We start from the raw sequence: 186,734 nt of genomic DNA, 5'->3' as shown, positions 1-186,734 counted from the left end.
CTGCGCGGCCGCGACGGCGGCGCTCAGGTCGGCGGCCCGTTTGTCCTCGCGCAGCCGCACGAAGCTGGCCTGGCGGATCAGGCCTTCCTTGCCGCGTCCACGCGAATGCACGTCGACGACCAGTTCCGGCGCGACCCAGCGCACCGAACGTCGCGGAAACGGCACGTGCCCGGGCAGTTCCACCGCTGCCTGTTCGCTGTGCAGCGCCTGCAGGCGCTTGCTCAGGCTGCGCAGCGCCGCATCGCTGAAACCGCTGCCGACACGGCCGACATACGCCAGACCGTCGGCGCCGGGCCGGGCCAACAGCAGGGAGCCGAACCCCTGGCGGCCGCGCTTCGGCGGCGTATGCCCGACGACGATGAATTCCTCGTCGGCGACGTGCTTGAGCTTGATCCAGGCCTGGCTGCGGCCACCGTGGTAAGGCGCATCGGCGCGCTTGCAGATGATGCCTTCCAGGCCGGCCTTAACGCTCGCCGCCAGCACCTGCCCGGCATCGCCTTCGACATGTTCGCTGAAGGCCAGCGCGTCCGAGGTCGAGGCCGCCAACACCTCGCGCAGCAAGCCTCGGCGCTGCTCCTGCGCCGCGCCGCGCAGGTCGATGCCGTCCAGATACAGCAGGTCGAAGATCACATAGCGCAGCGAATCCAACTGCCCGGATTCGAGCAAGCGCTGCAACTCGCCGAAATCGCTGCGGCCGCTGCGGTCGGAGGCGATCAACTCGCCGTCGAGGATCGCGCTGCGCACCGACAGGCCAGCGATGGCCTCGGCCAGGTGCGCGAAGCGCTCGCTCCAATCGACCTTGTTGCGCGATTGCAGGCGTACGCCACGCTGGACGTAGGCGAGCATGCGATAGCCGTCCCACTTGACTTCGAACTGCCACTCGCTGCCGCTCGGCGGGCGCTCGCGCAAGGTAGCCAGCTGCAATTCGACGTCTTTCGGCATCGGCGCCGCGACGGCACCGGCGATCTTCGCCGCGACGTTGCGCCAGACTCCGGAACTACGCACCCCGGACCCGCGTGACCCAGCCCCGCGTGCCTTGGCGCTCGCCGCTCGCGACTTTCCGGCGACCTGTTTCGGCAGCGGCGCCGCGGGTTGGGCGATCGCGGCGGGCTCGTCGAGCATGCGGTCGGCGTCGCTGTCGCGCGCATGCTCGTCGCTGCGCTTGATCAGCAGCCACTGCTGCTGTTTGCCGACGGGCCGGGTCCGCACCAGGGTGAAACGGCCGTGCAGGCGCTCGCCGTCGAGTTCGAAATCGAGCTTGCCGGCGGCGATCTGGTCGAGTGCGTCGTCGTCGGTGCGCCAGGTGCCATGATCGAAGATGTCGACATGGCCGGCACCGTACTGGCCTTCGGGAATGTCTCCCTCGAAATCCGCATAGGACAGCGGGTGGTCTTCGACCTCGACCGCGAGACGGCGCTCGCCGGCACGCAACGACGGCCCCTTCGGCACCGCCCAGCTCTTCAGCACGCCATCGGCTTCCAGGCGGAAGTCGTAGTGGCGGGCCCGCGCATGGTGCAACTGGACGACGAAGATCGGCGCCTTGCGCCGCCCTCGACCTGCGCGGCCGCGGTCGGCATCCGGCTCCGGCGTGGCGTCGAAGCGGCGTTTGCGCACGTAATCGCGCAGAGTCACGGCGCAATCCTCACAGCCGCGCCGTCACGCCGACTTGCGCGTGCGCTTCTTGGCCGCCTTCGCGGTCTTCTTGGCCGGGGCTTTCTTGGCCGCGCGCTTGCCCGCACCCTGCCCGCCCTTCTTCTCCAGGCTGCGCTTGAGCAGTTCGGCGAAGTCGATGACGTTGGTCGCGGCGTTTTCCGGCAGCTTGGTTTCGTCGCTGGGCTTGCCGCGCACGACCTTCTTCGACTTAACCCGCTGCTCGATGACCTTGTGCAGGCGTTGGCGGAAGTCGTCCTTGTAGCTGTCCGGCTTCCATTCGCCGCTCATCGACTTGATCAACTGCTCGGCCATCTCGACCTCGCGCGCGGATATCTTCCACTTCGCCATGCCGCCCTCGGGCAGCTTGTAATCGCTGGGGTCGACCAATTCCTGGGCGTAGCGCAGGATCATCAGCATCAGGGCGTCGTCCTGCGGCACCACCGCCGCCAGGTATTCGCGGGTGCGGATCACCACCCGGCCCACGCCGACCATGCCGGTGCGCTTGAGCACCTCGCGCAGCAGGACGTAGCCTTTCTCGGCTTTCTTGCCGGGTTCGAGCACATAGGGCTTCTCGTAGAACTCGGCGCCGATCGAAGCGGCGTCGACGAAGGTATCGATATCGACGGTTTCCTTGTGGTCCGGCGCGGCCGCGGCGATATCGGCCTCCTCGATCACCACGTAACTGCCCTTGTCGTACTCGAAGGCCTTGACGATTTCCTTCCACGGCACTTCTTCGCCGGTCTCTTCATTGACCCGCTCGTAACGGATCGGCGCTTTGTTGCGGCTGTCCAGCATGCGGAAATGCAGGTCGACGCGGCGCTCGCCGGTCATCAGTTTGACCGGGATGTTGAGCAATCCGAACGACAGGGTTCCGGTCCAGATCGGGCGCGCCATGGCTACCTCGCAAGGCCGGCCTGGATCGCCGGCGGGAACATCGGGTCTCGACTGTGCCGCCGCGGGCGTTGAACCGAGGTGAATGGCGACCCCCTGCGCAGACCGTCTGTCCCGATTTCGCGCTCGCACCTCGGCGAGCGTCGCTCCGCGGTGGCGCCGCTACGGGTCGCAACGTTCCTGAGTTGCCGCGACCGGCTGCATTCGCGTGAGCGAACCGTGACCGGCCGCGACAACCCAGGGCCGCGCTCCCCTGCAATCACAACATCTGGCTGCGGGCCTGTTCCGCCCGAGCTGCGCCGATCGCGGTCTCGACCTGCTTGATTTCCTCGGGCGGCGGCAGAACCGCCGGCAAACCGAGCGACTCGATCCACAACTCGCGGGTCCAGCCGGTCGTGTGATAGAGGTGATGATCTTCGTCGGACTCGACCGCTTCATGAGCCTGCTTGAGCACCTCGAGGCCATCGCCCTTCGCGTGCTCGACCAGGTGCCCGATCAGCTCCCAATTCATGTGGTCCTTGGTCTCGGCCAGCACCACGCATTCGGCCGCGACCAACTGTGCGGCCTCGCGATCGCCGGCTTTTTGCGCCATCCGGATGGCTTTCTCCAGCGATTGGCCGATGTGGCCGACGACCTCGCGCCCCGGGCTACGTTGCTTCGGGTCCAGGCCCAGCTCTTTGAAGACGTTGAGCAACACCTTCTCGTGGGTGCGGGTCTCGTCCAGATAGCCCTGCCACTCTTTGTGCAGGTCTTCGTTGACGGCGCATTCGACCGCCGCCTCGTAGATCTTGATGCCGCCCTGTTCGGTTTCCAGAGCTTGCAGCAGCAACTCACGAACCTGCGGGGCGTGCGGCTGGGTCTTCTTCATCCTGGTTCTCCTGTTGAGGCGAAAGGGTTTGTCCATCGGCTCCGATGGGCCGGCGCTTGCGGGCGCCGCGTGCGAGCTGTTCGTAACGCTCGCGGAATTTCTCCAGCGTTTCTTCGTCGAGCTCCTCCAGGTCGAGCAAGGCGTTTTCGGCGGCCTCGGTCGCGCGAATCAACTCGTCGAGCTTTATCTGCACCGCGGCGGAGTCGCGGTTCTGCGAGTTCTGGATCAGGAACACCATCAGGAAGGTGATGATGGTCGTCCCGGTATTGATGACCAACTGCCAGGTGTCGCTGAAACCGAACAAGGGGCCGCTGACTACCCAGACCAGCACCACGCCGACCGCGAGACCGAAACACAGCGGATGCCCGGTAAAACGGGAAGCCGCCTTCGCGCCGTGTTCGAATGCATGGCGCAGAGTCATGGGCGCGAACTCCGTTGTTCGAGCCGGCCCCAGGCCGCCTCTACCACCGTGCGGGCTTCGTCCCAATCCAGGCGCGAGGCGCCGCGGGTGCGGCGATAGCACACGCCGATGCCGTCCTGCATTTCCTCCAGCGTCCGGCCGCGACTGCGCATGTAGGCGTCCAGGCCCAGTTTCACCGCCGGCTCGTAGTCGCTGTAGCGCAAGCCCGGTCGATCGACCAGGCCGCGATAGTGGTTGCGCCAGTAGGCCAGTTCCGAATCGAGGTCGAGCACCGCCAGCGGCAGCGCCGAATCCGCGGCTTCCGTGGTCGACGAGTCGATCGTCGAAATATCCGTCTCGTGAGAACGGTTCGCATAGACGGTCATGGTCGACTCCTAGAGCGAGAACCCGGACGCATGGCGAGCGATCAGATGCGCGGGCGGGATCGAACGGGGTGGCGATCACCCGGTGCCACGATGACTCCGCGACACGCTCGCCGTTCGACGGATCGATCTCAAAACCTACAGTGCCACCGTAGACCGCGAAGGCGACGTTACGGTCGCAACGATTTGTTCGCCATGCGTTCATCAACGTCATGGCGATTACACGCGCAGGCTTAACGCTTCAGCGAAAAATGGCGACCGAGTTCGCAGGCGTGGCTATCGATATGGGGAAATGGATCGATTGGTCCGCTGAACGGGCTGGGGATCGCCGACCATCCAGTAGATGCCGCTCTTTCATCTCGGGGTAGGAGCGGCGCGAGCCGCGACCTCTTATGGGGCGACGCGGGCCCATCCTTGCCGCGGTCGCGGCTTGCGCCGCTCCTACCCTCGGGCCGCCGGCGGCTGTTGCTGTGCTTGGCTGTTGCTTTGCGCGGTTTATAACTCGCGAGACCGATGGACACCCGGAGGGCGGCGCGCAAGGATGCGCGCCGTGAGCCACCGGGACATGGATGTCCCGTGTGGCGCATGCCTGCGTCGGCTTCGCACGCGCGGGCTCTTGATTCAAAGAAAAGCATTTTTCTTTGGTTACCTTTCTTTTGTTGCTTATGACAAAAGAAAGTAACTCGCCCGCTTGCGGGCGAAAGCTCCTTGCGTTTGATCCTAAGCATTAGAAGCTAGTAGCTTCCAGCAAGACCAAGATCAAACGATAGAAGCTTCCGCCACTAAAGCGGCGGGTAACTTTCTTTTGTCATAAGCAACAAAAATCCGTCTGGATTCCCTTCGGTCAAAGGTCACCAAAGAAGTTGCTTCTTTTTGAATCATAAGCCCGCACGAGCGGCGCACACGCGGGGATCTACATACGGGACATCCCTGTCCCGATGAAAAACGGCGCGCATCCCTGCGCGCCGCCCTCCGGGTCTTCGTCTGCCTTCGCGAGTGCGAGGCTGCGCATAGCCAGAACGGAGCCGGCGAAACAAGGAGTAGGAGCGGCGCAAGCCGCGACCGTGGCAATGACCGACTCGCGTAGCAGCACGATAGACGTCAGCGACGTGCTAGCGATCAACGCAGCGCCAGATTGCGCATGACCTCGTCGATGCTGGCCTCGGCCGCTGCGGCGGCGCTGCCCGGTCGGCGCAGCAGCAAGCGATGGACCTCGCGCTGGATGTCGGCAGGCAACTCGACCAGTTCCTCGACCTGACCGGCCAACAGACTCGCCACCGCCACGCCGTCGCGGAAGGCGATGCGCGCACCGGGGATGCGCGGCACTTTTACCCCGGCGAGCACGCTGCCGGTGAGGTTCAGCGGGTCGGCCGCGGACACGCAGACCACCGCGCTGTCGCGATCGCGCTGACGGATCTGGCGCAGGCTGTTGACCGCATCGGGCAAAGCGAATTGCTCGCCGGACATACCGCTGACGAAACGGCCGCCGCGGATTTCGCCGCGCGCTTCCAGGCGCCGGTAGACCCGCAGCAGGTCGCGCCAGGGCGGGAGCCAGGCGGCTTCGCGCTGGATCAGGCGCCAGAACACCACCCCGTAGCGTTCGAGCAACCGCCAGGCGATGTGCTCGTTGGCTTCGGCGTTGCGCGCCGCGTCGGCAGGCGCGCCCTCGCCTTCGGCCGGCCCGGTCAGCGACCAGCGACCGGCGTCCTGCAGGTCGGTCAGCAGGGCGCGGCGACGGCGGGCACCGTGGGTCGATACACGCTTGGACGGCGGTACCAGCAAGGCGCGCAGGCCGGCGTAGCTGTCGCAGGTAATGCGGCCGCGGGTAACCAGTTCGCCGAGCGCTTCTTCCAGTTCGGTGCGCAGCAGATGCGCATCGCGTTCGAGTTCGTCGAAGAACGACGCGCCGCGCGCTTCGAGCGCGGCGAGGACGCGTTGCGCGCGCGAGGACACCGGCGCCGGATCGGCCTTGCGGCCGGCGGCGAGGCGCCAATCGGCCAACGCGCGCCGCGGCAGCAGCACGATCGGCGTCTGCCGCACGCTCGGCACGCCTTGCGGCACGGGCGCGGCCGCTGCGCCATTGGCGATGCCTGCATTCGCATCCGGACGCAGGCGCGCCCAGGTCACCCGGCCGGCACTGCACAGTTCGTCGAGCCAGCTCGAATCGTAATCGGCGATACGCGCCGGCAGCAGCTCGCTCTCCCACACCGACGCCGGCGCTTCATAGCCTTCGAGCTGTTCCAGCACCGCGCGCAGGGCCTGCGGCCCGTGCATCCGCGTCGCAGCGGCCAAATGCTGCCAGTCGAACAGGAAGCGGGCGAAATCGCGCGGCTCGACCGGCTCGATCTCGCGCCGCAGGCGGCCGACGGTGTAGCGGTGAATGCGCGCGAGCAGATGCCGTTCGCACCATTCCTCGTCGCCGCCGAGCAGGCTGTCGCGGCCGAAGCGGCCGCGCATGACGTAGCCTTCCTGCTCCAGGCGCAACAGCGCCAGTTCGATCTCGCCGGCATCGCGGCGGCTGTCGCGAGCCAGGGCCGCGACCGTGGTCGGGCCGAGCGCGGTCAGGCGCGAGCGCAGCAGCTCGACCAGAGCCTCCTCGCCGCTCCACGCCGTCGCCAGGTATTCCTCGGGCACCGCCACCGCCGGCTCGGCCAGGGCGTCGGCGAACAGTGCGCGCGCCTGCGGCAGGCTCTCGGTCGCGACCCACCACGCCGGCGCGGGATCGCTCGCCGACAGGCGCAAGGCGGTGGCGCGGCCGCTGTCGGCCAGCGCGGTCAGCCACCGCGGCCAATCGTTCGCCGCCGCTTCGGCGATGGTGACGAAGCCGAGCCCCATCAGCGCCTCGTGCATTTCGTCGGCGTCGCGGACTTCCGGCCAGGCCTCGCCGCGGACCGCCTCGATCGCCTCGGGATCGAGCCGGCCGAGGTCCCCGGCGCTGTCGGCCTCGGCATAACGCCGCGCCATCACCGCCTGGGTGCGGCGCTCCTCCAGCGGCGCGTCGTCGAGGAAAGCGTACGGGCGCGCGTTGATGGCTTCGGCGGCGATCGGCGACGGCGCGGTGACATCGCGCCCGATCACCTGCACCTCGCCCAGCTCCAGCCGGCGCAGCATGCGCAGCCAACCGGCGCTGTCCATCGCTTCGTACAGGCAGTCGTGCAAGGTCTGCGCGACCAGCGGATGGTCCGGGACCTCGCGTTCGCCGACCAGATTCTCGGCGCAGGCGACCTGGTCCGGGAACACCGTCGCCAGCAAATCTTCACTCTTCATCCGCTGCAACTGCGGGGCGACCTTGCGGCCGCCGACGAAACGCGGCAGGGCCAGCGCGGTGGTCGCGCTCCAGCGCCAGCGCACCGCGAACAGCGGCGCATCCAGCAAGGCCTGGGTCAGCACGTCCAGGGCCGAAGCCGAGTGCAGATAGCGGGCGACGTCTTCGAGCGGGAAGCTGTGGCTGGTCGACAGCGACAGCACGATCGCGTCCTCGGTGGCCGCGGCCTGCAATTCGAAATTGAACTTGCGGCAGAAACGCTTGCGCAGGGCCAGGCCCCAGGCGCGGTTGATGCGGCTGCCGTAGGGCGAGTGGATCACCAGTTGGGTGCCGCCGGATTCGTCGAAGAAGCGCTCGAACACCAGTCGGTCCTGACTCGGCACCACGCCCAGCGCCTGGCGCGTGCGGCCGAGGTAGTCGACGACTTGGATCGCGGTCTCGGCATCGAAACCAAAGGCCTCGCTGAGCGAACGCGCGGCTTCGCCAGCTTGCGGCGATGCCGCCAGCAAGTTCTCCACCGCCTCGCGCAGCCGCGACACGCTCGCCGACAGCTCGTCGCTGCGGCCCGGCGCTTCGCCGAGCCAGAACGGAATATTCGGCGGCTGGCCCTGCGCCTCCTCCACCCGCACCCGCCCCGGCTCGACCCGCAGGATGCGATAGCTGACGTTGCCGAGCTGGAACACGTCGCCGGCGAGGCTTTCGATGGCGAAGTCCTCGTTGACGTTGCCGATGGTGACGGCCTCGGGTTCGAGCAGCACCGTGTAGTCGCCGGTATCGGGAATGGTGCCGCCCGACATCACCGCGGTCATGCGGCTGCCGCGTCGCGCGCGCAGGCGGCCGTGCACGGCGTCGCGATGGATATAGGCCGAACGCGGCCCGCGCCGGGTGGTGAAGCCGTCGGCCAGCATGCGCACGACCGCATCGAAATCCTTGCGCTGCAGCCCGGCATAGGGCCAGGCGCGGCGCAGGCAGGCGTACAGCGCGTCCTCGCCCCATTCCTGCGAGCCGACCTCGGCGACGATTTGCTGGGCCAATACGTCCAGCGGCGCCGACGGAATCTGCAAGGCGTCCAACTCGCCGCGGCGCACGCTGTCGAGCAAGGCCGCGCATTCGACCAGGTCATCGCGCGACTGCGGGAACAAACGCCCTTTCGGCACCCCGCCGACGTGGTGGCCGGCGCGGCCGACGCGTTGCAGGAAGGCGGCGATCGCACGCGGCGAACCGAGTTGGCAGACCAGGTCGATGTCGCCGATGTCGATGCCCAGTTCCAGCGAGGCGGTCGCTACCAGCACCCGCAGTTCGCCGCGCTTGAGCCGCTGCTCGGCGTCCAGGCGCAGCTCGCGCGCCAGACTGCCGTGGTGCGCGGCGACCGCGTCCTTACCGAGGCGGTCGGCGAGATGGCGCGCGGCGCGTTCGGCCATGCGCCGGGTATTGACGAACACCAGGGTAGTGCGGTGTTCGCCGACCAGAGCCGCCAGGCGTTCGTAGACTTCGTCCCACTGCTCGTGCGACATCACCGCCGACAGCGGCGAGCCCGGCAATTCCAGGGCCAGGTCGCGCTGTTTGGCGTAGCCGATGTCGACGATCGCGCAATCCGGGCGGCCGGCCGCGTCGACCGCATCGGCGCCGACCAGGAACCGCGCCACTTCGTCGATCGGCTTCTGCGTTGCCGACAAACCGATCCGCACCGGCGGCTGTGCGCACAACTCGCGCAAGCGCTCGAGGGTCAGGCTGAGATGGCTGCCGCGCTTGTCGTCGGCGACGGCGTGGATCTCGTCGACGATCACCGTACGCACGGTCGAGAGCATGGCCCGGCCCGATTCCGAGCCCATCAACACGTACAGCGACTCCGGCGTCGTCACCAGGATGTGCGGCGGCTTGCGCCGCATCGACTGACGTTCGCTCGCCGGGGTGTCGCCGGTGCGCACCGCGGTGCGGATGCCCGGGTCGTCCAGGCCCATGCCGCGCAGCGCCTCACCGATCCCGGCCAGCGGCGCTTCGAGATTGAGGTGGATGTCGTTGGACAAGGCCTTCAGGGGCGAGACATAGACCACCACGGTCTCGTCGCGCAGGCCTTGTTCGAGCCCTTCGCGCACCAGCGCGTCGATCGCCGCCAGGAACGCGGTCAAGGTTTTGCCGGAACCGGTCGGCGCCGCCACCAGGGTGTTGCGCCCGGCGCGGATCGCCGGCCAGGCGAGTTCCTGGGCCTGGGTCGGCGCCGAAAACGCCGAGCGGAACCAGGCGGCGATGGCGGGATGGAAGTCGTCGAGGACCATGCGTTCGCCGCGTCGCCGCGGCCTCGGGTTGTCCAGCCTAGATGGGGTCGATTCTGGCATCCCAAAACCGCGACGAGGCCGGAATCGGAGGGTTGGCGCCTGTCCGGTGAACGATTCAGCACGGTCGCGGGCGCTCACCAGGTAGCGGACCCTCGTCACGCCGGCCGAAGCTTGACCTTCCCATCATGGGAAGCCCCAACCTGCCCGGCATCCGAACAGGACTTCCGAGAGGACTCCCGCATGAATGCCGCTGCACACCCGACCCCGCAACATCCGACCGCCGAGACTGCGCCAAGACCGGCCGGCCATTCCCTGCGTTTCGGCATCGCCGGCATGACCTGCGGCTCCTGCGTGGCGCGGGTCGAGAAGGCCCTGCTCGCGGTACCCGGGGTCGACCGCGCCAGCGTCAACCTGGCGACCGAAACCGCCGAGCTAGGCTCGGCCACGGCCGTCTCACCCGCTGAGATCGAACGCGCGGTCGTCGCGGCCGGGTACTCGATCGCCACCCGCGAGATGGTGCTGGAACTGCGCGGCATGAATTGCGGTTCCTGCGTCGGGCGGATCGAGAAAGCGTTGAGCGCGGTGACAGGTGTGGTTGCGGCCTCGGTCAATCTGGCGACCGAACGCGCGACGGTGAAGGTCTTCGACGGTGTCGAACCGGCCGCGTTGATCGAAGCCGTCAAGCGCGCCGGCTACGCCGCCGCCCTGCCCGTCGCGGCATCGTCCGATGACGACCATGGCGACGGCGGGACACCGCAGGCCGCCAGCCGCGCCGAAACCGCCACCGCGCCGGCGGCGCCGATGTCGCGCGAGACCCGTCACCTGCTGATCGCCGCGGCGCTGTCGCTGCCCTTGGTCGCACCGATGCTCGGCCTGTTGTTCGGCCAGCATTGGATGCTGCCGGGCTGGCTGCAGTTCGCGCTCGCCACGCCGGTGCAGTTCTGGCTCGGTGCGCGCTTCTATCGCGCCGGCTGGCATGCCCTGCGTGCGCGCAGCGGCAACATGGACCTGCTGGTCGCGCTAGGCACCAGCGCCGGTTATGGCCTGAGCCTGTATCACCTGCTGCGCGGCGATACGAGCGCGCTGTACTTCGAAACCTCGGCGGTCATCGTCACCTTGATCCTGCTCGGCAAATGGCTGGAGGCGCGCGCCAAGCGCCAGACCACCGCGGCGATCCGCGCGCTGCAGGCACTGCGTCCGCTCAGTGCGCGGGTGTTGCGCTCCGGCGTCGAGACCGAATTACCGATCGCGCAATTGCGGGTCGGCGACCGGGTCGTGGTGCGGCCGGGCGAGCGCATCGCCGCCGACGGCCGCATCGTCGAGGGCCGCAGCCATGTCGACGAATCGCTGATCACCGGCGAGTCGCTGCCGGTGGCGCGCAACGAAGGCGAACGCGTCACCGGTGGCGCGGTCAACGGCGAAGGCCGCATCGTGGTCGAAACGCTCGCGGTCGGCGCCGAGAGCGCCCTGGCGCGGATCATCCGCCTGGTCGAGGACGCACAGGCGAAGAAAGCGCCGATCCAGCGCTTGGTCGATCAGGTCAGCGCGGTGTTCGTGCCGGTGGTGATCGTGCTGGCGCTGGCCACCCTGCTCGGTTGGGGCCTGTCCACCGGCGATTGGAACCAGGCCATCCTCAACGCGGTCGCGGTGCTGGTGATCGCCTGCCCTTGCGCGCTCGGCCTGGCCACGCCGACCGCGATCATGGCCGGCACCGGCGCCGCCGCTCGCGCCGGCCTGTTGATCAAGGATGCCGAGGCGTTGGAACGTGCGCACCGCATCGACACCGTCGCCTTCGACAAGACCGGCACCCTCACCGTCGGCGAGCCCGTGCTGGCCGAACTGATCGCCATCGACGGCGACCGCGACGCGGTGCTGGCGCAAGCCGCGGCGCTGCAATCGGGCAGCGAACATCCGCTGGCCAAAGCGGTGAGCGAGGCCGCCGCCGGACTGACCCTGCCCTCGGCCTCGGCGGTCGTCGCCGTGCCCGGCCGCGGGCTGCGCGGCCGGGTCGACGGCCATTCATTGCTGCTCGGCAGCACCCGCATGCTCGAAGAGCTGGGCGCCGAGCTGTCGCCGTGGCGCGCACAAGCCGAACGCCTGAGCGCGAGCGGACACAGCGTGTCGTGGCTGGCGGCCGAGGCCGAAGCCGAAGCCGAAGCCGAAGCATCCGGCGGCGCCGCCGAAGTGCGCTTGCTCGCCTTGCTCGGCTTTCGCGATGCACCGCGCCCGGATGCCAAGGCCGCGATCGCGCGTCTGCATGCGCTGGGCCTGCGCACTGTAATGATCTCCGGCGACCATGCCGGCGCCGCGCGCAGCATCGCCGATGCGCTTGGCATCGACGAAGTGCGCGCCGACGTGCTGCCGGAGCAGAAAGCCGCGGTGGTCGCCGAACTGGCGCGGCGCGGCACGGTGGCGATGGTCGGCGACGGCGTCAACGATGCGCCGGCGCTGGCCGCGGCCGACGTCGGCATCGCCATGGGCAGCGGCACCGACGTGGCGATGCAGGCCGCCGGCATCACCCTGATGCGTCCGCAACCGGGCCTGGTCGCCGATGCGATCGATATTTCGCGCCGCACCACCCGCAAGATCCGTCAGAATCTGTTCTGGGCATTCGGCTACAACGTGGTCGGTATCGCCCTGGCGGCGATCGGCTGGCTCGATCCGATCATCGCCGCCGCGGCGATGGCCTTCTCCAGCGTCAGCGTGCTCGGCAACACCCTGCTACTGCGCCGCTGGCGCCCGGCCGACGGCCGATGAGGACCGCATCCATGCCCCGTACCGCATTACCGCCCGAACTCGCCCAGGCCAAGGCCGACGGCCTGCACAACATCGGCGAAGCCGCCACCCTCAGCGGGGTCAGCGCGAAGATGATCCGCCACTACGAAAGCATCGACCTGATCCCGCCGGCCGGGCGCAGCATCGCCGGCTACCGCTTGTACAGCGACAACGACGTGCACCGCCTGCGCTTCATCAAGCGTTCGCGTTCGCTGGGGTTCGCGATCAAGCAGATCGAGACCTTGCTGGGGCTATGGGACAACCGCTCGCGCGAAAGCGTCGAGGTCAAGCGCCTGGCCCTGGCCCACGCCGAAGAGCTCGCCGGCAAGATCCGCGAGATGCAGACCATGCAGCGCACCCTGGAGGAACTGGCGCACCGTTGCCACGGCGACCATCGGCCGGATTGCCCGATCCTGGAGGATCTGGCGGCGCCGAAGACCTGAGCGCCGTAGGAGTTTCAAGGGCTTCAAGGGTAGGAGCGGCGCGAGCCGCGACCGTGATCTGCGGCCGCGGTTGATGCTCCATGCACGCTGCGCCAATCAGGGGTGCTGTCGGTTGCAGGCACAGGCGCCGCAGCTCGCACTGGCGCAGTCGCGGCTCACGCCGCTCCTGCAAAACTCCGGGTAGCGACGCCGTTACCCTGTAGGAGCGGGCTGAGCCGCGACCGTGATCTCTGGGCCGCGGTTGACCCGCGGTGCAGATAGAGCGCGACACACGCGTCGGCTATAGGGACATACGTCGCCGCGCATTGCCGCAGTCGCGGCTTGCGCCGCTCCTACCCTGGTCTACCCAGGCTTGGCCCGGTCTGCGCTTATCAAGCGTGATTACGCGTCGCCGCCGCCAGCGCCTGGCGGGTTTCCTCGCCGTCGCGCCTGCCCATGGCTTCGGCGGTCTCGGCGAGCCAGCGCTTGGCCTCGTCTTCGCCGTCGCTGTCGACCCGGCGCAGATACTCCGGGGCGATCCGCGCCAGTTCGTCGCGCAGGCGTTGCGCACGCTCGTCGTATTGGCGGATCAAGGCGTTCTCGTCGGACGCCTCGATCGCACCGATTTCGCGCATCGCCTGCAACCGTTCCAGCCATTCGCGACGGCGCTGCTCCGGGTCCATCGCCGCGCGGCTCAATTGAAGCCGATGTCGTAGGCCGTGTTCAGCACGAACTTGGCCGCTTCGGGCAGATCCGAATCCTGCGCGGCGTCGTTGGCCAAACCGAGGAATTGGTCCGCGGCGCCGGCGACGAAATCGCCGATCACGCCACCTATCTCCCTGCCGATCATTGTGCCCAAGGGGCCGCCGAGCGAACCGATGCCTGCGCCGAGTGCCTGACCGATGCCGCTCGCTAGATCGCCGAAAAGGGACATGACAATTCCTTTGTTGGGGGATGGCGTGGTCCAGTGTCGCCAGCAGCCCATCCGGGTCAATCTGGGATTGACCCTAGGCGTGCGCACCCGCGATGCTGAATCGGCGACCGTTCGACAACATGAACGAGGCGCTGGCCTCTGCGCATGCGAGGAATCTCATTGCACGACGCACGCGTACCGCCCAACGTCGCCAGCTGATGCGCAGCCCACTTAGTTGAGCTTGGCCACCCACGACAGCGGCAAACGCTTCATCAACCAGCCAAGCAAGGCCCACGGCCACCACGGCACGTAAGCCTTGGCCGCTTCCTTGTCGATAGCGCGCACCAGCAAACGACAGCCAGTGGCCTCGTCGATGATGTACGGGGTCTGCTTGGCCGGCGCCTGGTCGTTCATTTCGGTGCGGATATAGCCCGGGAAAATCGTACTGACCTTGATCGAAGGCTTGCGCAGCATGTCGGTGCGGATGCCTTCGGCGAGCGAGGCGACGCCGGCCTTGCTGGCTGCATAAGCAGTGAGGCCGCCGCGCATGCCGCGCATCGCGCTCATCGACGAAATCAGCACCAAATGGCCGAGCCCGGCTTCGCGGAAGATCTCCATCGCCGCCTCGCACTGCGCGAGCGCGGCGAGGAAATTGGTCTCGACGATGCTTCGATTAAGGGCGAACTGGCCCTTGCCGACAGGCGCGCCCTGGCCGATGCCGGCATTGACGATGATGCGGTCGATGGCGCCGAGTTCGGCGCGCAGAGAACGGAACACCGCGAACACCTGCTCGTGATCGTTCACATCGAGACTGCGGATGGCGACGCGGATACCGGGATGCGCGGCCTCCAGTTCGGTCTTGAGCGCTTCCAGGCGATCGAGGCGTCGCGCACACAGGGCCAGGTCGCTGCCGGCACGGGCGAACTCGCGCGCCATGCCGCGGCCGAGCCCGGAACTCGCGCCGGTGATGAGGATGTGTTTGCGCATGCGGCCGGCTCCGGAAGCGGTCAGTTCAGCGATAGGTGACAAGGTCTTCGCGCGCCTGCAGATGCGCGTGACCGTTGAAGGTGGACAGGCGCAGGCCGCTGCGGGCGACATGCAACTGAGTTACGCTGGCGTTGACCAGACTCCAGCTCAGGCGCAGCGCCTGCGCGTCGGGCGCATCGAGCAGGCCCTGCACGACCGCGGCGATCGGGCCACCCGAGGTGAACACCCACACGTTGCTCGAATCCGCCGCGGCTTCCGCCGCCGCTTGCAGAGCTTCGCGGCAACGTTGTCGGAACGCCGGCCAGGTTTCGTTGTAGTCGTGGTCGTAGTCGCCGCTGGACCAGCGCGTCATGGCCGCAGCGAACAGCGACTGGAAGGCGCGGCGCGGATCGACGGCGGCGCTCAGGTCGGCGACCAGACGTTCGTGGTCGACGTATTCGGGGCGATGGCGGGCGACGATTTCGCGGTGGTCGAATTCGTTCCAGCGCGGCTCGAACGCAACCTCTTGCGCCCTCACCCCAACTCCCCTCCCGCAAGCAGGAGAGGGGCTTGGTTGCGCTGGGTCTGAAAGGCGCGCCAAGCCCTCTTGGGGGGCGCAGGCGGAACGCATCGCCGTCAGGCATTCCTCCGCGGTCTGCCGGTGCCGGCGCATGCCGCCGACGATGATGCGGTCGCCGTCGCGCCATAGCGGCGCGAGCGCGGCGCCGAGCAGGCACGATTGTTGGCGCCCCAGGGCGCTGAGTTCGTCGTAGTCGGCCGCACCGAACGCGGCCTGGCCGTGGCGGATCAGATGAATCGTCGCCGCCATCTCAGGCGCCCTGCCCGCGGCGGTCGCGCGCGATCGCGCGGCGGCAACGCCAATGCAGATAATTCACCGACAGCCAGAAGCGCTTGAAAGCCGGGTTGCGGGTCTGGCCGTGGTGATAGCGGTAGTAGATCTGTTGCGCGATCGCCGACAGGCGGAACAAGCCATAGACTTCGTAGAAGGCCCAACTGCGCGGGCGCAGACCGGTGCGTTCGCTGTAGTACTCCATCACCTCGCGACGGCTGAATATGCCGGGCAGATGAGTCGGTTGGCGGCGGGTGCTCTGGGCGATGAAGTCGTCTCCGGCCTCGACCCAGTAAGCCAGGGTATTGCCGAGGTCCATCAGCGGGTCGCCGAGCGTGGCCAGTTCCCAGTCGAGCACGCCGATCACCCGGGTCGGGTCCTGCGCATCGAGCACCACGTTGTCGAAACGGAAATCGTTGTGGGTGAGACAAATTCGCTCGTCCTGCGGCAGGTTGGCGCGTAGCCAGTCGACGATGGCGCGGCCGCTCGGTACGTTCCAGGTGCGTGCATCGCCGTAACGCCGGCTCCAGCCGTCGATCTGGCGCTGGATGTAGCCGGCGCCGGCGGCGAGCTGTTCCAGGCCCGCCGCACGGTGGTCGACCCGATGCAACGCGATCAAGGTATCGAGCACGTTGACGCACAGGCTGCGGACCTGATCGCGCGATAACTCGACGCCGCGCGGCAGATTCTTGCGCGGGATCAGGCCGTCGAGGCGCTGCATCACGTAGAACTCCGCACCGATCACCGCCTCGTCCTCGCAATGGGCGTACATCGCCGGCACGAACGGGAACACCGGCTTCAACGCCTGCTGGATGCGGAACTCGCGGCCCATGTCGTGCGCGGACTTGGCCTTCTTGCCGGCCGGCGGGCGACGCAGGATCAGATCGTCGTTGTCGTAGTGCAGGCGGTACGTCCAGTTCGATGCGCCGCCTGCGTATTGGCTGACCACCGGCGTGCCGCGCAGATGCGGCAGGCGCGGCTTGAGCCAGGCATCGACGGCGGCGGCATCGAGCTCCTCGCCGGCCCGCACTGCGCGGCTGCCGTCGGACGAGACCACGCCGGCGGGCTGCCCGCTCATGCCTTGCCGCCCACCGCGATCGGTTTCTTCTTCGCCCGGCCGCCCTGCCCGGCACGGCGCATCGCCGCTTCGTAGAAACGGTAGGGCAGCAGGCGCTTGAGCATCCAGAAGCGCTTTGCCGAGGCATGGGTGAGGATGCGGAACTCGCCACGGGCGACGCCGTCGCGGATCATCGCGGCGATCTCGTCGGCACCGATGCTGGCCTCGTCGACCAGCTTGCGCATCCAGCGCGCATAGCGCGGGTCGGTGCTGCGCAGGCTTTCGCTGAGATTGGTGCGGAAGAACGCCGGACAGGCGACGGCGATACGGATGCCGTCGGCTTCGAGTTCGGCCTTGAGCGTCTCCGACAGCGCCACCACCGCGGCCTTGGTGGCGTTGTAGGCGGCCGCGTACGGCGGATGGATCAACCCGGCCATCGAGGCGATGTTGAGTATCGTGCCGCCGCCCTGCCGGCGCAGGATCGGCGCGAACGCCTTGCAGCCGCGCACCACGCCTAGCAGGTTGATGTCGATCATCCATTGCCAGTCGGCGATCGGCATCGCCTCGACCGGCCCCATATCGGCCACGCCGGCGTTGTTGACCACCAGGTCGACGCCGCCCCATTGCGCCAGCATCCATTCGGCGGCGCCATGCAAATCCCCTTCGCGGGTCACGTCGCAATGCAGGTAGTGCGCGGTCGCGCCGAGCGCCTGCAAGGCCGCCAGGGTTTCCGCGCCGCGAGCGGCGTTGACGTCGCCGATGCATACCTGCGCACCGTCGCGCGCATAGCCTTCGGCGAGCGCGCGACCGAGGCCGGAGGCGCCGCCGGTGATGAAGACTCGTTGCGTGGTCATGCGGCTTCCTTGGAGTTGCGGCCGAGGCCGTACTTGGCCAGCTCCATGCGCGCGACCATCGCCCGGTGCACCTCATCGGGGCCGTCGGCGATGCGCAGGGCGCGCGCGATCATGAACAAACCGGTCAGCGGCACGTCATGAGAAACGCCGGCGCCGCCATGGATCTGGATCGCCTGGTCGACGATGTCCTGCAGCAGGTTCGGCGCGACCACCTTGATCGCCGAGATTTCGGTCATCGCCGCCTTCACTCCGAAACGTTCGATCTTCCAGGCCGCATACAAGGTCAACAGACGCGCCTGGTCGATGGCGATGCGGGCCTGGGCGACGCGTTCGAGGTTGCCGCCCAGGCGCAGGATCGGCTGGCCGAAGGCCTGGCGCGCACTGCCGCGGCGGATCATCAGCTCCAGAGCACGTTCGGCCGCGCCGATCGCACGCATGCAGTGGTGGATGCGTCCGGGGCCGAGCCGGCCCTGGGCGATCGCGAAGCCCTGCCCCAGGCCGAGGATCAGCTGGTCCTTCGGCACCCGCACGTTCTCGAACACGACTTCGCCGTGGCCGTACGGCGGGTCGTATTCGCCGAAGGTCGGCAGCATGCGTTCGATGCGCACGCCGGGTGCGTCCAGCGGCACCAGCACCATGCTGTGGCGCGCGTGAGGTTCGGCCTCGGGGTTGGACAGGCCCATGAAGATCGCCAGGCGCGCAGCCGGATGGCCGATGCCGGTCGACCACCATTTGCGCCCGTCGAGCACCAGCTCATCGCCGTCGACGCGGATCGTCGCCTGCATATTGGTCGCGTCCGAAGAGGCGACGTCGGGCTCGGTCATGCAGAACACCGAACGGATCTCGCCGGCCAGCAACGGCGTCAACCAACGCGCTTTCTGCGCCGGCGTGCCGAAGTGATACAGCACCTCCATGTTGCCGGTGTCGGGCGCATTGCAGTTGAAGACTTCGGCGGCGAACTCGTAATGGCCCATCGCCTCGGCGAGCGGCGCGTACTCGAGCACCGACAGGCCGCCGCCGAGTTCGGCATCGGGCAGGAACAAGTTCCACAACCCGGCCTCGCGCGCCAGCGCCTTCAACTCGGCGATGCGCGGATGCACCCGCCATTGGCGCCAGTCGGCACCGGCGTTGAATTCGGCGTTCTCGCGCCGGTATTGCGCGTCGAACGGTTCGATGTGGTCGGCGATGAAGCCGCGCAGGCGTTGCAAGTGCTCGACGGTGCGGGCGCTCGGAGCGAAGTCCATCACGGATTCCTGGCACGGGCGACGGCCCGGTCCAGGCCATCCTAGGCGGCCGACCGGGCTGAATGAAGTGATATTTGCTAACTTCGCATGATGAGCCATATTCATAACAGGACCGACCAGCTCGACCTCAACCTGCTTAAAGTATTCGAGGCGGTCTACCGCGAGCAGAACCTCAGCCGCGCCGCCCAGGCCTTGTTCCTGACCCCGTCGGCGGTCAGCCATGCCGTCGCCCGCCTGCGCCTGCAATTCGGCGACCCGCTGTTCGTCCGCGACGGCCGCCGTATGAGCCCGACCCCGGCCTGCCAGCGCCTGGCCCCGAGCCTGCTCGACGCCCTCGGCCGCCTGCGCGAGCTGTTGCAGCAGTGGGACCGTTTCGACCCGGCGCGGACTCGGCAGTCGTTCCGCATCGGCATGCCCGACGCGACCGAAAGCGCCCTGCTGCCTGCGCTCGCGCAGGCCCTGGATACGCAAGCCCCGGGCGCGACCCTGGCCAGCGTGGCGGTAACGCGGCGCGAACTCGGCCGCGAACTGGCCGGCGGCCAGGTCGACCTGGCGATCGACGTCGCCCTGCCGATCAGCGAACCCGTGCGGCACCGGCCTTTATTCCAGGACGGCTTCTGCGTGGTGATGCGTCGCGGCCATGCCCTGGCGAAACGCCTGAGCCTCAAGCAATACCTGCAGGCGCGCCATGTCGCGGTGTCGACCCGCGCCAGCGGCCAGGTAATCGAGGACATCGCCCTGCTCAACCTCGGCCTGCAGCGGCAGATCGCCCTGCGTTGCCAGAACTACCACTCCGCCTGCCAGGTCGTGGCCGAGTCCGACCATCTGCTGACCATGCCGGCCGGCCTGGCCGGACGCATCGCAGCCAGCGCGCAGTTGCAACGCGCCGCGGTGCCGTTCGCGCTGCCTGCGGCGCAGTTGCATCTGTATTGGCATGCGAACAGCGAGTTCGATCCGGCCAATCAATGGTTGCGGGAGGTGGTGGTCGGGGTGTGCGAGCGAGGGTTGTTCGGGTGAGTTCGCATTTGCGTTCAGGGTAGGAGCGGCGCGAGCCGCGACATCGTTGTTGCAGTCTCGCTTCGAAGCGATCAAGCAAGATCAAGATCAAACGCTAAAAGCTTCCGCCACTAAAGCGGCGGGTTACTTTCTTTTGTCTAAAGCAACAAAAGTCCGTCTGGATTCCCTTCGGTCAAAGGTAACCAAAGAAAAATGCTTCTTTTTGAATCACAGGCCCGCGCGTTCGATGCCAACACAGGGCTTTTTCATACGGGACATCCCTGTCCCGATGAAAAACGGCGCGCATCCCTGCGCGCCGCCCTCCGGGTCTTCTATTGCCTTCGCGAGTGCGAAGCGACGCACAGCAACAGCAAGCCTGCTTTCGGGTAGGAGCGGCGCAAGCCGCGACCTCTTTCATGCGGCGACGCAGGCCATGATTGCCGCGGTCGCGGCTTGCGCCGCTCCTACCCCTTGGCATCATCGACGCGCGATCACCCTCCTAAAACTCCCACCCCACCACCAAACTCACCCGCCCATCCGCCAACTTCCCATCGTCAAGCGCCTCCGACAACTCAGCCCCATAACTCGAGGTATCGGTGTACTGCAACTCCGCCCGCACCGGCCCGAACTCCCGCGTCAGCGCCAACAGGTAATCGTTGTAACTGTCGCCAGCGGCGTCTTCCAAGTCGTAGTGGCCGACCTGCGCCTTCAACCCGAAGCCGCTCTCGCCGAGCGGCCATTCGCCGCCCGCGTTCCAGTAGTAGCCCTTGCCGCCGAGGCCGAAGATGTCCGGCGAGTAGGCCAGGCCGACATGGTAGTGCACGGCGAAGTTGAGCGTGCCTTCGAGTTCGGTGTAATCGTAGTCGTAGCCCGAACGCGCGCCCGGATAGGCCGCCCGTGTCAGGGCCACGTCCAGTTCCAGGCCGGGCCGCAGTTCGCCGGCCCAGCCGAGGTAGCCGTCGAGTTCGTAGTCGATGCCGTCGTCCTCTTCGCCGGCGGCGGTGAAATCGATGCTCGATCCCCACAGCCCGACATAGAAACCGCTCTCGTGTTCAAGCTCGATCTCGGCCTGCAACGCCGGGTCTTCCTGGGTCTGGGACACGCCGCGCCAGATGTAGTCGCTGAGCGCGCTCACGCCGCCGTGCACGGCCCAGGCCGGCGGTTCGGCGGCCGTGGCAGCGTCGGTGGAGTCTTGCGCGGCGGCGGCCAGCGGCGACAGGCCTGCCAGCCCCAAGGCCAACAGGATCGCACTCGGTGCACGGCGAAGGCGATGAGTGCGGTCGGACATGCAGGTCTCTCCAGGCGGACTGTCGGCGACGATAGCGCAGTCGGCCCGCTCTCACCCCCCTGTTCCCTCGCCCTCCCCCACCCCGACCAGAATGCATAGCGTCTCGGCGTTCGCGAGCACGCGGGCCAATGGCTCGCAGGCCGCGCTCGCTCGCCCCGTAACCGGGAGAGGCGCTCAACGCACTCTAGGCAGGCCCACGATCGGCTCGTTCGCGTGAAGGCCGGCGCAAAGAGCTGTCTTACATTGACACCGCCCGACCGCCCTCCGAACATCCCCGCCATCGCACCTGTTTTGGAGAACGCCGTGATCCTGCGCCTTGCCCCGCTCGCCTGCGCCCTGATGCTCGTCGCCTGCGGCGGCAAACAGCCCGACCAGGCCGCGCCCGCCGCGTCGGCCGGCGCCGAGGAAAAGGTGCTCAATGTCTACAACTGGTCGGACTACGTCGCCGACGACACCATCAAGAACTTCGAGACGGCCACCGGCATCAAGGTCAACTACGACGTCTACGACGCCAACGAAACCCTGGAAAGCAAGCTCACCGCGGGCGCGTCGGGCTACGACGTAGTGTTTCCCTCGGCGCGGCCGTTCGCCCAGCGCCAGGTCAAGAGCGGACTGTATGCGGCGCTGGACAAGAGCAAGCTGAGTCACTGGAAGCACCTCGACCCGCAGTTGCTGCAGAATCTTGCCGCCATCGACCCGGGCAACGCGCACCTGGTGCCGTACATGTGGGGCACCACCGGGCTGGGCGTCAACGTCGACAAGGTCCAGGCCGCGCTCGGTGTCGGCGCGGCGCTCGATACCTGGTCGCTGCTGTTCGACCCGGCCAACGCCGCCAAGCTCGCCAAATGCGGCATCACCGTGCTCGACGACGACCAGGAAGCCTTCGGCGCGGCGCTGATCTGGCGCGGACGCGATCCGAATGCTGGCACCGCCGACGAGATCGAGGTGGTCAAGAAAGTTTACGAAGCGATCCGGCCGTACGTGCGTACTTTCAACAACGCCGAGTACAAGGACGCCTTCGCCAACGGCGACGCCTGCCTGGTGATGGGCTATTCGGGCGATATCGCCCAGGCCAGCACCGACGCCTTCGATGCCGCGGCCAAGGCCGGCAAGCCCGCACCGAACCTGCGCTTCGTGCTGCCCAAGGAAGGCGCGATCCGCTGGGTCGATGTGATCGCAGTGCCGAAGGACAGCAAGCACGCGGCCAACGCCCACGCCTTCATCGATTACCTGCTCGACCCGAAAGTCGCCGCCGCGATCAGTAACCACGTGGCTTACGCCAGTGCCAACAAGGACGCACTGCCCCTGGTCGACCCGGCCATCGCCCAAGACCCCGGCGTGTATCCGCCGGCCGAGGTCCGCGCCAAGCTCATCGACCCCAAATCGCTGCCCGAAGACGTGCAGCGCCAGCGCGTACGCGCCTGGACCCGCATCAAGAGCGGGCACTGAGGGCGTGAGCGTCCCCGCCCGCAACGCCGCGCTCGAACCCTGGCGCGACCCGTCCGCACAGCCGTTCGTGCGCATCGAAGGCGTAACCAAGACCTACGGCAAGGTCTACGCCTGCGACGACATCTCGCTGGACGTATACCGCGGCGAGTTCTTCGCCCTGCTCGGCGGTTCCGGCTCGGGCAAGAGCAGTCTGCTGCGCGTGTTGGCCGGTTTCGAGACGCCCGACCGCGGCCGCGTGCTGATCGACGGCGTCGACGTCACCGAGCTGCCTCCGTACCAGCGGCCGGTCAACATGATGTTCCAGAGTTACGCCCTGTTCCCGCACATGAGCGTGGCCCAGAACATCGCCTTCGGCCTCAAGCAAAGCTTGCCCGGAGAGGCCCGCCTCGGCGCCGGCGAGATCCGCGACCGCGTGCAGGCGATGCTGGAGCTCGTGCGCATGCCGCAGCTCGGCAACCGCAAGCCCGACCAGCTTTCCGGCGGCCAGCGCCAGCGCGTCGCCCTGGCCCGCGCGCTCGCCAAGCAGCCCAAGCTGCTGTTGCTCGACGAGCCGCTCGGCGCGCTCGACAAGAAGCTGCGCGAACACACCCAATTCGAACTGGTCAGCATCCAGGAGCGGGTCGGCACTACGTTCATCATGGTCACCCACGACCAGGAAGAGGCGATGACGATGTCGTCGCGGATCGCGGTCATGGACACCGGCCGCATCGTCCAGGTGTCGACGCCGGCGGTGCTGTACGAATACCCCGCGACCCGCTTCGTCGCCGAGTTCATCGGCGGCATCAACCTGCTCGACGGGCGCGTACTCGGCCACGACGACGGCGGCCTGTTGCGCGTGCACTGCGACGGGGTCGGCGGCGAACTGCTCGCGCGCCATCCCGATCCGCTGCCGGAAGGTACCGCGGTCGGCATCGCCGTGCGTCCGGAGAAGATCGACGTCCACGAAACCCGCCCCGAAGGCCTGGACAATGCCGTGGTCGGCAAGGTCCGCGACATCGCCTACCTCGGCGACGTTTCGATCTATCACGTCCAGACCGAGGACGGCGCGACCTTGCGGGTGCAGGAAACCCACGTCGCGCGCAGCTCCGAGCCGCATTACGACTGGGACGACACCCTGTGGCTGTCGTGGGACGCGAGCAGTGCGGTGGTGCTGTCGTCGTGAGCGCCGGATTCGTACATCGCCGGCCCATGGGTACCGGAGCGGTCTGCGCCTCGACGCTGGGGGTTGGCTTGTGAGTGGGATGGGGCAAAAGCGCGACTTGGGGGGCTGGGGTTTCTGGGCCGAGGTCGTTAACAACCTCTTCGGTTGGTTCCGCTCGGTCGGCGACGAGTTCCGCAGCCGCCGCGGCCGCCTGCTGGTGACCGCGGTGCCGATGCTGTGGATGGCGCTGTTCTTCCTGGTGCCGTTCCTGATCGTGCTCAAGATCAGCTTCGCCCAGGGCCTGTTCGGCCAAGTACCGCCGTACACGCCGCTGATCGAGACCGGCGCCGACGGCGCCGCCTCGCTGCGCCTGCACGCGTCCAACTACGCAGCGCTGTTGTCGGACCCGCTGTACATCGCCGCCTATCTGAAGTCGCTGCTGTTCGCCTCGGTCTCGACCCTGTTCTGCCTGCTGTTGGGCTATCCCATCGCCTACGGCATCGCCCGCGCGCCGCGGGTGTTGCGCCTATTGCTGTTGGTGCTGGTGATCCTGCCGTTCTGGACCAGCTCGCTGCTGCGCACCTATGCCCTGATCGGCCTGCTGCGCGCCAACGGCCTGATCAGCCAGGCCCTGGCCTGGACCGGCCTGATCGAACCCGGCGAGGCGGTGCTGCACACCGACCTGGCGGTCTATATCGGCATCACCTACAACTACCTGCCCTTCATGATCCTGCCGCTCGCCGCGACCCTGGTCCGGCTCGACTTCACCCTGCTCGAAGCCGCCGCCGACCTCGGCGCGAAACCGTGGCAGGCGTTCGCGCGCGTGACCTTGCCCTTGTCGATCCCCGGCATCATCGCCGGCACCTTGCTGGTGTTCATCCCGGCGGTCGGCGAGTTCGTGATCCCCGACGTGCTCGGCGGCCCCGACGCGCTGACCATCGGCCGCGTGCTGTGGACCGAGTTCTTCACCAACCGCGACTGGCCGTTGTCGGCGGCGATCGCCATCGCCATGCTGTTGCTGATCGTGCTGCCCACCTTGTTGTTCGAATACGTCGAGAACCGCCGCGTGGCGCGCGAGGCCCGTTCGTGAAGCGGCGGCCGTTCACCCTCTACACGATGATGGCGCTGGGCTACGCGTTCTTGTACCTGCCGATCGTCTCGGTGATCGTGTTCTCCTTCAGCGGCTCCGAACGCGCCACCACCTGGGGCGGGTTCTCGCTGCAGTGGTACGGCGCGCTGATGCGCAACGAGCAGATCCTGGAAGCGGTGCAGCGCAGCCTGACCATCGCCGCGATCTCGGCCACCGCCGCGGTCGCGCTCGGCACCGCGAGCGGCCTGGCGCTGTCGCGTTTCGGCCGCTTCCCCGGCCGAGGCATCCTCAGCCTGATGAACTCGGCGCCGATGGTGATGCCCGACGTCATGCTCGGCCTGTCCTCGCTGCTGCTGTTCGTCGGCGTGCAGCAGCTGTTCGGCTGGCCCGAGCGCGGCATGACCACGATCACTCTCGCCCACATCACCCTGACCGCGTGCTACGTCACCGTGGTGGTGCGCTCGCGCATGACCTCGATGGACGCGAGCCTGGAAGAAGCGGCGATGGACCTGGGCGCGAAACCGTGGCGGGTGTTCTTCGTCATCACCCTGCCCCTGATCGCGCCGGCCCTGCTGGCCGGCTGGCTGCTCGCCTTCACCCTGTCGCTGGACGACCTGGTGATCGCCAGCTTCACCTCCGGCCCGGGCTCGACCACCCTGCCGATGCTGGTCTATTCCAAGGTCAAGATCGGCGTGACCCCGGAGATCAACGCCCTGACCACGATCATCGTGTTGCTGGTGGCGATCGGGGTCAGCGTGGCCGGCGTGTTGATGCACCGGCGCGAACGCAAGCTGGCGCGGTTGCGCGACTGAGGCACTGCGCGCGGCGCCCCAGTGTCAGGTCGAGTGTCTTTGCCGTTGCCGTTGCCGTTGCCGTTGCCGTTGCCGTGAAAGCTTGGCGCGACTCCGAACGCGCGATGCGATCGTAGACCCGGAGGGCGCCGCACAGGACGTGCGGCGTTTTCCGATAAGACAAGGATGTCTTATCGGAAAATCCCGGCGCGAGCTGCGTACTCGCAGGGGAGCTTCGTCAAGGAAAGCCCTTTTCTTTGGTTACCTTTGACCGAAGGGAATCCAGGCGGACTTTTGAGCTTAGCAAAAGAAAGTAACCCGGCCGCGTTAGCGGACGGAAGCTTCTGCTCTTGCTTGTCGAAACACCGCGAGATCGGTCGCGACTTGCGTCGCTCCTACCCTGAGCTCCAGTCGCAAGCGACGCGAGATCAGGGCGTCGTGGCCGCCGCCTCAAAGAGTAGGAGCGGCGCAAGCCGCGACCGCGCTGCGACGGTCTTGCGGCGCATGAAAAACGGCGCGCATCCCTGCGCGCCGCCCTCCGGATCTTCTTTAGCCTTCGCAAGTGCTCAGCGGCGTACAGCAATGCCGAGAGCCAGCGCTCATCAATGCGCGCCGCAGCGAGAAACTTCGCTGCCAGTGAGGCACAAAAAACAGCGGCGCGGCGATAAAACCAAGCGCAACTCAGTTCGTCGCCGTCTTGCTCTGCGCTTCCTGCGCCAAGGCCGAGAGCCGGTCGAGGTTCTGCATCGAGGTCAGGTGGGTGTAGATCAAGCCGAGCGCGCCGGAACGCAGCAGATCCGGGATGAGCTTGTCGTCGAGCTTGAGCAGACGCTCTTCCGATACGACGTAGACGCCGCCGAGTTCACGCTGCGGCTCGCCCTCGGCGCCGAAACGGATCACCCGCTGCTCCAGCAAGTCGAGTTCCTTGAGCTTGGCGGTGAACGCGGCGGTGCGCCTGAACTCGTCGTGGTAGCTCGACATGAAGCCCATCGCCCGCGCCAGGCTCTCGGTGTCCTCGCCGTTTTCCTGGAACAACGGCTCGCCCTCTTCTTCCGACAGGCCGTCGTAGCCCATGTCGATGCACACCGTCATCGTGTTGTTGGCGCGGTCTTCGGTGAGGATGAAGGGGTACTGGCGCAGGAACGCCGGCACGTAGCCGCGCTTCCAGCGCGCGTCTTCGCCGACGTAGAGGTTCTCTTCGTTGCGCAGGCCGACCATGATCGCCGGCAGGTAGTCGCCGCTCTCGAGCTTGGCAAACACGATCGCGTACTCGCAGGCGGCCTGCAGGAACTCGACCGTGGTCAACGGCACGGAGTTGAGCCCGGCGGCGAAGCGGGCGTTGTGCGAGGACGAACGCAGGCGCAGGCGGCGATGGGTGTGCCGGTTCAGCGGCACGACTTTGTCGTAGATCAGCATGGAAGTCCCGAATCTGTGGTGTGCCCGCCGACCCGGCGGGTGCGGCGACGATGCCGCATCGCCAGGACAGTTACAACGGGGCCGGGCACGTGCGCCAATGCCGCCGCGACACCGGGCGGCCCCCGCCCGGTCCTCGGTAAAGACAACTTTCGGGTGCACCGGTGCCTGTCAAAGCTGTCATCACGTCCGATCCCATATCGTGATCGCCGGCACATACAAGCCATACGTGCCGGGTGCAGAGAGGGGAAGTGCTTTGTTCAAGGTGTCATTGCGCGAACACGCTCTGTTGAGCGTTCTAGTTGGGTTGCAACGCGGGGTGCAACCGGAAACCAGCCACATGAAACATGCATTGATCGAGGATGGGCTGGCTCTGAGCCACGACGGCCGCCTGATCCTGTCGAATGCCGGCATGACCTTGTTGCAGGCGCTGCAGCACATGGTCTGGGCCGAGGTCGAATCCCTGCAGCAGGTCCTGGCCAACAAGGTGTCCGCACCGAGCGACGATGTGCTGCGCATGTCGCGTCGTCCGGTCCCGCCGCCCATCGAGTGAATGGCGGGCCGCCGCTCCGCCGGCGCGGCTCGGCCAGCACGACTCAGCCAGCGCGCCCCCAAGCCTGCACGCTGGCGATGCCGGCCGCGGTCATCGCGAACGAGCCCAACATATGCAGCGCGGCCACGCCGAAGGCCCAGCCGAATTGCTGGCGCCCCAGCAAGTGCACGACTTCGGCCGAGAAGGTCGAGAAGGTGGTCAGCCCGCCGAGCAGGCCGGTGATGACGAACAAGCGCCACTCCGGCGCGATCGCGGGGTGTTGCGAAAACCAGGCCACGGCCAGGCCGATGCCGTAGCCGCCGATCAGGTTCGCCGCCAGGGTGCCCAGCGGCAGGCTGGCATGGCTCGGATTGAGCCACAGGCCCAGGCCCCAGCGCGCCCAGGCGCCGATCGCGGCGCCGAGGCCGATTGCAAAGAACGAAGCCAACACCGTGTGCGATCTCCCTGTTGTCCGTGCCCGTCACCGCTGCCGGCCTGATCCGCCGCGTCCGAGTATGCCCTCGCCGGTCAGCCGCCCTCGCCTTCGCCCTGCCCGTCGCCCTCGCCGCGCGCCTGCGAACGCAGCGCGCGCAGACGCGCGAGTTTCTCGCCGAGCTTGATCTCCAGGCCGCGCGCGACCGGCTCGTAATACACCCGCTCGCCCATCGCCTCGGGAAAGCCGGTCTGGTCGAGGGCGATGCCGCCGGCCGCGTCGTGGTCGTACTGATAGCCCTTGGCGTAGCCCAGGCGTTCCATCAGCTTGGTCGGCGCATTGCGCAGGTGCATCGGCACGTCCTGGGTGCCGTACTGGCCGACGTCGCTCTTGGCCGCGTTGAAGGCCGCATAGGCCGCGTTCGATTTGGCCGTGCTCGCCAGGTAGATCACCACCTGGGCCAGGGCCAGATCGCCTTCCGGGCTGCCGAGCCGGTCGTAGGTGTCCCAGGCATCGACCGCCATCTGCTGGGCGCGCGGATCGGCCAGGCCGATGTCCTCGACCGCCATGCGCACGATCCGGCGCGCCAGGTAATGCGGGTCGCAGCCGCCGTCGAGCATGCGCGCGAACCAGTACAGCGCCGCATCCGGGTTGGAGCTGCGCACGGACTTGTGCAACGCCGAGATCTGGTCGTAGAACTGGTCGCCGCCCTTGTCGAAGCGGCGCGTGCGGTCGGCCAGCACCTGGGCCAGGGTGGCCTCGGTGATCAGGCCGTCTTCGTCCTGCGACAGCTCGGCGGCGATCTCCAGCAGGGTCAGGGCGCGGCGCACGTCGCCGTCGGCGGCGGTGGCGATCTGCAGCAGCAGTTCGTCGCCGACCTGGATCGACTGCCCGCCCAGGCCGCGTTCCTCGTCCTCGAGCGCACGGCGCAGGGTCTGGCGGATGTCCTCCGGCGAGACCGATTCCATCACGTGCACGCGGCAGCGCGACAGCAAGGCCGAGTTGAGCTCGAACGAGGGGTTTTCGGTGGTGGCGCCGACGAACAGGATGGTGCCGCGCTCGATGTGCGGCAGGAACGCGTCCTGCTGGTTCTTGTTGAAGCGGTGCACCTCGTCGACGAACAGCACGGTGCGGCGGCCGTCGGCGAAACGGTGGGCGGCCTCGGCCAGCACCTGGCGCACTTCCGGCAGGCCCGACAGCACCGCCGAGATCGCCTTGAACTCGGCATCGGCATAGCGCGCCAGCAGCAGCGCCAAGGTGGTCTTGCCGCAGCCCGGCGGCCCCCACAGGATCATCGAATGCACGCGTCCGGACTCGACCGCGCGGCGCAGCGCCGAACCCGGCGCGAGCAGACGGCGCTGGCCGACCATTTCGTCGAGCGCGCGCGGACGCATGCGTTCGGCGAGCGGGCGCAGGCCGTCGCGATCCACGCTCAACAGGTCGCGATCGTTAGCGGAGGAAGAGGCGTTGCGGCGGGCCACGGGGCGAACGGGTTCCGGTGTCGGGCGGTCCGACACGATAGCAAGATCGCGCCGGCGGCGAGCCGCGCCTGGGCGCAAGCCCTTGATCCAGCGGGATAACGCAAACCGCGTGCGGGCCGGAAATCGAGCGTAGCGGCAAGCACGCCGGCGAGTGAGTAGGATCCGCGACCGGGTCTGCGCACGCAGGCCCGCTCACAGCCCCGCCCCGGCGACGTTCTTGTTCACGTACCCGGTACGCCGGAACTCCATCCACCTATACAGCGAGCATCGCGATGGCGGATTTCAACGCGTTTTTCCCGCAACTGCTGAAGTTCGAGGGCGGCTACGTCGACGACCCGGCCGACCCGGGCGGCGCGACCAACAAGGGCATCACCCTGGCGACCTTCCAGGCGCATGCGCAGGCCTTGCTCGGCATCGCGCCCACTCTCGACAACCTCAAGGCGCTGAGCAACGGCCAGGCGGCGATCCTCTACAAGACCCTGTACTGGGACCCGCTCCAATGCGACGCGATCGGCCTGCAGTGCCTGGCCGAGGACCTGTTCGATTTCCAGGTCAACGCCGGCTTCCATGCGGTGCTGCTGGTGCAGACCCTGCTCGGCCCACCAGTGGTGGCCGACGGCCGTTTCGGCCCGGACACGGCCGCGGCACTGCAGGCCGCCGATCAGGCCGCGCTGTACCCGCACTATCGCCAGGGCCGCATCGACTATTACCGCAATCTGGCCGCCGCGCATCCGGTACTGCAGCGCTTCCTGGCCGGCTGGCTGGCGCGCGCGGAGTGGTTCCCGGAGCAGGCGCCGGCCGCGGGCTGAGGCCGTACGAAACATCGCGTTAAGGACCGACAGCGCGATTCCTGTCGATGCATGGCCGCAGCACAATGATCGGCCCATCGGCATCGGAAATCCGGCGCTGCCAGGCAGCGCCGCGACACGTCAATGACCCAAACCCCGCTTCGCATCCGCCCGGCACGCGCAGACGACCGCGCCGCCGTGCTGGCCCTGCTCGAGGAAACCTTCGTCGACACCTGGCGCCCGCAACTCAGCGCCGAGGCGATCGCCGCTTATCGCAACGGCGGCGGCACCGAACGCTTCGTCGATGCGCACCTGGGCCGCTTCGTGATCGCCGAGCTCGATGGTCGCGTGGCCGGCTTCGCCCACCGCGATGGCGGTTTCGTCGGGGCTGTGCACGTGACCGCCTCGGCGCGACGGCACGGCGTGGCCACACAGCTGATGGCGACGCTGGAAACGGCGATGCGCGAAGACGGCGTCGCGACCGCAAGCCTGGAAACCGACACCTTCAATACCGGCAGTCAGGCCTTGTACCTGGCCTTGGGCTATCGCGAAACGGCGCGTTATCCCGACGAGGAATGGAACAGCGGCCTGACCACGATCCGTTACGAAAAGCCGCTGTAACTGCGCTACTGCCGAGCGCGACACGACTCGGCGAAGCTCGCGCCCTGCTCACCCGCTCCGGCCGCCGCGGCGAACAAAAACGCGAGTCCGCCGGGCTCGCGTTGGCGGCCGCCGACCGCGGCCACCGGGACGATCCGCAGCGGGATCGCATCAACCCGCCCGGGCGCTTACCACTGTGCCCACGACGAGGCCGGGACGTGCTGCTCGGCGTGCGCGATGACCGCCGCCACCGAGGTCAGGTGCCCCACCGCCACCAGCCGGCGCGCGGTATGCCACTCGGTGCCGACGATCTCGGTCGAGAAATCGTCGTCGCCGAGCATCGCCATCAGCCCGAGTTCGTAAGGCGCGCCCTGGCGGCGACTGGCGTAGACGAGCGTCGGCTCGTGCGAATAGAACGCCATGCAGGTGCCCTGGTTCGGCTGCTCGACCATGTCGGGGCGATCGCACAGCGCGATGGCGTGCGCGCTCTGGAAGAAGTTCTCGTTCCACGGCCATTGCCTGATGTCGTGGCTGAGGGCCGACGACGCCTGGAAGCGCTGGAACTGCGAACCGTTGAGGCTGTAATAGGCGTAACGCAGGAAATTGGCGTCGACGAAGGCGACCGGCAGTTCCGACAATGCCTTGACCGGATTCTGCGCACCGGAGAAGTCCTTGCGGATCGACATGTCCAGCATCATGGCTTCGCGCGGCATGGCGAAGCCGTCGCCGAGGGTGACGCCGAAGGCCATGTCGTAGGGCGCGACCTGCGCCGGACGGCCCCGGCAGCTGCCGGAGAGGCCCGGCTCGTCGTACAGCAACGGATCGATGCCGAGCAGGATGCCGTGGCTGGCCGGGGTGCCGAGCTGGGCGCCGCTCCAGTTCGGGATCGAACCGGTCAGCAGCGAGGCATGGCCGTTGCAGTCGCCGCCCTGGGTGGGGTTGTACTCGTTGCCCTCCCTGCTGCGCGTGGTCATCTGGAAGTCGGCGCCGACGTTGTCGTGCGGCACGGCCAGGCGGCCGGCGATCCACAGGCCGGTGATCATCGGCGAGCGCTCCTGGAACGGCGCAACTTTTTCGTTGAGCCGGATGCGGATGATGCCGTTGTCCTTCTCCAAGGTCTGGTCCTGGGCGGCCGCCATCGTCGGCAGCAACAAGGCGATCAATAACGATAGACGCTTCATGCGGTCGTACTCCAGTCGGGTCGCTGGCGGGGAAACGCGCGCATGCGGCCAGCTTCGCTCCTGCGCCGGCCTCGCCTCGGTCCGGGCGAAGCGCGGCGAGCATGCCACCGCGATCGCGCCGGGGCATGCAGCGCCTTGGTTCGTGCTGTGACGCCGCGCAGCATGCAACGCGGCACGGCTGCGGACCGAGCCGACGAATAACGCGACGCATCGCGACGATGCGCTGCGACGCGACTCACAAACACGAGCCCGCGACGCAAACGCAGTTGATCGATGTCACTCTTCGCGACATCGGCGCCCGCAAAGCTGCGCACAAACGAAAAACGCGAGCCCGTCGGGGCTCGCGTTTCGATCCTTGCGCGTCGCGGCCGTGCCGCGGAATGTCGCTCAGCCTTCGCCGATCACGTCCACGCCCTTGGCCGGCGCGTACTTGAACGTGGTCGCCGGGAAGCTCGGGTTACGCTTCCAGCCGCTGAAGCTGATCTCGGTCTTCTGGCCCAGCGCGTCGACGATTTCCATCTTCGCCAGGCCGCTGGCGTTGAAGCCGAGCTTGGCGCTGCGGAAGCTGGCGTCGTTCTCGGTCTTGGGTTGCAGCGACAGCCAGTTGAGGCCGCCGTTGCTGCCGTTGTCCTTGACCACGAACATCGCATCCAGACGGGTCGGGTCGATCAGCGCGGCGAGCGGGCTGTTCTGTTCCTCGGCGCCCTGCGGACGCACCGTGACCTGCTTGAGGTCGGGTTCAAAGACCCAGACCTTCTTGCCGTCGGCGACGATCAACTGCGGGTACGGCTTGACGTATTCCCAACGGAACAGGCGCGGCGCCGACAGCGCCACCTGGCCCTGCGAGGTTTCCTTGAGCTTGCCGTTGGCGTCGTAGACCTGCTGGGCGAACTGGCCGTCGAGGCCCTTGAGGCCGCGGGTGAAGGCGCCCAGGTCGTCGCGCGCGCCGGCGAAGGCGCTGGCCGAGAACAGTACGGCGGCGATCGCGCCGGCCGCGGCGAATTTGACGGTACGAATCATGGGAATACTCCAGAACGCTTGCGCAGAGTCTGACAACAAAAAACTGAACGGGCACGCGCCAGGGCTGGCCGGGCGCTTCATCGGTTCAGCTAAGGCGGCGCCTCCGTGAGGCCTTCGATAAAGCCGATCAGGCCCGCCTGCAGCACCGGCTCGACCGCCAACGCCAGCAGCAGCGCGGCCAGCCACCACAGCATCGCCGGCCGGCGGGCGACGAACGTCCGCATACGGGCCAGCAAGGATCCGCCATTCATCCGCAAGCCCGCATGAGGTCGAAGCGCCCTACTTCGGCGGCGGCGGCGCCAGCACGCTGCGGTCGCCGTTGTGCTCGGGCGGGGTGACGATGCCGGCCGCTTCCATCGCCTCGATCAGGCGCGCGGCGCGGTTGTAGCCGATCTTGAGCCGGCGTTGCACGCCCGAGATCGAGGCGCGGCGGGTCTCGGTGACGATGCGCACGGCCTCGTCGTAGAGCGGATCGGATTCGTCGCCGCCGGCGTTGGCGGTTTCCGGCAGGCCGGTCGCACCGACCACGGTGCCATCGCCCATCGTCTGCACTTCGTCGAGCACGCCCTCGATGTAATCCGGGCGGCCGCCGACCTGCTTGAGGTGTTCGACCACGCGGTGCACTTCCTCGTCGGAGACGAAGGCGCCGTGCACGCGCTCGGGCATCGCGGTGCCGGGCGGCAGATACAGCATGTCGCCGTGACCGAGCAGGGTCTCGGCGCCGGACTGATCCAGGATCGTGCGCGAGTCGATCTTGCTCGACACCTGGAAGGCGATGCGGGTCGGGATGTTGGCCTTGATCAGGCCGGTGATGACGTCGACCGACGGGCGCTGGGTGGCGAGGATCAGGTGGATGCCGGCGGCGCGCGCTTTCTGCGCCAGGCGGGCGATGAGCTCTTCGACCTTCTTGCCGACGATCATCATCATGTCGGCGAATTCGTCGATGAAGATGACGATGAAGGGCAAGGTTTCCAACTGGCGCGGCGCTTCGTCGAGCTCCGGGTTGGGCTTGAACAGCGGGTCCATCATCGGCTGGCCCGCTTCCTCGGCGTCGCGGACCTTCTTGTTGAAGCCGGCCAGGTTGCGCACGCCGACCATCGACATCAGCTTGTAGCGGCGCTCCATCTCGGCCACGCACCAGCGCAGGCCGTTGGCGGCTTCCTTCATGTCGGTGACGACCGGCGCGAGCAGATGCGGGATGCCCTCGTAGACCGAGAGTTCGAGCATCTTCGGGTCGATCATCAGCATCCGCAGTTCTTTCGCGGAGGCCTTGTAGAGCAGGCTCAGCACCATCGCGTTGACCGCGACCGACTTACCCGAACCGGTGGTGCCGGCGACCAACAGATGCGGCATGCGCGCCAGGTCGGCCACGGTCGGGCGGCCGGCGATGTCCTTGCCCAGGGCCAAGGTCAGCGGGCTGCCGGACTTGTCGTATTCCTTCGAACGCAGCAGCTCGGACAGGTAGATCATCTCGCGGCTGGTGTTCGGCGTTTCCAGGCCGATCACCGACTTGCCGGGGATCACGTCGACCACGCGCACCGACTTGACCGACAGGCCGCGGGCGATGTCCTTGTCGAGCGAGCTGATCTGGCTGACCTTGACGCCGGGGGCCGGCTGCACCTCGAAACGGGTGATGACCGGGCCCGGGTACGCGCCCATGACCTGAGCGTCGATACGGAAGTCCTTAAGCTTGAACTCGATCTGCCGCGACAGGGTTTCCAGGGTCTCTTCGCTGTAGCCCTTGGGCTGCGGCTTGGGATCGTCTAGCAGGGCCAGCGGCGGCAAGCCGCTGCCGTCGCCGGTGTTGAACAGCGGGATCTGGGTTTCGCGCTTGGCGCGTTCGCTCTTCTCCACCACCGGTGCCGGCGGCGGTTCGATCCGCACCTTCTCGCGCTTGGAGCGCAGCTCGGTGTCGACCTTGCGCACTTCCTCGCGCTCTTCGCGCATGACCTGGGCCTGGCGCCATTCGGTCGCCTGCTGGCTGCCGCGGCGGAACAGCTTGCTCAGGCTCGGGCCCAAGGCCATCGTCCACTGGCCGAGCTTGTCCATGACCGCGAACCAGGAGATGCCGGTGGCCAGGGTCACCGAAATCAGCAGCAGCGCGAGCAGGAACAGATTGCCGCCGACCGGGCCGAAACCGGAGTACAGCGAACGCCCGACCAACTGGCCGAGGATGCCGCCGCTGCCGGCGGAGAAATCTTCGGCCGGGCCGAAACGCAGTTGCAGCAGGCCGGTCGCCGAGACCAGGAAACCAACGATGCCGATCAGGCGCAGCGCCGGGCCGAGGTCGGCTTCGCCGTCGCCGTCGGTATCCATGCCGAACAGCGCGATCCAGGCGATCGCGCCGAGCATGATCGGCAGCAGGAAGGCGACATAACCGCACAGGTAGAGCAGCACGTCGGCGGTCCAGGCACCGACGCGGCCGCCGACGTTGTGCAGCGGCGCGGTGATCGAGCCCGAATGCGACCAACCCGGATCGGCCGGCGAAAACGTCACCAGGCTCGCCAGCAGATACAGCAGCAGCGGCGCGATCACGATCAGCGAGATGTCGCGCATGAGGCGCTGTCGCTTCGGCGACGGCGGGGTTTTCACCGCTTCGGTTGGCTTGGCCTTCTTGCGACTGGCTGTGGGAGCTTGCGCCACCGTGATGTGCTGCCTTAGGTTGATACTGTTAGTTGTTGAATATACAGCCGAATCGCGCGAAGTGGAAAGAAACAGGCTGGCGGCCCGCCCAAGCGCCGCCCCGCCCATCCCCGCGACATCGCCGCGGCATCTCCGTGGGACGGCGCGAATCCGGCGCCCCTTACGAGAAACGGGGCGGCCGGCGCGACGGTAGCACCGAGATCGGCCACCGCCCCACCTTACCGCCCCGCTCCTCCAGCGCAAACCGTCCGGACCCGGCGAGCGCGATCGCGTCGCCCCGCCTGGCCGGCCGGTCCCGGCCGTGGTTTCGCTTACAGCTTCATGCCCTGCAGGGCCGGATGGATCAGCTTGCCGGCCTCGACGTTGATGCCGCGCACCAGCGCCGGGTTGTTGCGCCACTCGTCGCCGGCGGCCAGCTTGTTGACCCACGGCAGGATCGCCGCGCAGATCGCCTGCGAGGAGGTCTGCGGCACGGCGCCCGGCATGTTGGTCACGCAGAAGTGGGTCACGCCCTCTTCGACGTAGGTCGGCTCCTTCCAGGTGGTCGGACGCGAGGTCTCGAAGCAGCCGCCCTGATCGATCGAGATGTCGACCACCACGCTGCCGTCTTCCATGCCCTTGAGCATTTCGCGGGTCAGCACGTGCGGCGCGCGCGCGCCGGTCACCAGCACCGCGCCGATCACCAGGTCGGCCGAGGCCACTTCGCGGGCGACCACGTCGACATAGGGGAACAACGCGGTGACGTTGTTGCCCAGGCGCATCATCTGGTCCATGCGGTCCTGGCGCATTTCGAACACGGTGACGTTGGAGCCGCCGGCCGCGGCCAGCGCCGCCGACGCGCCGCCGGCCTGGCCGGCGCCGAACACCACCACCTTGCCGCGCTCGGTCGACGGCAGGCCGCCGAGCAGCTTGCCCTTGCCGCTCATGGGCTGGTGCAGCAGGTGGGTACCGACCTGGACGCCGATCTTGCCGGCGATGATCGACATCGGCGCCAGCAGCGGCAGGTCGCCGTTGGGCAGCTCGACGGTCTCGAAGGCGATGCCGGTCAGGCCGATGTCGAGCAGTTGCTTGGTCAGCACCGGCTCGGCGGCCAGGTGCAGGTAGCAGAACAGCAGGTGATCCTTGCGCAGATGCTGCAGGTCGCCGGCGATCGGCTCCTTGACCTTGACGATCAGTTCGCCCTTTTCGTACAGCGCCGCCGCGTCCGGGGCGATCTTCACGCCCAGGCGGGTGTAGTCGGCGTCCTTGAACCCGCTCTTGATGCCCGCGTCCTGTTCCAGCCAGACCTCGTGGCCGCGCTTGACCAGATCGCCCGCCGCGGCGGGAACGAGCGCGACGCGCCCTTCGAGGGTCTTGGTTTCCTTCGGTACGCCGATACGCATTGCTGTCTCCAGTGCGGCCCAGAAAAAACGCCGCATGCGCGGCGCCCCAAGCCTGATTGTCTAAGTTGTCGTGTGGTGTCGGAACGGTTGCGGTGGTACGTGGGGCTGACGCAAGTGTTCGTGGCTATTCCGGTGTGCGATTAGATAGGGCGCCATGGTGGCCAGCAAGATGAGACTGGTGGCACGCAACGTTGCGTCCGTACGACACGCCTTGTTTTGCCGGGACGCCGCCTCCAAGCTATGCCCTGCTCCTGAAACTTCAACACGCCGGCGTATGGCTGGAATGTCGAGTTTCATTCTGCGCAGAGCGCGCTCCCAACTGCCGCGATTATATACATGACCCCTTCCAAGCACTCCCGTGTCGTCATTCTCGGTTCCGGCCCCGCCGGCTGGACTGCCGCCGTCTACGCCGCTCGCGCGAACCTGAAGCCGCTGGTGATCACGGGCCTGCAAATGGGCGGTCAGCTCATGACCACGACCGAAGTCGACAACTGGCCCGGCGACGCGCACGGCCTGATGGGCCCGGATCTGATGACGCGCATGCAGGCGCACGCTGAACGCTTCGATACCGAAGTCGTGTTCGATCACATCCACACCGCCGATCTGTCCAAGCGTCCGTTCCGGCTCAAGGGCGACAACGGCGACTACACCGCCGATGCCCTGATCATCGCCACCGGCGCGACCGCCAAGTACCTCGGCCTGCCGTCGGAAGACGCCTTCAAGGGCCGCGGCGTGTCGGCCTGCGCGACCTGCGACGGTTTCTTCTACAAGGACCAGGACGTGGCGGTGATCGGCGGCGGCAACACCGCGGTCGAGGAAGCGCTGTATCTGTCCAACATCGCGCGCAAGGTCTACCTGGTGCATCGCCGCGACACCCTGCGCGCCGAGAAGATCATGCAGGACAAGCTGCAGGCCAAGATCCAGGCCGGCAAGATCGAACCGGTGTGGCACCACACCGTCGACGAAGTGCTCGGCAACGACGTCGGCGTGACCGGCCTGCGGGTGAAGTCGGTGCAGGACGGTTCGACCCGCGATCTGACCATCCATGGCCTCTTCATCGCCATCGGCCACACCCCGAACACGACCCTGTTCGAAGGCCAGCTCGAGATGAAGAACGGCTACCTGACGATCCAGACCGGCCTCGACGGCAACGCCACCCAGACCTCGGTGCCGGGCGTGTTCGCCGCCGGCGACGTCGCCGACCAGGTTTATCGCCAGGCCATCACCTCGGCCGGTTTCGGCTGTATGGCCGCCCTCGACGCCGAGAAGTTCCTCGACAAGGACGCCTGATGCCGCGGCCTCGCGGATCGATGCGAATCGGCCGCGAACCCGGCGCCCGCCTGCGGGCGTCGCCCCTCGACGCCCGTGCAAGGCCTCCGCGCCCGCAGCTCCGTTCGCAGCGCGGGCCCCTCGATAGCGACTCGCACCGCCCGTGACCGCAAGCACCGATGCTCTGTCGATCCGGCTGCTCGCCTCGCTGTCCGAGGTCGCGCCCGCGCAATGGAATGCGCTGCACGACGGCCGCAATCCCTTCGTCGCCCATGCCTTCCTGTCCGGTCTCGAACAACAGGGCTGCCTGCGCGAGGAATGGGGCTGGGCCCCGCACCACCTGAGCGTGTGGGACGGCGACGAACTGATCGCGGCCATGCCGGCCTACCTCAAGCAGAACTCGCACGGCGAGTTCGTGTTCGATCACGCCTGGGCCCACGCTTATGCCCAGCACGGCCGCGACTACTTCCCGAAATGGCTGGCCGCCGTGCCGTACTCGCCGGTGACCGGGCCGCGCCTGCTCGCGCGCGACGATGCGCAGCGGCCGTTGCTGCTGTCGGCGATGGCGCAGTTGTGCGAGCGCCAGGGCCTGTCGTCGGCGCACTTGAATTTCCACGAGGCCGGCGAAGAGGCCGCGTTCGAGCACGAGGCCTGCGGCGGCGACTGGCTGCAGCGCATCGATGTGCAGTACCACTGGCGCAACGACGCCGATGCGCAGGGCCGGCGCTGGCGGGATTTCGACCAGTTCCTGGCCGCGTTCGACCATAAGCACCGCAAGAACATTCGCCAGGAGCGCGCCAAGGTCGCCCGCGCCGGGGTGAGCTTCCGCATCGTCGAAGGCAGCGACGCCAGCGACACCGACCTGGCGACGATGCACCGATTCTACCTGACCACCTTCGCCGAATACGGCAACCACCCGGCGCTGACCCTGGACTTCCTGCGCCATCTGGCGCGGAGCATGCCGCAGTCGCTGGTGATCTTCCTGGCCGAGCGCGAGGGCGAGGCGATCGCCGGGGCGCTGTGCCTGCGCGGCGGCGACACCTTGTACGGCCGCTACTGGGGCGCGGAGGTCAGCCTGCCCGGGCTGCATTTCGAGACCTGTTACTACCAGGGCATCGATTACTGCCTGCGCGAGGGCCTGACCCGCTTCGAGCCCGGCGCCCAGGGCGAGCACAAGCTCGCGCGCGGCTTCCTGCCGAGCTTCGTGCGCAGCCGCCACTGGATCGCCGACCCCGGCTTCCGCGGCGCCCTGCGGCCCTGGTGCCGCGACGAGGCGGCCTCGGTGCGGCAGTACGCGCGCACCCTGGCCCTGCACACACCGTTCAAAGCGGTCGAAGCGCAGACTCAGGGGATCGCCACGGAGCCGGGCCCATGAGCCAGCCGCCGATCCTGCTCTCGCCCGACCCCGACGCGCCCTTTCCGCCGCCCGAACGCGCCCTGCGCCAGCCCGACGGCCTGCTCGCGATGGGCGGCGACCTGAGCCCGGGCCGGCTGCTCAATGCCTACCGCCACGGCGTGTTTCCATGGCCGTCGGAAGGCTATCCGCTGCTGTGGTGGTGCCCGGACCCGCGCACCGTGTTCCGCACCGACCGCGTGCGTTTGCCGTCGAAATTCCGCCGCGGCCTGCGCCAGTGCGACTGGACGGTGCGCGCCGACACCGCCTTCGCCGAGGTCATCGCCGCCTGCGCGCGGGCGCCCCGCCCGCACCAGGACGGCACCTGGATCACCGAGGACATGCTCGCCGCCTACCAGCGCCTGCACGAGCTCGGCCACGCCCATTCGGTCGAGGTCTACGACGGCAAGCGCCTGGCCGGCGGCATCTACGGGGTCGCGATCGGGCGCATGTTCTTCGGAGAAAGCATGTTCAGTGCCCGCTCGGGCGGCTCCAAGGTCGCACTGGCGGCACTGGCGAGACGTTTGCACGAATGGGGCTGGCCGCTGCTCGACGGCCAGGTCGAGAACCCGCACCTGCTCAGCCTGGGCGCCGAGTCGATGCCGCGCGCGGCCTTCCTGGCCGAGGTCGCCGCTCTGACCGCGCTGCCGGAGCCGGCCGGGCCCTGGACCGAGCGCTTCGGCGATTGGCCGGCTTCGCGACTGGCGGACCGCGAGGCCGGTTCCAGTCCCAGCGGCCGGCGCGATTAACGGATTTTTGCTACCCAGCCGCCGGCGTGGCAGAATGTGCGGCTTCGCGGGCGCGCGACGCCCGCTTCTCGCGACTCCCTAGGAAACACATGGCAAAAGATGACGTGATCGAATTCGAGGGCACGGTGGCGGAAACTCTTCCGAACACCATGTTCCGCGTGCGTCTCGAAAACGGGCACGAGATCATTGCCCATATCTCGGGTCGCATGCGCAAGAACTACATTCGTATCCTGACCGGCGACAAGGTCAAGGTCGAAATGACGCCCTACGATCTCACCAAGGGTCGCATCACCTACCGCATGAAGTAATTGCGGTAAGTTATTGAAAAAAGGCGGCGTTAGCCGCCTTTTTCATGCCTCGGATTTGCCGGCCAGGCTCACAGGCGCCCCAGGCCGCTCATGCGGCCGTGGCGGCCTGCACTGCGCTCCGCCCATGGCGAGCGCTTGGCCTGTCAGCGGGCCGCCGTCCCCGCCGGGCGGAACTCAGAACGGCGGCGCCGGGCAGCCGTAGCGCGCCAGGCACTCGGTGACCTTGTACTCGCAATAGCCCGGGTCGCTGCCGACCTCGATGCACTTGTTGTAGGTGCGCCAGCAGGCGTCGCAGGGATCGGCCGCGGTCGCGGTCAGCGATGCGGCGCTGGCGAACGCGAAGGCGGCCATCGCGGCCAGCGAAAAACCACGCAGTTTCATGGGTGAACTCCTTTCCTTGGGTGGGATGAAACGACGGTCTTGGCGCCGGCTCGCAGCCTCGCGGGCATGGCGATCGCTGCCGCTGCGGCCGGCGTGTGGCAAAGACGAACAGCGGACCGACTATTCCAGCGGACAGCCGGCCTGGATCAGGCAACGGCTGAATTCGGATTCGCACTCGGCGGCGGGATCGAGCTGGCAGGCCTGGTAAGCGTTGCGGCAGACCTGACACGGCCCCGGCCAGACGCCGGCGACGGCCGAAGAGCAGAAGACCACAGCGGCGACGGCCGCGAGCGCGAACTTGCGAAACTTCATACGGACACTCCTTCCTTGAGTCGACGAAAGACCTCGTCGGCGCTCGCCGTCCATGGGCGTTTGCTGCGAATCCCGGGCAACTGCGGTGACGGACGACGCGACGACGTGCGTGTACTGCAACCTGCCGATGCGGCATGCCGACGCTAGCATCGGCTGCGCGCGCCGATCGAGCTGCACTGCGACAATTGCGCGTCGCCGCCTCACAGAACGCGACGCGCTCGGCTGCGTCCCCTGCGATGCGGCCGGGCACGGCGCAAGCCCGCGCAGCCCACGCAGATCTCGTCATCGCCGTTGCCGCGCACGGGCGCAGAAAGAAACCACAACCCTCTGTAGATGCACAAAGCGGCGAAACGGTTTATGCCAAACGTCATGCCGTGACGAAGGTCACAACGACTTCTTCCAGATTCGCATGCGGCGCGACGCGACTAACGTTGCCTCAGCTCAATCCGAGCTCGCTCAATAGGACGCCCCCATGTTGCCGCTATCAAGGACCGCTCTGGCCACCCTGCTCTGTCTTTCCGCGAGTGTCGCGTTCGCGGATCCGATCGACGCCTGCGTCGATCTCAGCGCCGAGGCCCAGTTGTCGCGTGTCGGAGAGAAGGCCGTCCTGGTCAAGGATGCCGACAATTACTACCGATTGAACGTACGCAAGGGTTGCTACGACCTCAGCTTCACCCCGAAGCTCGTGGTCAGCGCCGAGAAGACCAAGGGCCGCATCTGCCCGAGCGGCACCCGGGTCAAGACTCAGCGCGATTTCTGCGACATCGAATCGGTCGAAAAGATCGACGAGACCGCGTTCAAGGGTTATCGCCGCGCGCGTTGATCGACGCCCCGCATCGGGCGGAAACGAGAAGGCGGCCCGCAGGCCGCCTTTTTCGTTACCTCGTCGCTGAGACGATCAGACCGTGACCGGCAACAAGCGCTCCGGCTCGGCGTGCGCATCGACGATCAGCTCGTCGTCGCGCACGTCGATGGTGACCCGGCCGCCGCCGACCAATTTGCCGAACAACAGTTCGTCGGCGAGCGGACGCTTGATCTTGTCCTGGATCACACGCGCCATCGGACGCGCGCCCATCTGCGGGTCGAAACCGTGCTGGGCCAGCCAGTCGCGTGCGGTCGGCGTCGCGGTCAAGGTCACGTTCTTCTCGTGCAGTTGCGCCTCCAGCTCGATCAGGAACTTGTCGACCACGCGCAGGATGTGATCGAAGCCCAGCGCCTGGAACTGCACCACCGCGTCGAGGCGGTTGCGGAATTCCGGGCTGAAGCCCTTGCGGATCACTTCCATCGCATCGGTCGAGTGGTCCTGCTTGGTAAAGCCGATCGAGCGCCGCGAGGCCTGGGCCGCGCCGGCGTTGGTCGTCATCACCAGCACCACGTTCTTGAAGTTGGCCTCGCGACCGTTGGTGTCGGTCAGGGTGCCGCGGTCCATGACCTGCAACAGGATGTTGAAGATGTCCGGATGCGCTTTTTCGACCTCATCGAGCAGCAACACGCAGTGCGGGGTCTTGACGATCTTCTCGGTCAGCAGGCCGCCCTGGTCGAAACCGACGTAGCCCGGAGGCGCGCCGATCAGGCGGCTGACCGAATGCGGCTCCATGTACTCGGACATGTCGAAGCGGACCAGCTCGATGCCGAGCTGCAACGCGAGCTGCTTGGTGACCTCGGTCTTGCCGACGCCGGTCGGGCCGGCGAACAGGAAGTTGCCGATCGGCTTGTCCGGGTTGCCCAGCCCCGAGCGCGCCAGCTTGATCGCCGAGGCCAGGGTCTCGATCGCCGCGTCCTGGCCGAAGATGACCATCTTGAGGTTGCGCTCGAGGTTGCGCAGCACGTCCTTGTCGCTGGCCGAGACCTGCTTGGTCGGGATGCGCGCCATCTTGGCCACGATCATCTCGATCTCTTCGATGTCGATCAGCTGCTTGCGCACGCTCTCCGGCAGCAGCCTCTGGCGCGCACCGGCCTCGTCGATCACGTCGATGGCCTTGTCCGGCAACAGACGGTCGCCGATGTGCTTGACCGACAGGTCGACCGCGGCCTGCAAGGCTTCGTCGGCGTAGGTCACGCCGTGGTGCGATTCGTACTTGGGCTTGAGGCCCTGCAGGATCTCGTAGGTCTCGCCGACGGTCGGCTCGACGATGTCGATCTTCTGGAAGCGCCGCGCCAACGCGCGGTCCTTCTCGAAGATGCCGCGGTATTCCTGGAACGTGGTCGAACCGATGCAGCGCAGCTCGCCCGAGGACAGGGCCGGTTTGATCAGGTTGCTGGCGTCCATGGTGCCGCCGCTGGCCGAACCCGCGCCGATGATGGTGTGGATCTCATCGACGAACAGGATCGCCTCGGGCTGCTTCTTGAGCTGGGCCAGCACCGCCTTGAGGCGCTTCTCGAAGTCGCCGCGGTACTTGGTGCCGGCGACCAGGGCGCCGAGGTCGAGGGCGAAGATGGTGGCGTTGCGCAGCACTTCCGGCACGTCGCCGTCGACGATGCGCTTGGCCAGGCCTTCGGCGATCGCGGTCTTGCCGACGCCGGCCTCGCCGACGTAGAGCGGATTGTTCTTGCGCCGGCGGCACAGTACCTGGATGGTGCGTTCGACCTCGTCGCCGCGGCCGACCAGCGGGTCGATCTTGCCCTCGCGGGCCAGTTGGTTGAGGTTGCTGGCGAACTCGGCCAGGGCGTCGGACTTGCCTTCGCTCTCCGGGCCTTCGGCCGGCTTGGATTCGCTTTCCTCGTGATGGCCGTGGCTATCTTCGGCGTTGTGCTTGACGATGCCGTGCGACAGGTAATTGACCACGTCGAGGCGGGCCACGTCCTGCTGATTGAGGAAGTAGACCGCGTGCGAATCCTTCTCGCCGAAGATGGCGACCAGCACGTTGGCGCCGGTGACCTCCTTTTTGCCGGAAGACTGCACGTGATAGACAGCGCGCTGTAGCACACGCTGGAAACCCAAAGTGGGCTGGGTATCGCGGTCGACGTCGTCGGGCAGCACCTGGACCGAGGTCGCGATGGCCTGTTCGAGGTCGCTGCGCAGACGCGCGAAGTCGGCGTTGGTCGCCTTGAGGACGGCCTCGGCGGACGGGTTGTCGAGTAGTGCGAGCAGCAGGTGTTCGACCGTCATGTACTCGTGGCGCGCCTCGCGGGCGCGCTTGTAGCACTGGCCGATGCTGTATTCGAGATCCTTGCTGAACATGGGGCGGAGCCTCCAGAACGTATGCACGCTACGTGGGGGCGCTCGCCGGCTTTTCCATGCCCCGCCCCAGCGGGTGCGACAACTACCTTTTAGGCCTTTTCCATCGTGCACAGCAAGGGGTGTTGGTGAAGTCTTGAAAATTCGTTCACCTGCGCAACCTTGGACTCGGCGACCTCGCGTGTGAAGACGCCGCATACGCCGCGGCCGCGGGTATGGACGTGGAGCATGATCTGGGTGGCTTTTTCGACGTTCATCGGGAAAAACCGCATCAGGACCTCGACCACGAAGTCCATCGGGGTGTAGTCGTCGTTTAGCAGGAGTACGGAATACAGCGGCGGCCGCGCGACTTCGGGCTTGCCGGTTTCCACCAATACGCCATGACTGTGTTCTTGTTCGGTCTGTTTTGCCATTGCGCGATTATAAACCCCTGCCCTGTCCCGCCGTGGATGCGGCCGCCGTGCGACATGGACGCATGCCCGGCCGCATTGCAAAATGCCGCAGCGCCGCCATCTTGGTCGGAGCCGCCGGTCAAGGTTGCGCCGGCGCCGCGAAATTCAAGGACCCTCATGCGTCTGCCCCGTTACCTGCCTGCCCTGCTGTTCTCGCTGCTGCCCGTCCTGGCGACGGCCGCGCCGACGACGAAGGCGGACGCCGCCTCGCTCAAGAGCGCCCCGGCCAAGGCCGAGCCGGCCCCGGCCAAGACCGCCGACCCGCGCATCGGCAAGCAACTCGATGCCCTGGGCTACAAGTACGAGGTCGACAAGGACGGCGACTACACCCTGACCTTCGGCCTCGACGAGGACCGCAGCCAGATGGCCTACGTCATCTCGCACACCGAGCGCTACGGCAAGCTGCAGGTCCGCGAGGTCTGGTCGCCGGGCTATCGCACCTCGGACAAGGACTTCCCGGCCGAGGTCGCCAACCGCCTGCTCGAGGACAGCCAGCTCAGCAAGATGGGCGGTTGGGTCAAACAGGACTCGGTGGCCGTGTTCGTGGTCAAACTGGACGCCGACGCGAGCCAGGAAGACCTCGACGATGCGATCGACTATGTGGTCCGCGCGGCCGACGAGATGGAATCGCAACTCACCCCCGGCCAGGACGAATTCTGACGTGAGCTACCGCGAAGGCCGATTCTGGCAACCCGATGTGACCGTCGCCACCATCGTGGTCGACGGCGGCCGCCTGCTGATGGTCGAGGAATCGGTCGGCGGGCGCCTGGTGATCAACCAGCCGGCCGGGCATCTGGAGCCGGACGAGAGCCTGATCGACGCGGCCCTGCGCGAGACCCGCGAGGAGACCGGCTGGGACGTGCGCCTGACCGCCTTCGTCGGCGCCTACCAGTGGAAGGCGCCGCTGCAGGAGGACGGCGCCGGCGGCCGCCACTACCTGCGCTTCGCCTTCGCCGCCGAACCGGTCCGCCACGACCCGAGCCGGCGCCTCGACGAAGGCATCGTCCAGGCCCTGTGGATGAGCCCGGCCGAGCTGCAGGCGCGCTCGCCCGAGCACCGCAGCCCGCTGGTCTGGCGGGTGGTCGCCGACTATCTCGGTGGGCGCCGCCATTCGCTGGATCTGCTGCAGCAAATGGTCTCGCCCGACCCGGTCTGATCCTCATGGCCGTATCGGTACGCACCATCGTGGGCATGTCGGGCGGGGTCGATTCCTCGGTCGCCGCGCTGCGCCTGCGCGACGCCGGCGAGTCGATCGCCGGCCTCTTCATGCAGAACTGGGCCGACGACGGCAGCGGCGACTGCCGCGCCGAGGACGACCGCCGCGACGCGGTCGCGGTGTCCGGTCGGCTCGGCCTGCCGATCCATTTCCGCGATTTCTCCGGCGAGTACTGGGCCGGGGTGTTCGAGCACTTCCTCGCCGAATACGCCGCCGGCCGCACCCCGAACCCGGACGTGCTGTGCAACCGCGAGATCAAGTTCAAGCATTTCCTCGACGCCGCCCGCGAACTCGGCGCGGAGTTCATCGCGACCGGCCATTACGCCCGCGTCGATAAGGCCGGGGCCGAGTTCCGCCTGCTGCGGGCGCTCGACCGCAGCAAGGACCAGAGCTACTTCCTCCACCAGCTCGGCCAGGCGCAGCTGTCGGCGACGCGTTTCCCGCTCGGCGACCTGCTCAAGCGCGACGTGCGCGAGATGGCGCGCGCGGCCCAGTTGCCGACCGCCGCCAAGAAGGATTCGACCGGCATCTGCTTCATCGGCGAACGCGATTTCCGCGAGTTCCTGGCGCGCTACCTGCCGGCGCGCGAAGGCGAGATCCGCACCCCGGCCGGCCAGGTCGTCGGCCGCCATCCGGGCGTGTTCTATTTCACCCTCGGCCAGCGCGAGGGCCTCAATATCGGCGGCGTGCGCGGCTTCGAGCCGGCGCCGTGGTATGTGGTCGGCAAGGACGTCGCGAGCAACGTGCTGTACGTCGACCAGGGCAGCGACAGCCCCTGGCTGCATTCGCAGACCCTGTGGTCGGAAGCCGCCCATTGGATCGCCGGCCAGCCGCCGGCCGCCCGCTTCGTCTGCAGCGCCCAGACCCGTTACCGCCAACCCGACCAGGACTGCGAAGTCTCGGTGCGCGAGGACGGCAGCGTGGAAGTCCGTTTCGCCCAATCCCAGCGCGCGGTCACGCCCGGCCAGTCGCTGGTGCTGTACGACGGCGAGGTCTGCCTGGGTGGCGCGGTGATCGCCGCCACCGACGCGCCCGATTGCGCCGCCCCCCTGCCCCCCAAGGAACCCACTACGTAATGGCCGACCTCTCCGAACGCGTACTCGCACTCGCCGGCCTGGCCCAGGCCTTGGGCCAGGTGCGGCGCATCGCCGACACCGGCCAGGCCAACGCCTCCGTGCTCGACACCGCCCTGGACTCGGTGTTCCGCATCGACGCCTCGACCCCGGCGGCCGTCTACGGCGGCTTGGCGAACCTGCGACCGGGCCTGGTGCTGCTGCAGGACTATTTCGTCAACCGCGCCAACGACGAGCACCTGCCGCGCCTGGCCCTGGCCGTGCTGCAACTGGAGCGCCGCTTCGTCCGCGACGCCGCCATGACCGAGAAGGTCCTGCGCGGCATCCACGGCCAGGCCACCGCCGCCGGCCGCCTCGGCAGCAGCCACCCCGATGTGATCGCCGCCCTCGGCAGCCTGTACGCCGAGACCTTGAGCCACCTGCGCCCGCGGGTGCTGGTCCAAGGCAACCCGCATTACCTGGGCCAACCCGGCGTGGTCGCCGAAGTCCGCGCCGCCTTGCTGGCCGCGGTGCGCTCGGCGGTGCTATGGCGCCAGCTCGGCGGCAGCTATTGGGATTTCCTGCTGCGCCGCCGCGCCATGGTCGATGCGATCGAGGCGCGTTTGGGCTGAGGGCGGGTCTCCTGCGGCGGAACCTTCCCGGCAGGAGCCGCGTAAGCCGCGACCTCGTTCCGGTTGCCGTGTCGTGCGTGTGGTGATGCCGCTTCGCCTATCGCGGCTTGCGCCGCTCCTACCCTTTGGTGGCGCGGTGCCGTTGTGGCGGAACTTCCCATGTAGGAGCGGCGCGAGCCGCGACCTCGTTCCGGTTGCCGTGTCGTGCGTGTGGTGATGCCGCTTCGCCTATCGCGGCTTGCGCCGCTCCTACCCTTTGGTGGCGCGGTGCCGTTGTGGCGGAACTTCCCATGTAGGAGCGGCGCGAGCCGCGACCTCGTTCCGGTTGCCGCGTTCTGCGGGTAGCTGACGTCGCTTCGCCTGTCGCGGCTTGCGCCGCTCCTACCCTTTGGTCACGCGGCTTCGTTGGGGCGGAACCTCCCGGGTAGGAGCGGCGCGAGCCGCGACCGCGTTCCGTTTGCCGCGTTCTGCGGGTGAGTGGCGTCGCTTCGTCTGTCGCGGCTTGCGCCGCTCCTGCATAGGCGGATACGCGGCATGCGGGTCGGATAGCGCTAACCGCACCCAATAAAAAACCCCGGCCGAGGCCGGGGTTTTTCGTCGTGCGTTACCGCTTGGCGATCAGGCCGCGACCACCGTGTCGGCGACCGTCTTGTAGTCTTCGATCTGATCGAAGTTCATGTAGCGGTAGATCTTGTCGCCGTCGGCCTTAAGCACGCCGACGTCCGCCATGTACTCCTCGCGGGTCGGGATGCGGCCCAGGCGCGAACAGATCGCCGCGAGCTCCGCCGAACCCAGGTAGACGTTAGTGTTGCGGCCAAGACGGTTCGGGAAGTTGCGGGTGCTGGTCGAGAACACGGTCGCGCCTTCGCGGGCCTGCGCCTGGTTGCCCATGCACAGCGAGCAGCCCGGCATTTCCATGCGCGCGCCGGCGGTGCCGAAGGTGCCGTAATGGCCTTCCTTGGTCAGCTCGGACGCGTCCATCTTGGTCGGCGGCGCGACCCACAGGCGGGTCGGGATGTCGCGCTTGCCTTCGAGCAGCTTCGCGGCAGCCCGGAAATGACCAATATTCGTCATGCACGAACCGATGAAGACTTCGTCGATGACCGCGCCGGCGACGTCCGACAGGGTCTTGACGTCGTCGGGATCGTTCGGGCACGCCACGATCGGCTCGACGATCTGGTTCAGATCGATCTCGATCACCGCGGCGTAGTCGGCATCGGCATCGCCTTCCAGCAACTGCGGACTGGCCAGCCAGCCTTCCATCGCCTTGATGCGGCGGGCGAGCGAACGCGGATCGGCGTAGCCCTCGGCGATCATCCACTTCAACAGCGTGATGTTGCTGGTGAGGTATTCGATGATCGGTTCCTTGTCGAGCTTGACCGTGCAGCCGGCGGCCGAACGTTCGGCCGACGCGTCGGACAGCTCGAACGCCTGCTCGACCTTCAGCTGCGGCAGGCCTTCGATCTCGAGGATGCGGCCGGAGAAGATGTTCTTCTTGCCCTGCTTGGCGACGGTCAGCAAGCCGGACTTGATCGCGGCCAGCGGAATCGCGTTGACCAGGTCGCGCAGGGTCACGCCGGGCTGCATTTCGCCTTTGAAGCGCACCAGTACCGATTCGGGCATGTCCAGCGGCATGACGCCGGTGGCCGCGGCGAACGCGACCAGGCCGGAGCCGGCCGGGAACGAGATGCCGACCGGGAAGCGGGTGTGCGAGTCGCCGCCGGTGCCGACGGTGTCGGGCATCAGCATGCGGTTGAGCCAGCTGTGGATCACGCCGTCGCCCGGGCGCAGCGAGATGCCGCCGCGGTTGGAGATGAACTCCGGCAGGGTGTGGTGGGTCTTGACGTCGACCGGCTTCGGATAGGCCGCGGTGTGGCAGAACGACTGCATCACCAGGTCGGCCGAGAAGCCGAGGCAGGCCAGGTCCTTGAGCTCGTCGCGGGTCATCGGGCCGGTGGTGTCCTGCGAACCCACCGAGGTCATCTTCGGCTCGCAATAGGTGCCCGGACGCACGCCCTCGCCTTCCGGCAGGCCGCAGGCGCGGCCGACCATCTTCTGCGCCAGCGAATAGCCCTTGCCGGTGTCGGCCGGGTTCTGCGGCAGGCGGAACAGGGTCGACGCGGGCAGGCCCAGCGCTTCGCGCGCCTTGGCGGTGAGGCCGCGGCCGACGATCAGCGGGATGCGGCCGCCGGCGCGCACTTCGTCGAGCAGCACGTCGGACTTGAGCGCGAATTCGGCGATGACCTGGCCGTCCTTGATGGCCTTGCCGTCATAGGGACGCAGTTCGACCACGTCGCCCATGTTCATCTGCGACACGTCGAGTTCGATCGGCAGCGCGCCGGCGTCTTCCATGGTGTTGTAGAAGATCGGCGCGATCTTCGAACCCAGGCACACGCCGCCGAAGCGCTTGTTCGGGATGAAGGGGATGTCTTCACCGGTGAACCACAGCACCGAGTTGGTCGCCGACTTGCGGCTCGAACCGGTACCGACGACGTCGCCGACGTAGGCGACCAGATGGCCTTTGTCCTTCAGCGATTCGATGAAGGCGATCGGGCCGCGCTTGCCGTCTTCTTCCGGCACGATGCCGTCGCGGGCGTTCTTGAGCATCGCCAGGGCGTGCATCGGGATGTCCGGGCGCGTGGTCGCGTCGGGCGCCGGCGACAGGTCGTCGGTGTTGGTCTCGCCGGTCACCTTGAACACGGTGATGGTCAGGCTTTCCGGCACTTCCGGACGGCTGGTGAACCATTCCGCGTCGGCCCAGCTCTGCAGCACCGACTTGGCGTTGGCGTTGCCGGCCTCGGCCTTGTCCTGGACGTCGTGGAAGGCGTCGAACATCAGCAGGGTCTTCTTCAACGCTTCGGCGGCGATGGTGCCGACCTGGGCGTCGTCGAGCAGCTCGACCAGCGGGTGGATGTTGTAGCCGCCGAGCATGGTGCCGAGCAGTTCGGTCGCGCGTTCGCGGCTGATCAGCACGTTCTTCTCGGTGCCGAAGGCGACCGCGGCGAGATACGAGGCCTTGACCTTGGCAGCGTCGTCGACGCCGGCCGGCACGCGCTGGGTGATCAGATCGAGCAGGAACTCCTCCTCGCCCGCCGGCGGCGCTTTCAGCAACTCGATGACCTCGGCGGTCTGCTGGGCGGTCAGGGGCAGCGGCGGAATGCCCAGCGCGGCGCGCTCGGCAACGTGTTGGCGATAGCTGGAGAGCATGGAGATTCCCGTCGGAGTGAAGCGGTAAAGACGTGGCACTGGCTGCGTGGGTCCGCCGCCGCGACCGGCGCGATCGGATTCAACGTGGCGAGATGCTGGTGGCGAGTTGCTGGGAGGCAAGGCCGCGGGCGCCCGCGAAGGGCACGGCCTCGACCGCGTATTTTGCCTTCAAAGGGCTTTCGCGGCAACGCGGCGGGTGTGCCGGCCCCCCGCCGCGCAAGGCTTTGCGCGATCCATCCATACGCTTGGGGTGGAACGCTGTAGCGCGCTTGCGACCATGGTCTGCACGCTTCCTGAACCCGATAAAGCGATAATCGGCGCCATCGCCAGCCACCGCGCCCATCCTCCAGGCGCGCCAGCCTCCGTGCCGCCCCGGCGGCACGCCAGCCGTACCAAAGGAGCTCCACCGACATGCCCGACTCCTATTCGACCCGCCGCAAACTTTCCGTCAACGGCCGCGACTACACCTACTTCAGCCTGCCGGCCCTGGGCGAGCGCTACGACATCAGCCGCCTGCCCTACTCGATGAAGATCCTGCTGGAGAACCTGCTGCGCCACGAAGACGGCGGCGCCACGGTCGGCAAGGACCACATCGAGGCCGTCGCGCAGTGGGACGCCACCCGCGAGCCCGACACCGAGATCGCCTTCATGCCGGCGCGCGTGGTCCTGCAGGACTTCACCGGCGTGCCCTGCGTGGTCGACCTGGCGGCGATGCGCGACGCGGTCGGCCGGCTCGGCGGCAACGCCCGCCAGATCAACCCGCTGATCCCCTCCGAACTGGTCATCGACCACTCGGTCCAGGTCGACGTGTTCGGCAGCCCCGAGGCGCTGGACCTGAACGGCAAGATCGAGTTCCAGCGCAACATGGAGCGCTACAGCTTCCTGCGCTGGGGCCAGAAGTCGTTCGAGAACTTCAAGGTGGTGCCGCCGAACACCGGCATCGTCCACCAGGTCAACCTGGAGAACCTGGCCCGCGTGGTCATGGGCCGCGAGGTCCAGGGCCTGGACGGCGCCAGCGAGCTGCAGGCCTTCCCCGACACCGTGTTCGGCACCGACAGCCACACCACGATGATCAACGGCATCGGCGTGCTCGGCTGGGGCGTCGGCGGCATCGAAGCCGAGGCGGCGATGCTCGGCCAGCCCTCCTCGATGCTGATTCCGCAGGTGGTCGGCTTCAAGCTGACCGGCCAGTTGCCCGAAGGCGCGACCGCGACCGACCTGGTCCTGACCGTGACCCAGATGCTGCGCAAGCACGGCGTGGTAGGCAAGTTCGTCGAATTCTTCGGCGACGGCCTGCAGCACCTGCCGCTGGCCGACCGCGCGACCATCGCCAACATGGCGCCCGAGTACGGCGCGACCTGCGGCATCTTCCCGATCGACGCCGAAGCGGTGACCTATCTGCGCCTGTCCGGACGCTCGGAAGAGCAGATCGCCCTGGTCGAAGCCTATGCCAAGGCCCAGGGCCTGTGGCACGAACCCGGCCAGCCGCATGCGACCTACTCGGCCACGCTCGAACTCGATCTCGGCGAAGTGCGCCCGTCGATGGCCGGCCCGAAGCGGCCGCAGGACCGCGTCCTGCTCGAAAACGTGCACACCAATTTCAGCGAGAACCTCGGGCCGCTCATCGCCAACCGCAAACCCAAGGTCGGCTGCGCCGTCGACGAGCTCAAGAGCGAAGGCGGCGCCCAGCCGCAGGCCGATCACCTCGCCGCCAAGCCGGTGTCGAAGATCCGCATCCACGACCAGGACGCCGACCTGTGCGACGGCTCGGTGGTGATCGCCGCGATCACCTCCTGCACCAACACCTCCAACCCGGCGGTCATGCTCGGCGCCGGCCTGCTCGCGCGCAACGCCGCGCGCCTGGGCCTGAAGTCCAAGCCCTGGGTCAAGACCTCGCTCGGCCCGGGCTCGCTGGTGGTCACCGATTACCTGCGCAAGGCCGGCGTGCTCGCCGACCTGGAAAAACTCGGCTTCTACGTGGTCGGCTACGGCTGCACGACCTGCATCGGCAACTCCGGCCCGCTGCCGGACGAAGTCTCCAAGGGCATCGCCGAGAACGAACTGGTGGTGGCCTCGGTGCTCTCGGGCAACCGCAACTTCGAAGGCCGCGTGCATCCGGAAGTGAAGGCCAACTACCTGGCCTCGCCGCCGCTGGTCGTGGCTTATGCGATCGCCGGCACGGTCAACATCGACCTGACCAAGGAACCGATCGGCAAGGGCGCCGACGGCCAGGACGTGTACCTGCGCGACATCTGGCCGAGCAACAAGGAAATCGGCGACATGATCGCCGCCACCGTCGGCCCGGAACTGTTCGCGCAGAACTACGCCGACGTGTTCAAGGGCGACACCCGCTGGAACCAGATCGCCTCGCCCGACGGCGAGTCCTTCCAGTGGGAAGAAAGCTCGACCTACATCAAGAACCCGCCTTACTTCGACGGCATGACCATGCAGGTCGGCAGCATCGACGACGTCCGCGGCGCGCGCGTGATGGGCCTGTTCGGCGACTCGATCACCACCGACCACATCTCGCCCGCCGGCAACATCAAGAAAGACTCGCCCGCCGGCCGTTTCCTGATCTCGCGCGGCGTGCAGCCGGCCGACTTCAACAGCTATGGCTCGCGCCGCGGCAACGACGACGTGATGGTACGCGGCACCTTCGCCAACATCCGCATCAAGAACCTGATGTTCGGCGGCGAAGAAGGCGGCAACACCCTGTACTTCGGCAAGGACGGCGGCGCAGGCCAGCCGTCACAGGGCGAGAAGCTGGCGATCTACGACGCGGCGATGAAGTACAAGGCCGACGGCGTGCCGTTGGTGGTGTTCGCCGGCAAGGAATACGGCACCGGTTCCTCGCGCGACTGGGCCGCCAAGGGCACCAACCTGCTCGGGGTGAAGGCGGTCGTGGCCGAGAGCTTCGAGCGCATCCACCGCTCCAACCTGGTCGGCATGGGCGTGCTGCCGCTGCAGTTCAAGGACGGCGAAAACGCGCAGAGCCACGGCCTGGACGGTTCGGAAGTGATCGACGTGATCGGTCTCGACGACGGCGCGGCCAAGACCGCCACCCTCGTCGCCAAGAAAGCCGACGGCAGCCACAAGACGATCGAGGTCAAGGTGCTGCTGCTGACGCCGAAGGAAGTCGAATACTTTCGCCACGGCGGCATCCTGCATTACGTCCTGCGCCAACTCGCTGCGCGCAAGGCGGCTTGATCGGCGCCGGCAAGAACGAAGAACCTGCGGCCTCACGGCCACCGCCACACCTGCGAGAGCGGCTTCGGCCGCTCTCGTCGTATCCGGGGTCCTGCTTGCGCTTTCCGGGGCATCGCCCCGGCGCCGCGGAACGCTCTCGGACTACAGCTTCGCGCTCCAGCGCGCCGAGGTCATGCGCCAGTCGCCGTCTTCCTCGCGCCAGCCGGTCTCCACTTCGTACAGCCGAGCCGCCTCGGGCAGGGGCCGGCCGGAACCGCCGGTCAATGCCGCGGTGAAACGTACGGTCGCGTGGTCGGGCTGCATGGCGATATCGAGCGGGCCGACCGTCACGCCCAGTTGCCGGTAGCGCAGGAAACTGCCGACCGCGAGCCGGCGCGCGCCTTCGCGGTCCAGTCCCTCGGGGCCGACGAAATCGGCCGCCAGCCACTCCTGCAGGGCCGGCGCGTCGCGTTGCTCGACCGCGGCCTGGAATTGCGTCACCGAATCGCGCAGGCGCTGCTCGGGCGGGTCGCGGCCGCAGGCCGTCGACAACAGCGCCAGGACCGCCGCCAAGACGAACCGGCGCCATGGCGGCCCAAGGCCCGATTCTTGTCGCACGGCGATCCCATTGTCGCGACTGTTCGCACTATTCACCGGAAGCCTCCCTTTACCGCCGTCCCCTTGCCGCGGTCCCTGCGCCGCCGGCGGCGGCGACCGCTTCGCACGACCGTTCGCGCGCCCCCTCGGAGCGCCATCCTGACAGGTCCGCTACGCCTCGGACAATGTCCGCACCGCCCTTCGCGGCATCGCCTTGCCAGTCAGTAGAGCCTATGCTCCAATCGAGAAAATACCGTACGGCAGCGCACACAGCGGGCCGGCGGCCAGAATCGACGAGCGATTAGAGAGGGGATCGCGATGAGTTTCGAACGACCGTGGCTTGCTCAGTATCCTGAAGGCGTGCCGGCACAGATCGACGTGGACGAGTTTCCGTCCATCGTGTCGGTGCTGGAAAACGCCATCGAAAATTATCGCGACCGTCCCGCCTTCTCCAATTTCGGCAAGGTACTGACCTACGGCGACATCGACCGGCTCAGCGCGCAGTTCGCCGCGTATCTGCTCGGCGAGCTCAAGCTCAAGAAGGGCGATCGCGTCGCGATCATGATGCCTAACTGCCTGCAGTATCCGATCGCGACCTTCGGCGTGTTGCGCGCCGGCCTGACCGTGGTCAACACCAATCCGATGTACACCGCGCGCGAGCTCAAGCATCAGCTCGACGACTCCGGCGCGGCGGTGATCTTCGTGCTCGACAACTTCGGCAAGACCGTGCAGGACGTGGTCGGCCAAACCCAGGTCAAGCAGGTCATCAGCACCGGCCTGGGCGACATGATCGGCGGGCTCAAGGGCCCGGTGATGAACTTCGTGCTGAAGTACGTCAAGAAGATGGTGCCGGACTACGACATCCCCGGCGCGGTGCGTTTCCGCGACACCCTTACCCTCGGGCAGATGCACAAGCTGCCGCAGATCGAGATCTCGCCGGACGACATCGCCTTCCTGCAGTACACCGGCGGCACCACCGGCGTGGCCAAGGGCGCGATGCTGACCCATCGCAACCTGGTCGCCAACATGCAGCAGGCCGCGGCCTGGGTCGGCGCCAACGCCAAGCCCGGCCACGAGATCATCATCACCGCGCTGCCGCTATACCACATCTTCGCGTTGACGGCGAACGGACTGGTCTTCATGAAGTTCGGCGGCCTCAACCACATGATCACCAATCCGCGCGACATGCCGGCCTTCGTCAAGGAACTGAAGAAAACGCCGTTCACCGCGATCACCGGCGTCAACACCTTGTTCAACGGCCTGCTCAACACGCCGGGTTTCGACGAAGTCGATTTCTCGCATCTGCACCTGACCCTCGGCGGCGGCATGGCCGTGCAGCGCGCGGTCGCCGATCGCTGGAAGCAAGTTACCGGCATCACCCTGGTCGAAGCCTACGGCCTCACCGAGACCTCGCCGGCGGCCTGCATCAATCCGATGGACCTGGCCGAGTACAACGGCTCGATCGGCCTGCCGATCTCCTCGACGGACGCCTGCATCAAGGACGAGAACAACCATAAGCTCGGCATGGGCGAAGTCGGCGAGCTGTGCATCAAGGGCCCGCAGGTCATGAAGGGCTATTGGCAACGTCCGGAGGAAACCGCCAACGTCATCGACGACGAGGGCTGGCTGCACACCGGCGACATGGCGCGCATGGACGAGCAGGGTTTCTTCTACATCGTCGACCGCAAGAAGGACATGATCCTGGTGTCGGGCTTCAACGTGTATCCGAACGAGATCGAGGACGTGATCGCGATGATGCCGGGCGTGCTCGAAGTGGCCGCGGTCGGCGTGCCCGACGACAAGTCCGGCGAAGCGGTCAAGGTGGTGATCGTCAAGAAGGACCAGGCGCTGACCGCCGAAGACGTCAAGGCGCATGCCCGGATCAACCTGACCGGCTACAAGCATCCCAAGTTCGTCGAGTTCCGCACCGAGCTGCCCAAGACCAACGTCGGCAAGATCCTGCGCCGGGAACTGCGCGACGCGCCCAAGTAAGCTCCGCGGCACGAGCCGGCCCCCCCTGGCGCCGACCCCGAAAGGCCCCTCCCCGAGGGGCCTTTTTCGTGTCCGTCCGGAGCCGGCCCGAGCCCGCAATCGGGCCGGGGTTCAGCCCCGGTTTTGTGCCGGAAATGAATGCGCCAGGACGAAGACCGAACCTTGTCTGAACGATGCCTGGGCGAGGTGTAGCATCGAAACGCGGGTATCCCGGCCCGCCACCCGTCCTCTAGGAGTTCCGCCATGTCCATGTCCGCCCGTCTGCCAATCGCGAACGTCCCCGCCCTCTTCCGCCATGTCGCCGACCCGGCCAGCGGTACCGACTGGGGCTATATGCACGCCCAGCCCGCCAATCACGTCCATGGACAGGACGCGCCCTACTCGCCTTGCTTCTCCGAGCACTTGCTCCACGACATGAAGCGCGCGCAGGAACGCATTCGCCGCGAACTGGCTTCCGATTGCGATCCGCGCGCCGGCATCCGCCATTTCGTGCTCGCCTCCGACGCCGACGTGTTCAACCTGGGCGGCGACCTGGCGCTGTTCTCGCGCATGATCCGCAGCGGCAATCGCGAGCGTCTGCTCGAGTACGCATGCCTGTGCATCGAAGTCGCCTTCAATCTTTATCAGCTGCACGAAGACCGGGTCCACAGCATCGCGGTGATCCAGGGCGATGCGCTCGGCGGCGGCTTCGAGGCCGCGCTGTGCTGCCACACCATCATCGCCGAGGCCGGCACCGGCATGGGCTTCCCGGAGGTGCTGTTCGACCTGTTCCCGGGCATGGGCGCCTACACCTTCCTGACCCGCCGGGTCACCCCGGTCCAGGCCGAACGCATGATGCTCAACGCCCGCGTCTATCCGGTCGAAGAACTGCTGCGCATGGGCGTGGTCGACCAGGTCGTGCCGCGCGGCTACGGCTTGCAGGCGGCGTCCGAGCTGATCAAGCGCAACCAGCGCATGGGCAATGCCCTGCGGGCGATGAACACGGTCCGCCAGGCCTGCCGTCCGGTCAGTCTGGACGAGTTGCTGTCGGTGACCACCGAATGGGTCGATGCGGCGATGCGCCTCAACGATCGCGGGCTCAAGACCATGGAACGCCTGGTGCGTGCGCAGCAGCGCCGGGCCGGCGCGACCGCGCCGGCGCTGGCGCTGGCCTGATGTCTTGCAGGGGGGGGCCTGCCACGCGCCTCGCGTGGCAGGATGCTGTCAAGAAACGTCGGGGACGTCCTTGCCGCGGTTGCCGCGACTGAGGCGCGCCACTTCCTGACGGCTGACGTCGGCTACCGCCGACAATTGCGTAGCGAGGTCCACGACCAGTTTCGGACATTCGCGAACGAGTACGTCGTCGCTTGCGCGCATGACCTGCGAGCAGCGCTCCGCAATCGAGTGCGCGCCGAGATTTTCCGACACGCCCTTATAGGCGTGTGCGATCTCGCGCAACTCGTCCCAACGCGCCACCGCCGCCGCGGCCTCCAGGTCGGTCTGGCAGGACTGCGCGTCTTTCAAACACTGCTCGACGAAATCGCGCAGGAACTGATCGCCCAAACCCATTTCGGCCAGTTCGGCCAACACCGCCGGGTTGGTCAACGGACGGCTGACGTCGCTGATCGCGCGCACCGCCGGCATGCGCTGCGAATCGACCACGTCGGCGATGGTTTCGAGCAGGCGCCCGACCACGATCGGCTTGGTCAAGAACGCCATCGCTCCGGCTTCGCTGGCCGCTTCGGAGGCCTGCAGGGTCGCATCGGCGCTGAGGATGATGGTCGGCGTGCGGCGGCCGTTGCCGGCCTGCATGAAACGCAGCTGCCGGATCACGTCCAGGCCGCTGAGGCCGGGCATGTGCATGTCGAGCACGGCCAGATCGAACTGGCCGAGTTCGAGCTGGTCCAGGGCCTGTTCGCCGTCGTTGGCGGCCTGCACGCGGTGACCGGCGCGCTCCAGGATGCGGGTCAGCACGGTGCGGTTGGCCGACTGGTCGTCGGCGATCAGCACCCGCAGGCTGCGCACCCGGGTCTTGTGGCGCAGGAACGGGTCCTCGAACGAGATGACCTTGCCGCTGCCTTCCTGCTGCGCATCGGGCTGGGTCAGGGCGGCCTCTTCCAGGCGCAGCGGCAGCTCGACCCAGAAATGACTGCCGCCGCCGGGGTTGGCTTCCAGGCCGATCTCGCCGCCGAGCAGTTGGGTCAGGGTCTTGGCGATCGTGGTGCCCAGGCCGGTGCCGCCGAAACGGCGGGTCGGGCCGTTGTCGACCTGCTCGAAGGCCTGGAAGATGCGATCGACGTCCTCGCTCGGCACGCCGATGCCGGTGTCGCGTACCGAGAAGCGCAAGCGCACCTGGCGCTCGACCCCGGGCGTGCCGGGACCGGTGGCGCCGCCGACCAGCCGAGTGACCAGCGACACCCCGCCCTTCTCGGTGAACTTGATCGCGTTGTGCAGCAGGTTCAACAGCACCTGGGTCAGCAGCGCGCTGTCGCCGTTGAGGCGCACCGGGACGTCCTGCTCGACATCGACCTTGAGCGTCAGCCCCTTCGCCGCGGCCAGCGGTTGCAGCATCTTCTGCAGCCGCTTCATCACTTCCTGCAGGTTGAAATCGATGTCGCGGCGCTGCAGCTTGCCGGCCTCGATCGCCGAAATGTCGAGCACGTCGTTGACCAACAACAGCAGCGACTGCGCCGAGGCGTGAATGACGTCGGCGTACTCGCGCTGGTCCGGCGCCAGGCGCGTGCCGTGCATCAGCTCGGCCATGCCGATGATGCCGTTGAGCGGCGTGCGCAGCTCGTGGCTCATATTGGCCAGGAACCGGCTCTTGGCCTCGTTGGCGCGGCGGGCGTCCTCGGTTGCCTTCTGCAGGTTGCGCAGCAACGAGGACAGGTAGGCCGGGATCGCCACCAGGCCCAGCCACAGGCCGGCCGACAGATAGGGCTGGCCGCGCCAATAGTCGTTCTTGAGGATCACCGCCAGGAACGAGGCGCCGGCCAGGGACGCGGCGGTGTACAGGTAGGTGGTGCCGTAGCGCAGGCCGTTGCCGATGGTCACCCACAGCACGATCACGTACAGCGGCGCCAGCGCGGGCGCGTCCAGCGACATCAGCATCGCCAGGGTCGAATAGTCGGCGATCATGCCGATCCAGCGGCGCAGGTGCGAGGCTCCGGGCTGGCGCACGATCGCCGCCATCAGGCCCAGGCCGACCAGGGACTCGGCCGACATCACCCACAGCATGGTCTGGGTGGCCACGCTGGCCCGGTCGAAGGCCTGCAGGCCCAGCAGATAAGCGACGATCAGGCAGGCGATGACCAGCCGCACCAGAGCCTGCCCGTGCTCGCTGTCCGGGCGGTTCGAAAGGCGCTCCTTGACCACGCTCAGGATGGAAGCCATCGGCTACTCCAAGCCGGGACGGGGGAAGCTGGCCGAATAACGATCGCAGATTTCGTCGAGCCGGGCCCGGCTGCGGATCAGGGCGTCCACGCAACGTGGATCGAATAAACGACCGCGCTGAGCGTACATATACCCCAATGCCTCCTCCACGTCCCAGGCTTTTTTATAGGGACGTGGCGAAATCAGGGCGTCGAACACGTCTGCGACCGCCACGATCCGGGCTTCCAGGGGAATATCGTCCCCGACCAGCCCGTCCGGGTAGCCGCTGCCATCGTAGCGCTCGTGGTGGCGCAAGGCGATCAGGGCCCCGGCCTGGATGAACCGGTTCTGGCTGCCGCTGAGCAGTTCGTAGCCGATCTTGGGGTGGCGGCGCATGACCGCCGTCTCCTCCTCGGTCAGCGGGCCGGGCTTCATCAGAACCGCGTCGGGGATGGCGATCTTGCCGATATCGTGCAGCGGCGCCGCCATCTCGATGACCCGGATCTCGTCCTCGAACATGCCCAGTTGCTCGGCGATCAGGCCGGCGATGTGCGACATCCGCTCCAGGTAGGCGCTGGTACCGGCATCGCGGTACTCGATGGCCCGGGCCAGCCGCGACAAGGTCTCGCGCTCGCGCTCCTCGACCTCGTGCATGCTCGACAGCAGCCGCTGTTCCAGCGACAAAGCCCGCTGTTTGACGTTCTCGGACTGCTGGCGCAGCTGCAGCAGGTTGCGGCAACGCGCGCGCAGCTCGCGCGGGCGTACCGGCTTGACCAGGAAATCGATCACCCCGGCTTCGAGCGCGGCCTGGCGCACCGGTTCGTCGCCGACCACCGTTACCAGGATGATCGGGATGTCCCGGTGCATCGGCAGGCGGCGGAAACGCCGCGCGAACTCCAGCCCGTCGATGCCCGGCATGCGGTAGTCGAGCAGCAACAGGTCGGGCTGGTGCGTTTCGCACCACGCCAGCGCCGCCTCGGGCTCACCGAAATCGTGCACCGACAACTCGGACGCGATGTCCTCGATGATGTGGCGCAGCATGGTGCGCGCGGACGTTTGGTCATCGACGATAACGACGTTCACACCGGCTTCCGTAATGGGGTCACCCCCTGTGGTGACCGATCTGGGAGCATACCCCGCCAGGATGCCTGTGACAGCCGCCGAAGGTCCCTAGACGATCCGGGTTCGCCCGCTATCGCCCGGACTCAGTATGCGAATGAGCGCTGTACGTCACGGTTCAACGCGCGCCGACTGAAGAAACGGCCAACCCGCGTTGGCCGTCCATTGTGCTTGCCTGCGTTTGATCCGGCCGCCGCGACCTCACACCGCGCTAACACGGCCAGCGCGCAGCCGCCCCGGGACGGCCTCAGAGGCCGGTTTCGGGGCGCATATAGGGGAACAGCAGCACATCTCGGATCGACGAGGAGCCGGTCAGCATCATCACCAGGCGGTCGATACCGATGCCCAGACCGCCGGTCGGCGGCAGGCCGACTTCGAGCGCACGGATGTAGTCGGCGTCGTAATGCATGGCCTCGTCGTCGCCGCCCTCCTTCTGGTCGACCTGGGCCTGGAAACGCGCGGCCTGGTCTTCCGGGTCGTTGAGCTCGGAGAAACCGTTGGCCAGTTCCTTGCCGCCGATGAACAACTCGAAGCGATCGGTGAGTTCCGGATCGAGGTCGTTGGCGCGCGCGAGCGGGCTCACCTCGACCGGGTGATCGGTGATGAAGGTCGGCTGGATCAAAGTGTGCTCGACGGTCTTCTCGAAGATCTCCAGCAGCAGCTTGCCCCAGCCGTAGCCCGGCTTGACCGCGACCTTGAGGCGCGCGCCGTGGGCGCGCATGGCGTCGAGGTCGCGCAGTTCTTCGCGCTTGATCTCGGGGTTGTGTTCGAGCACCGCATCGATCATCGACCAGCGACGGAACTTCGGCCCGAGGTCGATCGGGTTGCCGTCCCATTCGACCTGGGTGGTGTTGAGGACGTCGGTCGCGGCGTGACGGATCACCGCCTCGGTCAGGTCCATGATCTCGGTGTAGGTGGCATAGGCCTCGTACAACTCGAGCATGGTGAACTCGGGGTTGTGCCGGGTCGACACGCCCTCGTTGCGGAAGTTGCGGTTGATCTCGTAGACGCGCTCGAGGCCGCCGACGACCAGGCGCTTGAGGTACAGCTCCGGGGCGACGCGCAGATACAACTGCAGGTCGAGCGCGTTGTGATGGGTGGTGAACGGCTTGGCCGCGGCGCCGCCGGGGATGTAATGCATCATCGGCGTTTCCACTTCGAGGAAGCGCCGCGTATCCAGCCAGGCGCGCATCGAGCGGATGATCTTGGAGCGCTTGACGAACACGTCGCGCGCGTCGGGCGACACGATCAGGTCGACATAACGCTGGCGGTAGCGCTGCTCGACGTCGGCCAGGCCGTGGAACTTGTCCGGCAAGGGACGCAGCGCCTTGGTCAGCAGGCGCAGGGTCTCGGCCTTGACCGACAGCTCGCCGGTCTTGGTGCGGGTGATCGGGCCTTCCGCGGCGACGATGTCGCCGACGTCCCAGCCCTTGAACTTGTCGTAGGTCTCGCCGAGCGCGTTGGCCTGCAAGAACAGCTGGATGCGCCCGGACTCGTCCTGGATCTGGACGAAGCTGGCCTTGCCCATCACCCGCTTGAGCAGGATGCGGCCGGCGATCGCGACCCGGCGCGCCTCGCTGTCCAGCGCTTCCTGGGTCCAATGCTCGGCATCGATGTACTGCGCCTGCAGATCGCCGACGAAATCGCCGCGGCGGAAGTCGTTCGGGAAGGCGATGCCCTCGCCGCGCATGGCCGTGAGTTTGGCGCGACGCTCCGCGATCAGATGGTTCTCGTCGATGGGCGGCAGGCTGGTGTCGTCGGTCATGGTCTGGGTTTCAGGTAGGGCTTGGGAAAGCTTGAGGGATGCAGATTACTGAAGTCGCGGCGCGGGTGCTTGGGTGGCGGTCGGCGGCAGGCGTGGAGACGGCGCTGATGGATGCGGATGGATGCGGATGGATGCGGACGGATGCGAACGGATGCGAACGGTCTTGGGGGGGCGATCTTGGCGGGCGAGAAAGGATGCGGTCGGTGCGTGTGCGGGCAACGCATTCCCGCTTCACCCGCCGTAGCGCACCCCTTCTGCCCGTCATCCCCGCGAAGGCGGGGATCCAGGGCTTCACCGATGCGCACTTTCAAGTCGTTGGATCCCCGCCTTCACGGGGATGACGACCGGAGACGCGACGGCTGTAAGACCCGACTCCCGATTCCCGACTCCCGGCTTTCAGACCGCGTCGATACGTTTCGAGCCCACTTCCAGGCCCGACTTCAGGCTGGCCTCGACGAATTCGTCGAGATCGCCGTCGAGCACCTTCTGGGTGTCGCTGCGTTCGATGCCGGTGCGCAGGTCCTTGATACGGCTCTGGTCGAGCACGTAGTTGCGGATCTGGCTGCCCCAGCCGATGTCGGACTTGGTCGCCTCGACCGCGTCGCGCACGGCGTTGCGCTTCTGGATTTCCAGCTCGTACAACTTCGCCGCGAGCATCTTCATGGCGCGGTCGCGGTTGGCGTGCTGGCTGCGCTCGGTCTGGCAGGCTACGACTATCCCGCTCGGGACGTGGGTGATGCGCACCGCCGATTCGGTCTTGTTGACGTGCTGGCCGCCGGCGCCCGAGGAGCGGTAGACGTCGGTCTTGAGGTCGGCCGGGTTGATCTCGATGTCGATCTTGTCGTCGACTTCCGGCGACACGAACACCGAGGTGAAGCTGGTGTGGCGGCGGTTGTCGGAGTCGAACGGCGACTTGCGCACCAGGCGGTGCACGCCGGTCTCGGTCTTCAGCCAGCCGTAGGCGAAATCGCCTTCGACGCGGAAGGTCGCCGACTTGATGCCGGCCACGTCGCCGCCGCTGACTTCCATCAGCTCGGCCTTCCAGCCGCGCGATTCGGCCCAGCGCAGGTACATGCGCAACAGGATTTCGGCCCAGTCCTGGGCCTCGGTGCCGCCGGCGCCGGCCTGGATGTCGACGAAGGCCGAAGCCGCGTCCATCGGGCCGGAGAACATGCGCCGGAACTCGAGTTCCTCGACCTGCTTGGCGTAGCGCTCGACGTCCTCGACCACGGCCAGCGCGGTCGACTCGTCGTCTTCCATTTCGGCCAGTTCGAGCAGTTCGTCGGCGCCCACCAGCCCGTCGGTGAGACGGCGGATGCCGTCGACCACCTTTTCCAGGCTGGCGCGCTCACGGCCCAGGCCCTGGGCCTGTTCGGCGTTGTTCCAGATATCGGGGCTTTCGAGCTCCCGGTTTACTTCTTCGAGACGTTCGACTTTGCTGTCGTAGTCAAAGATACCCCCTGAGCGAATCCAGCCGGCCCCGGAGGTCGGCGATGCGCTGGCGGACGGGATTGAGCTCGATCATGTCCGATGGTCTTGAATGCGGATGAGAACCGCCGATTCTAGCAGCCCGAGGGCCTGGGACGCCTGCCCGGGACGCCTGCCCGGGGCCGGCCGCCCCACAACCCAGGGTAAGAGCGGCACGAGCCGCGGCCACGCCACCCGGGCTCCGGCGAACCGGACCCGGATGAGGCGGGCGCATGGCTGCAACGCGCCGCCCTGCCCCGCGGCCTCACCGGCCCGGCTTACTTCACCCCGCCTCACTTCACCTCGAACTCGCCCACCATCACCACCTCGGCGCGGTCCTTCAGGCGCAGGGTGACCTTCTGCTCGTGCGGCTGGGTGCCACCGAAGCCGGTGCTGAGCCACAGGTGCAGGGTCGTCGCCCCGGTCACCAGCTGTTGGCGGTCGCCGTAGAAGTTGGCCTCGACCTTGTACTTGCCCGGTTTGGCGTCGCGCAGGATGAACTCCTCGGGGCCGTAGCCGCCGGTGAAGTCGTCGGAGATGCGCCCGCCCTGATAAGTCAGCTGGTGGCCGTAGTAGCACTTCTCCCCGTTCGGGTCGGTCACCCACAAGTCCATGTCGCTGTTGTCGCTGTCCCAGCTCAACACCACGCGCAGGTCCAGCGGCAGATTGCGCAGCAGGCGCTGGTCGATGCCGGAGGTATCCAGCCCTTGCGGATGCGCCGCCACGATGGCGTTGAGTTCGGCGATGGCGATCTCCTCCACGCCGGGGAAGCGGCCGTCCCAATCGCGCAGGGCGATCTCGTACAAGGCCTCGACCGCCTGCGGGTACTGGGCGTTGGCGGCATAGGCCAGGCCCAGGTCGCGGAAACTCTGCGGCTCTTCCTCGGCCAGCCCGCGCACGCGCTCGAACACCGGCACCGCCAACGCGGGTTGTTCGGCCTGCATCAGGCGATAGCCGAGCACGCGCAGGATGTGGCGGTTTTCCAGGTCCATCTCGGCCAGGTTCGACAGCACCCGCAGGGCCAGGTCGCGCTGGCCTTTCTCGATCAGCACATCGGCGACGTCCAGATAGAAGGCGGTGCTGGTCGCGTGCGAATCGCGTTCGTCGAGGTAGATCGCATACACGCGGTCGGCGCCGGCCTGGCGCAGGCGACGTGCATACGGCGAATCGGGCTGCCAGGGCTGCAGGACGATGCTTGCGCCAGCGCCGGCTTCTGCGTCCTGCTCGGCTTTGTCCGAAGCGGCGTCGATGCGCGAGCCGGTCACCGTGATCCTTTGCAATCCCGCCTCTGCCTCCATCGGCATCGGCGCCGCGGCTGCCACCGGGGCTTCGGCCGCCGGAGCCGGCGCATAAGCCAGCGAGCGCTGCACGTTGCCGTGCGCTCCCGCCTGTGCAGGTCGCAGCTTGGCCTCATCCGCCACCTGCGGCGGCGCGCCCTTCGGCCAGTTGCGCTGCCACCATTCGATGCGTTCGGCGTACAGCGCCGCGACCCGGTCCAGGCTCTGCCGGCGGCTACGCTCGCGCTCGTGGGCGCCTTCGGTCTTGAGCCGGCGGAACTCGTCGAGGCGGTCCGGCGGGGTGATGTCGTAACGCACGTAGTCGGCCAGATCGTCGAGCACGATCAGCGAGGTCTCGGCGGTGACGATGCCGAAGCGCTGGCCGAGGCGTGCGATCGCGGCGCGGTTGAGTTCGGGGTCGGCCTGCATCGCAGCGATCGAGTACTGCGCCCACAGCGAAGCCGGAAAGACGCTGGCCGGCGCATCGGCGTCGATCGGCACGACGAGCTCGCGCACCCGGTCGCCATCGCGCACCTTCAGACTCAGCTTGGCCGGGCGATCGCGCAGCTTGCCGGCGAGGCGCAACAGGCCGCCGTCGGCGAACGGCGAATCGGCGACCACCTCGCTGGTGCCGAGGCCGTCGACGGCGAGCAATTGCGGCCCCTCGTTGAGCAGGACATCGGCGGCGCGATCGAGTTCGCCGGCGCGCTGCCACGCCACCAGACGCCCGCCGTGCGCCTGCGCCAGGGCACGCAGGCCGTCATGGTCGGAGGCCGCACCGGCCGAATTCAGCGCGTACAGGCGCTGCCCGGCGAGCAAGGCCGGGAAGCGGCGCTGGCCGTAGTTGAACAAGCCGTCGCTGACCAACAGGTATTCCTCGATGCCGGCCTGCGGCTGCCAACCACCCGGGTCGGTGGCGCCGTCGTAGACCGTGCTTTCGAGCTCGCGCTTGAGCGCCGACCAGTCGCCGCCCTTGACCGCGAAGGCCTGCGCCGGCTCAGCGCGATCGCGTAGCCGAACCAGGCTGACCTGGACCTCGCCGGCGGCGCGGAAATAGCGATCCAGCAGTGCCAGTTCGCTGGCCCGCTCGCGCTTGCGGCCCGAGGCCGAGCTGTCCCACAGCAAGCCGATGGATGTCGGCAGCGCGCGCGGCTGGCGCGCACCGGCCAGCGGCACTTCGGCGAGGAAGAAACGTTCGCCGTCCAAGTCCTGGGTGTAGGCGCGCGGCGCCGTGGCGGCCTGCATCCGCAGGCTCAGGGCGTCGCCGAGCGGCCGGCTGCGCAGCGCCAGCCGGTAGCGGCCGGCACTCGAGGCGATCTCGGTCTGCTGGCTCAGGCCGATCAGGCGCGGCTTCTGCGCCGAGACCAGGTCGAGGCTGAAACTGCGCGCCTGCGCGGCGAACGCCAGCGGCAGTTCGTAACGCCAGTCGCCGCCCTCGCGAGCGAGCGACTCGACCAGCTCCAGCCGCACCCGCCGCGTGCCCTGGGCCGGGATCGGATAGACCCGCAGTTTGAATTGGTTGCCTGCGGTCTTCTCCAACAGCGCCGGGTCGACGCCGCGGCGTTCGATCGCCTCGAACACCTGCCGGCCCTTGTCCTTCGGCACCGGCACCGCGGCGCGCAACTTGCCGTCGATGTCGAGCGCGAACCCGGCGACCTGCTGACCGTCGCGCAAGGGGAACTGCAACTGCCCTTCGAGCACGCGCCGATTCGGGTTGCGGAACACCAACTCGACCGAGGTCCGCGCCAGCCCGCCGACGATCTCGCCGTCGACGCGGGCCGATTCGAGCACGATGGGCGTTTCGGCGCCGCGCACTTCAAGCAAGGGCGGCGCGGTGACATCCCCGCGAATCTGCGCGCTGGCGACGGTGGCGAGGGCGAGCAACAGGCAAAACGCGGAACGAACGACTGCGAAGGACGGTTTCACCGGTCACCTCTTCCTTAAGAACGGGGTCTGCAACCTCTAACGCGGCGACTGCGCGAAAGGGGTTGAAGGGCGTCGCTTCCATGCACGCGACGCGGCGGTGGCGCGAGCGTCACAGCCTGCGGGGCGTTGGGGTGGGATGCAAGTTGGGCTTGTTGCGGGAGCCGAAGAGCCCCCCCTGCCCCCCTTTGCAAAGGGGGAACAGCGAGCATCGCGGGGCTGCGGCAGGTGCTGATGCTGGCACTCCAGCGCCAGTGCTCGATGCTCGAACACGTCAATCACCGCCCCCCTTTGGCAAAGGGGGCCAGCGCCCGGCGACAGCCGATGAAACCCGATCACTGCAGCGCGGGGGATTTTCGCTCGGCAGCGAAAGCCAAAAACACCCCCTGACCACTCAAGGCCGATACAAGGACCGCAAGTTCAAGGCGCGCTGCAGACTGTCCAGGCCGGCCTTCGACTTCAACCCGATCTCCACGCTTTCGCCCGGCAACAGAGTCAGGGCGTTGTCGGCCAACTCGACGTCGTGGTCGCCGAAATCGATCCAGACCGCGCGTGCGAGCTTGCTCGCCTTCAATTGCAAACGGTATCCGTCGCCGTCGCGGCGCAGTTCGCCGTGCAGCTCGGGGTCCTGCCAGGCCAAGCGCCTGGATTCGCCGAAATACACCGCACGCCGCGACACCGTCTTGCCGTCGACGATCAAGTCGAACACCGCCGCGGTGCGCAAGGGGTCGGCATCGCCGAGCAGTTCGGCGTCGCTCCAGGCGCCGGCCGCGGTCGAGGCCAACGCCGCCAGAGTCGCCGGCTTGCGTTCGTCGCGATGGACGCGGCCGTCGAAGTCCATGACCCGCAAACGCCATTCTCCCTGCAACGGCGTGGTGCGATCCGACAGCAGGCTCAGCTCGGTGCGTCCGCCGGACGGGCGGCGCAAAGGCGCGATGGCCACGTCGGCGAAGAAGCGCTTGGCGTGGAAATGCAGCGGCTTCCAGCGCCCGTAGTAATCCAGGCTCGACCAGGACGCGCCCGGCCAGACGTCGTTCAACTGCCAATACAGCGAACCCATGGTGCGCGGACGCGAGGCGCGGTGGTGCAAGGCGGCCAGTTCGATGCCTTCGGCCTGCACCTGCTGGCTCAGATAGACGAAATCGGCGAAGTCGCGCGGTTCGCCGTATTCGCGGCGGATGTACAGCAGCAAGCGCGAGTTGCCGTCGCCGGCCAGGAACTTCTGGTGCGCGCGGATCACCGGCGCATTGATGCCCTGCTCTTCCGGCCGGGCAAAACTGGCGATGGTGCGCAGCGACGGCCAACCCTGCAGGCCGTACTCGGACATGAAACGCGGGGTCTCGTCGAGGTAGGCCGTGGCCGGCAAGGCCGGGCCGCCCCAGACGTCCCAGTAATGCTTGTCGCCGTTGTTGGAGTCGTTAGCCTTGTCGGCCAGGTCGTTGCTCGGCGAACTCGACCAATACGGCACGCCCGCTCCTTCTTCGGCGACGACCTGACGCAGGTCCTTGCCGAACAAAGCCACATAGCCTTCCCACACCGTCTGCGCGAACTTCGGATCGGCCGCGGCCAGCTTGGTCCGATGGCCCCAGTCCTTCCAGGCGGTTTCTTCTTCGTTATTGCCGCACCACAGCACGATGCTGGGATGGTTGCGCAGCCGGCGCACATTGTCGCGCGCCTCGGCGACGACATTGGCGCGGAACGACGGGTCATAGCCGGGCGGCATGCCGCCGCCGAACATGAAGTCCTGCCAGACCATCAGCCCGAGTTCGTCGGCCAGTTCGAAGAAATCGTCGGACTCGTAGTAACCGCCGCCCCAGTTGCGCAGCATGTTCATGTTGGCGTCGCGCGCGGATTGCAGGTCGCGGCGCAGGCGCTCGCGGGTGACCCGCGCCGGAAAAGCATCGAACGGAATCGCGTTGGCGCCCTTGGCGAACACCGGGATGCCGTTGACGACGAAGGCGAAGCCCTGGCCGCCGGCATCGCGTTCGCGGCGCAGCTCGATGCTGCGCAGGCCGGTGCGGCGTTGGCCGACCGCCTGCACGCCGTCGGCGTCTTGCACGCGGGCCTTGAAGGTGTACAAGGCCTGTTCGCCGTAACCGACGGGATACCACAGCCGCGGGTGGGCGATCGTCAGCGGCACCGACACGCTATTGCGTCCGCTGCGCAACTCAGCCTCATGGCGCAGGGTCGCGCCCTTGCCCTCGGGGCCGGCGTAGTCGATCTCGACCGTGACCGCGCCGGCGCGGTCGCTGTCGATCTCCAGCTCGACCGTGGCCTCGGCGGCGTCCTGGGCGATGCGGCGCGGCTGCACGTGCAAGTCGGCCAGGCGCAGGCGGTCCCAGCTTTCCAGGCGCACCGCGCGCCAGATGCCGGCGCTGACGTAGCGCGGGCCCCAGTCCCAGCCATAGTGATAGCCGGGCTTGCGCACGAAGTTGGCGGTCATCGCGTCGCGCGGCTCATCGCCGTAGGGCGAAGGGTAATTGCCGGCGATCTTGTTAGGCATCGCCTGCACCTGCGGCAGCATTCGCCGGATCGGCGAATCGAACACCACCCGCAGCTCATTGCCGCGTTCGCGCAGATGACCCTGTGCCGGCACGCGCCAGGTACGGAAACTGTTGTCGGCCTTTAGCAGTTCGACGCCGTTGAGCTGCACGGTCGCGAAGGTGTCCAGGCCCTCGAACACCAGATCGGCGTGCGCGCGCTTCAGCGTGGCGCGATCGACGTCGAAGCTGGTGCGGTATTCCCATTGCGCCAAGCCAATCCATTGCAGGCTGCGCTCGCGCGCGCCGACGTAGGGGTCGGCGATCAGACCGGCTACGAACAGATCGGTATGCACATGCCCCGGCACCTGCGCCTTGCGCCAATCGGTGGCGGCGGCATGCGTGGCGGCTTCGGGGTCGCCCGGCACAAGCCGGAACTGCCAATCGCCATGCAAGGGCTGCGAGCTCGCCTCGGCCGCCTGGGCCCAGTCCGCGCTCAGGGCGGCGGCCAGCATCAGGCCGATCGCGGCGGCCGTGCGCAGTGCCGAAACGAAGGTGTTCTTGGACCGAAGTGTCGCCATGCTTGCCCCAAGGGAGTCGCTTGCCGTGGTTGCGCGGCCGCACCTGCGGCGGCCGGCCATGAATTCGAAACCGGATCGTGCCCGAGGCCCGGGAGAAAAACGGGAGCGCCCATCCAGGCGCCCCCTGCCCGAGAATCGGGAAAAAACCCTGCGTCCCGCCTGGAAAGCGCGGAATCGCCGGGCCACCACCGCTTACTGGAGAGCGTTTGCCGCGGCCGGTCGCGAACGACCGGCCGCTCTTACGTACATTACGTGTCTCAGAACCTGCATCAATCGAACTTGTAAACGAACTCGGCCGAGATTTCGCGGCCGACGCGCGAGAACACCCGTTCGTTGGCGTAGATGAAGAACATCTTGTAGGGGTCCTTGTACTCGGCCTCGTCGAACAGGTTGTCGATGTACAAGTTGACCCGGGCCTGTTCGGTCAACTGGTAGCCGGCGGTCAGGTTGAAGTAGATCGGCGCCTTCAGCTTGCCGACCATCCGGCATTCCGTCGAGGTTTGCCCCGGCATGATCGGCGCGCAGCGGTTGTAGTTGTCGCCGTTGGTGTGGCCGATGCGGTTGGCGAACAAGGTGGCGTTCCACGGGCCGCGCGACCAACTGGCACTGGCGCGGGCGAATGTACGCACGTCGTTGTCTCGGTTCTCCTGCATCGGCGCGCCCGGGTCGCGCTGCTCGTTGTTCTTCAACTGGTTGGTGTAGTTGAGCGCGAAGCTGAAGTCGCCCCAGGCCGTCGCCGGCAGCTTGTAGCGGGCCGACACGTCGACGCCCGCGACTTCGCGGTAGGCGATGTTGATCGGGCCGCTGCGCACCGAGGTCACCTGGCCCAAGGGATAGTTGGGGTCGGCGACACCGAACGAATTGGTGCCCGGGCTGCTGCGGGTGACGCGCGAGAGGATGTTCGAACAGGTCGACGAGCCCGGCGTGACTTGCATCCGGTCCGACGACCTGCGCGGCACGCCGTTGATGCACTGGCTTTCCAGGTCGAGGATGTCGGCGATGTCGAAATCGCGAACCTGGTTGTCGATGGTCATGCGCCAATAGTCGGCGCTGAACGACAGGTTGTCGGTCGCATCCCAGACCAGGCCGGCGCTCCAGGACTTGCCGGTCTCGCTGTCCAACTTGAGGTTGCCGGTGCGGCTGGTGGCGTGACGGTAGTACACCGACGCCGAGCCGCAGTTCGGACCCTGGTTGCGCTTGATGCACGAAGCGACGTCGGCGCTTTCCTGGGTGCCGGTGCCGCTGGTGGCGAACAGGTAGTGCATGTCCGGCGCGCGGAAGGTGGTGTTGTAGGCGCCGCGCAGCAGCAGGCTTTCGATCGGGCGCCATTCCAGGCCGGCGTTCCAGGTGAAGTTGCCTTCCTTGCGGCTGTCGTCGTCGTAGCGGTCGAAACGCCCGGCGGTGGTCAGGTCCAGCGATTCCAGCAACGGCAGCTTGAACTCGACGCCGATCGCATAACGTTTGCGGTCGCCGCCGCCCTGGTTGGTTCCGCCGGGCTGGTCGTACTGCTTGTTGGGGCCGAAGGTCAGCGGATCGGGGCTCAGGCGATAGCCTTGCGAGCCCGCTTCCAACACCGCGGCGAAACCGACCGGGCCGGCCGGCAGATCGAACAGGTCGCCGTTGACCGCGAACTGGGCCTGGTTCATCCACGACTTGGCGCTGGAGTGTCCGTGGGTGGTCAGCCTTTGGAAGGTCGCCATGTCCATCGGGTTCCAGAACCGGCTTTGGTTCAACTGATAGGCCGGCAAGCCGCCGTTGGTGCCCAGTTGCGGTCCGAGGAAATACTCGTCGACCGCGCTCTGCACCACCGAGGGGAAGCTGAAGTCGACCTTGTACTCGGTGCGGCCGATGGTGGCGTCCCAGTTGAGCTTTTCGCCGAAGCTGCCGCGCAAACCGCCGGCGAGGTCCCAGGAGCGTTCGTTGGTATAGAACAGGAACGGGTCGCGCCCGCCGGCTTCGGGCACGGTGAAGGCGCGACGCGCCTGGTAGCTGCGGCCGGTGCCCTGGTCGTAGAAGGCGCCGCCGCGGTTCAACTCGAAGCGCAGCGCCTCGTCCTGGCGCGATTCGCCTTCGCTGTCCCACAACGACGCGCTGACCCAGGCCTGCATGCCGTTATCGAAGTCGTAGCTGAAGTTGCCGAAGGCCGAGACGTTGTTGGACCCGTTGCGCAGGCTCCACAAGGCGTTGCCCTTGCTCTGGGTACAGCTGTAGCCGGGGAACTCGGGCGCGTTGCCCTCGTTGCCGATGAAGTTATGCAGCGGCAGGTCCTGGAAGCGGTCGCAGGCGCCGGTCGGCGGTGTGACGCGCCGCTTGCTGGCGCTGTCGATCAGTTCCACGCCCCAGACCCACGGCCAGGGGTCGTTGACCAAGGGCTTGACCGTGTTGGCCGGCTCGAGGTCGGAATCGACGAACTCGCGGTCGCCGGCGAACAAGGTCTCGCGGCCGCTCCACTGCACGCCGTAGGTCGCGCTCCACTTGTCGCCGGTGCGGCCGCCGGTCCACGACAGGTCGAAGGAATCGCCGCCGCCGCGGGTGGTGGTGCCGCCCTTGATGCGCACTTCGTCGCCATTGAAGTTCTTCTTCATGATGACGTTGATCACGCCCGCCATCGCGTCGGAGCCGTAGATCGCCGAGCCGCCGCTGGCCAGCACTTCGATGCGCTCGACCGCGGCCATGGGGATGTTGTTGAAATTGGCGAAGTTGCCGCGGCCCTCGTAGGGCAGCGGGTAATCGGCGACGCGGCGCCCGTCGATCAGCAGCAGGGTGCGGCCCGGCCCGAGATTGCGCATGTTGAGCGGGCTGGCGTTCGGCGTGGGGCCCTTGTTGACGTCGGCCTGCACCGAGCCGGTGACTTCGGTCAGAGTGCTCAGCGCCTCGTACACGGTCGAGAAGCCTTCGCGCTTGATCTGGTCGGCGCTGATCACCGTGACCGGCGCAGGGCCTTCGACTTCGGCGCGCTTGATGCGCGAACCGGTGACGGTGATCTTGTCGATCGACTTGACCTCGCCGGCCGCGCTCGCGGCCTCCTGCGCGCTCGCTTCCTGCGCCGCCGCGGCCAGCGGCAGATACAAGGCGGCGAGCATCGCCGCGGTCAAGACGTTCCTGTGCGCGCGGTGACGTTCCGTCGGCGTGCGGCCCGGATGCTGGCGCTCGTTGCGGTGCTGATTGTGGTTCACCTGCTACCCCTCCCAATCGCGGCCGAACCCTCGGCCAAGGTTACGTTCGTGCTCTGTGTTGAGCTGCTGTGGCGTTTTTGGTTTGGATCGATCTAAAAAAACGGCAAAAAAAATCCAACCGCACTTCGTCGAACTACCGAGGCAAACGGCGCGGCGCGCATCAATGCACCGCGCCCTTCGCATCGAGATCCTGCAGCGCCTGCCCCGGCGCCGCCCAACGCAGGCGCAGGCTCTGCCCGCCTCCACGCTGGTACCAGGCCAAGCGCAGACGATGCCAGCCTCGGCGCAGCGGCAGCGAACCTTCCAGGGTCTGGTCGTAACTGTCGTTGCGGATCACCCGCTCGCCATCGACATACAAGGCCGAGCGGTCGTCGCCCTGCAGGGCGAAGCGATAGACGCCGTCGGCCGGCACTTCGATCAGGCCTTCGTACTGCAGGCCGTAGCGGCTTTGCCGCGCATACGGCGCCAGGTCCAACGAGGTCGCTACGCCCTGCTCGACCGGCGCGGCCGCGGCTTCGAGCTCGTCGAGAGTGGAGAACTGGCCTTCGTACAAGCGATAGCTCAGGCCCGCGCTCTTGCGCGTGGGCGGCGCCACCGCCGCACGATAGCTGCGGTACTGCACCTGCGCGCTATGCACGCCGCTGCGCCGGCCATTGCCGAGCACGGTGACGGTGCGCACGCTGCGCACCTGGTCGAGCGGCACGCGCAGTTCGATCGGGCCTTCGTAAGCCGGCGAGGCATCGCTCGGCTCGCTGCCGTCGACGGTGTAGCGGATCGTCGCGCCCGGCACCGATGCGGTCAGCTCGAACACCTGCACGAACTCATCGGGCGCGCCCTGGCCCTGCACCTGCATCACGTCCTTCAGCCCCGCCGGCGCCGGGATGCGGTAGCCGACCTGTTCGCGGTCCAGACGCGAAAACTGCCCGCGCAAGCGCTGTTGGAAATCGGCGAAATCGCGGTCGCCCTGCGGCGTCCAGGCGACTTCGGCCAGGGCGAGCATGCGCGGGAACACCATGTACTCGACCATCGCCTCGGTCTTGAGGTATTCGGTCCAGACGTTGCCCTGCACGCCGAGCACATGCCGGGCCTGCGCGGCATCGAGTTCCTTCGGCACCGGGTCGTAGCCGTAGACCTTGTCCAGGCTCAGCTCGCCGCCGAGGTTCCACTGTTCGTGGCGCGCCGGGCCCTGGCCGTAGTCGAAATAGCAGCACTGGGTCGGGGTCATGATGACGTCGTGCCCCTGGCGCGCCGCGGCGATGCCGCCGGCTTCGCCGCGCCAGGACATCACCGTCGCGTCCGGCGCCAGGCCGCCCTCGAGGATCTCGTCCCAGCCGATGATGCGCTTGCCGCGCGAGTGCAGGAACTTCTCCATGCGCTGGATGAAATAGCTCTGCAGCTCGTGTTCGTCCTTCAGCCCTTCGCGGCGGATCACCGCCTGCGCCACCTCGCTGCTCTGCCAGCGCGTCTTCGGCGCTTCGTCGCCGCCGATATGCAGGTAGGGCGCCGGGAACAGCGCCACCACTTCGTCGAGCACGTTCTCGAGGAACTTGAAGGTCTCTTCTTTCGGGCAATAGATGTCGTCGTACACGCCCCAGTTGCTGCCGACCTCGAACGGCCCCGGCGTGCAGGCCAGTTCCGGGTACGCGGCCAGCGCGGCCAGCGAGTGGCCGGGCATTTCGATTTCCGGGATCACCATGATGTGGCGGGCCTTGGCGTAGGCCACGACCTCGCGCACTTCGTCCTGGGTGTAGAAACCGCCGTAGGGCTTGCCGTCGCCGACATAGGGATCGATGTTGCGGCCGAGCACGGTTTCCTTGCGCTGCGCACCGATCTTGGTCAGCTTCGGATAGCGCTTGATCTCGATGCGCCAACCCTGGTCTTCGGTCAGGTGCCAGTGGAAGGTATTGAGCTTGTACTGCGCCATCAGGTCGACATAGCGCTTGATGAAGGCGACCGGGTACATGTGCCGGCCGACGTCGAGATGCATGCCGCGGTAAACGAAGCGCGGCTGGTCCTCGATGCTCAGCGCGGGCAAGCGCAATGCTTGCGCGCTGCGCGCTGCCGGCAACAACTGGCGCAGCGATTGATAGCCGTAGAACAGACCGGCGGGCGGGCCGGACAGACGGATGCCGCGCGCGGTGATTTCCAGGGTGTAGCGCTCTTTCGAGCGCGCATCGGCGTGGGCGGCGACCGGTTCGGCGACCAGTTGCACGTAGCGGCTCGGCTCGGCCTCGCCCTTGTGCGCACGCGGCGCGCCGCTGCGCAACGGCAAGGTCAAGGCCTGGGTCGCGATCAGTTCGTCGCGCAGCAACTGGGCGATGGCGCGCGCTTCGGCGTTGTTGGCATAGAGCGTGGTCGTATCGTCGAGAACGAACTCGCCCTCGCCTCGCAGCAGCTTCGCCGGCAACGGCACCAGTTCGGGCGCGGCCAGCGCCGTGCCGGCATTGACGGCGACCTTGCTCGCGCCGGCCAGCGGAACCTCGTCCGCGTGCGCCAGCGGCGCCAAGCCGATCGCCGCGCCGACCAGGCTCAGCATCGCCACGCGCAATTTCGAACGTCCCATCTTCGCCAATGCGTCTTTCATCGAATCGGTTTCCTCGAACTGCTTCGAATCAACTGCCGCTTTGAGCTCGCTGACCCCGGCCGAAGCTGGGACCCTGAAACTGCACTGCCTTGCCGCCCTGAGTTTCGTCATCCCCGCGAAAGCGGGGATCCAGAGACTTCAGAGCTATAACGCAGTAAAGCCCTGGCCCCCCGCCTTCGCGGGGACGACGGTCTGCAAACAACCGCACTCACACCTGACTTCACCGCCATCACGTCACCGCCATGACCGCATTGCCATGACTTCGGCACCGTAAATTCGGCGCATCGACCCCATCACTTCGGCGACGCGCAGGCCGACTTCGGCAACGCCTGCGCCTGCGTACCCCAACCGCTTACCGGCGGCGTCTTGTCGAGCGCGAAACGCAAGGTGCCGCCGTTGCGCAGCTTCGCCCAATCCAGCCAGACCTGATCTTGCGACTTGCCGTCGAAGCTGGCCGACTGCACGTACTGCAGGCCGCGGCCGTCCGCGCCGGGCGCTTCGATCGTCAGGGTCTTGCCCTGCCCCAGGTCGAGCTCGACCTTCTCGAAGCGCGGCGTGTGCAGCAGCAGTTCGCCGGTGCCCGGCACCGCCGGGTACAGGCCGATCGCGCTGAACAGATACCAGGCCGACATCGTGCCGAGGTCGTCGTTGCCGGTCACGCCGTTCGGCGCGTTGGTGAACAAGGCCTGCGCCGAGCGCAGCACCGCCGTGGTCTTCCACGGTTGGCCGATCAGCGTGTACATCCACGGGCTGTGCAGATCGGGCTCGTTGTTCGGGTTATAGCGGTATTGGTTGTAATAGCTGTAGGGCCCGACCACCCACTGCTTGCGCGCCGCATTGAGCGGATCGGCGACGAGTTGGTCGTAGGCGAAGAACGCATCCAGACGCTTGCCGGTCTGTTCGCTGCCGCCCATCGCCGCGACCAGGCCGGGCATGTCCTGCTGCACCAGCCACTGGTACTGCCAGGCCGTGCCTTCGTGGAAGCCGTGGTGCGAACGCGGGCTGTAGCCGCCGTCGGCCTCGACGTAGAACTGGCCATCGTCCAGGCGCGGACGCGGAAAACCGCGGAAACCCAGTTCCGGATCGGCCGCCTCGGCGTCCCAGACCTTACGCCAGTTGCGGCCGCGTTCGCGCAAGGTGGCCGCGTCGGCGCTCTGGCCCAGCGCGTCGGCCATCTGCGACAAGGAGCAATCGGCCAGCGCGTATTCCAGGGTCGAGGAGCCGCCGTGGTGCGGATCGACGTCCATGCTCTTGGCCGGGAACGCGCGGTCGTACTGGACGAAGCCGCGTTCGAGATAGCTCGGATTACCGGCGCGGCCGTTGCTGCGCACCAGCGCCGGCGGCGTGCCGTAGGCGTTCTCGCGCAAGGCCTTGTAAGCCTGTTGCTCGCGGCCTTCGAGCGCGCCGAAACGCCACAGGTCGACCATGAACGGCGTCGCCGGGTCGCCGGTCATGACGTTGCTGTCGTAATTGGCATAACCCCAGCGCGGCAGCCAACCGTTCTGCTCGTGGATCTTGAGCATGGAGTTGGCGATATCGCGCGCCCGCTGCGGACGCAGCATGGCCAGCAACTGATTCTGCGAGCGATAGGTGTCCCACAGCGAGAAGTACTCGTAGTAGGTCCAGCCTTCGGCTTTGTGGATCTCGGTGTCGTAGCCGCGGTAGCGGCCGTCGCTGTCGCTGCCGGTCAACGGCTGCAGCAGCGAGTGGTAGAGAGCGGTATAGAACACGACGCGGTCGTCGGCGCTGCCGCCGCTGACCCGCACCGAATCCAGTTCCTTGCGCCAGCCGTCCTGAGCCTGCTTGCGCATCGCATCGAAGCTCAGCAGCTTGCCGTTCTTCATGCCTTCGTCGCGCAGGTTGCGGCGCGCACCCTCGGCATCGACGTGCGAGATCGCGCTGATCGCGCTGACCGCACGCCCGTCCTTCGTATCGAAGGTGAACCAGGCGCCGTGCGGGCGCGTGTCGCCCTGCATGCTGGCGCGGCCGCCGGCGTGGCCGCCGGTTTCGTCCCAGGTGCCGAAGCTGGCGAAGGGACGGTCGAACTCCATGCGGTACCAGGTCGTGTACTGCTGGCCGCCGCAGAAACTCTTGGTGACGATCTTGCCTTCGACGACGCGGTCGCCGATCACCTGCACGCTGCTGCCGACGACGAGATGACGTTCGTTGGCCTGGCCGGTGTTGACCAGGATCGTGCCCTGCCTGGCGGCGGCCGGAAAGGTGTAACGCTCGGCCGCGGCGCGCGTCAGCGCGGTCGCTTCGGCGTCGATGGGGCCGGCGGCTTCGCCGGTCAGGCGCACCTTGTAATAGCCGGCCTGGCCGACTTCGCCGTCGTGGGTATAGCTGGACGCATAGGCCTTCTGGTCGAAGGACTTGAATTGCTTGGTATCGAAACGCTTGCCCGGGCCGATCTCGCCGGTGGTCGGCAGCACCGACAACTGGCCGCCCTGCTCCCAACAGCCCGCGCCGGAGATGAAAGAGTGGCCGAAGCCGCGGATCTTCGGGTCGTCGTAACGCCAGCCGCTGTAGTGATCGCCGATCGGGCTGATCTGGATCAGGCCGAACGGCGCGCTCGCGCCCGGAAAAGTGTTGCCGTCGTCTTTGCTGCCGATGAAGGTGTTGACCTCGCTCACCGGATCGCTGCTCGGTGTGGCGGCGTTGGCATTCGGCGCGCCGGCCAGCGCCAGGGTCAGTGCCGCGGCGATCGGCCAGGCCTTGCCGTCGAAAACCGAAACCAAACCGCGCCTGCGCCGTACCGGATTGCGAGTCATCGTTGCCTTGCCCTGCCTGTGGTGTGGGAGATTCCGTTGCGACGGCGCGGCTGCGCCGCCACAACGGGTTTGCCTGGCTTAGTTGAAGTCCAGCACGTACTCGACGGCGATCTCGCGGCCGACCGGACTGAAGATGCGGTCGGCGATGAAGGCGAAGTCCTTCTTGTACGGGTCCTTGTCTTCGTTGACTTCGTCGAAGATGTTGCTGACGTAGAAGTTGACCTTGGCCTTCTCGGTGATCTGGTAACCCGCGCTCAGGTTCCAGGTGATCGCCGGTCCGACGCGGCCGTAGTACTTCTTGGTGGCCTGGCCGAAGGTCGGGCTGGCCGAGTCGTTGTCGACGCAGTTGTCGGAGTTGGGCACGTAGCCGTCGGAGAACGGCAGGCAGCCGTTGAAGCGCACGCTCGGCACGCTGCCGACGCGGTCGGCGTAGACGGTCGCGTTCCACTTCTCGCGCTGCCAGTTGACGCTGCCGCGGAACTTGCTGCGCGGCTCGTCGTTGCGCTTGTCCTGCATCTCTTCGCTGGCGTCGGTGCGGGTTTCGAGCTTGAGCAGATTGGTGTAGTTCAGGCCCAGGCTGAAATCGCCCCAACGCTCGGTGGTGAAGCGGTACTTCAACGACGCGTCCACGCCTTCGACGTTGCGCGCGGCGCGGTTGACCGGGCCGGTGCGGATATCGGTGACCTGGCCCAGCAGCGGACCGGCGCCGTCCGGATCGGCGGCGCGGGTGACGCGGCCGATCTGCAACTTGCAGCGGTCGGCGCTCGGAGCGCTGACGCGCGGCTCGCCGGTCGGGGTCTTGCCGGTCAGGCAGTAGGCCTCGTCGAGCAGCACGTCGTTGGCGCCGACGTCGTCGATCTCGTCTTCCAGTTCGATGCGCCAGTAGTCGGTCGACACCGACAGGCCGTCGGCGATGTCCCAGACGAAACCGGCGGTCCAGGAATTACCGGTTTCGTAATTCAGGTTCGGCGTGCCCTGACGCGCGATGTTCGCGTCCTCGACCTTGAAGCCGGCGTCCCAGGTGCAGTTGCCCTGCTGGCCCGCGCGCAGGCAATTCAGGTAATCGGTCTGGTCGGCGACCGAGGTGCTCGGCGTGGCGTAGACGAAGTGCATGTCCGGCGCACGGAAGCTGGTCGCATAGGTACCGCGCACCAACAGGTTGCTGAAGGGGCGCCATTCCAGACCGGCGTTGTAGGTCGAGGCGGCGTCGCCGGAGACGGCGTCGTACTTGTCGTAACGGCCGGCCAGCGATGCGGTCAGCGATTCCAGCAGCGGAATCTTGAACTCGACGCCGGCGGCGTAGTGATTGCGCGTGCCCGAACCGAGATCGAGATTGGCGGTCTGGTCGTACTTGCGGTTGTCACCGATGGTGTTCGGGTCCGGCGCCAGGCTATAGCCCTGCTTAGCCGCTTCGAGCTGGGCGGCGAAGCCGATCGGGCCGGCCCAACCTTCGAACAGATCGCCGCTGACGATGAAGTTGGCCGAGGTCAGCCAGGACTCGGCGCGGTTCTTGCCGCGCGTGGTGATCGAGGCGTAGTCCTGCGGCGAGATCGGGTTCCACAACCGGTTCTGGTCGATGCGATCGCGATTGGCGCCGAGGAAGTAACGGTCGGCCTCGGCCAGCAACACGGTCGGGAATTTTTCGTCGACGGTGTATTCGGCGCGACCGATGCTGAAGTCCCAATCGAAACGATCGCCGAACTGGCCGCGCAGGCCAGCCGACAGATCCCACGACAGCTCGTCGGAGCGGGTGTAACCGCCCTTGGCGCCGCCGATTTCCTGCGGAGTGAAGCGCTTGACCAGGTCGAGATCGGCATTGAGGCCGACGTCGTGGTAGGTGCCGCCCGAGCTCCAGGCCGGCATGAAGGTCATGTTGGTGCCGCGCGAGCTCCACACGCCGGCGGTGACCCAACCCTGCATGCCGTTGGCGAAGTCGTAGTTGCCGTACACGTAGCCGGAGCGATCGTCGCTGCCGTTGCGCAGGGTCCAGTGCTGGTAGGCCGTGTTCTGGCCGCACTGCCAGCCGGTGTTGCTGATGGTGTTGCTGTTGCGGTTATAGGTACGGCGGTTCTGCAGGAAGAACTCGGAACCGTACTGATCGCAGGCGCCAGCCGGCGGCATCATGCGCTGGCCGGTGCCGGCGTTGAACATGCGGATGCCGACCGACGGCAGCACGCCGACCTTGCGGTCCTGCGGGTTGAGCGAGGTCGCCGGCGCATCGAATTCCGAATCCATGAACTGGCGCTCGCTTGCAGGCAGCGCTTCGCGGTGGAACCACTGCAATGCGTAGGTCACGTTCCAGTTGTCGCCGCTGCGGCCGCCGGCCCAGGACAGGTCCATCGAGTCGCGGCCGCCGCGGGTCGAGGTGCCGCCGCGGATCTTGACCTGGTCGCCCTGGAATTCCTTCTTGAGGATCACGTTGATCACGCCCGCGACCGCGTCGGAGCCGTAGATCGCCGAGGCGCCGCTGGCGAGCACTTCGATGCGCTCGACGATCGCGGTCGGGATGTTGTTGAAATTGGCGAAGTTGCTCTTGCCCTGGTACGGCAGCGGGTAGTCGACGACGCGACGGCCGTTGATCAGCAGCAGGCTGCGGCCCGGCCCCATGTTGCGCAGGTTGAGCGGGCTGGCGTTGACCGTGTGCTGGCCCCAGGCGATGTCGGACTCGACCGTGCCCATGGCTTCGGTCAGCGTAGTCAGCGCGTCGTAGACGGTGTTGAAACCTTCTTTCTCGATCTGCGCGGCGGTGATGGTGAAGACCGGCGCCGGCCCTTCGATCTCGGCGCGCTTGATGCGCGAGCCGGTCACGGTGACCTTGTCGATCTCGGTTGGCTTGTTCGCCCGGCTGCTGTCTTCGGCGCCGGCACTGGCCTGATCGGCCGGCGCCTCGTTCGACTGCGCCTGCGCCATGGCGGGCGCGAACAGGATCGACAACAAAGCACCGGTCAGTGCGCTGCGTCGCAGGGTGGAATGGCTCATCTTCGCGGTGCTCCCCAAGGAAAAGTGGACTGCAATGGCGACCGCTCCATGGTCTGTAAAGGCTTTTCTCTCGATCTAAGTAAACTGCCCGGATGGCCCCGAAAGACCGCCCCGGCATACCCAACCCCCAAATTGGATCGATCTAAATTAACCACAACCAGGGACCGCGTTGCATGACGCGGCGCAGCAATGAGGGTGTGCTAAGGGGACCGCGTACGCAGTCGTCGCGACGAGTCGGTCGCCGATACGCCGGTAAGTGATTGTTTTGCCGAGTCTGGCGACAGCCGTGAAGGCCGCGTGGCCTCGGCCTGCCCGAATCGATTTTTGCGCGACGGCCTGGCGAAGGCATCGTCGCCTGCGCGCGATGCGCGAACCGGCTCGGCCTCTTCGGCTGAGGTCCCTGCCTTGGTCGGCGGTGTCTCGCTCCTGGGTAGGAGCGGCGCGAGCCGCGACCCGACCTCCGGCCTGCGACGGGCCCCACCGTTCGCGGTCGCGGCTTACGCCGCTCCCACGAGGGGGAATCGCCGAGCGTGAGGAAGAACCTGCTTTGGGGTAGGAGCGGCGTCCTACTGGATTTCCTTCGGTCACAAGCCGCGACCGCGCCGCGATGGTCTCGCGGCGGGACCATCGAGCAAGATCAAACGCCAAGAGCTTCCGCCACTAAAGCGGCGGGTTACTTTCTTTTGTCATAAACAACAAAAGAAAGGTAACCAAAGAAAAATGCTTTGTTTTGAATCACAGGCCCGCACGAGCGGTGCTTCCGCAGGGATTTTTCATACGGGACATCCCTGTCCCGATGAAAAACGGCGCGCATCCCTGCGCGCCGCCCTCCCGGTCTTCGATGGCCTTCGCAAGTGCGAAACGACGCACAGCAACAGCAACAGCAACAGCAACAGCAATTTAGCGACTGCTGCTGTTGCTGTTGCTGTTGCTATGGAGAGCTTGGCGCAGTACCGAACTTGCGAGAACACCTGGAGACCCGGAGGGCGCCGCACCGGACGTGCGCCGTTTTTCGATAGGACAAGGATGTCCTATCGAAAAATCCCGGCGACAGCATCGCACTCGTGGCCTGTGCCCTTGCAAGGAGAGCCCTTTTCTTTGGTTACCTTTGACCGAAGGGAATCCAGACGGACTTTTGGGCTTAGCAAAAGAAAGTAACCCGGCCGCGTTAGCGGACGGAAGCTTTAGATCTTGATGTTGCTTCAACGCCTCGCGACCGCAAGCGTGGATAGTGTTTCGCGGCCTACAGGGGACCCGGCCGCTAACGTCGCGAAATTGAAGCGGCGCGGTCGCGGCTCGCGCCGCTCCTACCCCGCCAGTTCATGGCTTCGATCAATGACGACGGCCGCGCGTCTCCATCCCTTGGTCGCTGCTTGCGCCGCCCTACCCAAGAAGCGCGATTCGTCCCCCAAGAGCGCGCACCCCTAGGCGCGCAAAGCCTGCACCAACTCCCGCACCCGCTGCTCATCGCTCTGCTCCCAATCCGCCGACAACCCGGCCAGCGCCTCGTTGCGATAGCGCATCGCTGAGCGCTTCGGCATCTTGGCCGAGGCGTGCAGTTCGTCGACTCCCGCACGCTGGGCGAGCGCGACGATGTTCTGCGCGGTAACGCCGGCACCGGCCATCAAGCGGATGCGTCCGGCCGCCTGCGCCACCAGCGTCGCGATGCGGTCGGCGCCGTCCCAGGCCTTCGCGGCGGCGCCGGAGGTCAGGATGCGTTCGCAGCCCAAAGCGACCGCCGCTTCCAGCGCACTGCCCTGGTCGCGCGCCGCGTCGAAGGCGCGATGAAAGGTCACGCCGAGCGATCCGGCCGCTGCGATCAGCTCGCGGCACAACGCGCTGTCGACGTCGCCGTCGGCGTCGAGCGCACCGATCACCACGCCGTCGCAACCGAGCCGCACGCAGGTCTCGATATCGGCGCGCATCACCGCAAGCTCGGGTTCGTCGTAGAAAAAGTCGCCGCCGCGCGGTCGGATCAACACGTACAAGGGAATGCGCAGACGGTCGCGGGCGACCGCGAGCGTGCCGTAGGACGGCGTGGTGCCGCCCTCGGCGAGGTTCTCGCACAGCTCGACGCGGTCGGCGCCGCCGGCCTGCGCGGCGAGTGCCGAGCCCAGCGAGTTCGCCGAGATTTCCAGGCTGCGCCGGCTCATCGCGCCGCTCACGTCTGTTCGGTCGTATAGACCGAGCGCGAGTCGAGCAAGGCATCGCGTTTGCCGGCATCGCAAACCGCGTAGACGAAACCGCGATGCAGCGCGTGCGCGCCGACTTCGCCGTGCTTGTTGATCGCCAGGAAACAGACCTGCAAGGTCTTGCTCGCCTGCGGGCGCTTGCGCACCAATCGGTCGATCGCTTCGCGGCAGGCCTCGTCGGGGCTGCGGCCCTGGCGCATAAGTTCGACCACCAGGAAGCTCGCGGCGTTGCGCAGCATTTCCTCGCCGACACCGGACGCGGTCGCCGCGCCGACTTCGTTGTCGACGTACAGGCCGGCGCCGAGGATGGGGCTGTCGCCGACCCGGCCGTGCAGTTTCCAGGCCATGCCGCTGGTGGTGCAGGCGCCGGCGAGCTTGCCGCTGGCGTCGATGGCGAGGATGCCGAGGGTGTCGTGGTTGCTGCTGTCGCCGGGCTTGGCGGTGTCGAGGCGCTCGGCGTTGATCTTCGGCTCGTACTTCGAGGTCTTGCGCCATTCCTGCCACGCCGCGCGGGCCTTGTCGGTCAGCAGGGCTTGCTTCGGAAAGCCCTGCTCGATCGCGAACTGTTGCGCACCGGCGCCGACCAGCAGCACATGCGGCGTGCGCTCCATGACCCGGCGCGCAACGCTGACCGGATGGGCGATGTCTTCGAGCGCGGCGACCGCGCCGCAACGGCCGTCGCCGTCCATGATGCTGGCGTCCAGGGTCAGCACGCCGTCGCGATCGGGGTTGCCGCAGCGGCCGACGGTGTTGTTGCACAGATCCGCTTCGGCCCAGCGGGCGCCGGCCTCGACCGCATCGAGCGCCGAGCCGCCGGCAGCGAGCACCGGCCAGGCGGCCTGGTTGGCGCCGACGCCGAAGTCCCAGGTCGACACCAGCTTCGCGCCGGCACTGCCTCGGCCCGGGGCCTGCCCGGTGGCGGCGAATGCCGGCAAGGCAGCGGAAGTGGCGGCGAGCAACGAGCTGTGCAGGAAACGACGGCGGGAGGTCATGAGATGGATTCGTAACGGCGCGAAGCGCGGACCGCCGACACGCTAGTCGCCGCCGTCGGTGCGCGCAAGCGTGGACAGGACGCGTGCAGCGCGCCTGCGCCGCCGACCGGTACGGCCCGGGGCCGCGTCATGGCCGCTTACCTCGCGCTTTCGACGAATTTCAACGCGTTTGCGCATCCTTGATGCAGGCCGCAGCGGCACGGCGCGACAGGGGGCCGAAACGGCCAGGGCCCGGGCGTTTGCCCGGTTTGGCCGCCGTCGGCCATCGCCTACGTTCCCTAGCAGGTGGCCGCGGCTGCGGCCCGTCTCCCCCGCTTCGGCGCCCGCGCCGGAGGCCAAGCGACAAGGAAGATGTCTCATGCAACGGACTTCCGCAACGAAGCCGACGGGACCGTCTATGTCGATGATCGGCGAGTCCGAGCCGATGCAGGCCATCCGGCGCCTGCTGCGACGTTACGCCGGTTGCAATGCGCCGATCCTGATCGAAGGCGAGACCGGCACCGGCAAGGAACTGGCCGCGCGCGAGGTCCACTACGCCAGCACGCGCAGCCTGGGGCCGTTCGTTCCGGTCAATTGCGGCGCCCTACCCGATTCGTTGCTCGAATCGGAACTGTTCGGCCATCGCCGCGGCGCCTTTACCGATGCGCGTACCAGCGAGCCCGGGCTGGTCGAATATGCGAACGGCGGCACCTTGTTCCTCGACGAGATCGACTCCCTGTCCGCGCGTGCTCAGACCATCCTGCTGCGCTTCCTGCAGAACGGCGAGTATCGCGCGATCGGCGAACGTCCGCTGCGAGTGGCCGACGTGCGTATCGTCGCGGCGACCAATATCTCCCTGCTCGCGGCGGTCGAGGCCGGGCACTTCCGCCGCGACCTGCTGTATCGCCTGAACGCCTTGTACGTGGCCCTTCCGCCGTTGCGCGAACGCGGCGACGACATCGCCCTGCTCGCCCGGCATCTGCTGCGGGAAGTCGTGCGCGATCAGGACATGCCGCCACGCGAATGGAGTCCCGCGGCGTTGCAGGCGCTGGCCCGGCAACGCTGGCCCGGTAACGTGCGCGAGCTGGAGAACGCGATCCTGCGCGCCTGCCTGCGCTCGGACCGGGCCGAGATCGGCGTGGAGGAGCTGAGCCTGACCGATGCGACGGCGCATGCCGAAGCGCAGGCGCCGGCCGAACCGGCGCCGCTCGATCCGATCCCGCACGAACAAGGTTTCGCCTCGGCCAAGCGCCGAGCGATCGAAGTGTTCGAGCGCACCTACCTGATCGGCTTGATGCAACAGGCCAAGGGCAACATCAGCCACGCCGCCGAGATCTCGCGCACCGAGCGCCGGCACCTGGGCAAGCTGCTCAAGCGCCACGGCATCCACGGCGACCGCTTGCGCGCCGGCTGAACCCCGAAGGTGTCCGCACGCACCCGGCGATATGGGTGCGCGCGCACCCGGACGTCTGCGCCGGCCTCGCCCGCGTACCACGCCGGCCTGCCGCCTGCGAGCCGGCTTCGCTCGGTTTTTCATGGCCTTGCCGCAATTTGCTCGCCGCTCGCCGCAGCCGCGGAAAAGTTGGCACGGCGATTGCTTGCTATCCCACGTCGGAGCAAGGAAACGCAGCAATGACGACGCCGCAGCGAGCGCAGGAACGCGACGCAGAAATCGAAGCCGCCGTGCTCGGCTATATCGGCGCGCATCCGCTCGCCGCCGACACGCTCGACGGCATCGTCCAATGGTGGTTGCCGCAGCAACGCTACGTCACCGCCCACGCGCGCATCGAAGCGACCCTCGAACGGCTGGTCGACGACGGCGCGTTGCGCCTGCGTCGCCTGCCCGACGGCACCACGCTGTACTCGCTCGGCCGCGCGCCGACGCCCCCCGCACCCTGATTCCACGAACCCAGCAAGGAGAATGGTCATGCCAGCTGCGCTCACCTACCCGGGCGTCTACGTCGAGGAGATTCCTAGCGGAGTCCGCACCATCACCGGGGTCGCGACCTCGATCACCGCCTTCGTGGGACGCGCCCGGCGCGGGCCGGTCGACCGTGCGATCGTGATCAACAGCTTCGGCGACTTCGAACGTCGTTACGGAGGACTGTGGCTGCAGAGCCAACTCGGCTACGCGGTGCGCGACTTCTTCCTCAACGGCGGCAGCCAGGCGATCATCGTGCGCCTGTACGCTTCCAACACCGCCAGCTTCGCCAGTCCCGCCGCCGAAGCGGCCGCGATCGCGGTCGCCGCGGCCGCGACCGGCGACAGTGCCGCCGCGGCGGCCACGGCGGCGGAGACCAAGGCCAACACCTACCCCAACGACCCGGAGAAAAGCGCCGCCAAAGCGGTCGCCCTGGTCGCAAAGGGGGCGTCGGAAGAACCCGATGCGACCGCGCAAACGGTGCAGAAGGCGGCCAAGGCCAGCATCGCGCCCGCGCGCGCGCCGCTGACGATCAAGGAACTGTCGCTGGAAGCCGCCTACGAGGGTGCCTGGGGCGGCAAGTTGCGCGGCGAGATCGTCGCCTCGCCCAACGCCGAGGTCGCACTGGCTTTCGGCGTGGCCCCATCCGAGTTGTTCAACCTGACCATACGCGACGCCAGCCCGGGCGGCGCGGTGGAAACCTATCTCAACGTCACCGTGGTCGAAAGCCCGCGCCGCATCGACCGGGTACTCGAATCCGAATCGGCCCTGGCGCGGGTCAAGGGCGCCTTGCCGGGGTCGGTCAGCGCCGGCACCGATGCGATCACTGCCGCCGAAGCCGAGGTCGGCGATGCCAAGACCGAGCTCGACGACCTGATCAAGGGCGGCGCGTCGCAAGCCGATATCGACGCCGCACGCACGCTCTGGGAGAACAAGCGCGCGGCGCTGGCGGTGAAATACGAAGAAGCCGACCAGGCCGCCTCCGACGGCGGCCACCTGGGCGCGCTGCACTTCCTGCCCGACCAGGGCATGCAGTTGAAGAAGGGCCTGTACGCGCTCGAACAGTCCGACCTGTTCAACCTGTTGTGCATTCCGCCGTACAAGAGCGTCGACGGCATCCAGTTCGACGCCGAACCGATCGTGCTCTCGGCCGCGACCGCCTATTGCGAGCGGCGCCGCGCTTTCCACGTCATCGATCCGCCGAGCGGCTGGACCAGCAAGGAGGCGGCGATCGCCGGCCTCGACAGCGTCGCCGATCCCAAGAGCCGCAATGCCGCGATCTTCTTCCCGCGCCTGCGCCAGCCCAACCTGCTGCGCGACAACGGCATCGAGAGCTTCGCTCCCTGCGGCGCGGTCGCCGGCATCTTCGCCCGCACCGACGCCAGCCGCGGCGTGTGGAAGGCACCGGCCGGTCTCGACGCGACCCTGGTCGGCGTGCCGCAGCTGTCGGTGCCGCTGACCGACGCCGAAAACGGCGAGCTCAACCCCCTCGGCATCAATTGCCTGCGGGCGATGCCGGCCAGCGGCCGCGTGGTCTGGGGCGCGCGTACCCTGCGCGGCGCCGACCAACTCGCCGACGAATACAAATACACGCCGGTGCGCCGCACCGCCTTGTTCATCGAGGAGAGCCTGTTCCGCGGCCTGAAGTGGGTGGTGTTCGAACCCAACGACGAACCGCTGTGGGCGCAGATCCGCCTCAACGTCGGCGCCTTCATGCACAACCTGTTCCGGCAGGGCGCGTTCCAGGGCAGCTCGCCGCGCGACGCCTACTTCGTCCGCTGCGACAAGGACACCACCACCCAGAACGACATCAACCTGGGCGTGGTCAACGTCGTGGTCGGCTTCGCGCCGTTGAAACCGGCCGAATTCGTGGTCCTGCGCATCCAGCAGATCGCCGGCCAGATCGACGTCTGAGTCTCTCATCCACGCCTCAGGAGCACTTCCATGGCCCAGTTCACCGTCAATGCGCAGCGCTTCGACCCGTACAAGAACTTCAAGTTCAGGGTCAAGTGGGACAACAAATACGTCGCCGGCATCAGCAAGGTCAGCGCGCTCAAACGCAGTACCGAGGTGGTCAAGCACCGCGACGGCGGCGACCCCAGCAGCAGCCGCAAATCGCCGGGGCGCACCGAGTTCGAAGCGGTCACCCTCGAACGCGGCGTCACCCACGACAAGGAATTCGAGCAATGGGCGAACAAGGTCTGGAACTACGGTGCCGGCCTGGGTTCGGAGGTTTCGCTCAAGGACTTCCGCAAGGACCTGATCATCGAGGTCTACAACGAAGCCGGCCAGCTCGCCATCGCCTACAAGGTGTATCGCTGTTGGGTCTCCGAGTTCCAGTCGCTGCCCGATCTCGACGCCAACGCCAACGCGGTCGCGATCCAGCGGCTGAAGCTGGAAAACGAAGGCTGGGAGCGCGACGTCGATGTGGTCGAGCCGGCCGAACCGAGCTTCACGGAGCCTGCATGAGTGCCGCCGGCACGCCAGCACCGCGCGCTGCGGCGACCTCCGCCTCGAGCATGATCGAAGCCTTGCTGCGCGCATGGGAAACCGCGTACTCGGCATCGCCGGCAGAACGCGCGCTCGGTCTGCTGGCGGCGGTATGGCCCGAATACGATCGTTCGCATTGGCGCGGACTCTGCCTCGGCGATCGCGACGCCTGCCTGCTCCTGCTCCAGAAAGGCTTGTTCGGCGGACGCCTGCACGCCGTCGCCGCATGCCCTGCCTGCGGCGACCGCCTCGAAACCGACTTCGACGCCGGCGAGGTTTGTCCCTTGCCCGCGCAGATGCCGGCGCCGCGCGAGCCCTCGCTGCTCAAGCACCGGGACTACCGGGTCTATTTCCGCCCGCCCTGCAGCGACGACATCGACGCGCTGGACGACACCGCCGGCCAAGGCGAAAGCGTGGCCCTGCTGTTGCAACGCTGCGTCGTCAGCGCGCATTGCGGCCGGGAGGCGGTGGCCGCGGCGCAGTTGCCGGCGCCGCTGCGGCGACGCCTCATCGCCGCGATGGCCGATCACGACCCGCTCGCGGATCTGCAGCTGGCCGTCGAATGCCCCTCCTGCCGGCACGCCTGGTCGGCGTCTCTGGACGTCGCCGGCTACCTGTGGGAGGAACTGGACGACTGGGCGCAGGATCTGCTCGCCGAAGTCCATGTACTGGCGCGCAACTACGCCTGGAGCGAGCGCGACATTCTCGCCATGGCGCCGGCCCGGCGTCGCTTCTATCTCGACATGGTGCAAGCATGAGCGCCCGCAACGACCCGGCCGGCGACGGGCGCGGTCCGGCGCGTCCTCACGCGGATGCCGACGGCTTCCTCGATCGCGTGGTGGCGCGGAGCCGCCAGCAGGCACCTCTGCTGACCCGTCGTCGGCCCTCATTGTTCGAGCCACGGCAGCCCTCGGGCCCGGCTCCGGACATCGTCGAAACGATCGTCGCCGCGCCGGCACCGGCGCCCATGGCGTCGCTCGCCAGGCCGAGTGCGATCGACGAACACGCGCAGGTGGAGAACGCTCCTGCGCTGCCGAGATCCGAAACGGCGCTCCCCGTCGCGGCCCCCACGCTGACCATCGCCGCCTCGGCGCCGGCGCCGCTGTCGGTGCCGGCGACACTTTCCGCCCCGATGGGATCGCCTTACCGCCCCCACAACCCGGCCGTACACGACGAGTCCGGTTCCGCTGCGCAGCGCCATCCGCAGGCGCGTGCGAACCGGAGCAGACCGATCGGCCCGACGGACGTCGCCGACGCCCCCGAATCCAGGCCGCGCAGCGAACGCAGCGATCACGTCGAACGGGTCGCCCGCGTCGAACACATCGAACGGGTCGAGCGTCTGACCCGCATCGAACACACGCGGTCGCAAGCGCAAGCGGGCGCTGCAAGAGCGGCCACCGCCCTGCATATCCACGAACCAGGCGCGGAGCCGCAACGCCTGAGCGTCCCGGCAGCCCTGCCCAGCCCCATGTCGCGCAGACGCGATGCGGCGCCGGCCGCGCCGGTGGCGAACCCGGGCCGCGCGGCTGCGATGTCGCTTGCGCCGATCGCATCGTCTCCGGCGCCGATACACGTCACCATCGGGCGACTCGAGATCGGAGCCGTCGCGCCGAGCGCAGCGGCTGGCGCATCCGCGCCGGGCCCGACGCGGGAACCGAAACTCGGCCTCGACGATTACCTGCGCCGGCGTCATGGAGGTCGGCCATGAGCAACGCGCTGGCCATCGCCGCCGTCACCGCAGGATTGAAGGACCTGATCGGCAACGGTCTGCTCGGGCTCGATCTGTCGGCGATAGGCAGCGTCAGCGTCAGCGCCTTGCCGCCCGATCGCATCACCACCGGCCAGACCGAGCCCAATCAGCTCAATCTGTTTCTCTATCAGGTCACCCCGAACAGCGGTTGGCGCAACCAGGAACTGCCCGCCCGCGACGGCGCCGGCATCCGCACGGGCACGCCGCCGCTGGCTCTGGATCTGCATTACCTGCTCACCGCTTACGGCGCCCAGGACTTGGCGGCCGAAGCCCTGCTCGGCCTGGGCATGCAATTCCTGCACGAAACGCCGACCCTGAGCCGCGCGCAGTTGCGCATCGTGCTCGGGCCGCCGGCGCCGCCGTTCGGCGACTTCTCCGCGTTGAGCCTCGCCGACCAGGTCGAGTGGATCAAGATCACCCCGAAATACCTCAACACCGAGGATCTGACCAAACTGTGGACGGCGATGCAGGCCCGGTATCGACCGTCGATGGCTTACCAGGTATCGGTGGTGCTGATCGAGTCCGACGCAAGTGCGCGCAGCGCGCTGCCGGTGCTCAAGCGCGGTGCCGACGACCGCGGCCCGAAGGCTCTCGCCGCGGGCGCCCCTCGCCTCGACGAAGTCCGGCCGGCGGCATCGGAATTGCTGCCTGCGGCACGCCTGGGCGATGTCCTGCGCTTGCGTGGCGAGCGACTGGCCGCCACCGGCGCACAGGTGATGTTCGAAGCCGCACGCGGCGGTCTGCAACAAGCCTTGTCGGCCAGTGCAGGCGAAGACGAACATTCCCTGCTCGTGGCGCTGCCGGCGGCCGGCGATGCCGGCGCGCTGGCGGATTGGTGCATCGGGCAATACGCCGTGCGCGTGCGCGGCGAAACCTCGCCGGGACAACCGGCGCTGCTCAGCAATACCGTGGTGTTGGCGCTCGCGCCGCTGATCGAAGTGGCGCCGTTGGCCGCACCCACCGGCGATCTCACTCTGACGATCCGATGCCGGCCGCGCTTGTTGCCGGCCCAGCACGACGGTGTACGCCTCGTATTCGGCGACACCCAGGTGCGGGCCGACAGTATCGACACGCCCGCCGATCCGGCCGAAGCGAGCGTCCTGGAGTTCACCGTGCCCGACGTAGTCGCCGGCAACTACCCGGTGCGCTTGCGGGTCGACGGCCTGAACAGCCTGCCCAGCATCGCCGGAGCCGACGGCTTCGAGTTCGATCCGCAACAAACCGTGGTGGTGACATGACCCGCCACGGCGACCAGGAGACCGACATGCACGCTCGCGTGGCCGACGAAATGGAGCGCTGGGCCGAAGCGAACCAGGCCTACCTTACCGCGTCGCTGCATTGGCTGCGGCTGCGGGTGCAACGTTTGGCGACGGCGACCACGCAAGCGCCGCCGGCCAGCGAACGCAGCGCGACGCGCTGGTTCGCGCGCGGCGCCGCGGTCGCGCCGATCGAAGTCTCGGCGGCCTCGATACCGTCGACGGCGGACGAGCAAGCCGCGGCCGCGGCGCGTGCGGACGCGGCGAACTGCGAACCGGCTCCAGCCCTGCTCTTGCTGGCCGAACGGCTCGGCCTGGGCCCGTTCGAAACCGATACCCTGCTGCTGTGCGTGGCGATGGAGCTGGACCCTGCCCTGCCGGACATGATCGCAGCCGTGCAAGGAACGCCCTACCCCAGTTTCGCGCTGGCGCTGCGCCTGTTCGAGCAACCGGTATGGGACGCGCTCGCACCGCAGCGCCCCTTGCGTCATTTGCGCCTGATCGAGATCAGCCAGCCCGGCGCGACGCCGCTGACCGCAGCCGCATTGCGCGCCGACGAACGCGTGGTCAATTACGCCAAGAGTCTGAACCTGCTCGATGCACGCCTGGAAGCCGTGCTGCGCGATCAGCCGACGCTGCCGCCGATCGCGCCCTCGCAGCAACGGCAGGCCGAACAGGTCGTGACCATCCTGCGCGCCCATGGCGCGGAGCGCGACGAGACCGACGGCGATCCCGGCCCATTGCCGCTGGTGCAACTGGTCGGCGGCGACGCCGGCAGCCGCTACGCGATCGCAGCCCATGCTTGCGCCGCGTTCGGTTGCCGTCTGTATACCTTGCCGGTGCGGTCGCTGCCGACCGCGCGCAGCGAACTGGAAACCCTGGCCCGGCTCTGGCACCGCGAAAGCCTGTTGCTGCCGGTGGCGCTGTATCTGGATGCCGACGAACTCGATGCCGACAGCGGCGAAACCGCGGACGCCCTGCGGACCTTGCTCGGGCATCCGCTCGGACTCGCTTTCGTCGGCCTGCCGGTTTCGCCGCTGCGCGTGGACGGCGTGCAATGGACGGCCGAAGTGCAGCCGCCGAGCGCAGCGGAACAGCATGCGGCTTGGTGCGAGGTACTGCCCACGGCCGTGCCGGACCGCGAACGCCAGGCCGAGGCGCTGTCCGGGCATTTCCGTCTCAACCTGCAGCAAATCCGCGAAGTCGCAGCGAGCGCGCAGGCGCACGGCGGCGATGCATGGGAAGCCTGCCGCGATCTGTCTGTCTCGCGCTTGGATTCGTTGGCCCAGCGTCTGGAGCCCAAGGCGCGTTGGGAAGACCTGGTGCTCGGCGAGGAAGCCGTCTGCCTGCTGCGCCAGATCGCCGGCCAGGTCCACGAGCGGCACCGCGTCTACCAGCAATGGGGCTACGCCCAGCGCATGAATCGCGGCCTGGGGCTCAGCGCCCTGTTCGCCGGCGAGAGCGGCACCGGCAAGACCATGGCGGCGGAAGTCATCGCCAACGAGCTGCGCCTGTATCTGTACCGCATCGATCTGTCCTCGGTGGTCAGCAAGTACATCGGCGAAACCGAGAAGAACCTGCGCCGCGTGTTCGACGCCGCCGAGCAAGGCGGCGCGATCCTGTTCTTCGACGAGGCCGATGCATTGTTCGGCAAGCGCAGCGAAGTCAAGGACAGCCACGACCGTTACGCCAACATCGAGATCAACTATCTGTTGCAACGCATGGAGGCATTTTCCGGGCTGGCGATCCTGGCCACCAACATGAAGTCCGCGCTCGACGGCGCGTTCCTGCGCCGTCTGCGCTTCGTTGTCAATTTCCAGTTCCCCGGGCCGAACGAACGCGCGCGCATCTGGCACGGAGCGCTCGCGCCCGGGGTGCCCAGGGAGACGCTCGACTACGACCGTCTCGCCCGCTTCGGCCTGTCCGGCGGCAACATCCACAGCATCGCCTTGAACGCGGCGTTTTCGGCCGCCCAGGCCGGCGTCGCCGTATCGATGCCGCTATTGCTGGCCTCGCTGCGGGTGGAACTGCGCAAGCTCGGCAAGCCGATCAACGAAAGCGAGTTCGCCCCGAACGCAGGCCGGAGGCTCGGATGAGCGTCAGTGTGCACATCGAACGAGTCGTCGTGCATGGCGCGAGCATCGGCGATGCGCAGCGCGGCGAGTTCGTACGGACCTTGACCGACGAGTTGGCGCGCATGATCGGCGATCGCCGCCTGGCGGACGCACGCAGCGGTGCCTCGCTGGCGCGGCTGACGGCGCCGGCGATCCGTACCGATGCCGGAACCGCGCGGCTGGCGCGCGCCGTCGCCGGCTCCGTCGCCACGGCCCTGGGCCGGGAGATCCGACGATGAGCAAGAACGCTGCGCTCAAGGCCGTTTCGGCGCTGGCGCCGGCCCCGACGAGTGCCGGCGTCCTTGCCCGCCGCTGCGAATGCGGCAACCACACCATCGCCGGTACGACCTGCGGCGAATGCGCGCGACACGCGCCCGCCATGCCCGCAGCCTCGACGACGGCGGCGAACGCTGGCCCGGGTTCGGGTTCGGGTTCGGGTTCGGGTTCGGCGACGAGCATGGCCGCCGCGCCGAGCCTGGCCACCGTCCCTCCGGGGCCCTCGCTGCTACGCCAGCCGTCTGCCCTGCGCGCACCGCCGACGGCGCGTCGGCCTGCGCCGGTTTCGCTCGCCGCCACGATGCTGCCGCAGCGCATCGAAGCTGCGACCGGGCACGAGCGCGAAGCCGACCACATCGCCGAGGCCGCCGTCCAACGGCTTTCCATGCCGACCGATCCGACCGCGGGCGAGGACACCGCACAGGCGCCCGCATCGGCCGCGCGCATCGCCGAACTCGGCCCCGGCCGGCCGTTGTCGGAATCGCTGCGCAGCGCGTTCGAGAACGCATTCTCGTGGGACTTCTCCGGCGTGCGCGTGCACAGCGGCGACGGCGCGCAGGCCGCGGCCGGCCGTCTCGGCGCGCGCGCTTTCACTTACGCGCGCAATCTGGTGTTCGGGTCCAAGGTCGCCGATCCCGAGGCGGCCGAGCATCGCCATCTGCTCGCGCACGAGCTGACCCACGTCGTCCAGCAGGACCTCGGCGCCGGCGCATCGCCGGCACGATCGGGTTTGTCGCAACACATCGCGGCCGCACCGATGCAGGCCCAGGCCGCGCCCCTGGTGACCGCCGTCGCCGTCTCCTCGGCCGAGCTAGGCGTCGGCGGCAACGACATCACCGCCACCGCGACGGTCGCCGGCCGCAGCGCTCTCACCTGGACGATCAATCCCGGCGGTGCGGCGCCCGCCGGCGTATCCGTCGTGGGAGGCGGTCGCCGGGTCAGGATCCGCGCCGTACAGCCGCCGCCGGGCACGGTGGTCGGCGGCGCGGCGCTGACGATTCGCGCCGAGGTCGCCGGCACTCCGGCCGACAACGCAAATTCCATCGCAGTGCGGTTGGTCCAGGTGACCAGTGCGACCTATGCCGCGGCACCGGCATTGGCCGCGGTTCCGGCATTGGTTGCGGGCGCCGCGCCTGCCGGCACCGCCGAGCCCAACCGCGACGGCATCAACGGCAACACCGCCACCGTCAACGCGATCACCGCGCCGGCTGGACGCCCGGTGCGGGTGACCTTGCGCCGCGCGCTCGGCGCCCGCGTCGCCGGCAACGTCATCACCCCGGGCGCGCAGACCGGCGATGTCCGCGTGCGCATCGCCGACACCGCCACCGGCGCGCGGCTCGACGAGACCCAAGCGGTCGCCGCACCCGTGGTCGGCGCCTCCGGCCTGATGGCGGAACTCACCGTCAACGCCGTGCCGACCCGGGTGACCGCGTTGACCTTCGCCGGCGGCGCCGGCCCCTATGGCGTGCAGAACCGCATCACTTTCCGATCCTCAGACGCCGCACATGCGCCCTTGACCCGCATCGTCGGCGAGCTGATCACTCTCAATCGCAACGATTTCAATCTCGCTCCGGTCAATCCGCCGATCGGCTTCAACAACGCCTTCAATCTGCTCTTGGCCGTGCCGGCCAACGCTTGGGTCGATCAACTGGTCACGCCGGTCGCCCTGCCCAACGTCGCCGACGGGCTGCCAGCCATCGACGTCAATCGTTTCGTCGGACCCGGCGTGCGGCAGTTGCCGCGCTTCTGGAACTTCCGCCAGCGCTTCCAGTACTCGTCGTGGCGCGGCGCCGGCGCCGTGGTCAGCCGCACCTTCGCCGACGGCGTGCACGAACGCTCTCTGCGCGGCTCGCCCGCGGCCGGATTCCAGTTCCGCACCGACCACCGCTTCGGCGGCGTTGCCGCGCCGCCGCGCAACGATCCGTATGCCGGCAATCCACTCATCGTGTTCAGCGCGGTGACGGCAACGCCAACGGCAGCCGGTGCCACCGCATTGGCCGCGGACGGCAGGGCAACGGCGCGGTTGACCGTCGCCTCGACCGTCGCCGCACGCAGTGCCCGATGGAGCGTATTGGCGGGCGATAGCGCGGTGACCGCGGGCAATCCCGCCGCGTTGCCGGCGGCAGCGACGCTGACCGCCGGCCTGCGCGTCGGCAACTTCGGCCTGCGCGCGGCCGATACGATCTTCCCCAACCGCCGTGCCGACGGCCGCGTCAGGGTCGAGGCCGTGCGCCTGCGCAACATGCGCGCGGCCCCTAGCCCGGTGCCCGTCGGCGTCTTGACCAGCGTCGTCACCCTCAATGCCAACCCGGGCGGACGCGTGGTCAACTTCATCGTCGATCCTGCCGCCGCGGCGGCAGGCGTCGTCGTGGCCGTCAACGCAGGGCCGCCCGGCGTGGCGGTCGCTGCCACCGTCACACGGCCGGCAGGTTTCACCGGCGTGGTCACCGTGACCGCGGCCGACTCGGTGCTCGCCGCGCGCACGGCCACCACCAGGATCCGCTTCAGATGAACATGCGATCCGAACAGCACGAAGCGCTGCAATCGTTCGAGACCGAAGGGCTGCGCGTGCGCGCCGGCCTGCGCGTCGCCAGCACCCTCCTGCTCGCAGGAGCGCCGATAACGCTGAACTACTTCGTCGAAATCGAAGGCCCGGGCCGCCTGCATTTGGCCGTCGGCGGCGACCGCGCCAAGCAACGTCCCGCAGGCTTCGCGTTCCGCGCCACCCTGGCCGACGCCGGCACCACCCTGGCCGACCCTTGCGCCGGGGTACCCGATGTCGGCGGTCCGATCGGCCTGGTCGTCGTCGCGGCGGACATGCCATGGCGCCAGAGCTTGCTGCTGAATCAGTTCGTCGCCCTCGAAAACAGCCGCCGCGCCATCGCCGACGGCGAACACGATCTGTTGACGCTGACCTGCCGGCGCGCGCTGAAGCTGGCGACGAGCGAGGACGGCGCGCTCGACCTGGCGGATGCCACGCCGCTGGAACTGACGTTGTCGTTTTTCCTCGAACGCGACGACGCCGCGGTCGCGGCCACCGCGGCGTCGCTCGCGCAGGACGTCTTCGAAGGTCCGATCGAACGCCGCGAATCGGCACTCAGCGAATTGTTCGCGATGCGCGATGCAGCGCGGGTGCAGATCCGCGCCCTCACCCAGCATCCGCAGGCATCGGTGGCCGAACGCGCCAGGCAAGTGCTGGACGCCTTGGAGTCGGTGTCGTGAAGCCGCCCGCAGCGACCGCGCCGCGACCGTCGCCTCCAGCGCTTGCGGCGCTCGACCGCGCTGGCTCGCGCATAGGCCCACCATGCTGCTCATTGAGGGGCGACTAATGGAACGCCACAGCATCGAACGCAACCTGCTCAAACCCGCGAGCCCGGCGGCGGCCAGCCCGTTCGCCGTGCGTCCGAACGACACCGAGCAAAAGGCGCCCTCTGATGCCGCGCGAATCGTGGCGCGCATGCCGAGTTCCCAGCTCCGGCCCGATCCCGCCGACCTGTTGCAACCGGTCTCTTCGCAGTCCGGCCGGATGCGTTTACCTGCCCATATGTCGCTGATCGCGCCCTTGACCAAACCGCGCTCGCCGTTCAAGCCTCCGCCGTCGGCCAGGCTAAGAAAAATGCTGAAGCTGCCGTTGCCATCACAGCAGCAGAGCTTGCCGAAATGGGTGGAAGGGCCCGAGCCTCCACCGCGGCTGGAGGTTCCCCGTGCGAACCTCAGCCGCTTGCCAGGCCGCGAACTGCCTGTTCCCGAGTTGGGTCCGAAGGCGAAATGGCTGTGGTCGTTCGTCACGGCTCTCTTCGACCAGGACCCGGGCCTGGACCCCGACCCTCTCCACATGTTCGGGCCGTCGAGCAGCACGTATCTGTTTCAACAGGCTCAAGACGCGCTCAAGGAAGAGGGCGAGGGCCACGACCTTCAATTCGAGGGAAAATTCGATTTCCCGCCGCGGCGAGGAACCCGCTGATGGAGCGCCATGGCCTTCATCCTCGCCTACGACGAAAGAACTCCGTTACTCCGGTGCGGGCCTCCGCGGCTCCGAATCTGGCAGCCCCCCACGAATCCTGCCAGCGCCTACCCCATGCGCGGCCGTCGACGGGCGTGGACTTCGCGCGAATCAGCGCATATGCGCCGCAAGCCGCGCCTCAAGGCGGACGCGCCGATCCCGACGACACCGCCACGATTCCACAGGTGCCGTCTTTCGTCCTGCAGCCCCCGTCCCTGCTCTCGCCGCGCCCGCGATTTCCACGCCTCTCGCTGGTGCCGCCGCTGCGCTTGTCGCCGCCGCTGCCGACCACGACCCCGCCCCCTCCCGCGCCGGCTCCGTCGTTGATGCCGCTGCGATGGCCGTTACGCGCCCCTCTGGGCCTGGTTCCTCCACTGAGCGGCCTGGACCCGAACTTCTGGCAACCGCCATCCACCGATATGAACTCTCGTATCGATTGGCTCGGCATCCGCCGCGCCTACAGCGCCCGTGGCAGCTACTTCGGCTCGCGCGATGCGGATTCCTTCGTCGCCGAGGCGCAACGATCGTCAGAGCTGATGCGCACGATCGGCATGCCGGAGCGATTGCGCTTAGGCCCGCTCAACCTCGACCTGCTCAACCTGGGACTGCGCCTGCAGGCCGACCAGCTCAATGCGCGCGAGAACCCCAACTTCATGGACCGCATGCAATCGGAATGGAAAGTCCATCACCCCAACGACATCAGGACGCCGATTTTCCCGTTCTTCAGCAGAGATTTCTGATCGGGCCGACAGGGAAACCAGACGATGAGCGGATACCCACGATCTCCCAAGCTGTTGCGCGGCGGCCTGGTCCTGCTGGACCCGGTCAGCGGCAACGTGCTGCGCATCATCGGCCTGCAATACAACCCCGACAGCATGACCCGCAGCCTGCAGATCAAGGGCATCGGCGGCGAATCCGGCGATCGTTCGGAAGCGCTGCGTTTGAAAGGGCCGCCGGCGGAGACGATCAAGCTCGAGGCCGAAATCGACGCCAGCGATGCCCTCGAAGCCGGCCAAGTGTCGTCCACGCTGAGCGGCCTGCATCCGCAGATCGCCGCGATCGAAGCGCTGGTCCATCCGGCCAGCGGCGACCTGTTCGCGGCCAATGCGATCGCCGCGACCGGCTCGCTGGAAATAGCGCCGGCGTTGGCGCCGCTGTCGGTGTTCGTGTTCGGCCCCAACCGGATCGCGCCGGTGCGCATCACCGAGCTGAGCATCACCGAGGAGGCCTTCGATGTGTCGCTGAATCCGATCAGGGCCAAGCTCAGTCTCGGCCTGCGCGTGCTCAGCATCGACGACATCGGATTCGACAGCAAAGGCGGCGGCTTGTTCATGAGCTACCTGCTGAGCAAGGAGCGCTTCGCGGCCCAGGCAATCGGCGCTGATTTCCGCGCTCTCGGCATTCCAGGCGTGTTCTGACCGAAAGCGCGAGACCGATCAGGACGACGCGGATCTCGATCCGCTGCAACGACGGAGGATACGGCGATGGCGAACTACGATTTTCCACCCGGCAGCCGCTACCACGCGGTGCCGGTGGCCATGCGGGTCGGCGAGGACGGCACGGTCGTGCCGTATCTGCTACGGCGGTTCCTGCCGCCGCTGGACGGTTTCGTCACCTTGCACGAGCACACGGTGGTCGAAGGCGAACGTCCCGACCTCGTCGCTGCGCGCGAACTCGGCGACTCCGAAGCGTTCTGGCGCTTGTGCGATGCGAACGGCGCGATGCACCCCGACGAGCTCACCGACACGATCGGCGAACGCGTACGCATCACCTTGCCCGACGGCGTGCCGCCGCCGGCGCGGGAATAAGCCATGGTCCAGGGCATCCACCTGACGCTGATGATCGGGCCGGCGGTGCCGGTGCCGGCGCCGCGCATGGTCGTGGATGCGCTGCAGAGCGTCGAGGTCACCAGCGGCAAGGACAAGAGCGGGTTCCAGCTCAGCTTCGGCGTCAGCAAGGACTCGCCGTTGCTGACCACGCTGCTGCCGGCCGGCTACTTCGACCCGATCGCCACGCGCGTGGTGGTCATGGTGACGCTGGGAGGATTTCCGCACGTGCTGATGGACGGCCTGGTGACGCGGCAGGAACTCGCGCCTAGCAGCGACCCGGGGCAGTCGGTGCTGACCATCACCGGCGACGACCTGAGCACCGCGATGGACTTGATCGAACTGGCCCTGCCCTATCCCAACATGTCTTCGACCGTGCAGGCCTACCAGATTCTGGCCCGATACGCCGGGCTCGGCATCGTGCCGATCGTGATCCCGCCGTTCATTCCCGAACAGCCGATCATGACCAAGAAGATCGAAGCGCAGAACGGCACCGACCTTGAGCACCTCAAGAAGATCGCCGACGACAGCGGCTTCGTCTTCTACGTCGAACCGGGGCCCCTGCCCGGGCAAAGCATCGCCTACCTCGGGCCGAACATCCGCATCCCGGTACCGCAGCCGGCATTGAGCATCAACATGGATGCGCACACCAACGTCGAGTCGATGAGTTTCCAGCTCGACGGCCTGGCCAAGGAGACCTTGCTGGTCAACGTTCACGATCCGATCACCGGCCGTCTGCCGCTGGTGATTCCGATCCCTTCGGTGAACATCTTCCAGCCTCCGCTCGGCGCACGGCCGACGCCGCCGCTGAAGACGGTGATGTCGCACGACACCGGCGGCGACTCGACCGAGTTCACCCTCAAGAAGATGCTCGGCCGCATGCTCAAGGGCGCGGCCAATGCGATCACCGTCAGCGGCTCGCTCGACGTGTTGCGCTATGGCCATGTGTTGCGCTCGAAGCTGATGGTCGGCGTGCGCGGCGCCGGCCTGGCCTACGACGGTCTCTACTACGTCGATAGCGTGACCCACAAGATCAAGCGCGGCGAGTTCAAGCAGAGCTTCGAGCTCAGTCGCGACGGACTGATTTCCCTGACTCCGAGGGTGCCGACATGAGCGACGGATCCAGCGGCGTACGACTGTATCCCGGCATCTACCGGGGCACGGTCGCCATGAACACCGATCCCGAATTCCGCGGTCGGTTGTTGCTGACCGCGGTCGACGTGGCCGGCTTCGTGCCGACCACCTGGGCCGAGCCCTGCACGCCCCTGTCCGGGCCGCCCGGTCCGGGCATGGGCGTGTACGCGGTGCCGCCGGTCGGCGCCGGCGTGTGGCTGATGTTCGAACACGGCGACGTCAACAAGCCGGTGTGGCTGGGCTGTCGTTTCGACACCAGCGCCGATCCGCCGGCCATGGCCAAGCTCGGCAACCCGGCCGATCCCAACATCGTCATCCAATCCTTGCTGCAGAACATGCTCATGGTCAGCGACATGCCGCCCACGCCGATTACCGGCGGCATCGTACTCAAAAGCACCACCGGGGCGATGTTGGTGGTCAACGACAGCGGCATCTACATCGACAACGGCAAGGGCGCCTCGATCTATCTGGTCGGGCCGACCATCACCTTCAACAAAGTCGCCATGGCGATCACCTGAGGACGCGGCCATGCCCGGATATCTGTTGCACGCCAACGCCGTCATGACCTGCCAGCACGCGGTCGGCCAGGCCAAGATCGCGCCGGTGCAGACGCGCGTACTGGTGATGGGGCAACCGGTGGCGACGATCCCGCCGGGCGCGCCGACCATCGTCGTCGCCGGTTGTCCCTTCACCCTGCCCAACGGCAAGCCGCAGCCCTGCGTCACCGTGCGCTGGACGATGCCGAGCGCGCGGGTCACCGTCATGGGCTTGCCGGCGATGCTGACGCCGGCGCCCGGGCCGGCGCCGGGCATTTGCCAGAGCGCCGAACAGATCCCGCAGGGCGCGCCGATCGTCGGCGCCATGCAGGCCCGCGTGTTCGCGACCTAGCCGCCGCAGCACGAGCCGGAGAACCGCCATGCATCTGGACTTCCCTTTCCATGTCGACGGCCGCGGCCGCAGCGCCGCCACCGACCATGCCGGCCACGTGCGCGACATGATCGAGCAACTGGTGTTCACCCAGGCCGGCGAACGCGTCAATCGGCCCGACTTCGGCAGCGGGCTGTTGCAACTGGTGTTCGCCGGCAACAGCCCCGAGTTGGCCGCGACCGTGCAATTCACCTTGCAGGCGGCGCTGCAACGCTGGTTGCAGGACGTGATCGAAGTGCGCGCGTTGCAGGTCAGCGCGCAGGACGCCGCATTGACCGTCGAGCTGAGTTACGTGCTGCTGCGCACCCGCGAAGAGCAAAGCGCGCGCTTCACCCGCGCGATCTGACCGAGGCAGGGATTCCGTCATGACTCTTTCATGCTGCAACGATCCGCGCCGCCAGGACGTCCGTGCCTTCCGCGGGCGGGTCGGCCTGGACTTCGTCGAAGTCTCCGCCGACCAACTCGAACTGCACGTTTACTTTCTCGGCAAGCTGCCGCCCGAGTTCGGCGAGGACGGCCCCGGGCTGCTGCGCCATCTGCGCATCGAAGGCGGCACCCGCATCGGCGACATCGGCATCGTCGACGTCGACCCGCACCCCAGCGACGAACCCGATGTCGACGATTGGTTGACGGTACGTCTCGATCGACGCGGCGACCATTCGCGTTACCGCTTGCGCCTGCTCGACATCGACGGGCTGGACCCGATGTACGCCAGCGCCGAGTTCTCGTTCAAGGCCGGCTGCCCATCCGACCTGGATTGCGCGGCGGTACCGGCCTGCGTGGAGGAGCCGCCGAGCGAACCCGCGTTGTCGTACCTGGCCAAGGACTACGCCAGTTTCCGTCGCCTGATCCAGGACCGGCTCGCACTGGTTTCGCCCGACTGGGACCCGGAGCACGTACCCGATCTCGGCGTCACCTTGATCGAGTTGCTGGCCTATGCCGGCGATTATCTGAGCTACTACCAGGATGCGGTCGCGACCGAGGCCTATCTCGACACCGCGCGCCAACGCATCTCGGTGCGCCGGCACGCGCGGCTGGTCGACTATCGCCTGCACGAAGGCTGCAATGCCCGCGCTTGGGTCGCCGTCGAGACCTCGCAGGATCTCGATGTGGCGGTCGCCGACATCATCTTCCTCAGCGGCATCGCCGCCGATGCGCCGGTGCCGCCCCTGCTCGGCGACGAGGCCATGCGCACGCTCGCGTCCGATCCTTACCACCGCTACGACAGTTTCCTGCCGCTGACCGGCGGCGACGCCGGCTTGATCGCCCTGCGCAGCGCACACAACCGCATCGCGTTCTACGACTGGGGGCGCGACGACTGCTGCCTGCCGCGCGGTGCGACGACGGCGGTGTTGCGCGATGCGTGGGCGCAATCGCAAGGCGAGGCACGCGCGCTGGAACTGAAGGCCGGCGACGTGCTGTTGTTGAAGGAGGTGCTGGGACCGCGCAGCGGACTCGAGGCGGATGCCGATCCGTCCCATGTCCGGCCGGTGCGGCTGACCCGGGTCGAGGCAATCGAGGACACGCTTTATCCCACCGGCCCCGACGACCCGCGGCCGATACCTCTGCTACGGGTGGAATGGCATAGCGACGACGCGCTGCCGTTCGCGCTGTGCCTGAGCGCACTGGGCCCGGCGCCGAACTGCGCGCGCTTGCACGATGTGTCGATGGCGCTCGGCAACGTAGTCCTGGCCGACCACGGCCGCCGCGCCGGCCCGCTCGATCTCGGCACGGTGCCCGACGCACACGGCGAGGCCGAATGCGAATGCGAAGGCCAACCGTCGGAACTCGTGCAACGGCCCGGCCGCTTCCATTGGCACCTGCCGGATGCGCCGCTGACCCATCGTACCCAGGTGCCGGCCGCCAATCGCGCCGCGTCCGCCAGCCTCGATCAGGATCCGCGCGAAGCCTTGCCTGCATTGCGCCTGGACGATGACGAGGGCGCTGTGTGGACGCCGGTGTTCGATCTGCTCGGCAGCGGCGACGAGGACCGCCATGTGGTCGTCGAGATGGACAACCAGGGCCTGGCTCATCTGCGCTTCGGCGACGACGACCTCGGCAAGCGCCCCGAACCGGGCCGCCGCTTCGCCGCCCGTTACCGGCTCGGTAACGGCAGCGCCGGCAACGTCGGCGCCCACGGCATCAACCGCGTGCATCTGCGCGGCGAATGGAGCGGCTTGCAGCTGCGCGTCGACAATCCGCTGTCGGCGCGCGGCGGCACCGACCCCGAGCCGCTGGCGCAGGCGCGCTTGCTGGCGCCCGGCGCGTTCCGCAAGCAACGCCTGCGCGCGATCACCGCCGACGATTACGCGCACCTGGCCGAACGCGATCTGCGAGTGCAGCGCGCCGCCGGCGAACTGGTATGGACCGGCAGTTGGTACGAGGCCGACGTGGCTCTGGACCCGTACGGTCGCGTGCCGGCCGACGCCGAGTTGATCGGCGATGTCCAGACGGCCCTGCACCGCGTGCGCCGCATGGGCCACGACCTGCATGTGGAGACGGCGGTGTACGTGCCGATCGAACTGGGCCTGGAAGTCTGCGCCCTGCCCGGCTACGAGCGCGGCGCGATCAAGGCCGCACTGCTCGAACACTTCGGCTCCGGTCGTCGCCGCGACGGCCAACCGGGTTATTTCCACCCCGATCGCTTGAGCTTCGGCCACAGCCTGCGGGCCAGCGCACTGGTCGCCGAAGCGATGGCGGTGACCGGCGTGGAATGCGCCCGGGTGATCCGTCTGCAGCGCCTGTTCGCGGCCGCCAACCGCGAACTCGAAGACGGCATCCTGCGCCTGGGCGCACACGAGATCGCGCGCCTCGACAACGACCCCAACTATCCCGAGCACGGCAAGCTCTCGATCTTCGTCGGAGGTGGGCGATGAGCGCTCACGACTGCGGATGCGGCGGCGCCCGCTGTGGCTGCTGCCAAGGCGTCGCGGCGTCGACGCCGGTGGCGCTGGACAACCGTCGCGGACTGCCCGCGCTGGCCTACCGGGTCGGCACCCACGGCCGGTTCCTCGCCAGCATGAAGGCGCGATTGCCGAGCATGGAGGTCGAAGTTCCCGGCGACGGCCACCAGCCCGCGCGCAGCTTGCGGCCCCTGCAGCCGCTGACCACGCGCGACCCCGCCGACCCGGCGATCGCCTTGTTGGACGGCTGGGCCACGGTCTCGGACGTACTGAGCTTCTATCAGGAACGCATCGCCAACGAAGGCTATCTGCGCACCGCAGGCGAACGCCGCTCCCTGGTCGAACTGGCGCGCCTGGTCGGTTACGCGCCGCGCGCCGGCGTCTCTTCCAGCGTGTTCCTGTCCTACATCGTCGACGACAACCAGGCCGAGCCGGTCGAACTGCCGGTCGGCATGCGCGCGCAGAGCATCCCCGGTCCCGGCGAACTGCCGCAATCGTTCGAGACCGACGAAGCGCTGCAGGCACGGCGCGAATGGAACGACCTGCAGATCCGCCGCGAGCGGCCGCAGCGGATCGAGCTGGCCAACGTGCTCGCCCTCGACAGCATCCACGCGGTCGGCGTCGACACCGGCGTCCTGCCCGGCGACCTGTTGCTGTTCCAGTTCGGCGCCTCGGCCAACGCGGTGCACGTCGCACGTCGCTTGATCGCGGTAGAACCCGATTTCGCCGGGCAACGCACGCGTCTGCGCCTGCAGCCGCTGCCGCCGCTGCAGGACCAGGCGCACCCGTTGTTGCAGGTTCTGCAGAACAAACTGGCCTTCATCCAGGACGACCGTGCGATCGAGAATTGCGCGCAACTGTTGAATGCACTGCGGCTGGGCGCGCCGCGTCCGCCGATGGACGAATGGGCCGGCCTGCTGAACGGCGGGGTCGAGAACGGCAACGCCATGCAGGCCATCGACGCTTTCGGCGAGGCACTGTCCGAGCTCGAGCTGCCGGGCGCGAGCACGCCGAACGGCGGACCGGACGATGCGGTCGAGTATCTGCTGCAGCCGCGCCGGCTGCAGGCCGCCAACACCCTGCGCCTGCCGCGCAAGCTCGACGAGACCTTCAGCTACGACGCCGATGTGCAGCCGCAATTGATCACCGACTTCGCGCCGACCCTCAAGGACAGTTATTACGCGGCCTGGCGCGGCTCCAGCCCCGGACAGGCGACGCCCTCGTTGACGGCCGTGCACGTGCTCGGCGCGGGCGAGACCCTGTTCGGAGCCGGCTCGTCCAAGCCGATGCCCGGCACCACCAACAACACCATCCCGTCGGTCGAATCGTGGACGGACTGGGTCTACGAGGACGACGAAAGCGACAGCAACGCCTTCCTCGGCAAGGCCGATCCGCTGCTCGCGATCGGCGATCGGGTCCTGGTCGTGCGGCCGCCGCTGCCGACCGAGCGCTTGGCGCGCTACCAGGTGATGCACGTCGCCAGCACGCATACCGGGCCGCGCAGCGCCTACGGGCTGTCACAGGAAAGCACCCGGATCGAATTCGGCGCCGAAGGCAAGCCCAGCGCCTGGCGCGATGTCGCCGACGGCGAGACTCGCCTCGAGATCTTCGAACTGCGCCAGACCTGGCTGCACCCGCAACGGCGCCGCCTGGAGATGGCCGCCGAACCGATTCTCGACGACGTCTCCGGCAGCCAACTGGAACTGGGCCCGTTGCACGAGCAACTCAAGTCCGGTCGCTGGGTGGTGGTGGAAGGCGAACGCAGCGACATTCCCGGGGTGCGCGGCGTGCGCGTCAGCGAGCTGATGATGATCGCCGGCCTCAAGCACGGCAGCGACTTCTGGCGTCCGGGCGACCGTCCGCACACCACCCTGCGCCTGGCCACGCCGTTGGCCTACGTGTACTACCGCGACGGGCTGCGCATCCGTGCCAACGTGGTCGCGGCCAGTCACGGCGAGAGCCGCAAGGAAGTACTCGGCAGCAGCGACGCGCGGCGGCCGCTGCAACGCTTCGCCTTGCGCCAACCGCCGCTGACCTGGCGCCCGGCGCCGACCGCGGTAGGCGCGGCAAGCACGCTCAAGGTGCTGGTCAACGAGGTGGAATGGCAGGAAACCGACAGCCTCGCCGGGCTCGGCCCCGACGCGCGCGCCTACGTCACCGTGACCGGCGACGACGGCGTGACCTCGGTGGTGTTCGGCGACGGCGTCAACGGCCTGCGCCCACCGAGCGGCTTCGAGAACCTGCGCGCCGAATACCGCAACGGCATCGGCAAGGGCGGCAACGTGCGTGCCGGGCAGATCTCGCTGTTGATCAGCCGTCCGCTTGGAATCAAGGAGGTGATCAATCCGCTGCGCGCCTCCGGCGGCGCCGACCGCGAAAGCATCGGGCTGATCCGCGAGAACGCGCCGCGTTCGTTGATGGCGCTGGACCGGCTGGTGTCGCTGTCGGACTACGCCGACTTCACCCGTATGTTCGCCGGCATCGCCAAGGCCGTGGCGGCGCGGCTCAGCGACGGCGTGCGCGAAGTGGTGCACATCACCGTCGCCGGGGTCGACGACATGCCGCTGGATCCGAATTCCGACCTCTATCGCAACCTCATGCAGGCCCTGCGCGAACTCGGCGACCCCGCCCTGTCGGTGCAGGTGGCCATGCGCGAACGCATCGCCCTGGTGCTGCAAGCGCGGCTGCGGCTATTGCCGGGCCATCGCTGGGAGCCGGTCGCCACCGCGGTACGCGACCGCCTGCTGGAACGCTTCGGCTTCGACCAGCGCGCCCTCGCCCAGCCGGCCCTGCTGTGCGAGATCGTCGCGGCGATGCAGTCGGTGCGCGGCATCGACTGGGTCGACGTCGACAGCTTCGGCGGCATCCCCGAGACCGTCATCGACGGGCAGAGCGACCAGCGCCGGCTGATACGCCAGAACGAGATCACCGACATCGTCCAGGCCATCGTCCACGGCGACAGCGACAGCGGCTTCAACGGCAACGATGCACAGTCGATACCGATCCAGCCGCCCGCCCGCGTCGAGGCCGGCCCCGCCGAGCCCAACGGCGACACCATCCGGCCGGCGCGGCTGGCCTGCTTCGTGCCGAACGTGCCCGACACCCTGATCCTCAATCCGGTCCAGTGAGCGACGACATGGACATCCCTTCGCTGCACATCGAACCACGCATCGACCGCCTGTACCGGCTGCTGCCGACGATTCACCGCATCCGCGACATCGAGCAGGGTTATCCGCTGCAGGCCTTGCTGCGGGTGATCGCCGAGCAGATGAACCTGGTCGAGGACGATATCGCGCAGTTGTACGACAACTGGTTCATCGAGACCGCCGACGACTGGGTCGTGCCCTATCTCGCCGATCTGATCGGCTATCGTCCGGTGGACGCGGCCGGGGCGCCGGCGCAGCGCCGCGACGACGCCGGGCGCGCGCTCGAGCGCGCGCTGGTGCCGCGACGCGAGGTGGCCCAGTCGATCCAGCACCGTCGCCGCAAAGGCACGGTCGCTCTGCTCGAAGACCTCGCCCGCGACATCGCCGGCTGGCCGGCGCGCGCGGTCGAGTTCTTCCAGCGCCTGGACCGGGCCCAGAACCTCGATCACCTGCACCTGCACCGGCTCGGCACCGCCTCGTTGCGCGACATGGCGGCGCTGGATCTGTGCGGCGGGCCGTTCGACCCGCTCGCGCACAGCGTCGACGTGCGCCGTATCGCTTCGCCGCGTCGCCCGGGGCGCTACAACATCCCCAGCGTCGGCGTGTTCGCCTGGCGCATGCGCAGCTATCCGGTCACGCGCACGCCGGCCTACTGCGTCGAGGATGCCGGCCCGCATTGCTTCACCTTCAGCGTGCTCGGGCAGGACGCGCCGCTGTACCGCAAGCCGCGCCCCGAGCCGGACCGCCACCATCTCGCCGGCGAGGAAAACCTGCCGATGCCGCTGCGTCGGCGCGTCCTGGAACGGCACCTGGACGACGAATACGGCATCGGCAAGAGCCTGGCGGTGTGGGCCGAACGCTGGGCCGGCCACGACGCCAGCGAACCGCTTCCGGTCGGCGCGGTCGTGGTCGCCGACCTCAGCGGCTGGCGCTATCGCGTGCCGCGCGGCAAGGTCGCGATCGATCCGGTGCTCGGCCGGCTGATGTTCCCGCCGAACCAGATTCCGAAGAAAGGCGTGCGGGTCAGCTATCACTACGGTTTCGCCGCCGACCTCGGCGGCGGCGAATACCGACGGACGATGCGCCGACCGGCGCAGGACTTCCGCTTGTATCGGGTCGGCGAGTCCGGCGCGCACGACGCTTCGGCCGACGCCCCCGCGCCGGTGCCGCGCATAGCCGACGCCCTGCGCCTGTGGCAGGAACAGTCGCCGCAGCACGCCGTGATCGAACTGATCCACAGCGGGGTCTGGGTCGAGCCGCTGCACATCCGGCTGCAACCGGGGCAGTCGCTGAGCTTGCGCGCAGCCAACGGCGTGCGCCCGGTGATTCGCTTGATCGACTGGCAGACCGACCTGGCCGATGCGCTGACCGTGGAGATGGATGTCGGCAGCCGCTTCGCCCTCGACGGCATCCTGCTGACCGGACGGCCGTTACACGTGTCGGCGCCGCGCGAACCCGAGACCTATGCCGAACAAGCCGCACGACAGCCCGATTGCGCCGCCGAGCTGTCGATCCGCCACTGCACCCTGGTGCCCGGTTGGGGCATCGGTTGCGGCTGCGAACCCGACCGCCCGGCCGAACCCAGCCTGGAGCTGTACAACCTGCGCGCAAAGGTACGGATCGAACGCAGCATCGTCGGCTCGATCCAGATCCAGCAGGACGAGGTCGGCAGCGATCCGATCCCGCTGACGATCGAAGACAGCATCGTCGACGCCGCCGGCCCGCGCCAGGAAGCGATCGGCGCGGCGACCTCGGCGGTCGCGCACGCGCGTCTGAAACTGCTTCGTTGCACCGTGTTCGGAACGATCGAGGCGCATGCCCTGGAACTGGCCGAGAACTGCCTGTTCAACGACTGCCTCAACGTCGCCCGCCGCCAGATCGGCTGTGTGCGTTTCAGCCATGTGCCCTGCCACTGCCGCACGCCGCGACGCTATCGCTGCCAACCCGACGGCGTCATCGCGGCGGTGCGCGATCGCAAGCTCCCGGCGCCACTGGAGCAACGCGAGATCGCCGCCGAGCGCCTGCGGGTGCGGCCGCGCTATCGCTCGCGGCGCTACGGCCGGCCCGGTTATGCGCGGCTGCTCGATCATTGCGCGCTGGAGATCCTGCGCGGCGCCGACGACGAATCGCAGATGGGCGTCTACCACCATCTCTACGAGCCGCAACGCGAGGCCAACCTGCGCGCGCGGCTCGACCAGTACACCCCGGCCGGCATGACCGTCGGACTTCTCTTCGCCGATTGACCTGGAAGGAAAGCAGCTATGAAAGGCGACTTCTCACGGGCGAGCTTCGATCCCCGCCATCATTTCAGCCAGGTCCTGCTGCAACAGGGCCGGGTCACGCTGGATGCCGACCCGAACGAACAGGGCGCGATCCTGCTGCATCTGCTGCGCACGCTCGCTCGCGACGTGTTCGGTCCCTATGCGGCGCCGGCCGGAACCCCCGGATTCGGGCTGACCCTGGAGCAGCGCGACGGCAAACGCTCGCTGCGGATCGGCGCCGGACGCTATTACGTCGACGGCGTGCTGTGCGAATGCGACGGCAGCGACTACCTGTCGCAGCCGCATTTCATTCCCGCGCCGGCCAACGACCAACCCGGTTCGGGCGATCCGCTGCGATCGTGGCTGGAATCGTCCTCCAACCAGGACGACAGCCGTTTCTGGGTCTATCTGGACGTGTGGGAGCGTCATCTCACCGCGGTGGAAATGCCGCAACTGCGCGAAGTCGCACTCGGCGGGCCCGACACCTGCAGCCGGCGCCAGGTGATCTGGCAGGTGCGCGCACTGGAATTGGAGACGATCCGGGATCGACTCGAAGAGCGCATCGAAGTTCTCAAGGAACGCGCCGAGCAGACCCAGGACGAAGCCGAGCGCGAGCGCTTGAAACAGGAAATCGAACGCCTGCAGCAAGGCTTGGACCAACTCGACGAAGACTATCGCTCGGCCTGCCCCGCGCCGCTGCTGTTGTTCGACCGGCAACCGCCGAAACTGGCGGCGCAACTGCAAGAGCTGCCGCGCCTCGACGACCCCTGCGTCACCGATCCCGACTCTGCGTATCGCGGCGCCGAAAACCATCTGTACCGGGTCGAGATCCATCGCGGCAACGACAACGGCAACGTCGGCGCGACCTTCAAATGGTCGCGCGACAACGGCAGCGTGCTGACGCGCTGGATCGGCGGCGGCGGCGACAAGCTCGAAGTCGCCAACGCGCGCGACTTCCGCGAACGGCAATGGGTCGAGATCACCGACGAACAGGACGACCTGCTCGGTCGTCCCGGCCAGCTGAGCCAGATCAGCGGCGTCGAAGGCAACACGCTGACGCTGACCCAGGCCCAGGGCCGCAGCCCCAACGCGACGACCAAGGTGCGGCGCTGGGACCATGTCGGTGCAGGCGACATCGTGCTGGTCGACGGCGCGGTGCCGGTGGACAAACCCGACGACGGCAAACCCGGCAAGCCCGGCGAGTGGTACTGGATCGCGCTCGAGGACGGCATCCAGGTCCGTTTCGCAGCCGACGGCGAGTATCGCAGCGGCGACTACTGGCTGATTCCGGCCCGCGTCGCCACCGGCAACATCGAATGGCCGCGCAACGGCGGGGTCGCCGAGCTGCGGCCGCCGCTCGGCGTCGAACACCGCTACGCTCCGCTGGGCTTCGTCGGCCTCAACGTCGACGGCATGGAGGGGGTCGACACCTGCACCTGCGTCGTCTACCCCGACCGCAGTTGCGGCATGCAGGAACGCTTCGACGACGCGGTATCCGGCGACAGCGCCATCGGCACGGTCAAGGCGGTCAAACGCGCGCCGCAGAACACCGCGGTGACAGTCAAGAAAACCGCGGCGACCAAACCCAAGCGAAAGGAGAAATAGCGTGGCCGAAAGGCGCGACGATCACTACCGCTCGGTCCCGATCCTAACCGTCGCCATCGCTACCTGCCTGCATAGTGCGGGCCGAACCACGTCGTGACTCGGCCCGCAGATCCAACGACGCTCAGATCTGGCGCGTATGCGGCAGGGTCGGCGCGTGCTCGCCGCCCTGCTGAATCTGTGGGCGGTTCAGCATCCCATGCTGGTTGATGTGCTGGATCAACTGCTGGCCCAAGACACCGCTCGGCAAGGCGCCCATGACCTTGGCGTACTTCGCCGAGGGATCGCCGAGTTTGCCTTCGACCAGGAAATGGCCCTGGCCGCCGTCTTTCTCCGCGATGATGTGATCGACCTTCGACAAACCGCCCTTGTGGGCGACGTCGGCCAGCTTGGCGACCTCGCTATTCTGCAGCGACTCGCGCACCGTGCCGATGCCATGCAACTTGAGCAGATGCTTGCTCCCATCCACGGCTGCGAACATGGGGCGCGCCATGTCCAGGTCCGGGTCGTCGCCGGGTTCGTGACCACGCAGGCCGCTGTGCTGCTGAGGCTTGAACTCGAACTTCGGCCCCTGCAACTCCACCCCCTGCCTGGGCGGCACCAGCGAGACGACACCGGTGCTTTGCAAGCCCTGCAAGGGCTCGCCTTCGACCACCAGGTTGGTCACCGATGGGCCGCCTTTGCCCTTGTGAAAGGTCTCGGGGTTGAAGCCGTAGGCTTTGAGCGTGCCCAGGCTCGGCCAGGCCGGGTTCGCGGTGACGCAATCGACACCGATCGCCTGCGAGACCAGCAAGGCCTGGCCGCCGCCCTTGGAGTGACCGGTCACTCCGACCAGGCTCGGACCGAGTGCCGCGCTGACTTCCTTGCCCAGCAGCATCGACTGCTCGTGCTGCTCGCTCTTCATGCCCAGCGCCTGGCGGAAATTAGCCGACCAATCTCCGAGCCGCGCGGTACCGCGATAGTCCAACACGAATCCTTCGGACTCGGAGTCGGTGCCGGGCTTGCGATACAAGGTCGCATGCATACCGCTGGGGCTGCTATGGAATTTGCCCGGATCCAGATTGAGTTTCTTCAGCATTTCATCGTCGACACGCTGCCAATCGCCGGTCTTACCTGTGCTCTTGGGCTGATAGCCGTCTTCCATGATCGCCGCGGCACTCAACGGATCGAGCTTGGGCCGCTGCGGCTGCACGGGTTCGGGTGGGACCGGCGTGGACTGCGGTTGACGTTGGACGCGGCTAAATAAGCCCGACAGAAATCCGGATGAAGAGCCGGTCGGATCGGACGTCGGCATGGAAAGTCTCCTGAAAGTTGGCGCAATTCTCTTGGATGCGCACGCCGCAGGCGACGACATGTGCGCATGCCCGACTCTGTCGAACGCCTGAAGCATGTACGCAAAAAAGCGCAGAGCGCAAGTTCGATCTCGGCGGCGTCGCAAAAGATTTGTGCCAGCTGAAACATTTTTTTAGGACAGACAAACTCGATCAGCGCCCACCATCGCACCCTTCGCTTCGACGCGCGCTTCGGCGAGCGCAGCACCGATCAGGATCACACCCGGCCGACCGAAGACGATGCGCTCGGCATCGCCGGTCAATCGCTGCAACGTCGTCAACAAGCACGTTTCGCAGTCCTGACTCGCGCCCTGCACGATCGCCGCCGGCGTATGCCCCGGCAGATGCAGCAGCAGCCCCGCCGCCACCGATGCGATGCGGCTCATGCCCATGTAGATCGCCAAGGTGGTGCCGGTGGCGGCGAGCGCGGCCCAGTCCGGTTCGCCGTGGTCGTGGGTATGCGCGGTGACGAAGGTGATGCCGTGGCAGTGATCGCGGTGGGTCAGCGACACGCCCAGGCTCGCCGCCGCGGCGAAACCGGCGCTGATGCCGTTGACGATGCGCACCGCAATGCCGGCGCGGCGCAGGAAGTCGATCTCTTCGCCGGCGCGGCCGAACAACAACGCATCGCCGCCCTTGACCCGCACCACCCGCTGCCCTTGCAGTGCATAACGGCGCATCAACCGGCAGATGAAAGCTTGCGGCGTCGAGCGGCAGCCGCCGCGCTTGCCGACGCGGATCACCCGCGCCAACGGCGCCAATTCGACGATACGCGGGTCGACCAGTTCGTCGAGCAGCACGACCTCGGCGGCGGCGAGCGCTTTCGCCGCCTTGATCGTCAGCAGTTCCAGGTCGCCGGGGCCGGCCGACAGCAACACCACTTCGCTGGGCGCGCGCCGGAACGAGTCGGAAACGATGCGATCCATGATGACTCCGTATTGATGCCCGAGGGGTCGTGATCACGCCTGTGCCGCGAGGCGGCACAGTTGGTTCAATTGCGGTCCGCAGGAACCGCAGACGGTGCCGCAGCCCAGGCGCTGTTTGAGTTCGGCGACGCCGGCGCCGCGGGCGATCTCGGCGCGAATGCTCGACTCGCGGATCTGCAGGCAGTTGCACACCACCGCATCGCGTGCGCCGCCACCGCCGGATTGTGCGAACACCGCCAGGCGCGATCCGCTCCATGGCCGCCCGGACAGGGCCGAATCGAGCAGGTTCTCCCCGGCGTCGTGGCGCTGCGCATCGGTCAACAGCAGGCCGTCGATGCGGTTGTCGTTGCAATCGGCGCGCCACGACACCCGCTTCAACAGGCCGCGGCGCGCGTCGCGGTATTCCAGGGTGTCGCGGCCCGCGTGCAACTGCAGCGCCTCGCTCAAGGCCTCCAGCCATTCCGGCGGCGGCGCGTGCTCGCAAGCCGCGCGCAGTACCAGCCATGCCGGGTCGTCGGCCACGCCGCCGCGCATACTGGACATCCCCTCGGCCATCGCATCCGCAGCGAGGCCGAGCGCTGCGAAACCGCAATCCCTGAGCAGCGGTTGCACCGCCGCCTGCAGGCTCAAGGCATCGCCGCGCCGTGCCGCGAGCAGATGCCAGGCGAATTCGGCTTTCTCGACCCTTACTGCCGCATGCTTGAGCTCGGGCTGCAGCGAACGCGCATCCACCGCCGGCTGGCTGACTTCGTTGATGCCGCCGCTGGAGAGGAACTGCCCGCTCCAATGCATGGCCGCGAACACCGTGCCGGACGCGACTTCGTCCGATAGCTCCAGCGGCAGCACCAGTTCGCCGCGCTTGCTGATCACTTTGACCAGATCGCCCTGGGCCAGCCCGCGCCGCGCCGCGTCTTGCGGCTGCATGCGCAGGCCCGGTTCGGGGCTGTGCGCGAACGCACCCGGCACTCTTCCGCTGCGCGACATGCCATGCCATTGATCGCGCAGGCGCCCGGTGAGCAAGCGCAGCGGAAAGCGCGCCGAGGTCGCCTCGGCCACCGGCCGATACGGCGTGGGGTGAAAGCGTGCGCGGCCATTGGCGGTGGCGAACACGCCGTCACCGTAGCGCCGCGCCAGGCCCTGCGCTGCGCCGGCCGGAAACGGCCATTGCTGCGGCCCCTGGCGGTCCAGGCGTGGATAGTCGAGCCCACCGATGTCGTGGTCGCGACCGACGGTGAGGCGACGATGCTCGTCGAAGATCTGCGCCGGCCCATCGAAGGCGAACAGCGGCGCGACGCCGGGCGGCCCGAGGCGCGCTTCCAGGCGACGCGCCACTTCGTTGGCGATCCACCAGTCCGGCCTGGTCTGGCCGGGCGCCGGCACCGCCGCACGCACCCGCGAGATACGCCGTTCCGAGTTGGTTACCGAGCCGTCTTTTTCGCCCCAGCTCGCCGCCGGCAACAACACGTCGGCATAGGGCACGGTGTCGGTGTTGCGGAAGGCTTCCTGCACGATCACGTACTCGGCCTGTTGCAGCGCTTCGCGCACCTGGCCGATGTCGGGCATGGAATGCACGGGATTGGTGCAGGCGATCCACACCGCCTTGACCCGGCCAGTGCGCAAGGCCTCGAACAAGGCTACCGCCGACAAGCCGGGTTTGGCCGACAGGCTGTGCCCGGGCAGCCCCCACAGGCTTTCGAGTTCGGCGCGGTCGGCGTCGTTGCCGATCTCACGATGCGCGGCGAGCATGGTCGCCATGCCGCCGACTTCGCGCCCGCCCATCGCATTGGGCTGGCCGGTCAGCGAGAACGGCCCCGCGCCGGGCTTGCCGATCTGGCCGGTGGCCAGGTGCAGATGGATCAGGGCCAGGTTCTTGTCGGTGCCGTGCGCCGACTGATTGAGGCCCATGCAGTACAACGACAACGCCGCGACGTCGCGGCCGAACCAGTCCGCGGCCTGGATCAGGTCGGCGACCGCAATCCCGCACAACTCCGCGGCCATGCGCGGGGTGTAGTCGCGCAGCATCTGTTTGAGTTCGGCATAGCCCTCGGTGTGCGCGGCGATGAACGCCGCATCGACCCGCCCTTCCCAGATGAGGTGATGCAGCATGCCGTTGAACAGCGCCACGTCGGTGCCGGGCTGGATCTGCAGATGCAGGTCGGCCATCGCCGCGGTGTCGGTGCGGCGCGGGTCGATCACGATCCAGCGCACCTCGGCATCGCGCTCGCGCGCCGCTTCCAGGCGCCGGAACAGCACCGGATGCGCATAGGCCATGTTGCTGCCGGCGAACAGCACGGTCTTGGCCAGTTCCAGGTCTTCGTAGCACGTCGGCGGGCCGTCCGCGCCGAGCGCCAGCTTGTAGCCGCTGACCGCGCTCGACATGCACAGGCGCGAGTTGGTGTCGATGTTGTTGGTGCCGAGCAAGCCCTTGGCGAGCTTGTTGAAGACGTAGTAATCCTCGGTCAACAACTGCCCGGAGATATAGAACGCGACCGCATCCGGGCCGTGCTGCTGGACGATGCCGGCCAGGCGGTCGGCCACCGTATCCAGCGCCAGCGCCCAATCCACAGGGCGGCGCGGCTCCTGCCGCAAGTGACGCAGCTCCGGCGCCAACAAGCGTCCGCTCAGGCTGCTCGCGGTCTGCGGCAGGCTGCGGCCCTTGGTGCACAAACGGCCCCGATTGGCCGGATGCTCGGGGTCGCCTTCGATGCCGACGATGCGGCTGCCGTCCGGGCCGTGTTCGGCATCGATCAACACCCCGCAGCCGACCCCGCAATAACAACAGACCGAGCGAGTGCGCGTACGCTGCAACTCAGGCGCGGTCGCCGGCAGCGTGTCGATCTCACCACGCAGCGCCAGTTCTTCCATCAGCCGCCGCTCCCGGCCGCGGCCGTATCGAGCGACAGCCACACCTCGTCGCCGTCGATGCGCACCGGGAACTTGCGCGCGCAACCGACGTCGGGCGCGCAGGCTTCGCCGCTGGCCAGAGCGATGTTCCAACCGTGCAGCGGACAGGTGACGCTGTCGCCCGCGACGATGCCTTGCGACAGCGGCCCGCCCTTGTGCGGGCAGCGGTCGACCATCGCGAACACGCGGTCGCCGGCGGTGCGGAACAGCGCGATGTTGTCGGCGCCGGCGACTTCCAACACCCGCGCGCCCAACACCGGAATGTCGTCGAGCCGGCAGACCCGCAACCAGTAGGCAGTCGGTTGCATGGTTCAGGCCTCCGCCTCGACGAGCGTTGCGGGAATGCGCAGCGGCTGGAACTCGCGCGGACGCGCCCCGGCGATGCGCGCGGCCCAGGGGTCGGGCAAGCCTTCCAGCGCGTACAGCAAACGCTCGAACAAGGCCTTGCGGTTGCCGGCGTCATCGACCACGCGCTGGACGATGTAGTCCATGCCGACGCGGGCGATGTAGTGCACGGTGCGGTCGAGGTAATAAGCCTCCTCGCGGTACAGCTGCAGGAAGGCGCCGGTGTACTCGCGCACCTCGTCGCTGGTCTTGACCTTGACCAGGAAGCGCGCGACCTCGGTCTTGATGCCGCCGTTGCCGCCGATGTGGATTTCCCAGCCCGAATCCACGGCGATGATGCCGACGTCCTTGATCCCGGATTCGGCGCAGTTGCGCGGGCATCCCGACACCGCCAGCTTGACCTTGTGCGGGCTCCACATGTTGGCCAGCATGGTTTCCAGGTCGATCCCCATCTGCGTGCTGTTCTGGGTGCCGAAGCGGCAGAACTCGCTGCCGACGCAGGTCTTCACCGTGCGGATCGACTTGCCGTAGGCGTGGCCGGAGTTCATGCCCAGGTCTTTCCACACATCGATCAGGTCTTCTTTCTTGATGCCGAGCAAGTCGATGCGTTGGCCGCCGGTGACCTTGAGCATCGGCACCGCGTACTTGTCGGCCACGTCGGCGATCCGGCGCAATTCGCCGGCATTGGTCACCCCGCCCTTCATCTGCGGGATCACCGAGAAGGTGCCGTCCTTCTGGATGTTGGCGTGGGCGCGTTCGTTGATGAAACGCGACTGCGGGTCGTCGACCGCTTCGCGCGGCCAGGTCGAAAGCAGGTAATAGTTGACCGCCGGCCGGCACGTGGCGCAGCCGTTCGGCGTGCGCCATTCCAGGAAGGCGTAGGCCGCCGCGTGGGTGTACAAGCGATGCTCGCGGATCGCCTTGCGCACGTCGCCGTGGCTGTGGTCGGTGCAGGCGCACACCGCCTTGGTCTTCGGGGTTTCCTGGAAGTTCGAGCCCAGACAGTTCATCAGGATCTGCTCGACCAGGCCGGTACAGGAGCCGCAGGAACTCGCCGCCTTGGTCTGTTTCTTGACCTCGTCGACGGTGAACAAACCCCGCTCGTTGATGGCCTTGACGATGGTGCCCTTGCACACGCCGTTGCAGCCGCAGACCTCATCGCGGTCGGTCATCGCGCTGGCGCGGTTCTGCCCGGCGGTGCCGGAATCGCCGAGCGCTTTCTCGCCGAACATCAACTGGTCGCGGCGGTCGTCGATGCGGCTGCCGTCCTTCAGCAATTTGAAATACCAACCGCCGTCGTTGGTATCGCCGTAAAGACAGGCGCCGATCAAACGATCGTCCTTGATCACCAGCTTCTTGTAGACCCCGCCGGCCGGGTCGGACAGGACGATTTCCTCGCTGCCGTCGCCGCCCATGAAGTTGCCGGCCGAGAACAGGTCGATGCCGGTGACCTTAAGCTTGGTCGAGGACACCGAGCCGCTGTAGATGCCGATGCCGTAGTTGGCCAGGTGATTGGCGCAGACCTTGGCCTGCTCGAACAAGGGCGCGACCAGACCGTAGGCGATGCCGCGGTGGCTGACGCACTCGCCCACGGCATACACTCGCGGGTCGAAGGTCTGCAACGAGTCGTTGACGACGATGCCGCGGGCGCAATGGATGCCGGCGGCCTGGGCCAACTGGATGTTCGGGCGGATGCCGACCGCCATCACCACCAGGTCGGCCGGCTCTTCGCTGCCGTCGGAGAAGCGCACCGCGGTCACTTCGCCCTGCGCGTTGCCGATGAGTTCGTGGGTCGAGGTGTTGAGGCGGAACTTCAGCCCGCGCTCGGTCAGCGACTTCTCCAGCAACTGCCCGGCGACCGGATCGAGCTGGCGCTCCAGCAGCCAACCCGCCAGGTGCACGACCGTCACTTCCATGCCGCGCTGCTTGAGGCCGTTGGCGGCTTCCAGCCCGAGCAGGCCGCCGCCGATCACCACCGCATGCCGTTTCACCTTGGCGGTGTCGATCATCGCCTGGGTGTCGTGGATGTCGCGGTAGCCGATCACCCCTTTGAGGTCCTTGCCCGGCACCGGCAGCACGATCGGCAGCGAGCCGGTCGCGAGCAACAGACGGTCGTACTCGGCCTCGGTGCCATCGGCGGCAATCACCCGCCGCCGCACCCGGTCGATGCGGGTGACTTCCTTGCCCAGATGCAGACGGATGCCGTGCTCGGCGTACCACGCCAGCGAATTGAGCACGATGTCGTCGAAGGCCTGCTCGCCGGCCAACACCGGCGACAGCAGGATGCGGTTGTAGTTCGGATGCGGCTCGGCGCCGAACACGGTGATGTCGTACATGTCCGGGACCAGCTTCAACAGCTCTTCGAGCGTGCGCGCGCCCGCCATGCCGTTGCCGACCACCACCAATCTGGGTTTCTTCATGAGTTCGCTCCGGGGCCGGTTCAGACGCGTGCGGCGCTGAGCGCCGCCCAACGGTGGCGCCACTGATGCCGCAGGCTCGCCAACAAGCCCCAGGCCAAGGCCGCGCAACCGGCGAACAGCCACAGGCCGAGCGCATAGCTGCCGGTGTGCTGCTTCAACACGCCCATGCCGGCGGCGAGCAAGAAACCGCCGATACCGCCGGCCATGCCGATCAAGCCGGTCATCAGGCCGATGTCGGCGCCGAAGCGTTGCGGCACGAGTTGGAACACCGCGCCGTTGCCGGCGCCCAGGCACAACAGCGTGAGTACGAACAAGGCGACCGTCGCGACCGGGCCGCCGAGCCCGAGCGCGGCGATGGCGACCAAGGTCGCGACCGCGAGATACACCGCCAGCAAGGTGCGGGTGCCGCCGATGCGGTCGGCGATCGCGCCGCCGAGCGGCCGCATGACCGAGCCGGCGAGCACGCAGGCTGCGGTCGCCCAACCGGCGATCTTCGGCTCGAAGCCGAACTGGTCGTGGAAATAGCCCGGCAAGGCGCTGGCGAAGCCGGCGAAGCCGCCGAAGGTGATGGCGTAGAACAGCATGAACCACCACGAGTCGCGGTTGCCGACCAGCACCCGGCCGTAATCGGCCCAATGCTTGCTCGGCGTATCGACCGGCGCGTCCTTGGCGCAGACCGCGAACACCACCAGCACCAGCAGCAGCGGAATGCAGGCCAGGCCGAACACGTTCTGATAGCCGAACGCGGCCGCCAGCGCCGGTGCGAACAAGGCCGCGAGCACCGTGCCCGAGTTGCCGGCGCCGGCGATGCCCATTGCCGTGCCCTGATGCTCGGGCGGGTACCAGCGCGAGGCCAGCGGCAAGGCGACCGCGAACGAGGCCCCGGCGACGCCGAGCATCAAGCCGAGCAACAAGGCCTGGGCGAAACTGTCGACGCCGAGCCACCACGCCACCAACAGGGCCGCGATCACCAACGCCTGCGCGATCAGGCCGGCGCGCTTGGCGCCGACGCGGTCGGCGAACATCCCCAGGACCAAGCGCAACACCGCACCGCACAGAATCGGCGCGGCCACCATCAGGGCCCGCTGTTGCGTATCCAGATGCAGCGCCTGGGCGATCTGCACCTGCATCGGCCCGAGCAGGTACCAGACCATGAAACTCAAATCGAAATACAGAAAAGCCGACAACAGCGTGGGCGTATGCCCGGCCCGCCAGAAGGATCGATCCATCCGCGCAATCTCCGAACGGGGCCGCGGCGAACGCCCGATCCAGGCGTCCCGCAGCGGCCGTGAGGGGGAGAAACGAAAACGGCGCCTTCCCGGTTCGCACCGGAAAGACGCCGTTGTCTTCGACAGGCCGGACCGCCGTTGGCCCGTCTGCCGGAATCAGGTTGTCGCGGATGCGCCGTTGCACCCGCCTACTAGGCTACGCAATAGCCGTGCCAACTACGCGCGTCGCAGCGAACGAGCTGTGTTGGTCACGAATTCAATCACTTGGATGAGCGACACGGATACGCGTTCGGTGCCTGCGGCGCGCCGCGCTCCAAAATCGGGCGGGCTTGCACCATGTTTGTGCAACGCAGCATCAGATGCCTGCGTTCGGGTCGTTGGAGCGAGGGTCGGCGTATCGAGCGGGTGGCGATTTTGGTTATGCCTGGGCAGGTTTCTCGGAGTGGATGGCGGTCCCAAGCCGCTGCTCGTGTTGTGGACGGAAGCTCTACTTCTGCTTGAGGCGCACGCCGGAGGCCGCGAGAACGCGGTCGCGACTTGCGTCGCTCCTACCCTGGGCTCCAGCCGCAAACGGCGAGGATGGTGATCGCGGCTTCTAAGGGTAGGAGCGGCGTCCTACTGGATTTCCTTCGGTCACAAGCCGCGACCGCGCTGTAACGGGTTTGCGGCGTTTGGCTCAAGCAAGATCAAGATCAGGATCAAACGCCAAAAGCTTCCGCCACTAAAGCGGCGGGTTACTTTCTTTTGTCATAAGCAACAAAAGAAAGATAACCAAAGAAAAATGCTTTTCTTTTGAATCACAGGCCCGCACGAGCGATGCCCGCGCAGGGATTTTTCATACGGGACATCCCTGTCCCGATGAAAAACGGCGCGCATCCCTGCGCGCCGCCCTCCGGGTCTTCGATTGCCTTCGCGAGTACTCAGCGACGCACAGCAACCGCGCAGGCAGAGGCAGAGGCAGAGGCACAGGCAACGCCGGCGGCAACGGTAGCGGCAGCAGCAGCAGCGGAATCTGGGGTAAAGGCACCCTCTTCCCTACTAGCGCTTCGACTACGCAACAAACGCCTCAGGCCGCTGCGACTTCCTCGCACACCGAACGGGCCGCGCGCTCCAGCGCTTTCAGGCAATTGTCGTGCAGCATGGAGACATGTTGGTCGCTCATGGTTTCGCTGTGCACGATCAAGGTCACCTGAGTGCCCACGCCCAGCCCCGAGAAAACGGTGCTGTGTATGACCTTCGTGCTGGGCGCTTCCGCTTGCGGCCTTGCCTGCTCGATGCTCGGCGCTGCCGGAACGACTGTATTACGACCGACGATTTGGATACTCATGCGAACCTTCCACTGACGGATCATCTGTAGCTCGATTGACTGGTCGCGATTCCGTTCGCAGGCCCTGGAAAAAACCGTGTCGCCGATAGGCCAAAGCCTGCGCAAGCGATACCTCCAATGGCTGGCACACTTCCTTGTGCCCTAGCTCGACGTCGCAGGCATCGCGGCCATGCAAGGTCTCAAACCGAGCTTACAAAATAAAACGTGACGCAATACGCAATTCGCTTATGAAAATATCGACTCTAGTAAAGTTGGCACACTCGAACAGCGCGCCCTTGTGAGTTTCGGCACACATAGATGTGTCGAGAAAACCATCTCCTCGTCATTGCTAATGCGAATGCAGATTCACTGCGACATCGCGGCCGATGACTGCGCACGGGTCATACGTGATCGCTCGACAGATGCACGCTACTGCACCTGTGTCGCAATGTGGAATCAGCCGCAAGCAGCCGTCGCATAAACGGCCAAGCAGCGCCGAATACGATCGGCGCTGGTTCCGCATGATTCGCCGAAGTCTCGATCGCGACGGCCAAGACACCATCGAACAGATCGTAGACCTACTCGCAGACGACGAGAATTCTTCCCTCGCCTCACCCGGTCCGCGTATAGCGCATCACCCAGTTGGTCTCCCAGGTCGCACCGCCGTCGGGCGAGAACGCCTGCTCCCACTGCATGCGGCTGTCGCCGAGGTGGGTGAACACACCGCGCACCCGTACCGGCTTGCCGTCGTGGAGGTCCTCGGAAAAGAAGGTGCCGACACGGCCTTCGAATCGTCCGATGCCCGGCGTGTCGATCTTCACCGGGTTGCGGCCGTCGAGCCACCAGTCGGCCCAGGTCTGGGTCTTGGCATCGAACGCGCGCAAGCCCATGCCACGGTACACGCCGCCGGCGCGATAGGACACGCTGTCGTTGATATTGGCGATGCCTCCCAGCAGGGACTGACAGCGGGTGCTGCCGTCGAATTCCTCCCAGTCGTTATTGCCCGCCAATCGTTGCTTGAGGCGACGATGTTTGACGTCCCAGCTGCCGAGAAAGAAATCGAAGTCGCGTTCGGCGCCGGCGCGGCTTGCATTCGCCTTCGTAACCTCTTCGGCGCCGGCGGTGGTACCGAGCAGCATCAAGGCAGGAACCGTCGCGAGCGACAATTGCAACAGGCGGCGGCGATCGATCGAATCGGTCATGAACGTTGTCTTCGTGAGGAAACCTGGCAAGGGATGGCGCTGGCTCAGTCGGCCGCGGCGGTCTTGGTATCGACGCGGACGAAATCGGTGACCCAGTTGAGCTCCCAGGTCTTGCCGCCATCGATCGAGAACGCCTGCTCCCAACGCGGCGCATCCGGGCTGGGCTGCGACCAGGTCACCCGCACCAGCACCGATTTGCCTTGCATCGTGTCCTTGGCGAAGAAACGCCCGAGGCCGTGCTCGAAGCGGCCCTTGTTCGGCGGACTCAGGTCGTCGCCGGGGTTGCGGCCGTCGAGCCACCACACCGCCCACTGGCCGGTCTGGGCGTCGTAGGCGCGCAGGCTTACGCCGCGATAGGTGCCGCCCGGCATGTTGAAGACGTTGTCGCCGGTGTTGCCCCACCCGTCCATCAACGGGCGCTGGCTGAAGCTGCCGTCGAACTCGATCCATTCGCTGCTGCCGACGAAGCGCTGCTTGAGCCGGCGGTGCTTGGTCTTCCAGTGGCCGTTCAAGAAATCGAAGTCGCGCAGGCCGGACAGATCGGCCGGCTTCGTCGTCTTGGGCGTGTCCTGCATCGCCATCGCCATCGGTGCGATGACCATTGCCGCCGCCAATAGTGCGGCGCCGAGCGCGTAACCGATCCGCTTCATTCGACTGCCCTCCTGTGCCTGCCGAAAAAATAGCGGCGCCGCGCAGGGCGAAACAGGGCCATTAAGGCCGAAGCTGCGAGGCCATTCGGGGGCTCGGCCACCCATCCAGTCGCAGTCGGACAAACCCGACGCGCGGCGAAGATGCGACCTCTGCGCCTGCGTAAGGAAAGGCGGTAGAGGTCACCGTTTCAAACCGTGCGATGCTGGATCGTGCAAGGTTCAACCGATGCCATCCGGGCGGGAGCAAGGCATGCAGGCAGATCCGGCAGTGACCTTGGTCGGCGAATCGTTTTCGCCGTGGACGCAGAAGGCGCGCTGGGCGCTGGAGCACTGCGGCCTGCCTTTCGGCTATCGCGAATACACCCCCACCCTCAGCGAGCCCTGGCTGCGCTGGCGAATGCGGCAATGGACCGGCGCGGTTTCGGTGCCGGTGCTGCTGACTGATGTGCAGGTCGTGCGCGGCTCTTGGGACATCGCCCGCCATGCTGATACCCACGCTGGCGACGGCCGTCTGGGCGATTTCGCCGCGATCGAAGCCTGGAACCAGCTCAGCGAAGCCGCGCTTGCGGAGATCCGCACCCGCGTCGTGCGCGGCGTGCTCGCCAGCTCCCTTGCCCTCGACGAAGCCCTGGCCGGCCTGCTGCCGGCGCCCTTGCGCCCACCGCTGCGCTTCGTCGCCCGCGATGCCGCGCGCCGGCTCGATCGCAAGTATCGGCACCTGCTCGTCACCGGCTCCCTGCGGCGCGCACTCGAACGACTGCGCGAAGGATTGCATCGCTCCGGCTCCGGCTATCTGTTCGAGCGCTTCGGCTATGCCGACATCACCATGGCGGTCGTGCTCGAAGGCATCGCCCCGAGCGCGCGGACCGAACCCCCGCTCGGCCCGGCCCACCGCCGCTGCTGGAGCGACCCGCAGCTAGCGGACGAATTCGCCGACCTGCTGGATTGGCGCGCCTCGTTGGCGCGCTCGCCGACAACTTCGTATTCGCAGTTGTCGGCAATCGCCGACTGACTACCCACGCGCGCAAATTCGCTCCGTCGCCGCCGGCTATTTCTTACAGCGCGTCGCCGCATCGGCCTGGGTCGCATTCGCCGTCCACAGGCGGACGATGCGGTCCAGCGCCAGGCCGCTGCGGGATTTGCTGCAGAAGACGATGCCGTCGCGCTGCCGCCGCGTCGACCGCCCAACTGGCTGAACGCCCCCGTTCACCCCTGCGCGCCCAGGAATGCCAAAATGGCCCACCCACGACTTTCCAGCGGCTGCCCCGGCCTCGCGCCCGTCGCCGCCTGCACCACGAAAGACCCCGAACCCGACTCGCGCTCCGCCTTTGCCTGCTCCAGGCGCGGCGCCATGGAACACCGATGATCAACAACGACGTACTGCGCAGCATCCGCTACATGCTCGACCTCAGCGACCTCAAAGTCGTCGAGATCGCCAAGCTGGCCGACCCGAACCTGGCCCTGGAAAAGGCCGACATCCTGGCGTTCCTGAAGAAGGAGGACGAGGAAGGCTATGCCGAATGCAGCAACCTGGTGCTCGCGCATTTCCTCGACGGGCTGGTGTTCCACTACCGCGGCCGCGACGAAAGCCAGCCGCAGCGCCCGGTGGAAAAACGCGTCACCAACAACGTGGTGTTGAAGAAGCTGCGGGTCGCCTTCGAATTGAAGGACGTCGACATGCACCAGGCCTTCCAGGATGCCGGCTTCCCGATTTCCAAGCCCGAGCTGACCGCGTTGTTCCGCCAGGCCGACCACAAGAATTTCCGCCTCTGCGGCGATCAGCTGCTGCGCAACTTCCTCAAGGGCCTGACCCTGCGCGTGCGCGGCGGCGGCTGAGGCCGCACCGCTTCGACCCACGGCCGCGTGGGTCGGCGCTATTCCCAGACCGTTCCATCGAACAGCAGGCTGCGGCGGCTGTCCACGGCCGGCACCGCGACCTGCAATCGCTGCGCCGCCTCGCGATAAGTGTCGAGGCGGTGGATGTTGCCTAGCCGGGTCGCGTCTTCGCCCGGCTGCGCCGGTGCCAACCAACCCCAGCGGCGGAATTGCTGCAGAAACCAGCGCCCGTCCGACAGCCAGGGGAAGTTGACCCGGCCGTCGTCGTGGAAACGCAGGCCGCTGTCGCTGGCGTCGATGGCGCCGCCCGGCAACAGACAGGCTTCGATCAACGCGGCAGGCAAACCGATCACCTCCGGCTGCGCCAGCCATGCCACCGCTTGCCGTCGGTGCTCGGCCTCGTCGAGCCAACGGCAGGCGTCGAGCAAAGTTGCGGTCAAGGCGAACGCGAGCTCCGGCTGCAAGGCGGCGAACTCGCGCCGGCAGGCCAATACCTTCTCCGGGTGCCCCGACCACAGTTGGCCGCTGCGGATCGCCAGCCGGCCGACGCCAAGCGCCTCGGCCTGGGTCGCCCAGGGTTCGCCGGCGCAGTACCCATCGAGCTCGCCATCGGCAAGCGCCGCCGGCATCTGCGGCGGCGGCAGGGTCTGGCTGCGGACGTCGCGCAGCGGGTCCACGCCCTGCGCGGCGAGCCAGTAGTACAGCCACATCGCGTGGGTGCCGGTGGGGAAGGTCTGAGCGAACACCGGCCGCCTCGGCAGCTCGGCCAACAGTTCGCGCAACGGCCGGCCCGCGGCGAGGCCCTGCGCCAATGGCTGCGACAAAGTGATGGCCTGGCCGTTCTGGTTGAGGGTCAACAGGATCGCCAGATCGGCCTGCGGCCCGGCGATGCCGGCATCGATGCCGTAGACCAGGCCGGCGAGCGCATGCGCGGCGTCGAGTTCGCCGGACAGCAGTTTGTCGCGGATGGCCGCCCACGAGGCCTGCCGCCGCAACACCAGGCGCAGGCCGTGGCGCCGGTCCAGCCCCAGCCGCACCGCCGCGATCAGCGGCGCGCAATCGATCAGGGGCATGTAGCCCAGGGTCAGCGTCGGCACGTCGTCGTCGATAGTCATGCGGCCCTCATCCGATCAGGTCGGCCATGGCGATGATCTGGCGCGCCACGTCGACCAGCTTGGCGCCCTGCCGCATCGCCTGCTGGCGCAGCGCGGCGTAGGCCTCGCTTTCGCTCATGCCGCGCTTCTCCATCAACAGGCCCTTGGCGCGGTCGATCAGCTTGCGGTCGAGCAACTGCTGCTGGACGTCATCGAGCCGACGGCGGATATGCAGTTGCTGCTCGAAGCGCGCCAGCGCCACCTCGATGATCGAAGCCAGCCGTTCCGGGGCCAGTCCGTCGACCACGTAAGCGGTGACGCCGGCGCCGACCGCGGCGCGGATCAGCTGGTGGTCGCCGTCGGCGGAAAACATCACCACCGGCCGCGGCGCGTGCTGGTGCAGCATCGCCAGCTGTTCCAGCGAATCGCGCGAGGGCGAGTCGACATCGACGATCACCACGTCCGGCTGCTGCGTCTCCACCGCCCGCAGCAAGGCGCCGGTGGCGGCCACTTCGTCCAACACCTCGTGCCCGGCCGCCAGCAGCGCGGCGCGCAGCTGGCCGATCGGCTTGTCGGTGTCGGTGACCAAGAGGACGCGTAGCATTGCAGCCCTGGCTGGCGAAGTTCGACCCCATGTTGCCATGCAACATGAGCGGCCGCGAGCCGCCCCCGCCGTCTCCAGGAACCCGCATGGCGCTGTTTCCCCTGTTCGCCAACCTGTCCGGCCGCGAGGTCCTGGTGATCGGCGGCGGCGAGGTCGCCACCCGCAAGATCGAGGCCCTGCTGCAGGCCGGGGCGCGGGTCGAGGTGCATGCCCATGCGCTCCACGAAACCCTCCAGCAGTGGCTGGACGAGGGCCGGCTGAGCCGGCGCGAGGGGGCGTTCGACCCGGACTGGATCGACCAGGCCTGGCTGCTGATTGCGGCCACCGACGACCACGCCTTCAATCGACGCCTCGCCGACGAGGCCGGACGCCGCAAGCGCCTGGCCAATATCGTCGACGACGCCGCCCTGTCGAGCTTCCAGATCCCGGCCCTGGTCGACCGCGCGCCTTTGCAGGTCGCCATTTCCTCCGGCGGCGCCGCGCCGATGCTGGCCCGGCGCCTGCGCGAGCGGCTGGAGTCGCAGCTCGATCCCTCGCTCGGCGAACTCGCCGGCCTGTTCGAACGCCACCGCGACGCGATTCGCCAGGCGCTGCCGCAGTTGCCGCAACGGCGACGATGGTTCGACCAGGTGCTCGACGGCCCGGTGCCCGGTTTGCTCGAACGCGGCGAAAGCGAGCAGGCCGAACAGTCGTTCCGGTCGGCTCTGCAGCACAGCGACGCGGTCTCGCGCACCGGTTCGGTGCTGCTGGTCGGCACCGGCAGCGGCGACGCCGGACAACTGACCTTGCGCGCGTTGCGTGCGCTCAATCAGGCCGATGTGCTGTTGTACGGCCCCGCGGTCGCCGCAGCGGTGTTGGTGCTGGCGCGGCGCGACGCCCCGCGCCGGCCGCTGCCGGCCGATGCGGAGCAGCAATGGCAGTTATTACTCCGCCACGTCGAAGCCGGCGACTGCGTGGTGTGCCTGCAACCCGGCGATGCCTATCGCACAGCGCCCGGCGATGCGCTGGCGCGGCGGCTCGCCGAACACGGCATCGCACATGAAGTAATCGCGGGGCTGTCGTCGTAAGCACGGACATCGACAGAGCGTACACGAACGAATGACGCGGGCTGAGCGGTCGCATCGGACGGCTGCATCCAGTCTCGGAAACCGCATCTTGCCGATCGCAGATGCCGATGCGTGCATCGACCGTGCTGCTCTTCAACACCTTACTTGGCATGCAGGTATCGAGCGCGGCTCCGACGAACAGTGCGCAACGGATCCCCACGACGCTGTGCCGAAACGTCAAATGTGCACCAAGGCATATTCACAACGAATTCATGCTTTTGCCCCGCCCCCTTCGCTTCCAGGTTCGATGCACGCTACAAACGCAATTTCCCGGTTCGTCGCGCTTACCGAACCTGGACGATCCGTCATGTCGGCCGGCACTGACGCAGCCGTCGTTCTTCAGTCTCTTACTAATGTGCTGCGAATTACATTGGCCATGCAGCAGTAGCTCATTACAGAACCCGCCGGGCACTGTCGTTGTTAGACTCCGGGATGGCTGCTATCCATAACATTCATCGCCGAACGAGCAAATCACGTCACTAAGGACTAAGGACGGTTGGGATGCTTCCTTTCGACACACTCCAATGCGCGTCTTCGCTGATCGGGCCGATCGCCCCCGATCGACCTTGCGGAGAGAATCTCGATCACGAGCAAGACTATCTCGACCTGCTGCGCATCGCGGCCGGCCGAGAAGCCCCTGCCTGGGACGCACTCGTGTTCGCCGCCGAGGCGCCCGATTGGCTTGCGGTGGAACGCGAGGCCTGCGGCCTGTTGGCACGCACGAAGGATCTGCGCATCGCCGCCTTGTTGACCCATGCCTGGTTGCAACGCTATGGCTTGCCGGGGTTCGCCAAGGGCTTGGAGCTGATCGAAGAATGGCTGGATCGCTATTGGCTGGAAGTGCATCCGCGGCTCGACGTGCTCGGCCGTTACGACCCGTTGCCGCGTCTGTACGCGATCGCCGCGATCGCCGACGCGATGAGCATCGGCAAGTCGATCCGCAACGCGACCCTGCTGCGCGACCGCCACGGCGTGCTGACCTTGCGCGAGACCGTGCGCGCGCTGGTCGAGGCACGCGTCGCAAGCCTGCCGAGCGGTTGCAGCGTCGAGCGCAACAGCCTGGCCGTCGATCTGCGCGATGCGCGTTCCAGCGGACAAACCGAGGTCTTCGCGGTCGTGCACATACTTGCAGTGCTCGCGCGGATCAAGGCCCGGGTCGGGCAAGCGCTCGACCCGAGCCTGGTACCGGATTTCAGCGCCATCGAGGCACCGCTGCGCGTCGTCCACGTGGTGCTGGATGCCAGTGCGCCGCTCGACGGGCAAACGACTCCCGATCTCCACCCCGATGCCTGCGGCGACCGCGTCATACGCCAGGCCGCCGCGGCGATGCTGGAATTCCGCTCGCGCGACGACGTCGCCCTGGCCCTTGAACAAGCCAGCGCCTACCTGGAACGTTACGAACCCAGCCATCCGGCGCCGCTGCTGATCCGGCGCGCCCTGCGGCTGATGGACATGAATTTCTGCGACATCGTGCGCGACCTGGTGCCGGCATCGCTGGCGCACGTGCAAAGCCTGGCCGGCACCTCGGTGTACGTGCCGGCCGAGTGAACTGCGCCGACCACGCATCCGGATACCGGCGCCTGCCGGGCTAGGCGAGCCGCGAAGCGGCTTCGTTCGAACGACTATCAGGCCGCGAACTGCAGGCCATGAATTACCTACGCGCGTTCGCCGTGCTGCACTGCCTGCTCGGTGATGCGGACGTGAGCGTCGGTGACGTGCACGCCGAAGGTCTGCATGTCCGCGAGGCACTCATCGACTTCGACACCGGCCATGGGCTCGCCCTGCCGCATCTCCACGCTCATGAAATGCGACCACGGGGCAAACTGCGCAGGCAGATTGGCGCCGGACAGATCGCTGGTGAAGCCGAAGACGCGCCCGGGCCCTCGAAACAGATGTACTTGCATGGCGATACCTACGATCTTGAAAGAGGGGTGTCCGGGCGAAGCGGTCTGACCGACCTTTAGACCGACTCCCGGTAAACCACGTTGAGCTGGATCGCGTCCCCGCCCCGGTAGTCGTCCGGCTCGAGTTTGAATGCCGCCAACACGTACTTCGGCGGAGGCGTTCCATCCCAACCGTTGAAATGGATGGCGTTCAAGGGCTCCGCCCTGCCTTCCATCCGCAGCACCAGCTTCAGGTGCTTCTCGCTGAGCACTCGATGGCTGACAACCTCGAAGTTCCCGGAAAAAACCGGCTCGGGGAAGCCTTGGCCCCAGGGGCCGCCGTCGCGCAGGGACTCGGCGTGAACGCGGTCGAGTTCGCCGACTTCGAGTTCGCCGTCGCTGAGCACGTCGGCCTGCAGCAGCTCCGGGGTCAGGATGCGGCGCGCGCAGGCGTCGAAGGCCTCGCGGAACGCGTCGAACGCGTCCAGACGCAGCGACAGGCCGGCGGCCATCGCATGTCCGCCGAATCGCTCGATCAGGTCCGGGTGTTGCGCGGCGACGTCGGCCAGGGCGTCGCGGATATGAAAGCCGGGGATCGAGCGCGCCGAACCGCGCAATTGCGTGCTGCCCGGTTCGGCTGGCGCGAACGCGATCACCGGCCGGTGCAGGCGCTCCTTCATCTTCGAGGCGACCAGCCCGACCACGCCGGGATGCCAGTCGCCGTCGAACAGGCACAAGGCCATCGGCATCGCCGCGGCGTCGATGGCAACGCGGGCGAAGGCGAGTTCGGCCTCGTCGGTCATCTGCTGCTGCACCGCGCGGCGTTCGGCGTTGATCTCGTTGAGGGTGGAGGCGATGTCGCGCGCCTGCGCGGCGTTCTCGGTCAGCAGGCATTCGATGCCGAGCGCCATGTCTTCGAGGCGGCCGGCGGCGTTCAGACGGGGCGCCAGGGCGTAACCGATGTCGGACGCGGTGAGCCGCCGGTAATCGCGCTGCGAAACTTCGATCAGCGCGCGCAGGCCGGCGCAGCCCTGCCCCGCACGCAGACGGCGCAGGCCGGCGGCGACCAGGGCGCGGTTATTGGCGTCGAGCGGCACCAGGTCGGCGACCGTGCCGACCGCGACCAGGTCGAGCAACACGCTCAGGTCCGGGCCGTTGCCGTCGCCGAAGGCGCCGGCGTCGCGCAGGCGCCGGCGCAAGGCCAGCAACACGTAGAACATCACCCCGACGCCGGCGAGCATCTTGCTCGGGAAGGCATCGCCGGGTTGGTTCGGGTCGACGATCGCATCGGCGGCCGGCAGATGTTCGCCCGGCAGATGGTGGTCGGTGACCAGCACCTGCCAGCCGCGCCCGCGCGCCGCGGCGATGCCGGCATGGCAGGCGATGCCGTGGTCGACGGTGACGAGCAATTCGGGTTGCAGCGCGGCGAGTTCGTCGACCAGGGCCGGCGACAGGCCGTAGCCGTGCACGATGCGGTTCGGCACCGCGTGCGACACACGCCGGGCGCCGAGCATGCGCAGGCCGCGCACGCCGACCGCGCAGGCGGTGGCGCCATCGCAGTCGAAATCGCCGACTACGACGATGTGGCGATCGGCGGCGATCGCCTCGGCGAGCAAGGCGGTCGCCGCATCCAGGCCGAGCATGCCGTCGGGCGGAAGCAACTGGGTCAGCCGCGGCTGCGCCTGTTCGACGCTGGTCGCGCCGCGCGCGGCGTAGACCCGGCGCAGCAAGGGCGGAATCGCGTCCGGCCATGACCCGGCTTCGACCGGTTCGCGGCGGCGCAAGCGTGCGACCGGTTTCATCGTGTCGTTCAATCCTGCAGGGAACGCAGCGGCTTGCGCCAGAAGCGCCAGCGCTGCGAGCGCGCGAACTCGAAACGTTCGCCGTCGGCGAAGGCCAGGCTGACGCGGTCGAGTGCGCCGGCATCCAGCGCGAGCCCTATCGGCTCGAACCAGTCGCGTTGCAAGGGGGTAACGTCGCGGGCGCCGCGCAGATCGAACAGCCGCGCACCCTCGCCCGCGCTCCACGCCGACGGCAGTTCGCCGGTGACGATGCCGGCCTGGGCGCCGAACGCGGTCAGGGCCTCGTCGTCGCTGCGCACTTCGCCGTATTCGCTGCGGACGTGGTCGGGCAATACGCCGCCGCCCCAGAACCACAGCGAATTGATCGGCGCCAGCCCGGCGGCGATGCGCTGGGCGTTGTGCGGATGGTTGTGCAACAGCACCTGCGCCTCGCTGAGCAAGGCGCGCCAGCGGCGGCCTTCGGGGCCGTCGCCTTCGACGCCGGGCAGGTGCTGGAACATGTCTTCGCCGAGCGCCCGCTCGGGCGAGGCGAAACGCGGCAGACGCGCTTCGCGCGACAGCGCCAGATACCAACGCGTCGGCGTAGGCGCATCGATCGGAAAGCCGGCATCGCCGAACAAAGGTTTCAAGGCCGGCAGCAGCGCAGCGCTGTCGCGCTCGCTCAGCGACAAAGCCTCGCCATAAGCCAACAGGCGTGCGCCGTTGATGTCGGGACGCACATAGGCCGGATCGGCGCGCAACCAGGCGCCGAGCATGGCATCGCCTGCGTCGCGCTGGCGGGTCACCGCCGCGACCGGCCAGCCACGCGGCAGGATATCGAACACCCGCGCGGCCTGGTCGCCGGCCTCGACGCTGCGATCGGCGCGCCCGAGCCGGCGCCCGAAGGCCTCGCTCAGGCGCTGGCCGCCGAAACGCGCCCGTTCGGGCAACAGCAGGGTGGCGCTGTTCATGCGCGGCGGTTCATGCACGGCGAGCGCGGATGCCGGTCACGGTCAGCCTTCGTAGCTGACGCCGACGATCTCGTACTCGTGGGTGCCGCCCGGCGCTTCGATGACGACGCTGTCGCCTTCGTTCTTGCCGATCAGGGCGCGCGCGACCGGCGAGGAAATCGCGATCAGGCCGAGTTTGATGTCGGCTTCGAGGTCGCCGACGATCTGGTACTTGCGCTCTTCGTCGGTGTCGACGTTGGCCAGCTCGACGGTGGCGCCGAACACGACCTTGGAGCCGGCGTTGAGCTGGCTGATGTCGATGACCTGGGCATGCGACAGCTCGGCTTCGAGCTGCTTGATGCGGCCTTCGATGAAACCCTGCTGTTCGCGCGCGGCGTGGTATTCGGCGTTCTCCTTGAGATCGCCGTGGGCGCGCGCTTCCGAAATCGCGTTGATGACCGCCGGCCGCTTGACCGACTTCAGTTCTTCCAGCTCGGCGCGCAGACGCTGCGCACCCTTCACCGTCATTGGTGCTCTCATTCCAGCTTCCTCATACCGGGCTGTCCCGGCCGATCGAGTTGATTGTTGACCCATTGTGCCGGGAACGCGCGCGCTTGACACCCTTGTGACGGGGCACCGGTTTCCGCGACGGCGGCAGGCCATGGAGAGGGCGTCCCCTGCCCCGCTCGGAGCGGGAAAGGGACTGGCGGGCCCGGTCAGCGCCGGGCCCGCCGTTCGGATCGACCGCGGTCGATCAGGCCGTGGCGGCGCCGATCTGCGCGTGCAGTTCCTGCAGCGACCAGACCGGGCCGGTGCCGCGATAGTCCAGCGAGTTCACCAGCGCGCGCGCGCCCGACACCGTGGTCGAGTAAGTCACGCGCTGCTGCAGGGCCTCGCGGCGGATCGAGAACGAGTCCGAGATCGCCTGGCGGCCTTCGGTGGTGTTGATGATATAGACGATCTCGCCGTTCTTGATCAGGTCGACGATGTGCGGACGCCCCTCGGTGACCTTGTTGACCAGTTCGCAGGTCACGCCGTTCTCGCTGAGGAAGCTCTGGGTGCCGCTGGTGGCGACCAGCGTATAGCCGCGGCGCACCAGTTCCTGCGCCACCGGCAGCACGCGCAGCTTGTCCGGGTCGCGCACCGAGATGAAGGCCTTGCCGACCGGCGGCGCCTTGATGCCGCCTGCTTCCTGCGCGCGCGCCATCGCCGCGCCGAAGTTCTTGCCGACGCCCATCACCTCGCCGGTCGAACGCATCTCCGGCCCGAGGATCGGGTCGACGCCCTGGAACTTGGCGAACGGGAAGATCGCTTCCTTGACCGAGTAATAGTCGGGGACGATTTCTTCGAGCGCGCCCTGCGAAGCCAGGGTCTGGCCGACCATGCAGCGCGCGGCGATCTTCGCCAGCGCCATGCCGGTGGCCTTGGACACGAACGGCACCGTGCGCGAAGCACGCGGGTTGACCTCGATCAGGAAGATCGTGTCGTTGCCTTCGGCGTCGGTCTGGATCGCGAACTGGGTGTTCATCAGGCCGACCACCTTGAGCGCCTTGGCCAGGGCCACGACTTGCTGGCGCAGGCGTTCCTGGGTGGCGGCCGACAGCGAATACGGCGGCAGCGAGCACGAGGAGTCGCCCGAGTGCACGCCGGCTTCCTCGATGTGCTCCATCACTCCGCCGATCAGCACGTGGCCTTCGCGGTCGGCGATGATGTCGACGTCCACTTCGACGGCGTTGTCGAGGAAGCGGTCGAGCAGCACCGGCGAATCGTTGGAGACCTTGACCGCATCGCGGATGTAACGGGTCAGGTCGGCGTCGGAGTAGACGATTTCCATGGCGCGGCCGCCGAGCACGTAGCTCGGGCGCACCACCATCGGGTAACCGATCTGGCTGGCCAGCAGCAGCGCCTCGTCGGGGTTGCGCGCGGTGCGGTTGATCGGCTGGGCCAGGCCCAGCTCCTGCACCAGTTGCTGGAAGCGCTCGCGGTCCTCGGCCAGGTCGATGCTGTCCGGGGTGGTGCCGATGATCGGCACGCCGTTGGCTTCGAGCGCGCGCGCGAGCTTGAGCGGGGTCTGGCCGCCGTACTGCACGATCACGCCCTTGGGCTTTTCGAGGTCGGCGATCTCGAGCACGTCTTCCAGGGTCAGCGGCTCGAAGTACAGGCGGTCGGAGGTGTCGTAGTCGGTCGAGACCGTCTCCGGGTTGCAGTTGACCATGATGGTTTCATAGCCGTCCTCGCGCAGGGCGAGCGCGGCATGCACGCAGCAGTAGTCGAACTCGATGCCCTGGCCGATGCGGTTCGGGCCGCCGCCGAGCACGATGATCTTGTCGCGGTTGCTGGGCGCGGCTTCGCACTCGTCCTCGTAGGTCGAGTACATGTAGGCGGTGCTGGTGGCGAACTCGGCGGCGCAGGAGTCGACGCGCTTGTACACCGGGCGCACGCCGATGGCGCGGCGCAGGGTGCGCACCGCGGTTTCGTCGGTGCCGGTCAGCTGGGCGATGCGCGCATCCGAGAAGCCCATGCGCTTGATCGCGCGCATGCGGGTCTTGTCGAGCGCGCCCAGGCCGCCTTCGGCGATCTCGCGTTCACTGGCGATCAGCTCTTCGATCTGGTCCAGGAACCACGGGTCGACGAACGACAGCGCGTGCACGTCTTCGACGCTCATGCCGGCGCGGAAGGCGTCGCCGATGTGGAACATGCGCTCCGGGCCCGGCTCCTTCAGTTCGCGGCGCAGCTTGGTCAAGTCGGTTTCGCTGCTCAGGTCCAGGCCGGTCGGGTCGAGGCCGACCTTGCCGGTTTCCAGGCCGCGCAGCGCCTTGTGCAGCGACTCCTGGAAGGTGCGGCCCATCGCCATGACTTCGCCGACCGACTTCATCTGCGTGGTCAGGCGGGCGTCGGCCTGCGGGAATTTCTCGAAGGCGAAGCGCGGGATCTTGGTGACGACGTAGTCGATGCTCGGCTCGAACGAAGCCGGGGTGGCGCCGCCGGTGATCTCGTTGCGCAACTCGTCCAGGGTGTAGCCGATGGCGAGCTTGGCGGCGATCTTGGCGATCGGGAAACCGGTGGCCTTGGACGCCAGCGCCGAGGAACGCGACACGCGCGGGTTCATCTCGATGACGACGACGCGGCCGTCGTGGGCGTTAATGCCGAACTGCACGTTGGAGCCGCCGGTGTCGACGCCGATCTTGCGCAGCACCGCGATCGAGGCATCGCGCAGGCGCTGGTATTCCTTGTCGGTCAGGGTCTGCGCCGGCGCGACCGTGATCGAGTCGCCGGTGTGCACGCCCATCGCGTCGAAGTTCTCGATCGAGCAGACGATGATGCAGTTGTCCGCGGTGTCGCGAACCACTTCCATCTCGAATTCCTTCCAGCCCAGCACCGACTCTTCGACCAGGATTTCATGCACCGGCGAGAGTTCCAGGCCGCGCTTGGCGATCTCCTCGAACTCTTCCTTGTTGTAGGCGATGCCGCCGCCGGTGCCGCCGAGGGTGAAGCTCGGGCGGATGATGGTCGGGTAGCCGACGCGGGTCTGGATGTCGACCGCCTGCTCGAAAGTGCGCGCGACTTCGGCCTTCGGGCATTCCAGGCCGATCTCGCTCATCGCGATGCGGAACAGCTCGCGGTCTTCGGCCATGCGGATGGCGTCGCGCTTGGCGCCGATCAGCTCGACGTTGTACTTCTCCAGCACGCCGTTGTCGGCGAGGTCCAGCGCGCAGTTCAGCGCGGTCTGGCCGCCCATGGTCGGCAGCAGCGCGTCGGGCTTTTCCTTGGCGATGATCTTCTCGACCGTCTGCCAGTTGATCGGCTCGATGTACACGGCGTCGGCCATGTTCGGGTCGGTCATGATCGTGGCCGGGTTCGAATTGACCAACACGACGCGGTAGCCCTCGTCGCGCAGCGCCTTGCACGCCTGCGCGCCGGAGTAGTCGAATTCGCAGGCCTGTCCGATCACGATCGGGCCGGCGCCGATGATCAGGACGGTTTTGATGTCGGTACGCTTGGGCATGTCGTCCTCAGTAAAGTCGGTCCTGCCACGCGTCGGGCGCGCGCCAGGTGATCTGCTCGGGCGATCGTGCATCGATCGCCCCATGGTCGACCGCGGCGCGAACTTCGCGCTGCATCGCGGTCCAGGTCGGAGCGGCGGCGCCGAGGCGCGCGCCGATCCGGTTGTTGTGGGCATCCATCGCCCGGCTCGGGTTGCCTTGGCCGCCCCGCTCCATCACCGCGGTCACCCAATCGACGCAACGCGGCGACAAGGTGTAGGCGACGATCGCGCTGGCCAGGCTGTGGCGGTACGCATCGGCCGGGCCGTTGCGCCCGCCCGGCAGCGCCGCGGCGAACCACTGCGCATACACCGCGATCATCACGAAGGCGGGATACGCGGCGAGCGCGGCCAGCACCGCCAACGCACGCAGACGCCAGCGGCGTCGGCGCGGCGGCTGGGCCGGCGCTGCGCTCATCAGGCCTTGGCCTGCTCGAGCATCGAAACGAACCGGTCGAACAAGGGCGACACGTCGTGCGGGCCCGGGCTGGCTTCCGGGTGGCCCTGGAAGCTGAAGGCCGGCGCGTCGGTCAGGGCGATGCCCTGGTTGCTGCCGTCGAACAGCGAGCGGTGGGTCACGCGCACGTTGGACGGCAGCGAAGCTTCGTCGACCGCGAAGCCGTGGTTCTGCGAGGTGATCATCACCCGGCCGGAATCGAGGTCCTGGACCGGATGGTTGGCGCCGTGGTGGCCGAACTTCATCTTCAGGGTCTTCGCGCCCGAAGCCAGGCCGAGCAGCTGATGGCCCAGGCAGATGCCGAAGGTCGGGATCTTCTTGGCGACGAATTCCTTGATCGCGGCGATCGCGTAATCGCAGGGTTCCGGGTCGCCGGGGCCGTTGGAGAGGAATACGCCGTCCGGATTCAGCGCCAGCGCCTCGGCGGCCGGAGTCTGCGCCGGCACCACGGTGACGCGGCAGCCGCGCTCGGCGAGCATGCGCAGGATGTTGAGCTTCACGCCGAAGTCGTAGGCGACGACGTGGAAGCGCGGCTCGACGTTGACGAAGGCGTTGCGGTCCAGGTCGAGCTGGCCGTCGGTCCACTCGTAGCGTTCGCGCGTGCAGACTTCCTTGGCCAGGTCCATGCCCTTCAGGCCGGGGAACTTGCGCGCGGCTTCGAGCGCCTTGGCGACATCGATCTCGCCGGCCATCAGCGCGCCGTTCTGGGCGCCGGTGTCGCGCAGCAAGCGGGTCAGCTTGCGCGTGTCGATATCGGAAATGGCGACCACGCCGCGCTCGCTGAGCCACTGCGGCAGCGCGACCTGGCTGCGCCAGTTGCTGGGACGACGCGGCACGTCGCGCACGATCAGGCCCGAGGCCCAGACCTGGCGCGCTTCGTCGTCCTGGTCGGTGCAGCCGGTGTTGCCGACGTGCGGATAGGTCAGCGTGACCAACTGGCGGGCGTACGAGGGATCGGTGAGGATTTCCTGGTAGCCGGTGATCGCGGTATTGAATACGACTTCGCCGACACTGAGGCCGGGCGCGCCTACGGAAACGCCCTCGAATACGGTACCGTCTTCGAGGGCGAGGATTGCGGGTTGAGTCACGGGGGTCGCCTTGGCTGCCGAAGGATCTGATCCCGTGCGCGACATCGGCAAAACCGACTTGCAGCAAAGCGCGGACGCGGTGCGGGACCGGTCCGGCGTTCGGGATTCAGGCGAGCCGGAATTCTAGCGGCGATGGGCTCCGGAAGCCAGCTAAAATTTGCCCGGATCGCAGCGGCCGGGCCCGTTCAGGCAGCGCCGGCGCGAGACATTCGCCGCGGATTTATCGCGGTTGGGGCGCTTCGAACCCTCTGCAACTGCCTGAACGAAGCCTGGGCCCCCTGCTCCGCCGGCCCCGGCAGGCCGGTCCGAGACGGGCGCGACGGCCCGTTGAGGCGGTCGCACCGCCCAGGCCCGGGCTGCCGACGGCGGCTTTCGGGTCGATCACAGATTCGGAAACATCAGCTCGGCCAGCCCATAGCGCCCCGGCGCCTGGTGGGCGACGCGCAGCGCGGCTTCGAGCGCGCCGCGGGCGAAGATGTCGCGATTCGTGGCGCGGTGGATCAGCTCCAGGCGCTCGCCGGCGGCGGCGAACTGGACGGTGTGCTCGCCGACGATGTCGCCGGCGCGCAGGCTGGCGTAGTGCGGCTCTTCGCCGCGGCCGATCGCCGCGGCCGCGCCGAGGTGCAAGGCGGTACCGGAAGGCGCATCGAGCTTGCGGGTGTGATGGGCCTCGACCACGTCGCAGTCCCAACCCGGCAGGGCCGCGGCGGCGCGACGCACCAGTTCGGTCAACACCGCCACGCCGAGGCTGTAGTTCGCCGCCCAGACCACGGCGATGCCGTTGGCGGCGTCGTTGATCGCGGCGTTCTGCGCCGAACTGAGCCCGGTGGTGCCCGAGACCAACGCCTTGCCGCGCGCGGCGCACAAGGCCAGCACCGGGTCGAAGCCCTGCGGCAGGCTGAAATCGATGGCGACGTCGAACTCCGGCGCGCCCGACAGCTCGCCGACGGCGAAATGCGGCACCCCATCGATGACCCGCTGCGGCGGCTGCGAACGCGAGTACGCCGCGACCACGCTCAAGTCCGCGCGCTCGGCGGTCAGACGCAACAAGGCCTGGCCCATTCGCCCGGAGGCGCCGTGGATCAGGAGACGGACGGGGGATTTGGTGTGTTCGCTCATGCGCGCAGGCTAGCGGCTGCGCGCCCCCGGCGACAAGCTAAACCGTTCGATCAAACCGCCTGGCGGAGCTCGTCGCGGCATTCCCGCCGCGACGACTCCTTTGCCTGTCCGGCCGCATTCGGGCCGGCGACCAGGGTTATTGGTAAACCACCTGGGCCTTCAGGTTCGGCAACACCTTCTTCGTGAACGCATCGTAGGCCTGGTTGTATTCGCTGCTGCACACCGGCCCCACCGTTGCGTCCTCGATCACGCGGCTGGCCTCCAGCACATTGCCCTTGAGGGTATAAGTCGCGACATAACGCGAACCGCCCGACTCCAGGCTGAGATTCGGAGGGACCGCAATGACCTTCATCGTGGCCGGAAACTCGATGCGGTAGATCTCCTCCGAACGCCCACCGGTGCAGGTGCTCTCGGCCTCATCGCGGGCTTCCTCGGTGCCGCTGCCGACCAGCGACGCGACGGGCATCGGATTGAAGAAGACCGGGCCGAGGGGGAACGCGCCCGGCACCGGCAATGCCTGTTTGACGTCGAAGGTCGCGCTGTAACGATGCGCGTTGCGCAGCGGCTTGGGGTCGTCCTGGGTGAACCCCCCCTCGGCGCTGAGGCCGCCGCGCTCGAACACCTTCTTGACCAGCTCCTTGGCGTCCTCGGCGCTGAGGTCCTTCAAGCCGGCCCGGGTCACGATCGCGGGCACGCCGGCCAGTTCGACCTCCACCTTGCCCTTCATCGAACCGTCTTCGAGCACGCTGATCTGGGTGCTGACGCGCTGGCGATTGCCCAGGGCCTTGAAGCCGGGCGTCCTGGCCGCCAGCTCGGGCCGATCGATGCGCAACACCGGCTTGCCGGCGATCGAGATCGGCAATTCGCCGAACGGGATGCCCTTGGCCGTGGCGTCGATGTACAGGTCCAGGCCCGGCAGATAGTTCAGGACGTGGTTGACGCTGGACGCGACCGGCACGCTCGGCAGCTTGTAGACATTGCCGGCGTTGATCAGCGCCTGGGTCGCTTCGATCCCCTTGGCCGCCAACAGCGCCTGCAATAAGGTCGCATGGTCCTTGCAGTCGCCGATGCGGTTGTCGATCACGAATTCCTGATCGCGCGGCACCACCGCGCCCAGGCCGATGCAGTTACCGGCATAGCTGATGTTGGTCGACACCCACTCGTACAAGGCCTGAGCGACGTCGCGCTGCGAGCTCTTGCCGGCGGCGATCTCGTCGGCGAGCTTGCGCACACGCGGCGTCGGCACCGCCTTGGGCAGCGCGCGTTCGCCGTAGGCCTTGGCGATGTCGCCGTAAGTGCGGAACGTCGAATAAGCGTAGCCGGTGGACTGCTCGATATCGTAGATCGTGCGGTTCTTGTCCTTGCTTTCGACCGGGTCGAGATTCTGGAAAGACCATTCGACGATCTGGCGATCGCCGACGGTCTCGTCGCGCACCTGCTTGAGCGCGCCGAAGCTGCGCTTCTGGGTCCACATGCCGGCGGGCGCGTCGATCTTGATGCGCATATCGCCCTGGTAGTGATCGCTGTTGAAGCCGGTGATGTCGGAGAAATGGCCTTCGAACATCGGCTTCTTGCCGGTCAGCTTGTAGCTCAGCACGACCGTATCGCCGACCGCCAGGTCCGGATACACCAGGCTGGTGGTGGCGATATCCGAGAACGCCGGGCCGCCGCCCTCGCGGCCGTCGTTGGTCTCGACCTGAAAGTTCGACTTCGGCACATCGATCCGGCGGCCATCGGCCTTGCGCGTATAGGCCTCGAGGATGTCCAGCGTCTGGATGCTGGCGCTGTAGCTGACCGACTCGTGCTTGACGTATTCGAGCGCGGCCTCCTGCAGCACTTTGATCGCCGACTCGCGTTGTTCGATATAGGCGCCGTCCGGCTGGACCGTATAGGTCAGGTGCAGGCGCTCGTTGCGCAGCGGCTCTTCCTTGGCCGATTTGGCGCTGGCGGCCTTCGCGGCCCCGGCCGGCGCCTTGGCCTGTCCGGCGGACGGCGCGGTCTGGGCCGTCGCGACGCTGGCGCCCAGCACGAAACAGATCGCGGCCGACAGCCGCAGCGTAATCATTCGCATCCTTTCTACCCCTGATTCCCTATGAGTGGCGGTTGCCCGCGGCATCCCGCCGCGCCGATCAGCACGGCAACGTTCTACCACATCGACCGGCGTTTTGTTGCGCGGCGTGGCGCGACCGATTGCGGAGGATCGCGTGGTCGAAGCGGCCTGGTCTTTTCTGCCTGGAATATGGCGCGTTGGCTGCGCGTGGGCAGAGGGAAGCGACGACGCGAGGGAAGCCCCGCGGTCGCGGCTTGCGCCGCTCCTACCCGGAAAGCGGCGAGTGCAAAGAGTAGGAGCGGCGCAAGCCGCGACCGCGAACCACGAGACCCGGCGCATCGCCAAGCGGGCGCCGAAACGACAGCGGCCGCGGCGCGTTTCGCGCGAGCGACCGCCCGCGACGAACAGCGAACGACGCCCATGAAAAAGGGGCCGAAGCCCCTCTTTCATGTGGATTCGAAACTAAGCCCGTTCAGGACGTCATGCGGTCCCAGAATCCTTTGACCCCGTCCAGAAAGGTGGAGGACCGTGGCGAGTGCTTTCGCGCCCCCTCACCCACGAACGTAGCCTCGAACTTCTCCAGCAGCTCGCGCTGCTCGGGGGTCAGGTTGACCGGCGTCTCGACCACGGCGCGACAGTACAGATCGCCCGGCTTGCGGCTGCGCACCGACTTGACGCCCTTGTCGCGCAGACGGAACAGCTTGCCGCTCTGGGTTTCGCCCGGAATGCGCAGTTCCACTTCGCCGCCGAGCGTCGGCACCCGGATGGTGTCGCCGAGCGCGGCCTGCGAGATCCGGATCGGCACCTCGCAATGCAGGTCGTCGCCGTCGCGCTGGAAGATCTCGTGCTCGCGCACGCGCACTTCCACGTACAGATCGCCCGGCGGCGAACCGGTCGGGCCGGCCTCGCCTTCGCCGGTCAGGCGGATGCGATCGCCGTTGTCGACGCCGGCCGGGATCTTCACCGACAAAGTCTTGGTGCGTTCGACCCGGCCCTGGCCGTGGCAGTCGGCGCAGGGATTGGCGATGCTCTGGCCGCGGCCGTTGCAATGCGGGCAGGTCTGCTGCATCGAGAAAATGCCGCGCTGGAAACGCACCTGGCCGCGGCCGCCGCAGGTCGTGCAGCTCTCGACCTTGCCGTCGGCCGAACCGCTGCCTTCGCAGGTGTCGCAGGCGTCCAGGGTCGGTATTTCGATCTGCTTCTCGATGCCGCCGACCGCCTCTTCCAGCGACAGCTCCATCACGTAGCCGATGTCGGCGCCGCGACGCGGCGCGCGCGCACCGCCGCCTCCTCCGCCGCCACCGAAGATGTTGCCGAAGATGTCGCCGAAGATATCGCCCATGTCGGCGTAGCCGGGGCCGCCGCCACCGCCGCCCATGCCGTGCTCGAACGCGGCGTGGCCGTGCTGGTCGTAGGCGCGGCGCTTGTTGGCGTCGGCCAGGACCTCGTAGGCCTCCTTGCATTCCTTGAACGCAGCCTCGGCGGCCGCGTCGCCCGGGTTACGGTCCGGATGGTGTTTCATCGCGCAGCGGCGATAGGCCTTCTTGAGGTCGTCGTCGCCGGCGTTGCGCGCAACGCCCAGCACTTCGTAATAGTCGCGTTTGCTCATAAGGCCGGGATTCGTGATTCGAGAGTCGGGATTCGTTACAGCGAGGACTTACCAGGTCGGAAAGGACATCGGGAACCGGCAGAGCCTGGCTCTTCCGATTCCCGATTCCTGATTCCCGATTCCCGGCTTACTTCTTGTCGTCGTCCTTCACTTCGGTGAATTCCGCGTCGACCACGTCCTCGGACTTGGCCGAGCCGGTTTCAGCGGCGCCGCCGGCGTCCGGCTGCGCGGCCTGGGCCGCGGCGAACAGCGACTGCGCGGCTTCTTCCAGCGCCTTCGACTTGGCCTCGATCTGGCCCTTGTCGTCGCCCTTCATCGCCGTTTCGAGGTCGGCGATGGCCGCCTCGGCGCGGCCGATCTGGTCGCCCGGCAACTTCTCGCCGTGCTCCTTGATCGTGCTGCGGGCCATGTGGATCAGGCCGTCGGCGTGGTTGCGCGCCTGCACCAGCTCGTGGAACTTCTGGTCTTCCTCGCGGTTGGCTTCGGCGTCGGCGACCATCTTGGCGATCTCTTCCTCGGACAGACCCGAGCCGGCCTTGATCTCGACCTTCTGCTCTTTGTTGGTCTTCTTGTCCTTGGCGCTGACGTGCAGGATGCCGTTGGCGTCGATGTCGAACGACACCTCAACCTGCGGCATGCCGCGCGGCGAGGGTTCGATGCCGGACAGGTCGAAGCGGGCCAGCGACTTGTTGAAGCGGGCCTGTTCGCGCTCGCCCTGCAGCACGTGCACGGTCACCGCGGACTGGTTGTCCTCGGCGGTCGAGAAGGTCTGCGAGGCCTTGGTCGGCACCGTGGTGTTCTTCTCGATGATCTTGGTGAACACGCCGCCCAGGGTCTCGATGCCCAGCGACAGCGGGGTCACGTCGAGCAGCAGCACGTCCTTGACGTCGCCGGCGAGCACGCCGCCCTGGATCGCGGCGCCGACGGCCACGGCTTCGTCCGGGTTGACGTCCTTGCGCGGTTCCTTGCCGAAGAACTCGGCCACCGCCTGGCTGACCTTGGGCATGCGGGTCTGACCGCCGACCAGGATCACTTCGGCCACGTCGCTGGCACGCAGGCCGGCGTCGTTGAGGGCGATGCGGCAGGGCTCGATGGTCTTCTTGACCAGGTCCTCGACCAGCGACTCCAGCTTGGCGCGGGTCAACTTGATGTTGAGGTGCTTCGGGCCCGAGGCGTCGGCGGTGACGTACGGCAGGTTGACTTCGGTCTGCTGCGAGGACGACAGCTCGATCTTGGCGCGCTCGGCCGCGTCCTTCAGGCGCTGCAGGGCCAGCGGGTCCTTGCGCAGGTCGATGCCCTGGTCCTTCTGGAACTCTTCGACCAAGTAGTCGATGACGCGCTTGTCGAAGTCTTCGCCGCCGAGGAAGGTGTCGCCGTTGGTCGACAGCACTTCGACCTGCATCTCGCCGTCGACCGAGGCGATCTCGATGATCGACACGTCGAAGGTGCCGCCGCCGAGGTCGTAGACCGCGATCTTGCGATCGCCGCCCTTCTTGTCCATGCCGTAGGCCAACGCCGCCGCGGTCGGCTCGTTGATGATGCGCTTGACTTCCAGGCCGGCGATCTTGCCGGCGTCCTTGGTCGCCTGGCGCTGGCTGTCGTTGAAGTAGGCCGGAACGGTGATGACCGCTTCGGTGACCGGCTCGCCCAGGTAGGCTTCGGCGGTCTTCTTCATCTTGCCCAGCACTTCGGCCGAGATCTGCTGCGGCGCCATCTTCTTGTCGTCGAGGGTCGCGACCCAGGCATCGCCGTTGTCGTGCGGGACGATCGCGTACGGCACCAGGCCGAGATCCTTCTGGACTTCAGCGTCGGTCATCTTGCGGCCGATCAGGCGCTTGACCGCATAGAAGGTGTTCTTGGGATTGGTGACCGCCTGGCGCTTGGCCGAGGCGCCGACCAGGACTTCGCCGTCCTTGGTGAACGCGACGATCGACGGCGTGGTGCGGTCGCCCTCGGAATTCTCGATGACCTTGGCCTTGCCGCCTTCCATCACTGCGACGCAGGAATTGGTGGTGCCCAGGTCGATGCCGATGATCTTGCCCATACGTAGTGCTCCCTCTCGAATGCTTGAATAGTTGGGGCGGTCCGCGCTGTGCGCCGTGCCGCCGATGTTCGTTATTTGGGGCTAGGTGCCGGGCAGTTCAAGCGCCCGTGCCCCGCCCTCATGACGTCCGTCCCGGCCCTTCCCGGAACGTCCGTTCGCGGCTCGCGCCGCACCCCGCTTCGGTTTCGCGACCGCGGCGAGCCGCAGCCGGGACCGCCCCGGGGTCGTTCAGGCGTCCTGGGCGACCACCACCAGCGCCGGGCGCAGCAGACGCTCGTTGAGCAGCCAGCCCTTCTGGTAGACCTGGACCACATGGTTCGGCGCGACGCCCGGCGCCGGCACCATGCTCATGGCCTGGTGATGCTCCGGGTTGAACGGCTGGCCGGCCGGGTCGACCGCGACCAGGCCGTTGTCGCCGGCCACCTTGAGCAGCTGGCGCAGGGTCAGTTCCATGCCCTGGCGCAACGCGCTGGCGTCGTCGCCGGCCACGGCCAGGCCGGCCTCGAGGCTGTCGATCACCGGCAGCAGGTCGCCGAGCAGGCGCTCGTTGGCGAACTTGCGCGCCATCTCGACGTCGCGCGACACGCGCTTGCGCTGGTTGTCGAGTTCGGCGCGTTCGCGCAGCGTGTCCTCGCGCAGCTTGCTGAGCTCGGCGCGCAGCGCCTCGACTTCGGACACCTCGGTGCCCGGGACCTCGTCCTGGGCCGCTGGGTTGAGTTCGGAATAAGGATCGTGTTGGTTCATGCTAGGTCCTGGCGGTTTTTCCGCGACAGGCCAGCTATGGGGCCGCGATGGTGCGGTTCAAGTGCCCGGATCTGCATCGATCGCCCGGCATCGGCGTCGAGCGGCGGGTTTCGGGAGGCGATTGCGCACCCCGGCGCCCCTGCTTCAGGGGTAGGAGCGGCGCAAGCCGCGACCAACCGAAGCGATCGACCCCGGCTCGGCCCGAAGCCGATGGCCTACAAGAGATCCGCCCCACCCGAAAGATGGCGGTCGCGGCTCGCGCCGCTCCTACCCCGGGGCTTTGGACGGGCTGGATAGATGGGGACGGCTGGACCGGCTTCGAAGGCGGGACCGCCCCTCGTTTCAGTCCACTTCGGTGGGTCGCGGCTCGCGCCGCTCCTACCCCGGGCGTCCGGGACGGGTCACCGCCCTCGCCTAGTCCCCTTCGGTGACCGCGAACGCATCCCCCAGCGCATCCGCGGCCGCCTGCACCACCGGGATCACCCGGTCGTAGGCCATGCGGGTCGGGCCGATCACCCCCAGCACGCCGAGCACGCGGCCGCCGGCGGTGTACGGCGCGGTCACCAGCGACACGCCCTCCAGCGGCGCCAGGCCGGTCTCCTCGCCGATGAAGATGCGCACCCCCGGGGCGCGCACGGTGCGTTCGAGCAACTGCAGGATCTCGCGCTTGCGGGCGAAGGCCTCGAACAGCTCGCGCAGCCGGTCCAGGTCGGCCAGCTCCTGCACGCCCATCAGCCGGGTCTGCCCGGCCAGGACCATGTCGTCGTTGTCGGGCATGAGCACCTGCTCGGCCAGCTCGACCGACTGCGCCAGCAGGGTCTGCATCTCCGACTGGGCGTTGCGCAGCTCCAGCAGCAGGGTCGCGCGGATCTCGGCCACCGGGCGCCCGGCGAAGTGTGCGTTGAGGTAGTTGCCCACCCGTTCGAGCTCGCCGGCGTCGTAGGGGCGGCGGGTCTGGATGATGCGGTTCTGCACGTCCTGGTCGGCGAATACCAGGATCGCCAGCACCCGCTGGGCGTCGAGCGGCACGAAATCGATGCGCCGGAACGCGAACTGCTCGCGCTTGGGCACGCTGACCACGCCGACGAAGTGGGTCATCGCCGACAACAGCTCCGAAGCACTGCCGAGCAAGGCCTGGGTGCCCGAGCCCGACGGCAGCTCGCTGCGCAAGCGCGCGACCTCGCCTTCCGGCAACGGCCGCACCTGCAGCAGCGAGTCGACGAACAAGCGGTAGCCCTGCACGGTCGGGATGCGCCCGGCCGAGGCGTGCGGCGCGCTGAGCAGACCGACGTCTTCCAGGTCGGCCAGGATGTTGCGGATCGTCGCCGCGCTGACGTCGAGGCCGGCGTGCTTGGCCAGGGTCTGCGATCCGACCGGTTCGCCGCTGTGGATGTAACGGCCGATCAGAGTGCGCAGCAGTTGCCGCGCGCGCGGGTCGAGGCTCGGATCGGGCGGTCGGCGATTCATGCTGTGGATATAGGCGCGGACGCCCGCCGGCGCAAGCGCCTTGCCCGGATTCGCCGATGGCGGTCCGCATCCGTCGCCCGGCTATGCGCGCTGCGTCGGCATCGGTAAGAATCCTCGTGCACACTGCCGGCGGCGCGCGCATCCGCTCGTCTCACCCTGTGATCCGCATCCGCCCTACCCTCCGGCCCGCTTGCCGCCCATTCCCAGTCCCGCACCGCCAAGGCACAATCGCCGCCGCATGCTCGCTCACCTCTCGCTCAAGCAATTCGCCGTCGTCAGCGCCGCCGAACTCAGCTTCGGTCCCGGCCTCACCGTGATCTCCGGCGAAACCGGTGCCGGTAAGTCGCTGCTGGTCGACGCCCTCGGTCTGCTGTCCGGCCTGCGCGCCGACAGCGGCGTGGTCCGCCATGGCGCCGACCGCGCCGAACTGGTCGCCGACTTCACCCTCGACGATGCCCCGCTGGCCGCGGCCTGGCTGCGCGACAACGAACTCGACGAAACCGGCGACGGCGAGGCGGCGATCTGCCAGATCCGCCGGGTGATCCGCGCCGATGGCGGTTCGCGCGCCTGGATCAACGGCCGCCCGGTCACCCTGAGCCAGCTCGGCGAGCTCGCCGGGCGCCTGGTCGAGATCCACGGCCAGCACGAACAGCAGGCGCTGATGTCGCGCGCCAGCCAGCTCGGCCTGCTCGACGCCTACGGCCGCCACGACGCGCCGTTGGCCGTGGTCGAAGCCTCCGCGCAGCAGTGGAGCGCGCTGCTGCGCGAACGCGACACGCTGTCGGCGCAGGGCGACGTCTCCGACCGCATCGCCTGGCTCGAACATCAACACGCCGAACTCGAGCGCGAAGTGCTCGAAGCCGAGGCCTTGGCCAAGCTGCTCAGCGACCATCGCCGCCATGCTCATGCCGCCGGCCTCATCGCCGCCTGCGAATCGGCCTTCGCCCGCCTCGGCGGCGACGAAGGCCCGTCGCTGACCCGGCTGGTGCAACAAGTGCGCGGCGAGCTGCAACGCGTCGCCGAGCACGAGCCGCGCTTGAACGATGTCGACGCCATGCTCGACAACGCCGCGATCCAGATCGACGAAGCGCTGACCCTGCTCGACCGGGTCCGCGACGACCTCGACCTCGACCCTTCAGCCTTCGAGCAGATCGAGAACAAGATCGGCCGCCTGCACGAGCTGGCGCGCAAGCACCGGGTCGCACCCGAGCAATTACCCGCCACCCGCGACGGCATGGCCGGCGAGCTCGAACTGCTGCGCAGCGCCGGCGATCGCCTGCAAGTGCTCGACGGCGAAATCCACAGCGCGCGCGCGCAGTGGCGCCGCGCCGCCGACACCCTCGGCGAGGCGCGCCGCAAGGCCGCCAAGAATTTGTCCGAAACCACCAGCGCACTGATCGGCGAACTCGGCATGGGCGGCGGACGTTTCGACGTCGCCCTGGAACCGCTCGACGAGGACCGCCCCGACCCGCAAGGCGGCGAACGCGTCGAATTCCTGGTCGCGGCCAACCCCGGCCAGCCGGCCCGGCCGCTGCGCAAGGTCGCCTCGGGCGGCGAACTCTCGCGCATCTCGCTGGCGATCGAAGTCGCGGCCTTCGGCCTGGACGCGGTCGCGACCATGGTCTTCGACGAAGTCGATTCCGGCATCGGCGGCGCCGTGGCCGAGATCGTCGGGCAGAAGTTGCGCGCGCTCGGCGCCAGCCGCCAGGTGCTGTGCGTGACCCACCTGGCCCAGGTCGCGGCCCAGGGCCACGCCCACTACCGGGTCAGCAAGGCCGCCAGCGAAGGCGTGACCCAGAGCGCGGTGCAGGTGCTCGGCGCCAAGCAGCGCGAAGAAGAACTCGCGCGCATGCTCGGCGGCATCGAACTCAATAAAGAAGTGCGTGCCGCGGCCAAGCGGCTGCTGGCCGACGTGGTCTGAGGTCGGGACTCGGGACTCGGGACTCGGGATTCGGGATTCGGGATTCGGGATTCGGAGCCGGCATCAAGCTCGCCTCGGAGCGGCTTCGGCCTGGATCGATCGAGCAAGCTCGATCGATAGCCGCCTCAATCGAGGTCCGGCAGCCCGGTGAAGAACGCCGCCCGGTGCGGGGTGATGCCCTGGCGCTGTTCGTCTTCGAGCGGATGGCCGCTGTCGAGCAGGCGAAAGGTCGGGCGGGTGTCGTCGTGCAACTGCACCCGCAGCTCCAGGCCGAGGGTGCTGAACTCGTAGACGCGCGGGATGTGGTTGGCCAGGGTGCCGGCGAACTCGGGCACGCGGTCGTTGCCGGGCTCGTCCCACATCATCCGCGCCAGGCGCCAATCGTGTTCGGCCAGTTCGACCCAGGCGCCGATGCAGTAGTCGCCGCCGCCTTCGACCGGCAACGGAATCACCCCGCGCACGAACAGCTGGCCGCCGCCGATCGCGCAGAAATTCGCGTCGCAGAAGGTGTCCGGCGCGCAACGCGCGGCGTTGTCGAGGGCGTGATAAGCGTCCGGAAAGGTGAAGGAGTACTCCATGTCCGACAGCGCGACGAGTTCGCCGCAGCACGAGCACGGCAACATCGTCTCGCCGGACATGGCGGCCTTCACTTCTTCTTGCGCACGTACAGGACCAGCGAGTGCTCTTCGATCTCGTAACCGTGCTTGGCCGCGATCTTGCGCTGCAGCTCTTCGATCTCCGAGCTTTCGAACTCGATGATCTTGCCGCTGTCGATGTCGACCATGTGGTCGTGGTGATGGCCGCGGTCGAGCTCGTACACCGACTGGCCGGCCTCGAAGTTGTGCTTGAGCACCAGCCCCGCCGACTCGAACTGGGTCAGCACGCGGTAGACCGTGGCCAGGCCGATGTCCTCGCCCTTTTCCAGCAACATCCGGTAGATGTCCTCGGCGGTCATGTGGCGCGGCTTGGATTGCTCCAGCAGCTCCAGGATCCGCAGACGCGGATGGGTGACCTTGAGTCCGACGTTGCGCAGGTCCTGCGATTCCATGAGTGTTCCCTTCAGATCGATTCGGCCGGCGTTCGCCGTGCCTGGGTGTTGACCGGCTGGCCGTGGCCGCGGGCGGCTGCGCATGGAGCGGACGGGGCTGGCTGGGCCGGAATGGCGGATGAACGCGAGGGGTCTCCGCGCGCCGTGATCCGCCCTTGGTGGGTGCGGGCTTCAGTGTATCATCGGCCTCGTTGCCTTCGACTGCCGCAGAACCCTACCCGATGCGTAAGCTCCTGCTCGTCCTCTCGCTGTCCATGCTCACCGCCGGCTGCGGCATCATCTACAAGCAGCCGATCTACCAGGGCAACCTGCTCGAGAAGACCGCGATCGACCAGCTCCAGACCGGCATGACCAAGCAGCAGGTGCAGTTGCTGCTGGGCACCCCGTCGATCGAAGACCCGTTCCACCAGAACCGCTGGGACTACACCTCGACCCAGCGCGTCGACCGCCTCGGCCACACCGATCGCAAGAACCTGACCCTGTGGTTCGAGAACGACAGCCTGACCAAGTGGGAAGGCGACTACTTCGCCGAGCAGGACGAGCAGATCGCCCGCGCCTCGGTCAAGCAGTTCGGCCGCAACCTGGCCAAGGACAAGGATAAGGACAAGCGCCGCCGGCGCTGATCCCCGCCGCGCGGCCTCGGGTCGCGCCGCGCTCCGCTACAGCGTTTGCCCTGCCGGTCCGGCCGCCCTGCGTCCGGGCCGTCGTTGTTTTGCGCGCGATTATTTCTTGAGCGGGCGCTGGGCGGCGCGGCGGCGGCGCGCTTCCTTGGGGTCGAGCTGCAGGGGCCGCAGCAGTTCGAGCCGGTCGCCATCGTGCAGCGGCGTATCCGCGACCGCCTTGACCCCGAACACGGCGTAGCCAGTGATCTCGGCATCCGCGCCCCAACCGGCCGCGTCCAGCGCGTCGGCGACGGTGGCGCCGTCGGCCAGTTCCAGGCTCAGCGCCTCGAAACGACGCGGCCAGGCACGCACCAGCTCGATCTTCACCGCTATGCCGCTCAGGCCGGGCTCGGGCCGGTCACCGGCGGCAGCGCCGGTTCGGCGCCGCGATCGGCGACCCGCACGAAATCATCGACCATGCGGTCGGCCAGGCTCTGGAAGCCCAGCGCCATCGCCGGCCCCAGCAGCTTCACCGCCGGCTCGAACTCCAGGGTCAGGGTGACCTTGCAGGCCGACTCGTCCAGGGCGTGGAATTCCCAGCGCCCGCCGAGCTTGCGGAACGGCCCGTCGACCAGCTTCAGCTCGATGTGGTGCGGCGGCGACAAGCTGTTGTGGGTGGTGAACCAGGTCCGCAGCGCGCCCAGGCCCAGGTCGAGCCGCGCCACCATGTGGGCCTCGTCGGCTTCGAGCACCAGCGCCTGCTCGCACCAGTCGAAACGGCGCGGGTACGCGGCGACATCGTTGACCAGGGCGAACATGCGCGCGGCGGAGTGTTCGACGAGGGCGGAACGGCGAATCGTAGGCATGTGCTTATCGCAATAGGGGCCGCGGGGCGGATTTCAAGCGGGGAAAAACAGACCGCCGGTTGCCGCAAGCGGCATCGTAGCCGGGCGAAGGCCGCGGATGGCTGCCAAACCGCCTCCGGATCGGAGACAATCGCTCATGGCTAAAACTACGAACAACAAGGCCGGCAAGGATAAAGGAAAGGGCAGCGCGGGCGGCACCATCGCGCTGAACAAGCGTGCGCGTCACGATTACCACCTCGAAGAACGCTTCGAGGCCGGTCTGTCGCTGCAGGGCTGGGAGCTCAAATCCATCCGCGCCGGACGCGCAAACATCACCGAAAGCTACGCCGTCATCCTGCGCGACGAGATGTTCCTGATCGGCGCGCAGATCAGCCCGCTGATCTCCGCCTCGACCCATGTCGTCGCCGAGGAACGCCGCACCCGCAAGCTGCTGCTGCACCGCAACGAGATCGACAACCTGATCGGCCGCGTCCAGCGCGACGGCTACACGGTCGTGCCGACGGCGATGTACTGGAAAGGCAACAAGGTCAAGCTCGAAATCTCGCTGGCCAAGGGCAAGCAGAGCCACGACAAGCGCGAGGCGAGCAAGGAACGCGACTGGGCGCGCGAAAAGCAGCGCGTGATGCGCCGGCACAACCGCGACGCCTGATTCGGGGCCCGCCGACCGGCGGGTTCCGTAAAGCACCCACCATCCGGCCCGCCCGTGCGCGGGCCGTTTGCCTGCGCGGCCGCATCGATTTCGCGGTCGCGGCTTGCGCCGCTCCTACCCGGGCAAGTCGCTGCTTTGGGGGTAGGAGCGGCGCGAGCCGCGACCGGCGACAACACCTCGCGACGAAAACCGAGGCCTCGATCCGCATCGGCGGACCGTTTCTGCGGCCCCTCGCTTCATCCGGCACGCAACACCCGACCCGCCATGCGCGGGCTGCGGTCGTTTACGCCGGCGTGTGAAATTCGCGGTCGCGGCTTGCGCCGCTCCTACCCGGGCAAGTCGCTGCTTTGGGGGTAGGAGCGGCGCGAGCCGCGACCGGCGACAACACCTCGCGACGATAACCGAGGCCTCGACCCGCATCGGCCGACCGCTTCCGCGGCCCCTCGCTTCATCCGGCACGCAACACCCGACCCGCCATGCGCGGGCTGCGGTCGTCTGCGCCGGCGTGTGAAATTCGCGGTCGCGGCTTGCGCCGCTCCTACCCGAGCAAGTCGCCGCTTTGGGGGTAGGAGCGGCGCGAGCCGCGACCGGCAACCGACACCTCGCGACGATAATCGAGGCCTCGACCCGCATCGGCGGACCGTTTCCGCGGCCCCTCGCCTCATCCGACACGCAACACCCGGCCCACCATGCGCGGGCTGCGGCGGTTGGCGCCGGCGTGTGAGGTTTCGCGGTCGCGGCTTGCGCCGCTCCTACCCGGGCAAGTCGCTGCTTTGGGGGTAGGAGCGGCGCGAGCCGCGACCGGCGACAACACCTCGCGACGATAATCGAGGCCTCGACCCGCATCGGCGGACCGTCCCCACGGCCCCTCGCCTCATCCGACACGCAACACCCGGCCCGCCATGCGCGGGCTGCGGTCGTTGGCGCCGGCGCGTGGGGTTTCGCGGTCGCGGCTTGCGCCGCTCCTACCCGGGCAGGTCGCCGCTTTGGGGTAGGAGCGGCGCGAGCCGCGACCAACCGAAGTGGACTGAAACGAGGGGCGATCTCGCCTCCGAAGCCGGCCCAACCGTTCCCATCTATCTGGCCGGCAGGAGCGGCGTAAGCCAGCTGCTCGCCAAGCTTAACGCACCGCCTTAGCGGCCCATCTCAGCGCACGTCCCCTCGCCTCATTCCCCTCGCCCACCCCCGTCATGCGGCAAGGTGAAATAGAAGGACGCGCCCTCGCCTTCGCGGCCTTCGGCGCGGATCGTGCCGCCGTGGCGCTCGACGATGCGCTTGACCGAGGCCAGGCCGATGCCGTGGCCGGCGAAATCCTCGACGCTGTGCAGGCGCTGGAACGGCCGGAACAGCTTGTCGACATAAGCCTGCGGAAAACCGGTGCCGTTGTCGCGCAGGTAGAACTCGCGCACGCCGCTCGCGGTCTCCTGGGTGCCGAACTCGATCCGCGCCGGGTCGCGGTCGCGGGTGAACTTCCAGGCGTTGCCGAGCAGGTTGCCGAGCAGGTTGCGCAGCAAGGAGGCATCACCGATCACCTGCATGCCGGGCTCGATCGACACCTCGACCTTGCGCTGGCCATCGCCCATGCGCAGCTCTTCGATCACCTCGTTGGCGACCCGGCTCAGGTCGACCGATTCGTGCTTGAGCTCGCTGCGCGCCAGCCGCGACATCTTCAGCAGCGCATCGATCAGATCGCCCATGCGCGCGGCGGCCTTGCGCACCCGCGCCAGGTAATCGTTGCCGGCGGCGTCGAAACGGTCGGCGTATTTCTCGCCGAGGATGCGGCTGAAGCCGTCGATCGCGCGCAAGGGCGCGCGCAGGTCGTGCGAGACGCTGTAGGCGAAGGCTTCCAACTCCTGGTTGGCCTGGCTGAGCTCGCGCGTGCGCAAGGCCACGCGCGCCTCCAGGGTGCGGTTGAGCGCGTGCACGCGCGCTTCCGCGCGCATGCGCTCGGTCACGTCCTCGACCTGGACCAGGCCGCTGATGTCCTGGCCGACGTTGCCGGGCACCGGCGAATAGGTCAGCTGCACCTGGCGCGCGACGCCGTGCGCGCGGCGCAGGCGGCGCGTCGCCCGGTGCACGCCGTCCTCTTCGGTGTAGCTGGCGCCGCTCGGCGTTTCGGCGTCGTCGTCTTCGAGCAGGCTGTCGAAACGCTGGCCCAGCAACTGCGCCGGCCCCAGGCCGACGATGGTGGCCAGGGCCGGGTTGGAATCGACGATGCGGCCCTCGCTGTCGAGCAAGGCCTTGCCGATCGCCGAGTACTGCATGGCGCTGCGGAACCGGGTTTCGCTGCGGCGGAAGTCTTCGGTCATGCGCAACGCGATGCGGCGCGCGCGCGACTCGGTGCGCGCCAGCATCAAGGCGATGCTGTACAGCAACAAGGCCGAGAACAGGCCCAGGGCGAACATGTTGCGCAGGCCTTCCAGCCGCGGCACCGCCTGCTCGACCGGCGCCGATTCGTACTCGATGCGCCAGGTGCGGCCGTAGATGTCGAACGCGGCGCGGTGCACGAAGGCCGCGGTGGTATCGGTCTTCAGGTTCGGGCTGGCGTACAGCAGCTCGTCGCGCCCGCCGGTTTCATCGAAAATACGGAAACGCATGTCGCCGTGGGTGTCGCCCAGCGCCACTTCGACGAAACGCCCCATGCGGAACGGCACGTACACCCAGCCCTGCATTTCCGCGCGCCGCAGCTCCAGGGTCTGCGGGCGCCCGCCGCCGAGGTAGACCGGCAAAGCCAACAGCATGCCGGTGTTCTGCTTGTCGCCGTCCTGGATCAACTGGATCTTGCCCGACAGCCAGGCCTGGCCCGAGTCCAGCGCCGCTTCCAGGGCGGTGTGACGCACCTGCTCGGCGTACATGTCGTAACCGATCGCGGCGACGTTGGCCGGGGTCTTCGGCTCCAGGTACAGGATCGGCCCATAGACCTCGCGCCGGCCCTGCGGCCGTATCGACAGCAAGCCGTAGCCGGCGTCGCGCCATTCGTTCTGCAACTGCACCAGCAGCCGCTGCGGCACGTAGCCGCTGAAGCCCAGGCCCAGCGTCGCCGGAAACCGGCGCTGCATGTTCATGCCTTCGACATAGGCCTTCCACTGCGCCGCCGTCGGCCGTTGCACCGAGGCGAACAACGACACGCCGCCGCGCGCGACCAGTTCGTAATTGACCAGACGTTGCTGGATCAGCTCGGTGACCTGCACGGTCTGGCTGATGAACTCGGCCTGCGCCGAACGCAGTTCGCGGTCGCGCGCGATCCGCCACGCGGTGAACACCAGGATCAGCGCACCGATCAACACCGCGAGCGCGAGCAGATAACCGCGTCGCGGCATCAGGCCGGAAAGTTCGGAGTCGACCCCGTCGTTCGGGGGGTTGGCGTGGGCGGCCGGATCGGTCGTCGTCATCGCCGCAAGCATACCCGCCGGATTGTAGTGGCGGCTTCACGGCCCCGGCCGCCGATCAACGGTCGCCGGGCGGCTTGCCCTCCTCGTGCCAGACCCCTTCCAGCAACAGGCAATTGATGCACTCCAGGTGCTCGGCCGCGACCTGCCGACACAGTTGCGGCCAGTGCCGCTGCTGCCGTATCGAGACGCCGGCCTGGTGCTGCCGGACCAGGAAACCCTCGATCTCGTCGGCCAGTTGCAGCAGCGCGCGCCCGTTGCGGTCGGCGCGCCAGGCCAGGCGCTCGTGCGGCGACAGGCGCCGACGCCGTCGCCACCACCACCCGGCCAACCCCGCCGCCGCGAGCAACAGGCACAGCCCGAAGGCCAGCGCCGCCGGCTGCAGCAACAACGCGCCCAGGCCCTGCCCCAAGCCCAGCTCCGACCCCAGCTCCGACCGCAACCCTGATTCGAACCGGGCCATCAGCCGTCCCCCTTCGGCAAGGCCATCAGCTCGACCGCCTCGATCCGGAACTCGCAGGCCTGGGCCATCAATAACGCCCGCGCCCGGGTCGAGACATAGCCGCGCACCCGCATGCGCCGCAGCATGGCCGCCGACACCCCGGCCGCCGATGCCGCCTCGCGGGCGGTGGCGAAACAGGCGATATAGCGTTCGATGGGGTTGGGCGATTCGCCTTGCGCCCGCCTGCGCGCGACCCGGGTTCGGGGCGCCAGGGCCTCGTTCGCAGCGTTGCCGGCACTCCGCCGGGCCTTCTTTTTAGCTCTGCCTTCCATAGCGTGACCTCTGAGTGGCATCCATGCCCAGCCAACTTACCACCGCAAATTGCTCTTTTCAACGACCAAAAAGAGTGATCAATTTCGGGAAGCGTACGCAACAATGAGTTGCGCTATCCTCGCCCGGCCGACAGCCAGGGTGGGCGGCGCCCACGTTTCAGCCCTGCAGGATGCTCCGGCGAGACCTCATGACCAACGCGCCTCACCAAGAATTCGCCAATCGGCTGCACCAGGCCCTCGATTTTTCAGGATTCGCCAAAGGCCGGGCCCGCACAGGCGCGCTATCCGCTTACTACGACGTCAGCCGAGAAACCGCCCGCAAGTGGCTGGTCGGCCTGGCCCTGCCCGAACTCGAACGCATGCTGCAGATCGCCGTGCAGCAACACGTCAGCTTCGAGTGGCTGGCGACCGGCCGCGGCACCATCGAAGGCAAATCGTTGTCGGTGCGCGAAAACGCCGCCAAATACAGCGACCCCGACGAACTGCGCCTGATGGGCCTGATGCGCAAGCTGTCGCGCAAGAAGCGCCGCGCCCTGATCGAACTGCTCGACGGCAACTGACTCCCGGCACGGCCGCGCACGCGGCCGTTCGCGCATCCACCCGATCGCATCGCGATAGCCGGCGGCTGCGTGTCCGCGCACCGTGTTAGAGCCCCGCGCCTGAATCGCCGGTGCGTCATTACACGGTAACGCTTGAGAACCCGCCGCCAGCCCCTATACTGAACACGTCAACGATGGTTGCTGTCCCCGGGGGTGCACTGGCTTCGACGGGGGTCGCGAAATCACTTGGCGCATGCCGAGGGGGTAGCTTTCCTCGTAAATCCAGCTGCAAACTTTTAGTTGCCAACGACGACAACTACGCTCTCGCCGCTTAAGGCGTAAGCCCCGAAATTGCTTGTGTCCGTGCTCGCAATGTAGGGTCATTATCACGGAATCGCCGGGAGTGGTTGCCTGTCAGCACCCGGTCAACTCAAAACAGGCTGGCTCCTGGATGCGCTTTGCGCGCCGTGCTGTTCGGGGGCGAGATCTAACGGAGCGCTAAGCATGTAGTGCCGGGGATGGAGTGCCTTCGGACGGCGGTTCGATTCCGCCCACCTCCACCAATACCGATCTACGGATCACAAATGAAGCTGGAAACCTCAGGGTTTCCGGCTTTTTTTGTGTCTAAGGCAGCGAACACCGCAAGCCCTACACCACAAGCCTCCTCGCGCAGGCATGGCCGCACCGACGACCGCCAAGCCAGCGAGTGAATCGCGCACTACTCGTTTCTAGCTGCTCACTTCCCACACCCACCCAACCGCCCTTCCGCATACGACAGCGCGCGTCGGGCCTGATCGTAGGCGGTGTCGGCGGCGCGCGGCAGCATGTGCTCGCGGCGTATCGGGTCGGCGCCGTGGCCGTAGGCGTATTCCACGCGCTCCAGCTCGGCCAGGTGTTTGCGCGCGGGCGCCAGCCACTCCTCCACGGTTTGCCGCTCGCAAGCCGTGGGCAGCTTGAGCAGCAGCTCGATGGCTTCGCGGATACGCCGGCTGGCTTCGCCTTCGAGTCCGGGCACCGCTTCGTAAGCGACGGCCGCTGCCTTGTAGGCATTGCCGGTGGCCTCGCTGCCGAGGTCGGACGGCCGCTCGTGCAGTTCCGGCCGGAACCGCACCGACGGTGGCGGCCGCGCTTTCGCCGATTGGATTTCCTTGCCGTACAGCGCTTCGGCGATCCGCTTGGATATCGTCGGTGCTGCCTTGGCGTCGTCGAACCAGTCGTGCAAGGGCGCAGGCTGCTCGCCAAGCGGGTTGCCGCGTTCCAATAGCTTCTTGGCGTAGTACTGGCTGCGTTCGCTCGGGTCTCCGGGCGCCCGCACTTTCGGCGCCAGCGCAGGGTCGGCCTGCGCATCGCGCGGGCGCAAGCTGAAACGATCCGGCAGCAGCCAGCGGTTCGGCGGCGCGGGCTGGACGGCAGCGTCAGGCGACGGCGGCGGCGATTCGGCGGTCACCGGAGTCTGCGCAGAGCGCGCGGTAGTGTCCGGCTGGCGCGGCCGTTCGCGCCGGGGCTCCGGATTTCTGCTGACCGGCGCGGCTGTGCCCGGGCGCTGGGTGCTCGCCGGCGAAACAGCAGGCGGCGAATCGATACGCACGATGCGATCGATCAGCACTACATCCATCGCCGACGCCGCCGGCGGCAACGCGACCGGACGGAACAGCAGCGCGCCGATCGACAAGGTCGTCGCCACCGCGATCGACGATGCGGCGATGCGAACCCTGCGTTCCTGGGACAAATCGGTCGTGCTCATCCAACCTCGATCTGATGCCATCGCCGCGGCCGTTGCGACCGAACAACGCACAGTCGAAACGATTGCCCGGGCTGCATGGCAGCCGGCAATGGCGAATTCATGGGGGTACGGACACCTCGGCGAAGAGCGGTGGCGTCTCGTCGCTTTCGATCTCGAAACAGTTACGGTGCGAGGCAGCCGCCGCATCCGTCGTGCGGGCGCGAAAGCTTGCGACGCGATCGATCCGGATACTTCGCAGCGTTTATGAGCGCTGCATCACGGTGATCGACTGCGAGCCGAACGATACAGAGAACACCGCCCCGCAGAGAATAAAAAAATCGTTCGCTCGAACGCCGGAAGAGAATCCGTGCATCGGGCGTTCACGCTTCTCGAACAGCCCGGCGCAAGCGACGGCCCGGACGCCGTCAACGCCGTGGCCAAGCGACTTGTTGCCGCCCTCTTCGCGGGCGTCTGTGTAAGTGACGACTGGCACAGGTATCGCCCTGCCCGCTTAGCGCCGGCGGGTTTACGGGTCGTCGATCGCGGGCGCGATCACGCGCAGGCACCGCGGGCCGGCACATACCGCCCTGCGGCGGCCCTTCCTCCGTCGTGTCGTGTAAGGCTCAGGGCGAGGCGCTTCGAGCGGCCTCGCCCGCAGGCACGAGCCAATCGACATCGATGCCGCGCATGCCGGTGCGCGCGACCAAGGCCTCGCGCTCGGCCGCGCTGCAATCATTGTGGAAAGCGCCCGGCTCCAATATCCGGTGCACGTGCATCTCGACGATGACGTCACCCAGTTGCCTGGCGCGCTGGTGCAACTTGCTCGCCATCGCGACCGCCGTGGCCCGATCGCCATGCTGGCGCGCATCGGCAACGGCCAGCAAATCCAATCGAGCGATCAAGAACCATGCATCGCCGGGAATCAGCTTGCGCACGTTGGCGGCGTGGATCCGGCTGCGCACCCAATCGCCTCGGGCCGCCGCGTTCTCCGCCAGCCCGGTAATGGCCTGGGCGACGAACAAGGTGTAGCCGCTACGCTGCAGTGGCGGCAGCAACTGCGAATAGATGCGTTCGGACTTCTCCGTCCGGCCCAACACAGTCGCCAACCGGGCGACCTCCAAGCCTTGATTCCAGCTGTCCGGCGCGGCATTCGGCATCGATGCTTCGGCCTGCTCCAACAAACCGACCGCCTGCACGGAGTCGCCTCCCAACAAGGCCACTTGGCTCCGGCCCAGCAAGACCAGGCTACGCAGGGTTTGCCGGTCGCCTTGCGAGCAGCGGTCGAGTTCCTTGCGCACTTCGGCCAGTCTGCCCAGGGCGAGCAAGTAGTCCGTACGTGCGCAACCCAACTGCGCATGCGCCTCCGAGCCCTCCTGCCCCGCAGACAACGCCGGCAACAGACGCTCGGTCTCGCGCGAGATTTCCAAAGCCTCCGCCGCATGCCCGCGCATCGTGGCCAGGCCCCCGGCGAGTTGGTTCGACAGCAGGCGCTGGTTGCCCTGCAGTTGCAGCTCACGCAGACGTGCGCTGCGAACGGCGGCGCTGTCGAGCCTGAGCGTCAACAGGTCGTTGTACAACAAGCGCACGTCGAGCCGCGCCATCGAGACCCAGTCTCCGGACGCGTTGGCGATGGCGGCCGCCTGCATCAATCGCGCGCGATAGCTGTCGGCATCGCCAGCCTTCATGTACTGATCCGCGCTGGCGACCAGGACGTCGATCTCCAGACGGTGATAGCCGCCGGCATTGGCACGCGCCAGCAATACGTCCAGGGCCGGATCCGCATCGCCCGTCAACGGCCCGGCGGTGCGCGCCAATACCCGCGCGCGCAGTGCGCCGGTCGAATTTCCGCCCTGCTCATAAAGCTGGGCCGACTGTTCGTAGGCAAGCGGGACCGGGCGTTCGGGGAACTGATTGCTGTCGGCCCGGGCCTTCAACAACAGGGCATCGGCTGTCTCCAAAGTCCATCCCGGACCGGCTTGGCGGGCCAAGCGCTCGGCGGCGCTCGCCTGCGTACGCATCCGGGCGGGATCGCCGAGTTTGCCGTAGGCCTCGGCGCGCAACAGATGCTGGGCGACCCTCACCGCGATTGCATGCCGATCGCCGGCGCCGTCGGCCAGTCGCGCCAGGGCCTCCTGCGGCTTGCCGGCATCGATCGACAAGCGGGCGTGCTCCAATCGATAAGCCACGTTGTCGGGATATCGGTCGGCCAGGGACGCGAACGCCTTCAACGCGTCCTGGCTGCGGCGCGGATCGAGCGCGAGGGCTTGCGCCTGCAGCAGCGCGACCGCCTCGGCCGGCGCGGGCCGGAGCAGTTCGAGCGCGGCCTCCATCTGTGCCGATGCGGCAGCGCCTTGCGCCAACCGTGCCTGCGCTTGCGCCAGTTGCAGGCGCATCAGCCCGAAGCGCGGCGCCGCCTCGACCACTTCGCTGCCGATAGCGGTCGCCGCCATCCAATCGCGACGATCGAGCGCTTGCGCCGCCTGCTCGTAGCGCTGGGCGGCTTTCGCACTCAGCTCCAGCGCAGGCCACGGCGCTTCGGGTACCTGCAACAAATGGCTCATGACTTGCCGCGACACCGCATCGACCAGGGCCGGCATCTCGGCGGGTTCGCCCGTCACCGCGATGTGCCGTTCTTCGCCATCGTTCTGGAAGCGCACATGAAGCGCGAGTTTGTTCGGGTCGTTCGCCACCCGCACCGACGACAGGAACACCACCTGGGCCGCGGCCGCCCCCTGCCCCGCGGCGAGATCGCTTTCGCTGAGCAGATTCACCTCGGGCAGGCTGCCCAGCTTCCAGCTCAGCCACTCTTCGAGCAACTTGGCCGGCCATCGCGTCGTGGTCTGCTGATCCTCGATCGTCACCAGCGCCACCGCCAGTTTCGGCTCGCTCGCTCCGAATCCGCTCCAGTGCTGGACCGACAGGATCACGGCCACCGCCGCCACGATCGAAGCGAGCGCCGCGAAAACCCACACCCGCTTGCCGCTGCGCGCGCTGCGCACCGACGCCGGGCCTGCAGCCGGTATCGGTGCAGGTCCGGTTTCGACGGCAGTCGACAGCGGCGCCGGATCGAACATACGCCCGGTTATCGCACCGGTCTCGACGGAACGTTCGGCGACGACCGCCTGCCGCGACTCGAAAGAGGCGCTGCGTTCGGCGGCCTCGACGAAGGCTTTCGAATCCCTGGGAGCGATGGCCGCGGCGCCCGGCTGCGGGGCCTGTGGTAACTCCTTGAACCACTGCAGCGGCCCCGGCGGCTCGAACACATAGCCGCTCTTGGCCACGGTACGGATCCAGCCCTTGCGCTTTTCGCCCAAGGCCTTGCGCAACAGCCAGACGTTCTGCGACAGATTGGTGTCTTCGACGATGGTGCCCGCCCACAAGCGGTCGAACAATTCGGTGCGCGTATGCAGGCGGTTGGGCTCGCCGAGAAACAGCAGCCACAGATCGAACACGCGCTGCGGCAACTCCACGCTTTGCCCGGAATGGATCAGCCGGCGAAAGCGCAGATCGATGGTCAGGTCGGCCAGTTGCAGATACCAGGCATCCGCGGGCCACGGCGTGGTCATCGTGATCTCACCTTGGGGTCGCGGTCATGCGGCGCTAGGTTGCCAGAATCCATCGACAGGAAGTTTGGCTGCAGGCACAGACTCGCTACCGCGAAGCGCCTCGGCCGGTGTGTCCCGAGAGGTTCAGCCAATCGACGTCGCTGCCGCGCATGCCGGTGCGGGCGACCAAGGCCTCGCGCTCGGCCGCGCTGCAATCGTCCTTGAGCTCGCCCGGTTCGAACATGCTGTGCAATTGCATTTCCAGCACGGCATCGCCGAGCCGATGCACGCTCGCATGCAACGCGCTCGCCTTGGCGATGGCCGTGCGCCGGTCGCCGTGTTCGAGCGCATCGGCGATGGCGACCAGTTCCAATCGTTTGAGCAAGAACCATAGATCTGCGGGAATCCTCCGACGAACCTCCGCAGCATGGGCGCGGCTGCGTGCCCACTCGCCCATGGCCGCGGCACTTTCGGCCTGCCCGGTCATGGTCTGGACGACATAAGCGGTATAACCGGTCGGCTGCAGCTGCGGCAGCAATTGCGCATAGATGCGCTCGGATTTCTCCGGCTGCCCCAGCAGGGTCGCCAGCCTGGCCAGTTCCAGCAGTTGAATCCAGCGCTCGGGCGGTTTGTTCGGCAAGGATTGTTCGGCCTGGTCCAGCAAGGTCGCGGCCTGGACGCGGTCGCCCAACAACAGCTCGATGTAGGTCTTGCTGAGCAGGCCCCGCGAGCGCGAGACCACCGCGTTGCCGCGCGAACAGCGATCTTGATTGCGACGCGCTTCAGCCACCTGCCCCAGCGCCACCAAGGGCACCACGCGCGTGCAAGCCAGTTGCGCATGAGCTTCCGACTCGGCCTGGCCCGCGGGCACCACAGGCAACAAGCGCTCGGCTCGATTGATGACCTCCAAGCCCTCGGCGTAATGCCCGCGCAGAAGCAGCAAGCTGGCAGCGAACTGCTCCGAGGCCGTGCCCAGGTTGCCCTGGACTTTCATAGCGCGCAGCCGCTCGATGCGCACCGCGGCGCTGTCGAATCGCAAGGTCAGCAGATCGTTTCGCAGCAACCTGAAATCCAGTTGCGCCATCGACAGCAGATCGCCGGAAGCGTTGGCGACCGCCGAGGCCTGCAGCAGCCGCGCGCGATACGTGTCGGCATCGCCGGCCTTCATGTACTGGTCGGCGCTGGCGACCAGCACGTCCACTTCGAGACGGTGATAGCCGCCGGCGTTGGCGCGTGCCAGCAACGCGTCCAAGGCCGGGTCCGCGTCCCCGGTCAAGGGGCCGGCCATGCGCGCCAACACCCGTGCGTGCAATGCACCGGTCGAATTGCCGCCTTGCTCGTACAGCGTGGCCGCCTGTTCGTAGGCGGCAGGCACCGGACGCTCGGGAAACTGCAGGCTGTCGGCGCGCGCCGTCAACAGCAAGCCATCGGCCCGTTCCAACGTCCACCCGGGGCCGGCGTCGCGGGCAAGACGCTCGGCGGCGCCCGCCTCCATGCGCATCCGGGCCGGATCGCCGAGCGCCTGATAAGCGTCCGCCCGCAACAGATGCTTGGCGATGCGTACGCCGACAGCGTTCTGGCCACCCGCATCGACCAGCCGCGCCAAGGCCGCGCGCGGCTCGCCGGCATTCACCAGCAATCGCGCGTACTCCAGTTGATAGGCGATCTTGTCGGGGAACCGATCGGCCAGCGAGGCGAAGGCCTTGAGTGCGTCCTGGCCGCGGCGCGGATCGAGCGCGAGGCGCCGCGCGGCCAGCAATGCGGCCACCTCCGGCGGCGCACTCGCAAGCAACTCGGCCGCGAGCTCCATCTGCGCCGTCGCGGCGGCCCCCTGCGCCAGCCGTGCCTGCGCTTGCGCCAATTGCAGACGCATCAGGCCGAAGCGCGGCGCCGACTCGACGATTTCGCTGCCGATCGAAACAGCCGACATCCAGTCGCGGCGATCCAGCGCCAGCGCCGCCTGCTCATAGCGCTGGGCCGCGGCCGCGCTGAGTTCCAGCGCGGGCCATGGCGTTTCGCGAGCGGGAAGCAAACGGGCGACGAGCTGGCGCGACACCGAATCGACCAGGGCCGGCATCTCGGAAGGATCGCCCTTCACCTCCAGGCGCTGTTCCTTGCCGTCCTCCTGGAAACGCACGTACAGCGCTATTTTCTCGGGGTCGTTGGGCACGCGCACCGACGACAGGAACACCACTTGCACCGTCCCCGAACCTTGATCGGCGGCCAAGTCGCTTTCGCTGAGCAGATTCACCTCGGGCAGGCTGCCCAGCTTCCAGCTCAGCCACTCTTCGAGCAACTTGGCCGGCCACCTCGAGGTGGCCTGCAGATCCTCGATCGTCACCAGCGCCACGCTGAGCTCCGGCTTGCCCGCTCCGAACCGGTTCCACCGATCGGCGAACAGCGCTATCGCGGCGACGACCACGACGAGGCCGAGCAAAGCGAACGCCCACACGCGCTTGCCGCTTCGCCCTCCCCCCGTCGCTGCCGGAAACGGACCCGGAACCGGAGCCGGAGCCGGAGCCGGCAGCAGCATGGTTTCGACCGCCGTAGACGACGGCACGGGATCGGGCAACTGCCCCGTCGCCGGGCCCGCGACCGGCAAAGGCGCGGCCGGGCTGGCCTGCTCCGGCCGTTCGGCGAGCGCATCTCGCTGCTCGGCCTCGGCGAACGTGTCCGGATCGCTTGGAACGATCAGCGCGTCGCCCGGCTGCAAAGCCGGCGGCAATTGTTTGAACCATTGCACCGGCCCCGGCAGTTCGAACACGTAACCGCTTTTGGCCACCGTGCGGATCCAGCCCTTGCGTTCCTCACCCAGGGCTTTGCGCAACAGCCACACGTTCTGCGAAAGATTGGTGTCTTCGACGATGGTGCCGGCCCACAGCCGGTCGAACAATTCGATGCGCGTATGCAGCCGGTTGGGTTCGCTCAGCAACAGCAGCCACAGGTCGAAGACCCGCTGCGGCAACTCCACGCTTTGCCCGGAATGGATCAGCCGGCGAAAGCGCAGATCGATGGTCAGATCGGCCAGTTGCAGGTACCAGGCATCCGCGGGCCACGGCGTCGTCATCGTGTTCTCACCTTGGTGTCGCCGTCGTGCGGCGCAAGATCGTCAGGAACGTTGGATGCGGGTAGCGGCGCAGGTCGAGCATTCGTCGCCTGCGTTCCTCCGAGGGGCGCTGGCGATCTGAACATGCTGAATAATCATGCGGCCGTTACTGGCGTTCGGCAAGCCCGCTCGTGCTCTCTCGGCGCCTGACGCCGAGGGTCGCTCAGGATGCGGTTTCGCGCGGGTCGCGGACATGCCGCAGCATGTCCGGATAATGGGTCGACGGCCTCGATACCCGTTCAGGAGACCAGGGCGACGATCTCGTGCGGTTCTCGCTGCATGACGCACTCCAGCACCGGATTGGTGTCGTACAGCCGCTCGCGGCAAATCCAGGTCGCCCCGCTCACGCTGATCCGAACGCTCGCAAAGGCTTGCTTGCGCACTGCGCGCAGGTATCTCTCGCCGACGAGGATTGCCCGCGGGCAGGCGAACTGCCTGGGCTGCACCGAGGCGGCCCTTACCGAAAGGCCGTTCGATGTCGAGCCGCAATCGACGAACTTGCTGTCGCCCGGGTGCGCGGCACGCGCCAGGCTCATGCACACAACGATGGCGGCCAGGACCAGGCAGGAACGGTTCAAGACGGAGGCGTTCTTCATCGATAACTTTCCAGTGGGAGAGGTGGATCGATTCGAGTGCCCGCCCCGCAGCAGGCCGACGAACCCGTTGCGTGGAAACCGCGCGCGACGCTCGAAAGCCGGGCGAACGCGGGAGTTCCGGCAAGCATGCGAAAAAGCGCGTCGAACCGTCCGAAACACGCAGGGAGGGGCCGGCCCGACGCAAAGGCAGCCGATGCGGCTGCGAAGCGGCCCGCGGGCCGGAGGGGGCGCCGGCCGTGGTACCGCTGTAAACGCCGCAGGGGGATGCGGCGTGTGGAAGTGGAAGCCTGGCTTCGCCGATCGTTCCAGCGCGACTCAGCCGGCCTTCAATACGCCCCAGCGCCGGACCATTTCGCCCTGTAGGTCGCTCTCCACGGCAGCGGGCTTGGGCGACAGCGCCTCGCCGCGCTTGCGGCGCCAGCGGTTGCTCGCTTGGTAACGCTCGACGCGTTCGCGCAGGCCCTTGGCCAGTTCGCTGTCCATGCCGATGGCGCGTTCCACCGCGATCCAGTGTTCGTTTTCCGACCAACGCAGGAACCGCACGTAGATCGCCCGCCACGAACCGAAGCCCTGCGGCACGCTGGTCCACGGCGCGTTGTTGGCGACCACCCACAACACCGCCTCGATGAAAGTGCGGTAGTCGCCGGTGTTGTTGAGGATGCGCGCCTGGTATTGGCGCGGAAGATGCGAGGCGACGATTCGCCACTGCTCGTCGGTGAACCGGAATTGCGGCGATTCGACCAGGGATAAGCTCATACGAAGAACTCCGATGAATAGCGCTTGCACAACGGGGAGAGGCGGACGTCTTCGCTGCGGGTGGGTTGGACGCAGGTCGGACGAGGTACGACGGCGGCCGCAGCCGCCCTGGGACGATTCCGGCACCGATGCAGGCCGGCCGGCTTACCGCAAAAACCGGCCCGCCTTGCGCATGCGCGCGAGGCGGGCCGGGCCGTGCCTACTCAATCGCCGAGCACACCGCTGACGCCGATGTACGCGCCGATGCCGTCGCTGTTGCTCGATGCACCGCCTTCCAGGCTCCAGCGCCCGTTGTCGGCGGTATGCCGCAGGCTGACGCCGAACGCGGCTTCGCTCTTGTAAGCGCCGAAGCCTGCGTAGTACGTCGTGCGACCGGCCACGTAGGGCGCCGGCTTGATCGCGATCGCGGTGGCGATGCCCGAGTGCATGTTGCGTTCCAGGCGGCGGACGTCGTCGCCGAGCTTCCACACGTCGTTGCGGACCGTGGCGACCTGGCTGTCGGTGTAGCTGTTGGCCGTGGTCACCGCTTGCCCCAACTGGCTGACGTTGACCGCATCGGTCGGGGCCTTGCCGGCCGCGACGTTGCGCAGGGTGGTCTCGCCGCTGCCGTTCGGGTTGAAGGTCACGCTGTTGGTGTTGTTGCTGCCGTCGGCGTTCTTGTCGTACTGCAGGCCGCCGGTGGTGAAGCCCTTCAACTGCGCGACATTGACCGCATCGGTGTCGGACGTACCGGCCGCGACGTTGCTCACCCGGCGTTCGTTGCCGGCCGAACCGACCGACACGGTGCCTTCCTGGTTCGCCACCGAACCGGCGCCCAGGGCCACGGCATTGTTCGCCGAGGCGATGGCGCCGTTGCCGAGCGCGGTGCTGCCGGTGCCGGAAGCCACCGCGCCTGCGCCGCCCGCCGAAGCATTGGCGCCGCTGACCGTCGGCGCCGCGGTGTTGTCCTGGCTCACCTGGAACAGACCCGCCGAGCCGTTCTTGACGCTGTTGACGTCGCCTTCGACGGTGCTGATGCGGTTGTCGTACTGGGCGACGTTGCCGGCGATCTGGTCGACCCGCGTGTCGGTGTAGGCATTGGCCTGGGTCACCGCATCGTTCACGCCGGCCTGCAACTGGCCGACGTTGACCGCGTCGTCCGCCGCCGAGCCCGCCGCCACGCCGCCGATGGTGCGGCCGCCGACCTGGACCTGGCCGGTCGAGTTGCTGCTGCCGACATAAGCCGCGTTGTAGCCGCTCTGCGCGCCGGCCGTGGTCGACGAACCGGCACCGAGCGCGACCGAGTTGGCATGGCCGGCGACCGAATCGCGGCCCACCGCCACGGCGTTCCCGGCCGAGGCGGTGGCGTTGTAGCCCACCGCGCTCGAACCCACCGCCTGCGCATGCGCATCCGCCTCGGCCAGGCCGGTGTCGTTGGTGCGCGCATAGCGCGTACCGCGGCCGTTCTGGCTGATGTAGGTCGCATCGTTCGGGCCGGCGACGTTGTAGAGCTGGGCGCCGTTGACCGCATCGGTCGAAGTGGCGGACACCTCGCCCTGGGCCAGGTTGGTGATCTTGCTGCCGCCGGTGACACCGCCATCGGTGCTGGTCGGGCCTGCCAGGGTCGCCTTGCTGTAGTCGACTTCGCCCGGGTCGATCTCGCCGTCCGCATCGAGGTCGTTCCAGTCGTACTTCACCGAACGCTGCTCGGCCTGGGTGGCGCTGGTCGCCACCGCCTTGAGCTGGCCGACATTCGCCGCGTCGGTGTCTTCCGAGCCCGCGGCGACGCCGGTGACGCGGCGGTTGCCGACGTTGACCTCGCCGGTCGCGGTGCCGCCGACCAGGTAGGCCGCATTGCCCAACGTGCTGCCGTTGGCGACCGAACCCGCACCGAGCGCGACGCTGCCGGCATGGCTGGCCTGGCTGCCGCGACCGATCGCGACCGCATCGGCAGCCGAGCTGGTGGCGTTGTAACCCACCGCGGTCGAACCCACGCCCTGGGCGTGCGCATCGTCCTCGGCCAGGCCGGTGTCGTTGGTGCGCGCATAACGCGTACCGCGGCCGTTCTGCTGCAGGTAAGCCGGGTCGGTCGGGCCCATCTGGTTCTTGATGTTGGTGATGTCGCCTTCGTTGGTGGTGACGCGGTTGTCGAGGTTGGCGATATCGCCTTCGTTGGTGGTCACACGGCTGTCGAGCGCGGCCACGTCCTGGTTGGTCTGGAACAGTTGCGAGCCGTTGACCGCATCGGTGCTCGCCGCGCTCAGATCGGCGGGAGCCACGTTGACGATCTTGTTCGGGCCGGTGCCGAGATGGTTGGCGTTATACGCACCGGCACCGCCGTTCGCGGTCGGGTCCCACAGCAGCGAGTCCTGGCCCAGCGAGGTAATCTTGCTGTCCACCGCCTTGAGCTGGCTGATGTTGGCCGCATCGGTATCGACCGCGCCCGCTGCCACATTGGTTAGGCGGCGTTCGGCACCGGCCGCACCGACCGACACTTCGCCGACCGGTGCCGTACCGGCCACCGCGTAGGTCGAGGCCGGCGGCACGTAGGCCGCAGTGCCGAGGGTGGCGCCGTTGGCGACCGCATTGGCGCCGAGCGCGACGCTGCCGGCATGGCTGGCCTGACTGTCCGCGCCGATCGCGATGGCGAGTTCCGCACTCGAAGCAGCGAAATGACCCAAGGCCAACGAGCGCCTGCCCGAGGCTTTGGCCTCGATGCCCAGAGCCGACGAAAAGTCGCCGGAAGCGTCCGAAAGGACGCCCACGGACGTCGCAAACACACCGCTGGCCGTGGCTTCGTCGCCCACGGCGAGCGAGTGTCTGCCACTCGCACGCGCGTTATCGCCCAAGGCGATGGCGTACTCCCCGGTGCTCTGCGCACCGGAACCGATCGCTGTGGCGCTGAGCTGGTTGGCGACCGAATTTTCGCCGATCGCAAGCGTCTCTTCGGCCGACGCTTGGGCGTTATAGCCTATCGCGGTTGAATTGGCGCCGGTCGCGAAGGCGTCCGACTCGGGCAAGCCGGTGTCGTTGGTACGCACATAACGCACGCCGTGCCCATTGGCATCCTGATAGGCCTGGTCGGTCGGGCCGACCACATTGTTGAGCGCGGCGATGTCGCCCTCGTTCGTGGTCACGCGAGTGCCGAGCGCCGCGACGTCCTGGTTGGTCTGGAACAGCTGAGAACCGTTGACCGCCTCGGTGCTGGCCGCACTCAGATCGGCGGCGGTGACGCCGCTGATCTTGCCGCTGCCGCCATCGTTGACAACGACGTTGCCGAACTTCGGCGCGTCGGCCAGCTGCACGTTGATCGCGCCGGTGGTCGGGTCGGTCACCGTCTTGATGTTGCCGCCGCTGTAGCTGCCGGCTGCGGTTGCATCGCCACGGATCGACAAGGTCTGGCCGAGATCGCGGTGCACATCGCCTGCGGCATTGTCGTTGCCGGTGAAGTTCAGGCCCAGCGAGGTGGAGCCGCCAGCCACGGCATCCAGCTGGCTCTTGTTGACGCCATCGGTACCTGCAACACCCGCGGCGACATTGGTGATGACCTGTCCGCCGGCGTTGATGCCGGCCGAGGTCACGCTCGGGCCGCCGGCGATGGTCAGGCCGGTGTTGTTGAGCGTGGTGGCACCCGCGGTGACGCTGTTGACGGTGATGTCGTCGGCCAGATCGAAGGCGACGTTATCGTCGGCGCCGGTCTTGCTGACCACGATGTTGCCGTCGGTGTTGTTGAAGTCGACGGTCTCGCCCGGGGCCACGTTGGTGCTGTTGGCGCCCTGCGCGGAGACGTTGAAGCCCGCGTTGGCGGTCGCACCGACCGCATCGAGCTGGCTCTTGTTGACGCCATCGGTCGCGGCCACGCCGGCAGCAACATTGGTGATCACCTGGCCGCCGGCATTGATGCCGGCCGCGGTCACACTCGGGCCGCCGGCGATGGTCAGGCCGGTGCTGTTGAGCGTGGTGGCGCCGGCGGTGACGCTGTTGACGGTGATGTCGTCGGCCAGGTCGAAGCTGACGTTGTCGTCGGCGCCGGTCTTGCTGACCACGATATTGCCGTCGGTGTTGTTGAGGTCGACGGTCTCGCCCGGGGCCACATTGGTGGCGTTGGCGCCCTGCGCGGAGACATTGAAGCCCGCGTTGGCGGTCGCGCCGACTGCGTCGAGCTGGCTCTTGTTGACGCCATCGGTCGCGGCCACGCCGGCAGCGACATTGGTGATGACCTGACCGCCGGCGTTGATGCCGGCCGCGGTCACGCTCGGGCCGCCGGTGATGGTCAGACCCGTGCTGTTGAGCGTAGTGGCACCGGCGGTGACGCTGTTGACGGTGATGTCGTCGGCCAGCTCGAAGCTGACGTTGTCGTCCGCGCCGGTCTTGCTGACGACGATGTTGCCGTCGGTGTTGTTGAGGTCGATGGTCTGGCCCGGGGCCACGTTGGTGCTGTTGGCGCCCTGCGCGGAGACGTTGAAGCCCGCATTCGCGGTCGCGCCGACTGCGTCGAGCTGGCTCTTGTTGACGCCGTCGGTGCCGGCAACGCCCGCGGCGACATTGCTGATCACCTGGTTGCCGGCATTGATGCCGGCCGCGGTCACGCTCGGGCCGCCGGTGATGGTCAGACCCGTGCTGTTGAGCGTGGTGGCACCGGCGGTGACGCTGTTGACGGTGATGTCGTCGGCCAGGTCGAAGGCGACGTTATCGTCGGCCCCGGTCTTGCTGACCACGATATTGCCGTCGGTATTGTTGAGGTCGACGGTCTGGCCCGGGGCCACGTTGGTGCTGTTGGCGCCCTGCGCGCTGACGTTGAAGCCCGCATTGGCGGTCGCGCCGACCGCATCGAGCTGGCTCTTGTTGACGCCGTCGGTCGCGGCAACACCCGCGGCGACGTTGCTGATGACCTGGCCGCCGGCATTGATGCCGGCCGCGGTCACGCTCGGGCCGCCAGAGATGACCAGACCGGTGTTGTCGAGTCGGCTGTTGCCGGCGGTGACGCTGTTGACGGTGATGTCGTCGGCCAGGTCGAAGTTGACGTTGTTGTCGCCCGCGACCTTGCTGACGGCGATGTTGCCGTCGGTGTTGCGCAGATCGACCGCCTCGCTCGGGTCGACGTTGGAGCCGTTGGCACCCTGCGCGGTGAGGCTGAAGCCGGCGCCGGCGGCCTGCACCGCCTGGTTGGTCGCGAACAACTGGCTGCCGTTGACGGCATCGGTGCTGGTGCCGCTGAGGCGGCCCGCGGCGACGTTGGTAACGGTGCGCTCGGCACCCGCCGTGCCCACGCTGACCGTGCTGGTCGGCGCGGTGCCGGCGAAGTTGTAGGTGGTGCCGCGGATCACGGTGCTGGCGGTGCCGACCGCGGCGGCGGCCGCCGAACCGCTGCCCAGTGCGACGCTGCGCGCGATGCCGGCCGAGGCGCCGTCGCCGATGGCCACCGCGCCTGCGGCGCCGGCCGAGCTGGCGTTGCCGAGCGCCACCGAGCCCTGCCCGGTCGCGGTGTTGAGGTTGCCCAAGGCCACGGCACCCTGGCCGTTGGCTGTGTTGTCCGCACCCACCGCCACCGCACCGGTGCCGGTCGCGGTATTCGGGTCGCCGATGGCGACCGCGCCGTTGCCGTTGGCGGTCTGGGCGCGGCCGATGGCTACGGCGCCGCCGATGGCGGTGCTGGAGTTGGCGGTGGTGCCGGTCGAACCGATGGCGACGTTGCGACCGGTTGCGCCGGACACGACGCCATCGCCCTGAGCGATGCCGAAGGCGCCGTTGACGGTGGCGCCACGGCCTAGGGCAATGCCCGAAGTGTTCGCTGCGCCGACCCCGGCCGCGCGTCCGATCGCGATTGAATCGACGGCGTTAGCCCGGGCCGCTCCTACCGCGCTGGGGCCGGCGCCAAGGGCGACGGCGCCCGCAGCGGTCGCTTGCGCGAACTCGCCGAGGGCAACCGATTCGGTGCCGGTCGCGTCGGACTCGGTGCCTACCGAAGTGGAATGTAAGCCGGATGCAGTGGCCAGGTAGCCCACCGCGGTGGCACTGACGGCTGAGGCGCTGGCTGAATCTCCGAAGGCCGAGGCGTACTGGGCAGATGCCGTGGCCGATTGACCGAGTGCGACGGTATCCAGGGCATTGGCCTTGGCCTTGTTGCCGATGGCGATACTGCCGACGCTGGTCTCGCTGACGTCGGCGTCACGGCCGATCGCGATGGCGTCGATGGCCAAGGCCTCGGCTGCCGAAGCCTCAGTAAAGCTACCGCCCAGGGCGATAGCGCCCGCGCCTTTCGCATGCGCGTTCTCGCCTACGGCGATGGATTCGGTAGCATCCGCCTTAGACAAGGTGCCTATTGCCGTGGAATAAGTCCCCGCGGCATTCGCATCCTTGCCTACCGCGGTGGCACTGGTTTCAGTAGCCTGGGCGCCCGTTCCTAAGGCAGTGGAGTGATCGCCCGTTGCGTCAGCACTCATGCCTACGGCCGTCGCATTGGTTTTGGTAGCGGAGGCTTGCATGCCGAGAGCAGTGGATTGCGCGCCGGCACCGCTCGCGCCCGCGCCAAGAGCAGTCGCTTGGACACCAGCCGCTCTCGATTGATGGCCAATGGTGACCGCTTGAGTACCAGTGGCTATGGCTTCGGTACCCACCGCCACCGAGTTTCCCGCCGCGCTCGACCCAGTGCCGCAAGCAAACCCAGTCGTTCCCTGGACGCACTCAATCGCGAACGCTTGAGGCACGGGGACCGTCATCATCATGAAAGCCACCGTCACCACCGCCGACGAAGCCTTCCGCGCCTGCTTCTTGCCGCCCTTAGCCAACTCCGAAGCGACCACCCAGGTTCCCAGGCTCTTGCTCCACACCTTGCAGTAAATAAAGTTCATCGGTCATTCCCCTTCGCCTTCCCGGCGATTCGTTCAGTTGTGAATACCGATCTCGGACCGATATCCGCCCGCGGTTAACACGCCCCGTGAAAGGCGAACCGTGTAATGGAGGGTGTTGAATGCCGATGCGCTGCCGTTCGATCGCTCGAACCGTGGCCGACCCGGGTGCGGCCGATGGACCTGCCATCGAATCCCCCGCCGGTCAGCCGGCCAGCCAGTCGGCCGTGTCGCTGTCCCTATGGCGGGCAGACTAGGCACACCGATCGAAGCGGGCATCTAAGGAGATATATTTTTTTTGTGATTTTTTCTCGCCGTTCTGGCGCCGCGTCCGTCGACAAAGCTGAACATCCACGGGGCTTCCGGCCTTGCCGCGAAAGCCTTTGGCGGACAAGCCTGACGGCGGCCCGCGGCCCGCTGAGGCCGGTTTCGGTCGCAAAATAACGAGACTTGATCCACAAAAAAATGCGGGGCAATGCCGGTTCAGAGATCTCGAGAAGAAAAATTGATCTTTCCCCGCAAGCGTTCCGGCGCGAAATGAACGCTACTGAGCGGATGCCCCACCCGCTGGGACAGACCGCTGCCGCCCGCCCTGCACGCTGATGCAGGGGCGGTCCCGCGAGGGCCGGCACCGGCCTGCCCGTACCCCATCTGACGGATTCCTCCGCCGCGTCGCTGCGCCCCGTGCGTCTTCACCTTCCGAGAGCGTCATGACCGAAGCCGAGTTCGAGATCTTCATGGATTCCCTTCGGGTCCCGGGCTCGACCCATATTTCGCCGAAGCGGGTCATCGCCGCCCTGGGCATCCGGGCCAAGGACCTCAGCGCGATCTCCAACCCGCACGGCAAGGCCACGATCCGCAATCCGCATGGCTCGGCGAAACTGCAGCTCGCGCTGCGCAACCTGGTGCGGATCCTGTCGGCGGCCAAGGCCAACCATGAGAATGCCGAGCAGATGCTGTATTGGTTCATGAATTACCCCATTCCGCAGTTCTATTACCGGACCCCGTTCGAGCTGTACGCCGACGCGCGCACCGAGGAACTGCTGTCGCTGTTGTCGATCGGCGCGCACCAGCAAGCAGCCGGCGAGGTCGCCGACGCGCGCAAACGCTGAACCCGATACGCCGGCGTACAAGGCTCGCTCTCGCGCGGACATAAAGAAAGCCACGACGGTCGCGACCGTCGTGGCTTTGGGTGCCCCCTCGGGTCGGCTCAGAAGCGCAGCGAATAGCGCGCGTTGATGCCGTGGTCGTGCGCCTCGTCGGCGAACTGGCCGCTGTAGTTCAGTTCCAGCAGGCTGCTCGTGCTCAGCCGTGCCGCCACGCCGGCTTCGACCAGGGTGGCGTCTTCGCCCAAGGGCGCACCGGCCACGCTGAAGGCATCGCCGCCGCGCCACGCGACTTGCGTCTGCGGCGTCAGTTCGCCGCCGGCATGACGACGGGCCAGGCCGCCGCGCAGGCTCAGCCAGCTCTGGTCCTGCTGTGCGCCCTTCAGGCCGACATCGAAGCGCAGGCCGAGCGTCGACAGGTCGACGCGGCTTTCGGCGGCGCGGCCGTCCAAAGCCGCGGCACCGCCGCTTTCCCGGAAGGCATCGCTCTTCACCCGCACCTGGGCGAATTGCGCATACGGCTCGAAGCCCCAGGCACCGGCCTGCAGGCGATACGCGCCTTCGACGAAGCCCTGGCGGGTGTCGGCGTCGTAAGACGCGCGAGTGCGATCGGCGAAACCGTCGAAACCGATGCGGCGATCCAGGTCCACGCTCTGGCGCGCGACGGCGACGCCGGCGCTGAGGCCGAACGCACCGAATTGGCGGCCGCCATACACGCCGAACTGGGTGCCGCGGATGCGGCCTTGGTCGAGACGGCCGTTGTCGCTGTCGATGCGGCCGCGGCCGGCGAGCACGCCGAAGCGCCAGCCGCCGTCGAAGCGGTAGTCGTAACCGAGCAGCGTCGTCGAGCCGCGGTACTCGTTGCGCGCGGCATTGCCGTCGCCATCGAGGGTGCCGCCCGACTTCAGCAGTTCGATCCACGCGCCTAGCGCTGCGCCCTCGCCCTCGCCGGCCAGGCCGCCGCCGTGGCGCGCGCGCACCAGCGCGGCTTCGCGCAGGTGGCGGCTGTCGTCGAGCAGGATCGAACGCAGGCTGGCATGGCCTTCGCCGCTCAGCGAGTCCAGCGCGGCCAGCGCCTGTTCCGGGAACAACTGGGTCAGCGGTTGCGGCAGGCCCTGCCCGACCGCGAGGCGATCGGCCGCGCCTGCGGCCGCGAGTTGGTTGCGGGTGCGCGCCACCGAAGCGAACGAGGCGCCGCGATCGACGCTCAGATCGACTTGGTTGGCGGCATAGCTCAGGCCGAACTTCAGAAACGGCGACAGCCAGGCCTGTTCCAGAGCCGCGAACTGCCCGGCGACGCCGCCGGCCGCGTTGATCACGTTGAAGCGCTGGCCGAGCAGGTACTGCCCCGGCGCGTACGCCACCTGCAAGGCGCCGCCTTCGATGGTCGCCTTGCCGCTCACCTCGATGCGGTCGGCGCGGCCGTCGGAGGCCAGTTCGACGAGGTAGCTGGAACCGGCGGCCTGCACATAGTCGCCCTGCACGCTCAAGGTGCCGATGGAATTACCCGGCGACACCCGGCCCTGCATCAGCACGTCGCCGACGATGCGGCCGCTGCCGGCGAGTTCGCCCTGGGCCCGCACCGGCAGCGATGCGCTCGCCAGGCTGCCGTTGACCAACAAGGTGCCGCCTTCGACCTGGGTCGCATAACGGTTGTCGCCGGTGAGTTCCAGCACGCCCTGTTTGACCTTGAGGCCGCCGAAGGCGTTGTCGCCGCTCAGGCGCAACCAGCCCGCGCCGGACTTGCTCAACACGCCCGGGCCGCCGATGTCGTTGCGCCAGTCGTCCCAGGCATCGCCTTCCCAGACCTTGAGGCCGCCGGCGGCGCGGTCCATCACTACATCGCTGTCTTTCAGTATCTGCGCGGGCCCGTCGATCGCCTTCTTCAGGTCGATCAGGCCCCAGCCGTAGATCTCATCGACCCCGGCCACGCCGAGGTCGGCCGCCGTCGTCAACAACACGTCGCGCACCTGCGGGCCGCTCAGGTAGGGGAAGCGCTCGAACAACAGCCCCATCGCGCCGATCGCATGCGGCGCGGCCATCGAGGTGCCGCTGAGGTCGGCGTAGTTCAACACCGGCTTGGTCTGGCCCAGGCGGATCTGCAGGGCTTCCTCGCCGGTGAGCTCGCCTTCGATCTGCCCCTGCAAGGAGCCGCCGATGCTGGTCGAGTTGATCAAGGTGCCGGGCGCGGCCACGCACCAGTCCTTGGTGTAGGCGCAGATGCTGGAGCTCGGCGAAATGACGTAACCGCCGTCGCCGGAGCGCTGCACGTTCGCCACGCTGAGCCAGTACGGCTGCGCTTCGGGGCGGAACGCCGCCATGCCGGGATAGATGTTGGCGATGCGCCCGGAGTCGTTGCCCAAGGCGACGACGTTGACGATGCCGTGGCGGATCGCGCCGTCCATGTAGGCATCGTAGGAAGACTGATAGTCGCGATAGGTCTGTTCGACCGCGGCCAGGGTGTTGGCCTGCGGCGAGTTGGCGATCGGCAGCCAGATTTCCAGGTTCGCCGCACGCACGCCGTGCTCGCTGAGTTGCCGATAGAAATCCGTGACCACCTCGGCCTCGCCGCCGACGCCACTGCTGGCGATGGCGGCGCGTTTCCAGGTGCCGTCGGCGCCCTGGTCCCAGCGATAGATGGTGTCGCCGAAGAAACGCGCCGTCACCAACCGCGAGCCCATCGCGACGCCGTGCATGCCGACGCCGTCGCGCTGCGCGACCATGGTGCCGGCGACGTGGGTGCCGTGATTGCCGTAGCCGGCGTACTGGTACGGCGCAGTCCTGGCCGGATAGACGAAGCTGAATTCGCGCGTGGGCGCATCGCCGCGTGTCGAGAAGCAGCGGCCCGGCCCGCGGAAGACGATGACGCCGGGGTCGGATACGCAGCCTGGCTCGGCCAGGGCCAGACTGACGTGCCCGCGCCCGGCGAATTCGGAATGATCCTGGGCCACGCCGCTGTCGTACTGGCCCAAGGCGATGCCCGCACCGGTGAGGCCGCGCGCGTAGGCGTGGTGGGCGTTGATCGCGCCCAGGCCCCAGTCCTTCTCGAACTCCTTGCTGCGCCAACTGTCGGCATCGCCGTAGCGGCCGTCGTGTTCTCCCGGTGCGGCGACTTGCGCCGACGAAGGCGCGGATGCGAACAACAGGGCGCAAGCGATCGCGAGGGACAAAGGTCGAGCGCGTGCGCTGAGCGCACGGGGAACCGCAACCGGGGCAATACGGGATGGCATGGAGCTTGGATCCTCAGAGAAGTAACGATGAAAGCCGGCGACGACGAACGCCGGCTGTTGGTTCCGATCTGCTGCAATAACGTCATGACCGCCGCATCCCCCTACGCCGAAGCGCGTCATACGTGACGATATTCACGATCGCTCCGACCACAAGCCCGCGATCAAGACCTCGAATGCGCAACGCAGCGCCGAGGAAACACGAACGAATCGAAAGCGCATGGCGTCCGTTTCTTGCGAATGCGAGCCATCGCCTTGTCTATAAGGAGAACGCAGCTTCATCGGCATCGCATGGCAAGCACCGTCTCGATCTTGTAACGCATGCAGGACAACAACACCCCAACGCTGTCACACATGCGATCGCACGCTCCGAAGGTCTTCGCTCAGAACCTTCCAGGCACTGCGCCGGTTCGGCCTGCAACGAATCGGCGCGAGCGATCGGAAAGAAACTCCGCATCGGTATCGACGAACTCGACCACGTCGGAATCGTTACCGGAGTTCGGCCCTGCGGCTGGGCTCATACGGCAAGGTCGATGCAGCGCGCGATCGCGTCACCGCACCGCGGCCTCGCCGACGACGGGCGGCACCGCGCCGCTTTCGATACTTGGCTCGCTGGCGGTGGCCGCGCCGTTATCGCGCTGGGCCTCGGGCCCGGCCTGATCGATGTCGCCGGCCACGTAAAAGCTGAACTGTTCCGGCTTGAGATATTTCCGGATCGCGGCATTCACCGTATCGGCGCTGAGCGCGGCCATCTTCCGATCGAACTCGACCAGGAAGTCCAGGCTGCGGCCGTAATACAGCAGACCGCCGAGCATGGAGGCCAAGCCGTCATCGTGAGTGAGGGCTTGCTGCTGCTCGGCGCGCATCGCCGTCGCCACGGTGCGCACTTCATTGGCGCTCACGCCATCGCGCAGCAGGCGAGCGAGCTCTTCGCGCACGCTGCGCTCGACTTGAGCGAGGTTCTGCGGAGCGGAGGTCGCGTGGATCATCCAGCTGCCGGCATCGTCGCGACCGTCGGGACTGGACTGGGCATCGAGCCTGCTGGTGACGCTGTAACTCAGCCCGCCCCGAGCGCGAATCCGCTGCCCCAGCCGCGAGTCGATGCTATGGCCGCCGAGAATCCGGTTCGCCACGTTCAACGCGACAGCGTCGTCGGTGTATTCGGCCAAGGGAATATTGCTGCGCGCCAACAGCACGCCGCTGTCTTTGTCCGGCATGGCGAAGGTGCGGTGCTCGGCCGGGACCGCGACATGGCGCCTGGCGATCGGTGCATGCGCGCGCGGGGCCTTCCAATCGGCGAACAGCCGGCGCAGTTCCCGCTCGGTCTCGACCGGGTCGAAATCGCCGACCACGCTGATCACCCCGTTCGCGGTGCCGTAAAAGTCACGGTGAAACGCCCGCACTTGCTCGCCGGTGAGCGCACGGATGTCGGCCAGGGATTGCTCGGCATCGGCCTGGCGGAACGGATGGCCGACCGGCCAGGGATCGAAATGACGCGTCATGGCTTCGCCGACGATGCTGTTCGCATCCTGGCGGGCGGCTTGCAGGCCGAGCATCGCGCGCTGCTTGTATTGCTCGACCTGGGCATCGCTATAGCGCGGCGTGCGCAGCAAGCGTTCGGCCAGGGACAAGGTTTTGCCTAATTGTTCGCGCTGCGTGTTCAGCGACAGACTCGCCGATTGCAAGCCGCCGTCCAGATCGATCATGGAATTCAATCTGGCCAGTTCCACCGCCAGTTCCGCCGCGCTCGTCTTGAAGTTTCCGTCGCCCAGCAGCGCGCCGGCGGCTTGTGCGGCCGTATCGCGGCCGCGCAAGCCGTCGACGTCGCCGAAACGGAACAGGGCCTCGACCACGACCTTGTTGCCGCGGCTCTTCTTGGGCAACAAGGCCAGGCGCAATCCATCACCGGAGCCGGTATCGATATGCACGAACCGGGTGCGTTGCCGGATATTCGCCGACGAGGCATCGAAGCGTTCGACCGTGTCGGCCTTGGCCTTGCCGACGTAATCCCATAACAGGGCGGCGGGCGACGGTGCCTCCGGGATGACGACCCGCTGCGGCGATGCGGTCGCCAGCAGGCGCCCCAGGGTGCGGTTGGCCGGCCGCAGATAGGTACGCGCGACGCGGTTCACCTGCTCGGCGTCGACTTTCTCCAGGCTGTCGCGATAACGGAAGTACAAACGCCAATCGCCGACACTGATCGCCGGGGTCAGCGCCATCGCCAGCCGGCGCACGTCGCCGAGTTCGCGAGCGAAATTCCGCCGCAGAAGCTGCTTGGCCGCGTCGACTTCCACGGCGAGGACCGGCCGCTGGGCCAGCCCTTCGACCTGAGCCAACAGAAGGTCCTCGGTGGCCGCGATGTCGCCGTCCTTCGCCAGGGTCGCGTAAGCCGTCCACAGCCCGGGGGCTCGCAGCCACTGGATGCCGGCGCCCGTGCCGACCGCCTGCCGGCTGCCGACCACCTTCGAGTACAGCCGTTCGCCCACCGGCCCCTGCAGGACTTCGCCGAGGATCTGCAAGGCCGCCGTATCGGCGTGCGTCGCCGCCGGCACGTGATATGCCGCCAAAAGCTGGCTGTAGCCGCCGACACGGCGCAGCGTGACCTCGCGCTCGCCGGCCTGCGCGGGTTCGGCCGTGTACAGCGCCTGCATCGGCGCACGGGGCCGGTCGATCTTGCCGAAACGACGGGCCACCGATTTCAGGGTCTGCGCCGGGTCGAAACCGCCGGCGATCACCAGGGTGGCGTTGTCGGGCCGGTACCAGGCGCGATAGAACGCCTGCAGCCGCTCGATGCGCGCGTTTTCGACATCGCTGCGCGCACCGATGATCCTTTTCCCGTGGTGGTGCCACTGATAGGCGGTGGCGGCCACGCTGTCGTAGAGCACGCCGGACAAATCGTCGTCGCGATTCTCCATTTCGTTGCGCACTACGGTCATTTCCCGATCGAGGTCCTCGCGTGCGACGCGCGAGTTCACCATGCGGTCGGCTTCCATGCCGAGCAACCAGTCCAGCTTGGCGGCGTCGGCGGTGAAGGAAGAATGGTAGTTGGTGTAGTCGGTCGTCGTCGTGGCGTTGGCGTCGATGCCCCGCTTGCCCAACTCCGCGAAGATATCGCGGTGAGTCGGCGTGCCCTTGAACAGCATGTGCTCGAGCAGGTGCGCCATGCCGGCTTCGCCGTAACTCTCCTGCGCCGAGCCGACACCGTAGACCAGATTGAGGGTGAGTTCCGACGCGGCGGCGTCGGGAAGCAACAGTACGCGCAGGCCGTTGCCGAGCCGATATTCGCAGACGCCTTCCACGCAGGGCCCGGCGGCGACGCCGGCGGGCGGTTTTAAAGTGTCCGCATGCGCGACGACCGATGCGAGCGACAGAACGAACAAAAACCAGGCCGATGGGGCCCGACGACGATTCGATAACATGAGCTTTCCTGAAATCTAACGAGTCGCCTGCACGCTGCAGGCGAGGCTCGCGATAGACGGAAAGCCATCGGCAATAGTTCCCACACCGGCCCGCTCACAAGTGTGATTCGGTAGGCCGGGCATTCAGCGCGAGCGAACGCGGCAACTGAAATTTAACGAGGCCTCGCGGCGTTTACGCTCGCGAGGCCCGCGGTTGGCGCAGGGTCGAAGCAGCGACGAAAACCGCTTAGAACACCTCGCGGATGTCGGTGATCTTGCCTTCGGTGATCGTGATCAACACGCTCTTGCCCGACAAGTAATACTCGAAACGCTCGGCGATGGTCGCACCGTATTTGTTCTGGATCGGGACGATGCGATCGGGTTTGCCGGCGACATGCTGGAGCGTGCCGACGGTGTCGCCGACGTTGATCAATTTGTTACCGAACGATACCGACTGGGCCCAGGCCGGCATGGCCAGACTGGTGGCCAGGGCCAGGGCGATGACGAGACTGCGCATGGGAACTCCGTTTCGCGTGGGGGAACCGCCGACCGCGGAAGGGTATCGGCGGCGGGCGATGATGGACACTCGACGCCGACGTTGCGACGAAGGCGACCAGGCCAGTGATCGCCATTAACCTAATGCCGAATGGCAGCCCGGCGATGTGATGGCGCTCTCGGTGTTACATGCCGTTACGGCGAACGGACACGCCAAGCCAAGCCTGCCCCTGCGCACTCAGAGGTTCTTCGCCGGTGCGGATGGCCCGGCGGGATTCCGGCTCCGGATCAGCCCTTGCGCCGCGCCAGGCGCCGGCGATTGGCCGACACCGTGCGCGCGACCGGCGCGAGCCCGGCCGAGAGGATGCGTTCGCCGCTCTGGGCGCCGCGCACCCACCAGTCGGCCGGCGACGGCATCGACCAGGGCGTCCAGGCACCGCTCATGACGCTGAACCAGGCGTCGTAATAGGTCTCCCAGAGTGCGCCCGACATCGCCCACGAACCCTGCACGGCGGCGGCCCACTTTTCTTCGAGCATGCGCTGCCACTCGCGTTGGTCGAGAACCGAAGGATTGGCGCCCGCCGCGGCGAAGCGCATCAGGCGCTCGGCAATCACGAAAGGCGCGGAGTACGCGACGTTGGACAACTGCGTAGTCGAATGCGTTCGGCGCGTCATGGCGGATCCCATCGTGTCGAAGAGGACCAGTCTGCCAGGGCGATGCCGTGCCGACGTGACAGCGCATCGCATTCCGCAGGCTGGCCTTTCGCTGAACGGTTCAGTCCGGGCCGCCTGTCTTTCCGATCGCGAAGATCGCGCAAAAAAAAGCCCGCCGTCGCCGGCGAGCCCAAGGAAACGAGAGAGATGAGGAGGACGGCGGATTGCGCTTACGCGGCAGGCCATTCGGGCTCGTCGGAGCCGTCGACGCGATTGAACAGATGGTCCACGCGCTGGAAGAAATCGGAGATGCTCTCGAACACCTCGTGACGCAACACCAGGCCGCTGGCCTCGCGAACGAAGTACTTGAACACCCAGCCGTTGTCGGCGCGCTCGAATTCGCCGGTCTTTTCCATGGGGGTCGGGGTCATGTCGATCTCCTTGAGATGCCGGCATCCGCCCTGCCGGCAGGGTCTGGGCGCTGCGCCCGATGAATTATCGCAAGCCGCGCTCGCACGGCCTGAGATGGCCGAAAACGCGAAACCCCGGCGTGGGCCGGGGCTTCTGGGTCGCTGCAGCAGTGCTGGCGAGGAGTGGCTGCGGGACTCATCGCCCGGCGATGTTCAAGCTTGCGGCAGCGTCATCGCGCCCGATGCCGCATGCGGTTCGCATCGCCTGCGGCCGCTTCGGCCCAGGCCACGCCGCGCGCCGGATCAACGCACCAGACGACCGCGGAACGCCGGCACCAAGGCCCCTTCGGCCAACTTGCCGTTCGGCTTCCAGACCACGGTCTGGGCCGGAAAGGATTTGTCTTTCGCATAGGCCGCAGCCTTGCCCGCGAGCAACTTGACCGCGCCGCGCGCGCCGGGATTCCAGGCGAACACGCCTTCGCGGCCGTACCAGACCACCGGCGTCTGCGAGTCCAGGCGGCGGTCCGGGCACAAGGCGTAGTTGCGTTGCTCGATCACCCGCAGGGCGGCGACGGGAATGCTTCTGATGCCGGGCCCGGTGCGTTCCGGCGAATGGTCGGGACACACGCGCGAGGCGCGCGCGATGGCTTCGTCGTAGACCTGGCGGTCGCCCGGGGCCGCCTGCGCCACGGACGCCGCGGCCAAGGCCAATCCGAAGCAGGTGAAGATCTGCCATTGGCGGTTCATGGAAACTCCTTACGTTTAACGATTGCGTTGACGCGCTTCGAGCGACGGCCCAGCAGGCCATGCAGAGCATAGCAACCGTAAATGGCTCTTCGATGCAGTACCAATGGCGGATGGACTCCATCGCAAACCAACGCGGAACGGCGGCGATGCAGGACCCGAGAGCGGCTGCAGAGCCGTTCGTCGATCGACCCCCGACGCTACCGGAAGCCTCGGGCCCGGCATGTGAAAACCGGGGTCGCACGCCGGCCGCGGGCGTCGCGGGCCTTGCTCAGCCGGCGAATCGGCTCACGACCAACTACGGCGAGCTCGGCTCAAGGCTTGCGCCCCTGCCTGCGCCCGCGCTTGCAGCGGGCGCGCCCGTGTCCGGCGCGCCTGTGCCGGCGGCATAAATATCCGGGACGTAACGCTCCATGAAGGTCTGCGGGTAGCGCGGCGCGGTGAAACCGTAACGGGCATACAGCCCGTGCGCATCGCCGGTGGCCAGGGTGAAACGGCGCAACCCCTGCAACTGCGGATGCGCCAGCACCGCCTCCATCATCCGCTTGCTGAAACCGCGGCCGCGGCATTCGGGCAACACGAACACGTCGACCAGATTGGCGAAAGTGGCGTAGTCCGACACGACGCGTGCGAACGCGACCTGGCGGTCGCCGGCGAAGCCGCCGAAACACAGCGAGTGGGCGATGGATTTCTCGACCAGGGCCAGCGGGATGCCCTGGGCCCAGGTGCTGTGCTCGGACAAAAACCGATGCACGAAGCCGATGTCGATCTGTTCGCGTTCCGAGGTGATGCGTAGTTCGTTCATTCCCCAGTCTCGATGGGTGGCCGATCGCCACGGCAAGCCGATCCCATCCGTGACGATGGATCACTGCCCATGACCCGGTAATTTTGCCGCCGATCACCGGCGCACGCATCGGCCTGCGTTCGCGGCCGGGCGGGAGCGCCGGCCGGAGTGCCG

139 protein-coding genes, 1 other RNA gene and 2 pseudogenes (1 of these 142 running past the window's edge) are annotated in these 186,734 nt (G+C 67.5%); 57 read left to right on the top strand and 85 right to left on the bottom strand.

The window, feature by feature from the left end:
• The 6 genes from ligD to GLA29479_RS08295 all read right to left on the bottom strand — a co-directional run.
• Nucleotides 1-1,614, bottom strand: the 5' portion of a protein-coding gene (ligD, locus tag GLA29479_RS08325; protein ID WP_425599978.1) for a non-homologous end-joining DNA ligase. Its footprint begins 24 nt before the window's first position; the window shows 1,614 of its 1,638 coding nt (coding positions 1-1,614); its start codon is at nt 1,612-1,614; the stop codon falls past the left edge of the window.
• 42 nt (nt 1,615-1,656) lie between these two features.
• Complete coding sequence (ku, locus tag GLA29479_RS08320; RefSeq protein ID WP_057918075.1) at nt 1,657-2,547, bottom strand: non-homologous end joining protein Ku; 891 nt, start codon at nt 2,545-2,547, stop codon at nt 1,657-1,659.
• A 256-nt stretch (nt 2,548-2,803) separates the two neighbouring features.
• Nucleotides 2,804-3,412, bottom strand: coding sequence for a hypothetical protein (locus GLA29479_RS08315; RefSeq protein WP_057971314.1), 609 nt, complete (start codon nt 3,410-3,412; stop codon nt 2,804-2,806).
• A complete protein-coding gene (locus tag GLA29479_RS08310; RefSeq protein ID WP_057971313.1) occupies nt 3,375-3,833 on the bottom strand; it encodes a low affinity iron permease family protein in 459 nt (152 codons plus the stop codon). Before GLA29479_RS08310 ends, GLA29479_RS08315 begins: the two co-directional genes overlap by 38 nt.
• Complete coding sequence (locus tag GLA29479_RS08305) at nt 3,830-4,198, bottom strand: hypothetical protein (RefSeq protein ID WP_057918078.1); 369 nt, start codon at nt 4,196-4,198, stop codon at nt 3,830-3,832. The genes GLA29479_RS08310 and GLA29479_RS08305 overlap by 4 nt, the downstream gene beginning before the upstream one ends.
• 1,116 nt (nt 4,199-5,314) lie before the next feature.
• Entirely contained in the window at nt 5,315-9,736 is a 4,422-nt protein-coding gene (locus GLA29479_RS08295) for a DEAD/DEAH box helicase (protein WP_057971311.1), read from the bottom strand.
• Nucleotides 9,737-9,976: 240 nt separating this feature from the next.
• On the opposite strand from GLA29479_RS08295, the gene GLA29479_RS08290 reads away from it, so the two are divergent.
• Both GLA29479_RS08290 and cueR read left to right on the top strand, forming a co-directional pair.
• Complete coding sequence (locus GLA29479_RS08290; protein WP_082638406.1) at nt 9,977-12,493, top strand: heavy metal translocating P-type ATPase; 2,517 nt, start codon at nt 9,977-9,979, stop codon at nt 12,491-12,493.
• 11 nt (nt 12,494-12,504) lie between these two features.
• Complete coding sequence (gene cueR, locus GLA29479_RS08285; protein ID WP_057971310.1) at nt 12,505-12,954, top strand: Cu(I)-responsive transcriptional regulator; 450 nt, start codon at nt 12,505-12,507, stop codon at nt 12,952-12,954.
• A gap of 371 nt (nt 12,955-13,325) precedes the next feature.
• Here the strand turns inward: cueR and GLA29479_RS08280 are convergent, their stop codons facing one another.
• The 7 genes from GLA29479_RS08280 to GLA29479_RS08250 form a co-directional block, all read right to left on the bottom strand.
• Entirely contained in the window at nt 13,326-13,616 is a 291-nt protein-coding gene (locus GLA29479_RS08280; RefSeq protein WP_031373913.1) for a hypothetical protein, read from the bottom strand.
• 11 nt (nt 13,617-13,627) lie between these two features.
• Complete coding sequence (locus GLA29479_RS08275) at nt 13,628-13,867, bottom strand: hypothetical protein (protein WP_031373914.1); 240 nt, start codon at nt 13,865-13,867, stop codon at nt 13,628-13,630.
• A gap of 210 nt (nt 13,868-14,077) precedes the next feature.
• Nucleotides 14,078-14,833, bottom strand: coding sequence for an SDR family oxidoreductase (locus tag GLA29479_RS08270; RefSeq protein ID WP_057971309.1), 756 nt, complete (start codon nt 14,831-14,833; stop codon nt 14,078-14,080).
• 25 nt (nt 14,834-14,858) lie between these two features.
• Entirely contained in the window at nt 14,859-15,641 is a 783-nt protein-coding gene (locus tag GLA29479_RS08265; protein ID WP_057971308.1) for a histidine phosphatase family protein, read from the bottom strand.
• 1 nt (nt 15,642) lies between these two features.
• A complete protein-coding gene (locus GLA29479_RS08260) occupies nt 15,643-16,740 on the bottom strand; it encodes a phosphotransferase family protein (RefSeq protein ID WP_057971307.1) in 1,098 nt (365 codons plus the stop codon).
• Nucleotides 16,737-17,573, bottom strand: a complete 837-nt coding sequence (locus GLA29479_RS08255; RefSeq protein ID WP_057971306.1) for an SDR family oxidoreductase — start codon at nt 17,571-17,573, stop codon at nt 16,737-16,739. Before GLA29479_RS08255 ends, GLA29479_RS08260 begins: the two co-directional genes overlap by 4 nt.
• Nucleotides 17,570-18,817: an acyl-CoA dehydrogenase family protein gene (locus GLA29479_RS08250; RefSeq protein WP_057971305.1), complete on the bottom strand. Its 1,248-nt coding sequence runs from the start codon at nt 18,815-18,817 to the stop codon at nt 17,570-17,572. Before GLA29479_RS08250 ends, GLA29479_RS08255 begins: the two co-directional genes overlap by 4 nt.
• Before the next feature lie 90 nt (nt 18,818-18,907).
• On the opposite strand from GLA29479_RS08250, the gene GLA29479_RS08245 reads away from it, so the two are divergent.
• Nucleotides 18,908-19,834, top strand: a complete 927-nt coding sequence (locus GLA29479_RS08245; RefSeq protein ID WP_057971304.1) for a LysR family transcriptional regulator — start codon at nt 18,908-18,910, stop codon at nt 19,832-19,834.
• Nucleotides 19,835-20,312: 478 nt separating this feature from the next.
• Here the strand turns inward: GLA29479_RS08245 and GLA29479_RS08240 are convergent, their stop codons facing one another.
• Nucleotides 20,313-21,101 carry a TorF family putative porin gene (locus GLA29479_RS08240; RefSeq protein WP_082638405.1) on the bottom strand — a complete coding sequence of 263 codons (789 nt, stop codon included), beginning with the start codon at nt 21,099-21,101 and terminating at the stop codon, nt 20,313-20,315.
• Between the two features lie 303 nt (nt 21,102-21,404).
• On the opposite strand from GLA29479_RS08240, the gene GLA29479_RS08235 reads away from it, so the two are divergent.
• From GLA29479_RS08235 to GLA29479_RS08220, 4 genes are all read left to right on the top strand, one after another.
• Nucleotides 21,405-22,550, top strand: coding sequence for a polyamine ABC transporter substrate-binding protein (locus GLA29479_RS08235; RefSeq protein ID WP_211265045.1), 1,146 nt, complete (start codon nt 21,405-21,407; stop codon nt 22,548-22,550).
• Between the two features lie 4 nt (nt 22,551-22,554).
• A complete protein-coding gene (locus GLA29479_RS08230; protein ID WP_057918089.1) occupies nt 22,555-23,712 on the top strand; it encodes an ABC transporter ATP-binding protein in 1,158 nt (385 codons plus the stop codon).
• 211 nt (nt 23,713-23,923) lie between these two features.
• Nucleotides 23,924-24,781, top strand: coding sequence for an ABC transporter permease subunit (locus GLA29479_RS08225; RefSeq protein ID WP_248842848.1), 858 nt, complete (start codon nt 23,924-23,926; stop codon nt 24,779-24,781).
• Nucleotides 24,778-25,593, top strand: a complete 816-nt coding sequence (locus tag GLA29479_RS08220) for an ABC transporter permease subunit (RefSeq protein ID WP_345775651.1) — start codon at nt 24,778-24,780, stop codon at nt 25,591-25,593. Before GLA29479_RS08225 ends, GLA29479_RS08220 begins: the two co-directional genes overlap by 4 nt.
• Nucleotides 25,594-26,253: 660 nt before the next feature.
• Here GLA29479_RS08220 and GLA29479_RS08215 read toward each other — a convergent pair.
• The gene (locus GLA29479_RS08215; RefSeq protein ID WP_057971302.1) at nt 26,254-26,988 is read right to left on the bottom strand and encodes a SapC family protein; all 735 of its coding nucleotides are present in this window, start codon (nt 26,986-26,988) and stop codon (nt 26,254-26,256) included.
• Nucleotides 26,989-27,325: 337 nt separating this feature from the next.
• Here GLA29479_RS08215 and GLA29479_RS08210 point away from each other — a divergent pair, with 337 nt between their 5' ends.
• On the top strand, nt 27,326-27,538 hold the full coding sequence (locus GLA29479_RS08210; RefSeq protein WP_057918092.1) for a hypothetical protein: 213 nt from the start codon (nt 27,326-27,328) through the stop codon (nt 27,536-27,538).
• A gap of 43 nt (nt 27,539-27,581) precedes the next feature.
• Here the strand turns inward: GLA29479_RS08210 and crcB are convergent, their stop codons facing one another.
• On the bottom strand, nt 27,582-27,968 hold the full coding sequence (gene crcB / locus GLA29479_RS08205) for a fluoride efflux transporter CrcB (RefSeq protein WP_211265044.1): 387 nt from the start codon (nt 27,966-27,968) through the stop codon (nt 27,582-27,584).
• A 77-nt stretch (nt 27,969-28,045) separates the two neighbouring features.
• Entirely contained in the window at nt 28,046-29,344 is a 1,299-nt protein-coding gene (locus GLA29479_RS08200) for a replication-associated recombination protein A (RefSeq protein ID WP_144436749.1), read from the bottom strand.
• Nucleotides 29,345-29,703: 359 nt separating this feature from the next.
• On the opposite strand from GLA29479_RS08200, the gene GLA29479_RS08195 reads away from it, so the two are divergent.
• Both GLA29479_RS08195 and GLA29479_RS08190 read left to right on the top strand, forming a co-directional pair.
• The gene (locus GLA29479_RS08195) at nt 29,704-30,240 is read left to right on the top strand and encodes a glycoside hydrolase family 108 protein (RefSeq protein ID WP_057971299.1); all 537 of its coding nucleotides are present in this window, start codon (nt 29,704-29,706) and stop codon (nt 30,238-30,240) included.
• A gap of 123 nt (nt 30,241-30,363) precedes the next feature.
• Complete coding sequence (locus GLA29479_RS08190; protein ID WP_057971298.1) at nt 30,364-30,840, top strand: GNAT family N-acetyltransferase; 477 nt, start codon at nt 30,364-30,366, stop codon at nt 30,838-30,840.
• A gap of 167 nt (nt 30,841-31,007) precedes the next feature.
• Here GLA29479_RS08190 and GLA29479_RS08185 read toward each other — a convergent pair whose 3' ends face one another.
• The 5 genes from GLA29479_RS08185 to GLA29479_RS08170 form a co-directional block, all read right to left on the bottom strand.
• Nucleotides 31,008-32,000, bottom strand: a complete 993-nt coding sequence (locus GLA29479_RS08185) for a hypothetical protein (RefSeq protein WP_057971297.1) — start codon at nt 31,998-32,000, stop codon at nt 31,008-31,010.
• Between the two features lie 387 nt (nt 32,001-32,387).
• Nucleotides 32,388-33,020, bottom strand: coding sequence for an outer membrane lipoprotein periplasmic chaperone LolA (lolA, locus tag GLA29479_RS08180; RefSeq protein ID WP_057918098.1), 633 nt, complete (start codon nt 33,018-33,020; stop codon nt 32,388-32,390).
• 89 nt (nt 33,021-33,109) lie between these two features.
• Complete coding sequence (locus GLA29479_RS25220) at nt 33,110-33,256, bottom strand: hypothetical protein (RefSeq protein ID WP_169795627.1); 147 nt, start codon at nt 33,254-33,256, stop codon at nt 33,110-33,112.
• A 43-nt stretch (nt 33,257-33,299) separates the two neighbouring features.
• Nucleotides 33,300-35,612: a DNA translocase FtsK gene (locus GLA29479_RS08175; protein WP_057918099.1), complete on the bottom strand. Its 2,313-nt coding sequence runs from the start codon at nt 35,610-35,612 to the stop codon at nt 33,300-33,302.
• Between the two features lie 362 nt (nt 35,613-35,974).
• Entirely contained in the window at nt 35,975-37,045 is a 1,071-nt protein-coding gene (locus GLA29479_RS08170) for an alanine dehydrogenase (protein WP_057918100.1), read from the bottom strand.
• A gap of 336 nt (nt 37,046-37,381) precedes the next feature.
• On the opposite strand from GLA29479_RS08170, the gene trxB reads away from it, so the two are divergent.
• The 4 genes from trxB to infA all read left to right on the top strand — a co-directional run bounded on the left by trxB (nt 37,382) and on the right by infA (nt 40,764).
• The gene (gene trxB, locus GLA29479_RS08165; RefSeq protein WP_057918101.1) at nt 37,382-38,335 is read left to right on the top strand and encodes a thioredoxin-disulfide reductase; all 954 of its coding nucleotides are present in this window, start codon (nt 37,382-37,384) and stop codon (nt 38,333-38,335) included.
• A 163-nt stretch (nt 38,336-38,498) separates the two neighbouring features.
• Complete coding sequence (locus tag GLA29479_RS08160) at nt 38,499-39,689, top strand: GNAT family N-acetyltransferase (RefSeq protein ID WP_144436748.1); 1,191 nt, start codon at nt 38,499-38,501, stop codon at nt 39,687-39,689.
• The gene (gene aat / locus GLA29479_RS08155; protein ID WP_057971295.1) at nt 39,686-40,456 is read left to right on the top strand and encodes a leucyl/phenylalanyl-tRNA--protein transferase; all 771 of its coding nucleotides are present in this window, start codon (nt 39,686-39,688) and stop codon (nt 40,454-40,456) included. Before GLA29479_RS08160 ends, aat begins: the two co-directional genes overlap by 4 nt.
• Nucleotides 40,457-40,545: 89 nt before the next feature.
• Nucleotides 40,546-40,764 (top strand): translation initiation factor IF-1, encoded by a 219-nt coding sequence (gene infA / locus GLA29479_RS08150; protein ID WP_031372296.1) that lies wholly within the window; start codon nt 40,546-40,548, stop codon nt 40,762-40,764.
• Between the two features lie 174 nt (nt 40,765-40,938).
• Here infA and GLA29479_RS08145 read toward each other — a convergent pair whose 3' ends face one another.
• Nucleotides 40,939-41,145, bottom strand: coding sequence for a hypothetical protein (locus GLA29479_RS08145; RefSeq protein ID WP_057918104.1), 207 nt, complete (start codon nt 41,143-41,145; stop codon nt 40,939-40,941).
• Between the two features lie 120 nt (nt 41,146-41,265).
• A complete protein-coding gene (locus GLA29479_RS08140; RefSeq protein WP_057918105.1) occupies nt 41,266-41,457 on the bottom strand; it encodes a hypothetical protein in 192 nt (63 codons plus the stop codon).
• A 472-nt stretch (nt 41,458-41,929) separates the two neighbouring features.
• Here GLA29479_RS08140 and GLA29479_RS08135 point away from each other — a divergent pair, with 472 nt between their 5' ends.
• A complete protein-coding gene (locus GLA29479_RS08135) occupies nt 41,930-42,280 on the top strand; it encodes a DUF6491 family protein (RefSeq protein ID WP_057918106.1) in 351 nt (116 codons plus the stop codon).
• A gap of 75 nt (nt 42,281-42,355) precedes the next feature.
• Here GLA29479_RS08135 and clpA read toward each other — a convergent pair whose 3' ends face one another.
• Both clpA and clpS read right to left on the bottom strand, forming a co-directional pair.
• Nucleotides 42,356-44,638: an ATP-dependent Clp protease ATP-binding subunit ClpA gene (clpA, locus tag GLA29479_RS08130; protein ID WP_057918107.1), complete on the bottom strand. Its 2,283-nt coding sequence runs from the start codon at nt 44,636-44,638 to the stop codon at nt 42,356-42,358.
• 89 nt (nt 44,639-44,727) lie between these two features.
• Nucleotides 44,728-45,048 (bottom strand): ATP-dependent Clp protease adapter ClpS, encoded by a 321-nt coding sequence (clpS, locus tag GLA29479_RS08125; protein ID WP_031372291.1) that lies wholly within the window; start codon nt 45,046-45,048, stop codon nt 44,728-44,730.
• Between the two features lie 156 nt (nt 45,049-45,204).
• Here clpS and GLA29479_RS08120 point away from each other — a divergent pair, with 156 nt between their 5' ends.
• From GLA29479_RS08120 to hflD, 4 genes are read left to right on the top strand one after another with little or no spacing between them, the layout of a single operon-like run.
• Nucleotides 45,205-45,747 carry a type III secretion system chaperone family protein gene (locus GLA29479_RS08120; protein ID WP_082638400.1) on the top strand — a complete coding sequence of 181 codons (543 nt, stop codon included), beginning with the start codon at nt 45,205-45,207 and terminating at the stop codon, nt 45,745-45,747.
• Between the two features lies 1 nt (nt 45,748).
• Nucleotides 45,749-46,243 (top strand): NUDIX hydrolase, encoded by a 495-nt coding sequence (locus GLA29479_RS08115; RefSeq protein WP_057918108.1) that lies wholly within the window; start codon nt 45,749-45,751, stop codon nt 46,241-46,243.
• 5 nt (nt 46,244-46,248) lie between these two features.
• Nucleotides 46,249-47,379, top strand: a complete 1,131-nt coding sequence (gene mnmA / locus GLA29479_RS08110; RefSeq protein WP_057918109.1) for a tRNA 2-thiouridine(34) synthase MnmA — start codon at nt 46,249-46,251, stop codon at nt 47,377-47,379.
• The gene (gene hflD / locus GLA29479_RS08105; RefSeq protein WP_031372287.1) at nt 47,379-47,987 is read left to right on the top strand and encodes a high frequency lysogenization protein HflD; all 609 of its coding nucleotides are present in this window, start codon (nt 47,379-47,381) and stop codon (nt 47,985-47,987) included. Before mnmA ends, hflD begins: the two co-directional genes overlap by 1 nt.
• A gap of 618 nt (nt 47,988-48,605) precedes the next feature.
• Here the strand turns inward: hflD and acnB are convergent.
• Nucleotides 48,606-51,194, bottom strand: a complete 2,589-nt coding sequence (gene acnB / locus GLA29479_RS08100; protein WP_057971294.1) for a bifunctional aconitate hydratase 2/2-methylisocitrate dehydratase — start codon at nt 51,192-51,194, stop codon at nt 48,606-48,608.
• Between the two features lie 411 nt (nt 51,195-51,605).
• Between acnB and acnA the strand changes: the two genes are divergently transcribed.
• On the top strand, nt 51,606-54,401 hold the full coding sequence (gene acnA, locus GLA29479_RS08095) for an aconitate hydratase AcnA (RefSeq protein WP_057971293.1): 2,796 nt from the start codon (nt 51,606-51,608) through the stop codon (nt 54,399-54,401).
• Nucleotides 54,402-54,542: 141 nt separating this feature from the next.
• Here the strand turns inward: acnA and GLA29479_RS23585 are convergent, their stop codons facing one another.
• A complete protein-coding gene (locus GLA29479_RS23585) occupies nt 54,543-54,953 on the bottom strand; it encodes a nuclear transport factor 2 family protein (protein WP_144436411.1) in 411 nt (136 codons plus the stop codon).
• A 342-nt stretch (nt 54,954-55,295) separates the two neighbouring features.
• Here GLA29479_RS23585 and GLA29479_RS08085 point away from each other — a divergent pair, with 342 nt between their 5' ends.
• Together GLA29479_RS08085 and GLA29479_RS08080 are read left to right on the top strand one after the other, a co-directional pair.
• Nucleotides 55,296-56,969, top strand: a complete 1,674-nt coding sequence (locus tag GLA29479_RS08085) for a long-chain fatty acid--CoA ligase (protein WP_057971292.1) — start codon at nt 55,296-55,298, stop codon at nt 56,967-56,969.
• A 243-nt stretch (nt 56,970-57,212) separates the two neighbouring features.
• Complete coding sequence (locus tag GLA29479_RS08080; protein ID WP_057918113.1) at nt 57,213-58,124, top strand: crotonase/enoyl-CoA hydratase family protein; 912 nt, start codon at nt 57,213-57,215, stop codon at nt 58,122-58,124.
• A gap of 48 nt (nt 58,125-58,172) precedes the next feature.
• Here the strand turns inward: GLA29479_RS08080 and GLA29479_RS08075 are convergent, their stop codons facing one another.
• The 12 genes from GLA29479_RS08075 to GLA29479_RS08020 all read right to left on the bottom strand — a co-directional run bounded on the left by GLA29479_RS08075 (nt 58,173) and on the right by GLA29479_RS08020 (nt 85,626).
• Nucleotides 58,173-60,341 (bottom strand): response regulator, encoded by a 2,169-nt coding sequence (locus GLA29479_RS08075; RefSeq protein WP_057971291.1) that lies wholly within the window; start codon nt 60,339-60,341, stop codon nt 58,173-58,175.
• Nucleotides 60,342-60,344: 3 nt separating this feature from the next.
• On the bottom strand, nt 60,345-61,466 hold the full coding sequence (locus tag GLA29479_RS08070) for an HD domain-containing phosphohydrolase (RefSeq protein ID WP_425599977.1): 1,122 nt from the start codon (nt 61,464-61,466) through the stop codon (nt 60,345-60,347).
• Between the two features lie 220 nt (nt 61,467-61,686).
• Nucleotides 61,687-63,204: a lysine--tRNA ligase gene (gene lysS, locus GLA29479_RS08065; RefSeq protein ID WP_057918115.1), complete on the bottom strand. Its 1,518-nt coding sequence runs from the start codon at nt 63,202-63,204 to the stop codon at nt 61,687-61,689.
• Between the two features lie 396 nt (nt 63,205-63,600).
• A protein-coding gene (gene prfB / locus GLA29479_RS08060) for a peptide chain release factor 2 (RefSeq protein WP_144436410.1) occupies nt 63,601-64,729 on the bottom strand; the annotation gives its coding sequence in 2 pieces (ribosomal slippage) (nt 63,601-64,653 and nt 64,655-64,729; 1,128 coding nt in all).
• Nucleotides 64,730-64,964: 235 nt separating this feature from the next.
• Nucleotides 64,965-67,874: a VIT domain-containing protein gene (locus GLA29479_RS08055; protein WP_248842814.1), complete on the bottom strand. Its 2,910-nt coding sequence runs from the start codon at nt 67,872-67,874 to the stop codon at nt 64,965-64,967.
• Nucleotides 67,875-68,265: 391 nt separating this feature from the next.
• The gene (locus GLA29479_RS08050) at nt 68,266-70,866 is read right to left on the bottom strand and encodes a beta-mannosidase (protein WP_057973112.1); all 2,601 of its coding nucleotides are present in this window, start codon (nt 70,864-70,866) and stop codon (nt 68,266-68,268) included.
• A 335-nt stretch (nt 70,867-71,201) separates the two neighbouring features.
• Nucleotides 71,202-74,108, bottom strand: a complete 2,907-nt coding sequence (locus GLA29479_RS08045; protein WP_057971290.1) for a TonB-dependent receptor plug domain-containing protein — start codon at nt 74,106-74,108, stop codon at nt 71,202-71,204.
• Between the two features lie 160 nt (nt 74,109-74,268).
• On the bottom strand, nt 74,269-76,692 hold the full coding sequence (locus GLA29479_RS08040) for a family 20 glycosylhydrolase (protein WP_057971289.1): 2,424 nt from the start codon (nt 76,690-76,692) through the stop codon (nt 74,269-74,271).
• Nucleotides 76,693-76,985: 293 nt separating this feature from the next.
• On the bottom strand, nt 76,986-79,430 hold the full coding sequence (locus GLA29479_RS08035; protein ID WP_425599963.1) for a GH92 family glycosyl hydrolase: 2,445 nt from the start codon (nt 79,428-79,430) through the stop codon (nt 76,986-76,988).
• 111 nt (nt 79,431-79,541) lie between these two features.
• Entirely contained in the window at nt 79,542-82,442 is a 2,901-nt protein-coding gene (locus GLA29479_RS08030) for a TonB-dependent receptor plug domain-containing protein (RefSeq protein ID WP_057971288.1), read from the bottom strand.
• Between the two features lie 1,424 nt (nt 82,443-83,866).
• A complete protein-coding gene (locus tag GLA29479_RS08025; RefSeq protein ID WP_057971287.1) occupies nt 83,867-84,595 on the bottom strand; it encodes a copper homeostasis protein CutC in 729 nt (242 codons plus the stop codon).
• Between the two features lie 8 nt (nt 84,596-84,603).
• A complete protein-coding gene (locus GLA29479_RS08020) occupies nt 84,604-85,626 on the bottom strand; it encodes a glycosylasparaginase (protein ID WP_057971286.1) in 1,023 nt (340 codons plus the stop codon).
• A gap of 397 nt (nt 85,627-86,023) precedes the next feature.
• On the opposite strand from GLA29479_RS08020, the gene GLA29479_RS08015 reads away from it, so the two are divergent.
• From GLA29479_RS08015 to GLA29479_RS07905, 23 genes are all read left to right on the top strand, one after another.
• Nucleotides 86,024-87,019 (top strand): sigma 54-interacting transcriptional regulator, encoded by a 996-nt coding sequence (locus GLA29479_RS08015; protein WP_248842813.1) that lies wholly within the window; start codon nt 86,024-86,026, stop codon nt 87,017-87,019.
• A gap of 218 nt (nt 87,020-87,237) precedes the next feature.
• Entirely contained in the window at nt 87,238-87,504 is a 267-nt protein-coding gene (locus tag GLA29479_RS08010; RefSeq protein WP_057918120.1) for a hypothetical protein, read from the top strand.
• A 28-nt stretch (nt 87,505-87,532) separates the two neighbouring features.
• The gene (locus tag GLA29479_RS25725; protein ID WP_057973109.1) at nt 87,533-89,440 is read left to right on the top strand and encodes a phage tail sheath family protein; all 1,908 of its coding nucleotides are present in this window, start codon (nt 87,533-87,535) and stop codon (nt 89,438-89,440) included.
• Nucleotides 89,441-89,470: 30 nt separating this feature from the next.
• The gene (locus GLA29479_RS08000; protein ID WP_031372341.1) at nt 89,471-89,995 is read left to right on the top strand and encodes a phage tail protein; all 525 of its coding nucleotides are present in this window, start codon (nt 89,471-89,473) and stop codon (nt 89,993-89,995) included.
• Nucleotides 89,992-90,774 (top strand): hypothetical protein, encoded by a 783-nt coding sequence (locus GLA29479_RS07995; protein WP_057971285.1) that lies wholly within the window; start codon nt 89,992-89,994, stop codon nt 90,772-90,774. The genes GLA29479_RS08000 and GLA29479_RS07995 overlap by 4 nt, the downstream gene beginning before the upstream one ends.
• The gene (locus GLA29479_RS25215) at nt 90,771-91,724 is read left to right on the top strand and encodes a hypothetical protein (protein WP_057971284.1); all 954 of its coding nucleotides are present in this window, start codon (nt 90,771-90,773) and stop codon (nt 91,722-91,724) included. Before GLA29479_RS07995 ends, GLA29479_RS25215 begins: the two co-directional genes overlap by 4 nt.
• Complete coding sequence (locus GLA29479_RS25210; RefSeq protein WP_057971283.1) at nt 91,721-93,004, top strand: Pvc16 family protein; 1,284 nt, start codon at nt 91,721-91,723, stop codon at nt 93,002-93,004. The genes GLA29479_RS25215 and GLA29479_RS25210 overlap by 4 nt, the downstream gene beginning before the upstream one ends.
• A 26-nt stretch (nt 93,005-93,030) precedes the next feature.
• Nucleotides 93,031-95,118: an ATP-binding protein gene (locus GLA29479_RS07980; protein WP_057973108.1), complete on the top strand. Its 2,088-nt coding sequence runs from the start codon at nt 93,031-93,033 to the stop codon at nt 95,116-95,118.
• Nucleotides 95,115-95,375, top strand: a complete 261-nt coding sequence (locus GLA29479_RS07975; RefSeq protein WP_057918125.1) for a hypothetical protein — start codon at nt 95,115-95,117, stop codon at nt 95,373-95,375. Before GLA29479_RS07980 ends, GLA29479_RS07975 begins: the two co-directional genes overlap by 4 nt.
• Nucleotides 95,372-97,924: an eCIS core domain-containing protein gene (locus GLA29479_RS07970; RefSeq protein WP_057971282.1), complete on the top strand. Its 2,553-nt coding sequence runs from the start codon at nt 95,372-95,374 to the stop codon at nt 97,922-97,924. Before GLA29479_RS07975 ends, GLA29479_RS07970 begins: the two co-directional genes overlap by 4 nt.
• The gene (locus tag GLA29479_RS07965) at nt 97,921-98,634 is read left to right on the top strand and encodes a hypothetical protein (RefSeq protein WP_057971281.1); all 714 of its coding nucleotides are present in this window, start codon (nt 97,921-97,923) and stop codon (nt 98,632-98,634) included. The genes GLA29479_RS07970 and GLA29479_RS07965 overlap by 4 nt, the downstream gene beginning before the upstream one ends.
• Nucleotides 98,635-98,740: 106 nt before the next feature.
• Complete coding sequence (locus GLA29479_RS07960; protein ID WP_144436407.1) at nt 98,741-99,376, top strand: hypothetical protein; 636 nt, start codon at nt 98,741-98,743, stop codon at nt 99,374-99,376.
• A complete protein-coding gene (locus GLA29479_RS24410; RefSeq protein WP_144436406.1) occupies nt 99,376-100,155 on the top strand; it encodes a hypothetical protein in 780 nt (259 codons plus the stop codon). The genes GLA29479_RS07960 and GLA29479_RS24410 overlap by 1 nt, the downstream gene beginning before the upstream one ends.
• A 24-nt stretch (nt 100,156-100,179) precedes the next feature.
• Complete coding sequence (locus GLA29479_RS07950) at nt 100,180-100,833, top strand: hypothetical protein (RefSeq protein ID WP_057971279.1); 654 nt, start codon at nt 100,180-100,182, stop codon at nt 100,831-100,833.
• 66 nt (nt 100,834-100,899) lie between these two features.
• Complete coding sequence (locus tag GLA29479_RS07945) at nt 100,900-101,223, top strand: hypothetical protein (RefSeq protein WP_057918131.1); 324 nt, start codon at nt 100,900-100,902, stop codon at nt 101,221-101,223.
• Nucleotides 101,224-101,226: 3 nt separating this feature from the next.
• The gene (locus GLA29479_RS07940) at nt 101,227-102,354 is read left to right on the top strand and encodes a hypothetical protein (RefSeq protein ID WP_057971278.1); all 1,128 of its coding nucleotides are present in this window, start codon (nt 101,227-101,229) and stop codon (nt 102,352-102,354) included.
• Entirely contained in the window at nt 102,351-102,893 is a 543-nt protein-coding gene (locus GLA29479_RS07935) for a phage baseplate assembly protein V (protein WP_031372328.1), read from the top strand. Before GLA29479_RS07940 ends, GLA29479_RS07935 begins: the two co-directional genes overlap by 4 nt.
• 10 nt (nt 102,894-102,903) lie before the next feature.
• Nucleotides 102,904-103,263 carry a hypothetical protein gene (locus tag GLA29479_RS07930; RefSeq protein WP_057971277.1) on the top strand — a complete coding sequence of 120 codons (360 nt, stop codon included), beginning with the start codon at nt 102,904-102,906 and terminating at the stop codon, nt 103,261-103,263.
• Nucleotides 103,264-103,291: 28 nt separating this feature from the next.
• Entirely contained in the window at nt 103,292-103,648 is a 357-nt protein-coding gene (locus GLA29479_RS07925; protein WP_031372326.1) for a GPW/gp25 family protein, read from the top strand.
• 19 nt (nt 103,649-103,667) lie between these two features.
• On the top strand, nt 103,668-106,178 hold the full coding sequence (locus tag GLA29479_RS07920; protein WP_057971276.1) for a putative baseplate assembly protein: 2,511 nt from the start codon (nt 103,668-103,670) through the stop codon (nt 106,176-106,178).
• Nucleotides 106,175-109,333: a putative baseplate assembly protein gene (locus GLA29479_RS07915; protein ID WP_057971275.1), complete on the top strand. Its 3,159-nt coding sequence runs from the start codon at nt 106,175-106,177 to the stop codon at nt 109,331-109,333. Before GLA29479_RS07920 ends, GLA29479_RS07915 begins: the two co-directional genes overlap by 4 nt.
• Nucleotides 109,334-109,341: 8 nt before the next feature.
• The gene (locus GLA29479_RS07910) at nt 109,342-111,594 is read left to right on the top strand and encodes a hypothetical protein (RefSeq protein WP_057971274.1); all 2,253 of its coding nucleotides are present in this window, start codon (nt 109,342-109,344) and stop codon (nt 111,592-111,594) included.
• An 18-nt stretch (nt 111,595-111,612) separates the two neighbouring features.
• Complete coding sequence (locus GLA29479_RS07905) at nt 111,613-113,217, top strand: DUF6519 domain-containing protein (protein ID WP_057971273.1); 1,605 nt, start codon at nt 111,613-111,615, stop codon at nt 113,215-113,217.
• A 121-nt stretch (nt 113,218-113,338) separates the two neighbouring features.
• Here the strand turns inward: GLA29479_RS07905 and GLA29479_RS07900 are convergent, their stop codons facing one another.
• The 9 genes from GLA29479_RS07900 to GLA29479_RS07860 form a co-directional block, all read right to left on the bottom strand.
• Entirely contained in the window at nt 113,339-114,406 is a 1,068-nt protein-coding gene (locus GLA29479_RS07900) for a Tle-like phospholipase domain-containing protein (protein WP_057971272.1), read from the bottom strand.
• Nucleotides 114,407-114,679: 273 nt separating this feature from the next.
• Nucleotides 114,680-115,426 carry a uroporphyrinogen-III C-methyltransferase gene (gene cobA / locus GLA29479_RS07895; protein WP_211265074.1) on the bottom strand — a complete coding sequence of 249 codons (747 nt, stop codon included), beginning with the start codon at nt 115,424-115,426 and terminating at the stop codon, nt 114,680-114,682.
• A 78-nt stretch (nt 115,427-115,504) separates the two neighbouring features.
• On the bottom strand, nt 115,505-118,336 hold the full coding sequence (locus GLA29479_RS07890) for a nitrate reductase (RefSeq protein ID WP_169795626.1): 2,832 nt from the start codon (nt 118,334-118,336) through the stop codon (nt 115,505-115,507).
• On the bottom strand, nt 118,336-118,683 hold the full coding sequence (gene nirD, locus GLA29479_RS07885) for a nitrite reductase small subunit NirD (RefSeq protein WP_057971270.1): 348 nt from the start codon (nt 118,681-118,683) through the stop codon (nt 118,336-118,338). Before nirD ends, GLA29479_RS07890 begins: the two co-directional genes overlap by 1 nt.
• A 3-nt stretch (nt 118,684-118,686) precedes the next feature.
• Nucleotides 118,687-121,140 (bottom strand): nitrite reductase large subunit NirB, encoded by a 2,454-nt coding sequence (gene nirB / locus GLA29479_RS07880; RefSeq protein WP_057973106.1) that lies wholly within the window; start codon nt 121,138-121,140, stop codon nt 118,687-118,689.
• A 20-nt stretch (nt 121,141-121,160) separates the two neighbouring features.
• Entirely contained in the window at nt 121,161-122,330 is a 1,170-nt protein-coding gene (locus GLA29479_RS07875) for a nitrate/nitrite transporter (RefSeq protein ID WP_211265073.1), read from the bottom strand.
• Between the two features lie 1,105 nt (nt 122,331-123,435).
• Complete coding sequence (locus tag GLA29479_RS07870) at nt 123,436-123,696, bottom strand: hypothetical protein (protein ID WP_144436405.1); 261 nt, start codon at nt 123,694-123,696, stop codon at nt 123,436-123,438.
• 590 nt (nt 123,697-124,286) lie between these two features.
• Nucleotides 124,287-124,877 carry a hypothetical protein gene (locus GLA29479_RS07865; protein ID WP_211265042.1) on the bottom strand — a complete coding sequence of 197 codons (591 nt, stop codon included), beginning with the start codon at nt 124,875-124,877 and terminating at the stop codon, nt 124,287-124,289.
• 44 nt (nt 124,878-124,921) lie between these two features.
• Entirely contained in the window at nt 124,922-125,527 is a 606-nt protein-coding gene (locus tag GLA29479_RS07860) for a hypothetical protein (protein ID WP_211265041.1), read from the bottom strand.
• 250 nt (nt 125,528-125,777) lie between these two features.
• Between GLA29479_RS07860 and GLA29479_RS07855 the strand changes: the two genes are divergently transcribed.
• Together GLA29479_RS07855 and GLA29479_RS07850 are read left to right on the top strand one after the other, a co-directional pair.
• The gene (locus GLA29479_RS07855) at nt 125,778-126,539 is read left to right on the top strand and encodes a glutathione S-transferase N-terminal domain-containing protein (protein WP_057971267.1); all 762 of its coding nucleotides are present in this window, start codon (nt 125,778-125,780) and stop codon (nt 126,537-126,539) included.
• Nucleotides 126,540-126,889: 350 nt separating this feature from the next.
• The gene (locus tag GLA29479_RS07850) at nt 126,890-127,363 is read left to right on the top strand and encodes a YehS family protein (RefSeq protein ID WP_031372738.1); all 474 of its coding nucleotides are present in this window, start codon (nt 126,890-126,892) and stop codon (nt 127,361-127,363) included.
• A 38-nt stretch (nt 127,364-127,401) separates the two neighbouring features.
• Here GLA29479_RS07850 and GLA29479_RS07845 read toward each other — a convergent pair whose 3' ends face one another.
• Together GLA29479_RS07845 and GLA29479_RS07840 are read right to left on the bottom strand one after the other, a co-directional pair.
• The gene (locus GLA29479_RS07845) at nt 127,402-128,478 is read right to left on the bottom strand and encodes a CmpA/NrtA family ABC transporter substrate-binding protein (protein WP_057971266.1); all 1,077 of its coding nucleotides are present in this window, start codon (nt 128,476-128,478) and stop codon (nt 127,402-127,404) included.
• Between the two features lie 7 nt (nt 128,479-128,485).
• A complete protein-coding gene (locus GLA29479_RS07840) occupies nt 128,486-129,061 on the bottom strand; it encodes an ANTAR domain-containing response regulator (RefSeq protein WP_057971265.1) in 576 nt (191 codons plus the stop codon).
• Between the two features lie 86 nt (nt 129,062-129,147).
• On the opposite strand from GLA29479_RS07840, the gene GLA29479_RS07835 reads away from it, so the two are divergent.
• The 3 genes from GLA29479_RS07835 to GLA29479_RS24405 all read left to right on the top strand — a co-directional run bounded on the left by GLA29479_RS07835 (nt 129,148) and on the right by GLA29479_RS24405 (nt 132,131).
• Entirely contained in the window at nt 129,148-130,128 is a 981-nt protein-coding gene (locus tag GLA29479_RS07835) for a siroheme synthase (RefSeq protein WP_057971264.1), read from the top strand.
• A gap of 540 nt (nt 130,129-130,668) precedes the next feature.
• Nucleotides 130,669-131,715, top strand: a complete 1,047-nt coding sequence (gene tssA, locus GLA29479_RS07830; RefSeq protein WP_057971263.1) for a type VI secretion system protein TssA — start codon at nt 130,669-130,671, stop codon at nt 131,713-131,715.
• Nucleotides 131,716-131,813: 98 nt separating this feature from the next.
• Nucleotides 131,814-132,131 (top strand): hypothetical protein, encoded by a 318-nt coding sequence (locus GLA29479_RS24405; RefSeq protein WP_144436404.1) that lies wholly within the window; start codon nt 131,814-131,816, stop codon nt 132,129-132,131.
• Here the strand turns inward: GLA29479_RS24405 and recJ are convergent.
• From recJ to hrcA, 12 genes are all read right to left on the bottom strand, one after another.
• A complete protein-coding gene (recJ, locus tag GLA29479_RS07820; protein ID WP_057918153.1) occupies nt 132,128-133,852 on the bottom strand; it encodes a single-stranded-DNA-specific exonuclease RecJ in 1,725 nt (574 codons plus the stop codon). The two genes, GLA29479_RS24405 and recJ, sit on opposite strands and share 4 nt — an antisense overlap.
• Nucleotides 133,853-133,860: 8 nt before the next feature.
• Nucleotides 133,861-134,802, bottom strand: coding sequence for a hypothetical protein (locus GLA29479_RS07815; protein ID WP_057971262.1), 942 nt, complete (start codon nt 134,800-134,802; stop codon nt 133,861-133,863).
• Between the two features lie 42 nt (nt 134,803-134,844).
• The gene (greA, locus tag GLA29479_RS07810) at nt 134,845-135,321 is read right to left on the bottom strand and encodes a transcription elongation factor GreA (protein ID WP_036149007.1); all 477 of its coding nucleotides are present in this window, start codon (nt 135,319-135,321) and stop codon (nt 134,845-134,847) included.
• 214 nt (nt 135,322-135,535) lie between these two features.
• A complete protein-coding gene (gene carB, locus GLA29479_RS07805; protein ID WP_057971261.1) occupies nt 135,536-138,787 on the bottom strand; it encodes a carbamoyl-phosphate synthase large subunit in 3,252 nt (1,083 codons plus the stop codon).
• 7 nt (nt 138,788-138,794) lie between these two features.
• Nucleotides 138,795-139,241 (bottom strand): DUF6973 domain-containing protein, encoded by a 447-nt coding sequence (locus GLA29479_RS07800; RefSeq protein ID WP_031372728.1) that lies wholly within the window; start codon nt 139,239-139,241, stop codon nt 138,795-138,797.
• Nucleotides 139,241-140,368, bottom strand: a complete 1,128-nt coding sequence (carA, locus tag GLA29479_RS07795) for a glutamine-hydrolyzing carbamoyl-phosphate synthase small subunit (protein ID WP_057971260.1) — start codon at nt 140,366-140,368, stop codon at nt 139,241-139,243. Before carA ends, GLA29479_RS07800 begins: the two co-directional genes overlap by 1 nt.
• A gap of 381 nt (nt 140,369-140,749) precedes the next feature.
• Complete coding sequence (gene dapB, locus GLA29479_RS07790) at nt 140,750-141,487, bottom strand: 4-hydroxy-tetrahydrodipicolinate reductase (protein ID WP_082638391.1); 738 nt, start codon at nt 141,485-141,487, stop codon at nt 140,750-140,752.
• 136 nt (nt 141,488-141,623) lie between these two features.
• Nucleotides 141,624-143,558 (bottom strand): DUF3857 domain-containing transglutaminase family protein, encoded by a 1,935-nt coding sequence (locus GLA29479_RS07785; protein ID WP_169795625.1) that lies wholly within the window; start codon nt 143,556-143,558, stop codon nt 141,624-141,626.
• A gap of 451 nt (nt 143,559-144,009) precedes the next feature.
• Nucleotides 144,010-145,146, bottom strand: coding sequence for a molecular chaperone DnaJ (dnaJ, locus tag GLA29479_RS07780; RefSeq protein ID WP_057971257.1), 1,137 nt, complete (start codon nt 145,144-145,146; stop codon nt 144,010-144,012).
• A gap of 127 nt (nt 145,147-145,273) precedes the next feature.
• The gene (gene dnaK / locus GLA29479_RS07775) at nt 145,274-147,190 is read right to left on the bottom strand and encodes a molecular chaperone DnaK (RefSeq protein ID WP_057971256.1); all 1,917 of its coding nucleotides are present in this window, start codon (nt 147,188-147,190) and stop codon (nt 145,274-145,276) included.
• A 228-nt stretch (nt 147,191-147,418) separates the two neighbouring features.
• The gene (gene grpE, locus GLA29479_RS07770; protein ID WP_057971255.1) at nt 147,419-147,934 is read right to left on the bottom strand and encodes a nucleotide exchange factor GrpE; all 516 of its coding nucleotides are present in this window, start codon (nt 147,932-147,934) and stop codon (nt 147,419-147,421) included.
• A gap of 414 nt (nt 147,935-148,348) precedes the next feature.
• Entirely contained in the window at nt 148,349-149,401 is a 1,053-nt protein-coding gene (gene hrcA / locus GLA29479_RS07765) for a heat-inducible transcriptional repressor HrcA (RefSeq protein WP_057971254.1), read from the bottom strand.
• A gap of 238 nt (nt 149,402-149,639) precedes the next feature.
• On the opposite strand from hrcA, the gene recN reads away from it, so the two are divergent.
• Nucleotides 149,640-151,322 carry a DNA repair protein RecN gene (gene recN, locus GLA29479_RS07760; RefSeq protein WP_057971253.1) on the top strand — a complete coding sequence of 561 codons (1,683 nt, stop codon included), beginning with the start codon at nt 149,640-149,642 and terminating at the stop codon, nt 151,320-151,322.
• Nucleotides 151,323-151,447: 125 nt separating this feature from the next.
• Here the strand turns inward: recN and GLA29479_RS07755 are convergent, their stop codons facing one another.
• Together GLA29479_RS07755 and fur are read right to left on the bottom strand one after the other, a co-directional pair.
• Nucleotides 151,448-151,960: a DUF2199 domain-containing protein gene (locus GLA29479_RS07755; RefSeq protein WP_144436403.1), complete on the bottom strand. Its 513-nt coding sequence runs from the start codon at nt 151,958-151,960 to the stop codon at nt 151,448-151,450.
• 8 nt (nt 151,961-151,968) lie between these two features.
• Entirely contained in the window at nt 151,969-152,370 is a 402-nt protein-coding gene (gene fur / locus GLA29479_RS07750; protein WP_031372717.1) for a ferric iron uptake transcriptional regulator, read from the bottom strand.
• Nucleotides 152,371-152,591: 221 nt separating this feature from the next.
• On the opposite strand from fur, the gene GLA29479_RS07745 reads away from it, so the two are divergent.
• Nucleotides 152,592-152,993, top strand: a complete 402-nt coding sequence (locus tag GLA29479_RS07745; RefSeq protein ID WP_031372716.1) for an outer membrane protein assembly factor BamE — start codon at nt 152,592-152,594, stop codon at nt 152,991-152,993.
• 99 nt (nt 152,994-153,092) lie between these two features.
• Here GLA29479_RS07745 and GLA29479_RS07740 read toward each other — a convergent pair whose 3' ends face one another.
• Nucleotides 153,093-153,359, bottom strand: a complete 267-nt coding sequence (locus tag GLA29479_RS07740) for an RnfH family protein (RefSeq protein WP_057971251.1) — start codon at nt 153,357-153,359, stop codon at nt 153,093-153,095.
• Nucleotides 153,360-153,370: 11 nt separating this feature from the next.
• A complete protein-coding gene (locus tag GLA29479_RS07735) occupies nt 153,371-153,838 on the bottom strand; it encodes a type II toxin-antitoxin system RatA family toxin (RefSeq protein WP_057918165.1) in 468 nt (155 codons plus the stop codon).
• Between the two features lie 136 nt (nt 153,839-153,974).
• Between GLA29479_RS07735 and smpB the strand changes: the two genes are divergently transcribed.
• Nucleotides 153,975-154,487: an SsrA-binding protein SmpB gene (gene smpB / locus GLA29479_RS07730; protein ID WP_031372713.1), complete on the top strand. Its 513-nt coding sequence runs from the start codon at nt 153,975-153,977 to the stop codon at nt 154,485-154,487.
• Nucleotides 154,488-155,653: 1,166 nt separating this feature from the next.
• Here smpB and GLA29479_RS07725 read toward each other — a convergent pair.
• From GLA29479_RS07725 to GLA29479_RS07715, 3 genes are read right to left on the bottom strand one after another with little or no spacing between them, the layout of a single operon-like run.
• On the bottom strand, nt 155,654-157,879 hold the full coding sequence (locus GLA29479_RS07725; RefSeq protein ID WP_057971250.1) for a CHASE domain-containing protein: 2,226 nt from the start codon (nt 157,877-157,879) through the stop codon (nt 155,654-155,656).
• A 55-nt stretch (nt 157,880-157,934) separates the two neighbouring features.
• Nucleotides 157,935-158,339: a hypothetical protein gene (locus GLA29479_RS07720; RefSeq protein ID WP_144436401.1), complete on the bottom strand. Its 405-nt coding sequence runs from the start codon at nt 158,337-158,339 to the stop codon at nt 157,935-157,937.
• Nucleotides 158,339-158,650, bottom strand: a complete 312-nt coding sequence (locus tag GLA29479_RS07715) for a hypothetical protein (protein WP_057918169.1) — start codon at nt 158,648-158,650, stop codon at nt 158,339-158,341. The genes GLA29479_RS07720 and GLA29479_RS07715 overlap by 1 nt, the downstream gene beginning before the upstream one ends.
• A gap of 188 nt (nt 158,651-158,838) precedes the next feature.
• Here GLA29479_RS07715 and GLA29479_RS07710 point away from each other — a divergent pair, with 188 nt between their 5' ends.
• Both GLA29479_RS07710 and ssrA read left to right on the top strand, forming a co-directional pair.
• Entirely contained in the window at nt 158,839-159,210 is a 372-nt protein-coding gene (locus tag GLA29479_RS07710) for a helix-turn-helix domain-containing protein (protein WP_031373591.1), read from the top strand.
• A gap of 188 nt (nt 159,211-159,398) precedes the next feature.
• Nucleotides 159,399-159,752, top strand: a transfer-messenger RNA (tmRNA) gene (gene ssrA, locus GLA29479_RS23575).
• Nucleotides 159,753-159,925: 173 nt separating this feature from the next.
• Here the strand turns inward: ssrA and GLA29479_RS07705 are convergent.
• Nucleotides 159,926-160,636: a hypothetical protein gene (locus GLA29479_RS07705; protein ID WP_144436400.1), complete on the bottom strand. Its 711-nt coding sequence runs from the start codon at nt 160,634-160,636 to the stop codon at nt 159,926-159,928.
• A 25-nt stretch (nt 160,637-160,661) separates the two neighbouring features.
• Here GLA29479_RS07705 and GLA29479_RS24400 point away from each other — a divergent pair, with 25 nt between their 5' ends.
• Nucleotides 160,662-161,180: a hypothetical protein gene (locus GLA29479_RS24400; RefSeq protein ID WP_144436399.1), complete on the top strand. Its 519-nt coding sequence runs from the start codon at nt 160,662-160,664 to the stop codon at nt 161,178-161,180.
• Here the strand turns inward: GLA29479_RS24400 and GLA29479_RS24395 are convergent.
• The 7 genes and pseudogenes from GLA29479_RS24395 to GLA29479_RS26105 form a co-directional block, all read right to left on the bottom strand.
• Complete coding sequence (locus GLA29479_RS24395; protein WP_144436398.1) at nt 161,175-161,405, bottom strand: hypothetical protein; 231 nt, start codon at nt 161,403-161,405, stop codon at nt 161,175-161,177. The genes GLA29479_RS24400 and GLA29479_RS24395 overlap by 6 nt on opposite strands.
• A gap of 130 nt (nt 161,406-161,535) precedes the next feature.
• Nucleotides 161,536-164,478 (bottom strand): winged helix-turn-helix domain-containing protein, encoded by a 2,943-nt coding sequence (locus GLA29479_RS07700; RefSeq protein WP_057971249.1) that lies wholly within the window; start codon nt 164,476-164,478, stop codon nt 161,536-161,538.
• 85 nt (nt 164,479-164,563) lie between these two features.
• Nucleotides 164,564-167,524: a winged helix-turn-helix domain-containing protein gene (locus GLA29479_RS07695; protein ID WP_057971248.1), complete on the bottom strand. Its 2,961-nt coding sequence runs from the start codon at nt 167,522-167,524 to the stop codon at nt 164,564-164,566.
• A gap of 278 nt (nt 167,525-167,802) precedes the next feature.
• Entirely contained in the window at nt 167,803-168,159 is a 357-nt protein-coding gene (locus tag GLA29479_RS07690) for a hypothetical protein (protein WP_057918173.1), read from the bottom strand.
• 315 nt (nt 168,160-168,474) lie between these two features.
• On the bottom strand, nt 168,475-168,915 hold the full coding sequence (locus GLA29479_RS07685) for a transposase (RefSeq protein WP_057918174.1): 441 nt from the start codon (nt 168,913-168,915) through the stop codon (nt 168,475-168,477).
• Nucleotides 168,916-169,118: 203 nt separating this feature from the next.
• Complete coding sequence (locus tag GLA29479_RS24390) at nt 169,119-175,094, bottom strand: hypothetical protein (protein ID WP_057971247.1); 5,976 nt, start codon at nt 175,092-175,094, stop codon at nt 169,119-169,121.
• A 39-nt stretch (nt 175,095-175,133) separates the two neighbouring features.
• Nucleotides 175,134-175,745: pseudogene (locus tag GLA29479_RS26105) on the bottom strand (ESPR-type extended signal peptide-containing protein); the annotation flags it as partial.
• A gap of 707 nt (nt 175,746-176,452) precedes the next feature.
• On the opposite strand from GLA29479_RS26105, the gene GLA29479_RS07675 reads away from it, so the two are divergent.
• A complete protein-coding gene (locus GLA29479_RS07675; RefSeq protein ID WP_057971246.1) occupies nt 176,453-176,854 on the top strand; it encodes a hypothetical protein in 402 nt (133 codons plus the stop codon).
• Between the two features lie 98 nt (nt 176,855-176,952).
• Here GLA29479_RS07675 and GLA29479_RS07670 read toward each other — a convergent pair whose 3' ends face one another.
• The 7 genes and pseudogenes from GLA29479_RS07670 to GLA29479_RS07640 all read right to left on the bottom strand — a co-directional run.
• Nucleotides 176,953-180,018, bottom strand: a complete 3,066-nt coding sequence (locus tag GLA29479_RS07670; RefSeq protein ID WP_057971245.1) for an autotransporter domain-containing protein — start codon at nt 180,016-180,018, stop codon at nt 176,953-176,955.
• A gap of 608 nt (nt 180,019-180,626) precedes the next feature.
• Nucleotides 180,627-183,494, bottom strand: coding sequence for a M16 family metallopeptidase (locus tag GLA29479_RS07665; RefSeq protein ID WP_082638387.1), 2,868 nt, complete (start codon nt 183,492-183,494; stop codon nt 180,627-180,629).
• Nucleotides 183,495-183,720: 226 nt separating this feature from the next.
• Nucleotides 183,721-183,990 carry a hypothetical protein gene (locus GLA29479_RS07660; protein WP_057918204.1) on the bottom strand — a complete coding sequence of 90 codons (270 nt, stop codon included), beginning with the start codon at nt 183,988-183,990 and terminating at the stop codon, nt 183,721-183,723.
• 266 nt (nt 183,991-184,256) lie between these two features.
• Nucleotides 184,257-184,643, bottom strand: coding sequence for a hypothetical protein (locus GLA29479_RS07655; RefSeq protein ID WP_057918205.1), 387 nt, complete (start codon nt 184,641-184,643; stop codon nt 184,257-184,259).
• Nucleotides 184,644-184,852: 209 nt separating this feature from the next.
• Nucleotides 184,853-185,053, bottom strand: coding sequence for a hypothetical protein (locus GLA29479_RS07650; RefSeq protein WP_144436396.1), 201 nt, complete (start codon nt 185,051-185,053; stop codon nt 184,853-184,855).
• Between the two features lie 282 nt (nt 185,054-185,335).
• Nucleotides 185,336-185,779, bottom strand: coding sequence for a hypothetical protein (locus GLA29479_RS07645; protein ID WP_057918207.1), 444 nt, complete (start codon nt 185,777-185,779; stop codon nt 185,336-185,338).
• Between the two features lie 382 nt (nt 185,780-186,161).
• A pseudogene (locus tag GLA29479_RS07640) lies at nt 186,162-186,581 on the bottom strand (GNAT family N-acetyltransferase); the annotation flags it as partial.
• Between the last annotated feature and the right edge of the window lie 153 nt (nt 186,582-186,734).

The organism is Lysobacter antibioticus (assembly GCF_001442535.1).
GTDB lineage: Bacteria > Pseudomonadota > Gammaproteobacteria > Xanthomonadales > Xanthomonadaceae > Lysobacter > Lysobacter antibioticus.
Note: the sequence above shows the minus strand (reverse complement) of the source record. Positions and strands in the feature narration are given on the sequence as shown.

What these genes read in the sequence shown, in the direction of transcription:
- ku (WP_057918075.1), bottom strand. Translation starts at nt 2,547, where the DNA reads ATGGCGCGCCCGATCTGGACCGGAACCCTGTCGTTCGGATTGCTCAAC.
- GLA29479_RS08315 (WP_057971314.1), bottom strand. Translation starts at nt 3,412, where the DNA reads ATGAAGAAGACCCAGCCGCACGCCCCGCAGGTTCGTGAGTTGCTGCTG.
- GLA29479_RS08310 (WP_057971313.1), bottom strand. Translation starts at nt 3,833, where the DNA reads ATGACTCTGCGCCATGCATTCGAACACGGCGCGAAGGCGGCTTCCCGT.
- GLA29479_RS08305 (WP_057918078.1), bottom strand. Translation starts at nt 4,198, where the DNA reads ATGACCGTCTATGCGAACCGTTCTCACGAGACGGATATTTCGACGATC.
- GLA29479_RS08295 (WP_057971311.1), bottom strand. Translation starts at nt 9,736, where the DNA reads ATGGTCCTCGACGACTTCCATCCCGCCATCGCCGCCTGGTTCCGCTCG.
- GLA29479_RS08290 (WP_082638406.1), top strand. Translation starts at nt 9,977, where the DNA reads ATGAATGCCGCTGCACACCCGACCCCGCAACATCCGACCGCCGAGACT.
- cueR (WP_057971310.1), top strand. Translation starts at nt 12,505, where the DNA reads ATGCCCCGTACCGCATTACCGCCCGAACTCGCCCAGGCCAAGGCCGAC.
- GLA29479_RS08280 (WP_031373913.1), bottom strand. Translation starts at nt 13,616, where the DNA reads ATGGACCCGGAGCAGCGCCGTCGCGAATGGCTGGAACGGTTGCAGGCG.
- GLA29479_RS08275 (WP_031373914.1), bottom strand. Translation starts at nt 13,867, where the DNA reads ATGTCCCTTTTCGGCGATCTAGCGAGCGGCATCGGTCAGGCACTCGGC.
- GLA29479_RS08270 (WP_057971309.1), bottom strand. Translation starts at nt 14,833, where the DNA reads ATGCGCAAACACATCCTCATCACCGGCGCGAGTTCCGGGCTCGGCCGC.
- GLA29479_RS08265 (WP_057971308.1), bottom strand. Translation starts at nt 15,641, where the DNA reads ATGGCGGCGACGATTCATCTGATCCGCCACGGCCAGGCCGCGTTCGGT.
- GLA29479_RS08260 (WP_057971307.1), bottom strand. Translation starts at nt 16,740, where the DNA reads ATGAGCGGGCAGCCCGCCGGCGTGGTCTCGTCCGACGGCAGCCGCGCA.
- GLA29479_RS08255 (WP_057971306.1), bottom strand. Translation starts at nt 17,573, where the DNA reads ATGACCACGCAACGAGTCTTCATCACCGGCGGCGCCTCCGGCCTCGGT.
- GLA29479_RS08250 (WP_057971305.1), bottom strand. Translation starts at nt 18,817, where the DNA reads ATGGACTTCGCTCCGAGCGCCCGCACCGTCGAGCACTTGCAACGCCTG.
- GLA29479_RS08245 (WP_057971304.1), top strand. Translation starts at nt 18,908, where the DNA reads ATGAGCCATATTCATAACAGGACCGACCAGCTCGACCTCAACCTGCTT.
- GLA29479_RS08240 (WP_082638405.1), bottom strand. Translation starts at nt 21,101, where the DNA reads ATGTCCGACCGCACTCATCGCCTTCGCCGTGCACCGAGTGCGATCCTG.
- GLA29479_RS08225 (WP_248842848.1), top strand. Translation starts at nt 23,924, where the DNA reads ATGCTGTGGATGGCGCTGTTCTTCCTGGTGCCGTTCCTGATCGTGCTC.
- GLA29479_RS08215 (WP_057971302.1), bottom strand. Translation starts at nt 26,988, where the DNA reads ATGCTGATCTACGACAAAGTCGTGCCGCTGAACCGGCACACCCATCGC.
- GLA29479_RS08210 (WP_057918092.1), top strand. Translation starts at nt 27,326, where the DNA reads ATGAAACATGCATTGATCGAGGATGGGCTGGCTCTGAGCCACGACGGC.
- GLA29479_RS08200 (WP_144436749.1), bottom strand. Translation starts at nt 29,344, where the DNA reads ATGCGTCCGCGCGCGCTCGACGAAATGGTCGGCCAGCGCCGTCTGCTC.
- GLA29479_RS08195 (WP_057971299.1), top strand. Translation starts at nt 29,704, where the DNA reads ATGGCGGATTTCAACGCGTTTTTCCCGCAACTGCTGAAGTTCGAGGGC.
- GLA29479_RS08190 (WP_057971298.1), top strand. Translation starts at nt 30,364, where the DNA reads ATGACCCAAACCCCGCTTCGCATCCGCCCGGCACGCGCAGACGACCGC.
- GLA29479_RS08185 (WP_057971297.1), bottom strand. Translation starts at nt 32,000, where the DNA reads ATGAAGCGTCTATCGTTATTGATCGCCTTGTTGCTGCCGACGATGGCG.
- lolA (WP_057918098.1), bottom strand. Translation starts at nt 33,020, where the DNA reads ATGATTCGTACCGTCAAATTCGCCGCGGCCGGCGCGATCGCCGCCGTA.
- GLA29479_RS08170 (WP_057918100.1), bottom strand. Translation starts at nt 37,045, where the DNA reads ATGCGTATCGGCGTACCGAAGGAAACCAAGACCCTCGAAGGGCGCGTC.
- trxB (WP_057918101.1), top strand. Translation starts at nt 37,382, where the DNA reads ATGACCCCTTCCAAGCACTCCCGTGTCGTCATTCTCGGTTCCGGCCCC.
- aat (WP_057971295.1), top strand. Translation starts at nt 39,686, where the DNA reads ATGAGCCAGCCGCCGATCCTGCTCTCGCCCGACCCCGACGCGCCCTTT.
- infA (WP_031372296.1), top strand. Translation starts at nt 40,546, where the DNA reads ATGGCAAAAGATGACGTGATCGAATTCGAGGGCACGGTGGCGGAAACT.
- GLA29479_RS08145 (WP_057918104.1), bottom strand. Translation starts at nt 41,145, where the DNA reads ATGAAACTGCGTGGTTTTTCGCTGGCCGCGATGGCCGCCTTCGCGTTC.
- GLA29479_RS08140 (WP_057918105.1), bottom strand. Translation starts at nt 41,457, where the DNA reads ATGAAGTTTCGCAAGTTCGCGCTCGCGGCCGTCGCCGCTGTGGTCTTC.
- GLA29479_RS08135 (WP_057918106.1), top strand. Translation starts at nt 41,930, where the DNA reads ATGTTGCCGCTATCAAGGACCGCTCTGGCCACCCTGCTCTGTCTTTCC.
- clpA (WP_057918107.1), bottom strand. Translation starts at nt 44,638, where the DNA reads ATGTTCAGCAAGGATCTCGAATACAGCATCGGCCAGTGCTACAAGCGC.
- clpS (WP_031372291.1), bottom strand. Translation starts at nt 45,048, where the DNA reads ATGGCAAAACAGACCGAACAAGAACACAGTCATGGCGTATTGGTGGAA.
- GLA29479_RS08120 (WP_082638400.1), top strand. Translation starts at nt 45,205, where the DNA reads ATGCGTCTGCCCCGTTACCTGCCTGCCCTGCTGTTCTCGCTGCTGCCC.
- mnmA (WP_057918109.1), top strand. Translation starts at nt 46,249, where the DNA reads ATGGCCGTATCGGTACGCACCATCGTGGGCATGTCGGGCGGGGTCGAT.
- hflD (WP_031372287.1), top strand. Translation starts at nt 47,379, where the DNA reads ATGGCCGACCTCTCCGAACGCGTACTCGCACTCGCCGGCCTGGCCCAG.
- acnB (WP_057971294.1), bottom strand. Translation starts at nt 51,194, where the DNA reads ATGCTCTCCAGCTATCGCCAACACGTTGCCGAGCGCGCCGCGCTGGGC.
- acnA (WP_057971293.1), top strand. Translation starts at nt 51,606, where the DNA reads ATGCCCGACTCCTATTCGACCCGCCGCAAACTTTCCGTCAACGGCCGC.
- GLA29479_RS08085 (WP_057971292.1), top strand. Translation starts at nt 55,296, where the DNA reads ATGAGTTTCGAACGACCGTGGCTTGCTCAGTATCCTGAAGGCGTGCCG.
- GLA29479_RS08080 (WP_057918113.1), top strand. Translation starts at nt 57,213, where the DNA reads ATGTCCATGTCCGCCCGTCTGCCAATCGCGAACGTCCCCGCCCTCTTC.
- GLA29479_RS08075 (WP_057971291.1), bottom strand. Translation starts at nt 60,341, where the DNA reads ATGGCTTCCATCCTGAGCGTGGTCAAGGAGCGCCTTTCGAACCGCCCG.
- lysS (WP_057918115.1), bottom strand. Translation starts at nt 63,204, where the DNA reads ATGACCGACGACACCAGCCTGCCGCCCATCGACGAGAACCATCTGATC.
- GLA29479_RS08050 (WP_057973112.1), bottom strand. Translation starts at nt 70,866, where the DNA reads ATGCTGGCCGCCGCCCTGAGCGCGGACTGGGCCCAGGCGGCCGAGGCG.
- GLA29479_RS08040 (WP_057971289.1), bottom strand. Translation starts at nt 76,692, where the DNA reads ATGAAAGACGCATTGGCGAAGATGGGACGTTCGAAATTGCGCGTGGCG.
- GLA29479_RS08030 (WP_057971288.1), bottom strand. Translation starts at nt 82,442, where the DNA reads ATGAGCCATTCCACCCTGCGACGCAGCGCACTGACCGGTGCTTTGTTG.
- GLA29479_RS08025 (WP_057971287.1), bottom strand. Translation starts at nt 84,595, where the DNA reads ATGAGCCGGCGCAGCCTGGAAATCTCGGCGAACTCGCTGGGCTCGGCA.
- GLA29479_RS08020 (WP_057971286.1), bottom strand. Translation starts at nt 85,626, where the DNA reads ATGACCTCCCGCCGTCGTTTCCTGCACAGCTCGTTGCTCGCCGCCACT.
- GLA29479_RS08015 (WP_248842813.1), top strand. Translation starts at nt 86,024, where the DNA reads ATGTCGATGATCGGCGAGTCCGAGCCGATGCAGGCCATCCGGCGCCTG.
- GLA29479_RS08010 (WP_057918120.1), top strand. Translation starts at nt 87,238, where the DNA reads ATGACGACGCCGCAGCGAGCGCAGGAACGCGACGCAGAAATCGAAGCC.
- GLA29479_RS25725 (WP_057973109.1), top strand. Translation starts at nt 87,533, where the DNA reads ATGCCAGCTGCGCTCACCTACCCGGGCGTCTACGTCGAGGAGATTCCT.
- GLA29479_RS08000 (WP_031372341.1), top strand. Translation starts at nt 89,471, where the DNA reads ATGGCCCAGTTCACCGTCAATGCGCAGCGCTTCGACCCGTACAAGAAC.
- GLA29479_RS07995 (WP_057971285.1), top strand. Translation starts at nt 89,992, where the DNA reads ATGAGTGCCGCCGGCACGCCAGCACCGCGCGCTGCGGCGACCTCCGCC.
- GLA29479_RS25215 (WP_057971284.1), top strand. Translation starts at nt 90,771, where the DNA reads ATGAGCGCCCGCAACGACCCGGCCGGCGACGGGCGCGGTCCGGCGCGT.
- GLA29479_RS25210 (WP_057971283.1), top strand. Translation starts at nt 91,721, where the DNA reads ATGAGCAACGCGCTGGCCATCGCCGCCGTCACCGCAGGATTGAAGGAC.
- GLA29479_RS07980 (WP_057973108.1), top strand. Translation starts at nt 93,031, where the DNA reads ATGCACGCTCGCGTGGCCGACGAAATGGAGCGCTGGGCCGAAGCGAAC.
- GLA29479_RS07975 (WP_057918125.1), top strand. Translation starts at nt 95,115, where the DNA reads ATGAGCGTCAGTGTGCACATCGAACGAGTCGTCGTGCATGGCGCGAGC.
- GLA29479_RS07970 (WP_057971282.1), top strand. Translation starts at nt 95,372, where the DNA reads ATGAGCAAGAACGCTGCGCTCAAGGCCGTTTCGGCGCTGGCGCCGGCC.
- GLA29479_RS07965 (WP_057971281.1), top strand. Translation starts at nt 97,921, where the DNA reads ATGAACATGCGATCCGAACAGCACGAAGCGCTGCAATCGTTCGAGACC.
- GLA29479_RS07960 (WP_144436407.1), top strand. Translation starts at nt 98,741, where the DNA reads ATGGAACGCCACAGCATCGAACGCAACCTGCTCAAACCCGCGAGCCCG.
- GLA29479_RS24410 (WP_144436406.1), top strand. Translation starts at nt 99,376, where the DNA reads ATGGAGCGCCATGGCCTTCATCCTCGCCTACGACGAAAGAACTCCGTT.
- GLA29479_RS07950 (WP_057971279.1), top strand. Translation starts at nt 100,180, where the DNA reads ATGAGCGGATACCCACGATCTCCCAAGCTGTTGCGCGGCGGCCTGGTC.
- GLA29479_RS07945 (WP_057918131.1), top strand. Translation starts at nt 100,900, where the DNA reads ATGGCGAACTACGATTTTCCACCCGGCAGCCGCTACCACGCGGTGCCG.
- GLA29479_RS07940 (WP_057971278.1), top strand. Translation starts at nt 101,227, where the DNA reads ATGGTCCAGGGCATCCACCTGACGCTGATGATCGGGCCGGCGGTGCCG.
- GLA29479_RS07935 (WP_031372328.1), top strand. Translation starts at nt 102,351, where the DNA reads ATGAGCGACGGATCCAGCGGCGTACGACTGTATCCCGGCATCTACCGG.
- GLA29479_RS07930 (WP_057971277.1), top strand. Translation starts at nt 102,904, where the DNA reads ATGCCCGGATATCTGTTGCACGCCAACGCCGTCATGACCTGCCAGCAC.
- GLA29479_RS07925 (WP_031372326.1), top strand. Translation starts at nt 103,292, where the DNA reads ATGCATCTGGACTTCCCTTTCCATGTCGACGGCCGCGGCCGCAGCGCC.
- GLA29479_RS07920 (WP_057971276.1), top strand. Translation starts at nt 103,668, where the DNA reads ATGACTCTTTCATGCTGCAACGATCCGCGCCGCCAGGACGTCCGTGCC.
- GLA29479_RS07915 (WP_057971275.1), top strand. Translation starts at nt 106,175, where the DNA reads ATGAGCGCTCACGACTGCGGATGCGGCGGCGCCCGCTGTGGCTGCTGC.
- GLA29479_RS07910 (WP_057971274.1), top strand. Translation starts at nt 109,342, where the DNA reads ATGGACATCCCTTCGCTGCACATCGAACCACGCATCGACCGCCTGTAC.
- GLA29479_RS07905 (WP_057971273.1), top strand. Translation starts at nt 111,613, where the DNA reads ATGAAAGGCGACTTCTCACGGGCGAGCTTCGATCCCCGCCATCATTTC.
- GLA29479_RS07890 (WP_169795626.1), bottom strand. Translation starts at nt 118,336, where the DNA reads ATGGAAGAACTGGCGCTGCGTGGTGAGATCGACACGCTGCCGGCGACC.
- nirD (WP_057971270.1), bottom strand. Translation starts at nt 118,683, where the DNA reads ATGCAACCGACTGCCTACTGGTTGCGGGTCTGCCGGCTCGACGACATT.
- nirB (WP_057973106.1), bottom strand. Translation starts at nt 121,140, where the DNA reads ATGAAGAAACCCAGATTGGTGGTGGTCGGCAACGGCATGGCGGGCGCG.
- GLA29479_RS07870 (WP_144436405.1), bottom strand. Translation starts at nt 123,696, where the DNA reads ATGAGTATCCAAATCGTCGGTCGTAATACAGTCGTTCCGGCAGCGCCG.
- GLA29479_RS07865 (WP_211265042.1), bottom strand. Translation starts at nt 124,877, where the DNA reads ATGACCGATTCGATCGATCGCCGCCGCCTGTTGCAATTGTCGCTCGCG.
- GLA29479_RS07860 (WP_211265041.1), bottom strand. Translation starts at nt 125,527, where the DNA reads ATGAAGCGGATCGGTTACGCGCTCGGCGCCGCACTATTGGCGGCGGCA.
- GLA29479_RS07855 (WP_057971267.1), top strand. Translation starts at nt 125,778, where the DNA reads ATGCAGGCAGATCCGGCAGTGACCTTGGTCGGCGAATCGTTTTCGCCG.
- GLA29479_RS07850 (WP_031372738.1), top strand. Translation starts at nt 126,890, where the DNA reads ATGATCAACAACGACGTACTGCGCAGCATCCGCTACATGCTCGACCTC.
- GLA29479_RS07845 (WP_057971266.1), bottom strand. Translation starts at nt 128,478, where the DNA reads ATGACTATCGACGACGACGTGCCGACGCTGACCCTGGGCTACATGCCC.
- GLA29479_RS07840 (WP_057971265.1), bottom strand. Translation starts at nt 129,061, where the DNA reads ATGCTACGCGTCCTCTTGGTCACCGACACCGACAAGCCGATCGGCCAG.
- GLA29479_RS07835 (WP_057971264.1), top strand. Translation starts at nt 129,148, where the DNA reads ATGGCGCTGTTTCCCCTGTTCGCCAACCTGTCCGGCCGCGAGGTCCTG.
- tssA (WP_057971263.1), top strand. Translation starts at nt 130,669, where the DNA reads ATGCTTCCTTTCGACACACTCCAATGCGCGTCTTCGCTGATCGGGCCG.
- GLA29479_RS24405 (WP_144436404.1), top strand. Translation starts at nt 131,814, where the DNA reads ATGAATTACCTACGCGCGTTCGCCGTGCTGCACTGCCTGCTCGGTGAT.
- recJ (WP_057918153.1), bottom strand. Translation starts at nt 133,852, where the DNA reads ATGAAACCGGTCGCACGCTTGCGCCGCCGCGAACCGGTCGAAGCCGGG.
- GLA29479_RS07815 (WP_057971262.1), bottom strand. Translation starts at nt 134,802, where the DNA reads ATGAACAGCGCCACCCTGCTGTTGCCCGAACGGGCGCGTTTCGGCGGC.
- greA (WP_036149007.1), bottom strand. Translation starts at nt 135,321, where the DNA reads ATGAGAGCACCAATGACGGTGAAGGGTGCGCAGCGTCTGCGCGCCGAG.
- carB (WP_057971261.1), bottom strand. Translation starts at nt 138,787, where the DNA reads ATGCCCAAGCGTACCGACATCAAAACCGTCCTGATCATCGGCGCCGGC.
- GLA29479_RS07800 (WP_031372728.1), bottom strand. Translation starts at nt 139,241, where the DNA reads ATGAGCGCAGCGCCGGCCCAGCCGCCGCGCCGACGCCGCTGGCGTCTG.
- dapB (WP_082638391.1), bottom strand. Translation starts at nt 141,487, where the DNA reads ATGAGCGAACACACCAAATCCCCCGTCCGTCTCCTGATCCACGGCGCC.
- GLA29479_RS07785 (WP_169795625.1), bottom strand. Translation starts at nt 143,558, where the DNA reads ATGCGAATGATTACGCTGCGGCTGTCGGCCGCGATCTGTTTCGTGCTG.
- dnaJ (WP_057971257.1), bottom strand. Translation starts at nt 145,146, where the DNA reads ATGAGCAAACGCGACTATTACGAAGTGCTGGGCGTTGCGCGCAACGCC.
- dnaK (WP_057971256.1), bottom strand. Translation starts at nt 147,190, where the DNA reads ATGGGCAAGATCATCGGCATCGACCTGGGCACCACCAATTCCTGCGTC.
- grpE (WP_057971255.1), bottom strand. Translation starts at nt 147,934, where the DNA reads ATGAACCAACACGATCCTTATTCCGAACTCAACCCAGCGGCCCAGGAC.
- hrcA (WP_057971254.1), bottom strand. Translation starts at nt 149,401, where the DNA reads ATGAATCGCCGACCGCCCGATCCGAGCCTCGACCCGCGCGCGCGGCAA.
- recN (WP_057971253.1), top strand. Translation starts at nt 149,640, where the DNA reads ATGCTCGCTCACCTCTCGCTCAAGCAATTCGCCGTCGTCAGCGCCGCC.
- GLA29479_RS07755 (WP_144436403.1), bottom strand. Translation starts at nt 151,960, where the DNA reads ATGTCCGGCGAGACGATGTTGCCGTGCTCGTGCTGCGGCGAACTCGTC.
- fur (WP_031372717.1), bottom strand. Translation starts at nt 152,370, where the DNA reads ATGGAATCGCAGGACCTGCGCAACGTCGGACTCAAGGTCACCCATCCG.
- GLA29479_RS07745 (WP_031372716.1), top strand. Translation starts at nt 152,592, where the DNA reads ATGCGTAAGCTCCTGCTCGTCCTCTCGCTGTCCATGCTCACCGCCGGC.
- GLA29479_RS07735 (WP_057918165.1), bottom strand. Translation starts at nt 153,838, where the DNA reads ATGCCTACGATTCGCCGTTCCGCCCTCGTCGAACACTCCGCCGCGCGC.
- smpB (WP_031372713.1), top strand. Translation starts at nt 153,975, where the DNA reads ATGGCTAAAACTACGAACAACAAGGCCGGCAAGGATAAAGGAAAGGGC.
- GLA29479_RS07725 (WP_057971250.1), bottom strand. Translation starts at nt 157,879, where the DNA reads ATGACGACGACCGATCCGGCCGCCCACGCCAACCCCCCGAACGACGGG.
- GLA29479_RS07720 (WP_144436401.1), bottom strand. Translation starts at nt 158,339, where the DNA reads ATGGCCCGGTTCGAATCAGGGTTGCGGTCGGAGCTGGGGTCGGAGCTG.
- GLA29479_RS07715 (WP_057918169.1), bottom strand. Translation starts at nt 158,650, where the DNA reads ATGGAAGGCAGAGCTAAAAAGAAGGCCCGGCGGAGTGCCGGCAACGCT.
- GLA29479_RS07710 (WP_031373591.1), top strand. Translation starts at nt 158,839, where the DNA reads ATGACCAACGCGCCTCACCAAGAATTCGCCAATCGGCTGCACCAGGCC.
- GLA29479_RS07700 (WP_057971249.1), bottom strand. Translation starts at nt 164,478, where the DNA reads ATGACCACGCCGTGGCCCGCGGATGCCTGGTATCTGCAACTGGCCGAC.
- GLA29479_RS07695 (WP_057971248.1), bottom strand. Translation starts at nt 167,524, where the DNA reads ATGACGACGCCGTGGCCCGCGGATGCCTGGTACCTGCAACTGGCCGAT.
- GLA29479_RS07690 (WP_057918173.1), bottom strand. Translation starts at nt 168,159, where the DNA reads ATGAAGAACGCCTCCGTCTTGAACCGTTCCTGCCTGGTCCTGGCCGCC.
- GLA29479_RS07685 (WP_057918174.1), bottom strand. Translation starts at nt 168,915, where the DNA reads ATGAGCTTATCCCTGGTCGAATCGCCGCAATTCCGGTTCACCGACGAG.
- GLA29479_RS07675 (WP_057971246.1), top strand. Translation starts at nt 176,453, where the DNA reads ATGACCGAAGCCGAGTTCGAGATCTTCATGGATTCCCTTCGGGTCCCG.
- GLA29479_RS07665 (WP_082638387.1), bottom strand. Translation starts at nt 183,494, where the DNA reads ATGTTATCGAATCGTCGTCGGGCCCCATCGGCCTGGTTTTTGTTCGTT.
- GLA29479_RS07660 (WP_057918204.1), bottom strand. Translation starts at nt 183,990, where the DNA reads ATGCGCAGTCTCGTCATCGCCCTGGCCCTGGCCACCAGTCTGGCCATG.
- GLA29479_RS07655 (WP_057918205.1), bottom strand. Translation starts at nt 184,643, where the DNA reads ATGACGCGCCGAACGCATTCGACTACGCAGTTGTCCAACGTCGCGTAC.
- GLA29479_RS07650 (WP_144436396.1), bottom strand. Translation starts at nt 185,053, where the DNA reads ATGACCCCGACCCCCATGGAAAAGACCGGCGAATTCGAGCGCGCCGAC.
- GLA29479_RS07645 (WP_057918207.1), bottom strand. Translation starts at nt 185,779, where the DNA reads ATGAACCGCCAATGGCAGATCTTCACCTGCTTCGGATTGGCCTTGGCC.